The 224,630-nt window shown below is 73.3% G+C and carries 214 protein-coding genes, 1 tRNA gene, 1 pseudogene and 2 riboswitches (1 of these 218 running past the window's edge); of the genes and pseudogenes, 101 read left to right on the forward strand and 115 right to left on the reverse strand.

Going from position 1 to position 224,630, the window contains the following annotated elements:
• Positions 1-125 precede the first annotated feature (125 nt).
• From HNR61_RS50430 to HNR61_RS08000, 8 genes are all read right to left on the reverse strand, one after another.
• Complete coding sequence (locus tag HNR61_RS50430; protein WP_376770252.1) at positions 126-182, reverse strand: hypothetical protein; 57 nt, start codon at positions 180-182, stop codon at positions 126-128.
• Positions 179-796 carry an alpha/beta fold hydrolase gene (locus HNR61_RS07970; protein ID WP_182842481.1) on the reverse strand — a complete coding sequence of 206 codons (618 nt, stop codon included), beginning with the start codon at positions 794-796 and terminating at the stop codon, positions 179-181. The genes HNR61_RS50430 and HNR61_RS07970 overlap by 4 nt, the downstream gene beginning before the upstream one ends.
• 208 nt (positions 797-1,004) lie before the next feature.
• Complete coding sequence (locus tag HNR61_RS07975; RefSeq protein ID WP_246442359.1) at positions 1,005-2,246, reverse strand: alcohol dehydrogenase catalytic domain-containing protein; 1,242 nt, start codon at positions 2,244-2,246, stop codon at positions 1,005-1,007.
• A 101-nt stretch (positions 2,247-2,347) separates the two neighbouring features.
• A complete protein-coding gene (locus HNR61_RS07980) occupies positions 2,348-3,169 on the reverse strand; it encodes a class I SAM-dependent methyltransferase (protein ID WP_220509130.1) in 822 nt (273 codons plus the stop codon).
• Between the two features lie 55 nt (positions 3,170-3,224).
• Complete coding sequence (locus HNR61_RS07985) at positions 3,225-4,208, reverse strand: hypothetical protein (protein ID WP_182842483.1); 984 nt, start codon at positions 4,206-4,208, stop codon at positions 3,225-3,227.
• Positions 4,205-4,702: a SigE family RNA polymerase sigma factor gene (locus HNR61_RS07990; protein ID WP_182842484.1), complete on the reverse strand. Its 498-nt coding sequence runs from the start codon at positions 4,700-4,702 to the stop codon at positions 4,205-4,207. Before HNR61_RS07990 ends, HNR61_RS07985 begins: the two co-directional genes overlap by 4 nt.
• A 94-nt stretch (positions 4,703-4,796) precedes the next feature.
• The gene (locus HNR61_RS07995; protein ID WP_182842485.1) at positions 4,797-5,315 is read right to left on the reverse strand and encodes an SAM-dependent methyltransferase; all 519 of its coding nucleotides are present in this window, start codon (positions 5,313-5,315) and stop codon (positions 4,797-4,799) included.
• A 45-nt stretch (positions 5,316-5,360) separates the two neighbouring features.
• Entirely contained in the window at positions 5,361-5,717 is a 357-nt protein-coding gene (locus HNR61_RS08000; RefSeq protein ID WP_182842486.1) for an STAS domain-containing protein, read from the reverse strand.
• A gap of 295 nt (positions 5,718-6,012) precedes the next feature.
• Between HNR61_RS08000 and HNR61_RS08005 the strand changes: the two genes are divergently transcribed.
• Positions 6,013-8,463, forward strand: coding sequence for an ATP-binding protein (locus tag HNR61_RS08005; protein ID WP_182842487.1), 2,451 nt, complete (start codon positions 6,013-6,015; stop codon positions 8,461-8,463).
• A gap of 16 nt (positions 8,464-8,479) precedes the next feature.
• On the opposite strand, the gene HNR61_RS08010 is transcribed toward HNR61_RS08005, so the two are convergent.
• Entirely contained in the window at positions 8,480-9,856 is a 1,377-nt protein-coding gene (locus tag HNR61_RS08010; RefSeq protein WP_182842488.1) for an L-lactate MFS transporter, read from the reverse strand.
• Positions 9,857-10,250: 394 nt separating this feature from the next.
• Between HNR61_RS08010 and HNR61_RS08015 the strand changes: the two genes are divergently transcribed.
• Positions 10,251-10,649 (forward strand): ATP-binding protein, encoded by a 399-nt coding sequence (locus HNR61_RS08015; RefSeq protein ID WP_245681897.1) that lies wholly within the window; start codon positions 10,251-10,253, stop codon positions 10,647-10,649.
• A gap of 22 nt (positions 10,650-10,671) precedes the next feature.
• Here the strand turns inward: HNR61_RS08015 and HNR61_RS08020 are convergent, their stop codons facing one another.
• The 7 genes from HNR61_RS08020 to HNR61_RS08050 form a co-directional block, all read right to left on the reverse strand.
• Complete coding sequence (locus HNR61_RS08020) at positions 10,672-12,402, reverse strand: pyruvate dehydrogenase (protein ID WP_182842489.1); 1,731 nt, start codon at positions 12,400-12,402, stop codon at positions 10,672-10,674.
• Positions 12,403-12,469: 67 nt separating this feature from the next.
• The gene (locus tag HNR61_RS08025; protein WP_220509131.1) at positions 12,470-13,690 is read right to left on the reverse strand and encodes a DUF4032 domain-containing protein; all 1,221 of its coding nucleotides are present in this window, start codon (positions 13,688-13,690) and stop codon (positions 12,470-12,472) included.
• A gap of 8 nt (positions 13,691-13,698) precedes the next feature.
• Complete coding sequence (locus HNR61_RS08030) at positions 13,699-14,991, reverse strand: ABC transporter ATP-binding protein (RefSeq protein ID WP_182842491.1); 1,293 nt, start codon at positions 14,989-14,991, stop codon at positions 13,699-13,701.
• A 12-nt stretch (positions 14,992-15,003) separates the two neighbouring features.
• Entirely contained in the window at positions 15,004-15,837 is an 834-nt protein-coding gene (locus tag HNR61_RS08035; protein WP_182842492.1) for a carbohydrate ABC transporter permease, read from the reverse strand.
• Positions 15,837-16,775, reverse strand: coding sequence for a carbohydrate ABC transporter permease (locus HNR61_RS08040; RefSeq protein WP_182842493.1), 939 nt, complete (start codon positions 16,773-16,775; stop codon positions 15,837-15,839). The genes HNR61_RS08035 and HNR61_RS08040 overlap by 1 nt, the downstream gene beginning before the upstream one ends.
• Before the next feature lie 13 nt (positions 16,776-16,788).
• Entirely contained in the window at positions 16,789-18,111 is a 1,323-nt protein-coding gene (locus tag HNR61_RS08045; RefSeq protein WP_182842494.1) for an extracellular solute-binding protein, read from the reverse strand.
• Between the two features lie 256 nt (positions 18,112-18,367).
• Positions 18,368-19,417 carry a hypothetical protein gene (locus tag HNR61_RS08050; protein WP_182842495.1) on the reverse strand — a complete coding sequence of 350 codons (1,050 nt, stop codon included), beginning with the start codon at positions 19,415-19,417 and terminating at the stop codon, positions 18,368-18,370.
• Positions 19,418-19,588: 171 nt separating this feature from the next.
• Here HNR61_RS08050 and HNR61_RS08055 point away from each other — a divergent pair, with 171 nt between their 5' ends.
• Positions 19,589-20,638 carry a hypothetical protein gene (locus HNR61_RS08055; protein ID WP_182842496.1) on the forward strand — a complete coding sequence of 350 codons (1,050 nt, stop codon included), beginning with the start codon at positions 19,589-19,591 and terminating at the stop codon, positions 20,636-20,638.
• Between the two features lie 97 nt (positions 20,639-20,735).
• Here the strand turns inward: HNR61_RS08055 and HNR61_RS08060 are convergent, their stop codons facing one another.
• A complete protein-coding gene (locus HNR61_RS08060) occupies positions 20,736-20,912 on the reverse strand; it encodes a DUF6243 family protein (RefSeq protein ID WP_182842497.1) in 177 nt (58 codons plus the stop codon).
• A 244-nt stretch (positions 20,913-21,156) separates the two neighbouring features.
• Here HNR61_RS08060 and HNR61_RS08065 point away from each other — a divergent pair, with 244 nt between their 5' ends.
• Together HNR61_RS08065 and HNR61_RS08070 are read left to right on the forward strand one after the other, a co-directional pair.
• Positions 21,157-22,227, forward strand: a complete 1,071-nt coding sequence (locus tag HNR61_RS08065; RefSeq protein WP_182842498.1) for a quinone-dependent dihydroorotate dehydrogenase — start codon at positions 21,157-21,159, stop codon at positions 22,225-22,227.
• A 99-nt stretch (positions 22,228-22,326) separates the two neighbouring features.
• Complete coding sequence (locus HNR61_RS08070; protein WP_312897809.1) at positions 22,327-23,520, forward strand: calcium:cation antiporter family protein; 1,194 nt, start codon at positions 22,327-22,329, stop codon at positions 23,518-23,520.
• Here the strand turns inward: HNR61_RS08070 and HNR61_RS08075 are convergent.
• The 4 genes from HNR61_RS08075 to HNR61_RS08090 form a co-directional block, all read right to left on the reverse strand.
• A complete protein-coding gene (locus HNR61_RS08075; protein WP_182842500.1) occupies positions 23,507-25,018 on the reverse strand; it encodes a DUF7059 domain-containing protein in 1,512 nt (503 codons plus the stop codon). The genes HNR61_RS08070 and HNR61_RS08075 overlap by 14 nt on opposite strands.
• 74 nt (positions 25,019-25,092) lie before the next feature.
• Positions 25,093-25,941: an N-acetylmuramoyl-L-alanine amidase gene (locus HNR61_RS08080; RefSeq protein ID WP_312897810.1), complete on the reverse strand. Its 849-nt coding sequence runs from the start codon at positions 25,939-25,941 to the stop codon at positions 25,093-25,095.
• A gap of 184 nt (positions 25,942-26,125) precedes the next feature.
• Complete coding sequence (locus HNR61_RS08085; RefSeq protein ID WP_067827200.1) at positions 26,126-26,362, reverse strand: hypothetical protein; 237 nt, start codon at positions 26,360-26,362, stop codon at positions 26,126-26,128.
• Between the two features lie 229 nt (positions 26,363-26,591).
• The gene (locus HNR61_RS08090; protein WP_182842501.1) at positions 26,592-27,680 is read right to left on the reverse strand and encodes a LacI family DNA-binding transcriptional regulator; all 1,089 of its coding nucleotides are present in this window, start codon (positions 27,678-27,680) and stop codon (positions 26,592-26,594) included.
• 323 nt (positions 27,681-28,003) lie between these two features.
• Between HNR61_RS08090 and HNR61_RS08095 the strand changes: the two genes are divergently transcribed.
• Positions 28,004-28,738, forward strand: coding sequence for a TetR/AcrR family transcriptional regulator (locus tag HNR61_RS08095; protein WP_312897811.1), 735 nt, complete (start codon positions 28,004-28,006; stop codon positions 28,736-28,738).
• A gap of 306 nt (positions 28,739-29,044) precedes the next feature.
• Here the strand turns inward: HNR61_RS08095 and bldC are convergent, their stop codons facing one another.
• Together bldC and HNR61_RS08105 are read right to left on the reverse strand one after the other, a co-directional pair.
• Positions 29,045-29,248 carry a developmental transcriptional regulator BldC gene (bldC, locus tag HNR61_RS08100; RefSeq protein WP_012850682.1) on the reverse strand — a complete coding sequence of 68 codons (204 nt, stop codon included), beginning with the start codon at positions 29,246-29,248 and terminating at the stop codon, positions 29,045-29,047.
• A gap of 275 nt (positions 29,249-29,523) precedes the next feature.
• Positions 29,524-30,456: a DUF8083 family protein gene (locus HNR61_RS08105; RefSeq protein ID WP_182842503.1), complete on the reverse strand. Its 933-nt coding sequence runs from the start codon at positions 30,454-30,456 to the stop codon at positions 29,524-29,526.
• Positions 30,457-30,632: 176 nt separating this feature from the next.
• Here HNR61_RS08105 and HNR61_RS08110 point away from each other — a divergent pair, with 176 nt between their 5' ends.
• Together HNR61_RS08110 and HNR61_RS08115 are read left to right on the forward strand one after the other, a co-directional pair.
• Positions 30,633-31,715: a Leu/Phe/Val dehydrogenase gene (locus tag HNR61_RS08110; RefSeq protein ID WP_182842504.1), complete on the forward strand. Its 1,083-nt coding sequence runs from the start codon at positions 30,633-30,635 to the stop codon at positions 31,713-31,715.
• Between the two features lie 302 nt (positions 31,716-32,017).
• Complete coding sequence (locus tag HNR61_RS08115) at positions 32,018-32,233, forward strand: DUF3073 domain-containing protein (protein WP_182842505.1); 216 nt, start codon at positions 32,018-32,020, stop codon at positions 32,231-32,233.
• 63 nt (positions 32,234-32,296) lie between these two features.
• Here HNR61_RS08115 and HNR61_RS08120 read toward each other — a convergent pair whose 3' ends face one another.
• Entirely contained in the window at positions 32,297-32,959 is a 663-nt protein-coding gene (locus HNR61_RS08120; RefSeq protein ID WP_182842506.1) for a SanA/YdcF family protein, read from the reverse strand.
• Between the two features lie 306 nt (positions 32,960-33,265).
• On the opposite strand from HNR61_RS08120, the gene HNR61_RS08125 reads away from it, so the two are divergent.
• Positions 33,266-33,505: a DUF397 domain-containing protein gene (locus HNR61_RS08125; RefSeq protein ID WP_220509134.1), complete on the forward strand. Its 240-nt coding sequence runs from the start codon at positions 33,266-33,268 to the stop codon at positions 33,503-33,505.
• A gap of 6 nt (positions 33,506-33,511) precedes the next feature.
• Here HNR61_RS08125 and HNR61_RS08130 read toward each other — a convergent pair whose 3' ends face one another.
• Positions 33,512-34,405, reverse strand: a complete 894-nt coding sequence (locus tag HNR61_RS08130; RefSeq protein ID WP_182842507.1) for a helix-turn-helix domain-containing protein — start codon at positions 34,403-34,405, stop codon at positions 33,512-33,514.
• A gap of 479 nt (positions 34,406-34,884) precedes the next feature.
• Here HNR61_RS08130 and HNR61_RS08135 point away from each other — a divergent pair, with 479 nt between their 5' ends.
• On the forward strand, positions 34,885-35,583 hold the full coding sequence (locus HNR61_RS08135) for a hypothetical protein (RefSeq protein WP_182842508.1): 699 nt from the start codon (positions 34,885-34,887) through the stop codon (positions 35,581-35,583).
• Between the two features lie 28 nt (positions 35,584-35,611).
• Here the strand turns inward: HNR61_RS08135 and purM are convergent, their stop codons facing one another.
• Together purM and purF are read right to left on the reverse strand one after the other, a co-directional pair.
• Positions 35,612-36,640: a phosphoribosylformylglycinamidine cyclo-ligase gene (purM, locus tag HNR61_RS08140; protein ID WP_182842509.1), complete on the reverse strand. Its 1,029-nt coding sequence runs from the start codon at positions 36,638-36,640 to the stop codon at positions 35,612-35,614.
• A gap of 40 nt (positions 36,641-36,680) precedes the next feature.
• Positions 36,681-38,135, reverse strand: a complete 1,455-nt coding sequence (gene purF, locus HNR61_RS08145; RefSeq protein ID WP_182842510.1) for an amidophosphoribosyltransferase — start codon at positions 38,133-38,135, stop codon at positions 36,681-36,683.
• Positions 38,136-38,262: 127 nt separating this feature from the next.
• Between purF and HNR61_RS08150 the strand changes: the two genes are divergently transcribed.
• Positions 38,263-38,649 carry a hypothetical protein gene (locus tag HNR61_RS08150; RefSeq protein ID WP_182842511.1) on the forward strand — a complete coding sequence of 129 codons (387 nt, stop codon included), beginning with the start codon at positions 38,263-38,265 and terminating at the stop codon, positions 38,647-38,649.
• 18 nt (positions 38,650-38,667) lie between these two features.
• Here HNR61_RS08150 and HNR61_RS08155 read toward each other — a convergent pair whose 3' ends face one another.
• Both HNR61_RS08155 and HNR61_RS08160 read right to left on the reverse strand, forming a co-directional pair.
• Positions 38,668-39,294: a LamG domain-containing protein gene (locus HNR61_RS08155; RefSeq protein ID WP_182842512.1), complete on the reverse strand. Its 627-nt coding sequence runs from the start codon at positions 39,292-39,294 to the stop codon at positions 38,668-38,670.
• A 109-nt stretch (positions 39,295-39,403) separates the two neighbouring features.
• A complete protein-coding gene (locus HNR61_RS08160; protein WP_182842513.1) occupies positions 39,404-39,844 on the reverse strand; it encodes a sterol carrier family protein in 441 nt (146 codons plus the stop codon).
• 249 nt (positions 39,845-40,093) lie between these two features.
• Between HNR61_RS08160 and HNR61_RS08165 the strand changes: the two genes are divergently transcribed.
• From HNR61_RS08165 to HNR61_RS08195, 7 genes are all read left to right on the forward strand, one after another.
• Positions 40,094-41,941, forward strand: a complete 1,848-nt coding sequence (locus HNR61_RS08165) for a serine/threonine-protein kinase (RefSeq protein WP_182842514.1) — start codon at positions 40,094-40,096, stop codon at positions 41,939-41,941.
• A 202-nt stretch (positions 41,942-42,143) separates the two neighbouring features.
• Positions 42,144-43,340 carry a S8 family peptidase gene (locus tag HNR61_RS08170; protein ID WP_182842515.1) on the forward strand — a complete coding sequence of 399 codons (1,197 nt, stop codon included), beginning with the start codon at positions 42,144-42,146 and terminating at the stop codon, positions 43,338-43,340.
• A gap of 164 nt (positions 43,341-43,504) precedes the next feature.
• A riboswitch (cyclic di-AMP (ydaO/yuaA leader) is annotated at positions 43,505-43,685 on the forward strand.
• A 3-nt stretch (positions 43,686-43,688) separates the two neighbouring features.
• Positions 43,689-44,654: a VldE C-terminal domain-containing protein gene (locus tag HNR61_RS08175; RefSeq protein ID WP_182842516.1), complete on the forward strand. Its 966-nt coding sequence runs from the start codon at positions 43,689-43,691 to the stop codon at positions 44,652-44,654.
• 148 nt (positions 44,655-44,802) lie between these two features.
• Positions 44,803-46,866 carry a PhoX family protein gene (locus HNR61_RS08180; protein WP_182842517.1) on the forward strand — a complete coding sequence of 688 codons (2,064 nt, stop codon included), beginning with the start codon at positions 44,803-44,805 and terminating at the stop codon, positions 46,864-46,866.
• A gap of 51 nt (positions 46,867-46,917) precedes the next feature.
• Positions 46,918-47,073 (forward strand): glycine zipper domain-containing protein, encoded by a 156-nt coding sequence (locus HNR61_RS08185; RefSeq protein WP_182842518.1) that lies wholly within the window; start codon positions 46,918-46,920, stop codon positions 47,071-47,073.
• A gap of 112 nt (positions 47,074-47,185) precedes the next feature.
• Positions 47,186-47,356: a glycine zipper domain-containing protein gene (locus HNR61_RS08190; RefSeq protein ID WP_182842519.1), complete on the forward strand. Its 171-nt coding sequence runs from the start codon at positions 47,186-47,188 to the stop codon at positions 47,354-47,356.
• Positions 47,357-47,415: 59 nt separating this feature from the next.
• Complete coding sequence (locus HNR61_RS08195; protein WP_182842520.1) at positions 47,416-48,960, forward strand: hypothetical protein; 1,545 nt, start codon at positions 47,416-47,418, stop codon at positions 48,958-48,960.
• 225 nt (positions 48,961-49,185) lie between these two features.
• On the opposite strand, the gene purL is transcribed toward HNR61_RS08195, so the two are convergent.
• The 4 genes from purL to purS all read right to left on the reverse strand — a co-directional run bounded on the left by purL (position 49,186) and on the right by purS (position 53,891).
• Complete coding sequence (gene purL, locus HNR61_RS08200) at positions 49,186-51,528, reverse strand: phosphoribosylformylglycinamidine synthase subunit PurL (protein ID WP_512698959.1); 2,343 nt, start codon at positions 51,526-51,528, stop codon at positions 49,186-49,188.
• A 596-nt stretch (positions 51,529-52,124) separates the two neighbouring features.
• The gene (gene purQ / locus HNR61_RS08205; RefSeq protein WP_067814742.1) at positions 52,125-52,805 is read right to left on the reverse strand and encodes a phosphoribosylformylglycinamidine synthase subunit PurQ; all 681 of its coding nucleotides are present in this window, start codon (positions 52,803-52,805) and stop codon (positions 52,125-52,127) included.
• A 134-nt stretch (positions 52,806-52,939) separates the two neighbouring features.
• On the reverse strand, positions 52,940-53,386 hold the full coding sequence (locus HNR61_RS08210) for an ATP-binding protein (RefSeq protein WP_220509135.1): 447 nt from the start codon (positions 53,384-53,386) through the stop codon (positions 52,940-52,942).
• Positions 53,387-53,648: 262 nt separating this feature from the next.
• Entirely contained in the window at positions 53,649-53,891 is a 243-nt protein-coding gene (purS, locus tag HNR61_RS08215; RefSeq protein ID WP_067814738.1) for a phosphoribosylformylglycinamidine synthase subunit PurS, read from the reverse strand.
• 97 nt (positions 53,892-53,988) lie between these two features.
• On the opposite strand from purS, the gene HNR61_RS08220 reads away from it, so the two are divergent.
• From HNR61_RS08220 to HNR61_RS08245, 6 genes are all read left to right on the forward strand, one after another.
• Positions 53,989-55,599 carry a hypothetical protein gene (locus HNR61_RS08220; protein WP_182842522.1) on the forward strand — a complete coding sequence of 537 codons (1,611 nt, stop codon included), beginning with the start codon at positions 53,989-53,991 and terminating at the stop codon, positions 55,597-55,599.
• Positions 55,600-55,669: 70 nt separating this feature from the next.
• A complete protein-coding gene (locus tag HNR61_RS08225) occupies positions 55,670-56,221 on the forward strand; it encodes a thymidine kinase (RefSeq protein WP_182842523.1) in 552 nt (183 codons plus the stop codon).
• Between the two features lie 259 nt (positions 56,222-56,480).
• Positions 56,481-57,602 (forward strand): pyruvate dehydrogenase (acetyl-transferring) E1 component subunit alpha, encoded by a 1,122-nt coding sequence (gene pdhA, locus HNR61_RS08230; protein WP_182842524.1) that lies wholly within the window; start codon positions 56,481-56,483, stop codon positions 57,600-57,602.
• The gene (locus tag HNR61_RS08235; protein WP_182842525.1) at positions 57,602-58,585 is read left to right on the forward strand and encodes an alpha-ketoacid dehydrogenase subunit beta; all 984 of its coding nucleotides are present in this window, start codon (positions 57,602-57,604) and stop codon (positions 58,583-58,585) included. Before pdhA ends, HNR61_RS08235 begins: the two co-directional genes overlap by 1 nt.
• A gap of 5 nt (positions 58,586-58,590) precedes the next feature.
• Positions 58,591-59,934, forward strand: coding sequence for a dihydrolipoamide acetyltransferase family protein (locus HNR61_RS08240; RefSeq protein ID WP_182842526.1), 1,344 nt, complete (start codon positions 58,591-58,593; stop codon positions 59,932-59,934).
• Between the two features lie 100 nt (positions 59,935-60,034).
• Positions 60,035-60,751, forward strand: coding sequence for a TIGR03564 family F420-dependent LLM class oxidoreductase (locus tag HNR61_RS08245; RefSeq protein ID WP_182842527.1), 717 nt, complete (start codon positions 60,035-60,037; stop codon positions 60,749-60,751).
• 4 nt (positions 60,752-60,755) lie between these two features.
• On the opposite strand, the gene HNR61_RS08250 is transcribed toward HNR61_RS08245, so the two are convergent.
• The 3 genes from HNR61_RS08250 to HNR61_RS08260 form a co-directional block, all read right to left on the reverse strand.
• The gene (locus HNR61_RS08250) at positions 60,756-61,010 is read right to left on the reverse strand and encodes a DUF6458 family protein (RefSeq protein ID WP_182842528.1); all 255 of its coding nucleotides are present in this window, start codon (positions 61,008-61,010) and stop codon (positions 60,756-60,758) included.
• Positions 61,011-61,118: 108 nt separating this feature from the next.
• Complete coding sequence (locus tag HNR61_RS08255; RefSeq protein WP_182842529.1) at positions 61,119-62,522, reverse strand: OmpA family protein; 1,404 nt, start codon at positions 62,520-62,522, stop codon at positions 61,119-61,121.
• Positions 62,523-62,650: 128 nt separating this feature from the next.
• On the reverse strand, positions 62,651-64,483 hold the full coding sequence (locus tag HNR61_RS08260) for an acyl-CoA dehydrogenase (RefSeq protein WP_182842530.1): 1,833 nt from the start codon (positions 64,481-64,483) through the stop codon (positions 62,651-62,653).
• Between the two features lie 320 nt (positions 64,484-64,803).
• Between HNR61_RS08260 and HNR61_RS08265 the strand changes: the two genes are divergently transcribed.
• Positions 64,804-65,589: a sporulation protein gene (locus tag HNR61_RS08265; RefSeq protein WP_182842531.1), complete on the forward strand. Its 786-nt coding sequence runs from the start codon at positions 64,804-64,806 to the stop codon at positions 65,587-65,589.
• A 66-nt stretch (positions 65,590-65,655) separates the two neighbouring features.
• On the opposite strand, the gene HNR61_RS08270 is transcribed toward HNR61_RS08265, so the two are convergent.
• The gene (locus tag HNR61_RS08270; protein ID WP_182842532.1) at positions 65,656-65,979 is read right to left on the reverse strand and encodes a DMT family transporter; all 324 of its coding nucleotides are present in this window, start codon (positions 65,977-65,979) and stop codon (positions 65,656-65,658) included.
• 35 nt (positions 65,980-66,014) lie between these two features.
• Positions 66,015-66,081: riboswitch (guanidine-III (ykkC-III) riboswitch) on the reverse strand.
• Positions 66,082-66,217: 136 nt separating this feature from the next.
• On the opposite strand from HNR61_RS08270, the gene HNR61_RS08275 reads away from it, so the two are divergent.
• The 3 genes from HNR61_RS08275 to HNR61_RS08285 are packed head-to-tail and all read left to right on the forward strand — an operon-like array spanning position 66,218 to position 69,310.
• On the forward strand, positions 66,218-67,003 hold the full coding sequence (locus HNR61_RS08275; protein WP_182842533.1) for a sporulation protein: 786 nt from the start codon (positions 66,218-66,220) through the stop codon (positions 67,001-67,003).
• Between the two features lie 44 nt (positions 67,004-67,047).
• Positions 67,048-68,502, forward strand: coding sequence for a hypothetical protein (locus tag HNR61_RS08280; RefSeq protein ID WP_182842534.1), 1,455 nt, complete (start codon positions 67,048-67,050; stop codon positions 68,500-68,502).
• Between the two features lie 49 nt (positions 68,503-68,551).
• Positions 68,552-69,310, forward strand: a complete 759-nt coding sequence (locus HNR61_RS08285) for an SDR family oxidoreductase (protein WP_182842535.1) — start codon at positions 68,552-68,554, stop codon at positions 69,308-69,310.
• 37 nt (positions 69,311-69,347) lie between these two features.
• Here HNR61_RS08285 and HNR61_RS08290 read toward each other — a convergent pair whose 3' ends face one another.
• Together HNR61_RS08290 and HNR61_RS08295 are read right to left on the reverse strand one after the other, a co-directional pair.
• Positions 69,348-69,755, reverse strand: coding sequence for a DoxX family protein (locus tag HNR61_RS08290; protein WP_182842536.1), 408 nt, complete (start codon positions 69,753-69,755; stop codon positions 69,348-69,350).
• A gap of 96 nt (positions 69,756-69,851) precedes the next feature.
• Complete coding sequence (locus tag HNR61_RS08295) at positions 69,852-70,457, reverse strand: rhomboid family intramembrane serine protease (protein WP_182842537.1); 606 nt, start codon at positions 70,455-70,457, stop codon at positions 69,852-69,854.
• Positions 70,458-70,589: 132 nt separating this feature from the next.
• Between HNR61_RS08295 and HNR61_RS08300 the strand changes: the two genes are divergently transcribed.
• Positions 70,590-71,549: an NADPH:quinone oxidoreductase family protein gene (locus HNR61_RS08300; protein WP_182842538.1), complete on the forward strand. Its 960-nt coding sequence runs from the start codon at positions 70,590-70,592 to the stop codon at positions 71,547-71,549.
• On the opposite strand, the gene HNR61_RS08305 is transcribed toward HNR61_RS08300, so the two are convergent.
• Complete coding sequence (locus tag HNR61_RS08305; RefSeq protein ID WP_182842539.1) at positions 71,546-71,866, reverse strand: WhiB family transcriptional regulator; 321 nt, start codon at positions 71,864-71,866, stop codon at positions 71,546-71,548. The genes HNR61_RS08300 and HNR61_RS08305 overlap by 4 nt on opposite strands.
• A 150-nt stretch (positions 71,867-72,016) precedes the next feature.
• On the opposite strand from HNR61_RS08305, the gene HNR61_RS08310 reads away from it, so the two are divergent.
• Positions 72,017-72,478 (forward strand): GNAT family N-acetyltransferase, encoded by a 462-nt coding sequence (locus tag HNR61_RS08310; RefSeq protein WP_182843176.1) that lies wholly within the window; start codon positions 72,017-72,019, stop codon positions 72,476-72,478.
• A gap of 27 nt (positions 72,479-72,505) precedes the next feature.
• Here HNR61_RS08310 and HNR61_RS08315 read toward each other — a convergent pair whose 3' ends face one another.
• Together HNR61_RS08315 and HNR61_RS08320 are read right to left on the reverse strand one after the other, a co-directional pair.
• Positions 72,506-73,615: a serine hydrolase domain-containing protein gene (locus HNR61_RS08315; protein ID WP_182842540.1), complete on the reverse strand. Its 1,110-nt coding sequence runs from the start codon at positions 73,613-73,615 to the stop codon at positions 72,506-72,508.
• Positions 73,616-73,752: 137 nt separating this feature from the next.
• Entirely contained in the window at positions 73,753-75,180 is a 1,428-nt protein-coding gene (locus HNR61_RS08320; protein WP_182842541.1) for an alpha/beta fold hydrolase, read from the reverse strand.
• A gap of 190 nt (positions 75,181-75,370) precedes the next feature.
• Between HNR61_RS08320 and HNR61_RS08325 the strand changes: the two genes are divergently transcribed.
• Complete coding sequence (locus HNR61_RS08325) at positions 75,371-76,903, forward strand: CYTH and CHAD domain-containing protein (RefSeq protein ID WP_182842542.1); 1,533 nt, start codon at positions 75,371-75,373, stop codon at positions 76,901-76,903.
• Here HNR61_RS08325 and HNR61_RS49085 read toward each other — a convergent pair.
• Positions 76,867-79,995 (reverse strand): AfsR/SARP family transcriptional regulator, encoded by a 3,129-nt coding sequence (locus HNR61_RS49085; RefSeq protein WP_182842543.1) that lies wholly within the window; start codon positions 79,993-79,995, stop codon positions 76,867-76,869. The two genes, HNR61_RS08325 and HNR61_RS49085, sit on opposite strands and share 37 nt — an antisense overlap.
• Before the next feature lie 124 nt (positions 79,996-80,119).
• Here HNR61_RS49085 and HNR61_RS08335 point away from each other — a divergent pair, with 124 nt between their 5' ends.
• Positions 80,120-80,689 (forward strand): NADPH-dependent FMN reductase, encoded by a 570-nt coding sequence (locus HNR61_RS08335; RefSeq protein WP_182842544.1) that lies wholly within the window; start codon positions 80,120-80,122, stop codon positions 80,687-80,689.
• A gap of 12 nt (positions 80,690-80,701) precedes the next feature.
• Positions 80,702-82,135, forward strand: a complete 1,434-nt coding sequence (locus HNR61_RS08340; protein WP_182842545.1) for an MFS transporter — start codon at positions 80,702-80,704, stop codon at positions 82,133-82,135.
• 31 nt (positions 82,136-82,166) lie between these two features.
• Here HNR61_RS08340 and HNR61_RS08345 read toward each other — a convergent pair whose 3' ends face one another.
• Positions 82,167-83,054, reverse strand: a complete 888-nt coding sequence (locus HNR61_RS08345; protein ID WP_182842546.1) for an NUDIX hydrolase — start codon at positions 83,052-83,054, stop codon at positions 82,167-82,169.
• Positions 83,047-85,131, reverse strand: coding sequence for an RNA degradosome polyphosphate kinase (locus HNR61_RS08350; protein WP_182842547.1), 2,085 nt, complete (start codon positions 85,129-85,131; stop codon positions 83,047-83,049). The genes HNR61_RS08345 and HNR61_RS08350 overlap by 8 nt, the downstream gene beginning before the upstream one ends.
• Positions 85,132-85,306: 175 nt before the next feature.
• On the opposite strand from HNR61_RS08350, the gene HNR61_RS08355 reads away from it, so the two are divergent.
• The 5 genes from HNR61_RS08355 (at position 85,307) to HNR61_RS46730 (ending at position 88,593) form a co-directional block, all read left to right on the forward strand.
• Entirely contained in the window at positions 85,307-85,717 is a 411-nt protein-coding gene (locus HNR61_RS08355) for a phage holin family protein (RefSeq protein ID WP_182842548.1), read from the forward strand.
• Positions 85,714-86,175, forward strand: a complete 462-nt coding sequence (locus HNR61_RS08360) for a DUF3618 domain-containing protein (protein ID WP_182842549.1) — start codon at positions 85,714-85,716, stop codon at positions 86,173-86,175. The genes HNR61_RS08355 and HNR61_RS08360 overlap by 4 nt, the downstream gene beginning before the upstream one ends.
• Before the next feature lie 134 nt (positions 86,176-86,309).
• On the forward strand, positions 86,310-87,749 hold the full coding sequence (locus tag HNR61_RS08365; protein WP_182842550.1) for a pentapeptide repeat-containing protein: 1,440 nt from the start codon (positions 86,310-86,312) through the stop codon (positions 87,747-87,749).
• Entirely contained in the window at positions 87,746-88,132 is a 387-nt protein-coding gene (locus tag HNR61_RS08370; protein WP_182842551.1) for a gamma-glutamylcyclotransferase family protein, read from the forward strand. The genes HNR61_RS08365 and HNR61_RS08370 overlap by 4 nt, the downstream gene beginning before the upstream one ends.
• A gap of 80 nt (positions 88,133-88,212) precedes the next feature.
• The gene (locus tag HNR61_RS46730; protein ID WP_220509137.1) at positions 88,213-88,593 is read left to right on the forward strand and encodes a hypothetical protein; all 381 of its coding nucleotides are present in this window, start codon (positions 88,213-88,215) and stop codon (positions 88,591-88,593) included.
• Positions 88,594-89,335: 742 nt separating this feature from the next.
• On the opposite strand, the gene HNR61_RS08380 is transcribed toward HNR61_RS46730, so the two are convergent.
• Together HNR61_RS08380 and HNR61_RS08385 are read right to left on the reverse strand one after the other, a co-directional pair.
• Positions 89,336-90,463 carry a CU044_5270 family protein gene (locus HNR61_RS08380; RefSeq protein WP_182842552.1) on the reverse strand — a complete coding sequence of 376 codons (1,128 nt, stop codon included), beginning with the start codon at positions 90,461-90,463 and terminating at the stop codon, positions 89,336-89,338.
• Positions 90,460-91,026, reverse strand: coding sequence for an RNA polymerase sigma factor (locus HNR61_RS08385; RefSeq protein WP_182842553.1), 567 nt, complete (start codon positions 91,024-91,026; stop codon positions 90,460-90,462). The genes HNR61_RS08380 and HNR61_RS08385 overlap by 4 nt, the downstream gene beginning before the upstream one ends.
• Before the next feature lie 202 nt (positions 91,027-91,228).
• Here HNR61_RS08385 and HNR61_RS08390 point away from each other — a divergent pair, with 202 nt between their 5' ends.
• From HNR61_RS08390 to HNR61_RS08400, 3 genes are read left to right on the forward strand one after another with little or no spacing between them, the layout of a single operon-like run.
• On the forward strand, positions 91,229-92,428 hold the full coding sequence (locus HNR61_RS08390; RefSeq protein ID WP_182842554.1) for a PP2C family protein-serine/threonine phosphatase: 1,200 nt from the start codon (positions 91,229-91,231) through the stop codon (positions 92,426-92,428).
• Positions 92,425-94,113, forward strand: coding sequence for a sensor histidine kinase (locus tag HNR61_RS08395; protein WP_182842555.1), 1,689 nt, complete (start codon positions 92,425-92,427; stop codon positions 94,111-94,113). Before HNR61_RS08390 ends, HNR61_RS08395 begins: the two co-directional genes overlap by 4 nt.
• Entirely contained in the window at positions 94,100-94,546 is a 447-nt protein-coding gene (locus tag HNR61_RS08400) for a response regulator (protein ID WP_182842556.1), read from the forward strand. The genes HNR61_RS08395 and HNR61_RS08400 overlap by 14 nt, the downstream gene beginning before the upstream one ends.
• A gap of 105 nt (positions 94,547-94,651) precedes the next feature.
• Here HNR61_RS08400 and HNR61_RS08405 read toward each other — a convergent pair whose 3' ends face one another.
• Entirely contained in the window at positions 94,652-95,812 is a 1,161-nt protein-coding gene (locus HNR61_RS08405) for a PP2C family protein-serine/threonine phosphatase (protein WP_182842557.1), read from the reverse strand.
• Positions 95,813-95,937: 125 nt separating this feature from the next.
• Between HNR61_RS08405 and HNR61_RS08410 the strand changes: the two genes are divergently transcribed.
• From HNR61_RS08410 to HNR61_RS08420, 3 genes are all read left to right on the forward strand, one after another.
• Entirely contained in the window at positions 95,938-96,480 is a 543-nt protein-coding gene (locus tag HNR61_RS08410) for a MarR family transcriptional regulator (protein WP_182842558.1), read from the forward strand.
• Between the two features lie 422 nt (positions 96,481-96,902).
• Positions 96,903-97,709: a protein-sorting L,D-transpeptidase LdtCP gene (locus HNR61_RS08415; protein ID WP_182842559.1), complete on the forward strand. Its 807-nt coding sequence runs from the start codon at positions 96,903-96,905 to the stop codon at positions 97,707-97,709.
• Positions 97,710-97,747: 38 nt separating this feature from the next.
• Positions 97,748-98,425 carry a choice-of-anchor P domain-containing protein gene (locus HNR61_RS08420; RefSeq protein WP_182842560.1) on the forward strand — a complete coding sequence of 226 codons (678 nt, stop codon included), beginning with the start codon at positions 97,748-97,750 and terminating at the stop codon, positions 98,423-98,425.
• 52 nt (positions 98,426-98,477) lie between these two features.
• On the opposite strand, the gene HNR61_RS08425 is transcribed toward HNR61_RS08420, so the two are convergent.
• The 8 genes from HNR61_RS08425 to HNR61_RS08460 all read right to left on the reverse strand — a co-directional run bounded on the left by HNR61_RS08425 (position 98,478) and on the right by HNR61_RS08460 (position 103,595).
• Positions 98,478-98,834, reverse strand: a complete 357-nt coding sequence (locus tag HNR61_RS08425) for an STAS domain-containing protein (RefSeq protein WP_182842561.1) — start codon at positions 98,832-98,834, stop codon at positions 98,478-98,480.
• 41 nt (positions 98,835-98,875) lie between these two features.
• Entirely contained in the window at positions 98,876-99,097 is a 222-nt protein-coding gene (locus tag HNR61_RS08430; RefSeq protein WP_246442363.1) for a hypothetical protein, read from the reverse strand.
• A 185-nt stretch (positions 99,098-99,282) separates the two neighbouring features.
• Positions 99,283-100,572, reverse strand: coding sequence for an acyltransferase family protein (locus tag HNR61_RS08435; protein ID WP_182842563.1), 1,290 nt, complete (start codon positions 100,570-100,572; stop codon positions 99,283-99,285).
• Between the two features lie 85 nt (positions 100,573-100,657).
• A complete protein-coding gene (locus HNR61_RS08440) occupies positions 100,658-101,425 on the reverse strand; it encodes a putative protein N(5)-glutamine methyltransferase (RefSeq protein ID WP_182842564.1) in 768 nt (255 codons plus the stop codon).
• 108 nt (positions 101,426-101,533) lie between these two features.
• Positions 101,534-101,845, reverse strand: coding sequence for a hypothetical protein (locus tag HNR61_RS08445; RefSeq protein WP_182842565.1), 312 nt, complete (start codon positions 101,843-101,845; stop codon positions 101,534-101,536).
• Positions 101,846-101,918: 73 nt separating this feature from the next.
• A complete protein-coding gene (locus HNR61_RS08450; protein ID WP_182842566.1) occupies positions 101,919-102,413 on the reverse strand; it encodes a hypothetical protein in 495 nt (164 codons plus the stop codon).
• On the reverse strand, positions 102,403-102,927 hold the full coding sequence (locus tag HNR61_RS08455) for a SigE family RNA polymerase sigma factor (RefSeq protein WP_182842567.1): 525 nt from the start codon (positions 102,925-102,927) through the stop codon (positions 102,403-102,405). The genes HNR61_RS08450 and HNR61_RS08455 overlap by 11 nt, the downstream gene beginning before the upstream one ends.
• A gap of 11 nt (positions 102,928-102,938) precedes the next feature.
• Positions 102,939-103,595, reverse strand: a complete 657-nt coding sequence (locus HNR61_RS08460) for a hypothetical protein (protein ID WP_182842568.1) — start codon at positions 103,593-103,595, stop codon at positions 102,939-102,941.
• A gap of 141 nt (positions 103,596-103,736) precedes the next feature.
• On the opposite strand from HNR61_RS08460, the gene HNR61_RS08465 reads away from it, so the two are divergent.
• Positions 103,737-104,390, forward strand: a complete 654-nt coding sequence (locus HNR61_RS08465) for an O-methyltransferase (protein ID WP_182842569.1) — start codon at positions 103,737-103,739, stop codon at positions 104,388-104,390.
• A 10-nt stretch (positions 104,391-104,400) separates the two neighbouring features.
• On the opposite strand, the gene HNR61_RS08470 is transcribed toward HNR61_RS08465, so the two are convergent.
• On the reverse strand, positions 104,401-104,631 hold the full coding sequence (locus HNR61_RS08470) for a hypothetical protein (RefSeq protein ID WP_182842570.1): 231 nt from the start codon (positions 104,629-104,631) through the stop codon (positions 104,401-104,403).
• Positions 104,632-104,706: 75 nt separating this feature from the next.
• Positions 104,707-104,777: transfer RNA gene (locus HNR61_RS08475), tRNA-Gly, on the reverse strand.
• A gap of 112 nt (positions 104,778-104,889) precedes the next feature.
• Between HNR61_RS08475 and dcd the strand changes: the two genes are divergently transcribed.
• From dcd to HNR61_RS08490, 3 genes are all read left to right on the forward strand, one after another.
• Complete coding sequence (gene dcd, locus HNR61_RS08480; protein WP_182842571.1) at positions 104,890-105,465, forward strand: dCTP deaminase; 576 nt, start codon at positions 104,890-104,892, stop codon at positions 105,463-105,465.
• 260 nt (positions 105,466-105,725) lie between these two features.
• The gene (locus tag HNR61_RS08485) at positions 105,726-106,982 is read left to right on the forward strand and encodes a quaternary amine ABC transporter ATP-binding protein (protein ID WP_182842572.1); all 1,257 of its coding nucleotides are present in this window, start codon (positions 105,726-105,728) and stop codon (positions 106,980-106,982) included.
• Positions 106,975-108,741, forward strand: coding sequence for an ABC transporter permease/substrate binding protein (locus tag HNR61_RS08490; protein WP_182842573.1), 1,767 nt, complete (start codon positions 106,975-106,977; stop codon positions 108,739-108,741). The genes HNR61_RS08485 and HNR61_RS08490 overlap by 8 nt, the downstream gene beginning before the upstream one ends.
• 48 nt (positions 108,742-108,789) lie before the next feature.
• Here the strand turns inward: HNR61_RS08490 and HNR61_RS08495 are convergent, their stop codons facing one another.
• From HNR61_RS08495 to HNR61_RS08510, 4 genes are all read right to left on the reverse strand, one after another.
• Positions 108,790-109,533, reverse strand: coding sequence for a ZIP family metal transporter (locus tag HNR61_RS08495; protein ID WP_182842574.1), 744 nt, complete (start codon positions 109,531-109,533; stop codon positions 108,790-108,792).
• Between the two features lie 162 nt (positions 109,534-109,695).
• Entirely contained in the window at positions 109,696-110,076 is a 381-nt protein-coding gene (locus HNR61_RS08500; RefSeq protein ID WP_182842575.1) for a PASTA domain-containing protein, read from the reverse strand.
• Between the two features lie 331 nt (positions 110,077-110,407).
• Entirely contained in the window at positions 110,408-112,552 is a 2,145-nt protein-coding gene (locus HNR61_RS08505) for a (Fe-S)-binding protein (RefSeq protein ID WP_312897812.1), read from the reverse strand.
• 301 nt (positions 112,553-112,853) lie between these two features.
• Entirely contained in the window at positions 112,854-113,843 is a 990-nt protein-coding gene (locus HNR61_RS08510) for a hypothetical protein (protein WP_182842576.1), read from the reverse strand.
• A gap of 524 nt (positions 113,844-114,367) precedes the next feature.
• Between HNR61_RS08510 and HNR61_RS08515 the strand changes: the two genes are divergently transcribed.
• Positions 114,368-115,546, forward strand: coding sequence for a hypothetical protein (locus HNR61_RS08515; protein WP_182842577.1), 1,179 nt, complete (start codon positions 114,368-114,370; stop codon positions 115,544-115,546).
• Between the two features lie 538 nt (positions 115,547-116,084).
• Positions 116,085-116,477 (forward strand): hypothetical protein, encoded by a 393-nt coding sequence (locus tag HNR61_RS08525; RefSeq protein ID WP_182842579.1) that lies wholly within the window; start codon positions 116,085-116,087, stop codon positions 116,475-116,477.
• Positions 116,478-116,527: 50 nt separating this feature from the next.
• Here the strand turns inward: HNR61_RS08525 and HNR61_RS08530 are convergent, their stop codons facing one another.
• Entirely contained in the window at positions 116,528-116,713 is a 186-nt protein-coding gene (locus tag HNR61_RS08530; protein WP_182842580.1) for a DUF397 domain-containing protein, read from the reverse strand.
• Positions 116,701-117,446: pseudogene (locus tag HNR61_RS50435) on the reverse strand (helix-turn-helix domain-containing protein). The gene HNR61_RS08530 and the pseudogene HNR61_RS50435 overlap by 13 nt, the downstream one beginning before the upstream one ends.
• Positions 117,447-117,665: 219 nt before the next feature.
• On the opposite strand from HNR61_RS50435, the gene HNR61_RS08540 reads away from it, so the two are divergent.
• Genes HNR61_RS08540 through HNR61_RS08550 form a run of 3 tightly spaced genes read left to right on the forward strand, consistent with a single transcriptional unit; the run spans position 117,666 to position 118,929 of the window.
• Complete coding sequence (locus HNR61_RS08540; protein ID WP_182842582.1) at positions 117,666-118,085, forward strand: ATP-binding protein; 420 nt, start codon at positions 117,666-117,668, stop codon at positions 118,083-118,085.
• A complete protein-coding gene (locus HNR61_RS08545; protein ID WP_182842583.1) occupies positions 118,082-118,285 on the forward strand; it encodes a hypothetical protein in 204 nt (67 codons plus the stop codon). Before HNR61_RS08540 ends, HNR61_RS08545 begins: the two co-directional genes overlap by 4 nt.
• A gap of 50 nt (positions 118,286-118,335) precedes the next feature.
• Positions 118,336-118,929, forward strand: a complete 594-nt coding sequence (locus HNR61_RS08550; RefSeq protein ID WP_182842584.1) for a TIGR03086 family metal-binding protein — start codon at positions 118,336-118,338, stop codon at positions 118,927-118,929.
• Here HNR61_RS08550 and HNR61_RS08555 read toward each other — a convergent pair.
• Positions 118,926-120,143 carry an acetyl-CoA C-acetyltransferase gene (locus HNR61_RS08555; RefSeq protein ID WP_182842585.1) on the reverse strand — a complete coding sequence of 406 codons (1,218 nt, stop codon included), beginning with the start codon at positions 120,141-120,143 and terminating at the stop codon, positions 118,926-118,928. The genes HNR61_RS08550 and HNR61_RS08555 overlap by 4 nt on opposite strands.
• A gap of 131 nt (positions 120,144-120,274) precedes the next feature.
• Between HNR61_RS08555 and HNR61_RS08560 the strand changes: the two genes are divergently transcribed.
• Positions 120,275-121,807, forward strand: coding sequence for a 3-hydroxyacyl-CoA dehydrogenase (locus HNR61_RS08560; RefSeq protein WP_182842586.1), 1,533 nt, complete (start codon positions 120,275-120,277; stop codon positions 121,805-121,807).
• Here HNR61_RS08560 and HNR61_RS47450 read toward each other — a convergent pair.
• The gene (locus HNR61_RS47450) at positions 121,770-122,189 is read right to left on the reverse strand and encodes a carboxymuconolactone decarboxylase family protein (RefSeq protein ID WP_182842587.1); all 420 of its coding nucleotides are present in this window, start codon (positions 122,187-122,189) and stop codon (positions 121,770-121,772) included. The genes HNR61_RS08560 and HNR61_RS47450 overlap by 38 nt on opposite strands.
• A complete protein-coding gene (locus HNR61_RS08570) occupies positions 122,186-122,926 on the reverse strand; it encodes a dienelactone hydrolase family protein (protein ID WP_182842588.1) in 741 nt (246 codons plus the stop codon). Before HNR61_RS08570 ends, HNR61_RS47450 begins: the two co-directional genes overlap by 4 nt.
• Positions 122,927-123,054: 128 nt before the next feature.
• Here HNR61_RS08570 and HNR61_RS08575 point away from each other — a divergent pair, with 128 nt between their 5' ends.
• Positions 123,055-123,915 (forward strand): helix-turn-helix domain-containing protein, encoded by an 861-nt coding sequence (locus tag HNR61_RS08575; protein WP_182842589.1) that lies wholly within the window; start codon positions 123,055-123,057, stop codon positions 123,913-123,915.
• Between the two features lie 6 nt (positions 123,916-123,921).
• On the opposite strand, the gene HNR61_RS08580 is transcribed toward HNR61_RS08575, so the two are convergent.
• From HNR61_RS08580 to HNR61_RS08590, 3 genes are all read right to left on the reverse strand, one after another.
• Complete coding sequence (locus tag HNR61_RS08580; RefSeq protein ID WP_182842590.1) at positions 123,922-125,019, reverse strand: CU044_5270 family protein; 1,098 nt, start codon at positions 125,017-125,019, stop codon at positions 123,922-123,924.
• Positions 125,020-125,021: 2 nt separating this feature from the next.
• Positions 125,022-125,642, reverse strand: a complete 621-nt coding sequence (locus HNR61_RS08585) for an RNA polymerase sigma factor (protein WP_182842591.1) — start codon at positions 125,640-125,642, stop codon at positions 125,022-125,024.
• An 85-nt stretch (positions 125,643-125,727) separates the two neighbouring features.
• A complete protein-coding gene (locus HNR61_RS08590) occupies positions 125,728-127,185 on the reverse strand; it encodes an MFS transporter (protein ID WP_312897813.1) in 1,458 nt (485 codons plus the stop codon).
• Between the two features lie 100 nt (positions 127,186-127,285).
• Between HNR61_RS08590 and HNR61_RS08595 the strand changes: the two genes are divergently transcribed.
• Both HNR61_RS08595 and HNR61_RS08600 read left to right on the forward strand, forming a co-directional pair.
• A complete protein-coding gene (locus HNR61_RS08595) occupies positions 127,286-127,996 on the forward strand; it encodes a TetR/AcrR family transcriptional regulator C-terminal domain-containing protein (protein ID WP_182842592.1) in 711 nt (236 codons plus the stop codon).
• Between the two features lie 29 nt (positions 127,997-128,025).
• A complete protein-coding gene (locus HNR61_RS08600; protein WP_182842593.1) occupies positions 128,026-128,589 on the forward strand; it encodes an SMI1/KNR4 family protein in 564 nt (187 codons plus the stop codon).
• A gap of 47 nt (positions 128,590-128,636) precedes the next feature.
• Here the strand turns inward: HNR61_RS08600 and HNR61_RS08605 are convergent, their stop codons facing one another.
• Complete coding sequence (locus HNR61_RS08605) at positions 128,637-129,533, reverse strand: RNA polymerase sigma-70 factor (RefSeq protein WP_182842594.1); 897 nt, start codon at positions 129,531-129,533, stop codon at positions 128,637-128,639.
• 50 nt (positions 129,534-129,583) lie between these two features.
• Entirely contained in the window at positions 129,584-130,786 is a 1,203-nt protein-coding gene (locus HNR61_RS08610; RefSeq protein WP_182842595.1) for an NAD(P)/FAD-dependent oxidoreductase, read from the reverse strand.
• Positions 130,787-131,057: 271 nt separating this feature from the next.
• Between HNR61_RS08610 and HNR61_RS08615 the strand changes: the two genes are divergently transcribed.
• Both HNR61_RS08615 and HNR61_RS08620 read left to right on the forward strand, forming a co-directional pair.
• On the forward strand, positions 131,058-131,261 hold the full coding sequence (locus HNR61_RS08615; RefSeq protein ID WP_246442366.1) for a DNA primase: 204 nt from the start codon (positions 131,058-131,060) through the stop codon (positions 131,259-131,261).
• 88 nt (positions 131,262-131,349) lie between these two features.
• Entirely contained in the window at positions 131,350-131,847 is a 498-nt protein-coding gene (locus HNR61_RS08620; RefSeq protein WP_182842596.1) for a DUF6199 family natural product biosynthesis protein, read from the forward strand.
• A 40-nt stretch (positions 131,848-131,887) separates the two neighbouring features.
• Here the strand turns inward: HNR61_RS08620 and HNR61_RS08625 are convergent, their stop codons facing one another.
• From HNR61_RS08625 to HNR61_RS08655, 7 genes are all read right to left on the reverse strand, one after another.
• Positions 131,888-133,093 (reverse strand): CU044_5270 family protein, encoded by a 1,206-nt coding sequence (locus HNR61_RS08625; RefSeq protein WP_182842597.1) that lies wholly within the window; start codon positions 133,091-133,093, stop codon positions 131,888-131,890.
• Positions 133,090-133,686, reverse strand: a complete 597-nt coding sequence (locus HNR61_RS08630) for an RNA polymerase sigma factor (RefSeq protein ID WP_246442368.1) — start codon at positions 133,684-133,686, stop codon at positions 133,090-133,092. Before HNR61_RS08630 ends, HNR61_RS08625 begins: the two co-directional genes overlap by 4 nt.
• A gap of 149 nt (positions 133,687-133,835) precedes the next feature.
• On the reverse strand, positions 133,836-134,849 hold the full coding sequence (locus HNR61_RS08635; RefSeq protein WP_182842599.1) for a hypothetical protein: 1,014 nt from the start codon (positions 134,847-134,849) through the stop codon (positions 133,836-133,838).
• On the reverse strand, positions 134,842-135,438 hold the full coding sequence (locus HNR61_RS08640; RefSeq protein ID WP_182842600.1) for an RNA polymerase sigma factor: 597 nt from the start codon (positions 135,436-135,438) through the stop codon (positions 134,842-134,844). Before HNR61_RS08640 ends, HNR61_RS08635 begins: the two co-directional genes overlap by 8 nt.
• A gap of 114 nt (positions 135,439-135,552) precedes the next feature.
• Positions 135,553-138,894, reverse strand: coding sequence for a S8 family peptidase (locus HNR61_RS08645; protein WP_182842601.1), 3,342 nt, complete (start codon positions 138,892-138,894; stop codon positions 135,553-135,555).
• A 90-nt stretch (positions 138,895-138,984) separates the two neighbouring features.
• Positions 138,985-140,178 carry a CU044_5270 family protein gene (locus HNR61_RS08650; RefSeq protein WP_182842602.1) on the reverse strand — a complete coding sequence of 398 codons (1,194 nt, stop codon included), beginning with the start codon at positions 140,176-140,178 and terminating at the stop codon, positions 138,985-138,987.
• On the reverse strand, positions 140,175-140,765 hold the full coding sequence (locus HNR61_RS08655) for an RNA polymerase sigma factor (protein ID WP_182842603.1): 591 nt from the start codon (positions 140,763-140,765) through the stop codon (positions 140,175-140,177). The genes HNR61_RS08650 and HNR61_RS08655 overlap by 4 nt, the downstream gene beginning before the upstream one ends.
• A 362-nt stretch (positions 140,766-141,127) precedes the next feature.
• Between HNR61_RS08655 and dnaK the strand changes: the two genes are divergently transcribed.
• From dnaK to clpB, 5 genes are all read left to right on the forward strand, one after another.
• Positions 141,128-142,993 (forward strand): molecular chaperone DnaK, encoded by a 1,866-nt coding sequence (gene dnaK / locus HNR61_RS08660; protein ID WP_182842604.1) that lies wholly within the window; start codon positions 141,128-141,130, stop codon positions 142,991-142,993.
• A gap of 67 nt (positions 142,994-143,060) precedes the next feature.
• Positions 143,061-143,690: a nucleotide exchange factor GrpE gene (gene grpE / locus HNR61_RS08665; RefSeq protein WP_182842605.1), complete on the forward strand. Its 630-nt coding sequence runs from the start codon at positions 143,061-143,063 to the stop codon at positions 143,688-143,690.
• Positions 143,691-143,793: 103 nt separating this feature from the next.
• On the forward strand, positions 143,794-144,954 hold the full coding sequence (dnaJ, locus tag HNR61_RS08670; protein ID WP_182842606.1) for a molecular chaperone DnaJ: 1,161 nt from the start codon (positions 143,794-143,796) through the stop codon (positions 144,952-144,954).
• Positions 144,955-145,073: 119 nt separating this feature from the next.
• The gene (locus tag HNR61_RS08675) at positions 145,074-145,529 is read left to right on the forward strand and encodes a heat shock protein transcriptional repressor HspR (protein ID WP_182842607.1); all 456 of its coding nucleotides are present in this window, start codon (positions 145,074-145,076) and stop codon (positions 145,527-145,529) included.
• Between the two features lie 30 nt (positions 145,530-145,559).
• Entirely contained in the window at positions 145,560-148,157 is a 2,598-nt protein-coding gene (gene clpB, locus HNR61_RS08680; RefSeq protein ID WP_182842608.1) for an ATP-dependent chaperone ClpB, read from the forward strand.
• 56 nt (positions 148,158-148,213) lie between these two features.
• Here clpB and HNR61_RS08685 read toward each other — a convergent pair whose 3' ends face one another.
• Complete coding sequence (locus HNR61_RS08685) at positions 148,214-149,392, reverse strand: MFS transporter (RefSeq protein WP_182842609.1); 1,179 nt, start codon at positions 149,390-149,392, stop codon at positions 148,214-148,216.
• Between the two features lie 97 nt (positions 149,393-149,489).
• Positions 149,490-150,317 carry an MBL fold metallo-hydrolase gene (locus HNR61_RS08690; protein WP_182842610.1) on the reverse strand — a complete coding sequence of 276 codons (828 nt, stop codon included), beginning with the start codon at positions 150,315-150,317 and terminating at the stop codon, positions 149,490-149,492.
• Between the two features lie 66 nt (positions 150,318-150,383).
• On the opposite strand from HNR61_RS08690, the gene HNR61_RS08695 reads away from it, so the two are divergent.
• Both HNR61_RS08695 and HNR61_RS08700 read left to right on the forward strand, forming a co-directional pair.
• Positions 150,384-150,809 carry a MarR family winged helix-turn-helix transcriptional regulator gene (locus tag HNR61_RS08695; RefSeq protein WP_182842611.1) on the forward strand — a complete coding sequence of 142 codons (426 nt, stop codon included), beginning with the start codon at positions 150,384-150,386 and terminating at the stop codon, positions 150,807-150,809.
• Between the two features lie 70 nt (positions 150,810-150,879).
• On the forward strand, positions 150,880-151,839 hold the full coding sequence (locus HNR61_RS08700) for a hypothetical protein (protein ID WP_182842612.1): 960 nt from the start codon (positions 150,880-150,882) through the stop codon (positions 151,837-151,839).
• On the opposite strand, the gene HNR61_RS08705 is transcribed toward HNR61_RS08700, so the two are convergent.
• The 3 genes from HNR61_RS08705 to HNR61_RS08715 form a co-directional block, all read right to left on the reverse strand.
• Positions 151,836-152,003 (reverse strand): hypothetical protein, encoded by a 168-nt coding sequence (locus HNR61_RS08705; RefSeq protein WP_182842613.1) that lies wholly within the window; start codon positions 152,001-152,003, stop codon positions 151,836-151,838. The two genes, HNR61_RS08700 and HNR61_RS08705, sit on opposite strands and share 4 nt — an antisense overlap.
• A gap of 115 nt (positions 152,004-152,118) precedes the next feature.
• On the reverse strand, positions 152,119-153,021 hold the full coding sequence (locus tag HNR61_RS08710) for a CU044_5270 family protein (protein ID WP_182842614.1): 903 nt from the start codon (positions 153,019-153,021) through the stop codon (positions 152,119-152,121).
• Positions 153,014-153,583: an RNA polymerase sigma factor gene (locus HNR61_RS08715; RefSeq protein ID WP_182842615.1), complete on the reverse strand. Its 570-nt coding sequence runs from the start codon at positions 153,581-153,583 to the stop codon at positions 153,014-153,016. The genes HNR61_RS08710 and HNR61_RS08715 overlap by 8 nt, the downstream gene beginning before the upstream one ends.
• Before the next feature lie 132 nt (positions 153,584-153,715).
• Between HNR61_RS08715 and HNR61_RS08720 the strand changes: the two genes are divergently transcribed.
• Positions 153,716-153,904 (forward strand): hypothetical protein, encoded by a 189-nt coding sequence (locus HNR61_RS08720; protein WP_182842616.1) that lies wholly within the window; start codon positions 153,716-153,718, stop codon positions 153,902-153,904.
• Positions 153,901-155,658: a glycoside hydrolase gene (locus HNR61_RS49855; RefSeq protein WP_182842617.1), complete on the forward strand. Its 1,758-nt coding sequence runs from the start codon at positions 153,901-153,903 to the stop codon at positions 155,656-155,658. The genes HNR61_RS08720 and HNR61_RS49855 overlap by 4 nt, the downstream gene beginning before the upstream one ends.
• A gap of 12 nt (positions 155,659-155,670) precedes the next feature.
• Here HNR61_RS49855 and HNR61_RS08730 read toward each other — a convergent pair whose 3' ends face one another.
• Positions 155,671-156,060, reverse strand: a complete 390-nt coding sequence (locus tag HNR61_RS08730) for a hypothetical protein (protein ID WP_182842618.1) — start codon at positions 156,058-156,060, stop codon at positions 155,671-155,673.
• A 47-nt stretch (positions 156,061-156,107) separates the two neighbouring features.
• Positions 156,108-159,137, reverse strand: coding sequence for an AfsR/SARP family transcriptional regulator (locus HNR61_RS08735; protein WP_182842619.1), 3,030 nt, complete (start codon positions 159,135-159,137; stop codon positions 156,108-156,110).
• A gap of 79 nt (positions 159,138-159,216) precedes the next feature.
• On the opposite strand from HNR61_RS08735, the gene HNR61_RS08740 reads away from it, so the two are divergent.
• The 3 genes from HNR61_RS08740 to HNR61_RS08750 all read left to right on the forward strand — a co-directional run bounded on the left by HNR61_RS08740 (position 159,217) and on the right by HNR61_RS08750 (position 162,449).
• On the forward strand, positions 159,217-160,218 hold the full coding sequence (locus HNR61_RS08740) for an NADP-dependent oxidoreductase (RefSeq protein WP_182842620.1): 1,002 nt from the start codon (positions 159,217-159,219) through the stop codon (positions 160,216-160,218).
• Complete coding sequence (locus HNR61_RS08745; protein WP_182842621.1) at positions 160,218-160,772, forward strand: NAD(P)H oxidoreductase; 555 nt, start codon at positions 160,218-160,220, stop codon at positions 160,770-160,772. The genes HNR61_RS08740 and HNR61_RS08745 overlap by 1 nt, the downstream gene beginning before the upstream one ends.
• 63 nt (positions 160,773-160,835) lie before the next feature.
• Entirely contained in the window at positions 160,836-162,449 is a 1,614-nt protein-coding gene (locus tag HNR61_RS08750) for an alkaline phosphatase D family protein (protein ID WP_182842622.1), read from the forward strand.
• A 115-nt stretch (positions 162,450-162,564) separates the two neighbouring features.
• On the opposite strand, the gene HNR61_RS08755 is transcribed toward HNR61_RS08750, so the two are convergent.
• The gene (locus HNR61_RS08755; RefSeq protein ID WP_182842623.1) at positions 162,565-163,353 is read right to left on the reverse strand and encodes a hypothetical protein; all 789 of its coding nucleotides are present in this window, start codon (positions 163,351-163,353) and stop codon (positions 162,565-162,567) included.
• A gap of 173 nt (positions 163,354-163,526) precedes the next feature.
• Here HNR61_RS08755 and HNR61_RS08760 point away from each other — a divergent pair, with 173 nt between their 5' ends.
• The 3 genes from HNR61_RS08760 to HNR61_RS08770 all read left to right on the forward strand — a co-directional run bounded on the left by HNR61_RS08760 (position 163,527) and on the right by HNR61_RS08770 (position 168,527).
• Positions 163,527-166,157, forward strand: coding sequence for a sigma-70 family RNA polymerase sigma factor (locus HNR61_RS08760; protein WP_312897815.1), 2,631 nt, complete (start codon positions 163,527-163,529; stop codon positions 166,155-166,157).
• A gap of 362 nt (positions 166,158-166,519) precedes the next feature.
• Positions 166,520-167,803 carry an NYN domain-containing protein gene (locus HNR61_RS08765; RefSeq protein ID WP_182842625.1) on the forward strand — a complete coding sequence of 428 codons (1,284 nt, stop codon included), beginning with the start codon at positions 166,520-166,522 and terminating at the stop codon, positions 167,801-167,803.
• Between the two features lie 79 nt (positions 167,804-167,882).
• A complete protein-coding gene (locus HNR61_RS08770) occupies positions 167,883-168,527 on the forward strand; it encodes a tetratricopeptide repeat protein (RefSeq protein ID WP_312897816.1) in 645 nt (214 codons plus the stop codon).
• Between the two features lie 27 nt (positions 168,528-168,554).
• Here the strand turns inward: HNR61_RS08770 and HNR61_RS08775 are convergent, their stop codons facing one another.
• Positions 168,555-169,097, reverse strand: coding sequence for a hypothetical protein (locus HNR61_RS08775; RefSeq protein WP_182842626.1), 543 nt, complete (start codon positions 169,095-169,097; stop codon positions 168,555-168,557).
• A gap of 116 nt (positions 169,098-169,213) precedes the next feature.
• On the opposite strand from HNR61_RS08775, the gene pyrE reads away from it, so the two are divergent.
• The gene (gene pyrE / locus HNR61_RS08780) at positions 169,214-169,750 is read left to right on the forward strand and encodes an orotate phosphoribosyltransferase (protein WP_182842627.1); all 537 of its coding nucleotides are present in this window, start codon (positions 169,214-169,216) and stop codon (positions 169,748-169,750) included.
• A 137-nt stretch (positions 169,751-169,887) separates the two neighbouring features.
• Here the strand turns inward: pyrE and HNR61_RS08785 are convergent, their stop codons facing one another.
• Positions 169,888-170,241: a hypothetical protein gene (locus tag HNR61_RS08785; RefSeq protein WP_220509140.1), complete on the reverse strand. Its 354-nt coding sequence runs from the start codon at positions 170,239-170,241 to the stop codon at positions 169,888-169,890.
• Positions 170,242-170,346: 105 nt separating this feature from the next.
• Positions 170,347-171,075 (reverse strand): DedA family protein, encoded by a 729-nt coding sequence (locus tag HNR61_RS08790; RefSeq protein WP_312897817.1) that lies wholly within the window; start codon positions 171,073-171,075, stop codon positions 170,347-170,349.
• Positions 171,076-171,337: 262 nt separating this feature from the next.
• Between HNR61_RS08790 and fbaA the strand changes: the two genes are divergently transcribed.
• The 6 genes from fbaA (at position 171,338) to HNR61_RS08820 (ending at position 176,576) form a co-directional block, all read left to right on the forward strand.
• Complete coding sequence (gene fbaA / locus HNR61_RS08795; RefSeq protein WP_182842628.1) at positions 171,338-172,360, forward strand: class II fructose-bisphosphate aldolase; 1,023 nt, start codon at positions 171,338-171,340, stop codon at positions 172,358-172,360.
• Positions 172,361-172,457: 97 nt separating this feature from the next.
• Positions 172,458-172,913, forward strand: a complete 456-nt coding sequence (locus tag HNR61_RS08800; RefSeq protein ID WP_182842629.1) for a winged helix-turn-helix transcriptional regulator — start codon at positions 172,458-172,460, stop codon at positions 172,911-172,913.
• A gap of 50 nt (positions 172,914-172,963) precedes the next feature.
• Positions 172,964-173,542 (forward strand): GNAT family N-acetyltransferase, encoded by a 579-nt coding sequence (locus HNR61_RS08805; RefSeq protein ID WP_182842630.1) that lies wholly within the window; start codon positions 172,964-172,966, stop codon positions 173,540-173,542.
• A gap of 25 nt (positions 173,543-173,567) precedes the next feature.
• On the forward strand, positions 173,568-173,987 hold the full coding sequence (locus HNR61_RS08810) for a DUF3151 domain-containing protein (RefSeq protein WP_067822090.1): 420 nt from the start codon (positions 173,568-173,570) through the stop codon (positions 173,985-173,987).
• A gap of 272 nt (positions 173,988-174,259) precedes the next feature.
• Positions 174,260-175,543 carry an adenylosuccinate synthase gene (locus HNR61_RS08815; protein WP_182842631.1) on the forward strand — a complete coding sequence of 428 codons (1,284 nt, stop codon included), beginning with the start codon at positions 174,260-174,262 and terminating at the stop codon, positions 175,541-175,543.
• 106 nt (positions 175,544-175,649) lie between these two features.
• Positions 175,650-176,576 (forward strand): glycerophosphodiester phosphodiesterase family protein, encoded by a 927-nt coding sequence (locus tag HNR61_RS08820; protein ID WP_182842632.1) that lies wholly within the window; start codon positions 175,650-175,652, stop codon positions 176,574-176,576.
• A gap of 8 nt (positions 176,577-176,584) precedes the next feature.
• On the opposite strand, the gene corA is transcribed toward HNR61_RS08820, so the two are convergent.
• Complete coding sequence (gene corA / locus HNR61_RS08825) at positions 176,585-177,679, reverse strand: magnesium/cobalt transporter CorA (protein ID WP_246442370.1); 1,095 nt, start codon at positions 177,677-177,679, stop codon at positions 176,585-176,587.
• A 393-nt stretch (positions 177,680-178,072) separates the two neighbouring features.
• Here corA and purD point away from each other — a divergent pair, with 393 nt between their 5' ends.
• The 5 genes from purD to HNR61_RS08850 all read left to right on the forward strand — a co-directional run bounded on the left by purD (position 178,073) and on the right by HNR61_RS08850 (position 185,379).
• A complete protein-coding gene (purD, locus tag HNR61_RS08830) occupies positions 178,073-179,323 on the forward strand; it encodes a phosphoribosylamine--glycine ligase (protein WP_182842634.1) in 1,251 nt (416 codons plus the stop codon).
• 82 nt (positions 179,324-179,405) lie between these two features.
• A complete protein-coding gene (gene purB / locus HNR61_RS08835; RefSeq protein WP_182842635.1) occupies positions 179,406-180,716 on the forward strand; it encodes an adenylosuccinate lyase in 1,311 nt (436 codons plus the stop codon).
• A 29-nt stretch (positions 180,717-180,745) separates the two neighbouring features.
• Positions 180,746-181,537, forward strand: a complete 792-nt coding sequence (locus tag HNR61_RS08840) for an MOSC domain-containing protein (protein ID WP_182842636.1) — start codon at positions 180,746-180,748, stop codon at positions 181,535-181,537.
• 708 nt (positions 181,538-182,245) lie between these two features.
• Positions 182,246-183,532 carry a UDP-N-acetylglucosamine 1-carboxyvinyltransferase gene (gene murA / locus HNR61_RS08845; RefSeq protein ID WP_182843183.1) on the forward strand — a complete coding sequence of 429 codons (1,287 nt, stop codon included), beginning with the start codon at positions 182,246-182,248 and terminating at the stop codon, positions 183,530-183,532.
• Between the two features lie 518 nt (positions 183,533-184,050).
• The gene (locus HNR61_RS08850) at positions 184,051-185,379 is read left to right on the forward strand and encodes a transcriptional regulator (RefSeq protein WP_067822115.1); all 1,329 of its coding nucleotides are present in this window, start codon (positions 184,051-184,053) and stop codon (positions 185,377-185,379) included.
• Between the two features lie 151 nt (positions 185,380-185,530).
• On the opposite strand, the gene HNR61_RS08855 is transcribed toward HNR61_RS08850, so the two are convergent.
• From HNR61_RS08855 to HNR61_RS08890, 8 genes are all read right to left on the reverse strand, one after another.
• Complete coding sequence (locus tag HNR61_RS08855) at positions 185,531-185,692, reverse strand: hypothetical protein (protein WP_182842637.1); 162 nt, start codon at positions 185,690-185,692, stop codon at positions 185,531-185,533.
• A gap of 177 nt (positions 185,693-185,869) precedes the next feature.
• Positions 185,870-186,097, reverse strand: a complete 228-nt coding sequence (locus tag HNR61_RS08860) for a hypothetical protein (RefSeq protein WP_182842638.1) — start codon at positions 186,095-186,097, stop codon at positions 185,870-185,872.
• A 14-nt stretch (positions 186,098-186,111) separates the two neighbouring features.
• Entirely contained in the window at positions 186,112-187,191 is a 1,080-nt protein-coding gene (gene hisC / locus HNR61_RS08865; RefSeq protein ID WP_182842639.1) for a histidinol-phosphate transaminase, read from the reverse strand.
• A gap of 46 nt (positions 187,192-187,237) precedes the next feature.
• Positions 187,238-187,522, reverse strand: coding sequence for a DUF6401 family natural product biosynthesis protein (locus HNR61_RS08870; protein WP_157420078.1), 285 nt, complete (start codon positions 187,520-187,522; stop codon positions 187,238-187,240).
• Between the two features lie 60 nt (positions 187,523-187,582).
• Positions 187,583-188,263 (reverse strand): NUDIX hydrolase, encoded by a 681-nt coding sequence (locus HNR61_RS08875; protein WP_067822123.1) that lies wholly within the window; start codon positions 188,261-188,263, stop codon positions 187,583-187,585.
• Between the two features lie 142 nt (positions 188,264-188,405).
• Entirely contained in the window at positions 188,406-189,749 is a 1,344-nt protein-coding gene (locus HNR61_RS08880) for an SPFH domain-containing protein (RefSeq protein ID WP_182842640.1), read from the reverse strand.
• A gap of 112 nt (positions 189,750-189,861) precedes the next feature.
• Positions 189,862-190,041, reverse strand: a complete 180-nt coding sequence (locus HNR61_RS08885) for an NfeD C-terminal domain-containing protein (protein ID WP_246442619.1) — start codon at positions 190,039-190,041, stop codon at positions 189,862-189,864.
• A gap of 226 nt (positions 190,042-190,267) precedes the next feature.
• Positions 190,268-190,969, reverse strand: a complete 702-nt coding sequence (locus HNR61_RS08890; protein ID WP_182842642.1) for a hypothetical protein — start codon at positions 190,967-190,969, stop codon at positions 190,268-190,270.
• Between the two features lie 151 nt (positions 190,970-191,120).
• Between HNR61_RS08890 and HNR61_RS08895 the strand changes: the two genes are divergently transcribed.
• Entirely contained in the window at positions 191,121-191,690 is a 570-nt protein-coding gene (locus tag HNR61_RS08895) for a hypothetical protein (protein WP_182842643.1), read from the forward strand.
• Positions 191,691-191,842: 152 nt separating this feature from the next.
• On the opposite strand, the gene HNR61_RS08900 is transcribed toward HNR61_RS08895, so the two are convergent.
• Complete coding sequence (locus tag HNR61_RS08900; protein ID WP_182842644.1) at positions 191,843-192,514, reverse strand: lysophospholipid acyltransferase family protein; 672 nt, start codon at positions 192,512-192,514, stop codon at positions 191,843-191,845.
• A gap of 385 nt (positions 192,515-192,899) precedes the next feature.
• Here HNR61_RS08900 and HNR61_RS08905 point away from each other — a divergent pair, with 385 nt between their 5' ends.
• The gene (locus HNR61_RS08905; protein WP_182842645.1) at positions 192,900-193,253 is read left to right on the forward strand and encodes an STAS domain-containing protein; all 354 of its coding nucleotides are present in this window, start codon (positions 192,900-192,902) and stop codon (positions 193,251-193,253) included.
• 27 nt (positions 193,254-193,280) lie between these two features.
• On the opposite strand, the gene HNR61_RS08910 is transcribed toward HNR61_RS08905, so the two are convergent.
• The 7 genes from HNR61_RS08910 to HNR61_RS08940 all read right to left on the reverse strand — a co-directional run bounded on the left by HNR61_RS08910 (position 193,281) and on the right by HNR61_RS08940 (position 202,585).
• The gene (locus HNR61_RS08910) at positions 193,281-194,132 is read right to left on the reverse strand and encodes a glutamate ABC transporter substrate-binding protein (protein ID WP_182842646.1); all 852 of its coding nucleotides are present in this window, start codon (positions 194,130-194,132) and stop codon (positions 193,281-193,283) included.
• A gap of 16 nt (positions 194,133-194,148) precedes the next feature.
• Positions 194,149-195,666 carry a GlnX family signal transduction membrane protein gene (locus HNR61_RS08915; protein ID WP_246442372.1) on the reverse strand — a complete coding sequence of 506 codons (1,518 nt, stop codon included), beginning with the start codon at positions 195,664-195,666 and terminating at the stop codon, positions 194,149-194,151.
• A gap of 106 nt (positions 195,667-195,772) precedes the next feature.
• On the reverse strand, positions 195,773-196,501 hold the full coding sequence (locus HNR61_RS08920) for an FHA domain-containing protein (RefSeq protein ID WP_182842647.1): 729 nt from the start codon (positions 196,499-196,501) through the stop codon (positions 195,773-195,775).
• Between the two features lie 3 nt (positions 196,502-196,504).
• Positions 196,505-197,827 (reverse strand): VWA domain-containing protein, encoded by a 1,323-nt coding sequence (locus HNR61_RS08925; RefSeq protein WP_182842648.1) that lies wholly within the window; start codon positions 197,825-197,827, stop codon positions 196,505-196,507.
• The gene (locus HNR61_RS08930) at positions 197,824-198,915 is read right to left on the reverse strand and encodes a PP2C family protein-serine/threonine phosphatase (RefSeq protein ID WP_182842649.1); all 1,092 of its coding nucleotides are present in this window, start codon (positions 198,913-198,915) and stop codon (positions 197,824-197,826) included. The genes HNR61_RS08925 and HNR61_RS08930 overlap by 4 nt, the downstream gene beginning before the upstream one ends.
• A gap of 2 nt (positions 198,916-198,917) precedes the next feature.
• A complete protein-coding gene (locus HNR61_RS08935; RefSeq protein ID WP_182842650.1) occupies positions 198,918-201,344 on the reverse strand; it encodes a serine/threonine-protein kinase in 2,427 nt (808 codons plus the stop codon).
• Positions 201,341-202,585: a hypothetical protein gene (locus HNR61_RS08940; RefSeq protein ID WP_312897818.1), complete on the reverse strand. Its 1,245-nt coding sequence runs from the start codon at positions 202,583-202,585 to the stop codon at positions 201,341-201,343. The genes HNR61_RS08935 and HNR61_RS08940 overlap by 4 nt, the downstream gene beginning before the upstream one ends.
• 393 nt (positions 202,586-202,978) lie before the next feature.
• Here HNR61_RS08940 and HNR61_RS08945 point away from each other — a divergent pair, with 393 nt between their 5' ends.
• From HNR61_RS08945 to HNR61_RS08955, 3 genes are all read left to right on the forward strand, one after another.
• Complete coding sequence (locus HNR61_RS08945) at positions 202,979-204,343, forward strand: hemolysin family protein (RefSeq protein WP_182842651.1); 1,365 nt, start codon at positions 202,979-202,981, stop codon at positions 204,341-204,343.
• Positions 204,331-205,347 (forward strand): hemolysin family protein, encoded by a 1,017-nt coding sequence (locus HNR61_RS08950; RefSeq protein WP_182842652.1) that lies wholly within the window; start codon positions 204,331-204,333, stop codon positions 205,345-205,347. The genes HNR61_RS08945 and HNR61_RS08950 overlap by 13 nt, the downstream gene beginning before the upstream one ends.
• 118 nt (positions 205,348-205,465) lie before the next feature.
• Positions 205,466-209,056 (forward strand): coiled-coil domain-containing protein, encoded by a 3,591-nt coding sequence (locus tag HNR61_RS08955; RefSeq protein WP_182842653.1) that lies wholly within the window; start codon positions 205,466-205,468, stop codon positions 209,054-209,056.
• 451 nt (positions 209,057-209,507) lie between these two features.
• On the opposite strand, the gene HNR61_RS08960 is transcribed toward HNR61_RS08955, so the two are convergent.
• Both HNR61_RS08960 and HNR61_RS08965 read right to left on the reverse strand, forming a co-directional pair.
• Positions 209,508-209,879, reverse strand: a complete 372-nt coding sequence (locus tag HNR61_RS08960; RefSeq protein WP_182842654.1) for a phage holin family protein — start codon at positions 209,877-209,879, stop codon at positions 209,508-209,510.
• Positions 209,880-209,982: 103 nt separating this feature from the next.
• Positions 209,983-210,462: a hypothetical protein gene (locus HNR61_RS08965; protein ID WP_182842655.1), complete on the reverse strand. Its 480-nt coding sequence runs from the start codon at positions 210,460-210,462 to the stop codon at positions 209,983-209,985.
• A gap of 196 nt (positions 210,463-210,658) precedes the next feature.
• Here HNR61_RS08965 and HNR61_RS08970 point away from each other — a divergent pair, with 196 nt between their 5' ends.
• Both HNR61_RS08970 and recQ read left to right on the forward strand, forming a co-directional pair.
• Entirely contained in the window at positions 210,659-211,342 is a 684-nt protein-coding gene (locus HNR61_RS08970; RefSeq protein ID WP_182842656.1) for an HAD family hydrolase, read from the forward strand.
• A gap of 38 nt (positions 211,343-211,380) precedes the next feature.
• A complete protein-coding gene (gene recQ, locus HNR61_RS08975) occupies positions 211,381-213,423 on the forward strand; it encodes a DNA helicase RecQ (RefSeq protein ID WP_312897819.1) in 2,043 nt (680 codons plus the stop codon).
• Between the two features lie 417 nt (positions 213,424-213,840).
• Here the strand turns inward: recQ and HNR61_RS08980 are convergent, their stop codons facing one another.
• A complete protein-coding gene (locus HNR61_RS08980; protein ID WP_182842657.1) occupies positions 213,841-214,413 on the reverse strand; it encodes a helix-turn-helix domain-containing protein in 573 nt (190 codons plus the stop codon).
• A gap of 47 nt (positions 214,414-214,460) precedes the next feature.
• Here HNR61_RS08980 and HNR61_RS08985 point away from each other — a divergent pair, with 47 nt between their 5' ends.
• The 6 genes from HNR61_RS08985 to HNR61_RS09005 all read left to right on the forward strand — a co-directional run bounded on the left by HNR61_RS08985 (position 214,461) and on the right by HNR61_RS09005 (position 218,758).
• Entirely contained in the window at positions 214,461-215,372 is a 912-nt protein-coding gene (locus tag HNR61_RS08985) for a class I SAM-dependent methyltransferase (RefSeq protein WP_182842658.1), read from the forward strand.
• A 243-nt stretch (positions 215,373-215,615) separates the two neighbouring features.
• On the forward strand, positions 215,616-215,888 hold the full coding sequence (locus HNR61_RS47460; protein WP_246442373.1) for an SDR family oxidoreductase: 273 nt from the start codon (positions 215,616-215,618) through the stop codon (positions 215,886-215,888).
• Positions 215,885-216,481: a Rossmann-fold NAD(P)-binding domain-containing protein gene (locus HNR61_RS08990; protein ID WP_246442375.1), complete on the forward strand. Its 597-nt coding sequence runs from the start codon at positions 215,885-215,887 to the stop codon at positions 216,479-216,481. Before HNR61_RS47460 ends, HNR61_RS08990 begins: the two co-directional genes overlap by 4 nt.
• 87 nt (positions 216,482-216,568) lie before the next feature.
• Positions 216,569-217,486, forward strand: coding sequence for an ABC transporter ATP-binding protein (locus HNR61_RS08995; protein WP_182842659.1), 918 nt, complete (start codon positions 216,569-216,571; stop codon positions 217,484-217,486).
• A 2-nt stretch (positions 217,487-217,488) separates the two neighbouring features.
• Positions 217,489-218,253 carry an ABC transporter permease gene (locus HNR61_RS09000; RefSeq protein ID WP_182842660.1) on the forward strand — a complete coding sequence of 255 codons (765 nt, stop codon included), beginning with the start codon at positions 217,489-217,491 and terminating at the stop codon, positions 218,251-218,253.
• Between the two features lie 58 nt (positions 218,254-218,311).
• Positions 218,312-218,758 (forward strand): hypothetical protein, encoded by a 447-nt coding sequence (locus HNR61_RS09005; RefSeq protein ID WP_182842661.1) that lies wholly within the window; start codon positions 218,312-218,314, stop codon positions 218,756-218,758.
• A 3-nt stretch (positions 218,759-218,761) separates the two neighbouring features.
• Here the strand turns inward: HNR61_RS09005 and HNR61_RS09010 are convergent, their stop codons facing one another.
• Genes HNR61_RS09010 through HNR61_RS09025 form a run of 4 tightly spaced genes read right to left on the reverse strand, consistent with a single transcriptional unit; the run spans position 218,762 to position 220,606 of the window.
• Positions 218,762-219,238, reverse strand: coding sequence for a macro domain-containing protein (locus HNR61_RS09010; protein WP_182842662.1), 477 nt, complete (start codon positions 219,236-219,238; stop codon positions 218,762-218,764).
• 41 nt (positions 219,239-219,279) lie between these two features.
• On the reverse strand, positions 219,280-219,669 hold the full coding sequence (locus tag HNR61_RS09015; RefSeq protein ID WP_182842663.1) for a VOC family protein: 390 nt from the start codon (positions 219,667-219,669) through the stop codon (positions 219,280-219,282).
• Entirely contained in the window at positions 219,666-219,953 is a 288-nt protein-coding gene (locus tag HNR61_RS09020) for an ArsR/SmtB family transcription factor (protein ID WP_182842664.1), read from the reverse strand. Before HNR61_RS09020 ends, HNR61_RS09015 begins: the two co-directional genes overlap by 4 nt.
• A gap of 32 nt (positions 219,954-219,985) precedes the next feature.
• On the reverse strand, positions 219,986-220,606 hold the full coding sequence (locus HNR61_RS09025) for a hypothetical protein (protein ID WP_182842665.1): 621 nt from the start codon (positions 220,604-220,606) through the stop codon (positions 219,986-219,988).
• Positions 220,607-220,872: 266 nt separating this feature from the next.
• Here HNR61_RS09025 and HNR61_RS09030 point away from each other — a divergent pair, with 266 nt between their 5' ends.
• On the forward strand, positions 220,873-222,375 hold the full coding sequence (locus HNR61_RS09030; RefSeq protein WP_182842666.1) for a hypothetical protein: 1,503 nt from the start codon (positions 220,873-220,875) through the stop codon (positions 222,373-222,375).
• Positions 222,376-222,388: 13 nt separating this feature from the next.
• Positions 222,389-222,964: a hypothetical protein gene (locus HNR61_RS09035; RefSeq protein WP_182842667.1), complete on the forward strand. Its 576-nt coding sequence runs from the start codon at positions 222,389-222,391 to the stop codon at positions 222,962-222,964.
• Positions 222,965-223,605: 641 nt separating this feature from the next.
• Here HNR61_RS09035 and HNR61_RS09040 read toward each other — a convergent pair.
• Positions 223,606-224,630, reverse strand: partial view of a type II toxin-antitoxin system HipA family toxin gene (locus HNR61_RS09040; protein WP_182842668.1) — the 3' portion only. It continues 202 nt past the right edge of the window; the window shows 1,025 of its 1,227 coding nt (coding positions 203-1,227); its start codon lies beyond the right edge, outside the window; its stop codon occupies positions 223,606-223,608.

Raw genomic sequence — 224,630 nt, forward strand, 5'->3', positions numbered from 1 at the left:
GCGCGGGGGGGGGGGGCCGGCGCCCCCCTGGGCGCGCCGGGGGCGCCCCCACGGGGGGGGGCGCCCCCCGGGGGGGGGGGGGGGGGGGCCCGGGGGCCCCCCCCCCCCCCCCGGCCCGGCGTGGATCAGGCGCAGGTCGTGCCGTTGGGCGGGACGGTGCCGTTCAGCAGGTAGCCGTTCACGTGCGTGCGGACGCACAGGTTCCTCTGAGGAGCTCACCGGCGCGCTGGTTGACCGTGGCGACGGTGCCCTCGCCTCCCGACTGCCGGGCCATCTCGGCGGCGAAGTTGTCGAACGCCTTCTGGAAGCCCTTGACCTGCTGGAGGGTGCCCTCCCTGGGCGTGACGGACGGGTCCGTGGCGGCGTCCAGGACGAGACGGCCGACCTTGCCGGGGTACTGGTGGGCGTAGTTCGCGCCCAGCCAGGTGCCGTAGGAGATTCCGAAGTAGTGCAGTTTCGCGTCGCCCAGCGCGCGACGCATGACGTCCATGTCGCGGGCGGTGTTCGCGGTGCTGACGTGCGGCGGGTAACGGCCGGAACGCGTCCGGCACTTCTGGACGTCGTTCCGCGCCTCCCTGACGAGCGCGTCCTCCTCCTGCGGCGTGTCCGGGCTGGCGTCGACGGTCGCGCCGGCGTCCTTCTCCTGGTCGGTCAGGCACCGCACGGGGATGCTGCGGCCGACGCCGCGCGGGTCGAAGCCGACCAGGTCGTAGCGGGTCCGAGGGGTGGCGTAGCCGCCGGCGAGCGCGCCCAGCGCGTCGATGCCGCCCCCGCCGGGGCCGCCGAAGTTGAACACCAGCGAACCGACGCGGGTGCTCTCCGGGCCGCTGGCTTTCAGTCGGATGAGGGCGATCTCGGCCTGTTCGCCGTCCGGTCTCGCGTAGTCGAGCGGGACCCTGAGCTTGGCGCACCGCGCCGTCCGCCCGGTCTGCGGCAGGTCGGCGCAGGGTGCTCAGGCGAGGGCGGGTGGTACGTAGCGGGCCGCGTTGTCGCGGACCTTCCTGTCACGCGCGGCGGGTTCCGCGGATCGGTCGGTGTCGACGAGGCCGCATCCGGCGAGCGGAGCGATCGCGGCCAGGGCCAGGGCCCGAGGGTGCGGTTCTTCGGCATGGTGTCGTCCCCCTTATGGGAGGGAGCAGACGAACGCGGGGGCGGAGCCGCCGAAGATCGCCGCCGATCGTGCGCGGACGGGGCCGATGAGTCCTCTGGGACCCCGGCGCCCGTTCCCCGTCAGCCGACGGTGAGGACCATGCGGAAGCGGCCGCGCCGCTGAGCATGCGCTGGTAGGCGTCGTTGACCTGGTCGAGCGGCAGGGTCTCGACCATGGGCCGGACGCCGGTCAGGGCGCTGAACGCCATGGTCTCCGCCACGTCCTGCGCGGTGCCGGACGGGTGGCCGTGGACGCTGCGGCTGCCCATGATCAGCGAGTGCGGGCTGATCCGGAGGGGCTCCGGGGTCGCGCCGAGCACGACCAGGCGGCCGCGGGGGCGGAGCCCGCCGACGGCGGCGCTCATGGCGTCGGAGCTGGCGGCCGTGCCGAGGACGATCCTCGCTCCGCCGAGCCGCTGGAGCGCCTCGGCCACGTCGTCCGCCGTGCTGTCGATGTAGTGGTGCGCGCCGAGCTGGCGGGCGAGGGGCTCCTTGTCGCGGCCCCGGGCGATGGCGACGGTCTCGTAGCCGAACCTGTTGGCGTACTGGACGCCCAGGTGGCCGAGGCCGCCGACGCCGAGGACCGCCACCAGGTCGCCGGGGTGGGCGCCCCCGTGCCGCAGGGCGTTGTAGGTGGTGGCCCCGGCGCAGCCGAGCGGGGCGGCCTCGGTCGCCGACAGGGCGTCGGGGACGCGGGCCAGCGCGGTGACCGGCGCGACCATCGCCTCGGCGAACCCGCCCTGGTAGGCCCAGCCGGGGACGCGCAGGTCCGCGCAGTCGATGAAGTCGCCCTGGCGGCAGGGCACGCAGTGCCCGCAGTGCCCGCCGAACCAGCCCACCTCGACCCGGTCGCCCACCCGCCAGCCGGTGACGCCCTCCCCCAGGGCGTCGACGCGTCCGGCGACCTCGTGCCCGGTGACCAGCGGGAACGGTGTCCCGGGGAACGCCCCGGCCACGAACCCCGCGTCGCTGCGGCAGATGCCCGCCGCCTCGACGGCGACGCGCACGTGGCCGGGGCCGGGCTCGGGCAGCTCCCGCTCGACGATCTCGAACTTCTCGCCCGGCGCGCTGACCTGGGCGACCCGCATGACGTTCATGGCTTCTTCCCTCCGTCGGGACGCTGGACGCGCGGAAGGCCGCGCTATATCAACGATACATGAAGTTATAGAGCGTTGATATATAGCGTTGTCCGGCGCGGTCAGAAGCGGTAGCGCAGGATGCGCCCGACGTCCCGGAAGCCGGGCAGGTGCTTCAGGATCCGCATCTGGACGCGGCCCGCCCGGGGCAGCTCCTCCACGCCCGGCATGTCGACGCTGCGCAGGTCGTCCAGCAGCGTCAGGCCGTCGTACCAGGACTCGATCACGTGGGGGTCGTCGACGCCCCAGTGCAGGGTCGCGCCCGCGTTGCGGACGGCCGGGACCAGCTTCTGGAGGCGGATGCCGAGCGTCCCGTAGACGTCGAAGCAGAGCCGGCCGCCGGGGAGGTGGAAGGTCAGGCGCTGGACCAGGCTCCTGACGTCCCGCTCGTGGAGGTACATCGTCAGCCCCTCGAACACGGCCACGGCGGGACGGTCGCCGGGGATCTCGTCGAGCCAGGCGGGGTCGGTCACCGACGCGGCGATCGTGCGGTGGTCGCCGGGCGGGCGGGGCAGGAGGCGTTCGCGCAGCTCGATGACGTCGGGCAGGTCGAGGTCGAACCACCGGGCCGTGGGCGGCGGGGCCACGCGGTGGGCGCGGGCGTCCAGCCCGCAGGCCAGGTGCAGCACGGTGGCGTCGGGGTGCGCCCGCAGGAACTCGGCGGTCCAGGTGTCGAGCAGGCGGGCCCGCAGCGCGACGCCCGCGGCGGTGACGGCGTTGATCCGCGTCCCGCGGAAGTCGTAGTTCAGGCGGCGGACGACGTCGGCGGCGATGGCGTCGCGCAGGATCGGGCGCCGGGCGCGGCTGTCCAGCGCCCGGCCGTACAGCGTGGCGAGCGCGGTCTCCTGCGCGCCGGTGAGGGAGGTGTGCTCGCGGTTCGTCACGAAGATCGGCATACCCCGCCCGCCGCGGCCGGACCGCGGCCGGGCGGGGGTGGCGTCATCCGGCCGGACGGACCCGCTCGATCCGGAGTTCCTTGTGGAGCCGGTCGGCCCAGCGCCGGTGCTTCTCCTCGGCGAGGAAGCGGACGGCGACGCCATCCCGGCAGACCTGCCAGCCGGTCAGTTCCATGTCGACCCGCGTGTCGGGGGCGCATCGGTCGACCCTGGCGACCTCCACACGGCGGTGACGGTGGTCGCGCTGGGAGGCCAGCGTCGGGCCGGAGCCCCAGACGTCGCCGCCGGTGAACTGGACGGCGACGAGACGGACGGGCGCGACGGCCTTGATCATCAGGTGGCCGCGAGCCGTCTCGCTCAGCTCCAGGGCACGGAAGAGGGTCCCCAGACGGGCCCAGGCCGAGGCGTCCGGAACCCCCTCGCCGACCGGGACGTACCAGTGGCCGACGCGGACGTACAGGCGCTCGGGCTTCCCCTCGTCCTCGAACTCGTCCTCGGCCTCCTCGGGATGCAGGACGGGCGGACTCAGCCAGATCTCCAGGGGGCGGCCGTTCCGGTCCGGAAGGGTGCCATGGAGGCGGGCTCCGGGCTTCAGGGAGGTGAAACCCGCGCAGCAGGTCGCGTCCTCCGGCACCTCGACTTCGCGGGACGGCATGAAGCCGAGGTGTGCCAGGGCCAGGTCCTTCGGGTAGCTGACATCCACCGCGGTGCCGTCGGGGAGTTCCAGGTACATGGTCTCCCTGCCGCCCGCCGAACGGGTCGGCGGGAAGAAGAAACTCTTGCCCGGAGGCGCCCCGCTCGGGGCGGGGGTCGGCCGGAGCACGGGAGGCTCGTCCCGGTCACCGGGCAGCAGGGCGAACGCCGCCAGGACCAGCGCGGCGACGGCGGTCAGGGCCGTGGCGGCGCGGTGCCGGCGGCGGCGGACGCGGGAGGTGCGCAGGGCGCGTTCGCGCAGGTCGGTGGGTCCCGCGCGGTCGGCGAGGGCGTGCAGGTCGGCGCGGAGCCGGTCGAGGTCCAGGTCGTTCATGTCCGGTTCGTCTCCTGGTTCGTCGGTTCGGCCAGCAGCGCGCGCAGCCGGACCAGCCCCCGGGCGGTCTGGCTCTTGATCGTTCCGACCGAGCAGCCCAGCAGCGCCGCCGTCTCGGCCTCGCTGCGGTCCTCGAAGAACCGCAGCACGATCACCGCGCGCTGCCGGGGCGCCAGCCGCAGCAGGGCGCGGCGCAGGTCGACGCGGTCGTCGGGGGACGCGCCGGCGGGCGAGGCGCGGCCGGCGGCGCGGTCCAGGGTCGTCTCGGTGAAGCGGCGGCGCTGCCACCGGCGCACCTGGAGGTGGTACATGACCTTGCGGGTGTAGGCGTCGGCGTTGCCCGCGCGTTCCAGCCGCCGCCACGCGCCGTGGGTGCGGGCCAGCGCCGTCTGCACGAGGTCCTCGGCCAGGTGCTGGTCACCGGTCAGCAGGTACGCCGACCGCAGCAGCGCGGGCGTTCGCGCCCGCACGAACTCCTCGAATTCATCGTCCATCCACGGCCCTCCGTCGTTCCGGCGATCGTGTAGATACGCCCGGAACGCCGGAAGGTTGCCTCGCCCCGTCCGGAAAGTGCGGAGGGCTGGACGGTCAGCGGCCGATGACGCACAGCAGCGGCCGGGAGGACGTCTCGGTGAGGGTCGTCGTCTCCAGGCCGTGGTCCGCCAGTGCCGCGCCGACTCGGGTTGCCAGCTCGGTGGTGCGGGAGGCGTCGGGGGGCTCGTAGAAGAGGTAGAGGGCCCCGCCGGGCTTCAGCCATGCCTTGATCAGGTCGAGTTCGGGCTGCGGGGAGCGGGTCCAGAACAGGTTCACGTTCACCGCGAAGACCTTGTCGAAGCGGGTCTCCGGGGGCAGGTCGAGCCGGTCCGGGGTGGCGGCCCGCAACGTCGCCCTGCCGGCGGCGACATGGGCGGCGTTGCGCCGCTCGGCGCGGGTGATCGCGGTCTCGGACCGGTCGACGGCCAGGATGTGCCCCCGGTCGAGCCGCCGGCAGACGAGATCGACCGCGACGCCGTGGCCGCAGCCGATCTCCAGGAGCCGGTCGTCGGGAGCGACGTCCAGGGTCTCGACCGCCCAGCGGAGACGTTCGGGGACCGGTGTGACCGCCATGAGGGGAAATTACCCGGAAACCGGGCTCCGGTCAGCGTTTCGGGATCAGGACAGCGCCGCGCGGGCCGCCGCCAGGTCCTCGAAGCAGGGCATGGCGGAGGTCAGGCCGAGCAGCCCGCACACGGTGCGGGCCGGTCCGCCCGCGGGCAGCACCAGATGGACGGCGATCCCCGCCCGCGCCGCGCGGGCGTGGACGCGGGCCAGCGCCTCGGCCCCGGTGGAGTCGCAGAACCGGGTGCCGCTCAGGTCCAGGACCAGCGCCGGGGGCCCGTCGGCCAGCCGGGCGCAGAGCTCGGACCGGAGCGCGGCGGCGTTGACGAGGTCGATCTCCGCGGGGAGGACGGCCACCAGCGTGCCGTCGTCGTCGCGGTAGCGCGGAGGGTCGATCGTGGTCAGGTGCATGCGGAGCCTCTTCGCCCACGAGGAAGGGGGGGAAGCGGCCGCGCTGTTGGACCACGTCCGGAACGCGTCGGCGTCCAGGGTTCCACCAGGATGAGCGGATGGCCTCCGTTCCGTCAACCCACCGCGCACATCCGGTGACGCCATGCTTTGACCACCCCTTTCGATAGCCGTCTCCAGAAAGCGCTTGACCTGCGAAGACAGCCCTGGCCAGGCTGAGGGGACCGCCCTCGGCCGCCATGCGCACCGGATGCGGACCGAGCGGACGGCAGGCGTCAGGCGTGCGGAAGCGGTGGGGATGAGCGGTGCGACGGCGGAGGGGCTGTTCGGCGGGTCGGATCCGACCAGCGCGCTGGCCAGGGGGGTCGACTGGGCGGCGACGCCGCTCGGCCCGGTGGCGGGCTGGCCCGGCGAGCTGCGCGCGGCGATCCGGACCGTGCTGCCCTCGCGGGTCCCGATGGCGCTGTGGTGGGGCCCCGAGCTGGTGCAGCTCTACAACGACGCCTTCGCGCCGTTCCTCGGCGACAAGCACCCGGACGCGATGGGCCGGCCCGCCGCCGAAAGCTGGTCGGACGTGTGGGAGCAGGTCGGGCCGAGGGCGGCGGGCGTGCTGGCCGGGCGCGGCGCGACGTTCGACGACGACCTGCTGCTGTTCATGAACCGGCACGGCTACCGGGAGGAGACCTACTGGCGGTTCTCCCACAGCCCGGTCGCGGCGGCCGGCGGCCGGGTCCTGGGGGTCTTCGTGGCGACCACCGACACGACCCGGCGGGTGCTGACCGAACGGCGGCTGCGCACGGTGCGCGGCCTCGGCTCGATCCGGGCGGTCCGCGCCGCCGGGGACGCCGGCGCGGTCGTCGGGACCTGCCGGGCGGCGGTCGCCGAACTCGGCCGGGAACCGCGCGACATCCCGTTCGCGCTGGCCTACCTGGCCGACGCCGACCGGCCGGGCCGCCCGCCGCGGGTCCGGCACGCCGCCTCGCACGGGGTGCCGCGCCCGCCCGAGGGGGCGCTGCACGAGGCCGTGCTGCGGGCCGCCGCGACCGGCGCGGCCGAGACGGTGACCGGGCTGCGCGCGGAGCTGGCCCCGGTGTTCCGGCCCGGCGCCGCCGGGGACGGCACGGACGACGGGACGGTGCCGGACGCCGCGGTGGCGCTGCCGCTGGCCGCCGGGGGCCGCACCTTCGGGGTGCTGGTGCTGGGCGTCAGCCCCTGCCGCGCGCTGGACGCCGAGTACCGGCTGTTCTTCGAGGTGGCCGCCGAACGGGTCGCGGTGACCGTCGCCGACGCGCTCGCCTACCAGTCCGAACGCCGCCGCGCCGAGTCCCTGGCCGAGCTGGACGAGGCCAGGACGCGGTTCTTCCAGAACATCAGCCATGAGTTCCGCACGCCGCTCACGCTGCTGCTGGGGCCGCTGCGGGCGGCGCTGGACGACCCCGGACCGCCGGAGCGGCGGGAGGCGCTGAGTGCCGCGTACCGGGCGGCGCTGCGGCTGCGGCGGCTGGTGGACACGTTCCTGGAGGTGGCGCGGGCGGACGCGGCGCGGCTGCGCGCCGAGCCCGAGCCCACCGACCTGGCGGCGCTGACCGCCGACTGCGCGGGCATGTTCCGGTCCGCCGCGCAGCGCGCGGGGCTGCGGCTGGTGGTGGACGCGCCGCCGCTGTCCGCCCCGGTGCCGGTGGACCGCGAGATGTGGTCGAAGATCCTGCTGAACCTGCTGTCCAACGCGGTCAAGTACACCCGCGAGGGGACCGTCACCGTGCGGCTGCGGGAACGCGGGGACCGCGTCGAGCTGACCGTCGCCGACACCGGGGCGGGCATCCCCGCCGACGAGCTGCCCCACGTCTTCGACCGGTTCCACCGGATCGCGGGCACCGCCGGGCGCAGCCGGGAGGGGTCGGGCATCGGGCTGTCGCTGGTGGCGGACCTGGCCCGGGCGCTCGGCGGCGAGGTGACGGCGGCCAGCGCGGTGGGCGAGGGAAGCGCGTTCACCGTCCGGATCCCGCGCGGCGCCGCCACCGGCGCGGCGCGTCCGCTGGAGTCGGTCGCCGGGACGGCCGAGCCGTTCGCGGCCGAGGCGCTGCGCTGGACCGCCGCCGACCCGGTCCCGGCGCGGCCCGCCGACCCGGACGCGCCGTGCGTCCTGCTCGTCGAGGACGACCCCGACATGCGCGCCTACCTGCTGCGGCTGCTGACCGGGGAGGGGTGGGGGGTCATGACCGCCTGCGACGCGGACGGCGCGCTGGCGATCGTCCGCGCCGAACGCCCCGCCCTGGTGCTGTCGGACGTGATGCTGCCCGGCCGCGACGGCCTGGCGCTCGTGGCGGAGCTGCGCGCCGACCCGGAGCTGAACCGGATCCCGATCGTGCTGCTCACCGCGCGGGCGGGCGGCGAGGCGGCGGTGGAGGGGCTGCGGCGCGGCGCCGACGACTACGTGACCAAGCCGTTCTTCCCCGACGAGCTGCTCGCGCGGGTGCGGGTGCACCTGGAGGCGGCGCGGCTGCGCGAGGCGCTGGCCGCGGCCCGGGAGCGGCGGATCGGGAACCTGGAGTCGGCGCTGGACACCCGCGCCACGATCGGGCAGGCCGTCGGGATCGTGATGGCGCGGCGGCGGTGCGGGCCGGACGAGGCGTTCGCGGAGCTGACCCGCGTGTCGCAGCACCGCAACGTCAAGCTCCGCGACCTGGCGGGCGAGATCGTGCGGACGGTCAGCGGATCGGCCGGGACGCGCCGCGTCCGCGACTCCTAGCGCGGGCCGGCGCCGGTCAGCGCGCGAACGCGGCGGCGCTCGGCATCCGCCGGGCGCGGCCCCGCAGCGCGCGGCGGCCCGGCGGCCGGGTCAGGCCGGGCAGCGCCGTCGCCGCCAGCACGATCACCGCGAGGCTGGTGAACGCGCCGCCGTAGGAGCCGCCCGCCGCCAGCGACGCCACCAGCAGCGGGCCGACCACTCCCCCGACGCTCCAGGCGATGTTCATCAGCCCGTAGATGGCCCCGGCGTTGGTGAGGCCGAAGAAGTCGCCGACGGTCGCGGGCATCACCGCGTACCCGCCGCCGAAGTTCGCGAACACCACGGCGGCCAGCGGGATGAACAGCAGCGGCGTGGTGGCGTGGGGGGCCAGCAGCAGCGCCGCGCCCATCAGCGCCAGGATCAGAGTGAAGATCCGCATGCGGCCGTGGCGTTCCGACAGCCAGCCCCACAGGATGCGGCCCGCGCCGTTGAACAGCCCCATGAACCCGGTGAGCGCGGCGGCGGCGCCCGGTCCCATGCCGGTGATCGCGACGGCCGCGCCCGCGGTGACCGCGACGAAGCCGATGCCCGCGACGGTGTTGAGCGTCAGCATCGCCGTCAGCAGGTACCACTGCCGGGTCCGCAGCGCCTCCCGGAGCGTGAAGTCGCCGCGCCCGCCCGGCTTCGGGGCGGCCGGGGGCGGGTTCCGGAACAGCAGCGCGCCCGCCGTCGTGGCGACCAGGTAGCAGAGCCCGAGCGGCAGGAACGCCTCGGTCGGCGTCTGCCGGTGGGCGTCCACCAGGCCCTGCGCCAGCGGCGAGGTGAGCACCGCGCCGAACCCGAAGCCGCCGACCGCGACCCCGGTGATCAGGCCGCGCTTGTCGGGGTACCACTTCTGGAGCATCGCGACCGGGACGATGTAGGCGACCCCGAGGCCCAGCCCGCCGACCACCCCGAACGACAGCAGCATCCACCAGAGCTGGTCCCGGCCCGTGGCCAGCGACGCCAGCATCGTGCCGGTCGCGTACAGCACGCCGCCGAGCAGCGCCGCCGCGCGCGGGCCGCGCCGGTCCTGGAGCCGCCCGCCCAGGTAGGTGCCCACGAACACCACGCCGATCGCCACCGAGAACGGCAGCACGGCCTGGGACCGCGACAGCCCGAAGGCGGTGCCGGGCTCCTGGAGCGCCCGGGCGAGGACGCTCCAGGAGTAGATCCCGCCCAGCGACGCCTGGAACAGCACCGCCCCGCACGCGATGGCCAGGCGCGGCGGCCCGGCGGCGTGCGCGGGACGGCGGTGCCGGCCCGGCGCGCGGCGCGGCGGGCGCCGGGCCGCGTGCCCCGGCGCGGCGGCGCGTCCCGGCGGGGCCGCGGACGGCCGGGGGCGTTCCCGCACGAGCGTCGCGCCGTACCCCATCGATCGACCACCTCACCGAACCGTCTCCGCCTGAGGTGGGAGACGGCCACCCAGCGATCACATCGATCACCGAATGTAACCGCCGCCGGGTGGGCTGCCGGGCTGCGGAACGCCAAGCGGGCGCAGTGCTTTCCCCCGGGTGTGCACGCTGCCGGTAGATCACCGGACCGCCGCCCGGGGCCCGTTCCCCCGGGTTTCCCGGGCCTCCGGTGGCCATGCCGCCACCGCATGGTCCACAAAAGGTCAAGATCAATGTTCCCAGTGCGTTGCCCCATCACCGAATGTCAGTGAATGATTGCGTTGCGCATCAGCTCTCTCTGTGTGGTGATCTCGTGACTCTCCGCTTGACCGACCTCGCCCCCGACCGCGGCCTGCCCGGTGGGAGGGCCCCGGCATGACCGCGGCGATGCAGCGGCTCGGGGAACCCCTCACGTTGGCCCGGGACCGGCGGGCGGGACAGGCCGCCCGGCGGACCGTGCGGGAGCGCGCGGCCGAGGTGGTCGCCGATCCCGACCTGCTGGACGACGTGGAGTTGATGGCCGCCGAGGCGATCGCCAACGCGGTGCTGCACGGGACCGGCCTCATCCGGGTCACCGTCGTGGTGGTGGCCGGGGACGGCCGCCGCCTGCGGGTGGAGATCCGCGACGACGGTCCCGCCGGGGTGGACGCCGACCTGCGGCGCCGCGGCGACCACGGGCGGGGGCTCTCCGTCATCGACGCCCTGGCCGCCGAGTGGGGGCTGGAGCAGTCGCCCCGGGCCACGCACCTGTGGTTCGAGGTCGTCCTGCCCTAGCCGGACGGCGCGGCGCCGCGTCCTACGGCCGGGGCACGTTGCGCAGGTTGGCGCGGGCCATGTCGAGCATCTTGCCGACGCCGCCGTTCAGCACCGTCCGGCCCGCCGCCAGCGCGAACCCGCGGACCTGCTCGGCGGTGATGTGCGGCGGGATGGACAGCGCGTCGGGGTCGGTGACGACGTCCAGCAGGAACGGGCCGCGCGAGTCCAGCGCGGTGGTCAGCGCGTCGCGGACCTCGGCGGGCTTCTCGACGCGCGCCGCGGGGATGCCGCACGCCTGCGCGATGGCGGCGTAGTCCACGTGCTCGTGGTCGGTCTCGTGGGACGGCAGCCCGTCGACCATCATCTCCAGCTTGACCATGCCGAGCGAGGAGTTGTTGAACACGACCGTCTTGACGGGCAGGTCGTGCAGCTTCACCGTCAGCAGCTCGCCCATCAGCATGCCGAGGCCGCCGTCGCCGGACAGGGACACCACCTGCCGGTCGCGGTCGGCGAGCTGCGCGCCGATGGCGTGCGGCAGGGCGTTGGCCATGGAGCCGTGCCGGAACGAGCCGAGCACGCGGCGGCGGCCGTTGGGGGTGAGGTAGCGGGCGGCCCACACGTTGCACATGCCGGTGTCCACGGTGAACACCGCGTCGTCGGCGGCGAGGTCGTCCAGGACGGCGGCGACGTACTCGGGGTGGATCGGGACGTGCCGGGCGATGTCGTGCGTGTAGGCGCCCACGACCTTCTCCAGGAGCCGGGCGTGCTCCCTCAGCATGGCGTCCAGGAACGCGCGGTCCCCCTTCTGCCGGATCCTCGGCAGGACCATCCGCAGCGTCTCGCGGACGTCGCCGTGCACCGCCAGGTCCAGCGGGGTGCGGCGGCCCAGGCGGGTGGCGTCGTGGTCGATCTGCACGGTGTTCCGGCCGGGGAGGAAGTCCTCGTAGGGGAAGTCCGTGCCCAGCAGGACCACCAGGTCGGCCTCGTGCATGGCCTTGTGGCAGGCGCCGTAGCCGAGCAGGCCGCTCATGCCGACGTCGTAGGGGTTGTCGTACTGGATCCACTCCTTGCCGCGCAGGGAGTGGCCGATCGGCGACAGCGCCCTGCCGGCCAGCTCCATGACCTCGGCGTGGGCGCCGCGCACGCCCGCCCCGGCGAACAGCATGACCTTCTCGGCCGCGTCGAGGCGTTCGGCGAGCGCCGCGACCTGGTGCTCGGGCGGCCGGACGACGCCCGGCCCGCCCGGCAGGACGGTGCGGCGGGTGGGCCCGGCGTCGAGCTGGGCGACGTCGCCGGGCAGGACCAGCACCGACACGCCGCCCCCGCCGAGCGAGGTCTGGATCGCGTGCTCCAGCAGCCGGGGCATCTGTCCGGCGTTGCTGATCATCTCGCAGTAGGAGCTGCACTCCTCGAAGATCTTCTGGGGGTGGGTCTCCTGGAAGTAACCGGTGCCGATCTCCGCGCTGGGGATGTGCGAGGCCAGCGCCAGCACGGGCGCGCCGGAGCGGTGCGCGTCGTACAGACCGTTGATCAGGTGGGTGTTGCCGGGCCCGCAGCTGCCCGCGCAGACCGCCAGGCGTCCGGTCGTCTGCGCCTCGGCGGCGGCGGCGAACGCGCCCGCCTCCTCGTGCCGGACGTGGACCCACTCGATGCCGTCGGTGCGGCGCACGGCGTCCACGACCGGGTTGAGGCTGTCGCCCACCACCCCGTAGACGCGCTCGACCCCCGCGTGGCGCAACACCCGGATGAACTGCTCAGCGATGGTCCCCATGATCCGGAAAGTGCCCGGAAGGTCCCCGCTCAACCTCGTGGCCTGCTGTGATCCCCCCAACGCCGGGTCAGGGTTCGATCAGGTCCTCGGGGACCGTGGGCAGGACGGAGCGGCAGTAGTCGCGCGCCGCCTCGGTGGTGCCGACGTCGCGGCCGGTCTTCTCCGACAGGAACCAGCGGTGCTCCAGCACCTCGTGGAACAGCTCCACCTCGTCCAGCCGGCCGCGCAGCTCCTCGGGGATCGACCGGACGACCGGCTCGTAGACCTCGGCGAGCCACCTGTTGGCGGCGACGACCTCGGGGACGGGGTGCCCGGCCTCCCGCTCCAGCCAGCCCCGGTAGGAGGCGATGTCGTTGAGGAGGCGGCGGGCCTGGTTCTCCTCCGTCTGGAGGCCGGTGCGGGCGAACAGGATGCGGCGGTGGTGGCCGGGCTCGGCGACGCGGGTCCGGACGCGCAGGCGGCTGCCGCCGTCGCCCTCGTCGGTGGCGACGAGCTCGACCTCGTCCACGTCGAAGCCGAGGGCGTTGATGCGGCGGAGCCGTTCGGCGATGCGGTAGCGCTGCTCCTCGGGGCGGATGGTCTCCTCGCGGGTCAGCTCGTCCCACAGCGCGGCGTAGCGGCGGACGGTGTCGTCGGCGACCGCGACCGGGTCCACCTCCGGCGGCAGCGTTCCGGCGGCCATCAGGTCGAACAGCTCGCCCGCGATGCGCTCGCGGGCCAGGTCCACGTCGTAGTGGCGCTGCCCCTCGCTCAGGGAGGGGTGCAGCTCGGCGGTCTCGGCGTCCACCAGGTAGGCGGAGAACGCGCCCGCGTCCATGCGGAACAGCACGTTCGACAGCGAGCAGTCGCCCCACATGAAGCCCGCCAGGTGCAGCCGGACCAGCAGCTCGACCAGCGCGTCCAGCAGCCGGTCGGTCGGCTGGCCGCCGCGCGGGCGCGCGAACAGCGCCCGGTAGGAGGTGGAGGAGTCCAGGAACCGGGTGACCAGGATCGCGTCCAGGTCGCCGGGCCGGTCCACGACCGCGCCGGTCACCTCGACGGCCGGGACGCCGAGCTCGCGCAGGCGGCGCAGCAGCCGGTACTCGCGGCGGGCGAGGCGGTCGGCGAGCTCCTTGAGCGCGTAGACCTCGCCGCCCTCGGACACGAACCGCACCACGTGCCGGGACAGGCCGCGCTGCCGGATCTCCACCAGGCGGTCCCCGGTCGTGGCGGGGGTCCACTCCGCCAGGGGTTCCCGCCAGGGGAGGTCCAGCAGCCCGGCCGCCGACTCCCCCGGCGGGGTGAACACGAAGTGCATCATCCGGAGGGGGACTCGCCGGCCTTCGCCTCGGGCCGGCCGTTGCCGTTGCCGTTGCCGTCCTGCTGGGCGCGGCGCTGCGCCTCGCGCGCCCGGTCGGCGTGGCGGCCGAGGGCGGCGACGCGCTCCTCGTCGCGGGTGAGGTTCTCGCCGGTCGCCGGGTCGAAGATGTGGAGCTTGCCGGTGTCGATCCACAGCTCGGCCTCGTCCCCGGCCGTGATGAGGCTGGCCGCGTCGAGCGCGACCACGGCCTGGGTGCGCAGCTGGTCGCTGTCCAGCTCGCGGGACAGGTCGCGCAGCTGGCCGGCCAGGTCCGCGGGGGCCTCGTAGGGGACGTAGGCGTACTGCTCGTTGCCGAGCCACTCGGTGACGTCCACCCGCACCCGGACGGTCGCGCCGCGCTGCCGCTTCTCGGCCGAGACCAGCTCGGCGTCCTCGAAGTCCTCCGGCCGGATGCCCACCAGCACGACCTGCCGGTCCCCGGCGGCCTCGGCCTTGCGCGGGTCGTCCAGCGGGACGCGGCCGAGCGGGGTGTCCAGGTGGGTGCCGTCGAACGACGCCGGCAGGAAGTTCATCGACGGCGACCCGATGAACCCGGCCACGAACAGGTTGACGGGCTGCTCGTACAGCTCGCGCGGGCTGCCGACCTGCTGGAGCACGCCCTTGCGCAGCACCGCCACGCGGTCGCCGAGGGTCATCGCCTCGGTCTGGTCGTGGGTGACGTAGACGGTGGTGACGCCGAGCCGGCGCTGCAACCGGGAGATCTCGGTGCGCATCTGGCCGCGCAGCTTGGCGTCCAGGTTCGACAGCGGCTCGTCGAACAGGAACGCGTCGGCCTGCCGCACGATCGCCCGGCCCATCGCGACGCGCTGCCGCTGGCCGCCCGACAGGTTGGCGGGCTTGCGGTCCAGGTGCTCGGTCAGCTCCAGCACCTCGGCGGTCTCGCGCACGCGGCGGTCGATCTCCTCGTTGGGCTTCTTGGCCAGGCGCAGCGGGAACGCGATGTTCTCGTACACCGTCAGGTGCGGGTACAGCGCGTAGTTCTGGAACACCATCGACAGGTTGCGCTCGCGCGGCGCGACCTGGTTGACGACGCGGTCGCCGATGCGCATCTCGCCGGAGGTGATGTCCTCCAGCCCGACGATCATGCGGAGCAGGGTCGACTTGCCGCACCCGGACGGCCCGACCAGGATCATGAACTCGCCGTCCTGGACGTCCAGGGACACGTCCCGCACGGCCTTGAAGCCGTCGCCGTACTCCTTGACGATGTTCTTCATGGTGATGGCGGCCATGCCGGCTCCCCTTTATCCCTTGACGGCGCCGGACGTCAGCCCGGCCACGATGCGGCGCTGGAACAGCAGCACGATGACCACGACGGGGATCGTCACCACCACGGCGGCGGCGCAGATCGCGGTGGTGGGCTGCTCGAACTGCGACTCCCCGGTGAAGAACGCCAGCGCGGCCGGGACCGGCCGGGCGTTGCCGGTGGAGGTCAGCGAGATCCCGAACACGAAGTCGTTCCAGCAGAAGAAGAACGTCAGGATCGCGGCGGTGAACACGCCGGGCGCCGCCAGCGGAACGATCACCTTGCGGAACGCCTGCCAGGTCGTCGCCCCGTCCACCTGCGCGGCCTGCTCCATCTCCCAGGGGATCTCCCGGAAGAAGGCCGACAGGGTCCAGATCGCCAGCGGCAGCGCGAACGAGATGTAGGGGATGATCAGGCCCGGCCAGGTGTCGTACAGGCCGATGTCGCGCCACAGGTTGAACAGCGGCCCGACCAGCGACACCACCGGGAACATCGCGATGGCCAGCGCGAACGACAGGATGATCTTCTTGCCGGGGAAGTCGAGGCGGGCGATGGCGTAGGCGACCAGGGTCGCGAACACCACCCCGACGAACGTGGCGATCAGCGAGATGCCGATCGAGTTGATCAGTGCCGAGGTGAACAGGTCCGTGGAGAAGACCGTGCGGTAGTTCTCCCACGTCCAGTCCCGGGGGAAGAACTTGGGGGCGTTGCCGATCTCGCCCGGCTGCTTGAAGGACAGCATCACGATCCACAGGATCGGGAAGACCGTCCAGATCAGGATCAGGGCCGTGGCGATGATCCACAGCACCCGGGAACGGCCCGACTCGCGCATCAGCGGTCACCCCTCACCTGGGACAGGTCCACCCGGAACCCCTTGATGAAGATCGCGGCGATGATCACCACGGACAGGAACAGCAGCACCCCGACGGCGTTGCCCAGACCGATCGCGGTCCGGGTGATGGTCTGCTGGTAGGTCAGGAACGACAGCGTGGCCGTGTCCTCCTGGCCACGCGTCATGACGAAGACGTTGTCGAACAGCCGCCAGGCGTCCAGGGTGCGGAACAGCACCGCCACCATGATCGCGGCCTTCATGTTGGGCAGGATGACCCGCCACAGCCGCTGCCAGGCGGTGGCGCCGTCCACGGTGGCGGCCTCGGTGAGGTCGCGCGGCACCTGCGCCAGCCCGGCCAGCAGCAGCAGCGCGATGAACGGCGTGGTCTTCCAGATCTCCGACAGGATGATCACGAACAGCGCGGCCCAGCGGTCGGAGAACCAGGCGAAGTCGCCGAGGCCGAACCAGGGGTTGACGAACCCCGACTGCAGGTCGAACGCGTACCGCCAGGCGAACGCCGAGATGACGGTGACGATGCCGTAGGGCAGCAGGATCGAGGTGCGCAGGGTGCGGCGGGCGAAGATCGCCCGGTGCATCACCATCGCCAGCGCGAACCCGATCACCAGCTCGACCGCGACGGTGATCAGGGTGATGAGGAAGGTGGTGAAGACGTTCTGCCAGAACAGGCCGTCCGACAGCGCGGTGGCGTAGTTGCCGAGACCGACGAAGCGGCGGTCGTCGGGGGCGGTGAGCCGGTAGCTGAACAGCGACAGGTACACCGCGTTGAACAGCGGGTAGCCCGTCACCAGCAGCATGACGATCACGGCGGGGGCCGACAGCAGCAGGCCGAGGCGGCGTTCGGCCCGGCTCCGGTCGGTGATCTTGGCGCGTCCGGTGCGGGCGCGGGGCGCGGGGGCGGTTTCGAGTCCGACGCTCATGGTGCACCTGCCCTCACAGCAGCGCCTGGTCGCGCAGGACCTGGCGGACGAAGTCGGCGGAACGGCGCGGCGTGCTCTCGGGGTTCACCGAGGCGGGCGGGTGCCAGCGACTCTGGATCGCGCCCGACACGTCGCCGTAGTACGGGGTGATGGGCCGGGGGGCGGCCGCGTCGATGGACTCGCGGATCAGCTTGGCCATCGGGAACTCTTTGTTGATCTCGGGGTCGTCGTAGACGGCGCGGCGGGCCGCCGGGTTCCCCGAGTCGATCATGTAGAACTTCATGTTCTCGGTGGAGGTGATGCACTTGACCGCGTCCACCGCGAGGGCCGGGTGCTTGCTGAACGCGCCGATCCCCAGCTCGATCCCGCCGAACGGGGGCTGGCTGGGCTGGTCGGCGCGGACCTTCGGGTAGCGGGCCCAGCCGATGTCGGCGGGGATGCTCTTGTCGATCACGCCGTCCTTGGCGTCGCCGTTCTCGGCCCGCCAGATGTAGCCCCAGTTGACCATGAAGCCGCCGTTGGGGGCGTTGAACAGCGAGCGCGCCTGCTCCTCGATGTCGGTGGACAGCGACGGGCTGGCCGCCCGGGACCGGGCGAGCTTGCCGATGACGCGCGCCGCCTCCCGGCCCGCCGGGGAGTCGATCTCGATGGTGGCGTCGTCGCCCTTCTCGGCGCTGCTGATGATGCGTCCGCCCGCCGAGGCGACCAGGGCGTTGACCCACACCATGTAGCCCTCGTACTTGTTGCCCTGCGCGCCGACGGTGACGCCCGAGCGGACGGCGGCGTCGATCATCTTGTCCCAGGTGAAGTCGGGCGCGTTCGGGTCGACGCCCGCCTTCCGCGCGGCGGACTTGCGGTACCAGAGGAGCTGCGTGTTGGCCCAGAACGGGGCGGCGTAGAGCCGGCCCTCCCAGGTGGAGTTCTCGACGGCGGGCTGGAAGACGTCCTGGACGAACTGGCCCTTCTCCTGCTCGCCGAACGGGCGCAGGAAGCCGGCGTTGGCGGCCTCGGCGACGAACACCGGGTCCAGGCTCATGATGTCGAGGCCGGAGTCCTTGGCGGCCAGCCGCCGGACGAGCTGCTCGCGCTGCTGGGTGGCGTCGTTGGGCAGCACCGAGGTCTGGATGCGGTACCTGCCGCCCGCCGCCTGGGTGCACTTGGCCGCGAGCTTGGCCTGCCCGCCGGAGTCGGGGTTGGTGTACCAGGTCAGCGTGGGGACGCCGCCGCCTCCGCCGCACGCCGCCAGTCCGCTGGCCAGCAGGGCCAGTGCCGCCGTGGCACGGGCCGCCCGCCAGGCGGGTCCGCGCCGCCCGCCCTTCCTCGCTCCCTCGACCATGGGCCCTCCCGAAACCTCCCACCACCTGCGGGTACGGTCTGCTCCGGGCCGCATGCGTGGCGGGACCGATCTCCATCAGAACATCGGTCCTTTGGGCTGTCGAGACACGTTTTGTGCACGGTGCGAAAGAAGAAACCCATCGGTCACAACAGTCACGCCCGAAACATGATCAAGGGGTGACCGAAAATAAGGGAGCGGCGTGCCGTCCCGTCGCGGGACGGGGAGGGGCGGCACGCCGCTCGGGGAGGAGGGCCGGTCAGTAACCCCCGTAGCCGTCGCCCCCGCCCTGGCCGCCGGGGGCCGTGGTGATCTTCTTGCCCTGCGGGGAGACGACCCACCAGACGTTCTGGACGGCCTGGCCCTTGGTGTCGCCCGCCTCGGCGTCCTTGGCGAAGTAGTACATGGGCCAGCCGTTGATGAGCAGCTGGCACTCGCCGGGCTTGCCGTCCTTGCGCTCGATGAAGCTCACCAGGCTGCGGTCCACGCCCTCGACCTTGAGCTTCTTGAAGCCGTTGAAGCGGACGATCGGCCACTTGGCGCGGCAGTCGCCGAAGCAGTTGCTCACGCGCGGCCGGTCCTTGTCGAAGCGGTACATCGTGCGGCCCTTGCCGTCCGTCACGATCATGCCGAGCCGGGGGTCCCGGCGGACCTTGATGGTGGTCCAGCCGGCCCAGCCGCCGTTGCCGCCCTGCTCGCCGTCCTGCTCGCCGCCCTGCTGCCGCTCGCCACCCTGGCGCTGCTCGCCCCCGCCCTCGTTCTGCTGCTCCGCCTTCTTGGCGGCGGCCTTCTTGCCGTTGGGGGCGGCGGCGAACCAGGTGCCGTTCACGCCCTGCCCCTTGACGTCGCCGGGGCTGGCGTCCTTGGCGTAGCGGTACAGCGGCCAGCCGCCGAGCGTCACCTGCCACTGCCCGTCGGGACGCCTGACCTTGCCGACCAGGTTCTGGTCGACGCCGTCGACCTTCGGCTCCGCCTTGCCGACCATCACCGGCGGCCACGCCTTGGCGCACGCGTCCTCGCAGGAGGAGGCGGACGGGCGGGCGGTGTCCTTGTCGAAGCGGTAGAGGGTGCGGCCCTCGCCGTCGGTGACGACCTTCCCGAGCTTGCCGACGCTCGCCACCTCCAGCGCGGTCGTCGCCGCGACGGGCTCGGAGCCCGCGTCCTGCCGCGGGGCGGCCGGGTCCTGCTTGAGCCCGGCCGAGGTATTGGTCTGCCGTCCGGTGTCCTGTTGCTGCCCGCAGGCGGTGACCAGCACCCCGGTCGCGGTCAGGGCGGCCGCCGCGGGGATCGCCCAACGTGGGATGTGCATGTCGTCTCCTCCGTGTCGGTTCGTCGATCGAGGGGGAGCGGCCGCACCGCTCTCTCGGATCGACGGGCAGTACGGGGCCCGCGGGGCGGCGGGTTCAACCCGCCCCCCGGCGGAACCTCCGCGACCGGCCGGACGTCTCACAGGGACGGACGCGGCGGCGGGAGGCGGGACGTGACGGTGCGGGAGCGGGCTCCGGTGACCCTGGAGAAGCCCTCGGGACCGCACGCGGAACCCGCCCGGCCGAGCGGCTCCCCCTGGGTGATGGTCCCGGCGCGCGTCGTGGCGCTGCTGGTGGTCGTGCCGGTCCGGCTGGCCTGGGAGGCGCTGCGGGCGGTCGTGCGGTCGCCGCTGTGGCTGGGCCGGACGGCGGGACGGCTGCTGGCACGGGCCGGACGCTGGCTCCACGCCCGCGCGCTGCGCCCGGTCGGGGGGTTCCTCGCGTGGCTCGGCCGGGGCGTGGGGGCGGGCCTGTCCTGGTGCGGGCGCGGGATCGCCTGGGTGTGGGACCGGACGGTGGTCGTTCCGCTGCGGTGGCTGCTGGTCACCGTGCTGTGGGGCGCGCTGAGGCTGTTCGGGCGGGGCTCGGGCAGGCTGGGCCGCTGGATCTGGCGGAACCTCCTCGTCCCGCTCGGCCGCGTGCTGAACGCCGTGCTGGTCCGGCCGCTGGCCGCGCTCCTGACGGGGATCGGATGGCTGCTCGGCGGGGCCGGGCGGATCATCGCCGCCGCCGCCGACTGGCTGCTGAACGTCCTGGTCGTCGTGCCCGCGACGGCGCTGTGGCGGTACGCGCTCGCCCCGCTGTTCCGGGGGCTGGGCCGGATGGGCCGGACCACCGGCCGGTTCCTGGCGGTCTGCTGGCACGCGTTCGCCGCCGCCCTCGCCTGGTCGTGGCGGACCACAGGCACGGTGCTGTACTGGCTGGCCAGGGTGCTGCTCGTGCTGCCCGCGACGGCGGTGTGGCGCTATCTGCTGCGCCCGCTGTGGCTGGGTTTCGCGTGGGCGTGGCGGATCGTGGGGCGCGGGCTGCGCTGGGTGTGGCGGACGCTGCTGGTGGCCCCGGGCCGCTGGGTCCGGGACGCGGTGCTGCGCCCGGTGTGGCGCGGGACCGCGGCGACGTGGCGCGTCCTGGTCAGCGAGCCGCTGCGCTGGTGCCGCGGCGTCGCCCGCGACACCGGCCGCGAGGTGCGCGCCCAGGTCCGGCAGATGTTCGGCCGGGCCTGACGGGCCCCGGCGGCGCCGCGGCGGCCGACCTCTCCGGTCCGGAACAGGCCGAAGGCCCGGCCGTGGTCGCGGAGCCGGGCCTTCGGTGTCGGATGGGTCAGGACTTGCGCTCGTCGCGGGCGGTGCGCTCCCGCATCCTCCGCAGGAGTTCGCGCCTGGCCTCCTGCTGGTCGGCGGCGTCGCCCGGCCGGGCCCCGCCGCCGCGCAGCTCCCGGCGCGAGATCTTCTTGCGCTGGCCGCCGACGCCCAGCAGTCCGTTGTGCTTCCTGGCCACGATGGGCTCCCTCATGTCGGGTGGGTCTCGGATCTCGGCGTCTCCGGCCCGGCCCGTGGGAGCGGACGTCAGATGGCGATCACGCTCCGGCCGGGCCCGGACCGGTGCGGTCGCGGTGGATGCGCTGCGGCAGCGGCCACCCGCAGGCGGCCAGAGCGTGGATCAACATGCCGCCCACGGTAGGTGGCCGCCCGACGGGGCTCAACCGGTTTTCCGGTGGGGGCGTCTGGGATACTCGGCGTTGATGTATCGACTTCTGTTCTCCCTGGTCATTTCGCGGGTCTCGGCGGAGACCGCGCACCACTGGACGATGCGCGGGCTGCGGCTGGTGCAGGCCGTCCCGGGGGCCGCGCCCGCGCTGCGGCGCGCGCTGCTGCCCCGCGACCCGGCGCTGCGGGTGCGGGCGTTCGGGCTGGAGTTCCCCGGGCCGCTCGGGCTGGCCGCCGGGTTCGACAAGGACGCGGTGGCGTTCGAGGCGCTGGGCGCGTTCGGGTTCGGGCACGTCGAGATCGGGACGCTGACCGGGCAGCCCCAGCCGGGCAATCCGAAGCCCCGGCTGTTCCGGCTGCGGGCCGACCGGGCCGTCATCAACCGGATGGGCTTCAACAACTCCGGGTCGGCGGACGCCGCGCGGCGGCTGGAGCGGCGCGGGTCCGGCGTGATCGTCGGCGTCAACATCGGCAAGACCAAGGTCGTGCCCGAGCAGGAGGCCGTCGGCGACTACGTGCTGAGCACCGAGCGGCTGGCCCGCCACGCCGACTACCTGGTGGTGAACGTCTCCTCCCCCAACACCCCCGGCCTGCGGAACCTCCAGGCCGTGGAGCACCTGCGGCCGCTGCTGGCGGCGGTGCGGGAGGCCGCCGACCGCGTGTCGCCGCGCCGGGTGCCGCTGCTGGTGAAGATCGCCCCGGACCTGGCCGACGAGGACGTCGACGCCGTCGCCGACCTCGCCCTGGAGCTGGGCCTCGACGGCATCATCGCCACCAACACCACGATCGCCCGCGAGGGGCTGTGCAGCCCCGCCGAACTGGTCAAGGAGACCGGGGGGCTGTCGGGCGCGCCGTTGCGGGACCGGTCGCTGGAGGTCCTGCGGCGGCTGCGGGCGCGCGCCGGGGACCGGCTCGTGCTGGTCTCCGTCGGCGGCGTCGAGACCGCCGACGACGTGTGGGAGCGCGTCCGCGCCGGGGCCACGCTCGTGCAGGGCTACACGGGGATGATCTACGGCGGGCCGCTGTGGGCGCACCGGGTGCAGCGGGACCTGGCGCGGCGGCTGCGCGGCAGCGCGTTCCGGACGCTGGAGGAGGCGCGCGGCTGAGCCCTCCGGGGCGCCGGGGCTGGTGATCTTTGCGTTTCGGCGGGTGTCGGTTGGGGCGCGCGGCGGGATCTGCCCCTTATGGCGCTCTCTCGGAGAACGGTGGCGACCCGGGTGGCCGCGGCGCTGGTCGTGGCCGCGCCCGCCGTCGTGCTGCGGCTGGCCGGGGCGCACCTCGCTCCGGTCGCCGCGATGCTGGTCTTCGGGGCGGGCGTGTGCGCGGCCGCGGTGATCCTCATGTGGGCCGCCGAGACGGCGCGGGCCGACATGTCGGGGGCGCTGGCGCTGGCCCTGCTGGCGCTGATCGCGGTGCTGCCCGAGTACGCGGTCGACCTCTACTACGCCTACCGCGCCGGGTCCCGGCCCGAGTACGCCGCCTACGCCGCCGCCAACATGACCGGCGCGAACCGGCTGCTGGTCGGCGTCGGGTGGGCGCTGGTCGTGCTGGCGTTCACGCTGGGGACGCGGCGGCGCGCGCGGGACGGCGTCCCGGTGGAGCGGCGGGACGTGCGGCTCGGGCGCGACCACCGGATCGAGCTGGGGTTCCTGGCGCTGGCGGCCGTGGTGGCGTTCGTGCCCGCGCTGACCAACGAGATCGGCTGGTACGTCTCGATCCTCCTGATCGGCCTCTACGTGCTGTACATCGTGCGGATCTCCCGGCTGCACGGGGAGGGCGTGGAGGAGCTGGTCGGGGTCGCCGCGGAGCTGGTGCGGCTGCCGACCGCGCGGCGGCGGGCCGTGACCTGGGGCGGGTTCGCGCTGGGGGCGCTGGTGGTGTTCGCGGCGGCCGAGCCGTTCGCCGAGTCGCTGGTGGAGGCCGGGGCGGCGCTCGGGGTCGACGAGTTCCTGCTGGTGCAGTGGCTCGCGCCGCTGGCGTCGGAGGCCCCGGAGCTGATCGTGGCGGTGGTGTTCGCCTGGCGGCTGCGCGACTCCGACGCGATCGGCGCGCTGCTGTCCAGCAAGGTCAACCAGTGGACGCTGCTGATCGGGACGCTGCCCCTGGCCTACCGGATCGGCGGCGGTGAGTGGTCGCTGCCGCTGGACGGCCGGCAGACCGAGGAGGTGCTGCTGACCGCCGCGCAGACCGTGCTGGGGCTGGCGTTCCTGATCGACCTGTACTTCCGGCGCTGGGAGGCCGCGGTGCTGTTCGGGCTGTTCGCGGTGCAGTTCGTCCTGCCCGACCAGCACGCGCGGCTGGCGCTGTCGGCGGTGTACCTGGCCGTCGGGTTCTCGGTGCTGATCGCCCGGCGGGCCGCTCTGGGCCGGGCGATGGCACATGTCGTCAGCCCGCGATGACCTCGAAGAAGCCGTCGGCGACCAGTTCGGGCAGCACCGCGGCGGCGTGCGCGCGGACCTGGTCCTCGTCCAGCTCCATCAGCTGGGCGATCGCCGCCAGCAGCGGGCCGGGCGGCAGGGTGCCGTCCAGCACCCCGGCGAGCGCGGCCTCGACCGTGTGCACGCCCGCGACGCGCCGGAGCCGTCCGGTCTGGCGGAGCAGGATGCGTTCGGGGTCCTCCGCGCCGGGCGCGCCGACCTGTTCCTGGACGATCCCGGCGGCGACGCGCAGCAGCGCCGCGCCGAACGCGTCCCCCTGTGCACAGGCTGTGGAAAACTCCCCGGCGGCGGCCAGCCCGTCGAGCACGTGATCCACATACGCGCCGACCGGCTGGTCGACGCCGTGCCGCAGATCCTCGACGCGGATCGCGGGGTTCGCGGCGCCCGTCCGGCGGAGGGTGATCCAGCCGAATCCGACGCCCGTGACGCCCTGCTCCTCGAACAGCTCCAGCCACTCATCGTAACGGCGCAGGTACTCCGGGGTGCCCGTCTCGACCGAGTCCCGCAGCCACAGCTCGGCGTACTCGGCGGGGTCCTGGACGTCACGCTGGACGATCCACGCCTCGCAGCCGGACTCCTCCGCCCAGGCCCCGACGCGCTCCTCCCACGGCGTGTCGCGGGTGTGCAGCCAGTTGGCGAGAAGCTGGCAATGCCCCTGGTCAGCGAGCATCCGGGGGGCCTCGACGACCATCCGGCGGCAGAACTCGTCGCCCGGCATCCCCGACTCGCGGTACACGTACCGGGAGCCACCGGACGGAGCCACCACGAACGGCGGGTTCGACACGATCAGGTCGAAGCGGCGGCCCCGGACCGGCTCCAGGAGGGAGCCCTCCAGCAGTTCCGCGCCGTCGAGCCCGGACAGGGCGAAGCTCAGCGCCGCGAGCCGCAGCGCGCGCGGGTTCACGTCGGTGGCGGTGATGGCCGCCGGGCGGGGGCGGACGGCCGGGTCGGCGAGGTGCAGCGCCTGCACGCCGCAGCCCGTCCCGACGTCGAGAACGTTGTCCACAGGCCTGTGGACGACCAGCCGGGCCAGGCTCCCCGACGCGCCGCCGACGCCGACGACGTGGTCGGGCCGCAGCGGGGTGGCCGCGCCGGGCCGGGCCTTCAGATCCGAGACGGCGTAACCGACGTGGCCCGTCCCGGTGACCGACTCCAGCGGCTCCACGTGCAGCAGCGCCCGCAGCTCGCCGCCCGACTCCGCGGCGAGGCCCGCCGCCACCAGGTCCGGCGCGGCCTCCTGCAACGCGGCCACCGGCACCGGGACCTGGATCCAGAACAGCCGGGCCAGGGCCTCCAGCGGCGACCCGCCGCCGGTCGCGCGCAGCGCGGGCACGATCTCGTCGCGGGCCAGCGCCCCGCCCGCGACCGGGCCGAGCAGCCCGCGCACCCCCTCGACGGTGTAGCCCGCCCCCTCGAACGCGGCGCGGACCCGGCTCAGAACGTCAACATGATCGGACACCCGCCAATCCTGCCGCCTCCGCCGGTCCGGCCGGGCCGCTCACCGGTCGTGTGTCGTCGGGAGAAGCGGGGCCGTCAGGAGAAGTAGCGCCGCAACCCGTCCAGCAGCGACTCGGCGATCTTCTGGCGGAACCGGGCGCTGGACAGCTTGGCGGCGTCACCGGCGTGCTTCATGTTGCCGCACTCGATGAACACCTTGGGGACGCGCGACAGGTTCAGCCCGCCGAGGTCGTCGCGCGGGTCGAGCGCCTCGGTGCCCCGGTAGTTGGAGTAGGGGACCCCGGTGCCCTCGCGGTAGCCGTCGCGGATGGCCCGCCCGAGCCGCTGCGACGCGGGCACCGCCCTGGCGTTGAAGCCCTTCACCGCGACCGGCTCGATGATGTGGAACCCGTGCGAGGACGCGGACGCGCCGTCGGCGTGGATGGACAGCGCGGCGTCGGCGCCGGCGCGGTTGCCGATCTCGGCGCGCTCGTTGATGCAGGGCCCCACGCCGTTGTCGTCCGGGCGGGTCAGGACGACCTTCGCGCCCCGCTCCTTCAGCAGCCTCTCCAGCCGCTTGGAGACGTCCCAGGTGAAGGCGTGCTCGGGATACCCGGCCCTCGTCTCGGTGCCGGTGGTGTCGCACTCCTTGCGGCCGTTGCCGATGTCGACCTGCCGGTTGATGGCGGCGGGGTTGCGGGCGTTGCCGCCGTTGTGGCCGGGGTCCAGCACGATCGTCCTGCCCCGCAGCGCCCCGTCGTCGCGGCCCGGCGCGTCGCCGGTCCCGGCGGCCGGCGCGGACCGGCCGGTGGCGCGGGGCGGCTGGGCCGACTTGCCCTGCGGATCGTCGCCCTGGTCGAACGGGCCGCCTCCGCAGGCGGTCAACGCGCCCAGGGCGGCGAACGCCAGACCCACGGTCAGTGGGGCGCGGCGGTGGTTGCGCACAGGCCCGTTCCCTTCGTGACAAGTTCGTTATCGACCTTGCCAGTCTGCACACCCACCGGGGTTCGTCAAACGGACTTCGCGAAACGGGCCGCGGGAAGGGCCCGCCCCGGAACCCGGACGGCCGCGACCGCGCGCTCCCCTTGCGGTCGCACGGTCACGGCCGTCCCCTCGTTCCCCTCCCGCCTCAGCGGAGCGGGTCCTCCCGGCCGAGCAGCGCCGCCAGGGCGCGCGCCTCGTCCGCGTCCAGGCCCAGCACCACGCGGGGCCGTCCCCACGGATGGTCGATCGAGTGGGCCACGTAGCTGGCGACGGACTCGGAGACCTGCTCGGCCAGTCCCCGCGCGTGGCGCCACTCGGCCCACGCGCGCTCCAACTCACTCGCCGCGCGCTGCGCGCACGACACCAATTCCGGATCACGCACGGACTGACCCCCCTGGGTGAACATGATCCTTCCCGTGTCCACTCGGCGGAGTCCCCGGCCCGGGCACGGTCTCCCCCGAGGCCGCGCCGGACGGGGTTCCCCCGACCCGCCGAACGGTGAGTCCATTAACCCGCCGCGGCCGCCCGGCCGCGCGATGATTGCGGCGGGCTTGGCCAGCCCCTTACCCGTCCGACACCCGTTCGGGGAGTTGATCGACCTGCCGCCGCCCCTACGCGGGGACGGGGCCGGTGCTGGAGCGCACCACCAGGTGCGGGACCACGAGGTTCTGCCGGGCCGGGCGCGCCGGATCGCCGATCCGCGCGGTCAGCAGCTCGGCCGCCGCCCGCCCCATCTCCCGGCGCGGCTGGTCCACGCTGGTCAGCGAGATGTGGCGGATCGCCGCCAGGTGCGTGTTGTCGTACCCGACGATCGACACGTCCTGCGGCACCCGCAGGCCCAGCTCGTCGGCCGCCGACAGCGCGCCGGTGGCGGCCAGGTCGTTCGGCGCGAAGATCGCGGTGGGGCGGGGGTCGCGGCGCAGCAGCGCGCCCGCCGCCCGGTAGCCGCCCTCCTCGGTGAAGTCGCCCGCCTCGACCAGGACCTCGGCGGCGAGGCCGTGCCGTTCCATGGCCTTCTCGTACCCGGCGCGGCGGTAGCGGGCGGTGGTGGACCGCGCGCCCTCGATGTGCGCGATGCGCCGGTGCCCCAGCGACACCAGGTGGTCGACGGCCAGGCCGCCGCCGAGCTCGTCGTCGTCCACGACGATGTCGACGTCCTGCACGTCGCGTTCGCCGACGACCACCACCGGGACGCTGGCGACCGCCTCCTTCAGGGAGTCGGGCACGACGCTCAGCAGCACGAGGCCGTCCACCCGCATCTCCAGGAACGCCTCGACCGCCTCGGCCTCGAACATCGGGTCCCAGCGGCCGCTGCCGACCAGCATCCGCAGCCCGGCCCCGTGCAGCGACTCCTGGAGGCCGTCCAGGAACTCGGCGAAGTAGGGGTTGTGCAGGTCCGCGACGATCGCCCCGATCAGGCGGGTGCGGCCCTCGACCAGGCTGCGGGCGACGGCGTTGGGCCGGTAGCCGAGTTCGCGCGCGGCCTGGAGCACCGCCTGGCGGCGGCGTTCGCTGACATGCGGGGAGCCTCGCATGACCAGGGAGACCAGCGACTTGGAGACCCCGGCGCGTTCGGCGACGTTGCGGATGGTGGGCTTGGGTTGCGGGATGGCGGGCTGGGCGAGGGCGTGCTGCGGGGTGGCTCCTGCCCGGGGCGCGGGACGGGCCGGGCGCGGGGGGCTTGGTTCTCCAGCTTGCATGGCACTCCGTCCAGGGGGGCTGCGGGACCTGCCGCCTCGGCGCTCCGGCCCGTCGCACGCTTGTGCCCGCACGGCCGGGTGCGCCGTCCTCACTCGGGAGGAGATGCCATGATGCCCCGGCTTCGCCGCAAATCGTCGCAACAGTGAGTAACGGGCAGCCGTCAAATCCAATTCAGGGCGTGATGCGGTGGCCGGAGAGCTCCCGGTCATGGCCTGATCATGGTGGTCCGCGGCCGTTTCCGGGGCTCCGCGACGGTCCCGCCGGCGGCCCCGGGGCGGGCGCGTGCGCGATGGGCCCGCGTTCCCTCGGATACCCTGCCCAGGTGGGAGATCGTGCAGTGGCGGGCGGCAGGACAGGCGACCGGGCCAAGAACCCGGCGCGCGGCGGGCGCTCCGGCGCGCCGTCGGGCGCGGGCCAGCGCGGACGGCGGCGGCTGAGCGTCGACGAGCGCCGCGAGGAGCTGATCGCCGCGGCGTTGCAGCTGTTCAGCACGCGGGCGCCGGAGGACATCTCCATCGACGACGTCGCCGCCGCGGCGGGCGCGTCGCGGGCGCTGGTCTACCACTACTTCGGCGGCAAGTACGAGCTGTACCTGGCCGCGCTGGGCAGCGCCGCCAAGCAGCTGTCCGACCTGCTGGAACCGCCCACCGAGGGCAGCCCCCTCGAACGCCTGCGGATCTCGCTGGAGCGGTACTTCGACTTCGTGGAGAGCCACGCGGCGGGCTACACCGCCCTGCTGCGCGGCGGCCCGGCCGACCGCTCCGGCGAGGTCGGCGAGATCGTCGACGGCATCCGGCAGCTCCTGCTGAGCCGCATCCTCACCGCCCTGGAGATCGAGGCCCCGCCCCCGGTCCTGCGGATCACGCTGCGTTCGTGGATGGCGTCGGTGGAGACGGCGGGCCTGGACTGGCTGGAGAACCGCGACCTGGAGCGCGACCTGCTGGAACGCCTGCTGGTGGACCATCTGGTGGTCCTGCTGCACGCGGCGGGCAACCACGACCCGAGCATCGGCGAGCTGTTCGACCGGCTGGCGCAGGAGGAGATGGGGCGGCCGTAGGCCCCTCTGCGGCGCGGCGGCCGGAAAGCGCGAAAACCCCGTCCGTGGCCACCTGCCCGGTGGGCGTGTGGCCACGGACGGGGCGTCCGCTCTTGATGGTGAGTGGTCCGGGACCGCGATTCTCGGATGATCGTGGTCTCGTCCGTCGGTCGGGAGACCTCTGCCCGTCCCGGCCGGGACGACCGCACGCACATGGACGGTTCGTGCGGGCTGTCCAGGGGCCTCCAGACCTCCCCCCTTACTGACGCGGTGCGCGTCCGGCGAGCCCGTGGTGCCGCTCGCCGACCGGTGCGACGCCCCCAGGCGTCACTCCGAACGCTGCTGCGGGATACCCGCCAGCAGCGCCCGCACCTCAGCCTCGCGGTAGCGCCGGTGTCCCCCCAGCGTCCGGATGGACGTGAGCTTTCCCGCCTTCGCCCACCGCGTGACGGTCTTGGGGTCGACGCGGAACATCGTCGCCACCTCTGCCGGCGTCAGCAGGGGCTCGGCCTCTGGCGTACGTGCTGACATGTGTGCGGCCTCTCCTCCGTGGACCGATGACAGCGATCCTGCGATTCATCTCGCGCGGTCACTGATGTCCCCTATGGCCCGAAAGAGCCACTATGACATCACAACGTGTAACCTTGCCACCACTCATCGCAACAAGCAAGTACCTTTGCTCTGTTGTCACCCATCCACGGGGGCGGGTGACGGTGCTCCCGCCCTGCGAAGAGTGGTCACCGGGTCACGCTGAGTGATTCTAGCGACACGTATCGTCGTATCGCGCAGGGATTCAGGAAATTTGTTCAGTTCGCGGATTCCAGCGCCCGCACGGGGCGCCAGCGGGCCAGCAGCCGCTTGTACATCGCGACGGTCAGCTCGACCTCGCCGCGGGCCGTCGCGGCCAGCGCGACGCCGATCTCGGCCACCGACTCGTCGGACCGCAGCGCGTCGTCGTCCAGCAGGTGGACCAGCCCGCCGTAGTCGAGTTCGACCAGCGCGTGCGGATGGAAACCCGCGAGCCAGCGGCCGAGCGCCTCCAGATGTCCGGCGGCCAGCGGTGGCGCGACCTGGTCGGCCCCCTCCCCGAGGCCGTCGCGCACGACCGGCAGCGCGGCGGCGACCCGACGGCGCGCCTCGGGCATGGAGGTGACGTAGATGAGAGTACGCGCCGGAACGGCCGTTGCCGGGCCACGACTTGCGTGTTCCGGCAAGACCTCGGCGGATTCGGCCCCGGATCCGGGTGCCGCGCCCGGCGCGCCGCCCAGCACCAGGCACCGTTCCGCCGCCGCGAACGGGACGAACCACGCGATCGGAACGTGCCAGGTGCTGCACTGGATGTGCGGGTCCAGGTTCCGGCCCGACCGCCTCCAGCGCTCGAACTCCTCCTCGACACGGGCGGTCACCAGCGGTGGCACGAACCGGGCCGCCAGCGACTCCGGCGTCCGCTCCCGGAACCGGGCGAAGGACCGCCACGACCGCAGCCGCGTCTCCCACGGGCACACGTAGATCATGTCGTCGGAGCGCCGCACGTAGGCGTGCTCGCTCTCGCGTTCAGGGGCGGGGCGCGGCGGGCGCGCGGCCAGGCGCCCGAGCGCCTCGCGCTGCTCGGCCCGCAGCGCGTGCACGCGGCGGGGACGCCGCCGGGAGTCGGCGTAGGCCGTCCACAACGTCCGCGCCGGTTCCGGGAAGGCGGTCACCGGCTCATATACCCGTAGGTACGCCGCGTACGGAAGCACTCCCGCATCGTGGCATGAGGCCGTCCGAAACGCGGCACGCTTCGCCGCCTCCGAGATCCCGGTGTTACCTCCGGGACAGTCCGGCACACGATCCGGAAACGAAAGCACCCCAGACCGGGCGAGGTGACCTGTGCCACCCCTAGGCTGATCTTAGGGACAGAGAGGAGGGCACTACCGTGCCTAATGTCTTCGGGTCGCTCCACAAGGGCACAGAACCCCGACACGAGCAGGTCGTCTTCTGCCAGGACGAGGCCAGCGGCCTGCGCGCCATCATCGCCGTCTACTCCACCGCGCTCGGCCCCGCGCTGGGCGGCACCCGCTTCTACCCCTACGGGTCGGAGGAGGAGGCGCTCGCCGACGTGCTGAACCTGTCGCGCGGGATGGCCTACAAGAACGCCCTGGCCGGGCTGGACCTGGGCGGCGGCAAAGCCGTGATCATCGGTGATCCGGCGACCGACAAGTCCGAGGCGCTGCTGCGGGCCTACGGGCGGTTCGTGCAGTCGCTGAACGGCCGCTACTACACCGCCTGCGACGTGGGCACCTTCAGCGAGGACATGGACGTCGTGGCGCGCGAGTCGCGCTTCGTGACCGGCCGCACCGTCGCGCACGGCGGGGCGGGCGACTCCTCGATCCTGACGGCGTTCGGCACCTACCAGGGCATGCGCGCCGCCGCCGAGCACGTGTGGGGCTCCCCCAGCCTGCGCGGCAGGCGCGTGGGAGTGGAGGGCGTCGGCAAGGTCGGGCACCGGCTGGTCGAGCACCTGCGCGAGGACGGCGCCGAGGTCGTGGTGTGCGACGTCAACGAGTCGGCCGTCGAGCGCCTGCGGGCCCGCCACCCCGAGATCGACGTGGTCGCCGACCAGGACGCCATGGTCCACGCGGACCTGGACGTCTACGCCCCCTGCGCGCTGGGCGGGTCGCTGAACGACGACACCGTCCCGGCCCTCACCGCCAAGATCGTCTGCGGTGCGGCCAACAACCAGCTCGCCCACACCGGGATCGAGAAGCAGCTCGCCGACCGCGGTGTGCTGTACGCCCCCGACTACGTCGTCAACGCCGGCGGTGTGATCCAGGTCGCCGACGAGATCGACGGCTTCGACTTCGACCGGGCCAAGGCGCGCGCCACCGGGATCTTCGACACCACCAAGAAGATCTTCGAACTGGCCGCCGACGAGGGCGTCCCCCCGGCGGTGGCGGCCGACCGGCTCGCCGAGCGCAGGATGTCCGACATCGGCCGCCTGCGGGGCATCCTGCTCTGACCTGCGGATCCGGCGGGACCACGCGGCGCCGCCCGCGGAATCCCCACGCCCGCGCCCGGGTTCGCCCCGGGCGCGGGCGTCCGTGTCGCCCCGAGTCTGTGAACGCGCAATCAACCTATACACTGGGGTTCTCCGCAACGATCGCCGCCGCCACGTACTGACGATGTACCGAGCCGGGCGCAAAACGGGTACGGTTGTACTCGTGACTGACGCATGGCTCATCAGGCACCGGTTCGTGTGGTACACGCGCGCGTTGAGTTGATGGGCCCACTAAAGCCCTGACCATCGAGGGGGTCGAGCCAATGGGTCGCGGCCGAGCCAAGGCCAAGCAGGTAAAGGTTGCCCGCCAGCTCAAGTACAACAGCGGCGGCACGGACCTCGACCGCCTGAAGAGCGAGCTGGGAGTATCCGACTCCCCCGCCCACAGGGACGACGTCGACTACGACGAGCTCGTCGAGAAGTACGCCGACTACGCGGACGACTACGGCAAGGACGACCGCGACTCCACCGGTCGCTGATATTCGGACGCTCCGCCACTGCCCGTGACCGTAGGTCCGGGCAGTGGCGTTTGTTTGCCGAACTCACCCGGCCAGGGCGTCGCGCACCCCGTTCTCGGTGTCGCCGAGCAGCGCGGGGTCGGGCCTGCCCACCAGGCTGCCGACGGCCTTGATCATGGCGAGCGGCTCCCGCAGGTAGCCGCTGACCGTGGCGTCCCTGCGTCCGGCCATGCTGTCGTCGCCGACGCCGTAGGCGTCGAGCCCGGCGGCGCGGCACAGCGCCACGGCGCGCGGCAGGTGGAACTCCTGCGTGACGATCGTCAGCCGTTCCACCTGGAAGATCCGCCGGGCGCGGGCGCAGGAGTCCCAAGTGTCCAGCCCCGCGAAGTCCCGGACGATCCTCCGTTCGGGCACGCCCGCGCGCACGAGGTGGTCGCGCATCACCGTGGGCTCGTCGTACCCCTTGAAGCGGTTGTCCCCGGAGACGAGGAGCACCCTGACCTTGCCGCGCCGGTACAGGTCGGCGGCCAGGTCCAGGCGCCGCGCGAGCAGGGTCGAGGGGGTGCCGTCGTCCCGGATCCCGGCGCCGAGGACGAGCGCGACGGGCGTCGGCGGGACCCGGTCGGCGGGGAACCGGTACCCGGCGGTCCGCGCGTAGGCCCATCCGGTGGGGGCGAGCACGGCGTACAGCCCGAGCCCTCCGGTCACGGCCACCACCCCGGCGTTCCGCCGGAGCCGTCCGGCCACGCCCCTCCACCGCCCCGCAGTACTGATCACAACCGTTCAGACGATCACGCGCCGCGCGGGGTTCGGCGTCACGGCGATTCGTCCGGATGATGTAGAAGATCTTTTGTTCCCATGTCGTGGCGGCGCCAAACCCCCTAGGGTGCGAGATGTGTCTCCTTCCCCGCGCGCACCGGGCGCCCCAGGGTACGAGCCCCTGCGGGTTCCACTACTCTCCGTAGTGCTAATATCACCGGTCGTAAGCAGCTTGGTTCTCGGACGTAATCTGGGCTCCACAACCGCATGGCGGAGTGGTACGGGGGATGACAGGTGACAACTCAGCCGCCGGCTAGGGCGTTCGGCAGAATCGGGTTCCTGCGTCTGGGCGAGCGGACGCAGGTCGTGCGCTGGCTGAAGTCGTCGGCCAGCGTCGACTCCGAGTGCGTCGAGGTCACGGCCTTCGACGCCACGTGCTTCGTCCGCGACTCCACGGACGTCGAGGGGCCCGTCGTCCCCGTTCCCGCCGCCTCCTGGGCGGCGCTGCGGGACGCGATCCGCGAGCGCGGCTGAGCCGCCCTACGCCGCGGGGCGCTCCATCGAGACGATGATGTCCTCGATGAACGCCGGCGTGTCCTCCGGCGAGACCGTGATCTGGCGGAGGTTCTCGAACGCCGCCCGGTAGTCGGTGATGCGCGTGTCGCGATCCATCACGGTGAGGGCCGAGCGGCCGACGTTCTCCTGGAACAGCACGTCGTTGAGCCGGGGGTCGTGGAACTCCAGGATCGTGAACTCGCCCATCATCCCGAAGTGCGCCCCGGACGAGAACGGGATCACCTCGATCGTCACGAAGGGGTGCTCCAGCATCTGGAGCATGTGCCGCAACTGCCGGGGCATGATCCCGGGATCGACCTGGCCGCCGACCCGGCGGCGCAGCACGGCCTCGTCGATCACCACCTTCAGCTCCGGCGGCTCGGCCCGGCTGAAGATCTCCTCCTGGCGTCGCATCCGCACCTCGACCACCACGTCCCGGTAGGAACGCGACTCCACGAACTCGACGGTCAGGGCGTTGGCGTAATCCTCGGTCTGCAGCAGCCCGGGGACCACCATCGGCTGGAGGCTGCGGATGACCAGCGCGCCGGACTCGTAGCCGATGTACTGCTGGTACGCCGGTGACAGCTCGCTCTTGTAGAGGGACCACCAGCCGCGCTTGCGGGCGTCGCGCGCGAGCTTGGTGAGGACCGCGACCTCCGGCTCCTCCTCGGGGATGCCGTAGTGCCGCAGCAGCGCGTGCAGGTCGGTGGTGGACACTCCGACCGTGCCGCCCTCGATGCGGATGAGCTTGGAGGTCGACCAGTCCAGGGCCGCCGCCACCTGGTCCTGGGTCTCGCCGCGTTCGAGGCGGAGCCGTTGCAGTTCGCTGATGAGGATCGCGCGCTGCACCACCGGTCCGGGTTCGAAAGCACTCGTCATGCCATCCCCTTGTTCGGCGGGTGAGACCGGGCCTGTCTCCCGTCTCGGGGGGGGCGGACTCCGGCGTCGGCCACCCGTCGAGTCAATCTGAGTAAAACAGCGACCTTGCGGTCTGCCAAGTGGCAACTGTCCGATCAGCCATCCGACAACTCACCGATGTCCCGGTGGACATCGGCGGCCTCGCGGAATGCACCCGCGCCGCTTCCGGAGCACCTGGGTCTCCCGCCGCCCCTCCGGTGGCACGGCGTACCGCGGCCGCTGCCACTCTGACAGGTGCCCTCCGGCCAGCAGGCAGGGCGCGTGGTGTCCGTCTGCCGCTTTCCCGGGTGGTATGCGCAGAAAGGGACCGTGCCATTCTGCGGCTGGCAGATTTCTGCCGGGCAATCAGCAGCGGACATGGCCCCTCTCGCACGGGCCTCATAATCAATGACGGGGGGAAATGTCGTAGTTCCTAACGCCAGGAAAGGCGCCATGACGACATGAGCATGCAGCCCGTTGACCAGCAGGCCCCGCCGCGGACGGTCCCGAACGCGGCCTCCCCGGTGGCCTCCCCCGCCTTCCCCCCGGTCCAGGACAGGGTCTACACCTCGGTGCTCGCCGTGGACATCGTCGCGTTCGGCGACCGCGGGCGGGACGACGGCATCCGGCGCCACCTGCGCGAGCGGCTCTACGCGCACCTGCGCGAGGTCTTCGCCATGACCCGGCTGCCATGGGAGCCGTCGCACCGCGAGGACCGGGGCGACGGCGTCCTGGTCGTCCTGCCGCCCCGGGTGCCGTTCCCCCTGCTGCTGGACCCGCTCGCGCACCACCTCCACGCCGTCCTGCGGCACGGCAACCGCATGGCCAGCGACGCCGCGCGCATGCGGCTGCGGCTGGCGGTCCACGCGGGCTTCGTCCAGCGCGACGACCACGGGGTCGTCAGCGAGGCCGTGAACCACCTGTTCCGACTGCTGGACTCGGCGCCGCTGCGCGCCGCCGCCGCCGCGTCGGCCGCCGATCTGTGCATGATCGTTTCAGACCGGCTGTACTCGGAGGTGGGCGGCGAGTACGGCTTCTCGCTGCTGGACCGCTACCGCCCGGTGGAGATCACGAACAAGGAGACCCGGACCCGGGGCTGGATCTGGCTGCCGCCGGGCGAGTGCGCCCACGACGGCACGGCCGCCAGCCCCGCCCTGTGATCCCGGTTCCGTGGGCCCGGGTCCCGGATCAGACGAGGGTCGCGGTGCCGGTGCCCTCGGTGGTCTCGCCGAGGACCCAGGCGGGGACGCCACGTTCGGCCAGCAGGGCCAGGGCCCGGTCGGCGGCCTCCGGGGCCACGATCGCGGCCATGCCCACGCCCAGGTTGAACGTCTTGTCCATCTCGCCCTGCGGGACGTCCGCCGCCTCCTGGAGGACGCGGAACAGCGGCGGGACCTCCCAGGAGCCGCGCCGCAGCACCGCGTCCACGGTCTCCGGCAGCGAACGCGCCAGGTTCGCCGCCAGGCCGCCGCCGGTGATGTGGGCGAACGCCCGGACCCCGCCCGCGCGGGTCAGCTCCAGGCAGTCCCGCGCGTAGATCCGGGTCGGGGTCAGCAGCTCCTCGCCCAGGGTCCTCGCCAGGTCCGCCGGGGTGGACTCCAGGGTCAGGTCCGTGGTCCGCAGGATGTGGCGGACCAAGGAGTAGCCGTTGGAGTGGATGCCCGAGGACGCCATGGCGAGGACCACGTCGCCGGGGCGGACGCGGTCGGGGCCGAGGAGCTCGTCGGCCTCCACCACGCCGGTGCCCGCGCCCGCGACGTCGAACTCGTCCTCGCCCAGCAGGCCCGGGTGCTCGGCGGTCTCGCCGCCCACCAGGGCCGCCCCGGCCAGGGCGCACGCCTCGGCGATGCCGCCCACGATGTCGGCGATCCGCTCCGGGACCACCTTGCCGCAGGCGATGTAGTCGGTCATGAACAGCGGCTCGGCGCCGCACACCGCCAGGTCGTCGATGACCATGCCGACCAGGTCGTGGCCGATGGTGTCGTAGATCCCCAGGCGGCGGGCCAGGTCCACCTTCGTGCCGACGCCGTCGGTCGAGGTCGCCAGCAGGGGGCGCCGGTACTTCAGGAACGCCGAGGCGTCGAACAGGCCCGCGAAGCCCGAGGCGTCGTCCACCACCTCGGGGCGGCGGGACCTCGCCACGCGCGCCTTCATCAGCTCCACGGCGCGCTCGCCGGCCGCGATGTCCACTCCGGCGGCCTCGTAGGAGGTGCTCATGTCTGTCCGGTCCCCCCGGGGTTGATCGACCGTTCCAAGCTCAGGAACGGGTCGGCTCCAGCACGTGCTTGCCGCGGGCGCTCTCCGCGACCTCGATCGGGTAGACGCCGTCGAAGCAGGCCCGGCACAGCCGGTCCTTGTCGATCCGCGAGGCGGCGATCAGCTCGTCCAGGGAGATGAAGCCCAGCGAGTCGGCCCCGATGGAGTCGCGGATGCCCTCGACGTCGCAGTTCCCGGCGATCAGTTCGGCGCGGGAGGCGAAGTCGATGCCGTAGAAGCAGGGCCAGGCGACCGGCGGGCTGGAGATCCGCACATGGACCTCGGCGGCCCCGGCCTCGCGCAGCAGCGCCACGACCTGGCGCTGGGTGTTGCCGCGCACGATCGAGTCGTCCACCACGACCAGCCGCTTGCCCTCGATGGCCTCGCGCAGCGGGTTGAGCTTGAGGCGGATGCCGAGCTGGCGGATGGTCTGGGACGGCTGGATGAACGTCCGGCCGACGTAGGAGTTCTTGACCAGGCCCTGCCCGTAGGGGATCCCGGACGCCTCGGCGTAGCCGATCGCGGCGGGGGTGCCGGACTCGGGCGTCGGGATGACCATGTCGGCCTCGACCGGGTGCTCCATGGCCAGGCGGCGGCCGACCTCGACGCGGGTCGCCTGGACGCTGCGCCCGGCGATGGTGGTGTCGGGGCGGGCCAGGTACACGTACTCGAACAGGCAGCCCTTGGGGCGGGCCTCGGCGAAGCGCTCGGACCGCACGCCGTCGCCGTCGATCGCGATCAGCTCGCCGGGCTCGACCTCGCGGACGAACCGCGCCCCGACGATGTCCAGCGCGGCGGTCTCGGAGGCGACGACCCAGCCGCAGTCCTCCCACTGGCCGAGGACCAGCGGGCGGATGCCCTCGGGGTCGCGGGCGGCGTACAGGGTGTGCTCGTCCATGAACACCAGGGAGAACGCGCCCCGCGTCACCGGCAGGATCTCGTGGGCCGCCTTCATCGCCCCGCCCTCGCGGGTCGCCAGCAGCGCCGTGAGGACCTCGGTGTCGGTGGTGGCGGTCAGCTCGGCGGAGTCCAGGCGGTCCGCCAGCTCCGGCGTGTTGATCAGGTTGCCGTTGTGGGTGAGGGCCAGCCCGCCGTGCCCGGTGGACCGGAACGTCGGCTGGGCGTTCTCCCAGGTCGGGGACCCGGTGGTGGAGTAGCGGCAGTGGCCCACCGCGATGTGGCCGCGCAGGGTGTTCAGCACCGACTCGTCGAAGACCTGGGCCACCAGCCCCATGTCCTTGAAGACGACGATGCGCGACCCGTCGCTGACCGCGATCCCGGCGGACTCCTGTCCCCGGTGCTGCAGCGCGTACAGGCCGTAGTAGGCGAGCTTGCTCACCTCCGCCCGCGCGGATTCGGTCGGGGGGACCCAGACTCCGAAGACCCCGCAGGCGTCCTGCGGGGCGCGGTCGGAGGGGTCCAGGTCGTGGCTCAGACGTCCGTCACCGAGAGGCACGCCAGCCAGTCTAAACGCCCCTCTCACCTGCTCCGATCGGCAGATCTCATTAACCGACCTTTACCTCCGGCGACGACGGGCATGCCCATGGTGACGCGACGCTGGTCGTGGACAGGGAGGAGGGCTCATGACGATGCCGGGATACCGGACGTACGCACCGCCGTCCGCACCCGAGCGGGCCGGGATGGCGAAGTCCTCGCTGGTGCTCGGGATCGTCGGGCTGGCGGGGCTGGCGCTGTGCTTCGCGGGGCTGCTCCCCGCGCTGGTGGGGCTGGTGCTGGGCGCGGTCGCGCTGGCGCGCGGCACGTCGGCGCGGGCGCTCGCGGCCGGCGGCGTGGCGGTGTCGCTGGCGGCGCTGGTGCTGGGCGGCGGCTTCCTGGCCTTCCTGCTGACGAGGGCGGCCGAGTGCGGCGACGAGGCGCGCTACCCCGACCATTCGGCGCGGGAGCGGTGCATCGACCAGAAGTTCCCCTTCGCCCAGACCTCTTCCACCACGGGCTCGACCGTGGAGTGACGCGGAACACGGCCGGAATCAGGGCGCGGCGAGGGCGCGCACGTCCTTCTCGTCGAGCGCCTGCGCGTAGACGCGGAAGTCCTCCAGCAGGCCCGTGAAGCCGGGCTTTCCGGGCTCGCCCCCCAGCGTGAACGGCCCGCCCGGCGTGACGACGGCGTGCTCCAGCGGGATGGCCACGTCCATCCGGCCGTCCACGTACAGGAACATGCCGTCAGTGTCCACGACGAACGCCACGTGCGCCCACTCCTCCAGCGGGAGGGTGCGGCGGCTGTCGATGTACTCGGGTCCCTTGACCGTGAACAGCTGGACCCGCAGCCGCATCGCGTCCGGGTAGAGCCACAGCCCGATGCCGCGCGCGTCGTGGGCGGCGACCTGCTTGAAGCACAGTCCGCGCCACTCGCCGGTGGGCCCGCCGGTCACGTTCGCCCAGAACGCCACCGTGAACCCGAACACCTGGCTGAGCGCCAGCTGCGGTGTGGCGGGGATCACGGCCCGGCCGCCGCCGCCGAAGGCGAGGGCCTGCCCGTCCCGGCCGGGGACGATCTCCACGTCCGCGTCCAGGGCGGCGGGCGGCCCGCCCGCGGCGTCGGCGACCCGGCGGCCGTCGATGGTCTCGATATCGAACGTCCAGTGCCCGACGAGCATGGCCTCACCTCCGGGACCCGATCACCGTCCCCGGTACCCCCTCTGCCCACGGCACCAGGGGACAACCACCAATGAAAGCCCGGAATCAGACGGCTTGCCAGCGGCCGGGTCACCACGCCCGCAGCGGCAGGTGGGCCGTCAGGTCCGCGCGCTGACCGCTCGCCCGCACCCGGCCGGACCCGACCGCCTCGTCCCAGCCCAGACGGCCGGTGGCGAGCGCGATCCAGGTCGCGGCGTCGGTCTCGACCACGTTCGGCGGGGTCCCCCGGGTGTGGTGCGTTCCCTCGACGCACTGCACGGCGGCGTACGGCGGGACCCGCACCTCGACCGAACGCCCCGGCGCGTCCTCGGCGAGCCGGTCCAGCAGGTGCCGCACCGCGCCGCGCAGCAGCGGGCGGGCGGGCTCGGCGCCGGTGTCGTAGGCGGTCAGGACGGTTTCGAGGGCGGCCCGGCGCAGGTCGGCGGGCTCGTCGGAGCCCCCGTGGGGCGGCAGGCCGAGGGCGGCGCGCTGCTCGTCCAGCACGGCACGGGTGAGCGGTGTTCGCGACATCATCCGAAAGCTATCGTTGCCGGGCGGCGAACGCGGCCAGGCAGCGCCCGGTCGCCCTCCGAACACATGGAACGCCAGCAAAACGGGTTTTGAGGCGGTAAAAAGGGACCGGCCCTCGTTCGGCGGAGCCGACCGGGGACCCGGGGGGTCGTCCCCCGGGCGGTACCGACACGGGGAGCGTCGTTCGGGGGGAGGATCCGGGACCGCGTTCGGGGCGCGTCTCCCCGGAGGAGAACACGGAGGTTGTCGATGGCCGAGGGGCTGACCGCCGGGGCGCTGCCGTTGCAGCCCGGCGACCCGCGACGGCTCGGCGAGTACGACATCACCGGACGGCTCGGAGTGGGCGAGCACGGCGCGGTGTTCCTCGGCGGTGGCCCGGACGGACGTCCCGTCGCGGTGAAGCTGCTGCACGTGCGGCTGAGCGGTGAGCCGGTGGCGCGCTCCCGGTTCACCGCGGCGCTGGCCCCGGCCCGCAAGATCTCCGGGTTCTGCTGCGCGGCGGTGCTGGACGCGGGCGTGGAGCGGGACCGGCCCTACGTGGTCGGCGAGCTGGTCGACGGGCCCTCGCTGCACCAGCTCGTGGCCGAGGAGGGCCCGCGCGGCGGGGCCGTCGTGGAGCGGATCGCCGTGGGCACGGCGGTCGCGCTGGCCGCCGTGCACCGGGCGGGCGCGCTGCACCTGGACTTCAAGCCCGGCAACGTGCTGCTGGGCCCGGACGGGCCCCGCGTGTGCGACTTCGGCGTGACGCGGGCGCTGGAGGCGGTGAACGCCTTCCCGGCCGGACGGGTCGTGGAGGACCCCGCCTACCAGGCCCCCGAGCAGCTCAGCGGGATCGGGATCGGCCCGGCGGCCGACGTGTTCGCGTGGGCGGCGACGCTGCTGTTCGCGGCGACGGGCGCGCCGCCGTTCGGCGACGACTCCCCGGCGGAGGTGATGCAGCGCATCGTCTACGACGATCCCGACCTGGCGGAGCTGCCCGACTCGCTCCGCGAGGTCGTCTCCGACGCGCTGGCCAAGGACCCCGCCGACCGGCCCACCTCGGCGGCCCTGCTGGAGCGCCTGCTGGCCGAGGACGAGTCCCTCGCCGGGCGGATGCCCGCCGAGATGGTGGCGGAGGGCCGCGCGCTGGCCACCGGCGCCGTGCCCGCCCGCGAACGGGCGCCCGCCCCCGAACCGGCGCCCGCCCCCGGACCGGCGCCCGTCCGGGAGGCCGCGCCCGTCCGGGAGGCCGCGCCGCCGCGCGAGCCGGAGGCGGCGTCCCCTCCCGGCCCGGCCCCCGCCCGCGAGCCGGTGGAGACCCCCGAGCCCGTCCGGGTGCCGCTCACGAAGGCCACCGAGCCGACCGCCAGCCCCGTTCCGGCGCTCACGGCCCCGTACGCGGCGCTGGGCGGGGCCCCCGCCCGGGAGGACGGGTCGCCGGAGGGCGCCGCCGTCACCCGCCGGGACAACCCGGTCCAGGACGACGGCGCGACGCAGGCCCTGCCCGCCGTCGCCGGAGATCCGGCCGACGCGCAGGCCACGGCGATGTTCGACGCGTCCCCGCCGGACCTGATCCCCGGCCTGGACCCCGTCGAGCCGGGCCGGCGCGAGGGCACGGCGGTGCTGACGCTGCCGAAGCTGCGCCGGGGCACCCACAACCACGTGCTGGGCGTCGCGCTGTCGCTGACCATCGGCGTGCTGGTCGGCGTCGCGATCATCGCGCTGGTGCTGTGGCCGCAGCTGCGCGAGGACGACCCGGAAGGCCCCGGTCCCTCGAACGGTTCCGACGCGCAGGCGGTCCGGACGATCCCGGGGGCGTTCGGCGGCACCTGGAAGGGCACCGCGACCAACACCGCCAGCGGGGTGACGTTCCCGGTGGAGGTGACGTTCGAGGCGGGCGGCACCACGGCCCGCGCGGTGTACCCCAAGGAGGGGTGCAACGGGACGCTGACGCTGGCCAGGGGGACCGGCAGCAGCCTCCAGATGACCCTGGACATCGCCAAGCCGTGCTCGGCGGGCAACATCCGGGTCACCCGCAACGGCGACGGGTCGCTGCGCTACGAGTGGAGCAAGCCCGGCAGCGCCCGGGGGTACGCGGCGACGCTCCGCAAGACCTGACCCCTCCGTCCCCGCCGTCCCACCGGTTCCGTGTGAGTTCGGTCACACCGCGTCCCGCCACCTTGGGTCCGTTTTGCGGTTATTAAGCGAAACCCGCCGGTTAAGCCCGCAATAGATCCATTAAGGTGCCTCCAGCGAGTTCTTCGATCTCTGCTGCGGGACGCCCGCCGGGCGGGCCCGCGCGACTGAAGGAGACCCCCCTTTGCGCGTTGCTCCCCGAAGGGCGCTGCTCGTCGGCGCCGTCGCCACCGCCGTCGGAGCGGTCGCCACGGTGCCCGTGCTGGCCGCGCCCGACAGCGACCCCGTCCCGGTCCAGACGACCGCCGCGGGGAACAGCCCGGAGATCCCCGGCAAGTACATCGTCACGGTGAAGGACGGCGCGTCCCTGGACGGCCCCATCGGGCAGGTCCGGTCGGCGTCGCGCGCCAAGCCCCGGATCGAGAAGCTGAGCGGCGCGCTCAACGGCTTCGCCGCCAAGCTGGACGCCGGGCAGCTCAACGCGCTGCGCAACGACCGCCGCGTCGAGGCGATCGAGCCCGACCGCGTGGTCAAGGCGCTCACCACCCAGAAGGCCCCGCTGCCGTGGGGCCTGGACCGCATCGACCAGCGCGGCGAGAAGCTGTCCAAGACCTACACCTACCGGTCCACCGGCAAGGGGGTCACCGCCTACGTCATCGACGACGGCATCGACGTCCGCCACCCCGACTTCGGCGGGCGCGCCAAGGCCGCCTGGACCGCCCCGGCCCTCAAGGACGAGCCGCCGAGCTGCATGTCCCACGGCACCCACGTGGCGGGCACCATCGGGTCCAAGACCTACGGCGTCGCCAAGGGCGTCCAGCTCCGCGCGGTCAAGGTGCTCGACTGCGAGGGCAACGGCGAGCTGTCCGACGTCATCGCCGGGCTCAACTGGGTCCGCCTGAACGCCGCCAAGCCCGCCGTCGCCAACATGTCGCTCGGCGTGGAGGCGGTCTCCCCCGCCCTGAACAAGGCCGCCGACAACCTGGCCAAGGCCGGCGTGTTCGTCTCGGTCGCGGCGGGCAACGAGGGCAACGACGCCTGCCAGTCCTCGCCCGCCTCGGCGAGCCGCGTGATGGCGGTCGGCGCGTCCACCAAGTACGACAACCGCGCCACCTTCTCCGACCACGGCCGCTGCGTGGACGTCTTCGCGCCCGGCTACGGCGTGTACTCGACGCTCCCGAACGGCCGCCGCGGCGGCGACACCGGCACGTCGATGGCCTCCCCGCACGCCGCCGGGGTCGCCGCGCTGTACCTGGGCACCCGCAAGACCGCCTCGTCCGACACGGTGTTCAAGTGGATCATCGGCAACTCCACCCCGAACGCTCTCGGGCGAATCCCGCGCGGCACTCCCAACAGACTGCTCTACAAGAGCAATCTGTGAGTCCGCTCACGTAAGATGGCCCGGCTCCCACCAGGGAGCCGGGCTCACGGGCATCCGGGCCTCCCCATCGGCCAGCGGGGTTTAATCTTGGCGAGGCGACGGATGTCTCGTTGCCGTTCGTTGACTTTCGGTCGGTCGCGTCTCCCGGAGCGCCGGGGCGGGCCGGCCGGATCGAGCCGAGTCCCGAGGCCCATGCCCGGGAGCCGGGGACCCATTCGCCGGGGACGGACCGCGGACGACGCGGGCCGTCCCCGGCCGGGGTGAACTCACCGCCCGGGCGGTGACAGGGCGGCCTCCGCGCCCGAACCCGTCAGCTAACCCGGTAGGCGACCGAGGAGAGGAGACGACGTGGAGACCCCCACCTCCACCGGCCCGCATACCGGCCGGCGCACGGGTCGGCCCGGTCGGCGCGCCGCCTTGGCCCTCGCGGCCCTCGCCGGAGCCGTGCCGATGCTGGCCGGTGCCACCGCGACCGCCCCGCCGGCGGTGGCCGAGCCGGGTGACAACGCCCGCTTCCGGCAGCTCAACAAGCAGGTCGACCAGCTGGAGAGGTCGCTCGGCGGCGACCTGGCCAAGCTGCGGGACGTGCAGTTCGACGCCAACCGGGCGATCCAGCGGGCCAAGGACCTGCGCGCCGAGCTGGACGCGTCCCGGAACCTGGTCGCCGAGCTGGCCGCCAACCAGTACATGACCGGCGGCGGCGACCCGACCGTCCAGGTCCTCACCGCCGGCGACCCCTCCAACGTGCTGGCCGCGATGAGCCTGTCCACGCACCTGGCGCAGAACAAGTCGGCCAAGGTCCAGCAGATCCAGCAGCTCGTCGTCGACCAGGAGAAGGCCAAGCAGGAGGCCGACAGGAAGATCCAGGAGCTGGAGAAGGAGATCGCGGACCTGCGGTCGCAGAAGAGGCGCATCCAGTCCCTGATGAAGAAGTTCAAGCCGCAGTCGCCGGCCTTCGGCCTGGGCGGCATCACCCCGCGCATGAAGCAGGTCAAGGACGAGCTCGACCGGGAGACCGGTCCGTTCCCGCAGATCGGCTGCGTGCGCACCACCGGCGACCCCCAGGACCACGCCCGCGGCATGGCCTGCGACTTCATGGTGACCACCGGCGGCCAGATGGCGACCGGCGCGGCCCAGTCGCTCGGCGACCGCGCCGCCGCCTACGCCATCGCCCACGGCCGCAGGCTCGGCATCAACTACGTGATCTGGCGGCAGCGCATCTACTCGATGCACAGCCCCGGCTGGCGCTCCATGAGCAACCGCGGCGGCGTGACCGCGAACCACTACGACCACGTCCACATCTCGGTCTACTAGACCGGCCCCGGCGCGCGGCCCCTGGTGGACCTCTCCCGGCTCCACCAGGGGCTTTTGCCGTTTCTGCCCCTTCCGTTCACCTGGCGTTGACCGAACGCATCCCTGGGCTCCCTAGCGTTTCCGCGAATCGGTTCATCTAGGAGGATTCGTGGCAGAACGCCAGGTCAGGCGCGCGCTCCCGCTTCTGTCGGTCCCGCGCCACGGCGGACGCGACGCGCTCACGTGCAAGTACCGTTGCGGCAACGCCTGCGACCACCCGGTGCCCAACACCAGCGGCAACGCCTACTTCGGCGACATCCTGGCCGACCATCTGTCGCGGCGCGGGATGCTGCGGGCGGGCGCGCTCGGCGCGCTGGTGGTCGGCGCGGGAGCCGCCGCCTCCGCCGCCCCCGCGTACGCCGCGCCCGCCGCCCCGGCGGCCCCGGCCCGGCCCGGCGGTGGCGGGCACCGGCTGCGCTTCACCCCGGTCGCGCCCAACCAGGACGACAAGGTCACCGTGCCCGACGGGTACGAGGCGTCGGTCGTGGTGGGCTGGGGCGACCCCGTGCTGCCGGGCGCGCCGAAGTTCGACTTCGACCGGCAGACGCCCGAGGCGCAGGCCAGGCAGTTCGGCTACAACTGCGACTACGTGACGTTCTTCCCGATGGGCCGCGACCGCGCGCTGCTGTGGGTGAACCACGAGTACACCGACGAAGAGCTGATGTTCCGCGGTTACCAGGGCGGGGCGGCCGCGACCGAGCAGCAGATCCGGATCGCGATGGCCGCGCACGGCGGCTCGGTCGTGGAGATCGAGCGCGTCGGCCGCACCGGGCGGTGGAAGCTGGTCACCAGGGGCCGCCGCCGCTTCAACCGGCGCGTCACCGCCCACACCAAGATGGTCCTCACCGGCCCGGCCGCCGGGCACCCGCTGCTGCGCACCGCCGCCGACCCGCGCGGCCGCGAGGTGTACGGCATGCTGAACAACTGCGCCGGCGGCGTCTCCCCGTGGGGCACGGTCCTCACCGCCGAGGAGAACTTCAACCAGTACTTCGTGGCCACCAACGGCGTCCCCGCCGAGGCCAAGCCCGCGTTCGACCGGTACGGCGTCCCCACGAACGTCCCCGACGACAGCCGCCGCTGGGACCGCGTCGAGGAGCGCTTCGACCTTTCCAAGCACCCCAACGAGGCCAACCGCTTCGGCTGGATCGTCGAGATCGACCCGTTCGACCCGCACTCGGCCCCGCGCAAGCGCACCCACCTCGGCCGCTTCAAGCACGAGGCCGCCACCAGCACCCTGTCGCGGGACAAGCGCGCCGTCATCTACATGGGCGACGACGAGCGCTTCGACTACATCTACAAGTTCGTGTCGTCGGGCCGGTACGTGCCGGGCTCGCGCCGCCACAACATGAAGCTGCTGGACCACGGCACCCTCTACGTGGCGAAGTTCACCGGCGACAGCCCCGAGGCGGAGATCGACGGCTCCGGGAAGCTGCCCTCCGACGGCGCGTTCGACGGGTCCGGCGAGTGGATCCCGCTGGTGCGCGGCGACCGGAGCCTCGTGCCGGGCATGACGGCCGCCGAGGTGCTCGTCCACACCCGCCTGGCCGCCGACAAGGTCGGCGCGACCAAGATGGACCGCCCCGAGGACATCGAGCGCAACCCGAGGACCGGCGCGATCTACGTCGCGCTCACCAACAACACCCGCCGCACCCCCGGGCAGGTCGACGAGGCCAACCCGCGCCCCGCCAACAAGCACGGCCACATCCTGGAGATCGTCGAGCGCGGCAACGACGCGGGCGCGACGACGTTCCGGTGGAGCGTCCCGCTGGTGGCCGGAGACCCCAAGGACCCCGCGACCTACTTCGCCGGGTACGACAAGTCGAAGGTCAGCCCGATCTCCTGCCCGGACAACCTGACGTTCGACTCCGACGGCAACCTGTGGATCTCCACCGACGGCAACGCGCTGGGCTCCAACGACGGCCTGTTCGCGATGCCGGTGCAGGGCCGGGAGCGCGGCCACGTCCGGCAGTTCCTCACCGTCCCCTACGGCGCGGAGACCTGCGGACCGCTGATCACCAAGGACCAGAAGACGGTGTTCGTCGCGGTCCAGCACCCCGGCGAGATCACCGGCGCCAGCCCCGACAAGCCCGCCAGCCGCTGGCCCGACGGCGACCAGCCGCGCCCGTCGGTGGTGTCGGTCTGGCACGAGCGGGGGCGCGACATCGGCGCCTGACCCGGTTCCCCCCTCTGCCAGAATCGATCACGTGTGGCGAGGGGGGATCGGATGAACAAGAAGGCGGTGTCGGGCCTCGGTCTGGGCCTGGTCCTCGGAGTCCTCATCGGGGCGGCGCTCGCGGCCGTGATGGAGAACACGGCGTTCGGCATGGCCATCGGGCTCACGCTGGGCGTCGCCCTGGGCTCCTCCTACGCCAGACGATGACCGTCCGGCCGTCCACGGGACGGCCGGACGCGGGTCCGGGCGAGGAAACCACGCCGCGGCGACGTGCGTCCCATCCCCGTTCGCGGTGACCACGACCAGGGGGTTGGTTGGCATGGAGGACGGCAGGGACGAGGGGGCGGGCGCGCGGCGGGCGTCGGGGCTCGGCGTCGGGCTCGCGCTGGGCGCGGCCCTGGGCCTCGCGCTGGGCGACCTCGCCCTCGGGCTGTCCCTCGGGCTGCTGTTCGGCGTCGCCCTCGGTCACGGCCTCGGCGGGAAGCGCTGAACCCGGCGGGGTGGGATCGCAGGCTGCTCTGGCGGGCGGCCTCGCTGCTCTCCCCCGACGTGCGGGACGCGGCCCAGGCGGAGCTGCCCGACCCGTCCCCCCGGCCTCCGGCGCGGCCGGTCGCCGAGGTCGCCGAACGGCTGCGCGCGGTCCCCTCGGTGCTGGACGGCGACGCCCTCCTGGACGCGTCGGGCCCGCCGGACTGGGCGGGGCTGGCGGCCGAGCACCGGCGCGCGCCGTTCGGCCGGGTGCAGCGCCGGGTCCTGGTCGCGCGGACCGACTGCCCCGAGGCGTTCGTCACGGAGCTGCTGACGCCCTGGGACAGCGGGGTCGCCAACCGGCTCGTCGTACGCCGGGCGCCGGCGCCCCGGTGGGCGATCCGGGCCGCGGCGGAGCGGATCGGGGAGATGCGCCCGTCGTTCCTGCGGGCCGAGCTGTCCCAGAGGAACGTGGAGGAGATGATCCTCGGCACACCGCACCTGAACCTGCTGGTGCGGGCGGTCGACGGCTACGACCACAACCACCGCCCGCAGGTGCGCGCGTTCTGGGAGTGCGCGGGCGTGCTGCTGTGGAGCCGGCTCGGGACCGACCGGTCCGCCTGGCTGGCGGCCTCCGCGTCGCTCCCCGGGCATCCCTGGACGTTCGACCACCTCGTGCGCGTGGCCCGGCGGCGCCCGGCCGTGCCCGCCGACCGCGCCGACCTGCGCGTCCTGGCCCAGGCCCCCGACGCGGTGCTGACCGGGGCGGTCGCCGGACTGCCCGACCGGACGCTGGGCGCGATGGCGGACCCCGCCCGGAGCCTGCGGGCGCGGGACGCGCTGACGGCCATGATCGTGGACCGGCTCGCCGAGTCCGGGGTGCCGCCCCGCGAACTGTTCGCGCGCTGGGTCTACGGCTCCCAGTGCGAGCCCGCGACGCGGGTGTGGGCGCACGGGCTGTACTCGTCGCTGGACTCGTCCAACCGGAGCGCGGCCGTCTACAACGTGCCCCTGCGCCGCCTGCTGGCGGCCCGTTTCCCGGCGCGGCGGCCCACGGACCTGATCGCGGCGCTGCGGTCCTGCCCCGACGCGATCAGGGCCGAGGCGCTGCTGACGGCGGCGTGCGGCGAGCAGGGCCCGCCCGACTGGCGCGCGCTGGTCCGGGCCCAGCGGCGGAGATCGCTGCCGGACCACGTCCTGGGCGCCCTGGCCGGCCGCCCGGGCTTCCCGGCGGCGCTCGCCCGGGCACTGCCCTCCCGCGGCTCGACCGGCCTGCACGAGCTGGTGGCGACCCAGAGCCCGGAGGCGGCCCGCGCCGCCGTGACCGCGCTGCACAGGATCTACCACGCCGAGGGCGTACTGAACCGGATCCACACCACCGGGCTCCTGCCGGACGAGGAGATCCTGACGACCGGCCGCCCCGCCCGGGTCGTCCTCGTGTTCGCCTACACCCTGACCCACCGGACCACCCCGGCCGAGAACCGGTTCCTCGGCGGCCTCGTCCGGCTGGTGGAGGAGGCCGCGCGCGAGGCGCCACCGGGCTTCTGGACGGCGCTGCTGGACCTGCTGCCGGACTTCGGGGGAACCCTGCCGGAACTGCTCGCCGCCGCCCGTGAACGGCCCTGAGACTGGTTCCGGGGCACTAGAGCCGGTCCCCGCCGTTGGGTGCCCCGGCTTCTATGAACGCGGGCCCGTTCCGCCCAGGATGGGACGCGTTCCTCCATCGAGGCCGGCGCGAGGGCCGTGAGCGGTCGGTCGCGCCGTCCGACCGCTCCGCGGGGGAGCGATGCGGGAGAACACGAAGGCGCCCGGCCTCCGACGAGGAGGCCGGGCGCCTTCGCGCTCGGGCGGTCAGCTCGCGTAGCTCGGGAGCGTGTGCTCGTGGGCCTCGCGCAGCTCCAGCAGCGGGACCGAGAACAGCTCGTGCTCGCCCTCCGCGCCGTAGCCGTTGACCGTCAGGGCGTCGCCGCCCGCCACGCCGATCTGCGTGACCGGGACCCCGGCCTGCTCGCACAGGGCCGCCAGGCGGGCCTCGCCGCCGGGGCGGACCGCGACCATGGCACGGGCCACCGACTCGCTGAACAGCGCCACGAACGGGTCCCCGGCCAGCGTGATCCGCGCGCCGAGCCCGCCGCGCAGGCAGGACTCGACCAGCGTCTGCGACAGGCCGCCGTCGGACAGGTCGTGCGCCGCGGTCAGCAGGCCCTCCCGCATCGCGGCGATCAGCACGGAGGCCAGCGCGGCCTCGGCGGCCAGGTCCACCTTCGGCGGCAGGCCGCCCAGGTGGCCGTAGACGACGTGCGCCCATTCGGAGCCGCCGAACTCCTCGCGGGTCTCGCCCAGCAGCGCGATCGTCGCGCCCTCGGAGGTCAGCGACATGTTCACGCGGCGGCGGACGTCGTCGTGGACGCCCAGTACGCCGATGACCGGCGTCGGGTTGATCGGCTGGTCGCCGGTCTGGTTGTAGAACGACACGTTGCCGCCGGTCACCGGGACGCCCAGGTACTGGCACGCGTCGGCCAGGCCCTCGACGGCCCTGGCGAACTGCCACATCACGCCCGGGTCCTCCGGCGAGCCGAAGTTCAGGCAGTTGGTGACGGCCAGCGGGCGGGCGCCGGTGGCGGCGACGTTGCGGTACGCCTCCGACAGCGCCAGCTGCGCGCCCGCGTACGGGTCGAGGCGGGTGTACCGGCCGTTGCCGTCCAGCGACAGCGCGATGCCGAGGCCCGTCTCGTCGTCGATGCGGACGACGCCGGCGTCCTCCGGCATCGCGAGGACGGTGTTGCCCAGCACGTACCGGTCGTACTGCGACGTCACCCAGGTCTTGCTGGCCAGGTTCGGCGAGCCGGCCAGCCACAGCACCGTGCGGCGCAGCTCGTCGCCCGAGGTCGGGCGGGTGAGGCGGCCGGGCGTGTCGGCCTGGAGCGCGCCCAGGTCGGCGGGCGGCGCGAACGGCCGCTCGTACACCGGGCCCTCGTCGGCGGCGGTGCCCGGCGGGATGTCCACGATGGTCTCGCCGCGCCAGGTCATCACCAGGCGGCCGGTGTCGGTCACCTCGCCGATGACGGTGGCGGGGATCTCCCACCGGCCGCAGATCTCCATGAACCGCTCGACCTTGGCGGGCTCGACGACCGCCATCATGCGCTCCTGCGACTCGCTCATGAGGATCTCCTCAGGGCGCAGGGTCGAGTCGCGCAGCGGAACGGCGTCCAGGTCCACGTGCATGCCGCCGGTCCCGGCCGCCGCCAGCTCGGTGGTGGCGCAGGACACCCCGGCCGCGCCGAGGTCCTGGATGCCGACGACCAGGTCCTCGCCGAACAGCTCCAGGCAGCACTCGATCAGCAGCTTCTCGGTGAACGGGTCGCCGACCTGCACGCTGGGCCGCTTGGCGTGCGACTCGTCGTCGAAGCTCGCCGAGGCCAGCACCGACGCGCCGCCGATGCCGTCGGGGCCGGTCAGCGCGCCGAACAGGATCACCTTGTTGCCGGGGCCGGGGGCCGTGGCGCGCTTGATGTCCTCGTGCTTCATCACGCCCACGCACAGGGCGTTCACCAGCGGGTTCTGGGCGTAGCAGGCGTCGAAGACGGTCTCGCCGCCGATGTTGGGCAGGCCCAGGGAGTTGCCGTAGCCGCCGATGCCCGCCACGACGCCCGGCAGCACCCGCTGGGTGTCGGGCGCGTCGGCGGGGCCGAACCGCAGCGAGTCCATGACGGCGACCGGGCGCGCGCCCATCGACATGATGTCGCGGACGATGCCGCCGACGCCGGTCGCCGCGCCCTGGTAGGGCTCGACGTAGGACGGGTGGTTGTGCGACTCGACCTTGAACGTGACGGCCCAGCCGTTGCCGATGTCGACGACGCCGGCGTTCTCGCCCATGCCGACCAGCAGCGCGTCGGTCTTGGGGGCCTTGCTGCCGAACTGGCGCAGGTGCACCTTGGACGACTTGTAGGAGCAGTGCTCGCTCCACATCACCGAGTAGATCGCCAGCTCGGCGGAGGTGGGGCGGCGGCCCAGGATGTCCCGGACCCGCCGGTACTCCTCGTCGTTCATGCCGAGCTCGACGTGGGGCTGCCTGCGGTCCGGGGTCCGGGCCGCGACGGCGACGGTGTCGGTCCCGAGGTCCGGCTCGGCGTGCGCGGCGGGAGCCGGGGCCGCGGGGACCGGGGCGGTGGGGGACGCGGCGGGCTCGGGCAGCGGGACCTCGGCCTCGTAGTCGGCCGGGAGCGCGGCCTGCGGGCCGGACGCGTCGGGTCCGGCCGGGACGGGCCGCGGCTCGGCGGGCCGCTCCGGCGGGACCGAGGTGCCCTCGGCGGCCAGCGCCTGCACGAAGTCGCGGACGGCGCCCTCGGGGTGCCCGCCGGGCTCGCCGGGCGCCGGCTCGGCGGCGGGCGGGTCGGACGGCGGCTGGACCGTCCAGGAGGCGCCCGGCACCGGCGCGGGCGACGCCGCGGGGTCCTGGAACATCTCGGGAGCCCGCGCGGCGGGCGGCTGGTCGAACTGCGGCTGCTCGAACCGCTCCTGCTCGAACCGCGGCTGCTCGAACGCCGGCGACTGCGGGAGAGGGGCCGGGGCCTCAGGGGTCTCCGGCGCCTGCGGCGCCTGCTCGGCGCGGTCCGGCCGCGCCTCCTCGTTCTCTTCCAGGATCGCCTCGTACGCCTGGGTGACCGCGGGGTTCACGGCGTGCAGCTCGGGGTCGTCGGCGTCGTCCTTCAGGTCGGCGAACCACTCCAGCGTCGGCTCCTCGCCGCCCTTGTCGGCCGGATCGCCCGGAACGGTGGGACGCTGCTCACTCACGCGTTGACCAATCTCTTGATGATCGAGGTGAAGAAGCCGAGCCCGTCGGTGGACGGGCCGGTGAGGGACTCCACGGCGTGCTCGGGGTGCGGCATCAGGCCGACCACGTTGCCGGCCTCGTTGGTGATGCCCGCGATGTCGTTGAGCGAGCCGTTGGGGTTCAGGTCCAGGTAGCGCGCCACGACCCGGCCCTCGGACTCCAGCGCCTTCAGCGTGTCGTCGTCGGCGGTGTACCGTCCGTCGGCGTTCTTGACCGGGATGACGATCTCCTGGCCGGGGCTGTAGTCGGAGGTCCACGCGGTGTCGGCGTTGTCGACGCGCAGCCGCTGGTCGCGGCAGACGAAGTGCAGCCCGACGTTGCGCAGCAGCGCGCCGGGCAGCAGGTGCGCCTCGCACAGGACCTGGAAACCGTTGCAGATGCCGAGCACCGGCAGGCCCGCGTTCGCGCCGGCCTTCACCTCGGCCATGATCGGCGCGGCGGCCGAGATCGCGCCCGCGCGCAGGTAGTCGCCGTAGGAGAACCCGCCGGGCAGGACGACGGCGTCCACCCCCTGCAGGTCGTGATCGGCATGCCAGAGCGCGACGGGCTGGGCTCCGGCCAGCCTCACCGCACGTGCGGCGTCGCGATCATCGAGTGAACCTGGGAAGGTGATGACCCCGACCCGGGCAGCATCCATCGCTTCTGTTCCTTCGCCTGCGATCCTTGCCCGCCGTGGCGGCAGGCGCTACTGCGTATGAGGGCGGCCGGCGACGGCGGCGGGTACCACCGGTCAACCGTTACGCGTCGAAAACCCCCCGCGCGCGTCCCAATCTACCCGGCGCTGTGCATGAGACGGCGTTCGAGGCGGCGGTTGAGGGCCTCGTCTCGCCAGGTCAAGCGCTTCCGCAGGTGAACGACGGTGCCGCGGTCGGGACCGGAGTCGATGTCGAGGTCGTCCACCAGCGCCTGCATGATCTTGATGCCGCGGCCCGACTCGGCCAGGCTTCCCGGCCCGGTGCCGGGCGGGACCGGGCGCGGCCCGCGCCCCCAGTCCATGATCTTCAGCTGGACGGTGTCCTCGTCCACGTGGCCGAACACCTCGTAGTTGCCGCACGCGTGGGCGTGTTCGACGGCGTTGGTGCAGGCCTCGGAGGCGGCGACGAGGATGTCGGCGACGCACTCCTCCGTGACGCCGAGGGCGCGCAGCGCGTCGCCCACCACCCGCCGGACGACGGGGATGCTCGGCGCCACGCGGGGGAGCGCGAGCGAGAACTTCATGTCCACCGGTCACCTCGTGTCATTCCCAGGCCCCCCTGGTCGGACCCCCGGTTCCGGAGCTCGCCCGACGACTCGACGCAGATAGCACTTCCCCGGTGGAATCTTCCGTAATCGCTATACTGTCCGGTCTTTCATGACCATTGCGCGACATGATCTCCGCGGGCGTCCGACCCGGCGGTCTGGACCGTTCCCACAACGGCCGGAACGGCGCGGCGGGCGATCCCGGCGGATGGCGCGGCGCGCTCCCCGGGGGCCGGGCGTGTCAGAGGACGCGGACCTCGAAGTCCTCGATGACCGTGTTCGCCAGCAGCGTTTCGGCGATCTTGCGGACCTGCTCCAGGGCGGCCTCGTCGGCGGGGCCGTCCAGCTCCACCTCGAAGCGCTTGCCCTGGCGGACGGCCGCGACCCCCTCGAACCCGAGCTGCGGCAGCTTGCGGACGATCGCCTGCCCCTGCGGGTCGAGGATCTCCGGCTTGAGCATGACGTCGACGACGACGCGCGCCACGATCGTCCCCCTGAGGTGCGTTGGTTTACCTGACGAGGTGAAGCGTACGGCACCATGACAGGGCACGATGCACCAGCACCCGTCCCCGGAGTCGCCGATGAAGATCGAGGAGCTGTCGCCGCCCGAGCGCCGCCTCTGGGAGGCCTTTCCACGCGGTGAGGTGGTGGACCTGTCCGGGGGCGACCCGGCGTTCACCGACCCCGGGAGCTGGGGGCCCGAACGGGTGGTCCGCGCGCAGGTGCTGGTGGCGTTGCTGGCGGGAGCGGTGGAGCCCGAGCCGGGGCAGGTCGCGGCGGTCAACCTGACCGGCGCCCGGATCATCGGGCACCTCAACCTCGGGCACGCCTCGGTGGCGGTGCCGCTGACCCTCACCGACTGCGTGTTCGACGAGGCCCCGCTGCTGTACTGGGCGAGCATGAACACCGTCCACCTGATGCGGTGCCGGATGCCGGGCCTGAACGCCTCCGGCGCGCGCATCGACGGCCACCTGTGGCTCCAGGGCAGCCGGATCACCGGCGGCCTGCTGCTGGACGGCGCGCACATCGCGGGCATCCTGAACATGTCGGGTGTGCAGCTGGCCAACCCCGGCGGCGACGCGCTGCTGGGCGACCGCCTCACCGTGGACGCGAACGTGTACTGCGACCACGGGTTCACCGCGCACGGCGAGGTCCGGCTGCCCGGCGCCCGCGTCGGCGGCCAGCTGATCTTCCGGCAGGCGCACCTGCACAACGAGGGCGGCGCGGCCCTGTACGCCAGCCGCCTGGACGTCGCGGCGAACGTGTTCTGCGACGGCGGCTTCACGGCCAACGGCGCGGTGCGGCTGCGCGGCGCGCGGGTCGGCGGCTACCTGTCGCTGGTCGGCGCGAAGCTCTCCCACCCCGGGGACGTGGCGCTGAACGCCAACGACCTGGCCGTGGAGACCGACGTGTACTGCTCCGACGGGTTCACGGCCGACGGGTCGGTGTCGTTCGAGGGCGCCCGGATCACCGGCCAGCTCAGCCTGCGCGGCGCGCGGCTGTCCAACCCCGGCGAGACGGCGCTGAGCCTCCAGCGCCTCCAGGCCGAGGAGGCCCTGCTGCACTTCGCCGAGCCGATCAAGGGCGTCGTCGACCTGTCCTACGCCCGGCTCAACCTGCTGCGCGACGATCCCAAGACCTGGCCGGAACGCCTCCAGCTCGACGGCCTGCAGTACGAGAACCTCGACCCGCCCATGGTGGCCCGCGACCGCCTGGCGTGGATCCGCCGCGACCGCGACGGCTACCAGCCGCAGCCCTACGAGCGGCTGGCGCAGACCTACCGCTCGCTGGGCCTGGACGCCGACGGCCGCACGGTCCTGCTGGCCAAGGCCCGCGACCGGCGCAAGACCCAGTCCCTCCCCCGCAAGATCGTCGGCTGGTTGCAGGACGTGACGGTGGGTTACGGGTACCGCCCGTTCCGCGCGGCGAGCTGGCTGCTGGGGCTGCTGGTGTTCGGGACGGTGGTCTTCTCTCTGCACCGTCCGGCCATCCTGAACGAGGACGACCACCCGCACTTCAACGCGTTCTTCTACACCCTCGACCTGCTGCTGCCGATCGGCGACCTGGGCCAGGAACGCGTCTTCGCGCCGAAGGGGATCTACCAGTGGATCGCCAACCTGATCGTGTGCGCGGGCTTCCTCCTCGGCCTGACCGTGGCGGCCGGGGCGACCAGGTCCCTGTCCCGGGAGTGATCTCGGGGCGTTCGGGCGGGGATCGCCGATATCATCCCGTCGGTCCGCTGGTCCCGAGAAAGGTTCGTCGATGGCTGAGCTGGTCTTCTTCACGGGGACCATGGACGTCGGGAAGTCGACGATCCTGCTCCAGGAGCACCACAGCCGGGGCGGCGGCGGGCTGCTCTACAGCAAGAACGACCGGGCCGGCGCGGGCTACATCACGTCGCGGCTGGGGTTGAAGGCGGACGCCATCGACGTCACCGACGGCCTCGACCTCTACGACGACATCGCCGCGCGGACGCCCGTGCCGTACGTGCTGTGCGACGAGGCGCAGTTCTACAGCCCCAAGCAGATCGGGCAGCTGGCCGGGATCGTGGACGGGCTCGGGGTCGAGGTGCTGTGCTACGGCATCCTCACCGACTTCCGGGGGCGGCTGTTCGAGGGGTCGCGGCGGCTGGTGGAGCTGGCCGACCGGGTCACGACGCTGCCGGTGTCGTCGCGGTGCTGGTGCGGGCGGCGGGCCACGCACAACGCGCGGACCGTGGACGGCGTCATGGTCCACACCGGCGACCTGGTCCAGGTCGGCGAGGACGAGTACGTGACGCTCTGCCGCCACCACTTCATGGCCGGCCTGGCCTGACGCTCCGGCCGGGGCCGCCGCGCGGCCCGCTCCCCGCCGCCGGTGACGGCGGCGACACGCCGGGTCACAGCGGGCTGGAAAGGGCGTTCGGGTGGTTCGGGTGGGGTAGGCAACCGGTAATCGGGGACTTGCCTCCCTGGGTGTGATGTCTGCCACGATGGCATCAGCGGCGTTCGTCCCCTTATCCGGGGGCGGGGCCACTGACGCCGGCCGGTGAACGGCGATCCCGGACGCCGGCCCCGAACGAGGAGTGTCATCAATGACGATCAACTCCGTGCGCGGCGCACCGGGCGTCCAGGAGGGCGCCGACCTCGTCCAGTTGCTCACCCCCGAGGGGGAGCGCGTCGACCACCCCGACTACCCCCTGGAGCTGACCGCCGAGCAGGTGCGCGGGCTGTACCGCGACCTGGTGATCGTGCGGCGGGTCGATCTGGAGGCGGTGGCGCTCACCCGCCAGGGCGAGCTCGGGATCTGGGCGTCGCTGCTGGGGCAGGAGGCCGCGCAGATCGGGTCCGGGCGGGCCCTGGGCGAGCACGACATGGTCTTCCCCACCTACCGGGAGCACGGCGTGGCGTGGTGCCGGAACGTCCCGCCGCTCAACCTGCTGGGCCTGTTCCGGGGCGTCAGCCACGGCGGCTGGGACCCCGAGGAGTACCGCTTCCACCTCTACACCATCGTGATCGGCAGCCAGACGCTGCACGCGACCGGCTACGCGATGGGCATGCAGCGCGACGGGATCCTCGGGACCGACAAGGCGGGCGCGACCATCGCCTACTTCGGCGACGGGGCCACCTCGCAGGGCGACGTGAACGAGTCGTTCGTGTTCGCCTCGGTGTTCAACGCCCCCGTCGTGTTCTTCTGCCAGAACAACCAGTGGGCGATCTCCGAGCCGCTGGAGAAGCAGTCGCGGATCCCCCTCTACAAGCGGGCGCAGGGCTACGGGTTCCCCGGCGTCCGGGTGGACGGCAACGACGTGTTCGCGTGCCTGGCGGTGACGCGGAAGGCGCTGGAGAACGCGCGCAGCGGGCAGGGCCCGATGCTGGTCGAGGCCTACACGTACCGGATGGGCGCGCACACCACCACCGACGACCCGACCCGGTACCGGCTGAAGGCCGAGGAGGAGGCCTGGAAGCTCAAGGACCCGATCGAACGGGTCAAGGCGTACCTGGTGCGCGGCGACCTGGCGGACGCGGAGTTCTTCGACGAGATCGACGCCGAGGCCAAGGCCTACGCCCGCGACCTGCGCAAGGCCTGCCTGGAACTGCCCGATCCGGGGCCGATGGCGATGTTCGAGCACGTGTACGCCGAGGGGCATCCGCTGATCACCGAGGAGCAGGAGCAGTTCGCCGCCTATCTGGCCTCGTTCGAGGGGAGTGAGTGATGACCGCCGAACCTCTGGCGCTGGCCAAGGCCCTGAACGCGGGGCTGCGCAAGGCCATGGAGAACGATCCCAAGGTCCTGGTCATGGGCGAGGACGTCGGCAAGCTCGGCGGCGTGTTCCGGGTGACCGACGGGCTGCAGAAGGACTTCGGCGAGGAGCGCGTCATCGACACGCCGCTGGCCGAGTCGGGCATCGTCGGGACCGCGATCGGGCTGGCGCTGCGCGGGTACCGGCCGGTGGTCGAGATCCAGTTCGACGGCTTCGTGTTCCCGGCCGCCGACCAGATCATCACCCAGCTGGCGAAGATGGGGATGCGCTCCCTGGGCCGCCTGAACCTGCCGGTCGTGGTGCGGATCCCGTGCGGCGGCGGGATCGGGGCCGTCGAGCACCACTCCGAGTCGCCCGAGGCGTACTTCACCCACACCGCCGGCCTGCGCGTGGTGGCCTGCTCCAACTCCGCCGACGCCTACTCGATGATCCAGCAGTCGATCTCCTCCCCCGACCCGGTGATCTTCTTCGAGCCCAAGCGGCGCTACTGGGACAAGGCGCCGGTCGAGCAGGATCCGGGCGCCTGGACGCCGCTGCACGCCGCGCGGGTCGTGCAGCCCGGCGAGCACGTGACCGTGCTGGCCTACGGCCCGTCGGTGAAGACGTGCCTGGAGGCGGCGTCGGCGGCGGCCGAGGAGGGCCGCAGCCTGGAGGTCGTGGACCTGCGTTCCCTCAACCCCCTGGACATCGACACGGTCGTGCGGTCGGTGGAGCGGACCGGGCGGTGCGTCGTGGTGCACGAGGCGCCGGTGTACTCGGGGTTCGGCGCGGAGCTGGCGGCGCGGATCACCGAGCGGTGCTTCTACCGGCTGGAGGCGCCGGTGCTGCGGGTCGGCGGGTTCTCCACGCCGTACCCGCCGTCCCGGCTGGAGGACCACTACCTGCCCGATCTCGACCGCATCCTGGACGCGGTCGACCGGACGTTCGGCTGGTGACACCGATGAGCGACATCAAGCAGTTCAGGCTGCCCGACGTGGGCGAGGGGCTGACCGAGGCCGACATCGTCAAGTGGCACGTGCAGCCCGGCGACACCGTCGAGGTCAACCAGACCATCGTGGAGATCGAGACCGCCAAGGCGATCGTGGAGCTGCCCTGCCCGTTCGACGGGGTGGTGACCGAGCTGATGGTCACCGAGGGCGACACCGTGGACGTCGGCACGCCGATCATCGCGGTGGACGTGGCCGCCGACTCCTCCGCCGTGGCGACGCCGGTGTCGGAGCCCCCGGCCCAGCCCGCCGCGCTGAAGCAGGACCTGGTGCCGAGCCCCGACGAACCGGGCATGGTCTCCCCGGAGGAGCCCAAGCGCCAGCCGGTGCTGGTCGGCTACGGCGTCAAGCCGGGCGCGACCAAGCGGCGTCCCCGCAAGGGGCGGCAGGCCCCGGTCCCCGAGCAGCCGCCCGCGCCGCCCGCCGAACGGCCCGGCAACGGCATGCCGCTCGCCAAGCCCCCGGTCCGCAAGCTGGCCAAGGACCTGGGCGTGGACCTCGCCGCGCTCACCGGGACGGGCCCGAACGGCTCCATCACCCGCGACGACGTCCGCGCCGCCGCGCAGCCGGCCGCCGAGCGGCCGGCCCCGGCCGCCCCGGCCGGGCGGGAGGAGCGCGTCCCGGTCAAGGGCGTCCGCAAGGCGACGGCGAACGCGATGGTGAACTCGGCGTTCACCGCCCCGCACGTCACCGAGTTCCTCCAGGTGGACGTGACGGAGACGATGGAGGCGGTGCGCCGCCTGCGCGAGATGCCCGACTTCGCGGGCGTGCGGGTGTCCCCCCTCCTGCTCGTCGCCAAGGCCGTGCTGGTCGCCGCCGCCCGGTACCCGATGGTGAACTCCGCGTGGGCCGGCGACGAGATCGTCGTCAAGCACTACGTGAACCTCGGCATCGCCGCCGCCACCGAACGCGGCCTGATCGTCCCGAACGTCAAGGACGCCCACGCCATGTCCCTGCCGGACCTGGCCAAGGCGCTCAACGACCTGACCGAGACCGCCCGCGCCGGGAGGACGACCCCGGCGGACATGTCCCACGGCACCATCACGATCACCAACGTGGGCGTGTTCGGCGTGGACACCGGAACGCCGATCATCACCCCCGGCGAGGCCGCGATCCTGGCGTTCGGCCAGATCAGGGACATGCCCTGGGTCCACCGGGGCGAGCTGGCGATCCGCAGGGTGACCACGCTGGCCCTGTCGTTCGACCACCGGATCATCGACGGCGAGCTGGGCTCGAAGTTCCTCCGCGACGTGGGGGCGATGCTGGAGGACCCCCTCCACATGCTGGCCTGGTCCTGACCCGGACGGGGGGCCGCCGCGCGGCGGCCCCCCGTCCGGCGATCCGAAAGCACACCAAGCCCGCCGGAGTAGCCGGGAATTCGGCGCGGTTGGGTCGATCATGGAACTGGGAGTCGCCCTCACCCCCGCCGCCACCGGCAACGCGGTCGACGACGTGGTCGCCGCGGCGCGCCGGGCCGCGGACGCCGGCCTGCGCTCGGCCTGGATCGGCCAGCGGTTCGACCACGACGCGATCGCCCTGGCCGGGATCGTCGGCCGGGAGGTGCCCGGCCTGCGGGTCGGCACCTCCGCCGTGCCGATCTTCGCGCGCCATCCGCTGCTGGTGTCCGGCCAGGCGCAGACCAGCCAGGCCGCCGCGCACGGCCGGTTCCGGCTCGGCCTGGGGCTGGGCGCCAAGGAGCTGGTCGAGCCCGCGTTCGGCGTGCCCTACGAGCGCCCGATCACGCGGCTGCGGGAGTTCCTCACCGCGCTCCGCTCGCTGCTGGATACCGGCACCGCCGACTTCCGGGGCGAGACGCTGACCGCGGCCCCGCCGATGCCCGCCGCCGTCGCGGGCGCCGAACCGCCGGTCCCGGTGCTGGTCGCCGCGATGGCCCCGCAGGCGCTGGGCGTCGCGGGCGAGCTGGCCGACGGCACGCTGCCGTTCCTGGCCGGGCCGCGCGCGCTCGGCGAGCACATCGTCCCGCGGATCACCGCCGCCGCCGAACGGGCCGGGCGCCCGGCTCCCCGCGTCGTCGCGCTGGTGGCGGGCGTGGTGACCGGCGAGGCCGACCGCCTGCGCACCTGGCGCCTGCTGGGCGACCTCACCCGCTCCTGACCGCTCATGCCGGAGGCGGGTTCTCGCCGTCGTAGAGGCGGTCCCGGTGGTGGTCGGGGAAGCCGTTGCGGGGCTGCTGGTGGTTCTGCTGCATCTTGATCATCATCAGGAGCTGCAGGGCGAACGAGACCCCGCCGACGATGATCAGGATGACGCCGACCACATGGATGTCGATCGGGTCCCGCATCGCGTCCGGGCGGATCGCGAACTTGAGGATCAGCCCCAGGGTGATCGTGAAAATGCTGACGCCGATGCCCATCCGCTGACCTCCGCACGACGTTCCGCAGCCGTGCTGTTTACGTTTCCGTTCCGATCGCCCGCCACACCCCCGGCGGGCACCGTCACCAAGCTGAGACCCGCGGTGATCTCAGGAGACCGGGACGTTGTTCACCTTTCCGAAAGGTCCGGCGTCGAAGACGACCGTTCTCGGGTCACCGGGCGGGGCCGGGAGGTAGACGTAGGCCCGGCTGGGCTCGCCCGGGGCCGTGCGGAACGCCGCGCTGAGCGCGCTCAGGTACGTCGTCTCGGTGCCGACGCGGACGGCGCGGTGGACGTCCTTGCCGTTGACGACGCCGAACGACGTGAACAGGCCGCCCGGATAGTCCCTGTGGGAGTAGGAGGCGTCCGGGGGCGTGGTGCCCGGACCCTCGTTCACCAGGTCGAAGACCGCGACGATGTACGCGCCGTCCCGGTAGAAGGGCTTCACGTCGATGCGCCGCTTCTGCTGGCCGAAGCGGGCGTGGCGGCTGGCCACCTTGGCGCCGTCCTGGGCCCGGAACGCGGCCGGAGCCGCCGTTCCGCCCCGGGGCGCGGGGGACGTTGAGGCCGTGGCCGTGGCCTCCGTTCGCCGGACGGTGTAGGAGATCTCCACACGGCGGTTGCGGGAACGGGCCGCCGCGTCGTCCTTCCCGCCCTCCCCGGCGACCGGGTTCTGCTCGCCCCTGCCGGAGGTCGTGTAGGTGAATCCGCCGCCCAGACGCGTCCTGAGCTCCTTCTCGACGGCCTCGGCGCGCTCGCGGGACAGCTTCAGGTTGCGGTCGCCGTCGCCCTTGCCGTCGGTGTGGCCGTTCAGGGTCAGGGGGCGGGAGGGGTCGGCCTCGGCCTTGATCTCCTTGGCGGCCTGGTCGAGGACCTGCCCGGCGCGTCCGCCCAGCGTGGCCTTGCCGGACGCGAACAGCGCGTCCGCGCGCAGGTTCAGCTTCACGTCCGAGGAGCCGGCCGTCACGTCCCGGGTCTCGCCCTCGGTGATGTCGTACAGGTCGACGGCAGCGGGCGCGGCCGGCGGGGCGTCGGTCCCGGTGACGGGGACGCCGGTGATCTCGCCCGCCGAGCCCGGCGTGAGGACCGTCAGCTTCTCGGGGCGGCCCGCCAGGGCCGGGAAGTCCACGGTCACCTCCTGCGGCGCGTTCGGCGCGAACGGCCGGGCCTCGGGGGCGGCGGCCGGCCGGTACAGCCTCCGGTTCACCGGGTCCAGGAGGGTGACGGGGAACGCCGCCTGCCTGGCCGAGGCGTCGAGGGAGGTCACCACCAGGCGCGCGGTGGTCTTGCCGGCGGCGCGTTCGACGCCCCTCACCTCGACGCGCGCGTGCAGCGGGTCCCCGGAGCCGAACCACCCTTCCCGGGACAGCGATCCCCCGGCCGGCGCGTGGGTCGGGGCTGCTGCGGACGCCCCCGTGACGGGCGGGTCGACCTTCTTCGGGCCCGTGTCGTCGCAGGACGCGGCGAGCAGGACCGCGAGGGGCAGGGCCAGGGCGCGCGGCGCGATCGGCATGGGCGTTCCGTTCCGTGCGGGAGGGGACCGTCCACAGTAGTGATCATCTCCTTGGTGCGCAGCGGCCCCGCCCCCACGGTGGGGGGCGGGGCCGCTGACCGACCTTCCGCGGGAGACGGAGGGGTCTGCTAGAACGCCTCCTCCGGCAGCTCCATCACGTCGAGGTTGGTGGCCTCGGCGACGGCGCGCTCGGCGGCGATCTTCGGCAGGACGTTCTGGGCGAAGAACTGGGCCGCCGCGACCTTGCCGGTGTAGAAGTTCTTGTCGGCCGCGGAGACGTCGCCGCCCAGCCTGGCCAGGGCGACCTCGGCCTGGCGCAGCAGCAGCCAGCCCACGACCACGTCGCCGAGGGCCATCAGCAGGCGGCTGCCGTTCAGGCCGACCTTGTAGATCTCCTTCGGGTTCTCCATGGAGGCCAGGGCCCAGCCGACCATCGGGTCGAGGATCCCCTGGACGTCGTCGAGGGCCTTGAGCAGCAGGGCGCGCTCGGCCTTCAGCCGGCCGTTGCCGGCCTCGGACTCGGCGAACGCCTTGATCTCGCCCGCCAGGACCTTCAGGGCCTCGCCGTTGTCCCGCAGGATCTTGCGGAAGAACAGGTCCTGGCCCTGGATGGCGGTGGTGCCCTCGTACAGGGTGTCGATCTTGGAGTCCCGGATGTACTGCTCGATCGGGTACTCCTGGAGGAAGCCCGAGCCGCCCAGGGTCTGGAGCGACTCGGCGCCCAGCAGGGCGTAGGCGCGCTCGGAGCCGAAGCCCTTGACGATCGGCAGCAGCAGGTCGTTGACCTTCTCGGCGACCTCGTCCCGGCGGCCCTCGTGCTCGGCGAGCTGCACCGCGTCCTGGTAGGAGGCGGTCAGCAGGACCAGCGCCCGCATGCCCTCGGCGTACGCCTTCTGGGTCATCAGCGAGCGGCGCACGTCCGGGTGGTGGGTGATGGTGACGCGCGGCGCGGTCTTGTCCGTCATCTTCGTCATGTCGGCGCCCTGGACGCGCTCCTTGGCGTACTCCAGCGCGTTGAGGTAGCCGGTGGACAGCGTCGCGATGGCCTTGGTGCCGACCATCATGCGGGCGTACTCGATGACGAGGAACATCTGCTTGATGCCCTCGTGCACGTCGCCGACCAGGTAGCCGACGGCGGGGTGCTTCTCGCCGAGGGTGAGCTCGCAGGTCGTGGAGACCTTCAGGCCCATCTTCTTCTCGACGTTGGTGACGTAGGCGCCGTTGCGCTCGCCCAGCTCGCCGGTCTCCAGGTCCACCAGGTACTTGGGCACCAGGAACATCGACAGGCCCTTGGTGCCGGGGCCGGCGCCCTCGGGGCGGGCCAGCACCAGGTGGAAGATGTTCTCGGCCATGTCGTGCTCGGCCGAGGTGATGAAGCGCTTGACGCCCTCGATGTGCCAGGTGCCGTCGGGCTGCTGGACCGCCTTGCTGCGGCCGGCGCCCACGTCGGACCCGGCGTCCGGCTCGGTCAGCACCATGGTGGCGCCCCACTGGCGCTCCAGGGCGATCTCGGCGAAGCGCTTCTGGTCCTCGTTGCCGATGTGCCACAGGATCTGGGCGAAGCCGGGGCCGGAGGAGAACATGTAGATCGCCGGGTTGGCGCCCAGGACCTGCTCGGCGATGGCCCAGGTGAGGCTGCGGGGAGCGCCGGTGCCGCCGAAGTCGGGGGCCAGGTCCACGCGGTACCACTCGGCGTCCATCCACGCCTTGAACGACTTCTTGAACGACTCCGGCATCGTCACGGTGCCGGTGGCCGGGTCGAACTTCGGCGGGTTGCGGTCGGCGTCCTCGAACGAGTCGGCGAGCACCCCTTCGGCGAGGCGGTTCACCTCGTCGAGGATGCTGCGCACCGTCTCCTCGTCCAGGTCCGCGTACGGGCCGCTGCCGAGCAGTTCCTGACGGTTGAACACCTCGAAGAGGTTGAACTCGATGTCGCGGAGGTTGCTCTTGTAGTGCCCCATCGAACACTCCGTTAAGTCCGGCGGCGGCCGGCGGCCCCGCGTAACGTACTGGTCAGTAACTCGCCATCATGCTACCCGCTGGTAACCCCTGGCAACCCACTCCGGCGGGACGACCGCGCCGACACGTGCCACATCAACCTCCGCACGGGGTCAAGAAAGTGACACGTGTCACAGGGCCGCGTCGAGCGCGCCGCGGCGACCACCGGCGCCTTTGGCCGGATCCGGCAATCCCGAACAACGGTGAAACCGGCCGTGGAACGGAGTCGTCTGACCGACGACAAACGAAACAACCACCCCGCACTTCACGGGAGGAACACGCGTTGGTCTTCAAGAAGCTGTTGCAGGCGGCCGGTGTGGGTGGGCCGGAGGTCGGGACCGTGCTCCACAACGCCGACGTCCAGCCGGGCGGGGTGGTCCGGGGCGAGGTCGTCATCGTCGGCGGCAAGGCGGACGCCGAGATCAACAAGGTGACCCTCGCGCTGCGGTCGCGGGTCGAGGCGGAGTCGGGCGACCACGAGCACCGCGAGAACCTGGAGTACGCCCGGTTCCCGCTGGCGGGCGCGTTCCGGCTGGACGACGGGGCGCGCTACAGCCTGCCGTTCGAGTTCCCGATCCCGTGGGAGGCGCCGCTGACCCACCTGTACGGGCGGCCGCTGATCGGCACCACCGTCGGGATCGCCACCGAGCTGGAGGTCGCGCGGGCGGTGGACGCCACCGACCTCGACCCGATCGCCGTCCACCCGCTGCCCGCGCAGGAACGCGTGCTGGCCGCGTTCGGCGCGCTGGGCTTCCGCTTCCACAGCGCCGACCTGGAGAAGGGCCGCATCTGGGGGATCGAGCAGAGGCTGCCGTTCTACCAGGAGATCGAGTTCTACCCGCCCGCGAAGTACTCCTCGGCGATCAGGGAGCTGGAGGTCACCTTCGTCGCCGCCCCGAAGTCGATGTCGGTGGTGCTGGAGCTGGACAAGCGCGGCGCGGGGTACACCGGCGGCCATGACGAGCTCTGCCACTTCACCGTGGACTACGCGTCCGCCGAGAGCACGAACTGGGAGCAGCGGATAGAGGGGCTGCTGACCAAGCTCTGCCGCCGCAAGGGCCGTTTCTGACGGGCGGGCCCGACGCGGTGGGCCGGGCCGGGGACGCGGACGCCCGCGGGCCCGGCCCGGCCGCGTTCAGTGGGCGCCGCCCGCCAGGTTCAGCATGACCACCCCGGTGATGATCAGCACCAGGGCGATGATCTTGAGGGCGGAGACCTGGTCGCCCAGCAGCAGCATGCCGAGCGCGGCGGTGCCGACCGCCCCGATGCCGACCCACACCGCGTAGGCGGTGCCGACCTCCAGCGTGCGCAGCGCGAGGTTCAGCAACCCGAAGCTGGCGACGGCGAAGAGCAGGAAGCCGGCCGACGGCCAGGGCTGCGTGAAGCCCTTGCTCATCTTCAGCGAAAGGGCCATCGCGACTTCGAGCAGTCCGGCGGCGACGACGAGGATCCAGGCCATTTCCCACGACTCCCGGTGACGAGACGACAGATGCGCACGCGTCGTCTTCGCCTGCCGGGTACGGCGCGCTCCTCGTCCGGGAGGCCGCGGGACGGCCTCACCCCCCATAACGCCGATCCCGCCTGGCCTGTTCCGGTCCGCACCGAATCGGGTGACAGGGGAACCTCATTCTTCCGGAAGGCGTCTACTGGGACGAGGGCGGCGCCTCCGCCCGGCACTCATGGAGGGAAACGGGAACGTGGTCTTCAAGAAGCTGCTCCAGGCCGTCGGCGTCGGCGGTCCCGAGGTCGAGACGATCCTGCACAACCCCAACACCCGGCCGGGCGACACCGTCACCGGCGAGGTCACCATCATCGGGGGCTCGCACGACTCCGAGATCCTCGGCGTGAACCTGGCGCTGAAGACCCGTGTCGAGATCGAGTCCGGCGACAACGAGTACAAGCAGGACCTGGAGTACGCCAAGCTGCCGATCGGCGGGCGGTTCAAGCTGGACGACGGGGCGCGCTACAGCATCCCGTTCCAGTTCCCGATCCCGTGGGAGGCGCCGCTGACCCACCTGTACGGGCAGGCGCTGCACGGCACCACCGTCGGCATCGCCACCGAGCTGGAGGTCGCCAAGGCCGTCGACGCCACCGACCTCGACCCGATCGCCGTGCACCCGCTGCCCGCGCAGGAGCGGATCCTGACCGCCTTCCAGAACCTGGGCTTCCGGTTCCGCAACGCCGACTGTGAGAAGGGCCGCATCTGGGGCGTCCACCAGGAGCTGCCGTTCTACCAGGAGATCGAGTTCGCCCCGCCCGCGCAGCTCGCGCGCACCATCAACCAGTTGGAGGTCACGTTCGTGTCCTACCCGCGGTCGATGGAGGTCGTGCTGGAGCTGGACAAGCGCGGCGGGGTGTTCACCGAGGGGCGCGACGCGTTCAGCCGGTTCACCGTGGACTACGCGTCCTTCCAGAACACCAACTGGGAGCAGCAGCTCGACGGCTTCCTCCAGCAGGCCGGGCGCCGCCGGGGCCTGTTCTAGACCGCCCTTGATCAACGGCCGGGGGGCGCGTAGAAAGAGGTTCCGTGACGCAACCCCTCGGCCTCAACGACGCCGAACGACGCCTGTGGGCGGCGTTCCCGACGGGCGGCGAGGTCGTGCTGGGCGACGACCTGCCCGCCGGGCCGCTGCCCGAGCGCATCGTCCGCGCGGAGGTCATCGCGAAGCTGCTGCTGGGGGCCGGGGAGAGCGTGCCCGGCCGCGTCCCGGCCGTCCGGCTGAGGGGCGCCTACGTCACGGGGCGGCTGAGCCTGGTCGGCGGGAACGTCGAGCACGAGCTGAAGCTGTCCCACTGCCGCCTGGTCGAGCAGCCCGACTTCTCCAACTGCCAGACCCGGCAGCTACGGCTGTCGCACTGCCGGATGCCGGGGTTCGACGGCGGCGGGCTGCGCGTGGACGGCTACCTGAGCCTGTCGGGCTCGCGGATCGAGGGGCAGGTGCGGCTGACCCGCGCTCAGATCTCGGGCGGTCTGCGGATGAACGCCGTCACGCTCACCGTGGACGACCCCGACAAGTGGGCGTTCTACAGCGGCAGCATGGTCGTCGAGGTCGGCTGCTTCGTCGAGCACTCCGAGATCGTCGGGGGGATGCGGCTGACCGGTGCGCGGCTGAACGGCGGGCTGTTCATGTACGGCACCACCCTGCGCAACCCGGGCCGCATCGCGCTCCAGGCCCAGAACATGATCGTGGAGGACGCGGCCGAGTTCAGCCGCGGCTTCACCGCGATCGGCACGGTCCGGCTGCGCAGCGCCCGGATCAACGGCATCCTCTCGTTCGACGGGGCGTTCCTGGACTCCTCCGACCCTCGGCGGATGGCCCTGCACGCCAGCCACCTCCAGGCCGACGAGCTGCTGCTCTACCCCCGCGAGAAGATCAGGGGGCGGACGTCGCTGTCGTACTCGCGGATCTCCCTGATCCGCGACAGGCCGGAGATCTGGCCCGACCAGCTCTTCCTGAACGGCCTCGTCTACGAGACGCTGGACGAGGCCCCGTTCAGGGACCGGCTGAGCTGGGTGAGCCGCGATCCGAAGTTCCATCTCCAGCCGTACGAGCAGCTCGCCGCCAACTACCACGCCACCGGGCACGACGACCTGGCGCGGAAGGTGCAGCTCGCCAAGCTGCGGGCGCGGCGCCGGCGGCTGCACCCGGTCGGGCGGACATGGAGCCTGCTGCTGGACTGGACGGTCGGCTACGGGTACCGGCCGTGGCTGGCCTTCGCGTGGTTCGGGGCGCTGGTGGCGTTCGGGACGACGGTGTTCTCCCTCCGGGAGCCGCGGGCGATCAAGCGGGACGAGCATCCGGTGTTCCACGCGTTCGCGTACACGCTGGACCTGCTGATCCCGATCGACACCTTCGGGCAGCAGCAGGCGTTCGACCCGGTGGGGTGGTCGCGGTGGGTGGCGTACGCGCTGATCGCGACGGGTTGGATCCTGGCGACCGCGTTGATCGCCGGGGTGACGCGGGTACTGCGTCCGAACTGACGTTCCCGAGCGAGCGTCGATCCTGGTAACGGGACCAGAATGGAGCGCCATGGGCACGTATCTGATCACGGGGGCGACCGGCGGCATCGGCGCGGCGGTCGCGAGGCTGCTGCGCGGCCGGGGACACGACCTGATCCTGGCCGGGCGGGACGCCGGGCGCCTGGAGGAGATGAGCCGGTCGCTGACCGGCGCGCACGCGCAGACGCAGTCGTTCTCGATCTCGCCGGACGGCGCGCCGGGGCCGGTGGCGACCGCGGCGCAGGCGACGATCCGGACGCTGACGCTGGACCTGGCGCAGCCGCGCCGCCTGGAGACGGCGCTGGCGGAGGCCGACCTGCCGGACCGGCTCGACGGCGTCGTCCACAGCGCGGGCGTCGTCACCCTCGGACCGGTCGCCGAGCTCGACACCGACGACTGGAACGACCACCTGAACGTGAACCTGGTGTCGGCCGCCGAGCTGACCCGGCTGCTGCTCCCGGCGCTGCGGACCGCGCGGGGGCACGTGGTGTTCGTGAACTCCACGGCCGGGCTGCGCGCGAACCCGGACTGGTCGGCGTACGCGGCCAGCAAGTTCGGCCTGCGGGCGCTGGCGGACGCGCTGCGGGCCGAGGAGCCGGAGATCCGCGTCACCACGGTCTATCCGGGGCGGACCGCGACCGAGATGCAGCGCAAGGTGCGTTCGCAGGAGGGGCGGCCGTACGAGCCCGGCGACTTCGTCGATCCGGCGACGGTGGCGAAGGTGCTGGTGGGGGCGTTGGAGACGCCGCGCGACGCGGTGGTCGCCGACGTCACCGTGCGCCCGCACTGAGCGGGCCGGGGAGGCCCCGCCCGCTCAGGGCGGGCGGTCAGCCCGAACGGCGCAGCCGGTCGCGCAGCGCCGGGAAGTCGTCGCGCCGCAGCACCGCGACCGCGACGGCCATCGCCAGGGCGACGGCCGGGATCACCGGGGACTCCTCGATCACGGCGAGGTCGGTGATGATCGCGCCGACCATCAGCGCGGCCAGGCACGCCGCCGCGAGCGCGGCCAGCGGCGGCAGCACCACCCCGACGGCCCCGGCGACCTCCAGCACCCCGACCAGGTAGCGCAGCCACTGGCCCGCGCCGATCTCGGCGAACATGTCGACGTTCGCCTGGGAGCCGAGCAGCTTGCCCAGGCCCGCGGCCAGGAACTCCAGGGCCAGCAGGACCTGGAGGACCCAGGCGACGACGGTGGCGGCACGGCCCCGGCGCCGCGTGGGGGACGGATGGGACATGGCTCGCTCCTCGGGGCGACGGCGTTCACCCCAGGAGACCACCCGAAGCGCCGGAAGTCACCGGTGTGACACGGACCGGCCGGTGGGACCGGCCGGTCAGCGGGCGCGGCGGCGCAGCACCCAGGAGGCCAGCAGACCGCCGAGCAGCCCGAACAGGTGGCCCTGCCAGGAGATCGACGGGTCGCTGGGCAGCAGCCCGAACAGCATCGTGGTGCCGTAGAGGACGACGACCGCGACGGCGATGAGGATGTCGAGCAGGTGGCGTTCGAAAACGCCGCGTCCCACCAGGTAGCCGAAGAACCCGAAGACGAGGATGGACGCGCCGAGGGTGTTGACCGGGCCGGTGAACCAGACGCCCAGGCCGCCGACCACGATGACGAACAGGCTCGCCGCCAGGAACTTGCCGACGCCGCGCGCCGCCGCCAGGAAGCCCAGGATCAGGAACGGCACCGTGTTGCTCATCAGGTGCCCGAACCCGACGTGCAGGAACGGCGCGGTGAGGATGTCGGGCAGGTCGTCCACGTCGTGGGGCTGGATGCCGAACCGGTCGAGGGAGCCCCCCGTGGCGGCGTCGACGAACTCCAGCACCCACATCACGGCCGTCACCGCCGTCACCAGCAGCGCGCCGGTCAGGGCGCGCGCGCCGTGGGTGAGCAGGCCGTCGGAGTGCCGCTGTCGTTCGGGGACCGGGGAGTAGCTCATGGGCGCCGCCGTTCCTCGCGTCGGGTGACCTCGCCCTCGGGGGGCCGTCATGAGGGAAACGCTTCCACGAGCGTATTCGGTTCCCGTTCCGGGCCATAGCGAACGGGATTCGGTTTCCGCCATATTGGGCGGATGCGCGCAGTGGTGTGTGAGGAACTCGGGTCCGTCGTCGTCCGCGAGTCCGCCGAGCCGTCCGCCGGTCCGGGCCAGGTCGTGATCGCCGTCGAGGCGGCGGGGGTGAACTACGTGGACGGCCTGTTCGTCCGGGGGAGGTACCAGATCAAGCCGCCGCTGCCGTTCGTGCCGGGGAGCGAGGTGGCGGGGACGGTCGTGGCGGCCGGACCGGACGTGGCCGCGCCCGCGGTCGGGGCCCGCGTGCTGGCGACGTGCGGCCTGGGCGGCTTCGCGACGCGCGTGGCGGTGCCCGCGGCGGCGGCCGTCCCGCTCCCCTCCGCGCTGGACGCGGCGCGGGCGGCGACGTTCACGCAGAGCCACTGCACGGCGCTGTTCGCGCTGCGGGAGCGGGCGGGGCTGGCGTCCGGGGAGACGGTCCTGGTGCTGGGCGCGGGCGGCGGCGTGGGCCTGGCGGCGGTCCAGGTCGCGAAGTCCCTGGGCGCCCGCGTCCTCGCGGCGGCCTCCACGCCGGACAAGCGCGAGGCCGCCCGCGCGGCCGGCGCGGACGCGACGATCGACACGGCCGGGGACGTGAAGACCGCCGCCCGGGAGCTCTCGGACGGCGGCGTGGACGTGGTGTACGACCCGGTGGGCGGGGCGTCGGCCGAGCCGGCCCTGCGCGCCCTGCGCGAGGGGGGCCGGTACGCGGTGATCGGCTTCGCGTCGGGGGAGATCCCGGCGCTGCCCCTCAACCAGGTGCTGCTGCGCAACCGCGCGGTCGTGGGCGTGGACTGGGGCGCGTGGTCGCTGCGGAACCCCGCCGGCCAGCGGGCCCTTCTTGAGGAACTCCTCACACTGGTGGCGTCCGGGGAGCTGACCCCGGTCGCGCCGCGCACGGAACCGCTGGACGGCGCGGCCGGGGTCCTGGACGACCTGCTGAACCGCCGGATCGTGGGAAAGGTCGCCCTCGTCCCCTAGGCGGCGGTACGCTCCTCGACGTCCCCGCGCACGACGATGGCCGGCAGCCGTCGCCGGGCGGGGGCGTCGGACGTACGGCGCAGGTAGCGCCGCTCCTCCGGAGTGGTGCCGCCCCAGACCCCGTCGGGTTCCCCGACCCGCAGCGCCCAGGACAGGCAGTCGGCGATGACCGGGCAGTTGCGGCAGATCGCCTTGGCGGCCTGGATCTGCGCCTGGAGGACCGGCGCCCCGTACCCGATCGGGAAGAAGATCTCGGGATCCGCGCCGCGGCAGATGGCGCGGTCGCTCCAGTGCTCTTCGTTCGCAGGCTTCGACATCGTGGGCTCCTTGCGGCGCCGTCGCCGCGAGGTCGGGGTGGGTTCCTTTTCCCACCCAACGTAGTACTACAACACGTAGTACTACAAGTCATGGTGAGCAATGCCCCGAAGCGTCCGGATAGCCTGTCTGACGTGCGGCGTGATCACAGCTTGACCTTCCGCGAGGCGACCCGGGACGACATCCCCGCGATCGTCCGGCTCCTGGCCGACGATCCCCTCGGCGCGACCCGCGAGACCCCCGGCGAGGTCATCCCGGAGGCGTACTTCGTCGCGTTCGCGGCCATCGAGAGCGATCCCCGCAACACGGTCGTCGTCGCCGAGCTCGACGGCGAGATCGCCGGCACCTTCCAGCTCACCTACATCCCCGGCCTGACCTACACCGGCGGCGAGCGCGCCCAGATCGAGGGCGTCCGCGTCGCCGCCGAGCACCGCGGCCGGGGCATCGGCCAGCTGATGATCGAGTGGGCCATCGAGCAGGCCCGCGCGCGGGGCTGCCGCGTCGTCCAGCTCACCACCGACCGCCAGCGCCCGGAGTCGATCCGCTTCTACCAGAAGATCGGCTTCCGCCCCAGCCACATGGGGATGAAGTACCACCTCAAGACCGACGACTGACCCGCGCCGGGCCCCGGACGAGGGCCCTCAGGAGAGGCAGCGCAGGACCGCCGCCGTCAGGCACCTGTTCTCGGTGGCCGTGAACCCGAACGGCATGCGGCGGCGCGTGTAGGCGTACACCACGCCCGTGGCGGGATCCGCGAACGCCTCCGAACCCCCCATCCCGCAGTGGCCGAAGGCCCGGTCGCCCAGGAACGGGTACTGGGACCGCTTGTGCTCGAAGCCCAGCGCGAACCGGCCCTCGACGCCCGTCACCAGGTCGGCGCCCGGCGTGTGGAGGCGGGTGAACTCGGCGAGGGTGGCGGAGGTCAGCAGGGGCGGTTCGCCGTCCAGCCCGAAGACCGCCGCCGAGTACAGGGACGCCAGGCCCCGGGCGCTGGCGACCGCGCCGCCGGAGGACGGGCCGTTGGCGCGGGTCTCGCGGGAGTTCGCGTAGGCCACGTAGTCCATGGGCGGGGTCGCGTTCAGGTTGTAGGAGACGCCGGGAACGCCGTCCGCGTCCGGCCGGTTCGCGGCCAGGGCCGCCTCCTGGGCGGGGGTGGACAGCCACGGCAGGGTGGCGACGACGCGCTTGCCCTCGCGTTCGGGGAGCCCCAGGTACACGTCCAGCGCCCGGGGCGCGCGGACGCGGCGCTCGTAGACCCGCTGGAGCGTCTCACCCGTCGCCGCGCGGACCACCTCGTTGAGGATCGCGCCGAAGGTGAAGGAGTGGTAGCCGTAGGCCGTTCCCGGCTCCCAGTAGGGACGCTGGGCCGCCACGCGCCCGGCGGCCAGGGTGTCGTCGGCCAGTTCGGCGGGGGTCAGGCCGCCGTCCACGCCGGGCACCCCCGCCTGGTGGGAGAGGACCTGGCGGATCGTGACGTCCCGTTTCCCCTCGGCGGCGAACGCGGGCCAATGGTCGGCCACCCGGCGGTCCAGGTCGAGCACGCCCTCCTGCACCAGGAGCGCCACCGTCAGCGCGGTCGCCCCCTTCGTCGACGAGTAGACGCCCATCAGCGAGTCCCCCGTCACCGTGTCCCCCACCACGGGACCGTCCGTCCACAGGTCCACCACCCGGCGTCCCTCCAGGTGGACCGCGAGCTGCGCGCCGGGGTCGGCGGGCTCGTCGGCCAGGCAGGCCGCGAACGCGTGCCTCATCCCCTCGAAGCCCGGTGCCACCTCGCCGCGAATCCGGATGCCGTTCACTGTGCCGCCCTTCGTCGGAGAACCTCTGCACTCCCCTGACGGTCCGCACGGGAAGGATGTGACGGCCCTCTCGCCGTCGGCTGGGGCCGTCAGCGCGGGACCCGCACGCGCCCCGGCAGGCGGACGGCGCGCGGGCCCGGAACGGTGGCGCGTCCGGTGCGGACCGCGGCGACGATCCGTTCGGCGATCCGCTCGGTCCGGTCCGGGGTCGCGGCGTCCACGGCGCCGGGGCGGACCAGCGTGACGCCGACGCCGGAGCCGGACAGCCCGGCGCGCAGCGGCGCGGCCACGGCCGCCGGGGCGACGGCGACGACGTGGCCGGAGCCGCGTTCGGCCATCTGCGCGCCGAACAGCCGGGCCCCGAGGACGCCCGCGCCGTCGACGACGAGGTCGGGCGTCCCGTGGTCGGCCCGCACGGCGGCGGCGAACCCCTCCATCCGCCCGGCGTCGGCCACGTCCACCGGGTAGGCGTGGGCGCGCGGGCCGAGCAGCGTGGCGAGCTCGGCGGTGCGGGCGGCGGCGTCCAGGTCCGGGTCGGCGGCGATGACGCGGGCGCCGCGCTCGGCGAACGCCAGGGCCGCCGCGCGGCCGAGGCCCGCGCCCGCGCCCGTCACGACTGCGAGCCTCCCGTCGAACTCGCCCGCCGCCCTGGGGCGCGGCCCGCCCGCGACGTGCTCGGCGATCAGGCGGGCGATCGGCTCCGGGTGCGTGACCGGGGCCCAGTGCCCGGCGGGGACGCGGCGCGTCCACAGGTGGGGGGCGAACGCCCCCGCCGACCCGGCCATGGGCGGGGTGACGAACCGGTCGCGGTCCGGCACCACCAGTTGCACGGGGACGTCGGTGCGGCGGTCGCGCGGCCGCAGCAGCCGGTCGGGCATGTTGGCGCGGTAGAGGGCGACCCCGGCGGCGGCGTCCGCGCGGAGCGTCGGGCCGAAGTGGCCGCCGCCCGGCAGCCCCTCGGCGCGGGCGAGCAGCCGGGCCGCCGCGCCGGTGCGCCAGCTCAGCTCGGGCAGCAGCGGGGTCTGGAAGAACCCGGCGTACCAGGAGCGCAGACCCTGCCGCAGGAGCGCGCCGGGGTGCCGCGCGCCGCGCCGCGTCCAGTGGGCGACGTGGTCCAGGCACGGCCCGGAGATCGAGGTGAACGTGGCGAAGCGGCCGGGCGTCGTGCACACCGCCTCCCACGACTGGATCGCGCCCCAGTCGTGGCCGACCAGGTGGACGGGCGCGGACGGGCTGACGGCGTCCGCCACGGCCCGCAGGTCGGCCGCCAGGCGCTCCAGCCGGTAGGCGGCGGTGCCGGCGGGCCGGGTGGAGGCCCCGGCCCCGCGCACGTCGTAGACGACCACGCGGTGGCGGTCGGCGAGCAGGTCGGCGACGCCGTCCCAGACGACGTGGGTGTCGGGGTAGCCGTGGACCAGCAGCACGGTGGGATGGCCGGGCTCGCCCTTCTCGTGGACCGCGAGGTCCACCCCGTCGCCCCGGACGACCATCCCCACCGGCCACGCTCTATTGGACATGTCGTCATTAAGGGCACGGCGGGTCCGGCGGTCAACCCTCGGCGAACGGAGAGTGACGAAGGTTACAGGCGGATGTCCGTTCGATCCGCCCTTTTTCGGGTGATCCCATTCCCCCTGCCCAACGGGTTCTTCGACGTGGAATGCTGACCGGAACGGGGGCCCGCCGCCGTCCGAGACCAAGGAGCGCACCGTGGCCGACAGGCATCTGGAGATCGAGCAGAAGTACGACGCGGCCGCCGGGTTCGCGGTCCCCGATCTGAGCGGTCTGCCGGGGGTCGCCGCCGTGGACGAGCCCCGGACCCACCAGTTGCACGCCAGCTACTTCGACACCCCCGACCTGCGGCTGGCCGCGCACGGGATCACGTTGCGGCGGCGGCGCGGCGGCGAGGACGACGGCTGGCACCTGAAGATGCCCGTCGGGCCCGACAGCAAGAGCGAGCTGCGCGCCCCGCTGGGGCGGTCCCGGACGGTCCCGGCGCGGCTGGCGTCGCTGGTCGCCGCCTACACGCGCGGCGCCCCGCTGGAGCTGGTGGCCACCCTGGAGACCGAACGGCGGGTGCTGCGGCTGCTGGACGGGGAGGGCCGCCTGCTGGCCGAGGTCGCCGACGACGCGGTGACCGGCACGAACCTGCTGGACGGCGCGGGCACCGCCGTCGCGTTCGGGGAGGGGACGGCCGAGACGACCGGCGGCGCCGGCGCCGAGCCCGACCGCTGGCGGGAGATCGAGGTCGAGCTCGGCGCCGGGCCGCCCGAGCTGCTGAAGGCCGCCGGGAAGAAGCTGCGCAAGGCCGGGGCGAAGCGCGCCGAGAGCTCCTCCAAGCTGGGCCGGCTGCTGAACGACGCCATCGCGCGCCCCACGCCGAAGGAGGTCCGCGCGAGCGCGCGGGCCGGGCTGGAGGGCGAGCCCACGGCGGGCGAGGCCGTGGTCGCCTACCTGGCCGCGCAGGTGGACGCGGTGCTGGAGTACGACCCGAAGGTGCGGCTGTCCGAGTTCGACGCCGTGCACAAGATGCGGGTCGCGACGCGGCGGGCGCGCAGCGCGCTCCAGACCGCCAAGTCGCTGTTCGACGCCGACCGCGTCGGCCCGCTGAAGGCCGAGCTGAAGTGGCTGGCCGACCAGTTGGGCGAGGTCCGCGACCTTGAGGTGCTGCGGATGCGGTTCACCGAGCGCCTGGAGGACGACACCGTCCCCGCCTGGCTGGAGGACATCGCGAAACGGGAACGCGCCGCGTACCGCCGGCTGCACGCCGCCCTCAAGGAGCCCCGCTACTTCGCCCTGCTGGACGCGCTGGACGCGCTGGTCGCCGACCCGCCGTTCGCCGGGAAGGCCGCCGGGCGCCAGGCGGTCAAGGAGTTCCCGAAGCTGGTCGAGAAGGCGTGGCGGCGGATGGAGGGGGCGCACGCGGCCGTCGCGACGGCCGAGGACCCGGAGACCGCCTGGCACGAGGTCCGCAAGGCCGCCAAGCGCGTCCGCTACGTCGCCGAGCTCGCCCGGCCGGTGCTCGGCGACCACGCCAGGGACTACGCCAAACGCGCCAAGCGCGTCCAGACCGTGCTCGGCGAGCACCAGGACGCCGTCATCGCGATGGAGCACCTGGCGGCCGCCCGGCCGCGCACGCTGGACGAGGCGTTCACGCTCGGCGTCCTGTACGGGGTCGAGCAGTGCCAGGCGCGGCACGCGCGCGGTCAGTTCGAGGCGGTCTGGGCCTCGATCGCGGACTGAATCGCGGCCCGGATCCGGTCGACGTCGCCGCGTTCGGCGGGCGGCAGCGGCGCGCCGACCGAGGCGCGGGCCGCCTCGGCGGCGGCCAGCAGGCGGGCGGCCTCCGCCGGGTCGCCCGCCAGCACCGCCACCCCGGCCAGCCCCTCCTGCGCGAACGCCGCCGCGCGCGCGTCCCCGGTGCGGCGCGCGATCTCCAGGCTCTCGGTGAACCGGGCGCGGGCGGTGGCGGCGTCGCCGCGCTGTTCGGCGACGAAGCCGAGTTCGGCCAGCGAGTGCGCGGTGCCGGGGGCGTAGCCGACCTCGCGGTTCCAGTCGAGGACGAGGGTCAGGTGGCGTTCGGCGTCGTCGAGGCGGCCCTCGCGGCGCGCGCCGAGGGCGAGGCCGACCTCGGCGAACATCTCGCCGGACCGGTTGCCCTGGGCGCGCGCCAGGTCGCGGGCGCGCTCGTGCAGGCGGCGCGCCCCGGCCAGGTCGCCGGCCAGCAGGGCGAGGCGGCCCAGCCCGGAGGCCAGGTCGCAGACCTGCGTCCACATCCCCAGCTCCTCGGCCATGCGCAGGCCGTCGCGGCGCTGGCGGGCGGCCGCGGCGTAGTCGCCGTTGATCTCGGCGAGGCGGCCGAGGAGGTTGGCGACGCGGAGCCGTCCCCAGTGGTCGCCGAGGTCGGCGAACAGCGCCGCGCCCTCCCGGCCGTGGCGGTCGAGCGCGGCGAGGTCGCCGCGCACCAGCGCGTAGTGGGCGAGGGTGCCGAGGGCGGCGGCGGTCCCCCAGCGGTCGCCGGTGTCGCGGAACGCCGCCAGGGCCCGCCGGGTCAGGTCCTCGCCCACCTCGTTGTCGCCGCCGCCGAGCAGGATCTCGCCGAACAGCCACTCCGCGCGGGCCCTGCCGGCGGGGTCGGCGACGTGGTCGAACGGCTCCAGCCCCGCCTTCAGGAAGGCCGTCCGGTCGGCGTCGTGGGGTCCGCGCAGCGCGATCGCCGTCTCCCAGGCGTGCGCGCGGGCGCGCGGCACGGGGTCGGCGCCGTCCGCGGCCAGGGCGAGCCGGAACAGCCGGCCCGCCTCGCCCAGGCGCCCGCGCAGGAACCAGTACCACCCCAGCGCGTTCACCAGCCGCAGCGCCACGTCCGCGCGGCCCCGGCGGGCCGCGTCCTCGACGGCGGCGCGCAGGTTGGCGTGTTCGAGGTCCAGGACGGCCAGCCAGTGGCGCTGGTCGGGGCCGTGCAGGCGGGCGCTCTCGGCGAGGCGGGCGTAGTACTCGTTGCGGGCGTCGCGGGTCCGGTCGGCCTCGCCCGCCTCGGCCAGGCGGTCCAGGCCGTACAGGCTCACCGACTCCAGCAGCCGGTAGCGGGGGCCGACCGTCTCCTCGGTCATCACGACCATCGAGCGGTCGACCAGGTGGGCCAGCAGGTCCAGGACGTCGCCGGGCCGCACCTCGCCGCCCGCGCAGATCTCCTCGGCCGCCGCCAGCCCGCAGCCGTCGGCGTGCACGGCCAGGCGGCGCAGCACGGCGCGCTCGGCCCCGGTGAGCGGCTCCCAGCTCCAGTCGATCATCGCGCGGAGGGTGCGCTGCCGGGTCGGGGCGCCCCGGTGCCCGGTGGCCAGCACGCGGAACCGGTCGTCCAGGCGGGCGGCCAGCTCGTGGACGCCGAGGACGCGCACGCGCGTGGCGGCCAGCTCCAGCGCCAGCGGGATGCCGTCCAGGCGGCGGCAGATCGACGCGACGGCCCCGGCGTTGTCGCCGGTCAGCGCGAACCCCGGCGCGACGGCGGCGGCCCGCTCGGCGAACAGCCGGACGGCGCTGTAGCGGCGCAGCGTGTCCGGCCCGCTGTCGGCGCGCGAGCGGGGCGCGTCCAGCGGCGGCACCGCGTGCACCGTCTCCCCGGGCACGCCGAGCGGCTCCTGGCTGGTGGCGAGGACGCGCAGGCCGGGGACGGCGCGGAGGAGACGTTCGACCAGCTCGGCGACGGCCTCGACCACGTGCTCGCAGTTGTCGAGCAGGAGCAGCAGGCGGCGGTCGCGCAGGGCGGCGGCCAGCCGGTCGGCGGGTGAGGTCCCCGAACGCCCGTCGTCGCGGATGTCCAGGGCGGCCTGCACGGCGTCGGCGACCGTCGCGACGGCGGCGCCCCGTTGCACGGCGGCGAGCTCGACCATCCACACGCCGTCGGGGTGCGCGCCGGGGTGCGCGGCCCGGCGGGCGGCCTCCACGGCCAGGCGGGTCTTGCCGACGCCGCCCGGACCGGTCAGGGTGACCAGGCGGTGGGCGCCCAGGAGCCCGCGCAGCTCGGTCAGCGCCTCGTCGCGGCCGACCAGCCCGGTGATCGCCTCGGGCAGGTTGGTGCGGGACGCCGCCGGCGCGGCGGCCAGCGCCGGGTCGTGGCGCAGGATCGAGCGGTGCAGCTCGGCGATCTCGGGGCCGGGGTCCACGCCGAGCTCCTCGCGCAGCCGGGTGCCCAGGTCGGTGAAGACGGCCAGGGCCTCGCTCTGGCGGCCGGAGCGGTACAGGGCGCGCATCCGCGCGGCGCGGAGGCGTTCCCGGAGGGGGTGGGCGGCGATCGCGTCGGCCAGTTCCCCGGCCAGCTCGGCGTGCTCGCCCAGCTCCAGGCGGGTCTCGGCGAGCTCCTCCAGCGCGGTGAGGCGCTGCTCCTCCAGCCGCCGGGCGGCGGGGCGGGCGAACCCCTCGTCGGCGAGGTCGGCCAGCGCCGGGCCCCGCCACAGTTCCAGCGCCTCCCGGAGCAGCGCCGCCCGGTCGGCCGCCGCCGCCCGCCGGGCCTCGGCGACCAGCGCCTCGAAGCGGGCGGCGTCCACGTCGGCGGCGTCCAGGCGGTAGCCGGCGGGCCCGGAGGCGATCAGGTCGCGGCCGCCGGGCTCGGCGTCCAGGACGCGGCGGAGCTGGGAGACCTTCACCTGGAGCGCGGCCAGGGGGTCGCGGGGCGGCGCCGGGCCCCACAGGTCGTCCACCAGCCGGTCGGCGGACACCGGCCGCCCGGCGTGGACGAGCAGGTCGGCCAGCAGCGCCCGGATCTTCCCGCCGGGGACCGGCACCGGCTCCCCGGCGTCCGTCCGCACCTCCAGCGGCCCCAGCACCCCGAATCTCATACCGCCGACCATAACGGGCGGCTCCGCGCCGTAAGCGCTGGTGAAAGTCGCGCGTAAGGGGCGCGTAGGCGGCCCCCGGCAGAGTCGTGGACGACAGAGGGAGGACGACTGGAGGGGAGGTCCGGTGGACACGGACATCCGAGTGGCGATCATCATCGGCAGCACCCGGCAGGGGCGGTTCGGGCCGACGGTGGCCGACTGGTTCACGCGCGTGGCGCGGCGGCACGGGGGGCTGGAGATCGACGTCGTCGACCTGGCCGAGGCCGGGCTGCCGGAGGTGCTGGACGACACCGGCGACGCGGCCGTGCGGGCGCTCGCGTCCCGGCTGGCGGCCGCCGACGCGTTCGTCGTGGTCACGCCCGAGTACAACCGCGGCTACCCGGCTCCGCTGAAGACCGCGATCGACTGGTTCGTGGACGAGTGGAAGGCCAAGCCGGTCGCGTTCGTGTCCTACGGCGGCGTCTCCGGCGGCCTGCGCGCCGTCGAGCAGCTACGGCAGGTCTTCACCGAGCTGCACGCCACCACGGTCCGCGACACCGTCAGCTTCCACACCTGCTGGAACCGGTTCGACGACGCCGGTGAGCCCGTCGACCGGGCCGGTACCGAGGCCGCCGCCAAGAGCCTGCTCGACCAGCTCGTCTGGTGGGGGCGCGCGCTGCGCGACGCCCGCGCCGCCCGCCCCTACACCGTCTGAGGAGAGACACCGATGACCACTTCACGAACCGGGCCGCGGCTCGCCCTGCTGGCCTTCTCCAGCCTCATCACCTCGCTGGACTTCACGATCGTCTACGTCGCGCTGCCGGACATCGCCCGCAGCGTGGGCCTGTCCGGGCACGGCACCCAGTGGGTGATCAGCGCCTACGCGATCTTCTTCGGCGGGTTCCTGCTGCTCGGCGGCCGGTCGGCGGACCTGCTGGGGCGGCGGCGCATGTTCGTGCTCGGGATGCTGCTGTTCGGCGGCGCGTCCCTGCTGGGCGGGCTGGCCACCTCCCCCGAGACGCTGGTCGCCGCGCGGGCGTTGCAGGGGGTCGGCGGCGCGGTGCTGTTCCCGGCCACCCTGTCGCTGGTCAACACCTCGTTCCCGGAGGGGAGGGAACGGGTGCGGGCCGTGGCGGTGTGGGCCATGGCCGGGGCGAGCGGGCTCAGCCTGGGCGCGCTGCTCGGCGGGGTGCTGGCCTCGGCGTTCGGCTGGCCGGCGGTGTTCCTGGTGAACGTCCCCCTGGTCCTGGTGGGCGCGGCGGCCGCGTTCGGGCTGCTGGCCGCCGACGGGCCGCGGGAGCGCGGGCGGTTCGACCTGCCGGGCGCGCTGACCGGGACGCTGGGCGTGACGCTGCTGGTGTTCGCGGTCGCGCAGGGCCCGGAGTCGGGCTGGACGTCGCCGTCGGTGCTGGCCGCCGGGGTGCTCGCGGTCGCGCTGCTGGGGGTGTTCCTGGCGGTCGAGGCGCGCAGCGCGAGCCCGCTGATGCCGCTGCGGCTGCTGCGGCACCGCACCCTCGGCCCCGCCCTCGCCGTGATCTTCGTGTTCGGCGCGAGCATGCAGAACATCGTCTACTTCCTCACCCTCTACTTCCAGAACGTGCTGGGCTACAGCGCCCTGGTGAGCGGGCTGGGGTTCCTCGGCCTGTCCCTGGTGATCGGCGTCGCGAACGCGGTCGCCGAGCGGCTGATCGTGCGGTTCGGGCCGCGCGCCACGCTGGTCGTGGGGCTGCTGCTGGGCGCGGTGGGCGGCGCGCTGCTGGCGTTCGGGATGGTCGCCGACGGCTCCTACCTGACCGTCCTCGCCGGGATCGCGGTCTACGGCGCCGGGATGGGCACGGTGTACCCGACGATGTTCGGCGCGGCGGGCACCGGCGTCGACGGGCGCGAGCAGGGCACGGCGGGCGGCATGGCCAACACCGCCCTCCAGGTCGGCACCGGCGCGGGCCTGGCGGTCCTGGTCGGGATCTCCACCTCGGGGCCGGACGGGCTGACCGGCGAGGCGCTGCGGGTCGCGACCGCCGACGGGCTGCGCACCACCGTCCACGTCGCCGCCGCGATCACCCTGCTGGGGCTGCTGGCCGCGTGGGCGCTGCCGGGGAAGAAGGCGGACCCCGCCGAGGGGCCGGACGTGCCGGCCGGCGAGCCCGTCCCCGCCGTCTGAACCCGCCGTCCGACCTCTCCGGCCGGGCGGGTCAGTCGTGGCGCTCCAGCGAGACGACCGCTGGAGCGCCCTCGCCCGTGAGCTGGGCCGTCCAGAACCCGCCCTTGGGCAGGTCGGGGTCCTCGGGGACCTTCTCGCCGAGTTCGCGGCACAGGCCCGTCACCAGCTCGGTGACGATCTCGCCGTGCGTGCAGACGATCGTCGGCACGCGGTCGGCGGCCAGCGCGAGCAGGCGTTCCACGGCGTCCCCGGTCCCGCCGACGGTGAACGCCTCGTCGGTGACGACGGTGACGCGGGCGCGCCGCGCGTAGGGCAGCGCGGTGTCCACGCAGCGCGCCGTCGCCGAGCTCACCACGCGGGCCGGGCCGTAGCACGGCAGCAGGTCCGCCAGCGCGGTCGCCTGGGCGCGGCCCCGCTCGTCGAGGGGGCGCAGCTCGTCGGGCTCGCTCCAGGACCGCTTCTCCCCCGCCGACGCGTGCCGCAGGATGATCAGCGGCCGGGTGGTCCGCGGCCCGGCCAGCAGCTCGCGCAGCAGATCGACGTCGTGGGAGTAGCTGAGGCGTTCCGCGGCCCGCGCGGGCGTCAGCCAGGCGACCTCGTCGACCTCCTCGTTCGGGGTGAACGAGGCCGACGCCGCCGGCTCGGCCGCCCACCAGTCCACGCGCTTGGTGCGGCCGTCCCGCAGCGGGTAGGTCACGGTCGGCAGGCGGCGGCCCAGCCGGGGCACGATCCCGGTCTCCTCCACGGTCTCGCGGACGGCGGCGCGCAGCACGTGCTCGCCCGGATCGACCTTCCCCTTGGCGAACGTCCAGTCGTCGTACCGGGGGCGGTGGATCACGGCGATCTCCGGGCCGTCCGCCGCGCCGGTCCCCGGGCCCCGCCACAGCAGCGTGCCCGCCGCGCCCACGACCTCACCCATCGACCGTCCTCCACCTCCGGGTCCGCACCAGCCGGGTCTGGACGTCCAGCAGCGTCTCGCCGGGCGCGGGGACGCGGCGGGTCCAGGTGCCCTCCCCGTCCAGCCACCACGAGCAGGTGCCGTCGTCCATCGCCAGGTCCATCAGTTCGAGCAGCCCCGCGCGCTGGGTCCGGTCGGTGACGGTGACCAGCGCCTCGACGCGGCGGTCCAGGTTGCGGTGCATCAGGTCGGCGCTGCCGATCCACACCTCGGGGTCGCCGTCGTTGGCGAACGCGAAGACCCGCGAGTGCTCCAGGAAGCGTCCGAGGACGCTGCGCACCCGGATCGTCTCCGACAGGCCGGGCACGCCGGGCCGCAGCGCGCAGATCCCCCGCACCCAGACGTCCACCGGGACGCCCTCCCGCGACGCCCGGTACAGCGCGTCGATGACGACCTCGTCGACCAGCGAGTTGCACTTGATGCGGATGTGGGCCTTACGGCCCTCCCGGTGGTGGGCGGTCTCGCGTTCGATCCGCTCGACCAGGCCGGGGCGCAGGCTCTGCGGGGCGACCAGCAGCCGGTGGTAGTCGAGCTGCCGGGAGTAGCCGGTGAGGTGGTTGAACAGGGCGCTGACGTCCTCGCCGACCTTCGGGTCGCAGGTCAGCAGGCCGAGGTCCTCGTAGAGGCGGGCGGTCTTGGGGTGGTAGTTGCCGGTGCCGATGTGGCAGTAGCGGCGCAGCACCCCGTCGGAGTCCTGCCGCACGACCATCGAGAGCTTGCAGTGCGTCTTCAGGCCGACGAAGCCGTAGACGACGTGGCAGCCCGCCTTCTCCAGCTTGCGGGCCCACACGATGTTGGCGCGCTCGTCGAAGCGGGCCTTCAGCTCCACGACCACCACGACCTGCTTGCCCGCCTCGGCGGCGGTGATCAGCGCGTCCACGATCGGGGAGTCGCCGCTGGTCCGGTAGAGCGTCTGCTTGATCGCCAGGACGCGGGGGTCGGTGGCGGCGTCCTCGATGAGCCGCTGCACGGTCGTGGTGAACGAGTCGTAGGGGTGGTGGACGAGCACGTCGCGTTCCCGGATCGCCGCGAAGATGCCGGCGTCCTCGGGGATCACCGCCTTGGACGGCACGAACGGCGGGTACTTCAGCCGCGGCAGGTCCAGGTCGGCGATGGCCGCCAGGCCCGCCAGGTCCAGCGGGCCGCCGACCCGGTAGATCTGCCGCTCGTCGATCTCCAGCTCGGCGGTGAGCAGGTCCAGCACGGCCGGGGAGATCGACTCCTCGACCTCCAGCCGGACGACCGGGCCGAAGCGGCGGCGCAGCAGCTCGCGTTCCAGCGCCTGGAGCAGGCCCTCGCTGATGTCGTCGTCGATCTCCAGGTCCTGGTTGCGGGTCACGCGGAACGCGTGGTGCTCCAGCACCTCCATGCCGACGAACAGCTGCCCGAGATGGGCGGCGATCACGTCCTCCAGCGGGGTGAACCGGTTCGGGGACGCCTCGATGAAGCGCGGCAGGACCGGCGGGACCTTCACGCGGGCGAACATCGTCGCGTCGGTCTCGGGGTCGCGGACGATGACGGCGAGGTTGAGCGACAGGCCCGAGATGTAGGGGAACGGGTGCGCCGAGTCCACCACCAGCGGCGTCAGCACCGGGTAGATCCGGTCGCGGAACAGGCGGCGCAGGCTCTCCTGCTCGGTCTCGGCCAGGTCGACCCAGCGCAGGAGGTGGATGCCCTCCTTGGCCAGGGCGGGGCAGACGTCCTCGTGGAAGGCCGCGGCGTGCCGGAGCATGAGCTCGTGGGCGACGGTGGCGGTGCGTTCCAGTATCTCGTGCGGCTGCCGCCCGCTGGCGGACTGGACGGCCAGGCCGGTGGCCATCCGGCGGGTCAGCCCGGCGACCCGCACCATGAAGAACTCGTCCAGGTTGGACGCGAAGATCGACAGGAAGCGGACCCGTTCCAGCAGCGGCAGCGAGGGGTCCTCGGCCAGCTCCAGGACGCGCTGGTTGAACCGCAGCCAGCTCTCTTCGCGGTCCAGGAACCGGTCGTCGGGCAGAGCCTCCGCGCTGTGGTCGAAATGTCCTGGATTGACGGTCATGGCGCAATGATCCCCAGCAAAGGTGAACGGAAGTCGAACGACGGTGTTTCCGCTGTATGTCAGACATCACGATCGTTCCCGAGGTTCCCATAGATCACTCGACGGTTGGTCGGGGTCACGTCGTTAGTCCGCCCGCTGGCCGGGTACCTCCGGCGGCACGACAGGGAGGCGTGAGATGACCGAACGAAACCCGGCCGATCTGGCCGGACTTCCCACGTCGGAGCTGGTCAAGCAGCTCAGCGAGCAGAGCGCGCGCCTGGTGCGCGAGGAACTGCGGCTGGCTCAGACGGAGGTGACGGCCAAGGGCCGCCACTACGCGCAGGGCGCGAAGATGTTCGGCGGGGCCGGGGTGGCCGCGCTGTACGGGGGCGGCGCGCTGGTGGCGACCGTCACGTTGCTGCTGGCGCTGGTGCTGCCCGCCTGGGCGGCGGCGCTGATCGTGACGGTGGTGCTGTTCACCGTGGCGGCCGTGCTGGCGCAGCGCGGCAAGAAGCAGATGGGCATGGCCGCGCCGCCGTCACCGGAACAGACGACCGAGAGCGTGCGCGCCGACGTGCGGGAGATCAAGGACAGGGGCCGACGATGACCAGGGACACCGACCCGGAAGTCCAGCAGCAGCAGGAACGCGTCGAACAGGCCCGCGAGGAACTGGGCGCGACGGTGGAGGCCCTGAGCGCCCGCGCCGACGTGAAGGCCCGCGCCCAGGACAAGGTGGGCGAGCTGAAGGAGCGCGCCGGCGAGAAGGCCGGCGAGATCCGCCACAAGGCCGAGGAGCTGACCGGCAAGGCCCGCGAGGCCGCCCCGGACCCGGTGGTGCAGGCCACCGAGAAGGTCCGCCGCCGTCCGGGCCCGGTCGCGGGCGGGGCCGCCGCCCTGGTGGCCCTGCTGCTGGCGCGCCGCTGGATGAGGAACCGTTCCGGCGGCCGCTCCACGACCGGCGCCCGCGCCGCGAAACGGGCGAACACCGCCGGCCGGGCCGCCCGCAAGCAGGCCGGGAGCACCGCCCGGTCCGCGAAGCGGCAGGCCAGGCGGGCCCGGCGCTGATCCGCCGCCCGCGCGGTCGCCCTCCGGCGGCCGCGGGGTGGCGCGCGGGGCGCGGACAGCGGGGCGGGGTGGGAAGGGCGGCCTGACCGTGAGGATCGATTCGGGGCCCCGGTCCACGCGGGTACAACCCCGGTGTGACCCTCCACGAAGTCCCCCGTCTGCCTCCCCTCCCGCCCGCGTTCACCGCGTCATGGCCGCGCTGCCCGGCCCCGGACGGCTGCGCCGGACGCGTGGTCGAGCCGTACCCGGCGTGCGTGGCCCACCTGCGGCCCCGCGAGTTCCGGCGGTTCGTCGCGGAGCTGGGGCCCGGATCCGATCTCGACCTGCGCGGCGTGGTCGTCACGCCCGCGCTGCTGGAAACGCTGCTGACCGCCGTCACCGGAGCCGAACGGCGGCCCCGCCTGGGCCGGTTGCGGTGCGAGGAGGCGCGGCTGCCCGAGGCGGTGACGTGGCGCGGGGCCCGCTTCGAGAGGGACTGCTCGTTCGACGGGGCGTACCTCGCCGCCGGGACGTCCTTTCCCGACGTGGTGTTCGGCGGGCACGTGTCGTTCCAGCGGGCGCGGTTCGGCGGGGACACCTCGTTCCACGGGGCGCTGTTCCGGCGGTACGCGACGTTCGACGAGGCGGTGTTCGGCGGCGACGCGCTGTTCGGGGAGACCCGGTGGGACGCGGACGCGTCGTTCGCGCGGGTCGTGTTCCTGGGGGCGGCGGCGTTCGACCGGGCCCGGTTCGGGCGGGACGTGATCACGACGGGGGCGCGCTTCGAGGACGCGGCGTCGTTCCGGCGGGTGCGGGTGGGACGCAACGCGCGCTGCGACCGGGCCCGGTTCCGGCGCGGGCTGTGGCTGGGGCCGATGGTCGCCGGCGGGCTGATCTCGCTCGCGGACGCGCAGGCCCGCGGCGGCGTGTCCGTCCAGGCGGCGGCGCGGCGGGTCGCGTTCGACGGCGCGACCGTGCGCGGCGGCGCCGACCTGCGGCTGCGGCACGCGGAGCTGACGTTGGAGAACGCGCGGTTCGAGGGGCGGGCGTCGGTCCGGACGGCCGACCAGCCGTTCGCCGGGCTGTCGGAGCCGCCCGACTGGCCCGCGCCCGTGCGGGTGCTGACGCTGCGGGGCGCGGCCGCCGACCGCCTCGAACTCGCCGACCTCGACCTGTCCCGCTGCCGCCTCCTGGGCGGGGACCGGCCCGAGGGGCTCGTGCTGACGGGGCCGTGCGCGTTCGCCACGCTCCCCGCGCAGTGGGGCGCGGCGCTGAGCGAGGGCGGGCTCGCCTCCCTCTACGGCCGGATCGCCCACGCCACCGGCGACGACGCCCTCGCCCGCGAACTGCGGCACCATGCCAGGGAGGCCCGCGGCAGCCGGCCCGGCCGCCTGCGCCGCTGGCTGTTCCACGTGTCCTGGCTCGCCTGCGGCCACGCCCTGCGCACCGGCCGCACCCTGCTGTGGATCACGATCGTCGCGATCGTGGTCTGCGCCCTGACGGCGGTCCGCCACCAGCACCCGGCCGCCTCCCGCACCGCCCCGGCCCCCGAACGCCGCACCGCGCCCCCGGCCTCCTACCCTTCCCATCCATGAGCGAGGTCGCCGGGCTGTTCGTGTACGGGACGCTGCGTTACCCCGAGGTGCTGCGGGCGCTGCTGGGACGCGTCCCCGACCTGTCCCCGGCCTCGGCGAAGGGATGGCGGGTGCGCGCGCTGCCCGGCGTCGTCTACCCCGGCCTGGTCCCCGACCCGGCCCGCACCGCCGAGGGCCTGCTGATGGCGGGGCTGACCGGCGCCGAACGCCACCTGATCGACGTCTACGAGGGCGACCTGTACGACACGGTCACGCTGACGTTGGAGGACGGGCGGCGGGCCCACGCCTACACCTGGCGGGGCGAGACGGAGGCGTTCGATTGGGACCCCCGCCACTTCGCCGCCCACGAGCTGGCCGCCTACCTGGCCGCGCTGCGCTCCTGAACGACTGTGATCCCACTCACATTTCCAGCCCCGGACAGACTCACGGCAGAATGTCAGACCCTCCGGTCATGATGTGTGCTATGAGCAGAGAGACACCTCCGACGTTGCAGTGTCCGAACTGCAACGCCCATCTCGCGCTCGTCCAGGTGCCGGCCGTTCCGACCGCGCCCGGCGGGTCGGCGAGCGCCCCGTCCACCACCCACGCCCACCACGACGTCCATCCCCCGGTCGCGCCCCCGACCCCGCCCTCCCCACCCCCCGTGGCGGAGGTCCTGGCCGAGTACGCGGGCCGCAAGGTCAACCCGACGACGGCGATGCGCGGCGCGGCCCGCGTCCGCGCCAGCCTCAACCGAGCCCAGTCCACCCCGCAGCGCCGGGCCGCCCAGCAGGCCGCCCGCCGCGCCGCCGCGAACGCCAAGAGCAACAAGGCCCCCGCCCCCAAAGGAGCCAAGAGCGCCTGACGACGAAGCCCCCGCCTGACCCACCGACCGCACCACCGCCGCCCCGAGAAGGCCCCCGGCGGAGCCCCACCGTTGTCTCCGACGACACGACACACCACCCGGCCACCACAACGCGACCACCGCGCCGCCGAGCGCGCTGACTCCTACCGCCGGGAAGCGAACACCCCACCACCGGCCCCACGAACCCCGGCGGCACAACGCGCTGCACCCAGCAAGCGACAAGTGACCACCCCGCCGCCAAGCCGAAGCCACGACCACCGCCGGACCGGCAACCCGCCCCGGCGGCGCAACGCGTCGGCCCCAGCCCGCCGGAAGCGGCACGCACCGCTCACTCCATCACCCGGCGACACAACGCGCCGCCCCCGACCCGCGAGACCCGAACACCTCTCCAGCCCCCCTCTGAACCAACCGCCACTACAACCACCGCTGACCCGACCCAGGCCCTGACCGACGCCGGACGCGCTCAGCACGACACGCCCACCCCGTCCCTGGAAGGCGGGCGTCACACCAACCGCGACCGGCCCGCCCCGCCGCCTCGCCGGGTCCGCACGGGCCCTGGCCGGTGCCGGATGCGCTCAGCGCGACGCGCCCACTCCGTCCCCGAAAGGCGGGCGCCGCACCGATCGCGGCCCACGGAACGTGATCGGCCCGCTTCGTTGCCTCGTCGGGGTCGTGTTCCGGGAAGGGGTCGGCCCGCGACGCGCGTGGCGGGTCGCGGGCCGGGTCGTCCTGGGTCGCGGGGTCAGGACAGGGGCTTGTCGGTCCAGGTCGTGGTGAAGGTCTGGGAGCCCAGCAGGCTGTTCGGCGGGAGCTCCGCGTTGATCCCGGCGGGCTCCAGGACGATCGTCTCGGAGGCCAGGGCCGCGCCCCGGGCCGGGTCGATGACCAGGCGCCGCTGGAGGACGCCGTTGGGGGTGCGTTCGACCGCCGCGACCGCCACTCCGGGGCGCCCCTCCGCGTCGCGCACCTTGCCGATCGAGCGCACGCCCGGCAGGTCCGCCAGCATCCGGAACGCCGCCGCGCGCGTCTTCGCGGTCACCGGCAGGTCCGTGACCAGCAGGCCGCCCACCTCGAACAGCCAGCGGTCCCTCGGCATCGGCGCGTTCGACTCGGTGCCGTGCCCCTCGTACCAGCGCAGCAGCTCCTTCCTCAGGGTCGCGGGCGTGGTGGGCAGGCTCCGCACCTGCCGCATGGTGACGTTGCGGCCGATCCAGTAGACCTTGTCGCCGTCCACCAGCGGCGACGACTGGACCTGCGCCTTGCCCGGGGCGGCCTCGTAGACCGCGGGCTTGAGCCGCTTGAGCTTGGGCGAGATCGGGACGGACACCTTGACGCGGGTGGGCGAGCCCGCCTTCTGCCACGCCGCCCGGTCAGCGGCGCTCGCCGGGCGGAAGCCCAGGTTCTGGGTCCGCGACCACTGCTTCCCCTTCGGGCGCGCGGGCGTCCACGAGTCCGTGGCCTGCGTCACCTCGATCGTGTAGCGCCGGCCCCCCTCGGTCACCGGGAAGTGGCTCCGGTGGAGGGTCCTGCTGTGCCAGTACGCGCCGGTGCCCTCGGGCGTCGCGGCGGTGCGGTCGGCCGCCGCGAGCAGCACGGTCCGGGCGTCCAGCGCGACCGGGGCCGGGCCCCGCGGCGCGGCGGGGTCGTCCGGGACGACCGCGGTCGCCACCAGCGCGGCCGCCGCCGTCGCCCCGGCCAGGCCGAGGACCCACACCGGGCGGACGCGGCGGGCGCGTTCCCGGTGCGCGTCGCGCGTCCCCGCCATCGCCCGCGCCAGCTCCGCCGTCCGCGTCGCCTCGTCCACCCGGGCCTCCGGGTCCAGCTCCACCGGGCGCGCCTCGGTCAGAACGCGCAGCACATCGCGGCTCATGTCATCTCCCTACCGACGATCTCCACCTGTGAACGGACGACCCCGGCGGGGCCGGGACGGGGCTCGGCGGACCGCGCGGCCGAACCCTCCACCGCCTTGGTGAGGCGGCGGCGGGCGCGGTGCAGGCGGACCCGCAGGGCCGCCGGGCGGCAGCCGAGGACGCGGGCCGCCTCGCGGGGGCTCAGGCCCTGCCAGGCGGTCAGGATCAGGACCTCGCGGTCGCCGTCCGGCAGCTCCGCCATCGCCCGCAGGACCGCCATCCGCTCGGTGACGTCCTCGGCGACGTCCCCGCCGGGCGGCGGGGTCCAGTGGGCCAGTTCGGCCGTGAACGCCGCGCGCCGCGCCTCCGCGCGGTGGCCGTCGCGCAGGACGTTGCGGGCCACGCCCAGCAGCCAGGGCAGCGGCGGTTCGGGGATGTCGCCGAACCGCCGCCAGGCGATGGCGAAGGTCTCGCTCACCACCTCGTCGGCGATCTGCCCGCCGGCACGGGCGCAGGCGTAGGCCCACACCCGTTGCCGGCAGGAGTCGTAGATCGCGGTGAAGCGCCGTTCGGCGTCGTTCATCGGGGAACCACCGCCGCTCCTCACGTCGTCCGGTGTCGTCTGTCACCGGGTAGTGGTGCGGGCGGGGTCATTGTTACCGAGGTTCCGAAAAGCGTTCGCCGTCCCGGGCCGACCCGTTGACGGCCGGTCACCACCGGTAAGGCTTGCAGTGCCCTAGCATTTGTTCTATGACAACAGTCCTCCAACGGTGCGCGGACAGTCGATGACCCTGACCCACGAACCCGTAGGGCTGCCGGAAAGCACCGATTACCTGCGGCTGCTGCTGGTGGAGGACGATCCCGGGGACGCGTTCCTGTTCCAGGAACTGCTGCGGGAGACCGAACCCGACGTCAAGGTCTCCGTCGCCCGCACCCTCGCCGACGCGCGCGCCGCGCTGACCCCCGATGTACAGTGCGTGATCGTCGACCTGTCGCTGCCGGACGCCGACGGGCTGGACGCGCTGCGCGAGGTGCTGGCCGCCGCGCCGCACACCGCCGCGCTGGTGCTGACCGGGCTCGACGACGCCCACGCCGGTGTCGCCGCCGTCGCCGCCGGGGCCCAGGACTACCTGGTCAAGCAGAACGTGGACGGCGCGCTGCTGTCCCGCGCGATCCGGTACGCGATCGAACGCCACCGCGCCGACCGTTCGGAGAAGCAGCTCGTCGAGGCCCGCGCGGTGGAGCGGGAGAACGCCCGGCTGGAACGCGGCCTGCTCCCGGTCCCGATCCTCACCGACGCCGGTGAGCTCGGCCATCTGACCCGCTACCGGCCCGGTCGCGACGGGACGCTGCTGGGCGGCGACTTCTACGACACGGTGCAGACCGAGGACGGTGTCGTCCACGCGGTGGTCGGCGACGTCAGCGGGCACGGCGCGGACGAGGCGTCGCTGGGCGTGCGGCTGCGCATGGCGTGGCGCACGCTCGTGCTCGCCGGGCACACCGGCGAGGACCTGCTGCGCACCCTGGACACGGTGCTGACGTACGAGCGGTGGAGCGAGGAGATCTTCACCACGCTGTGCATGGTCGCGCTCGACCCGGACCTGCGCCGGGCCCGGATATGGCGGGCCGGGCACCCGCGTCCGCTGCTGTTCACCCCGGACGGCGTGGAGCCGCTGCCCGGCGAGCCGTGCGGTCCGGCGCTGGGCGTGCTGCCCGGCATGGAGTGGCCCGCCGCGGAGGTCGAACTCGGCGACGACTGGGCGTTGATGGTCTACACCGACGGGCTGGTCGAGGGTCTGGTGGGTGACGGCTCCGCGCGTTTGGACCTGTCCGGTCTGGTGAGGCTGGCACGAGCGGCGCACGCGCGCGGGCAGCGCGCCGCGCCGCTGGTCGACGGGTTGATCGAGGAGGCGGAGCGGTTGAACGGCGCGCCACTGTCGGACGATCTGGCCGTGCTGCTGCTGAGCCGGGGTGAGGGACGATGACCTTGCAGGACGAGAGGACCGACGCCGACATGGAGCGCCTCCGGGAGGACCCCACCGGGCCGCCCGTGTTCCTGCCGCCGAGCGCGCTGCCGCCCCCGACCGGTATGGCGCGGCTGCGGCTCACCCAGCTCTACCGGGTCGGCTCGGTGATCCTCGGCCTGCTGCTGCTGGTCTCGATCGGCCAGGCGGTGCTGGCGCTGAACCAGAACGGTAAGGCCCGCGGCATGCTGGTGGACCGGGTGGACCCGGCGATGGTCGCGCAGTTCGAGCTGTCCGACGCGCTCGGCCGCCAGGACGACGCGATCCGCGCCTACGCCGCCGACGGCGAACGGGCCCGGCTCGTCGAGTACCGGCAGGCCGTCGCCGAGGAGGCGAACACCACCCGCCGCATCCGCGAGCTGCTGTCCGACGTCCCCGGGAAGGGCCCGGTCCTGGCGGGGCTGGACCGTCTCGCCTCCGACACCGCCGCCTGGCGGGGCGCGTTCGCCGAGCCGATCGCCCGGGGTCCCGGCGGCGGTGGGCTGTCCCCGGACTCCGAACGGTCCGGCACCACCGCGTTCACCCGGGTCCGCTCCGGCAACGCCGTCCAGCAGCAGGCCCTGTCCACGCTGCACAAGAGGGTCGCCGACGACCTCGACCGGCGCGCCACGATCACCTACTGGTCGGTCGCCGCCGCGCTGATCATGGTGGTCCTCGCGGCGCTCGCGCTGGCGCTGCTGATCCGCCGCACCGTGCTGACCCCGGTCTCGTCGCTGTCGGAACGGGTCCGCGCCGTCGCGCACGGCGACTTCGCCCACCCGATGGACGTGCCCGGCCCCGCCGAGATCGCCGAGCTCGCCGCGATCATCGACGCGATGCGGCACCGCATCCTGGACGAGTGGCGGGTCAGCTCCGAGGCCCGGCAGATGCTCAACGAGCAGGCCGCCGAGCTGCGCCGCTCCAACAAGGAGCTGGAGCAGTTCGCCTACGTCGCCAGCCACGACCTCCAGGAGCCGCTGCGCAAGGTCGCCTCGTTCTGCCAGATGCTGGAGCGCCGCTACGGCGACCAGCTGGACGACCGGGGCCGCCAGTACGTCGGGTTCGCGGTGGACGGCGCCAAGCGCATGCAGGCGCTGATCAACGACCTGCTGAGCTTCTCCCGTGTCGGCCGGCTGTCGCGCACCGAGGACGCCGTGGACCTGAACGCGGTGGTCGGGCAGACCCTGGACGACCTGTCCACGCTGCGCGAGGAGACCGGCGCGCGGGTCACGGTCGCCGACCTGCCGACGGTGGCGGGCGACCGCACCCAGCTCGGCCAGCTCTTCCTGAACCTGGTCGGCAACGCGATCAAGTTCCGGCGCCCCGGCGTCCCGCCCGAGGTGGAGATCAGCGCGCGGCGGGACGGCGACCACTGGGAGTTCGCCTGCGCCGACAACGGCATCGGCATCGAACCGCGCTACGCCGACCGGATCTTCCTGATCTTCCAGCGGCTGCACCCGCGCGACGAGTACACCGGGACCGGCATCGGGCTGGCGCTGTGCAAGAAGATCGTGGAGTTCCACGGCGGCCGGATCTGGCTGGAGACCGAGGACCGGGACGGCGACGCGCCCGGCACTACGATCCGTTGGACCCTTCCCGCCCGGCCCGAACCCGAGCCGGAGCCGGAGGACGAGACGGAGGAGAAGAGCGAGGATGACGCAGGTTGACGCGCGCCCCATCGAGGTGCTGCTGGTCGAGGACGACCCGGGAGACGTGCTGCTGACGACCGAGGCGTTCGAGCACAACAAGGTGCGCAACAGCCTGCACGTGGTCAACGACGGCGAGCAGGCGATGGCGTTCCTGCGCCGCGAGGACCCCTACGGCGACGCCCCGCGCCCCGACCTGATCCTGCTGGACCTCAACCTGCCCCGCAAGGACGGCCGGGAGGTCCTGGAGGAGATCAAGGACGATCCGAACCTGCGGCGCATCCCGGTGGTGGTCCTGACGACGTCGGAGGCCGACGAGGACATACTGCGCAGCTACCACCTGCACGCCAACGCCTATGTGACCAAGCCGGTGGACTTCGACCAGTTCATCCAGGTGGTCCGGCAGATCGACGACTTCTTCGTCACGGTGGTGAGGCTGCCCCGCAACCGCTAGGCCGTGTTCCGAGGACCTGACCCGCGGGCCCTCGCCTCCGGCTTCGGACCCGCGGGTCAGGTGACGCGCTCGCGTGCGCGGCCGGGGCCCGCCCCGCGGCAGTCCCTAGGCCTCGGGGTTCTTTCCGGTCCAGTCCAGGAAGACCACCACCGCGTCGTCCTGCGGCTCCGCGGCGCCGTGGTAGGACAGGTAGTGGCGGATGAACGTGCGCACCGCCTCCGGCGGGTCCTGGAGGCGGGTGTCGCGCAGCGCCTGGGCCAGCGCGGCCTCCCCGTAGTTCTCCCCGGCGGACGACCGGGCGGTGTGCACGCCGTCGCTGACGATCACAAGGCGGTCGCCGGGCTCCAGGGCGAAGTACTCCGCCGTGTAGTCGGCGTCGCCGAACATGCCGAGCGGGAGCTGGGACTCGAACCGGACGGCCTCGGTGGTGTTGCCGCGCATCCGGTAGACGCGGGGCGAGCCCGCGTCGATCACCCGGACGCGGCCGGTGTCGAGCTCGACCTCCATCAGCAGCGTGGCCACGTGCCGGTCGCCGCGGTGGCGGGCGTAGAGGGTCTGGTCGGCGAGCGCGGCCTGCTCGGAGATGTCGGCGCCGGAGCGGCGGGCGTTGCGCAGCGCGCTGACGGCCAGGTGGGTGAGGGCGGCGGCCTCCACGCCGGTGCCCATGCCGTCGCTGACCGTCAGCGTCAGGTACCGCTCGGAGATCGCCCAGTCGAAGTTGTCGCCCCACACCGCGTAGGCGGGCTCCAGCTGCCCGGCCAGGTGGAACTCGTCGGTGGCGCAGGCGGTGCCCGGCAGCAGGTCCCACTGGATCTCGGCGGCCAGCGTGAGGCGGCTGCGGCGGCGGATGCTCCGGTACCGGTCGGTGTGCAGGTCGGCGATCCGCAGCGCGCGGGCCAGCACGGTCGCGACGGCGGTGAGGCGTTCGGTCGTCGTCCGGTCGGCGGGCTCGGGCAGCCGCACGCTCAGCACGCCCAGCCGGTCGCCGTGCACGACCAGCGGGAGGTGCAGGGTGTGGCCGGTGGCGTCCTGGACGACCTGCCGGGCGGCGAACGCGTGCCCCGGCGCGGTGTTGTCCAGCCGCACCGGAACGCGGCCGCGCCCCACGGCGGGGACCAGGTACGCCTGCCGGTAGTCCACGAGCAGGATCTCGACGTCCGCGGCCGCGGTGTCGGCCTGGATCAGCCGCGCGGCGGTCTCCAGCAGTTCGTGCGGCTGGGCGTCCCACAGGGCATGCTCAATGTCCTTCAGTGGATCGGCGTGCATGGCTCCCTCGTCTGCGCGTGGACCGTCCGGACGTACGGGGATCGCCCCGGGGGGCGATCCCGTCTCGTCGGCCGGGTTGGTGAGGTGAGATGCCGCGGCGGGCGCGGTGTGTAACAGTGGAGGGCATGGTCGCCAAGCACGCTCTGGACACGGCAGAGGCCGCGGCCGTGCTCGACGAGGTCGCCGGTGGTCTGACGAGTGTGTGGGCCCGTGCCCACAACGCCCCGGACGTGCCGGTGCCGGCCACCCAGTTGCGGGCGCTGCTGGTACTGGAGCACGGGCCGGTCAACATCTCCACACTGGCCGCCGAGCTGGGCGCGCTGGCCTCCTCGGCGAGCCGGTTGTGCGACCGGCTGGAGGCCTCGGGCCTGCTGCTGCGCGACCCCGGTCAGGACGACCGGCGCGAGGTCACCGTCCGGCTGACCGCCGAGGGCCGGGCGCTGATGGACCGGCTGCGGGGCCGCCGCCGCGAGGAGCTGGAGCGCGTCCTGGCCGCGATGGCGCCCGCGGCGCGGCAGGCGCTGCTGTGGGGGCTGTCGGAGTTCCACCAGGCTCTGGGGCCGGGTCCGGCGAGCCGCGCCCTGGAGCACGACGCGCTGGAGCACGCCGCGAGGGAGCACGACCAGGACAGGGAACGGCCGGACGACCCGTTCCCGCTGCCCGCCTGAGACCACCGCCCCGCCCTTCGAAGCACGCCTTCGGCCGCCGGGCGGCCCGCTTCACCTGCCCGTTGGCCGTCCCATGCCAGATGTTTGTCGGATGACAAATTTAGCGCCCCGGCGGGCCGGTCGCACGCCGATCGACTCGCGGAAACCGCAGCGCACGGCGGCGGTCGGCGGGCGCCGGGGTCCGGCGGGAGCCTCCCCGCGCCACCGAATGCCCCGATAAAAGCCTCATTTCTGACATAAAACTAAACTTCCTTCTTTTCTGGCACGCAAAATCGGGAGTTCCCGGATCCTCTCCCCGCGCTTTCCCGGTTTTCTCTAACGCGACTCCGGTCACACCGCTAGCATCCGGCGTGATGGCGAACGTAAATGTCGTTCCAGATCTCTCTCCGGGAACGGACATGACGCCTTCTGGAGGCCCTTCCATGAACGACCGCCGCACCCCGTCACGAGCCGTCCGTTCCGCGATCCTCCCGGCGGCCGCCGCGCTGCTGCTGGGCGGGACGCTGGGCGGCTGCTCCGGCACGGACGCGCCCACCGGGCGCGCCGCCGCGCGGGACGCCGGGACCGGCGGCCGGGCCCCCGAGGCCACCACGTTCACGACGGTGGCCGCCGCCCCCGGGGACGCGGCCCCGGCGAGCGGCACCGACGGCACGGTCGTGCATCCGACCGCGCCGCAGCCGGTCCTGGACCGCCCGGGAGGCCGCGCCGTCGCGACGCTGCCCGTGCGGCAGCTCGGCGGCCCCACCTGGGTGCCCGTCGTGGAGACCTCGGGAGAGTGGCGCCGGATCCTGCTGCCGAGCAGGCCCAACGGGTCGAGCGGCTGGATCTCCGAGCGGAGCGGGGGGCTCCGCACCGCGCGCTCGCCCTACGAGGTCAGGATCGACCTGTCGGAGCGCCGGCTGAGCCTGCTCAGGTCCGGCCGCCCGGCCGGGAACTGGAAGGTCGCGGTCGGCGCACCCGCCACGCCCACCCCGACCGGCCGCACGTTCCTGCTGGCCGTCCTGGAGCCCGCGAAGAAGACCCCCAGCCCGCTGGTGCTGCCGCTCGGCGCGCACTCGGCGACGCTGGACTCCTTCGGTGGGGGGCCGGGCACCGTGGCGTTCCACGGCTGGCCGGACACGTCGGTCTTCGGCCGGGCGGTCTCGCACGGATGCGTCCGGGTCCCGAAGGAGGCGCTGCGGGAGCTGTCACGGATCCCGCTCGGAACCCTCGTGCTCATCTCCGGCTGACCCCGGTCGGCCCCTCGAACCCTCAAGGGAGTACCCCTATGTCCCATCGGAAGCTGACGCGCCGCCTGGCGCGGGCGGGCCTGGTCGCCGCGGCCCTCGGGCTGGCGGTCCCCGCGCCCGCGAACGCCGCCGAGCCCGGCGGGTCGTCGGCGTTCGGCCTGAACGTCACCGGCCCCGCGCACGTCCCGCCGACGCCCGCCGTCTCCTCCGCCACGGGCGAGGTCCGCAAGGCGCTGCTGCGCGAGGAGCGCACCAGGGCCGTCCGGGCGACGGTGCTGGACGTGGCGGCGCGCCGCGACCGCGCCCACTCCAAGGTCGCCGGGGTCGACGTACCGGCCGCGCACCTGAACGCCGAGGCCGTCACCGCCCGCTGCCTGGGAGGAAAGGGGAACGCGGCGCTGGCCGGCGCGGTCGTGGCGGGCAAGCCGCTGGCGGTGTCCCCGCCGCCCAACACCACCGTCCCGGTGAAGGTGCCGGGACTGGGCGACGGCTCGGTCGTCCTCAACAAGCAGGAGCGGCTGCCCGACGGGCGGCTGCGGGTGACCGGGCTGGAGGCCACCCTGCCGACCGGCCACGGCAGGGTCGAGGCGATCCGCGTCGCCTCCGCCACCTGCGGCCACGTCCGCAAGGGGCGGCAGGTCCACGGGAAGCCGGAGGGCCCCGAGGTCGCGCCCCGGCCCGTCCCGGTGAAGGGCGACCTGCCGGTCACCGGCTGACCCCGTGGCCGGGGCCGGACCGCCGCGGCCCGGCCCCGGCCACGCGGGCCCGTCAGTCCCCGGTGGCGGTGGGCTCGGCGCGCAGCGCCTCCTCCACGCTCGGGAACATCGGGAAGATCTTGGTGAGCTGGGTGACGTGGAAGACGTCGCGCACCCGGGAGGTGCCGCCCGCGAACACCAGGGTCCCGCCCAGGGCGCGCAGCCGGTGGAACACCCCGACCAGCACGCCCAGGCCGGTGGAGTCCAGGAACGTGACGCCGTCCATCTCGACCACCAGATGCCGGGCGCCGTCCTCGACCAGCCCGAGCAGGGTCTCGCGCAGCCGTCCGCTGGTGCTGACGTCGATGTCGCCGCCGAGCGCGACGATGGTCCGGTCGCCGTAACGGCGATGCTCCGCGCTGAAGTCCACGGGTCCTCCTCGGCTCCGGGTCGGCCGGGTAGTCGGGCGGGTCAGTCGGCGATGGCCGCCAGTACCGCGACGCCCTCGGCGGCGACCTCCTCCGCCGGATGGCCGGCCAGGCTGTGGCGCAGCACGGTGTCGGCGGCGTCCATCGCGGTGCGGGCGGTGATCAGACTGGTCTGGGCGCGTTCGATCTCGCCGATCCCGATGCAGTCGAAGGCGACCCGCGCCTCGTGGATCGCCAGGCGCAACTGCCGAACGACTTCTTCCATTCCCATGAACGCCCCCAGACGACAATGGCCAGTGCCGCATTTTATCGGGCTCGAACGCGCCCGTGCGGTACTTTCCCCCGACGGATTTCCGGTCGTTATCTTTGCCGGGAATTCCGATATCTGGGGGTTGGGAGGGGAATGGTGGCGCATTTCTCCCCGGGGCGCGCGGCGCGGCGGCCCGCCGGTCAGGCGGGCTGGGCCTCGGGCGCCGGCGCCACGGGGCGCGCGGGCCGCATGCGGCGGACGACGTCGCGGCCGATGTCCTGCATCGGCCGTTCGACGAAGCGGTAGCCGAGCGCGGCGACGGCCAGGACGCACGCGACCAGCCCGGCCGCCCAGCCGAGCCGCTGGAGCACCGGCAGGTCGCCGACGCCGTCCCCGGCGGCCTTCCAGAGCGACTGAAGGATCAGCGGGTGCAGCAGGTAGAGCGAGTAGCTGATCTGGCCGAGCCAGGGCAGCGGGCGGGGGACGCGGCGGTTCCGCAGGGCCATGCCCAGCAGGAACGTGAGCCACGCGGCGACGACGGCGGTCGTCCAGCCCCACTCGTCGGAGTTGCGCTCCCCGCCGTCCAGCGCGGCCCGGATCCCGCCCGCCGCGGTCAGCAGCGGCACGGCGACGGCCACCGCGACGCCCCACCCGCGGTGGATCTTCCGCTTCTCCAGCTCGTAGAGCACCGTCCCGGCGAACATGGTCGCGAGGATCGCCAGTCCCTCCATGCCGCCGACCTTGCTGTTCACCGCCACCAGGCCCAGCGCCAGGACCGCCAGCACCGCGCCGCCCAGCCACCGCGCCGCCTGCCCGCCGCGGGCCGCCGCCAGCAGCCCGAACGCCATCAGCAGGGTCGCGCCGAGCACCGTCCCGCCGGACGACCACGACGACAGCAGCCCCGTCGGCAGCAGGGTCCCGACCGCCGCGCAGGCCACGCCGAACGCCACCGCGACGGGCGCGGCGGCGCGCCTGGCCCCGGCGACGAACAGGGCGGTGACCAGCAGGTAGAAGACCATCTCGTAGGAGAGGGTCCACAGGACGTAGACGGCGTTGCCGGTGCCGAGGAGCTCCTGGAGCATCGTCAGGTGCGCCGCCACCGACGCCAGCGGCTGGTCGTCCAGGGACCCCGGCGGGCGGGCGCGCATGATCCCGGTGTAGCCGAGCACGACCCCGGCGGTGGCGGCGACGGCCGCCAGCGGGTACAGCCGGAACAGCCGCCCGGTCCAGAACTCGGCGACGTTACGCCGCCGCTCCAGCGACGCCGGGATGATGTAGCCGCTGACCAGGAAGAACACGAACACGCCATAGCGCCCGAAGTCGAACCACGGGCTGACCGAGTGCCGGATCTCGCCGAACAGCATGTTCAGCGAGTGCTCGAAGACCACGACGAGCGCCGCGACACCGCGGAGCCCGTCGAGCCAGTCGAGCCGCCGTGCCCGTGCCGCCGCGGGAGCCTCGGTGGTGGGTGCGAACGGAGTGGCAGTCATTCCGAGCCACCTTAGAGGCCCCGATGGACACTTTTAACGCCTTTTGCCGGGTTTTGTATCGAGAGAAAGGTGATCCAGCGCACTCTCAGCGCCGGGTCCCGACGACGACGGTCGCGTGCCACTCCTCCGAGGCGGCGACGCGGGCCGCCAGGCCGCCGCGTTCGAACGCCGTCACGGCCGCCTCCGCCTGGCGCTCGCCGGTCTCGACCAGCAGCCGCCCGCCCGGGGCGAGCCAGCCGCCCGCCTCGGCGGCGACGCGGCGCAGCACCGCGAGCCCGTCCTCGCCCCCGTCCAGCGCGACCCGCGCCTCGTGGTCGCGGGCCTCGGCGGGAAGCAGCCCGACCTCGCCGGTGGGCACGTAGGGAACGTTAGCGGCGAGGATGTCGACGCGTCCGCGCAACCCACCGGGCAGGGGCGCGAACAGGTCGCCCTCGAAGACGCGCTCGGCGGGAAGGTTCCTCCGGGCGCACCGCACCGCCGCCGGATCGACGTCGGCGGCGTACACCTCGGCCCCCTCCAGGACGGTCCCCAGCACGGCCCCGAGCGCCCCCGTACCGCAGCACAGGTCGACGACGACGGGCTTCGGGGGCGCGTTCCGCACGGCCTCCCCGACCATGAACCCGGTCCGCCGCCGGGGCACGAACACCCCCGGCTCGACCGCGACGCGCAGCCCGCAGAACTCGGCCCACCCGACCACGTACTCCAGGGGCTCGCCGGCGACCCGGCGCTCCACCATGGCGTCGAGCGCGTCCGCCGACGCCGCCGCCGAGGCGAGCACCCCGGCCTCGTCCTCGGCGAACACGCACCCGGCCGCCCGCAGCCGCGCGACGACCCCGTCAAGAGAAGACGACACAGAACCCCCAGGAAAGACGAATTCCTCATCATCCGCCCTTCCCGCCGCGCGGGTCCAATCGCGGTCAGGCCGACGCGCGGGCGGCTTCCCCGACGTCGCGGCCGCCCGTCACTCGCGGTCGAGCCGCCCGTGGGTCGCCTGGTAGATCTTCCGCGAGACCGGGTACCGCGCGCCCCGCACCAGCCACAGCGCCGCCTCGGCCTTCTTCCGGTTGCCCCGGAACCAGAAGATGTAATCGCGGGGGTCCTTCATCTGGAAGCAGAGCCCGTAGGTGAAGAAGGACTTCTTGCACACGTAGACCTTGGCCACGTCCTCCCGCGGGATCGGGTACTCCTCCTCCCACAGGGAGACGCGCGCCCCGTCCTCGTCCAGGATCAGCTTGGCCGAACGTCGCCGGACCTGCTCGGGAATCTCCGCCACTCGTTCCGCACCAGCAGGCCCCTTCCCGGAGACGGACGGCCGTTGGACGTGCCCCGCCGATCACCGGTTCCGGTCAGGGCCGGGTGGCGGGGCCCCCCGAGGGGCTCGGGCGGGTGGGCATTCCGGGGGAGGAGGGTCCCAACGTCGGAGGGCCCGTCGGGGTGCTGGACGTCCGGGGCGGGGCGGCCGGCGAGCGCGACGGGCCCGCCGACCTCGGGGTCGGCGGAGGCGTCGGCGAGACGGTTGCCGGGGGGCTCGGGACGTTGTCGGTGGGGCTGGGCGGCGGGACGGACGGCGAGGTGGGCGTCGGGCTTCCCGTCTCCACCGGGGGCGCGAGGGGCCCCACGGGTTCGGGCGTGCCGGGCCGCGACCACAGCAGGACGGCGATCGCCACGATCACCCCGGCCGTGACGGCGGCCGCCAGGGCGGGCGCCGCCCAGCGGCGCCACCAGGGGACGGCCGCGCGGTCCGCGTCGTGCAGCCGACGCATGAGGTCGGGGTCGGGCCGGATCCCGTCGGCGGCGCGGCGGTAGTGCTCGCGCAGCCGGGATTCGAGCTCAGGGTCCATGGGCCCCGCCCTCCTTCATCCGCTTCCGCAGCGCGGTCATCGCCCGCGCCGTGTGGCTCTTCACCGTCCCCCGGGAGATCCCCAGCGTCTCGGCGATCTCCTCTTCGTTCAGGTCGCACCAGTACCGCAGCACGAGGACGGCCCGCTGCTTGGCCGACAGCGCGCGCAGGGCCTCCTCCAGCTCCCCGTCGCCGGGCCCGGCGACCTGCGGCATCCGGGCGACGCGTTCGAGGTCGGCGACCGACCCGACCGGTGTGTCCCGCCACCGGGACCGGCGCTTCCGCTCGTCGATGGCGAGGTTGACCAGCACCTTACGGGCGTAGGCCTCGGGGTTGCCGCCCGCCGCGACGCGCTTCCAGCGGCGGGCGACGCGCTCGTAGGCGATCTGGAGCAGGTCCTCGGCCAGGTGCCGGTCGTACACCAGGAACACGGCGGTGCGCAGCAGGCTGCCCGCGGAGGCGTTGACGAACTCGTCGAAGGTCGCCTCCGCCCCGCGGGCCTCCCGAACGCTCAACACGGACAGCCCTACTCCCGGACCGCCGCCGGGGTCCGCACCGGCGGCTCGGCCGGGGTCGGCGGCACGCTCGGCGGCGCGGTCGGCCGGGGCTCGCCGGGCGGCGTCACGCAGTCGGCGGGCGGGGGCACGGGCCGCGGGGTCGGCTTCACCTTGCCCGGCCGGGCCGGCGGCGCGGTCGGGCGAACGGTCGGCGGCTTGGTCGGGGACGCGGTGGGCCGCGGCGGCACCGGGGTCGCCGTGGGCGGGGGCAGCGGGATCGGCGTCGGGGTCACCGTGGGCGGCTGCGACGGGCGCGGCTTCCCGGGCTTCGTCGGGCTGACCGTCGGGCGCGGCTTGCCGGGCCGTGTCGGGCTGACCGTCGGGTTCGGCTTGCCGGGCCGTGTCGGGCTGACCGTCGGGTTCGGCTTGCCGGGCCGGGGCGGGTTCGCCGTCGGGGACGGGCAGGGGACGCCGGGCCGGGCGGGCGGCGTGCCCGGCCGGGTGGTGGGCGGCGCGCTCGGCTGCGGCCGGGAGGTGGGCAGCGAGCCCTTCGCCGCGACGTTCGACGCCCGCGGGGCCTCGTCCGCGCCCGCCGACAGCCACAGGCCGCCGGCCAGCACGCCGGCACCGCCGAGAGCGGCCACCGACAGGGTCAGGGAACGTCGGGGACGACCCTTGTGCTTCATCGGACTCCTCGAGGATCAAGAACCATCTACACCCCCGACAACCCCCGCGCGGCCCCCGCCGGTTGTCACCCCCGCCGAATTTTTCTCCGCCGACCCCCTCCACCGGTTGAAGCCGGGGCGGCGGTGGGGAACGGTGTGATCATGACCAAGCGCAGCATCCAGCTCTCCGCCGACCTCCACGACTACCTCATCGCGCACAGCAGCGGACCCGACGCGCTGCTGGAGGAACTGGCCGAGGAGACCGCCGAGCGGTTCGCGCCGAGCGCGAGCATGCAGATCGGCCCCGAGCAGGGCACGTTCATGACCCTGCTGACCCGGATCACCGGGGCGCGGCGGGCCGTGGAGGTGGGGACGTTCACCGGTTACTCCTCGATCTGCATCGCGCGCGGCCTCGCCTCGGGCGGGCGGCTGCTGTGCTGCGACGTGAGCGAGGAGTGGACGTCGGTCGCGCGGCGCTACTGGGAGAAGGCCGGGGTCGCCGACCGGATCGAGCTGCGGATCGCCCCGGCCCTGGAGACGCTGCGGACGCTGGACGAGCCGGTCGACCTCGCGTTCATCGACGCCGACAAGGTCTCCTACCTCGACTACTGGGAGGAGCTGGTCCCCCGCGTCCGGCCCGGCGGCGTCCTGCTGGTCGACAACACCCTGCGCGGAGGCCGCGTTCTCGACGAGGCCGAGCAGAACGAGGACGTGCGCGCGATCCGGGCGTTCAACGAGCACGCCGCACGGGACGACCGGGTCGAGCTGGTCCTGCTGCCCATCGGCGACGGCCTGACCCTGGCGACGAAGCGCTGACCGAGCCCGCTCAGCCGAGCCTGGCGCGAATCCCACCGGCCTCGACCCGCGCGGCCGCCGCCTCGGCGGCGGCCCGCGCCCGGTCGTCCCCGAGCAGCAGCGTCCGAGACAGCTCATCGAGGGCATCCGCCATCTCATCCCGCCAGCCGGCGAACGCCGGTGACTCCTCCCCAACCGGCCGCCGTGCCCGCACCTCGCGCAACCGCCTCAACGAACGCTTGAGGTCACCGGGGATGGTCACAGGCACCTTCAAGTGCTGAACACGACTGAGGCCCAGGCTCGGGGATCATCCCCGGACCTGGGCCTCGTCTGGCTGAGCGGATGACGGGAATCGAACCCGCGTTATCAGCTTGGGAAGCTGAAGTTCTACCATTGAACTACATCCGCGTGCTCCGGTCCCTGAGGACCGCTGCTCGGACATCGTACCGGAAAATCATCGGTTGGCGAGCCGGTCGCGTTGGTGCGCGGGGGACGGGCCGGAGCCGGTAGCTTTTCTGACGTGCTGCTCTCCGATCGCGACATCAGGGCCGAAATCCAGGCGGGACGGGTGAAGATCGACCCGTTCGAGCCCGAGATGATCCAGCCGTCCAGTGTGGACGTGCGGCTGGACCGCTACTTCCGGGTGTTCGAGAACCACAGGTACCCGCACATCGACCCCGCCGTCGAGCAGCCGGACCTGACCAGGCTGGTCGAGCCGGAGGGGGACGAGGCGTTCGTGCTCCACCCCGGGGAGTTCGTGCTCGCCTCCACCTACGAGGTGTTCCAGCTTCCCGACGATCTCGCGGCGCGGCTGGAGGGGAAGAGCTCGCTGGGGCGGCTCGGGCTGCTCACGCACTCGACGGCCGGGTGGATCGACCCCGGGTTCAGCGGGCACGTGACGCTGGAGCTGTCGAACGTCGCCACGCTGCCGATCAAGCTGTGGCCGGGGATGAAGATCGGGCAGATGTGCCTGTTCCGGACCAGCTCCCCGGCGGAACGGCCCTATGGGTCGCCCGAGTACGGGTCGCGGTACCAGGACCAGCGGGGGCCGACGCCGTCGCGGTCGTACCAGAGCTTCCACCGCACCAAAGTGTGATCGTTCCCCAAAAATCACCCAAGGATCGTGATCTCGATCACTGAAAGGTGAAAAGTTCTACCAAGTGGGTATCAACCATCGATAGCTGGGCAGAGCGGCCGGCTGGCTCCCCTATCCGTCGCCGCCGCCCGTCCGGTGGCCCCCATTGGTGAGTGGCTCCGCACGCCTGTGATCAGGGGGTGGCATCCAGCCGGGTGCCACCCCCTGGTCGTGGGCGACGGGTGTTCCCCCCGACGCCCGCGGAGCCCGGAGAGGAGATCGTGTCCGCACTCCGCGTAGAGAACGTGACGAAGGTGTTCGGCCGGAAGGCCGGTGAGGCCGCCCGCAGGCTGGCGGGCGGCGCCGATCTGGAGGAGGTCCGGCGCGGCCTGGGCGTGACGCCCGCCGTGGTGGACGTGTCCTTCGAGGTCCGCCAGGGTGAGATCTTCGTGGTGATGGGCCTGTCGGGGTCCGGGAAGTCCACGCTGATCCGGATGCTCAACGGGCTCCTGGAGCCCACCGCCGGCCGGATCCTGATCGACGGGACCGACCTCACCCGGCTCTCGCCCAAGGCGCTGCGGGAACTGCGGCAGAAGAAGATCAGCATGGTGTTCCAGCACTTCGCGCTGTTCCCGCACCGGACGGTGCTGGAGAACGCCGCCTACGGGCTGGAGGTGCAGGGCGTCGGGAAGGCCGAGCGGCACGAGAAGGCCCGGGCGTTCCTGGACAAGGTCGGGCTGTCGGGGTGGGAGGACAGGCTTCCCGGCGAGCTGTCGGGGGGCATGCAGCAGCGCGTCGGCATCGCGCGGGCGCTGACCGCCGAGACCGAGATCCTGCTGATGGACGAGGCGTTCAGCGCGCTGGACCCGCTCATCCGGCGGGAGATGCAGGAACTGCTGCTGGAGCTCCAGACCGACCTGGGCAAGACGATCGTCTTCATCACGCACGACCTGAACGAGGCCATGCGGCTCGGCGACCGGATCGCCATGCTGCGGGGCGGGCGGGTCATGCAGGTCGGCACCGCCGAGGAGATCCTGACCGACCCGGCCAACGACTACGTCGCGCAGTTCGTCGCCGACGTGGACCGCACGCGGGTGCTGACCGCGGCGTCGGTCATGGAGAAGCCGCTGGCGATCGTGGACCCTGGGAACGGTCCACGCGCGGCCGTGCGGGCGATGCGCGAGACGCAGACGGCGGGCGCGTTCGTCGTGGGACGCGACCGCAAGCTGATCGGCGCGGTGTACGCCGAGCCCGCCGCCCAGGCGGTCCGGGACGGGGCCGACTCGCTGGACGGCCTGGTGGAACCCGAGCTGGAGACCGTCACCCCCGACACCCCCGTCGCCGAGCTGTTCGCGCGGTGCGCCGAGAGCGCGCTGCCGGTACCGGTGGTCGACGGGGCCGGACGGCTGCTCGGTGTGATCCCGCGGGTCACGCTGCTGGCCGCGCTCGGGAACCTGACCGCCAACACGGGGGACCTGCCGGTGATCGGCGACGAGGAGCTGGCCGACGTCCGCAAGGGGGTGACCGCCGATGTCTAAGCTCCCCCTGGGCGACTGGGTGGAAGGCGCCGTCGGCTTCCTCACCGACAACGGCGGTCCCGTCTTCGACGCGGTCAAGAGCGTGGTCGGCGGGCTGGTCGGCGGGCTGGAGACCGCGCTGACCACGCCGCCCGCGCTGGCCATGGCGCTGATCGTCGCGCTGCTGGGCTGGTGGCTGCGCGGACCGGTGTTCGCGCTGGTCGGCCTGGTCGGGATGCTGCTCATCGACAACCTCGGTGAGTGGGAGTCGGCCATGAAGACCCTCGCGCTGGTGCTGGTCGCGAGCGTCGCGGCGCTGGCGATCGGCGTCCCGCTGGGCATCGCGGCGGCGCGGCGGCCCCGGGTGGCGGCGGTCGTGCAGCCGGTGCTGGACTTCATGCAGACGATGCCGGCGTTCGTCTACCTGATCCCGGCGATCTTCTTCTTCGGGGTCGGGCAGGTGCCGGGCGTCATCGCCACGATGATCTTCGCGTTGCCGCCGGGCGTGCGGCTGACCCGGCTCGGCATCAGCCAGGTCGACCGGGAGATGGTCGAGGCGGCCGAGGCGTTCGGCACGCCGCCCCGGCAGACCCTGCTGCGCGTGCAGCTTCCGCTGGCGCTCGGCACCATCATGACCGGCGTCAACCAGGTGATCATGCTGTCGCTGTCCATGGTCGTGATCGCGGGCATGGTCGGCGCGGGCGGCCTGGGCGCCGAGGTGTTCGGCGCGATCACGCAGCTGGACGTCGGCCGCGGCTTCGAGGCGGGCCTGTCGGTCGTCATCCTGGCGATCACCCTGGACCGGCTGACCGGCGCGCTCGGCACCCGGCTCAGCCCGATCGGGCGCAAGCGGGCCACCGCCGCCGCGGCGTCCGGCGGCTGGCGCGGGGCGCTCGCCTACCGGCCGCGCCCGGCGTTCGCGCTGGCCGGGGTGCTGGCGCTGGTGGTCGTGTCGGCCGGGATGGGCCTCACCGGCGCCGGCGGCGACTCCCCCGCCGCCCGGAAGCTCACCATCGGGTACATCCCGTGGGACGAGGACGTGGCGGTCACCCACCTGTGGAAGACCGAGCTGGAGAAGAAGGGCTACCAGGTCGACCTCCAGCAGGTCGACGCCGGCCCGCTGTACTCCGGGCTGGCCTCCAAGGACGTGGACCTGTTCCTGGGGTCCTGGCTGCCCGCCACGCACGCCGACTACTACGGCAGGTACAAGGGCCAGATCGAGGATCTCGGCTCCTGGTACGACAACGCCAGCATGCAGCTCGCGGTGCTGAGGAACGACCCCGCCAACAGCGTCGCCGACCTCACGAAGGACCCGGCCCGCTACGGCGGGAAGATCATCGGCATCGAGCCCAGCGCCGGCGAGATGAAGATCATCAAGAACAAGGTGATGCCCGGCTACGGCCTGAACGGCCGGTTCGAGCTGGTCCAGGGCTCCACCCCGGCGATGCTGGCCGAGCTGAGCCGCTCGGTGAAGAACGGCAAGCCGATCGTGGTGGCGCTGTGGAAGCCGCACTGGGCCTACGCCAAGTTCCCGATCAAGCCGCTGGCCGACCCGAAGGGCACCTTCGGATCGGCCGAGAGGGTGCACATGCTGGCCCGCAAGGGCTTCGGCAAGGACTTCCCCGAGCTGACCGGCTGGCTGAAGAGGTTCCGGATGAAGGACGACCAGCTCTTCCCGCTGGAGGACCTGGTCATCAACAAGTACAAGGGCCAGGAGGCCAGGGGCGTCGAGGAGTGGACCAGGGCCAACCCCGACTTCATGCCCTCGATCATGAAGTGACCTCCCGCCGAACGGGCCGTCCGGTGCGCGACCGGGCGGCCCGTCCGCCTATCCGGCCAGCCCCACCACGAAGAACACCGCCAGCATCCCCGCGCCCGTGCAGCACAGCGTCAGCACGCGCGGATGCCGGGCGTGCGCCTCCGGCAGGATCTCCGCCGCCGCCAGGTACAGCAGGATCCCCGCGAAGAACCCCAGGTACGGCCCCAGAACGGCCTTGGGCACCGTCACCAGGAGCGTGACCAGCGCCCCGGCGACCGGCGCGAGCGCGTCGGCGAGCAGCAGCGCCAGCGGCACCCGGCGTCCCGACCTGCCCAGCGACGCGGCGGTGACCGTGTTGAACCCGTCGGCGAAGTCGTGCACCACCACGGCGAGCGCGACCAGCACGCCCACGCCCGTCCCGGCCTGGAAGCCGAGGCCGATGCTGAGCCCGTCCACGAAGCTGTGCCCGACCAGCGCCCCGGCGGCCAGCACCCCGGCCCGCCCGGACGCGCCGCCGTGGGCGTGCTCGTGCGGCGCGTACTCGTCCTCGTGGGCACGGTGGACGGCGGCGGCCTGCTCGACCACGTGCAGCAGCAGGAACCCCGCCGCGAACCCGATCATCGGCGCGGGCACGCCCAGCGGCGCCGCGTCCGACAGCTCCAGCGACCCCGGGACCAGATCGAACGCCACCACCCCGAGGATCAGCCCGCCGGCCAGCCCCAGCACCAGATGGCGGCGGTCCCGCACGCGCAGCGCGACCACCCCGCCGAGCAGGGTCATCAGGAACGCCACCACCGACAGGACCACAGCCATGGTCCGGTTCTACAAGCCGTCCGGCCGTTCCTCGCCCAGACGCGCCGCGCCCCGTACCGGCTTGAGGCGCGGACAAGCCGGTACGGGACGCAATGCACCTTTCGTGCCCACCGAAAGCCCTCCGCACACCTGGGCGGCTCCCGTCACCCGGCGCGACACCCGTCACGCACAGGCGGCGGAGGGGGCGGCCAGCAGCAGCTCGGCCGCCGTCCCGGCGGTGATCTGACTTCCGGCGGCGGGGTCCTGGCCGCACACCTTCCACCCGTCCGGGTCGGTGGGCAGCTTGGCTTTCTTGTCGAAGCTCGCCGCGCGCACGCTGGCGATCCCGGCCTCGTTGAGCACGGCGATCGCGTCCTTGAAGGTCTTGCCCTTCACCTCGGGTACCGCCGACCGCGCGACGGCCGGATCGTCGGCCGACGTGGTGGCCGGCGGAGAGGAGGACGCGGACTTCCCGCCACCCGACCCGCAGGCGGCCAGGACCAGGGCGACGGGCAGGCAGAGCAGGGCGGTCCGCACACGACCGCCGATCACGAACGACAGCACAGGAAACTCCGGAGATGAGGGGGTCGGCCCGGGGAGGACGCGAGATCCTCTCCCGGTTCGGACCATCGTCCCGGACGGCCCGCGCGTTCCGCGAACGCGGGCCGTCAGCGGGCGGGCCGCGAGCCCCGGCGGTGCCGGCCTTGCCGTGATCTGCCTGGTCCATGCTGGGCGGGCACGGCACAGGCGCGCCCCACGCGTGCGTGAGGAGCGGCGCGCGTAGGGAACGCGGTGGCGCCCGCGACTCCCTCGCCAGCGGGAACGACGGAAGCGGCCCCGTGATCACGTCGGTGATCACGGGGCCGCTGGTGTCCGATCCGGCTCGCCGGCGGCGTCACTCGGCGGAGACGGTCTCCTTGGGCGCGTCCTCGCCCTTGATGGAGCGGATCAGCAGCTGCGAGACGTCGACGACCTCCAGGCTCTCCTTGGCCTGGCCCTCGTTCTTCTTCTCGTTGATGGCGTCGCCCAGCATCACGAGGCAGAACGGGCAGGCGGTGGAGATGGTGTCGGGGTTGGTCTCCATCGCCTCGTCCACGCGCTCGGTGTTGATGCGCTTGCCGATGCGCTCCTCCATCCACATCCGCGCGCCGCCCGCGCCGCAGCAGAAGCCCCGCTCCTTGTGGCGGTGCATCTCCTGCGTCTTGACGCCCGGGACGTGCGACATGATGTCGCGCGGCTGCTTGTAGACCTTGTTGTGGCGGCCCAGGAAGCAGGGGTCGTGGTAGGTGATGTTCTCCTCGATCGGGGTGACCGGGGTGAGCTTGCCCGCCTCGACCAGGTGCGCCAGCAGCTGGGTGTGGTGGACGACCTCGTAGTTCCCGCCGATCTGCGGGTACTCGTTGGCCAGGGTGTTGAAGCAGTGCGGGCAGGTCGCGACGATCTTCTTGACGCCCGCCTCGTTCAGCGTCTCGACGTTCTGCTGGCCGAGCATCTGGAAGACGAACTCCATGCCCAGGCGGCGCGCCGGGTCACCGGTGCAGGCCTCCATCGGGCCGAGGACGCCGAACTTGACGCCCGCGATGTGCAGCAGCTCCGCGACGGCCTTGGTGGTCTTCTTGGCGCGGTCCTCCAGTGCGCCGGCGCAGCCGACCCAGAACAGGTACTCCATGTCCTCGGGCGCCTTGTCGTCGACGACCTCGACCTCGAAGTCGAGCTCCTCGATCCACTCCAGGCGCTTCATCTCGGACATGCCCCACGGGTTGCCCTTGTTCTCCAGGTTCTTCAGCATGACGCCGGCCTCGGAGGGGAACGAGGACTCGATCATCACCTGGAAGCGGCGCATGTCGAGGATGTGGTCGATGTGCTCGATGTCGACCGGGCACTGCTCGACGCAGGCGCCGCAGTTGGTGCAGGACCACAGGACGTCGGGGTGGATGACGCCGTCCTCGGCGACGAGCTCCTTGTCCACCTGCATGGCGGTCTTCTGCTCGTCGGTGAACTTCTCGCGCTCCTCCTCGGAGGCGAGCATGTAGGGGGCCTTGGCGAACGCGTGGTCGCGCAGCTCCAGGACGACCATCTTCGGCGACAGCGGCTTGCCGGTGTTCCAGGCCGGGCACTGCGACTGGCAGCGACCGCACTCGGTGCAGGTCGCCATGTCGAGGTAGCCCTTCCAGGTGAAGTCCTCGATCTTGCCGCGGCCGAAGGTGTCCTCGTCCGGGTCGGCCTCCTCGAAGTCGAGGACCTTGCCCTTGCTCATCATCGGCTGGGCCGCGCCCAGGCCGTCGGGCTGGCGCTTGAACATGACGTTCAGCGGGGCCAGGAAGATGTGCAGGTGCTTGGAGTTGACGACGATGACCAGGAAGACCAGCGCGACGCCGATGTGCAGCAGCAGGCCGGCGGCCTCCAGGACCTCCAGCACGTTGTCGTCGACGCCCTTGAGCGGCTGGCCGACCAGCCAGGAGAAGTAGGCGGCCTTGCCGTAGGACAGGCCCTCGCGCGCCGCCTCGATGCCCCGGAAGAAGAACATCGTCCAGATCACGTTGAAGATCATGAACAGGATGACCCAGGCGCCGCCCAGGTGCGACCCGCTGAAGCGGGACTTGCGGCCCAGCTTCTTGGGGGCGTTCTTGATCCGGATGATCGTGAACGTGATCAGACCGGCGAGACAGGCCAGGGCGATCGTGTCCTGGACGAACCCGATCGGACCCCAGGTCTGGACGAACGGGATGTGCGCGTCCAGGCCGAACACCAGCTGGACGCCCGCCTCCAGGTAGACGGTGGCCAGCAGGAAGAACGCCCACATCACCGCGAAGTGCGCCGCCCCGGCGACGGTCCACTTCAGCAGCTTCTTCTGGCCCAGGACCTCGACGGCCTGCCCCTCGACCGCCTTCTTGGGCTCACGCTTGACCTGAAGGGTGCGTTCGGGGTCCGGTTGACCGCTCTTGAACAGCTTCCAGAGGAAGAGCACCCGCTTGCCCGCGAGCGCCAACGCGGCAGCCAACCCGGCTATGCCGATCAGCAACGTGATCCAGTAGAGCACTGTTCCGTCCTCCTGAGGTACGGGCGTCGGCTGTCAGCGTAGGGCGCGCGACAGTCTGTACTTCATCCGGGTCCCGAATACTACTCGGCAGTAGCTTAGGCGTCATACCGCATACCGCCCGGACACGGAACGCGATCACACGTAGCGCTGTATATATACGTGCCCCCCGACGGGGTAAACCCGTTGTTCCCGCTGATGAGGACCGTTATCACATTGATGCATCACCTCTCTGGCCCAAGACGGGCGGGGGTGGGGGAACGCCCGTCCGGGAGCGGTTCCGAAGAGCGCCGAGGTCCGGCGGTCATCCCGCCGGAAGCACCTGGTAGGGCTCGATCTGATCTCCCTTGCGCAGATCCGGGAAGTCGAGCCAGACCTCGGTCCACGGGCGGGTCTGCTGAGTCCACTCGAAGGCCGTGGCGGTGAGCGTCCCCGTCCGGCGAAGGTGAGCGATGGTCAACCCGTCGGCGATGACGGTGCCGTCGCGCAGCAGGCGCGCGCGATGCCCGGCCGCCAGGATCCGCCCGCCCGCCGGCGACTTCCTGGATGGAAACACCTCGCCCATGGCCAGGTCGTCGGCCGAGTGCGCCTCCTGCACCTTCAGCCGGTGTGTACGCGCTTCCGTCCACGTCGGCGGTGGCACGTCAAAGGCCACGACCATGTCTCCGGGGAGCAACCCGGGATGCCCCAGACCCACCAGGACGCGATCGCCCACGGACGCCTCACCGATCGGGCGTCGATCCTCGTCGGTCATGAACAGCAGTCGCAGCGTCTCGGCCACCGGCTGCCCACCGCGCAGGACCCGCACCCGGTCGCCCAGCCTCAGCCTTCCCGTGGCCAGGGCGACCCGCGCGACCGTTCCGGCCAGCGGGTCACTGGACAGCTCATCCACCTCGGCGCGCCCCAGTTCCTCACGCCGGTCCGGCTGGACCTGGTAACCAAGCACCAGATCCGGGTCGAGTCCGGCGGTGTTCGCAGGGGTGTAGACCTCGACATGGTCGCCCTCCCGGACGTCGCCATGCCCGATCGCCACCATGCACCGCCGCCCCGCACTGATGGCCTCCCGTGCCTCCAGCCGCTTCCCCACGACCTTTTCCCTGATCAGAGCCCCTACACGAAGGTCCTCGGCGATCACCACTCCACCGCGCAGCAGGCGAGCCCGCGCACCACGGACGAGGTCACCACCGAACACCCGGCCCCGTGGCAGCCGTCCCAGGCCCATGGCCGTCCCGAAACCGGTCACGGAGATTCCGCACACGCGGTTCTCCCCAAGCCAGATGCCGTCGTCGCGCACGGAAACTCCTCCCCGGCCAACCATGTCGGCGCTCAGTGCGCACACTTGCAGCATCACGAACAAGTTCTCAACGCATGCGGTGCGCAAGAGACGGGACGGCCCTCAGGCCGTGCACGCTACCGGGCAACGTCAACTCCCCGTTCGAAGCGGTGATGACCTGCGGATTCATACCGTGTTTCTGGTGCCACCCGAGGAGAACGGCCGGGCTTCCCCGACACGGTCGAGACCGCACGGCACCGCTGACGGAGCCCAGGCCGCGCCGGTCCGGGTTCCGTCATGATCAATTAATGGCTAGGGCCTGTTTCAAAGTGGGCCTCAGCCGCGCACGCGAGCGCGTTACCTGACCTGCGGGCCCGACGCCGAAGGCGAGGGCCCGCAGGTCAGATCGCGAAGCGATGTCGCGCTCGCCAAGCCCTGGTGAGGTGCGAGCCGCCAGGCGAGCGCCGTGGGCCAGGGCTTTGAAACACGGCCTAGGCTGCCCGACCCGCGACTTCACCTCGAGATCCGCGACCGACGGGAAGCACGTGAAAAAGCCGACGCGAAAGCAGGCCGCCACGGCCGGGGCCGTCCCTCTCGCACTCGTCCTCTCCGCCTGTTCCGCCCCCGCCACTCCCCGGAGCGCGCCCACCACGCCCTCCGCGCCCACCGCCACTGCCGTCGCCTCCCACTGCTGGCACGTCACCCATGAGTTCGAGGAGAACAAGGAGTGGTACCGGGACATCGCCGCGATCAGCGACGAGAACGTCTGGGTCGTCGGCACCCGGCGCTTCGGCAAGAACGCCCGGGACTCGGCTCCGCTCGTGCGGCGCTGGGACGGACGAAGGTGGAGCCGGGTCGAGCTGCCCGAACCGGCCGGTTCGGGCCCCATCAAACTGAACCGGGTCAGCGCGTCGTCGCCCACCAACGTGTGGATCGTCGGCGACGACGACGACGAAGCGAGGGACTTCAAGGACATCCGGCAGTACTGGTGGCACTGGGACGGCAGGCGTTGGGAGATCTATCGCGCCCGCACCTACCGGAGCACCGAGCCGTTCCCCAGCAACTCGGCGATACCGCTCGCGGTCGGAGCCAAGAGCGCGTGGTGGTTCAACGTTCCCGACGAAGGACCCAATCCGTACGGCGGGGACGTGCGGTTCTTCGACGGCCGCCGGTGGCGCGAAGTCTCGACGCCCGGTTTTCTCCATTCGATCAGCGCCCTGTCCGACCGCGACGCCTGGGCCGTGGGCGCGGGCTGGAGCTCGAACCAGCCCGTCCCCGCCTACCTGGTGCGCTGGAACGGAAAGACCTGGAACGACCATCCACTGCCGAAGAGCCTCACGGGTCTGGGAAATCCGCAGAGCGGACGCTCTTATCCCGCCTCCGGCTGGGAGATCCTGGCGCGCACCGACCGGGACGTCTGGCTTCTGGGCAACGGCCTCCACCACTGGGACGGCAGGCGGTGGAACCCGGTCCCGACACCCGGGAAGGGCGACCTGAAGTCCCTCACCGACGACGGCGCGGGCGGTCTGTGGTTCAAGTCGGGGAAAGGCCTCGTCCACTACAGGGCGGGCAAGTGGATCAAGCCCCAGCGTCTGGACCCCCTCGGGAAGACCTCGGAGATCTCGGCGATGACCCGCGTCCCGGGCACCTCTTCAATGTGGGCGCTCGGCGTACGCTTCGCGTGGGGCGCGTCCAAGCACATGATCCTGAGATGCAACGACTGACGCGCGAACGACGACGCGAACCACCACCGAAACCCGGACTGCCGCCGGGGCCGAAGACCCGTCCGTTCACCGGCGTTCCCGCAGCAAGCTCCCGCACGCCCTGACGGCCGCACGGCCATCACCCTCATGGCCGCCGCATGGGCCAGAAGCGATGTACCGGAACGCTGGAGGCCAGGGCATCCTCGCCCGCTGGCACGCGGCCTCCATCGCCACGGCACCGGATCGCGTCCGCCTGTTCCAACGCGTTCACAGGCCAGGAAGCCCGGTCCGAACGGCCGCGCGTTCAGGCGGCCGCTCTCCCAGCGGACCTGAACCCAGATGCCGCCCGCTCTTGAGAACCGCCACCAACGCACGCAGGCCCGCGCGATCCACATCAAGGCGACCGGCGTCCGGAGCCTTCGAGTCCCGCACGACCACTCCTTCATACAAGCCTTGATCAAGCCGCGCGACGCGACGCGGGGGGATTCCGGCGGCCGAGTGCAGCCAGTGTTGTGCTGTCCGCGCCCCCGTCGAAGGCCGCCGGTTCTTCCTCAAGGCCGTGCTGTACGTCCGCGAGCAGGCTGCCAACTCCACTCTCACCGCATCGGCGATCGCGCCGCTGATGCCGTGGTCCTCGATCGGGAACGGCTGGGTGGTGATGCTGTTCGACCACCTGAACGGCCGGGACGCCGATCTGTCTCCGGGGTCGCCCGACCTTCCCCAGGTCGTGACGCTGCTGGAACGACTCGGCTCCCTGCCCACGTGGGAGGACGCCCCGCCTGCCGCCCGCAACGTGGAGGCGCCGACCGAGAAGGCCAACGCGTTGCTCAACAGGCAGACCGACGGCGAGCACCGGGAGATGCGCGCCCAGGCCCTCGACCGTTACGACCTGGACGCCCGTGCCCGAGCCGCCGAGGCGGGGCGAGCCTGGATCAGGTACCGGACCCACTGATCCCGACCGCCAGCCCCACCCCATGCGGCGGGGCTCAGGGCCGTCGGGACCTACTCACTCTTCAGGGCAGCCACGAGGACGCACAGGTCCGTGCGGTCCACGTCGAGATGACCAGTGGCCGGGGCCTTCGAGTCCCGCACGCCCACGGCGTCGCCGAGGTCCGCAAGCTCGATGCAGTTGTCACCTTGCGAACTGCTGTAGCTGGACTTTCGCCACTTCAAGATCATGTTTTCCATCTCTCTTCCGCCACCTCTCGGATCAAGGCCGCCGATTGGTCCTTGGGCAGTGCGTACGAGGCGATGTCGGCGAACCTCTCGTGGAGGTCCTCGACGTCGGCGCGCCCATCCAAGATCCTCCCGCGTGGCTCGGACGCCGTGTAAGCCACATGCGCATGATCGGGCAGTGTCGCGATGACGAATGCTCCCGAGTTTCCGGGTGAGGCGCGCCGTCAGGGATGACCTGAACGCTGATTTTGGATGAGACGGCATCCGCCAGTCGCATCAATTGTTCGTGCATGACCTCGGCAGTCCCGACGCGAGAACGCAGGACCCGCTCGGGCAGTACGTAGAACACTCTGGGCGGATCGTCGCGCGCCAAGACGGTCTGCCGCTCGATCCGCGCCTTGACGGCTTTCTCGTCGCCGTACAGCAACACGTTCGCGTAGGCGGGCGTCTGGAACAAGCCCCAGATCACCAGCGGCTCGTAGGCCCGCAGGGTGGTGGCAGCGGCCTCTTGGTCGGGCCACGCCCGGAAGTAGCCAGGGAAGGCGGCGTCGCGTCCGTCGAACAGTCCGTCATGAAGGTGCGCAAGCGCTTCATGGGTGCCCATCACTCGGTCGCACTCCTCAGCGAAGTGCCGCTCACACCCGGACTCCCCACGTTCGACGTCACCGATGAACGATGGACTGTAAGGGATCTTCACGGCGAGTTCGGCGATGGACCATCCGAGCCGCTGACGATGGCGACGCACCTCGGAGCCAAACAGGTCGAACGGGCCACGTGAAGGGGTCAGGCGCTTGGGGGGGTTGGGGCATGACGACTCCCGATGACCGGCGACGGCCGACGATGACCGAGCATCGCCGCAACTCCGCAGCGATGCCCTGTGACAAGGCGCTTTGTGCCGTCAAGCATCTCTCTTCGCGCGACGCTGCGCTACAGAACAGCTCCAGAACGCGCTTCGAGGTGACCAATGCAAGAGCTACCACCGCCTGCGATTACTGAGCCGTCGACGTTGCTGATTCGGTCTGCGCCGGAGGCGATCAAAGCTGCGCGGGACTTCGCGCGGCGGTGGTTGGAGGTGAAGGGGGTCGATCATGCTGCGGTGCAGGTCGGGCTGCTGGTGGTCAACGAGCTGGTCACCAACGCCTACCGGCACGGCAGTGCGCCTGGGGACGTGATCTCCGTTCGTCTGTATCTGTCCGAGGTCGGGCCGGTGGCGGAGGTGCGGGACGGTAGTGACGCCGAGCCTCGGGTCAAGCCGCTGGTGTTGGACTCGTTCACCGGGCGGGGGCTGGCCATCGTCTCCGAGCTCACGAAGGCGTGGGGCTTCCGGCGTCTCGCGTCGGGTGGGAAGAGCGTCTACGCCGTGCTGAACGGGGGTGCGACGTGACGCCCCGGGATGTTCTGGTGGTGATGCTGCGGGAGTTGTTTCCCGGGTGGGAGATCTGGCATGAACGCGGGGTGTGGCGGGCCGCCGAGTTCATGATCATCAGTGCTTCGACCGTTGAGGGGCTGCTCGATCATCTCGCCGGGGCCGATCCGGACGCGTTCGGGAAGGTCGCGCGCAGGTTCGCGGGGTCGGACCGATGACTTTGCGGTGTCGCGTCGGTCTCATCCCTTGAAGAAGAGGAGTGCGACCTATGGCTGACATGCCTGATCTCGGTCCCGCCGCGCGGCGGATGGCCGATCTTGTGTCCGGGGTGGCCGACGAGCGGCTGGCGGACCCGACGCCCTGTCCCGAGTACACCGTCGGTGACCTGATCGACCATGTGAACGGGCTCTCCCTGGCGTTCACGTGGGCGGCGGAGAAGAGCTTCGCCGACTCCCCGGGGGGCGGGCCGTCCGGCGACGCGTCCCGGTTGGAGCCGGGCTGGCGGTCGCTGATCCCCGAACGCCTCGCCGCCCTGGCCGAGGCGTGGCGCGACCCGTCCGCGTGGCAGGGCATGACGCAGGCGGGCGGCGTCGACCTGCCCGGCGAGATCGCGGGCTTCGTCGCGCTGAACGAGCTGGTGATCCACGGCTGGGACCTGGCGCGGGGGACCGGCCGCCCCTACGAGGCGACGCCGGAGGAGATCGAGGTCTGCCTCCGGGTGAGCACGCCGCAGCCGGGCGAGGAGCGCACCCCCGACAACGGGCTGTTCGGCCCGCCGGTGCCGGTCGCCGGGGACGCGCCGCCGCTGGACCGGCTGATCGGTTTCACGGGGCGCGACCCGGGCTGGACGCCGTCCCGTTAGACGCGTTCGAAGACGGCGGCGAGGCCCTGGCCGCCGCCGATGCACATCGTCTCCAGGCCGTAGCGGGCCTCGCGGCGGTGCATCTCGCGGGACAGGGTCGCGAGGATGCGGGCGCCGGTCGCGCCCACGGGGTGGCCCAGGGAGATGCCCGAGCCGTTCACGTTGATCCGGTCCCAGCGGGGGTCGTCCAGGTCCTTCAGGCCCCACTCGCGGGTGACGGCCAGGACCTGGGCGGCGAACGCCTCGTTCAGCTCGATGAGGTCGATGTCGTCGAGGGCCAGGCCCGCGCGCTCCAGGGCCTTCGCGGTCGCGGGGACCGGGCCGATGCCCATCGTGCGGGGCGGGACCCCGGCCTGTGCCCAGGAGACGAGCCGGACCAGCGGGCGCAGGCCCAGCTCGGCGGCGCGTTCGGGGGTCGTGACGACGCAGGCGGCGGCGGCGTCGTTCTGGCCGCTGGCGTTCCCGGCGGTGACGGTCGCCTCCGGGTCCTGCCTGCCGAGGACCGGGCGGAGCTTGGCCAGGGTCTCGACGGTGGTGTCGGCGCGGGGGTGCTCGTCGGTGTCCACGACGGTGTCACCCTTGCGGGAGCGGATCGTGACGGGGACCAACTCGTCGGCGAAGCGGCCCTCCCGCTGGGCGGCCACCGCGCGCTGGTGCGAACGGACCGCCAACTCGTCCTGCTCGTCGCGCGGGATGCCGTACTCGCGGCGCAGGTTCTCGGCGGTCTCCAACATGCCGCCGGGAACGGGGTGGTGGACGCCGCCCGCCGTGACGCGGCCCCGGGCGAGGGCGTCGTGCAGCTCCAGGTTCGGGCCGCGCACGCCCCAGCGGGCCTCGGTCGTGTAGAACGGCGCGTTGCTCATGCTCTCCGCGCCGCCCGCGATGACCAGGTCGCTGACGCCGGTCTGGATCTGCATCGCGGCGTCCAGCACCGCCTGGAGACCCGAGCCGCAGCGGCGGTCCACCTGGCGGCCGCCGGCGGTGACGGGCAGGCCCGCGTCCAGGGCGGCGACGCGGCCGATGGCCGGAGCGTCGGAGTTGGGGTTGCACTGGCCGAGGATCACCTCGTCCACCGCGTCACCGGGCAGGCCGGTGCGCTCCAGCAGCGCGCCGATGACCGTCGCGGCCAGTTCGACGGGCCGGACGGGCTTCAGCACGCCGCCGAACCGGCCGATCGGGGTCCGCAGCGGCTCGCAGATCACCACTTCGCGCATCGTGACAGCTCCTCGGGACGGGCGGGGCGGGGCCAATGGCAGGGTACGTCCTCGTGCCGCCGGGGCGGTGTGCGGGTTTCCGTCCAGCGGACGGTTGAATGCGGGTGACTGCGAGCGCGCGAGGAGGCGTCATGGAGCGTTGGGCGGAGCGGGCGGCGACGGTGCGGGTGATCGGCACCGGGGTGATGGGGCGCGGGATCGCCCAGCTCGCGGCGGCGGGCGGGCTGACCGTCGAGCTGGCCGACGCGCGGATGGACGCGGTCGCGGCGGCCGTCGAGTACGTGCACGGGATGTTCGACAAGCTGGCCGCGAAGGGCCGGATGGACGCGGCGGAGGCGGCGGCGGCCAAGGAGCGGCTGAAGCCCGTCGGGGACCCGATGACGCCGTTCCAGGACTGCGACCTGGTGATCGAGGCCGTGCGGGAGGACCTGGCGGTCAAGCGGGAGCTGTTCGCGCGGCTGGAGAAGGTCGTTCCCGAGCACACGCTGCTGGTCACCAACACCAGCTCGCTGTCGGTGACGGCCATCGCGGCGGAGCTGGACGACCCGTCGCGGGTGGCGGGCCTGCACTTCTTCAACCCGGTGCCGCTGATGCGCCTGGTCGAGGTCGTGCCGGGGGCGCGGACCGCAGACTGGGTGCCGGGGGCGCTGACGGACCTGGTACGGCGGCTGGGGCACGAGCCGGTGCTCGCGCCGGACACGCCGGGCTTCCTGGTCAACCACGCCGGGCGCGGGCTGGTCACCGAGGCGTTGCAGATCCTCGCCGAGGGCGTCGCCGAGCCGTGGGACGTGGACCGGATCGCGCGGGACGTGCTCGGGCTGAAGATGGGGCCGTTCGAGCTGATGGACCTCACCGGCCTGGACGTGTCGCACCCGGTGCTGGAGTCGATCTGGGAGGGCTTCTACGGGGAGCCCAGGCTGCGGCCGTCGGAGATCACGCGGGCGCGGATGACGGCCGGGCTGCTGGGCCGCAAGGCCGGGCGCGGCTTCTACGAGTACGTGGACGGGGTCAAGCAGGAGCCCGCGGAGCCGTCCGCGCCGTCCGCCGAGCCGCGCCCGGTGTGGGTCGCCGATATCGGGGAGGGCGTGCGGGACCGGCTGTACGCCCTGCTGGACTCCGCCGGGGTGCGGGTCGAGCGCTCCGACGAGCCGTCGGACGACGCGGTGATCCTGGTGGCGGCGTACGGCAGCGGGGCGGAGGCATACGGCCTGCACACCGAACGCGTCGTGGGCATCGACCCGCTCGGGGACTTCTTCACCCGGTTGACGATGACGGTCCACCCCGGCCTGGACCCCGCGTTCGGCCGGTCGGCGTGGGCGGCGCTGGCCGCGACGGAACGTCCCGTCACCGTCGTCCGCGACGCCCCCGCCCCGGTCGCCCAGCGCCTCCTCGCCTCGATCGTCAACGTCGGCTGCGGTATCGCCGAACGGCGGCTGGCCTCCCCCGCCGACATCGACACCGCCGTCCGGCTCGGCCTCGGCTACCCGCGCGGGCCGCTGGAGTGGGGCGACCAGGTCGGCGCGGAGCTCGTGCGGGACATCCTGGAGGGACTGCGCGAGGGGACGGGCGACCCCCGCTACCGGCCGAGCCGGTGGCTGACCGAGCGGGTCATGTTCGGCCTGCCGCTCACGGAGGAGGGCACGGCCCCGTCCGACCTGCTGTGACGGGGAGCAGGCCACGGTCCGCGAAGACCTCGCGGACCGCGGTCATCGCCGTGAACACCCGCGGGAAGCCCGCGTACGGCACCGCCTGCATGACCGCCTCGACGATCTCCCCGGGGCGCAGCCCGGCGGCCAGGGCGGCGGACGTGTGCGCCCTGAGCTGCGGGCGGGTGTCGCCGAGCGCGACCAGCGCGCCGAGGATCACCAGTTCGCGGCGGGCGGCGTCCAGGCCGTCGCGGGCGTGGACGTTGCCGTAGGCGAACTCGACGGCCAGCCTCGACAGGTCGGGGGCGGTGTCGGCGAGCAGGTCGTAGACCTCGCGGCGCTCGTCGGCGCCGCGCAGCTCCGCCTGGCGGGCCAGTCCGCGCGCGTAACGGTCGTTCACGCGTGGCGCTCCAGGAACGCGAGGACGCGCCGCCACGCGTCGGCGCACTCGTCCTTCCACTCCTCGGACGCCACGTCGAAGAACGAGTGCGGCGCGCCGTCGTAGACGTGCTTGTCGTAGTCCCTGCCCGCCGCGTCGAACCGCCCGGTGAGCTCGTCGAACTCCTCGGGCGTGGTGGCGGAGTCGTTCCCGGCGAGCAGGAGCAGAAGGGGCGCGTCCAGGTTCTCGGCGTTGTCGCCGAAGAAGCGGGGCGGGCCGTAGAAGCCGACCGCCCCGGCCAGGCCGGGGCCGGTGGCGGCCTGCCGCCAGGAGTGGCCGCCGCCCAGGCAGAACCCGACGGTGAACAGCGGGCCGGGGTTCTCGGCGCGCAGCCGCGCGGCGGCGGCCGCGACGTCGGCGTCCACGTGGGCGGGCTCCAGCAGCGGCAGGTGGGACGGGCCGTCGAAGGAGCCGTCGCGCGGCAGCAGCCCCGCGGTGCGGCCGTAGGGGTCGATCGCGAGGGCGTGGTACCCCAGCTCGGCGAACCGGCGGGCCAGGGCCTCGTAGAACGGGTGCAGGCCGCGGAAGTCCGTCAGGATGACCACGTTGCGGCCGAGGGGTGCGGACGGGACCGCGCGGTAGGCGGTGAAGCGGTTGCCGTCGGCGGCGGTCAGCTCCAGGTGGCCGTGCTCGGCGGCCTCGCCGGTGACGGCGTCGGCGGGCGGCGCGGGTGGACGGGCGTCGGTCGGGTGGCACATGGTCTCTCCCCTTGGTGATCGGTGACGGTCACGACCCTCGCGGGGGGACGGCGGTGGCTCCAGGGCCGGTTCTTACGGGTACCGGCAGGGCCAGGATCGGCGGGCGGGCGGCGGCCATACTGGCGTTCATGACCGATCTGGGCGGGTTTCTGCGGGCGCGCCGGGGGCGGGTCGCGCCGCGGAGCGTGGGGCTGCCGGACGGGCCGCGCCGCCGCGTTCCGGGGCTGCGCCGCGAGGAGGTCGCGCAGCTCGCGGGGATCAGCGTGGAGTACTACCAGCGGCTGGAGCAGGGCCGGGCGTCCCGGCCGTCGCCGGAGGTGCTGGACGCGCTGGCGCGGGCGCTCGACCTGTCGGAGGTGGAGCGGGCGCACCTGCACGCCCTGGCGCGGCCGCCGCGCACCCGGACCGGCGGGGAGGAGCGGGCCCGGCCGGAGCTGCGCCGGATGCTGGCGATGATGGACCGCCTGCCCGCGCTGGTCACCACCGACCGGTACGACGTGCTGGCCGCGAACGCGATGGCCGTGCGCCTGTTCGGGCCGGTGCTGACGCTGCCGGACGTCAACCTGGCGCGGTTCCTGTTCCTCGACCCGGCGGCGCGGGCGTTCTACGCCGAGTGGGACGAGGTCGCCGCCGCCACGGCCGGGGAGTTCCGGGAGACGCTCGGGAGGTTCCCCGGCGACGGGGCGCTGGCGGAGCTGGTGGCGGAGCTGGCCGAGGGAAGCGCCGCGTTCCGCGCGCTGTGGGGGGCGGGGGACGTGGTGCGGCGCTCGTCGGGGGCCAAGGGCTTCCGGCATCCGGCGGTGGGGGTGCTGCGGCTGCGGTACGAGCACTTCGTGCCGGTGGACGCCCCGCGCCAGCGGCTGATCACGCTCGTCCCGGCGGAGGGGGACGCCTCGGAGGCGGCGTTGCAACTGCTGGCGTCCTGGTCCGGCGCGGCACCGGCGGAACGGGTCGCGCCGGACCAGGACGATCACGCGGTCAGGCGGTGACGCGGGTCAGGGCAGGGTGGGGATCCGCGGCTTGGCGTCCGTCCAGCCCACCTCAAGGCTGATCTTCGTTCCCACCTGCCCCATCCGCTTCGTGAGCTCGAGCTTGGGTTCGCCGGGCGAAGCGGGGCCGATCTGGAGGATGGACGAGGTCTTCGTGTCGATCACGAAGCGGGTGTCCTGGTCCGTCCTCCCCTCGTCGATGACCAGGGCGATGCCGGGACGCTTCCTCTGGTCGACGGTCCGGCCGAGCACCTTGACACCGGGCATGGTCGCCAGCAGCCGGTAGGCGGCGGCACGTGTGCGCGGCCGGACGGGCTGCTGGAACAGCAGGTGGGCCGTGCAACTGGTGAGGAACGACTGCTGGGACTCGGGAGGGACGGGGCCGTCGTCGCCGTTCAGCATCGCCTTGTGGAGCGCGGCTCGCAGCGCCGTCGGCTCGTCCGGCAGCGCCGCCACCTGGGCGAAGGTCATCTCCTTGTCGCAGACGCCGAACCTGGGCGTTTCCTTGCGCCGCACCAGCAAACCGGGCTGGGGCTCGATGGTCAGGTGCTTGGGACCACCCCATCCGGTTTCGATGCTCTCCACGGGCCACCGCTGGGGCGAGCCGTCGCGCTTCCAGGCCGCGGTGTCGGCGGGGGTGGCCGGGCGGACCCCGGCCGAGCGGAACCCGAGGCTCTGCTGACCGTTCCGCTCCGTCCAGGTCTCGGAGACCTGGGTCTCCTCGATCCAGTAAGGGTCGTTCTTCGGCCCCACCCTCTGGAACGCCTTGTCCACGGACTTGGTGTGCCAGTAGCGGCCCGTCGCCGGGGCGGTCTCGGCCTTCTCGGCCGCGGCGAGCAGGACGGTGCGGGCCGTCATCGGCGCGGCGGCCGGGCCGGGGTCGGGGGCGCGGGGCGTGGTGCCGGAGCTCAGCACGAGCGTGCCGGTGACGGCGGCGGCCGTCGCGGCGAGTCCGAACCCGGCGAAGACCGGCCACCGGAGACGGCGGCGTTCCGGCCGGGCGGGGGCGGCGATCTCCTGGCCGAGGCGGGCGCGGCCCTCGGCGGCGGTCCGGCCGGAGGGGGTCTCCTCCAGCAGGTCGGCGAGCATGCGCAGTTCGTCCACGGTCATTCTCCCTTGCGGTTGAGGGCGGCGCGCAGTTTGCGGCGGGCGGTGCTGAGGCGGGAGCCGACCGTTCCGTAGGGGATGCCGAGCGCGTCGGCGACCCCCTGGTGGGACAGGTCGGCGAGGGCGACGAGCAGGACGACGTCGCGTTCCTTGCGCGACAGCTTCGTCAGGGCGCGGGCCAGGTCGAGCCGCAGGCCCTCGGCGGCGGCGTGGTCCGCGCCGTCACCGGGTCCGCGCTCGACGGCCAGCTGGGCGAGGGCCCGGTAGCGGCGGCTCTCGGCGCGCCGGTGCTGGGCCACCAGGGTGGTGGCGATCCCGAACAGCCAGGGCCGCACCTCCCCCTTGGCCGGGTCGAACGTCGCGCGGCGGCGGAACGCGACCAGGAACGTCTCGGCGGCCACGTCGTCGGCGACCTGCGGTCCGAGCCGTCCGGCGACGTAGCGGTAGACCGCCGGGAAGTGCCGGTCGTAGACGGCGGTGAACCGGTCGGGGTCGGTCAGGGACGCGGCGACCAGCGCCGCGTCGGCGGTCTCGGACGGGGCGTCCTCGGGCGTTCCGGCCGCCGTGTGCGCCGCCCCGACGGGCGGGACCGTCCGGAATCGATGGGAGAGGGCGGTCATGCGGCCGTCCTTCCGGTGGGGTCCGGCATTCAGTACCTCCGGATGATCAATGTCACCGGTACTCCGCCGCTGCGCCGGATCTCTTTCAGACTTTCTCGCGGATTCTCGCCGGGCGCAGGATGACGGCGGCGGTCAGCGCGGCGAGCAGCGTCGCGGCGGCGGCGGTCAGGGCGCCGACGACCAGGGCGGAGGTGAACGCGTCGCGGGCGGCGTGGGCGAGGGCGGGGTCGCCGAGGCCCAGGGCCTCGCCGAGGGAGCGGCGGGCCGCGCCGGTGACGTCGTCCGGGAGGGCGCGGGCGTAGGCGGCGGAGATGACGCTGCCGAGGACCGCGACGCCGAGGGCGTTGCCGAGTTCGGTGCCCGCGTCGTTGACGGCCGAGCCGATCCCGGCCTCCTCGGCGGGGACCGCCGACATCAGGATGCCGTAGGCGGGCGGCGCGCCGAGGCCCGCGCCGAACCCGATGAGCAGCAGGCCGGGCAGGACCGGCAGGTAGCCGTGCGCGCCGGTCAGGGCGAGGGCGGCGAAGCCCCCGGCGGTGACGGTGAAGCCGGTGACCAGGGCGCGGCGGTCGCCCAGCCGGGCCTCCAGGGCCGCGCCCAGGCCGTTGCCGGTGCCCGCCGCGACGGCGACGGGCAGCAGCGCAAGGCCCGCCTTCAGCGGGGAGTACCCCAGAACGAGCTGGAGCAGCTGGGTGAGGGCGAACAACGTTCCGGCCAGCGCGAACCCGGACACCGCGATCATCATGGCGGCCCCGGAGAAGCGGCGGGAGCGCAGCAGGGCCAGGTCGAGCATCGGCTCGGGGTTGCGGTGCTGCCAGAGCGCGAACGCGGCCAGCGCGGTGACGCCGACGGCCGCGCCGCCCAGCGCGCGCGGGCCGGTCCAGCCGTGCTCGGGGCCGGAGATGACCGCCCAGACCAGACCGGACACGCCGAGCGTGGACAGCAGCGCGCCGGGGACGTCGGGGCGGCGGCGCGGGCCGCGCGACTCGGGCACCACCAGCAGCAGGCCGAGGACGGCGACGACGGTGACGGGGACGTTGACCAGGAAGGCCGCGCCCCACCAGAAGCGCTCCAGCAGCAGGCCGCCGAGCGTGGGGCCGGCGGCGATGCCGGCCATCGAGGTCGCGCCCCAGATCCCGAACGCCTTGGCGCGCTCCTCCGCCGGGAACACCTGCGCCATGATCGACAGGGTGCCCGGCATGAGCAGCGCGCCGCCGGCGCCCATCAGGCCGCGCAGCGCGACGAGCTGGCCGGGGGTGGTGGCGAGGGCGGCGCAGGCGGAGGCGGCGCCGAACACCGCGAAGCCGATGAGCATGGCGCGGCGGCGGCCGTGGCGGTCGCCGAGGCTTCCGGCGGTGAGCAGCAGGCCCGCGAAGACCAGCGAGTAGGCGTCGATCACCCACTGGACCTCGCCGGTGGTGGCGTCCAGGTCGGTGAGCAGGGACGGGATCGCGACGTTCAGGACCGTGTTGTCCATGACGACCAGGAACAGGCTCAGGCACAGCACGGCGAGGATCCGCCAGCGGTGGGGGTGGGGGGTCACGGGACACTCCTCGTACAGTGTTCGAGTTGACTCGCACACTGTACGAGAGCGATCGAGCGGTGTTCAACTCCCGTACCCTGTTCGAGAGCGAGGAGGTGCCATGACCGCAGCCGGACCGGCGATGGAGACCGTCTGGACCCGCCCGGCGAGGACCCGCCGCGAGCAGCCGTCCCTCAGCCGGGACCAGATCGTCGGCGCGGCGCTGGAGCTGCTGGACGCCGAGGGCCTGACCGGGCTGAGCATGCGCCGTCTCGGCACCCGGCTGAACGCGGGCGCGACCTCGGTCTACTGGCATGTCGCCAACAAGGACGAGCTGCTGGAACTCGTGCTCGACCACGTGATGGGCGAGGTCGAGGTCCCCGACCCGGCCGCCGGGGGGTGGCGCGCCGCCGCCGCGGCCTACGCCCGCTCCCTCCGCGCGATGATCCACCGGCATCCGTGGACGGTGACGCTGTTCGGCGCCCGCCCCATGCTCGGCCCGAACGCCACCCGCGTCATGGACGACGTCCTCGGGGCGCTCGGCCACGCGGGCTTCACCGGCTTCGACCTGGAGTACGCGGTGTCGGCGATCGTCGACTACGTGATCGGCGCGGCGGGCGGCGAGTCGAGCTGGGCGGCGGGCCAGCCGGAGGTCTCCACGGCGGAGACGATGGACGCGCTGCGGCCCTACCTGGCGCGCATCGCCGGCGCCCATCCGCGCGTCGCGGCCCACGCGCGGGAGGTCTGGGCGGCGGAGACGCGCGAGGTGCTGGAGGGCCGCTTCGCGTTCGGCCTGGACTGCCTGCTGGACGGGATCGCCGCGCGGCTGTGACCGTCGGTGCCCGGTGGTATCCCTTCCCCATGGACGTCACCCGCGCCGACCCGGCCGACCTCGAGGTGCTGCGCGCCGCCTTCGGCGCCGGCTCGCGCCGGCCGCCGCCGGGCTGGGACGCGGTGCGCGCGTTCGAGGCCGAGCACGGGATCGTGCTGCCCGAGCCGTACCGGACGTGCGTCGCGGAGATCTGCGACGGCTCCGCGGACGGGCCTCCCTCCTACGGGCTCCTCCCGCTGGCCGGGATGCCCCGGGACCGGGGCGGCCGGCGTCCCGAACGCGTGCTCGCCGCGCCGTTCCCACTGACCGGACCGTGGCTGTGGGAGGGCGACGAGGACGACCCCCGCTCCGACGAGGAGATCGCGGCGGCCCTCCACCCGGTCTTCTCGCACGGCTCGGTCGTGCTGGGCACCGACGGGTGCGGCATGTACTGGCACCTGGTCGTCGCGGGACCGCACCGGGGGCACGTCTGGAGCATCTGCGGGGAGGGCGCCACGCCGTTCGGCTCCGAGTTCGGCCACACCACCGCGAGCAGCGGCTTCGCCGGTTGGGTCGGGCACTGGGCCAAGGGCCTGACCTGGTTCGACAGGTGACGGCCCCCGCCCCTTCCCCGGGGGCGGGGGCCGCGGCCGCTCCGGTGTCAGCTCAGGGTGAGCGGCACGGCGGCGGCGATGTGGGTGAACTTGGCGGGGTTGCGGACGAAGTAGATGCCGGTGACGAGGCCCCCTTCGACACGGATCGCCATGACGCTGTCGATCTCGCCGTCGAGGCGCAGGACGAGCGCCGGATCGCCGTTGACGGTGGTGGGCTCGCCGGTGAGCGCGCCTTCCTTGTCGCCGAGGCCGACGAGGAGCAGACGGATCACCTTCGCGGCGCCCGTGACGGGGCGCAGCGCGGCGCTCCTGACGCCGCCGCCGTCGCTGATCAGCACGACGTCGGGGGCGAGCACGTCCAGCACGCCCTGCAGGTCGCCGGTCTCCACGGCGTGCTGGAACGACTCCAGGGCGGCCCTGGCCTGGCGCGAGGAGACCAGTTCGCGAGGGCGGCGGGCCTCGACGTGCTTGCGCGAGCGGTGGGCGATCTGGCGGACCGCGGCGGGGGTCTTGCCGACCGCCTCCGCGATCTCGTCGTAGCCGACGTCGAAGACCTCGCGCAGGACGAACACGGCCCGCTCGGTGGGCGAGAGGGTCTCCAGGACGAGCATCATGGCCATGGACAGGCTCTCGGCGAGCTCGGCGTGCTCGGCGACGTCCGGCGAGGTCAGCAGCGGCTCGGGCAGCCAGGGGCCGACGTAGGACTCCTTGCGGCGCCGCAGGACCCGCAGCCGGTCGAGCGCCCGCCGGGTCGTGACGCGCACGAGGAACGCGCGCCGGTCGCGGACCTGTGCCAGATCGACCTCGACCCACTGCAGCCAGGTCTCCTGCAGGACGTCCTCGGCGTCGGCCGCCGAGCCGAGGATCTCGTAGGCGACGGTGAACAACAGGTTGCGGTGGGTGACGAAGGCCTCGGTCGCCGGGTCCGCGGCGTGGTCTCGCATTCTCGGATCCTTCCATGGCGCGGCGCCTGGGCCGCCCGTGCTCCAGGGGACTACGACACGCGCGCGGGCCGGCTCGCGCGCGCGTCCTCGACGCGCTGCCGCCGGGAGTCGTCCCTGCCCTTCAGGACGCGCGCGCCGGGCTTGCGCGCCTCGTCCGCGAGCTGCTTGATGGTGTGGGAGACGACGAACTCCTTGATGCGCGCGCCCGTGCGGCCGCCGACGTGGAACCGGATGGCGGTGTCGTCCTTGCGCGCGAACTGGAAGATGCCGGCGCCCCGGCCGAGGCTGACGCACAGCCCGGCGAAGGCGACGCTGACGGCTTCGGGCCGTCCGCCCTCGATCCGGCGGAGCACGGCGTCGGCGGCGTGCGGGCCGAGCTGGACAGCGGACTGGCAGCCCATCCGGTACGGGAGGCCCGAGGGCGAGGCCGCGTCCCCGGCGGCGACGATGCGGTCGTCGTCGACGCTGGTCAGGGTCTCGTCGGTGAGGAGGCGGCCCGCCTCGTCGGTGCTGAGGCCGCTGCGGGCGGCCAGGTCGGGAACGCCGAAGCCGGCGGCCCAGATGGTCAGGTGGCCGCGCACCTCGCGGCCGTCGGCGAGGCGCACGGCGCCGGCCGTCACGGACGCCACCTTGGCGCCGGGGCCTTCGAGGACGGTCACGCCGAGGGCCGCCAGCCGCTTGGCGACGAAGCGGCGGCCGTTCGGGTGGAGGTAGGGGCCGAGCTGTCCTCCGCAGACCAGGGTGACGGGGCGGCCCGCCTCGGCGAGCTCGGCCGCGGTCTCGATGCCGGTGGCGCCGCCGCCGACGACCGTCAGCGCCGCGGTGGCGGGCGCGTCGGCCACGGCCCGGCGCAGCCGCTCGGCCTCCTCCAGGGTCGCGATCGGGTAGGCGAACCTGTCCGCGCCGGGCACCTCCGGCGCGCCGCCGCGGCTGCCCACCGCGTAGATCAGGTAGTCGTACCCGACCGTGCCGCCGCCGGCCAGCGAGACGGTGCGCGCCTCCCGGTCGATCCCGGTCGCGGTGTCGACCACCAGCTCGACGCGTTCGCTCAGGACGTCCGCGTAGTCGACGACCGCGTCGTCGGACCCCGCCACCAGCTGGTGCAGGCGGATCCGCTCGACGAAGGCCGAGCGCGGGTTGACCAGGGTCACGGCCACGTCGTCCCGGCCGGTCAGGCGGTTGGCCGCGAGGACTCCGGCGTATCCGCCGCCGATCACGACGACTTCCGTCCGGCCGCCGGTGTGCTTCGTCATGGTCTCTGCTCCGTTCGCTCGGGGTTCGCACACAAGGCGTCGGACGGAGGGAACCTGTGACTCGTTGTGACCTAGATCACATCAAATGGCGGGTCGGGGCGGCCGCGTCCGCCGCGGTGCGCGACGTCCTGGCCTGACGGTTACGGGCCGCTTGGCGGTTGTTTGCCGAGGCGTTCCGTTGGGGGCATTGCGCCGGGCGCCGGTGCGGGCCACAGTGGCCGGGAGGGCCGAGGCGGGCCTCGGCGAACCCGCTACGCGAGGAGTTCCGAGGATGACCAGGCTGCTGTTCCAGCTCATGAAGACCCTGATGGCCGTCGTCACGGCCCTGGTCCCCGCGTCGGTGTCGACCGTGGCGGCCGTGACCGCCGTGAGCGCGGCGACGGTCGCGGTCACCGCGAGCTGCGGCAACCCCGACGACGGTGATGACGGCAACGACGACGGCGGCAACGACAACGACGGCGGCAACGACGACTGAGCCCTCGCGCCCCTCGCCAAACCGGCGTTGGGGACGGCCTTTATCGGGGTGACCGGTTCGGCGGGGCCCGGTGTGGAACACGCGCCGCATGACGCCTGTCGAGACGCCGCTTCTGGCCGCCGCCGGAGAACCCGCGCCGGCCTTCTACGCCATGCTCGCCGTCGCGTTCGCTTTCGCGCTGGTCAACGCCGTGTACCCGCGGTTTCTGAGCTGGATCGTGCCGAACGCGGCGGCGCGGCGGCTGCGTTCGACGCCCGACGGCGGGCTTCCCGAGCCGTCGCGCCGCGCGCTGCTGCTGCAACGGCTCGCCGGGGTGGCCGGGATGGCGCTCGTCGCGGCCCTCGTGTTCGGGTCGGGCGGCGGCGGGACGCCGCCCGAATGGCTGTGGGGCGTGGTCGCCGTACCGGTCGGTCTCGGGTTCGCCCTCTTCAACCGCCGGATCGCGCACCACAACGCGCAGCGGATGCGTTCGCTGCTCGGCCGTGAGACGGGCCGCGCGGAGACGCTCTACGCACGGACGCTCTACGTCGTGATCGGGTCCTTCCTGGCCGTCGCCGGGGTGCTGGAACTGACCGGCGCGTGGTGACGCCCGCGGGCCGCGCCGGAGCGGGCCCGCGGGCGGTCGTTCAGCAGCGGGCGCACGCCGGTTTCCGCGGGTCGCCGTCCCTGTCCACCATGTGGCGCTTCTCCGGCAGGTCGGGCGCGGCGTCCGTCCAGCGGGCCTCCAGGATCACCGAGTACAGGACGAGCTGGCCCGGCCGCTCCCGGTACCGGGGGTCCGGCTGGGTGACCACGTCCTGGACGGCCAGCAGGCGGCCCGTGGCGGGATCCACGACGATCCGTCTCTCCCCGCCGGGCTCGGCGAAGTAGCGGGGCACCCGCATCGCCAGGGCCTGTCCCCGGCGCCCGCGCGGATCGGTGACCTGGCCCCGGGAGACCACCCCCGGCAGGGTCGCCAGCACCCGGAACGCGGCGGCGCGCACGGCGGGCCTGGCCGGCAGGTCGGTGAGCAGCCGGAGGGTGAAGTCGTACATCAGCCAGCCGTGCTCGGGGCCGCCGACCGGGAAGCGCCGGTGGCCCCCCTGCTCCATCCGGCGGATCACCTGCTCCATGTACGCCCTGAGCCCGGCGGGGTCGTCCGGCAGCCTCCGCAGGGAGCCGGGGGTCACCTGGACGGGCCCGAGGCGCCCGAACCAGCCGGGGCGCAGGCTCTTGGGAACGGCGTAGCGCTCCCCCGGCTCCGCCGGGACCGGGACCCCCTCGCCCGCGCCGGGCGGGGCGTTCCCCGTCTCGGTGGGACCGCTGTTGAGGGCGTCGCCGATGCGGGCGATCAGCCGCCACGAACGGGGCGAGCCGTCGCGTCGCCAGGCGGCCTCGTCGAGGGGCCGCCCGCCCAGCGGGCGTTCGATGGTCCAGGCGTGCTCGCGCCCGGACGTGGGGATCCAGATCTCCCGTTCGACCCGGCGGTCCACCAGGTAGTCCCGGTCCTTGACCGCCGAGTGGCCGCCGAGGATCCGCCGGGAGAACCAGTAGCGGCCCGAGGCGGGTTCGCGTTCGGCGGTGGTGGCGGCGGCCAGCAGGACCGCCTCGGGCGCCATGGCCCGCGGAGACGGCGCGGGCCGGGCGGAATCCCCGCCGGGCAGCAGCGCGACCGTCGCGGCGGTCGCGGTCGCGGCGGAGGTCAGGCCGAGCGCGAAAGGCAGCGCGCGGCGGCGCGGACCGGGGGCGCGGCGCGGCCCCTCGGTCATGCGCAGCCGGGCCGCGGCGACGGCGTGCGCGGACGGGGCGGGCGGGTCGTCGTAGAGCGCCCGGACACTCTGCAGGTCGTTCATGGCCTCTCCTGGTCGTCCAGCAGCGGGTTGGTCCCGCCCAGCGCCGTGCGCAGCTTCTTCCGGGCCCGGTTGATCCGGGAGGAGACGGTGCCGAACGGCACGTCCAGCGCCGTCGCGACCTCCTCGTAGGACAGCCCGCCCAGCACGACGAGCAGCAGCGCGTCGCGCTGGCCGGAGGGCAGCGCGGCGACCGCCCTGGCCAGGGGTCCCCGCGCGCCCTCCGCCGACAGCCGGGCGGTGAGCGCGTCCTCCTCGTCGAGCGCGGTGTCGCGGCGGTCCACCCGGTCGAGGGCGCGCAGCCTGCGGCGCTCGTCGCGGCGGTGGCGGCCGATCAGGTTGGTGGCGATGCCGTACAGCCAGGGCCGGGCGTTGGCGCGGCTCCCGTCGTAGGCGCCGCGGCGGCGGAACGCGATCGCGAACGTCTCGGCGGCCAGGTCGTCGGCCGTCTGGGCGCCGAGCCGGCGCGCCACGTACCGGTGGATCTCCGCGAAGTAGGCGTCGAAGATCTCCCCGAACCGTTCGGGCTCATGCCGGGACCGCTCGATGACCGCGGCGTCGTCCCTGGCGGGGACGGTGTCGGGGGGAGCGGTCAAGGGTGGCTCCTTCATGTGTCGCCTTGTCGTCGGCGTGGACAACGGACGCCTGTTGTTGTCCGGAGCGCGGCCCGCCTTCCCGGTCTCCTTCCGGGCACGCCGGAACGGCCGCCCCGCGCCGGGCGCGGGGCGGCCGTTCCGCCGGGCGGTCAGGGCCTCCGGGGAGGCGTCGGCTTCTCGTTCGTCCAGCCGACCTCCAGGTAGGTCGTGGAGCTGGTCCTCGGCAGGCCCTCGCGCGTTCCCTGGTGCAGGAGCAGCGAGGTGCGGGGGTCGAGGATGTACTGGACGCCCCCGGCCGTGAACCGCACGCCGGTCCGGCCGCGCGGGTCGCGCGCGGTGCCGCCGACCTCGACGGCCGAACGCCCGACCAGGGACCGGAACGCCGCCGCGCGCGCCCGGGGCGACAGCGGCGCCTGGGCGAGGCCCGCCACCAGCAGCGAGTCGGCCAGCTCGTCGGCGTACTCCCGGCTGCTCGCGGTCTTCGACGCGGCGCGGAGCGCCCACCGGCGGATCCCCTCCGGCGTCTCGGGCGCGCTCCGGATCTCGGCGAGGCTGAAGGGCCGGTCCTCGAGTTCGAAGGGGCGACCGCCGTTCGGCTGGTCCCCCTTGCGGACCACCGCGCGTCCCCGGTGGGGTCCGCTCAGGACCCGCACCCCTCCCCAGTAGGAGCCGTCCTTGCCGTACCAGGACTCCTGGACCTGCTCGTCGTTGATGTCCTTCTCCCGCATGGTCAGTTTCTGGATCGTCCGGACCCGCCAGTAGCGCCCGTCGGACGCCGGGCGGGACTCGGCGGCGGTCGCGGCGGCCAGCAGGGCCTGGTCGCCGCTCAGGTCCAGGACGGAAGCCGGGGAGCTCGGGGGGACGGTCGGCCGGGGCGGGGCGGCGTCCGGCCGCACGGCCACGACGACCGCCGCCGCTGCCGCCGCCAGGCCGAGGCCCAGCGCCGCCCAGCGCACCGCCCGCCCGGTCCGCCGCCGGGCGGGCGGTGCCGGACGGGACGGCTCGGTGCCGTCCGGGGAGCCGACCAGGACCAGCGGAGGCGCGGCGGCCTCGGGTTCCGCGGCGGCCATCGCGGTCAGGTTCGCGCGAACGGTGGCGGTGAAGGCCGGGGACGGGCCGCCCTCGTCCAGCAGCTCGTCGATCAGGGCGTCGGTGTCATGCATGGCGCTTCTCCTCGATACCGGTGGGGTCGATGCCGCCCAGCGCCTGCCGCACCTTGCGGCGGGCGCGGTGGAGCCGGGAGCCGACCGTTCCGCTGGGGATCTCCAGCGCCTGGGCGACCTCCTCGTACGCCAGGCCCGCGACCGCGACCAGCAGCAGCGCGTCCCGGTCCTCGCCCGACAGCCCGGCCAGCGCCGCCGCCAGTTGCGGGCGGACGCCCTGCGCGGTGACGCGGGCGGCGGCGCGGTCCTCGTGCTCCACCGCGCGGTCGCCGGGGCTGAGCCGGGACAGCAGCTCGTAGCGGCGGCTCTCGTCGCGGCGGTGCTGCCCGACGAGCCGCGTCGCGATCCCGTACAGCCAGGGCCGCACCGCGCCGCGCCGCGCGTCGAACCGGTCGCGTTTGCGGAACGCCGTGTAGAACGTCTCGGCCGCGACGTCGTCGGCGGCGTCCCGGCCGAGCCGGGCGGCGACGTACCGGTAGATGTCCGGGAAGTGCCGGTCGTAGATCACGGTGAACCGTTCCGGCTCACGGCGGGACCGGACGAGCACCGTGTTGTCGTCCACGGTGTCGGATCCGGGCGGAGCTGTCATGGGGGGCTCCTCGGGTCGGCGATTCTTCTCCCTTAGTCCGCACAACCGGTCGATCTTGTTCACGCGAACGGGCCTCCTCCGGAGATCGGAGGAGGCCCGCGGTGGACGCCCGGACTACCGGACCCGGTGGGCCCGGATGATCGTCTGGTCGACGCCGCTGCCGCCGTCATCGGTGGCGGCGACCCGCAGCGACAGCGCCTGGCCTGCGGAAACGACCGGAAGCTGGGCGGTGAAGCGGTTCCCCTTCCCGGTCGCGGGGACGGCCTTCCAGGTCGTGCCGTCGTCCAGCGACGCCCACACCTTCAGATCCCTCACCCTGGTGTTCTCCCCCTCGACCCGCGAGACGTCGAAGGTCGCGGGCTTCCCGGACGGTCTCCCGTTCAGGTCCAGCCCGAGGTCGTAGTCCACCTGGAGCAGCGGGACCTTCCGCTGCGACGGCGACGAGCGGAACGTCCACGCCGTGGAGGTCCGCACCGACACCGGAATGAACCCCGCGACGTCGTTGTCGTAGGTCAGCCGGTAGGTGCCCGCCCGCTTCGGCAGCGTGAAGTCGCCGAAGCTCGCGGCGCGCTCGCCGATCTTCCTGTCGCCCTCGTACAGCGTCAGGTTCCGCTTGAACGGGTGGTCCGAATCCTGCGGCCCGGGCCCGAAGTACCCGCAGTCGAACCCGTCCGGCCGCGCCTGGAGGTCGACCAGGGCGACGCGCAGGTTGCCCGGCGCGCGGGTGACCGGCGGCGGGGCGCAGGCGCTCGCGGTCAGTCCGTTCCCCGACACCGGGCCGGGGCGCAGCGGCTGGCGGCCCCAGGTGTAGGTGACGCTGGTGCCGGGCCTGCGCTCGGTGACCGGGAGCTGGTCCACCCAGTCACCGTTGTTGACCGCCTCCGGGAACGCCTCGTCGAGCCAGAGACCCGGCGTCAGGTGGTCGGTGCGGGTCGAACCCGCCGGGACCCGGCTTTCGGCCTCGAACCCGCCCAGCAGGCTGCCGTTCGGCGACAGCCCGTAGCGCTTCTCCGTCAGCCCCTTGGAGGTGTCGCCGTCGAACGCCGCGAACCGCTGGTGGACCCGCGCCATCCGCTCCCGCTCGGCGGGCGTGATCACGTGGCGCGGCGCGCCGGTGAACGGGTGGATCCCGTCGTAGACCGCGCCGTCGGCGACCTGCCGGGAGGAGAGGGTGGCGCTGAGGCTCCCGGTGCTCGCCTTACCCGTCAGCCGGGCGTACACGGGCTCCTTCGCGAGGTCGGTGCTGTAGACGCCCACCCCGGTCATGGCCTGGCCCGTCACGCGCTCGGCGGACAGGCCCAGCATCGTGGTCTCCGTCCGCGTCCCCTGCACGCCGACCGTGGCGCGCTCGGCGGACGCCCCGTCCAGCACGACGGTGCGGTCACGGTCGACGACCACCTCCGGCGTCCCGGCCACGGCATGGCCCTGGACGTCCCCCGTCCAGTCGTCCAGGGTGCCGAGCACGCTGTACCGGCCGCGCGGCACCCGGATCTTCGTGCTGCCGTCGGTGGTGGGCTCGATCGACTCGGCGAACAGCGCGAAGTCGTCCAGGTTGACCACGTTCGCGAAGGTGGACAGCTCCTCGACGGGCGTGCCCGGCGGCGGCGTGGCGACGACCGTGAGGGTGTGGCTCGGCGGTTCCACGTGGAACGTCACCGGGGTCCGCGTCCTGGCACCGCCGCCGTCGGCGACGACCTCGGCGGTGTAGAGCCCGGGGCGGAGCCTGCCGGGGGTCACCGTCAGCGTCGCGGTGGCGGTGCCGCCCGCGGGGACGGCCAGCCGGTCCGTCGACAGCTTCGCGGCGCCCGTGACGGTCTTGCCGTCACGGCCGAGGACGCGGACCGACAGCGCCGCCCGCACCGCGCCCGCCCGCGACGTCCAGCTCACGTTCGCGGTGAGCGCCGGGTACTTGGGGTGGGCGGAGGTTCCGGCGTGCGGCGCGGTCTGGAGCGCCACCAGCGGGGAGGTCACGGCGGTCCCGGCGTCCAGGCGGCCGGAGCCGCGCTCGAACGCGTCGCCCCTGATCGGGTCGGCCGAGCCGACCAGCGCGGCCTTGAGCCGGTCGAACGTCCAGTCCGGGTGCTTCTGGGCGAGCAGCGCCGCCGCGCCCGCCACGTGCGGGGCGGCCATGGAGGTGCCGGACGCCCTCGTGTGGCGCGCGTCCACGGGCTCGCCCATGGCCGTGCCCTTCGCGCGGGCGGCGACGATGTCCACGCCGGGCGCGACGATCTCGGGCTTGGCCGCGAACCGGCCGACGCGCGGGCCCCGGCTGGAGAACCCGGCCAGCGCGTCGGCCGCGTCCACCGCGCCGACCGTCAGCGCGGAGTCGGCCGTGCCGGGCGCGCCGACGGAGCCGATCCCGCCGTCGTTGCCCGCCGCGACGACGAACAGCGTGCCGTGCCTGGCGGCCAGCCCGTCCAGCGCCTTCGACAGGGGGTCGGTGCCGTCGGTGGGGCCGCCGCCGAGGCTCATGTTGACGATCCGGGCGCGGGGGGCGGCCCACTCCATGCCCGCGATGACGTTGGAGTCGCTGCCGTATCCCTGGTCGTCCAGCACCTTTCCGACCAGCAGGCCCGCCTCGGGCGCGACACCCCTGCGCGCCCCGCCGGAGGCCCGGCCGGTGCCCGCGACCGTGGCGGCGACGTGGGTGCCGTGGCCGTGCCGGTCCACCGCGTCCTTGGCCTCGCTGAAGTTCCGGGCCTCGGCGACGCGGTCCTTGAGGTCCGGGTGGGAGGTGTCCGCCCCGGTGTCGAGGACGGCGACCTTCACGCCGTTTCCGGTCGCTCCGGCCTTCCAGGCGGCGGGCGCGCCGATCTGGGTGAGGTTGCGGTCGAGCCGGGGGGCCGCGACGGTCGGCAGGGCCGTCGCCCGTACCCTGCGGTCGAGCCAGACGTGCCGGACGCCGACCGCCCGGCGGGCCGACAGCGCCGCGCCCACCCGGAACGCCTGGCCCTTGGGCTGGCGGGCGGCGACCGCGCCGATGCTGCGCAGCTCGCGGCCCTCGGTCAGGGCGCCGCCGAGCGCGGCGCGGGCCCGCACGCCCCCGTCGCGCCGCACGATCAGCGGCAGGTCCCGGCTGCGGGCGTCGTCGTACCCCTGCTCGATCAGGGAGGTGACGTCGAACAGCCCGGGGTCCAGCACCTTGCCGACCAGCCGGGCGACGTCGCCGGGGATCACGACGACGTGCCCGTCCGGGCGGATCGTGGTGTGGAAGGCCCGGGCGCCGCGCCCACGGGCGCGTTCGGTGGTCACCAGCGGCGCGCGGCGGCCCTTGACCGTCCGCAGGGTGACCACGTCACCGGTCAGCAGCGTGACCTTCCAGCTCCGGCCGGTCGGGAGCGGCGAGGCGGCGCCCGGCGCGGCCACCGCCCCTCCGGTGGGGACCGCGACCAGCGCCCCGGCGGCCAGCGCGGCGCCGAGGAGGGAGGCCGCGGTCCCGCGACGTCTGCGTTTCAAGGGGGGATTCCTTCCAGGAGGGGATCTCGGGGCGCGGCGCGCCCCGTGGGTATTGCTGAGATCCGCCGTTTTCTTTCCATCCGGTCCGGATCAGGGGTGGTGCGGGGTCTCGTTCGTCCAGCCGAGCGACAGGACCACCCGCTGGCCGTGGAGCGTGCCGGGGCGCATGCCCCGGTCCGCCTCGCCGGGGCGGACGACCACGTCCACGCCGGCCAGGATGCGGTGGGTCCCCGGCTCCAGGATCAGCTGGTGGTCGTCGACCGAGCCGTCCTCCGCGGGCGCGCCGCGCGCGACCAGGGCGACGCCCTCGCGTCCGCGCGGGTCCCTGACCCGGCCGATCGAGCGCACCCCGGGTTCGTCGGCCAGCAGCCGGAACACCCCCGCCCGCACCTTCGGGGAGAGCGCCTCGGAGGTGAGCAGCCGGGCGGCCCGCCGCAGCCGGAGGGCGGAGGTGTCGCGCTCCCTGGGGACCCCGTCCGGCTCCAGCCAGGGCGACAGGGCCCGGCGCAGCTTCCCGGGGTCGCCCGCGACCTTCCGGAGTTCGGCGTCGCTCGGGACCTCCCGGCACCCGCCCTTGAACACGAGCAGGCGCTTCGCCCGCTCGTCGGGACCGGCGCAGATCCTCGCCCAGCGGGCGTTCCGCGTGCGCTTCTGGGCCGGGGTGACGACGATCTCGGGCGTCCAGGAGGCCGGCGCGGCCCCGGTGGTGCGGCCGGGGACCGTGCTGAGGACGCTCGGCTCCCCGCCGGAGACCACCTTGAACGTCTTCGGGCCGCCCGCCTTCCGCCAGGCGGCCTCGTCCCGCGGGCCGAGGGGGCGGGCGCCCAGGTCGCGGACGTAGGTCACGTCCCGGTCGGCGTCCGAACGCGCCTGCCACCGGTCGGTGTGGGAGCTGTAGCCGAGCACGGTGTAGCCGCCGTCGGCCGGACCGACGTGGTAGGCCGATCCGTCCACCGTCTGGACGCGCCAGTAGCGGCCCGTCGGTTCCTTCTCGGCCTGCCGGGCGGCGGCGAGCAGCACGGTCCGCGCGTCCATCTCGACGGCCTGGGGACGGGGCGGCGCGGCCGGGGCGCCGTCGCCGAGCGCGGCCACGCCCACGGCGGCGGCCGCTCCGGCGGCGACCAGCCCGGCGAGCCCGAGCCGGAACCGGGGCCCGAAGGCGAGGCGGCGGGGGCGCCCGCCGGACATGTCCTCCTCCAGCCGGGCCAGGGCGCGGGAGCGGACGGCCCCGGACGGGGGCGGCGGCGGGTCCAGCAGGTCGCGGACCAGGTCGATCTCGTTCATGCGGGCGACTCCTCGGTGGTCAGCATCGGGTTGGTCCCGCCCAGCGCCTCGCGGAGTTCGCGGCGGGCCCGGTTCAGCCGGGAGGCGACCGTTCCCTTCTTCAGGTCCAGGGCGGCGGCGACCTCCTCGTAGGACAGGTCGGCGAGCGCGACGAGCAGCAGCACGTCCCGGTCGCCCGCCGGGAGCCGGGCGAGCGCGCGGGCCAGGTCGCGGCCGACCTCCCCGGCGCGCACCCGTCCGGTGACGTGCTCCTCGTGGCCGGGCGCGGGCCCCTCGGCCGGGGACCTGGCCAGCGCCCGGTAGTGGCGGCGCTCGGCGCGGCGGTGCAGGCCGACCACGTTGGTGGCGATGCCGTACAGCCACGGCCGCACCGGGCCCCGGCGGGGGTCGAAGCGGTCGCGGCGGCGGAACGCGGCCAGGAACGTCTCGGCGGCCAGGTCGTCGGCGGCGTCGGCGCCGAGGCGCCGCGCGATGTAGCCGTGGATCTCGTCGAAGTGGCGGTGGAAGACCTCGGCGAACGCCTCGGGCTCGCGCCTCGACCGCACGATCGCCGCGACGTCGCCGTCGGGCGGGCGGCTCTGGTCCATGGAGGGGGGTCCTTCCGGTGAGGAGGCTGGTCACCCCCTTCTCATCCGTAACGCCGATGCGTGTTCACGGTCGCGCCGTGTTTCCCCGGGAGCGGGTCGGGGACGCCTCGTCCCCTGGGTCGAGGCCGGGTCCTCCGGTGTGACGAAACCCCGGCCGGACGGGCCCGCGCGGGAACCGGAATACACCGCTCATACGTCCTGTTGTAGAGGTCAGCAGCAAAGTTGAGTCCGGTCGGCTCAAGTCATTTGACAAGAGATCGACCAGGGGGCAACCTGAGAAGCAGCAGAGGACTCGACCGGCCGCGAACCCACGGGGGCGGCGACCGGATCCCGATAGCGATCAGTTCGACGGAGGACGAGACATGGCACGTGCGGTCGGCATCGACCTCGGGACGACCAACTCGGTCGTCGCGGTACTGGAGGGCGGCGAGCCCACGGTCATCGCCAACGCGGAGGGGTCGCGGACCACGCCGTCCGTCGTCGCCTTCGCCAAGAACGGCGAGGTCCTGGTGGGCGAGGTCGCCAAGCGCCAGGCGGTGACCAACGTGGACCGGACGATCCGTTCGGTCAAGCGCGAGATGGGCACCGACTGGAAGACGACCATCGACGGCAAGGAGTTCACGCCGCAGCAGATCAGCGCGTTCGTGCTCCAGAAGCTCAAGCGGGACGCCGAGTCCTACCTGGGCGAGCCGGTCACCGACGCGGTGATCACCGTTCCGGCGTACTTCTCCGACCACCAGCGGCAGGCCACCAAGGAGGCCGGCCAGATCGCGGGCCTGAACGTCCTGCGCATCATCAACGAGCCGACCTCGGCGGCGCTGGCCTACCACCTGGAGAAGGAGAACGAGGCCACCATCCTGGTCTTCGACCTCGGCGGCGGCACCTTCGACGTCTCCCTGCTGGAGGTCGGCGACGGCGTGGTCGAGGTGAAGGCCACCTCCGGCGACAACCACCTCGGCGGTGACGACTGGGACAACGCCGTCGTCGACTGGCTGGTGGAGAAGTTCAAGAACTCCAACGGCGTCGACCTGTCCAAGGACAAGATGGCGCTGCAGCGGCTGCGCGAGGCCGCGGAGAAGGCGAAGATCGAGCTGTCCGGCGCGACCGAGACGCAGATCAACCTGCCCTACATCACCGCGTCCGCCGAGGGCCCGCTGCACCTGGACGAGAAGCTCACCCGCGCCGAGTTCCAGCGCATGACCGCCGACCTGCTGGAGCGGACCAAGGCCCCGTTCAACCAGGTCCTCAAGGACGCCGGGATCACCGTCAAGGACATCGACCAGGTCGTCATGGTGGGCGGCTCCACCCGCATGCCCGCGGTGTCCGAGCTGGTCAAGGAGCTGACCGGCGGCAAGGAGCCCAACAAGGGCGTCAACCCCGACGAGGTCGTCGCCATCGGCGCCTCCCTCCAGGCCGGCGTCCTGAAGGGCGAGGTCAAGGACGTCCTGCTGCTGGACGTGACCCCGCTGTCGCTGGGCATCGAGACCAAGGGCGGCATCTTCACCAAGATCATCGAGCGGAACACCACGATCCCGACCAAGCGGTCGGAGACGTTCACCACCGCCGACGACAACCAGCCGTCCGTGGAGATCCAGGTCTACCAGGGCGAGCGCGAGATCGCCGCGTACAACAAGAAGCTCGGCACCTTCCAGCTCACCGGCCTGCCGCCGGCGCCGCGCGGCGTCCCGCAGATCGAGGTCACCTTCGACATCGACGCCAACGGCATCGTCAACGTGTCGGCCAAGGACCTCGGCACCGGCAAGGAGCAGTCGATGGTCATCACCGGCGGCTCGGCGCTGCCGAAGGACGACATCGAGAAGATGATGCGCGAGGCCGAGCAGTACGCGGAGGAGGACCGCCGTCGCCGCGAGGAGGCCGAGGTCCGCAACCAGGCCGACTCGGCCGCCTACGGCACCGAGAAGTTCCTCAAGGAGAACGAGGACAAGGTCCCGGCCGAGCTGAAGTCCGAGGTGGAGGCCGCGGTCGCCGACGTCAAGAAGGCCCTGGAGGGCACCGACGTCGAGGCGATCAAGACCGCCAACGAGAAGCTCGCGCAGGTCAGCCAGAAGATGGGCGCGGCGATGTACGCCCAGGCCCAGCAGAGCGGCGAGGCCGCCGGGGCGAGCGCCGACGGCGGTCCGACCGCCGACGCGCAGGACGCCAAGGACGACGAGGTCGTCGACGCCGAGATCGTGGACGAGGACAAGCCGAAGGGTGGTGCCTCGTGAGCGAAGCGAACCAGAGAACACAGCACCTTAGGACACGCGGTGACGAGCCGCTAGGCGAGGAGGCGTCGTGACCTCTGACTCTTCCTCTGAAAAGGGCGAGGAGCGTGAGGGCCCGGTGATCCGCGACAAGCGACGCATCGACCCCGAGACCGGCCAAGTCCGGGAGCAGGCGGAGACGCCCGCTCCCGCGGCCCCGGCCGGCGGGGAGCGGCCCGTCGCGGACGGCGAGGCCGCCGCGCTCAAGGAACAGCTGGCCGAGCGCACCGCCGACCTCCAGCGGCTCCAGGCGGAGTACTCCAACTACCGCAAGCGGGTCGAGCGCGACAAGGGCACGATCCGGGAGCTGGCGATCGGCAACGTCCTCCAGGAACTGCTGCCGATCCTCGACGACATCGGCCGCGCCCGGGACCACAACGAGCTGGTCGGCGGGTTCAAGTCGATCGGCGAGGCCCTGGAGTCCACGGTCGGCAAGCTCGGCCTGGAGAGGTTCGGGGCGGAGGGCGAGCCCTTCGACCCCACCGTGCACGAGGCGCTGATGCACTCGTACTCGGCCGACGTGACCGAGACGTGCGTGGCGACCGTGCTGCAGCCCGGTTACCGCATCGGGGAACGGGTCCTGCGTCCGGCCCGCGTCGCGGTCGCCGAGCCGGACCCGAACGCCGAGTCCGCCGACTCCACCGGGTCGACGGGCGAGTGATCCGGACCCGGGCGGTCCCTCCCCGTGTGGGCGGGGGGCCGCCCGGGGCACGTACGACACGTACGGGCATGACGCTGACCGAGACAGCAGAGAGCGGGGCACAGTGAGCACCAAGGACTACCTGGAGAAGGACTACTACAAGGTCCTGGGTGTCTCGAAGACGGCCTCGCAGGACGAGATCAAGAAGTCCTACCGCAAGCTGGCGCGCCAGTACCACCCGGACGCCAACAAGGGCGACCGCGAGGCCGAGGAGAAGTTCAAGGAGGTCTCCGAGGCGTACGACGTCCTGTCCGACGAGAAGCGCCGCAAGGAGTACGACGCGGTGCGGTCGATGCCGGGTGGTTTCCGCGGCGGCCAGGGCGGCGGCTTCGGTTTCGACCTGGGGGACCTGTTCGGGCAGACCGGGGGCACCGCGAGCGGCGCCGGGGACAGGCTGGGAGACCTGTTCGGCGGGCTGTTCGGCGGGCGCGCCGGCAGGACCACCACCGGGACCCGGCGCCCGCGCCGGGGCTCGGACGTGGAGACCGAGGTGACGCTGTCGTTCGGCCGGGCGCTGAGCGGCGTCACCGTTCCGATCAAGCTGACCAGCGAGGCGGGGTGTCCCACCTGCCACGGCACCGGCGCCAAGGCCGGGACCGTGCCGCGGGTGTGCCCGGGCTGCGAGGGCACCGGGCAGGAGACGCGCAACCTCGGCAACTTCGGGTTCCAGGAGCCGTGCCACATCTGCCACGGCCGGGGGCTGGTCGTCGACGACCCGTGTCCGACCTGCCACGGCAGCGGCCGGGCCACCGGGACCCGCACCATCCAGGCCCGCATCCCGGCGGGCGTGGCCAACGGGCAGAAGATCCGCCTGCGGGGCAAGGGCGCGCCGGGCGAGAACGGCGGCCCGGCGGGCGACCTGTACGTGAACATCAAGGTGCTGCCGCACCGCGTGTTCGGCCGCTCCGGCGACAACCTGACGCTGACCCTGCCGGTCACGTTCGCCGAGGCCGCGCTGGGCGCGGAGGTGAAGGTGCCGACGTTCCAGGGCCAGCCGGTGACGCTGCGGCTTCCGGAGGGGACCCCGAACGGCCGCACCCTCCGGGTGAAGGGACGCGGCGCGACCCGGCGCGACGGCACCAAGGGCGACCTGCTCGTCACGGTGGACGTGCAGGTGCCGAGCAAGCTGGACGACACGACGCGCAAGGCGCTGGAGGCGCTGCGGAAGGCCGAGGACGGCGCGGACCTGCGCGCCGACCTGCTGCAACAGGCGCGAGAGGAGTAGCGGTCGGATGCTCGGCGGCGCCATGTCGTCCGGACTGGCGGGCGCCGGGCGCGCGGTGACCAGGACGACGAGGGAAGACGGCGCGGACCGGCGCCGACGAGCAGCGAGCGGAGCGAGCCATGGACACTGACCCGTTCGGCGACGACACTCCCGTCTACGTGATCTCGGTGGCGGCGCAGCTCTCCGGACTGCACCCGCAGACGCTGCGCACCTACGACCGGATGGGCCTGGTCTCGCCCGGCCGCACCGCCGGGCGGGGGCGCCGCTACTCCATGCGCGACATCGTGATGCTCCGCGAGATCCAGCGGCTCTCCCAGGAGGAGGGCATCAACCTGGCGGGCATCAAGCACATCCTCGAACTCCAGCGCGAGAACATCCGCCTCGCCGAGGAACTGGTCAAGACGCGGGCCGCGCTGGAGGACCTCGCCAACGAACTCGAATCGACCCGGGCCGTCGCGGCGCGGCTGGCGCAGCAGCGGCGGCGGGGGGACTCCGGCGACTCCGCGGGCACCGACCTGGTGCCGATCCGCCGCACCAGCGTCGTGGTGTGGCACGAACGCGGCCGCCGGGACTAGAAGGCTTTCGCACGGGGAGCGCTGACGGACATGGACACCAAGCTGACGTTGAAGAGCCGGGAGGCGGTGACCGTCGCCATCCGGCGGGCCTCCTCCGAGGGGCATCCGCAGATCGAGCCCGCGCACCTGCTGGCGGCGCTGCTGGCGCAGCCGGAGGGCACGACCGTTCCGCTGCTGGAGGCGGTCGGCGCGGACCCGAACGCGGTGCGCCGCGAGGTGGAGGAGCAGATCGCGCGGTTCCCGAAGGCGAGCGGGTCGACCGTTCCCGAGCCCCGGCTCTCCGGGCAGCTCAACCGGGTGCTGGCGACCGCGGGGCACCGCGCCGAGGAGTTGCAGGACGAGTACGTCTCCACCGAGCACCTGCTGGTGGGGCTGGCCGCCGACGGCGGTCCGGTCGCGGACCTGCTGAAGCGGTACGGCGCGTCGCCGCAGGCGCTGCTGGACGCGTTCGAGAAGGTCCGCGGCCACCAGAAGGTCACCAGCGAGAACCCCGAGGAGACCTACCAGGCGCTGGAGAAGTACGGCGTCGACCTGACCGCCGCCGCCCGCGAGGGCAAGCTCGACCCGGTCATCGGGCGCGACACCGAGATCCGGCGCGTGGTGCAGGTGCTGTCGCGGCGCACCAAGAACAACCCGGTGCTGATCGGCGAGCCCGGCGTCGGCAAGACCGCCGTCGTGGAGGGCCTCGCCCAGCGGATCGTGGCCGGGGACGTTCCCGAGTCGCTGCGCAACAAGCGGCTGGTCTCCCTGGATCTCGGCGCGATGGTCGCGGGGGCGAAGTACCGGGGCGAGTTCGAGGAGCGGCTGAAGGCCGTCCTGACCGAGATCAAGCAGAGCAACGGGCAGATCGTCACGTTCATCGACGAGCTGCACACCGTCGTCGGGGCCGGTGGCGCCGAGGGCGCGATGGACGCCGGGAACATGCTCAAGCCGATGCTGGCGCGCGGCGAGCTGCGCATGATCGGCGCGACGACGCTGGACGAGTACCGGGAGCGGATCGAGAAGGACCCCGCCCTGGAGCGCCGGTTCCAGCAGGTCTTCGTCGGGGAGCCGTCGGTCGAGGACACCATCGCGATCCTGCGCGGCCTGAAGGGCCGCTACGAGGCGCACCACAAGGTGCAGATCAACGACTCGGCGCTGGTCGCCGCCGCCACCCTGTCGGACCGGTACATCACCGCGCGGTTCCTGCCGGACAAGGCGATCGACCTGGTGGACGAGGCCGCGTCCCGGCTCCGCATGGAGATCGACTCGCGGCCGGTCGAGATCGACGAGCTCCAGCGCGCCGTCGACCGGCTGAAGATGGAGGAGCTGGCGCTCGCCAAGGAGACCGACGAGGCCTCCAAGCAGCGGCTGGAACGGCTCCGCCGCGACCTGGCCGACCGGCAGGAGCAGCTGAACGCGCTGGTCGCCCGCTGGGAGCGGGAGAAGGCCGGGCTGAACCGGGTCGGTGAGCTCAAGGAGCGCATCGACCAGCTGCGCGGCGAGGCCGAGCGCGCCCAGCGCGACGGCGACCTGGAGACCTCCGCCCGCCTGACCTACGGCGAGATCCCCACGCTGGAGAAGCAGCTGGAGGAGGCGTCGGCGCAGGCCGAGAACCGCGACGCGATGGTCAAGGAGGAGGTCGGCCCCGACGACGTCGCCGACGTGGTGGCGTCCTGGACCGGCATCCCGGCGGGCCGCCTGATGGAGGGCGAGACCGCCAAGCTGCTGCGGATGGAGGACGAGCTCGGCAGGCGCCTGATCGGCCAGCGGACGGCCGTGCAGGCGGTGTCGGACGCGGTGCGCCGCGCCCGCGCCGGGATCTCCGACCCGGACCGGCCGACCGGCTCGTTCCTGTTCCTCGGCCCGACCGGCGTCGGCAAGACCGAGCTGGCCAAGGCCCTGGCGGAGTTCCTGTTCGACGACGAGCGGGCCACCACCCGCATCGACATGAGCGAGTACTCCGAGAAGCACTCGGTGGCCCGGCTGGTCGGGGCGCCGCCCGGCTACGTCGGCTACGAGGAGGGCGGCCAGCTCACCGAGTCCGTCCGGCGCCGCCCGTACTCGGTGGTGCTGCTGGACGAGGTGGAGAAGGCCCACCCGGAGGTCTTCGACATCCTCCTCCAGGTGCTCGACGACGGCCGTCTCACCGACGGTCAGGGCCGCACCGTCGACTTCCGCAACACGATCCTCATCCTGACCTCCAACATCGGGTCGCAGTTCCTGGTCGATCCGACGCTGGAGAACGGGACCAAGCGCGAGGCGGTGATGAACGCGGTGCGGGCGTCGTTCAAGCCGGAGTTCCTCAACCGCCTGGACGACGTGATCCTGTTCGACGCGCTGTCGACCGACGAGCTGACGCGGATCGTGGACCTCCAGGTGGACCGGCTGGCGGCGCGGCTGGCGGACCGGCAGCTCACGCTGACGGTCACCCCGGCGGCGCGCGAGTGGCTGGCGCTGACCGGCTACGACCCGCTGTACGGCGCGCGTCCGCTGCGCCGCCTGGTGCAGACCGCGATCGGCGACCAGCTCGCCCGCGAGCTGCTGTCGGGCAAGGTCCGCGACGGCGAGGAGGTGGTGGTGGACCTCGACGAGGCCGCCGACCGGCTGACCGTCGGCCCGGCGGGGACGGTGACCCTCACCAAGTGACCCTCACCGAGTGACCGGAAGGGGCCCCGGACGGCGCGTCCGGGGCCCTTCCGCGGTCACCGGCCGGTGCGCGCGCCGAGGACGGTGAGGACGGCGGCGGCCAGTCCGGCGCCCGCCGCCGCCAGCGCCGCGCCGTCGGCGCCGAACGCGTCCGACAGCGCGCCGAACGCGAACGGCGCGACGGCCGCGCCGGAGAACACGCCGACCTGGACGGTGTGCCCGGCGTTCTCGGCCCGGCCGGGCAGCAGCCGGATCACGGTGGCGAGCAGCAGCCCCGTCCACCCCCATCCGGCGGAGAACGCCAGCACCGCGCCCACCAGGAACGCCGCCGGGTGCCCGAGGGCGACGAGCGCGAGCCCGGCCGCCCCGGCGGCCATCATCGCGGCGATGACGGCGGGGTTGTGCCGGGGCGCGCGGTCGGTGAGCCCGCCCGCGGCGAGCCGCACGGCGATGGCGAGCAGCGCGCTGAGCGACAGCAGGTTCCCCGCGACCGCGCCCGCGATCCCGGCGTGGCCGGCGAGCGTCACGAAGTAGGTGGCGACGGCGTTGTTCCCGGCCGCCGACAGCGCCGCCGCGACCGCCCAGAGCCGCAGCGTCCGGCCCGCTCCGGCGTTCGCGGGGTCCGGGGCGCCCGGTCGCGGCGCGGCCGGGGCGGCGGCCGGGACGCGGGTCAGCGGGGCGAGGGCCGCCGGGAGCAGGGCGATCACGGCGGCGGCCGCCATCGCGGCGCGCCAGCCGTGGGCGGGCAGGACGAACGCGACCAGCATCCCGGGGATCAGGGTGGCGGCCCCCAGGGCCGCGCCGACCAGGCCCGACGCCAGGGAGCGGCGGTGCTCGGGGGCGCGGGCGGCGATCACGCGTCCGGCGGCGGGCTGCACCAGGGCGTTGGTCAGGCCGCCCGCCGCCAGCGCCGCGAACAGCACCGCCGCGTGGGTCGCCAGGGAGACGGCCAGCAGGGTCGCCGACGCCGCGAGGGCGGCGACGGTGAGCGCGGTGGGCACCGGGAGGCGGGCCGCCAGCCGTTTGGCGAACGGCGAGCCGAGCGCGGTGGCGGCGTAGAAGACGCTCATCGCCAGCCCCAGCGTCAGCCGGGAGACGCGCAGGTCGGCGGCGATGGGAGCGGTGAACGCGCCCACCGTGAAACCGGGCGTGACGGTGACCGTCGCGGTGAGGGCGGCGGCCGTCACCGCGGGCCAGAGGCCCGCGGCGCGAGCGGGGAGGGCGAAGGCCGTCATGCCGCGCTCTCCCGGTCCCCGCCACGGACACGGGCGGAAACGGCGGCCCCGCGTCGCGGCCCGGCGGCCCGCGACACGGAAGCCCGGGACGAAGCGGTCACGCCACCGGCTCCCAGTGGCCGTCGCGGACGCGGCCGAAGGGCACGTCCGCGAAGTGGACGCCGAAGCCGAGCGTGCCGGGCTCGGAGAGCTCGGCGACCAGGAGGGCGCGTTCCTTGGCGGCCAGCTCCGGGTCGTGGTCGACGGCGGCGGACCAGTCGGGGCGGGTGGCCTGCGCCGGGGAGTGCAGGGCGTCGCCGAACGCGAGCAGGCGCCGCCCGCCGGAGGTGATCTCGTAGACGGTGTGCCCGGGGGTGTGCCCCGCGGTGATCCGGGTCCGGACGCCGGGGAAGATCTCCTCGCCGTCGGTGAAGGTGCGCACGCGGGGGGCGAGGGCGTCGAGGGTCTCGGCGGGGGTGCCGTGCTCGATGGCGTGCTCGCGGTCGGCCCACTCGGGCGCGGCGACCAGGACCGTGGCGAAGCGGTCCTGCCAGCCGAGGTGGTCGGGATGCAGGTGGGTGATCGCGACGGCCTCGACGTCGGCGGGGGCGCGGCCCAGGGCGGCGAGCGAGTCGGGGAGCGCTCCGCTGCGCACCGCGCCGGTCAGCGCGTTGGCGGGGTCGTCGGGGATGGTGACGGGGCCGAAGCCGGTGTCGATGAGCAGCGCGCGGTCGCCGTGCTCGACGAGCAGGCCGCCGAGGCTGGCGACCAGGTTGCCGTCGTCGGCGAGGTACTCGGGGCGGGCGGCCCAGTCGGCGTCGGTGCTGGCGGGGAACCAGCCGCGCGGCTTGAGCCGCACGTCGCCGTCCGGGACGTAGGTGAGCCTCAGGTCGCCGAGGGTCAGGGTGCGCGGGCCGGACGGGGTGATGAGGCGGTTCGTCGTCATGGCCGAGAAACTTACAACTCGAATCATTCTAATTGCAACTGTTTCAGCTTGATGTACTCTTGGTGCATGACGCCTGATCGCGAGGAGCTGGCCGTCGCCGAGCGCGAGCTGTGCGGCCTGGTGAACGGGCTCTCCCAGCGGATCGAGGGCCATGTCCGCGTCCGGGCCGCCACGCTCGGCCTGACCGCGCCGCAGGCGACCGCGCTGCGCGAGCTGACCGGCCCGATGAGCCTGCGGGAGCTGGCCGAACGGATGAGCTGCGAGCCCTCCAACGCCACCTTCGTCGCCGACAAGCTGGAGAAGCAGGGCCTGGTCACGCGGCAGCCGCACCCCACCGACCGGCGCGCCAAGCGGCTCGTGCTCACCGAGAAGGGCACCGAGCTGCGCGAACGCCTGCTGACCATGCTGATGGAGGACTCCCCGCTCGCCGGGCTCTCCCCCGACGAGCAGCAGACGCTGCACAGGCTGCTGCTCCGCACGGCCGGAAGCTGACCGGGGTACTCAGCCTGGACTGAGTACTTCGCCCGAATCGCCCCGGCACGGCCTCTGCCAGGGTGGGCCCATGGCGCGATGGAAGCTCGTTCTGGTGCAGCTCGCCGGGGTGTGGGCGTTCGGCTCGGTGCTCACCGGGATGCTGGTCATGGCGTTCGTCATGGCCCTGTTCGGCGCCCCGCTGATCGGGCTGGCGGTGGCCGTGCTCGGGGTGGCCGGGCTGGTGTTCGCGGGCACGGTCACGGCGGACGCCTCACCGCTGACCCGCGCGCGGGGCACGCGCCTGCTCTGGGCGGTCCTGGTCTTCGCCGGCGGCGCGGCCGGGCTGGGGTCCGGCGCGTACGCCGACTCCGCGCTGAAGCTCCCGTTCGGCGAGAACGAGCTGGTCGTCGCCGTGCTGGGCGGGCTGCCGTTCGCGCTGGCGGCGGCGCTGCTGGCGGTGTGGTGGACGGCGGTGCCGACGCTGCTGGTGGTCGTCGCCGTGGTGGGGGGCGCGGTCACGGTGATCGACGACCGGAAGGACGCCACCGCCTACGCCGGCCACCTGGAACGGCTCGGCGTGCCGCGCGAGCTGCTGTTCACCACCCGGGTGGCGGGTTACCGGCCCGAGAGCGTCTCGGTGATCACGGCCCCGAAGCTGACGCTCAGGTCCGTCGCGGCGGGCGCGCCCGCCCCGGCGTACTACGGGGCCGACCACATCACGGTGCGGGTGGAGCGCGGAACGTTCCCGGCCGCCGACTGCCGCGCCCGCCTGGTCACCGACCGGGGAGAGGCGGGGCGCCCGTCCTGCGCCGAGGAACGGCCGGGACTGTGGCGCCGCACGGGCACGATGGCCGGGAGGCCGGAGTGGGGCTGCCCCTGCGGACTGCGGGAGTACGTGCTGCGGCGGGGGCCGCTGCTGGTGCGCGCCTCCGCCACCGACGGCGTCGCCGCCGCCCTGGTCCGCGACGCGGCGCTGAACGCCCGCCCCGCCACCGAGACCGAGGTCCGCGCGGCGCTGAACGCCATGTACGGGCCGCCCGGCCGCTAGCGCGTCGCCTCGATGGCCGAGTGGGTGATCCGGGTGACGGGGTTCTCGGGCGGCTGCGGGATCACCGCGGAGACCGCCACCCCCGTGGCGACGACCAGCGCCATGGCCGCCCGACGCCGCAACCTCGACGGCCGCCGCCCGTCCACGTCGTTCTGGACCGCCATGCCCGCTCCCTTCCCCGGTTCCCTGTGTGATCGAATCTAGGGAGCGGCGGTCCGCGGCGACATGGGCGCACCTACCCAACCCGGGGTGGGGCTGTCCCCACCCCGGGTGTCGGGACTACTCGGGCAGCGCGTCGGTCCAGCGGGCGGTGACGGTGACGGTGCCGCCGTCGTTCATCCACACCAGGCCGCCGTCGGGCATCACGGAGAAGTTGGAGTCGCGGAGCAGCCCGGTCGCCGGGTCGACGACGACGCGGGCCTCGCCGCCGGCCAGCGGGATCCGGAGTCCCTGACCACCGGGCACCCGGCCGAGGTCGGTCACGCCCGGCCAGGCGGCGAGGGCGCGGAACGCGGCGGCGCGGGCCCGCGGCGTGACCGGGGCCGACGAGACCATGGAGATCAGCGAGGTGAGGGTGAACTCCCCGCGGTCGGCGGCGGTGAGCCCGCCCCGGCTGGTGCGGATGTCGCTGCGCGCGACGGCGGCGGAGATCCAGTCACGCAGCGCGTCCGGCTCGCCCGGCAGGCGGCGGACCTGCTCGTAGGTGACCTCCAGCGAGCCCAGGCTGAGCCGCGGCCTCCCCAGGACCTTGTACATCTTCCCCTCGGTCTTCAGGTCGCGCCGCCACGCCCGGCCCCGGCGGTCCGTCCAGCGCTCAGCGAGGACGGGCGCGGATCTCGGGCCGCCCTTCTCGACCTTCCGGACATACCAGTAGGCGCCCCTGCCCTCCGGGGTCCTCTCGGCGGTGTCGGCGGCGGCGAGCAGGACCTGCCGCGCCGACATGGCGGCGGGCGGGCTGTTGGGCGCGGGGGCCGACGGGGTGCCGGTGCCGACCGCGACGACGGTCACCGCGGCGGCGGCCGTCAGGGACAGGCCGATGGCGGGCCAGGCGAAACGGCGGCGGGAACGGGCCGTCCCTCCGCCGCGCACGGCGTTCTGGAGGCGGTGGCGGCCCTCCGCGACCGCCTCGCGGTCCGGTTCGGGCTTGGCGAGCGCCGCGGCGATCACCTGCAGGTCATCCATGGAGGTCCTCCCTGTTCAGGGTCTTGTTGAGCTTCTTGCGGGCCCGGCTGAGCCGGGAGCCGACCGTGCCGTAGGAGACGCCGAGGGCCTGGGCGACCTCCTCGTGGGTGAGCTGGCCGAGCGCGACCAGCAGCAGCACGTCGCGCTCGCCCTGGTTCAGCCCGAGCAGGGCCCGGGCGACGCGGGGCCGCATGCCCTGCGCCGCGACGGTGGCGACGACCCGGCTCTCGGGCCCGTCGGCGGTCTCGGCCCGGCCGCGCGCCAGGGCCTTGTAGTGGCGGGCCTCCCTGCGGCGGTGCCGGGCCACGATGTTGGTGGCGATCCCGAACAGCCAGGGCCGCAGCCCGCCGCGTTCGGGGTCGAACCGGTCCCGCAGCCCGAACGCGACCAGGAACGTCTCGGCGGCGGCGTCCTCCCCCGCCTGCACGTCCAGCCGCCCGGACACATACCGGTACACGTCGCGGTGGTAGCGGTCGTAGACGGCGGTGAACGACTCCGGATCACGCCGGAACAGCGCGGCGAGCTCGGCGTCGTCGGCCCGCTCCTCCACACCGGCACTCATGGTCGTGCCTTCGTCATGCGCGCCTCCTGAGGGGCGTGGGCGACAGCTTTCACCGACCCTTCGCACGGACCGCCGATCGCTTTCCCTGATCCTCTTAGGAAGCTCTTATCTCCGGGACGCACAGTTTCGGGCATGGTTCGCAGAGCGTTGTCGAAGGGGTGCGCCGCCGTCGGCGCACTGGGGGTGCTGGCCGCCGGGTGCGGCGGCACCGGAATGGCGGAGCAGGTCGCGGCCGCGTCGCCGGTGCGGCTGGAGGGGCCGACGCCGTCCTCCGGCTGGGGAGCGGCGAGTACCGCGTCGATGTCAGGACGCTCGGGGTGACGGCGCGGACCCGGGACGGCCGTTCGCTGACCCTGGCCGAGCCCGTGCCGGATCTCGGCGAGCCCGGCCGGGTCGCGCCGAAGGGCGGCGCCGTGGCGTGGTCGTTCCCGGAGCGGGGCCTGTCGGTCACCGCCGGGGGGCGGGGCGGGCGGCTCGTGGTGGAGGTGCGCTCCGCCCGGGACGGAACGCTGAAGTGGCCCGTCACCGGGACCGACAGGGGGACCTCGCGGCTGGCCGTGCCCGTGGGCGCGGGCATGGGCCTGCCGGTGGACGACCCGTTCTGGAACGCGGCCGGGTCGCGGTTCGCCGGGGAGGAGATGCGGCTGGCGGGCGACCTGACCATGCCGTTCTGGGGCTACCAGGTCGGGTCGCGCGGCGTGAGCTACATCGTGCCGACCGACATCGGGACGACGCTGAGGTTCGTGTCACGGAAGGGACGGCTGCACGGCGAGACCGCGCACACGTTCGGCAAGGGCGACGGCACCCGTGACTACACGGTGGCGTTCTCGCTGACCGACGCGTCGCCCGTGGCCTCGGCGCAGGACTACCGCGCCTGGATGCGGTCCCGCGGCGAACTCGGCTCCCTCAAGCGGAAGATCGACCGGAATCCCGAGGCCGGGAAGCTCGTCGGGGCGTTCCACGCCTACCTGTGGGGCGGGGCGAAGTCGGCGGACTCCGTGCGCCGCATGAAGCAGGCCGGGCTGGGCCGGATGTGGCTCGGCTACGACTCCACCGGCGACCCGATGACGCCGGACGCTGGCGCCGCCGCGAAGCGGGCCGGGTACCTGGTCGGGCCGTACGACTCGTGGGCCAACGCCCAGCCGCCCGCCACCGCCGACAACCCGTCGTCGCGGTGGCCCGGGAAGATCTATCCGGACGGCTGCGTCCGCGACGCCGCCGGGAAGCCCGAGACGGGGTTCGGGGGGCGCGGCTGCTACCTCAGCTCCGAGGCGATGCGGAAGCTGCCGTCCGTCCTGGCCGACCGCGCCCGGCGGATGACCGCCAACGGCGCCACCGGCTACTTCCTCGACGTGGACGCGGCCGGTGAGCTGTTCCGCGGTCACGACCCCGCGCACCCGATGACGCAGGGGCGTGACCGCGACAACCGCGTCGCCCGCATGGGGAGGCTGTCGGAGAGGTATGTGCTGGGCTCGGAGTCGGCCGCGGGGTGGGCGAACAAGGTGATCGCGTTCGACCACGGGGCGGGCACCGCGTTCACCAACCCGCTGTGGCCGCTCCAGAAGGACCGCGGGACCTGGGGCGGGTACTACCCGGACACGGGCCCGCGGTTCTTCTCCAAGCCGGTGGACATGCCCGCCGACGCCGCCAGGGCGATGTTCGACCCGGCCTACCGGCTGCCGCTGTACGAGACGGTCCTGCACGACTCGGTGGTGAACCTGGACCGCTGGGAGCTGTCGCTGTTCAAGCTGCCGAAGCTGAAGCGGACCCGCGTCCTGCTGGCGATGCTCTACAACACGCCGCTCGACTTCGTGATGGACGGGAAGACCCCCGCCCGGCACGGCCCGGAGATGGCGAGGCTCCAGAGGTTCTTCGAGCCCCTGCACGAGGCCGCCGCGACGCGGGCGATGACGGACTTCCGCTGGCTCACGCCGGACCACCGGGTGCAGCGGACGAGGTTCGGCGACGCGCTGACGGTCACGGCGAACTTCGGCGCCACCGCGCATGACGGCCTGAACGGCGGCTGCGTCCGGGCCGAGGTCCGCGGCGGCGCGCCGCGGACGCTGTGCCCGTGAGGCCGGGCGCGGTCACCCCGCGGTCCCGCGGGCCCGGACACCGCGGGAGACGGCGCTGATCACGGCGGTGGCCGCCCCGGTGGCGCACAGGGTCCCGAGGGCGACCGCCGCCGCGCCGACCAGCCAGAGCCCGCTGCCGTCGTCGGACCAGTCGTAGGAGGCCGCCGCCGTCAGGCCCACGGTGATGCCGAACGTCGCGGCGAGCGCGTACCGGAGGTGGGCGGCCACCCCGCCGACGATCACCAGCACGGCCACCAGGCCGACGACCTGCCACGCCTCGTAGGGTCCGCTGACGTGGCCGTCGGAGTGCTCGACGTACTTCTGGTCCCAGCCGAGCCAGACGGCCCAGTCGGCGGCGGCGACGGCGGTCAGCAGGACGGCGGCGACAAGGTGGCGGATCATGCGACCAGTCTCGTCGGTCCGCCGGGGACGGGGCAGGGCGCCGGTACTCATCTCCCGTCTGAGTACCGGCGCGCGTCCCGGTCGGTGAGCGCCCGGACGGCGGCCCGGACGCGGTCCACGTCGCCGCGCTCGGCCTCGGGCAGCGGGGCGTCCACCGAGGCCCGCAGGGCGGTGGCCTCGTCGAGGAGGCGGACGGCGGTCGCGGCGTCGCCCGCCAGGACCGTCGCGCCCGCCATCCCCTCCAGCGCGTGGGCGATCGCCCGGGGGTCGCCGATCCGGCGGGCGGCGGCCAGGGCGTCCTCGTGGAGGGCGCGGGCCCTGCCCACGTCGCCCCGCCCCTGGGCGACGAACCCCAGCTCGGTCAGGACCAGCGGCAGGCCCGGTTCGCCGTCCACCTTGCGGATCCACGGCAGCCACCTGGCCAGGATGCCCTCGGCGCGGTCCAGGGCGCCCCGGCGGCGCGCGGCCAGGGCCAGGCCCACGTCGGCGTAGTGCTCGGCGACCAGGTTGGACTGGGCGACCGCCAGGCGGCGGGCGCGCTCGTGGAGGGCGTCGGCGGTGTCGGCGTCGCCGGTCAGCAGGTGGATGCGGCCCAGCCCGGAGAGGCTGAACGACACCTGCGCCCACAGCCCCAGTTCCTCGGCCATGCGCAGGCTCTCGCGGTGCAGGCGGGCCGCCTCGGGGTAGTCGCCCGCGATCTCGGCCACGTCGGCGAGGGTCCCGGCGGCGTGCAGGCCGCCCCAGCGGTCTCCCACCTCGCGGAACAGGCCGCGGGCCTCGGACGCGTCGCGGCGCGCGGCCGCCAGGTCGGAGCGGGCGCGGGCGATCGTGGCGCGGACGCTCAGCGCGGCGGCCACGCCCCACCGGTCGTTCCGGGCGCGGAACGTCTCCAGCGCGCGCCCGACCAGGTCGGCGGTGACGTCCAGGTCGCCGAAGCCCCGGTGCGCGAAGCCCAGGAACCACCGCGTCCACGCGCGCGTCCCGGGGTCGTCGATCTCGGTCTCCGCGGCGCGGACGGCCGCGCCGCGCGCCCGCTCGTCGGTGCCGTCGCTGGTCAGCAGGGAGAACCCGGCGAGCCAGACCCGCGCCTCGACGGCGCCCGGCAGGTCGCCGCCGCGCGCCAGGGCGCGTTCCAGGGCGCGGCGGGCCTCCAGCACGCGCCCGCGCAGGAACCAGTACCAGGACAGGGCGTTGACGAGGCGGAGCGCCTCGGCGGGCGGCGCGGAGTCGAGGACGGCGCGCAGGTTGGCGTCCTCGGCGTCCAGGCGTTCCAGCCACTCCCGCTGGTCACGGCCGTACAGGCGGGGCGCGGCGCGTTCGGCGAGCGCGACGTTCCAGGCCAGGTGGCGGCGGCGGATCTCGTCGGCCTCGCCCGCCTCGTGGAGGCGCTCCAGGGCGTAGGCGCGGACCGACTCCAGCAGGCGGTACCGCGGGCCCGCGACGACCAGCGAACGGTCCACCAGCCGCGCCAGCGTGTCCAGGACGTCCACGCCGGGCGCGGCGCAGACCTCCTCGGCGGCGGGCAGCCCGCAGCCGTCGGCGGGCACGGCCAGGCGGCGCAGGACGACGCGTTCGGCCCCGGTGAGCGGCTCCCAGCTCCAGTCGATCATCGCGCGGAGGGTGCGCTGCCGGGCGGGGGCGTCGCGGCGGCCCGCCACCAGCACGCCGAACCGGTCGTCCAGGCGGGCGGCCAGCTCGTGGACGCCGACGGCCCGGACGCGCGTGGCGGCCAGCTCCAGCGCCAGCGGGATGCCGTCCAGGCGGCGGCAGATCGACGCGACGGCCCCGGCGTTGTCGCCGGTCAGCGCGAAGCCCGGCGCGACGGCGGCGGCCCGCTCGGCGAACAGCCGCTCCGCGTCCGGCGGGTCCAGCGGCGCGACCGGCCACAGCGCCTCCCCGGAGATCCCCAGGGGTTCCTGGCTGGTGGCGAGGATCCGCAGGTCCGGCGCGGCGCGCAGCAGGTCGGCGGCGAGGGCGGCGACCTGCTCGACGACGTGCTCGCAGTTGTCGAGCAGCAGGAGCAGGCGCTTGCCGCGCAGCCGTTCGGGCAGCGGGACCCGGTCGTCGCGGGCCCCGAGCGCGTTCGCGACGACGTCGGCCGCGCCCGTCCGCGAGCCCCGGTCCAGCCCGGCCAGCTCCACCAGCCACGCCCCGTCGGGCGGGTCCAGGGCGCGGGCGGTCTCCAGGGCGAGGCTGGTCTTGCCGACGCCGCCCGGCCCGACCAGCGTGACCATCCGGGACGTGCCGAGCAGGGCGCGCACCCCGGCCACCGCGCCGTCGCGGCCGATCAGGTCGGTGACGGGGGCGGGCAGGTTGCCGCGCGGCCGCCCGGGGGCCAGCGACGGGTCCTGCCGGAGGATCGCCTCGTGCAGGGAGGCCAGCTCGGGGCCGGGGTCGAGGCCGAGCTCGTCGGCGAGGCGCTCGCGCAGCTCGGCGTAGGCGGCGAGGGCCTCGGTCTGGCGGCCGGAACGGTACAGGGCCCGCAGGTGGACGGCCCGGAGGCGCTCCCGCAGGGGATGGCGCTCGACCAGGTCGGCGAGGTCGGCGGTGAGCGCGTCGTGCTCGCCGAGGGCGAGGCGGGCCTCGGCGCGGTCCTCCAGGACGGCCAGCCGCTCCTCCGCCAGCCGCGTGACCTCCGCCCGCGCGAACTCCGCGTCGGCGAAGTCGGCGTAGGGCTCGCCGCGCCACAGCTCCAGGGCCTCGCCGAGCAGCGCGGACCGTTCGGCCGGGTCGGCGGCGGCGCGGCCCCGGGCGGCCAGCTCACGGAACCGGACGGCGTCCACGGCGCCGCCGCGCAGCAGGTAGCCGGGCCGCTGCGACACCACCAGCGCACGCGCCCCCGGCTCGGCCTCCTCCAGCGCCCGCCGTAGCTGCGACACCCGCGTCTGCAACGTGGCGAGGGGGTTGCGCGGCAGCCGCTCGCCCCACAGGTCGTCGATCAGCCGGTCCGCCGAGACGGGCCGCCCCTCGTTGGCCAGCAGGTCGGCCAGCAGCGCCCGCACCTTCAGGTCGGGGATCCGCACCGGACGCCCGTCGTCGGTCCACGCCGCGACCGGCCCCAGCACCCCGAAACGCATGCAGGCAGGTTAACGCCCCAAAGCCGACCCAAAGCCGACCCAAAGGATTCCTGAAGCGCCGCTCGGCAGAGTCGGGGCCATGACGAACACCAACCGTGAGATCCGGCTCGCCGCCCGCCCCGCCGCCAAGGCCGGGCCCGAGCACTTCGCCCTCGTCGAGACCGCCGTCCCCGAACCCGCCGACGGCCAGGTCCTCGTCCGCAACACGTGGATGTCCGCGGACCCCTACATGCGCCTGCTGATGAACGCGGACGCCGAGGCGGTCCTGCCGCCGTACCAGGTCGGGGAGCCGCTGTTCGGCTCGGCGGTCGGCGAGGTCGTCGCCTCGCGCTCCCCGGAGGTCCCGGTCGGCGCGACCGTGACGCACTTCCTCGGCTGGCGCGAGTACGCCGTCCTGGACGCCGCCGAGGCCACCGTGGTCGACACCGGCCTCGCCCCCGCCCAGGCGTACCTGAGCGCGCTCGGCACCACCGGGCTCACCGCGTGGGCCGCGCTCACCGAGGTGGTCCCGGTCCGCGAGGGCGACGTGGTCTTCGTGTCGGCGGCGGCCGGGGCGGTCGGCAGCGTCGCCGGGCAGATCGCCCGCAGGCTGGGCGCCGCCAGGGTCATCGGCTCGGCGGGCGGTCCGGACAAGACCAAGAAGCTCGTCCATGACCTCGGCTACGACGCCGCCCTCGACTACCGGAAGGGCGACCTGGCCGGCCAGCTCGCGGAGGCGGCCCCGGACGGCATCGACCTGTACGTGGACAACGTCGGCGGCGACCACCTGGAGGCCGCGATCGAGGCCATGCGGACCGGCGCCCGCGCCGTCCTGATCGGCGCGATCAGCGGCTACGACGCCGCCGTCCCCGGCCCCCGCAACCTCGACAAGATCGTTCAGCGGCGGCTCACCCTGCGCGGCATGCAGGTGAGCGACCACTTCGACAGGTTCCCCGAGTACATCGCGCAGGCGGCGGGCTGGCTGGCCGACGGCTCCCTGCGCACCGAGGAGACGGTCCTGGAGGGCATCGCGAACGCCCCGGCCGCCCTCCTCGGCCTCCTGACCGGATCGAACACCGGAAAGATGCTGGTGAAGCTCTGATGACCACCCCGAACCCGAACCCCACGGCGTTGCTCGTCGTCGCGCACCCCCGTCCCGACTCCCTCACCGCCGAGGTGGCGCGGCGGACGGCCGAGCGCCTCCGCGCCGACGGCCGCACCGTGGACCTCCTGGACCTGCACGCCGAGGGCTTCGACCCCCGCATGACCCCCGCGGACGAGCCGGACTGGGCCGACCCCGACAAGCGCTACTCCGCCGAGACCCTCCGCCACATGGACCGCGTCACGGCCGCCGACAGGATCGTCGTCGTGTTCCCCGTCTGGTGGTTCGGCCTGCCCGCGATCCTCAAGGGCTGGTTCGACCGCGTCTGGAACCACGGCTTCGCCTACGGCCCCCGCGACCTGTCCGGCAAGAGCATGGAGTGGATCGCCCTGGCGGGGCAGACCGCCCGCGGCTACACCGAATCGGGCCTGGACAAGGTCATGGAGACCCAGCTCCGCGTCGGCATCTCCGAGTACTGCGGCATCAAGGACACCGGGTTCCGGATCCTCTACGACTCGGTCGACGGGGCCGCCGCGCTGCTCGACGAGCTGTGACACCAAGGACGAACCGCTCAAACCATGGACGCGGCCGCCCCCGGTCCGCTAGAGAATCGAGGTATGACAGCTTTGGTGTTGGGCCCGCTGCTCCGCCACGTCGGCGAGCACACCGCGACCATCTGGGTGGAGACCTCCCACCCCTGCAGGGTGCGGGTGCACAACGAGGAGCACGGGCTCGACGCGGCCACGCGGACGTTCACCGTCCACGGCCACCACTACGCGCTGGTCGAGATCGACGGCCTGGAGGCCGGGGCGCGCATCCCCTACGCGGTCGATCTCGACGACACCCGCGTGTGGCCGGAGGGCGTCACCCGGTTCCCGCCGGCGCAGATCCGGACGCTGGACCTGTCGGACGGGCTCCAGATCTCCTTCGGATCGTGCCGGCGGGCGCCCGACACGGCGCGGGCGTTCGGGGAGGACGCCCTGGCGGCGCTGGCGCACCAGCTCGCCGACGGCGGCGAGGGGTGGCCGGACGCGCTGCTGATGGTCGGCGACCAGGTGTACGCCGACGAGCTCAGCGAGGAGATGCGCACGTTCATCCGGGCGCGCCGCACCGAGGAGCCCCTCGACGAGCTCGCCGACTTCGAGGACTACACCCACCTGTACAAGCTGGCGTGGAACGAGGACCCGGCGGTGCGCTGGCTGCTGGCGACCCTGCCCACGTTCGTGATCTTCGATGACCACGACATCCGCGACGACTGGAACACCTCCTACGAGTGGCGGGTCCAGATGTGGCGCGAGCCCTGGTGGCGCAACCGCATCGTCGGCGGCATCGCCTCCTACTGGGTGTACCAGCACCTGGGGAACCTGTCGCCGCAGGAGCGCGCCGCCGACCCGATGTACCGGGCCGTCCGCGAGGCGTCCGCCGACGGCGGCGACGGCGGGAAGATCCTCGACGAGTTCGCCGAGCGCGCCGACAAGCAGCCGGACACCGCGCGCTGGAGCTACGCCCACGAGTGGGGCGACGTCCGCCTGGTCGTCGTGGACAGCCGCTGCTCCCGGCTGCTGACGCCGGACCGGCGCGGGATGCTCGACGACGCCGAGTTCGACTGGCTGGACCGGCAGTTGCGCGGCGACGTGGACCACCTGCTGATCGCCAGCTCGCTGCCGTACCTGCTGGCCCCGGCGATCCACCACGGCGAGAACTGGAACGAGGCCGTCGCGGGCGGCGCGTGGGGCCCCCGGATGGCGCGGTTCGGGGAGAAACTGCGGCAGGGCGCGGACCTGGAGCACTGGGGCGCGTTCGACCGGTCGTTCCGCGAGGTCGCCCGGGACGTGATCGAGGTCGGGCGGGGCGAGCGCGGCCGGGCCCCGGCCAGCATCTCGTTCCTGTCCGGCGACGTCCACTACTCCTACCTGGCGCGCGTCACCGACCCCGGCACCGACTCGGTCATCACGCAGGTCGTGTGCTCGCCGCTGCGCAACCCGCTGCCCGCCCCGTTCCGCTGGGCCAACCGCCTCGCCGTCGCCCGGCCGACGGCGGGCCTCCCCCGGCTGCTGGCGCGGTGGGCGAAGGTGCCCAAGCCGCCGCTGCGGTGGCGGATCACCGAAGGCCCCTGGTTCGACAACGCCATCGCGACCGTGGACCTGCGCGGCCGTTCCTGCCGGATCCGCTGGGAGACCCCCTCGTCCGAGACGACGCTGACCGGCATGGGGGCCGTCGACCTGACCTGAGCCGGGCCGCCGGGTGCGTCCGTTCCGCCCCCTCGCCGGAACGGACGCACCCCGGCCGGGCCACCGGCGCCGGCCCCCGCCCCCTCGCCGGGAGCGCGCGACGCCGGTGGCGTCCCTAGCGGGCCATGCGGCCCAGCAGCTCCTGCGCCTCGGCCGACGAGGCGGGAAGCTCCTCCGCCCAGATCAGGAAACCGTCGCGTTCGTGCCGGTAGGAACGTTCCCGTCCGCCCACGGCGGCCGGGGCCGCGCCGAGCGTGCGCTCCAGCGACCGGTGCAGCGCGTCGAGATGGTCGGCCAGGTCCGGGCCGGACCGCACCAGCGCGGCGGCCCGGCCCATGCCCACCAGCGTCAGCGTCTCGCCGCCCCGGAACACCGCGCGCAGGTCGTGCGCGACGACGATCGCGCGGGCCAGCCGCCGCCACGGCTCGGCCTGGGCGGGCAGCTCCACCACGACCAGGCGGTGGGTGTCGCCGACGGCCGTGCCGGGCGCGCCGCCGAGCGCCCCCGCCGCGCGGTACACCTCGGCCATCCGGGACCGCAGGTAGGGCATCGTCGTCAGCCCGGTCAGCAGGTCCTCGCAGGTCTGCGCGGCCAGCTCCATCAGCCCCGGGTCCACCCGGCCCTCGGCGGCGCACCGCACCAGCGACAGCGGCGGGTCCGGCCAGTGCAGCTCGGCGAACGGCGCGCCGAGGTCGTCCAGGGTCTCGCCGAGCCCGATCCCGGCCCGTCCGCGCGCCCTCCCCAGCCGCACGCACGCCACCGCCATGCCCTTCCCCAGGCACACCGCCGCCGTCACCGACTCCACGGCCGGGGTCCAGCAGTCCCCGGGCACCGCCCAGCCGGCCGCCAGGCTGCGTTCCCGCCACCGTTCCCGCAGTTCGTCCGGCTCGTCCCGCGTAGTCACTCCTGCCCCCTCGATCCTTCTGACCTGGACGGACCCTCTTTCCGGCCCGTGCCGTCACACCTATGACGGCGAAGCGGTTTAGCCATGACGCGGTTTGCGGAATCATTTCCCGCGACACTCGGTGTTCAAGTCATCACCAAGAGCGATCAAGGATCGGGGCGAGGAGGGCGTGCGTGGGCAAGGCCGCGTCGGGGACCGCCCCCACGGGAACGGCACCGGAACCCAGCGACGCCGTGCTCATCGCCCGGATCCGGTCCGGGGACCCCGAGGCGCTGGGGCCGCTGTTCGAACGGCACCGGGCCGCGGCGCGCGGGCTGGCCGGGCACCTGATCGGGGGCGACGCCGCCGACGACGCGGTGCAGAACGCGTTCGAGCGGGTCCTGGACGCGATCCGGCGCGGCGGCGGCCCGCGGTCGGGGTTCCGGCCGTACCTGCTGACGGCGGTCCGCAACAGCGTCTACGACATGTACCGCAACGACCGGCGGCTGCACACCACCGACCGGATGGAGCCGTTCGACCCGGGACTCCCGTTCGACGACCCGGCGCTGGAGGGAATGGAACGCACGATGATCGTGCAGGCGTACCGGTCGCTGCCGGAACGCTGGCAGACCGTGCTGTGGCACACCGTCGTGGAGGGCGCCCGGCCCGCCGACGTCGCGCCGCTGCTCGGCCTCACCCCCAACGGGGCCGCCGCCCTCGCCTACCGCGCCCGGGAGGGCCTGCGGCAGGCGTACCTCCAGATGCACCTGGCGCGGGAGCGGACCGCCGAGCACGCCGCGCCCGGCGTCGCCGCCGGGGCCGCCGTGACCGTCGACGCGCGGTGCCGTCCCGTCCTCGACAAGCTCGGCGCGTACGTGCGCGACGGCCTGGCCAGGCGGGACGCCCGCAGGATCGAGGAGCACCTGGACGACTGCGCCCGCTGCCAGGCGATCCACGCCGAGCTGGTCGACGTCAACACCACCCTGCGCGAGGCCCTGGGCCCGGTCGTGCTCGGCACGGCCGGCGTCGCCTACCTGGCGGCGGCCAAGGCGGGCGTCGCCGGTGGCGGGATCTTCGGCTGGTTCCGGCACCTGCCCAAACGGCAGCAGCAGGCGCTCGGCGCCGGCGCGGCGGGTTTGGCGATCATGGTCGGGACGGCGCTGGCGATGGTCCCGACCGGCGGCAAGAAGCCGATCACGCCCGCCGCCCGGCCCCCGGTGGCCGCCCCGCCCGCCCCCAAGCCGCAGCCCCCCGAACCCCGGCCACCACGGCCACGCCCCCCGGAACCGAAGCCCCCGGAGCAGAAGCCCCCGAAACCCTCACCCCGGCCGAACGCGCCCCGCCCCGCCCCGCCGCCTCCCCCGGAGCGGCCCGCCCGGCTCACCGCGAGCATCGGCGCGGTCGGGACGCTGCTGCGCCAGCAGACCGGGATCGTGGCGATGGCGGTCCGCAACGACGGCACGGGACGCTCCGAGAACGTGGTGGCCGACGTTGACCTGCCGCCGGACGTCGCCTACCGGGGCGCGGCCTCGGGCCGGAACTCGGCGGCGTTCACACCGCTGCGCCCACCCGGAGACGGCTGGAACTGCCGCCCCCGCAAAACCCCGACCACCCCCGCACCCGACGCCCACCCGACGGGCACCCGCGCGCCTGGCGCCAATGCCACCGGCATCCACGTGCCGGGTGCCGATGCGCCGGGTGCCGACGTGGCTGACGTGGCCGACGCCGGGCACCGCTCGGACCCGCGGCGCAGCCGTGTCCGTTGCACGCACGCCCCGATCAAGCCCGGTGACACCACCTCCGCGTATCTGGACGTCCATGTCGGCGACGCCGCGCCCTACGCCACCCCGCCGCGGGTCACGCTGCGCTCCGGCGGGCACCGGGTCACCGCGCGGGCCGACCGGGGCGTCGCGCCCGACGGGATGCCCGCCCGGTTCGCCGTGGACGGCAACGTCCGGACCGTGCAGACCGGCAACGCGCTGCTCACCTGCGACCCGGAGCGGCCCGGCTGCCGCGCGGCGCTGGACCGCCGGGGGCACCGCCGCGACAACGACTTCTGGGAGATGGTCCCGGCCGACCGCGACGACGACCCGAAGACCGCCTCCTCCAGCGCCGCGCGCCTCGACCTGCCGCCCGGCGCGAAGGTGCTGTGGGCGGGCCTGTACTGGTCGGGCGCGGCCCCGTCCGGGCGGGGCGACGACCCGGTGACCGCGAGGCTGCGCGGGCCCGGCGGCGGGTACCGGGCGGTCCGGCCCGCCGAGACGCGGCGCGACCGGCTGCCCGGCTACCCCGCCTACCAGGCGTTCGCCGACGTCACCGCGCAGGTCCGCGAGCACGGCGGCGGAACGTGGTGGGGCGCCGACGTCCCCACCCGTGACGGCTCGGCCACCCACGCCGGCTGGAGCCTGGTCGCGGTGGTCGCCGACCCCGGGGCCCCCTACCAGCAGGCGATGGTGCTCGACGCGGTGCGCGCGCTCGGCCCGCACCGCGACGACCACCGGCGGTTCGACGTCCCGGTGAACGGCCTGCTCGCCGCCGCCCGCCCGGCCCGGATCGGCCTGGTCGCCTGGGAGGGTGACGCCGACCTGTCCGGCGACCGGCTGCTGCTGGACGGGCAGCCCCTCACGCCCGCCGCCGGGGACCGCGACGCGGGCAACGTCCTGGACGGCTCGTCCGACGGCGCCGTCGGGCCCGGACTTACGTTCGGGATAGATGTGGATTACTTCACCGCGGTGCTGGACGGGCACGCCACGCTCACGCTGACCACCCGGCGGGACGCGCTCCTGGCGGGGGTCGTCACCGTCACCGCGCCGATGCGGAGTTGAAAGGGGAGGTCCGGGAAAGACCACCGGGAACCCCGGCCGCACCCCCAGTCGTAAAGATCATGACGAAGCATTAGGGACAGTCCGGAACGCCTGGTAGCGTCCGCGCTGTCGTCGTCCGGCGTGCCGGTGCCGCCCGCCCTTCCGGGGCGGACCGCGGGATCCGGTCGGAAGTCGGCGCTCGGCGACGGTCGCGCACGGGCGGCCCGCATGAAAGAGTGGCGAATCGCCGTATTGGCCTACGGGGCAGACGGGCTTCACTACGCTATAGAGACCCGGGTCCTCCGCCGGTCCGCGTCCCGCTCCCCGGCCCGGCCGTGGAGCGGACACCGGGGAAGATCCGCGTTGAGGAAAGGCGGTGTCGCATGGATCGCTGCGCGCTGTTCGTAGACGCCGGCTATCTGCTGGCGGACGGCGCCATGGCGGTGCACGGCACCCGCCATCGCGAGACGGTCTCCTGGGATTTCGGCGGGCTGCTGCAACTGCTGAGCAACCTCGCCCGCGAGCGCACCGGCATGCCGCTGCTGCGCTGCTACTGGTACGAGGCGACGGTCGAGGGACGCCGGGCGCCCGAGCACGAGGCCCTGGCCGACCTTCCCGGACTGAAGCTGCGCCTGGGGCGCATCCGCCCCGGCCGCCGCGAGGGCGTGGACACCGAGATCCACCGCGACCTGATGACGCTGGCCCGCAACGGCGCGCTCGCCGACGCGGTCCTGGTCAGCGGCGACGAGGACCTCGCCCAGGTGGTCGCCGACGCGCAGGACCTCGGCGTCCGCGTCACCGTCGTGCACGTCGCCGTCGACGGCAACTGGACGATCTCCCGGGTGCTGCGCCAGGAGTGCGACGACCTCATCGAGATCGGCTCGGGCCATCTGCGCCCCTACGTGAACCTGCTGGCCGGGGTCGAGAGCGCCTCCTCCTCGTCCTCGTCGTCCACCAGCCCGCTGTCCAACGGCCACGGCGGTTCCGGCAGCTCGATCGGCACGCTGCGGTCCGCCCCGCACAACGGCCCGCCCCCGGCCACCCCCCTCACCGGCCAGCCCCCGGTGGGCAGCCCGGCCGGCTCGGGCCTGGCGCCCAGCCAGTCCCCGCCGCCCGGCCTGGGGTCGCTGGGCTCGGGCTCGCTGGGGTCCTCGTTCGCCGCCGGCATCGACACCGGCCTCGGCACCACCGTGGGCGGCCCGAACGCCACCTCCTCGTCCTCGTCGCCGGTGTCCAACGCGACGTCCACCCCGCCCTCCGCCGCGACGCAGGCCCCGCCGCCCTCCGGCCCGCAGTACTCCCCGCCCCCGTCGGCGAGCCCGGTGAGCCCGTCCACGTCGTCGAGCCCGGTCCCGGCGACGCCGCACGGCCCCTACACCGGGCCGCAGCAGATCTCCCCGGCCCCGGTGCAGCAGAACACCCCGACCCTGTCGGACGCCGTCAAGGCCGCCCACCAGGAGGGCCAGGACTTCGGCGAGTCCGTCGCCCGCGACGCCCCCGCGCTGTGGCTGGAGGCGGTCCTGGCGCGCAAGCCGCGCATGCCCTCCGACCTGGAGGCCCGGCTGTTGCAGGGCTCCTCGCTGCCCATCGACTTCCTGCTGCACGACGAGGTCCGGCACGCCCTGCGCCGCGGCTTCTGGGACGCCCTCGAACGCTCCCGCAGGTAGCGGGGCATATCCCGGCAAAAGATGAACGATCATCCGCGATTACCCGGTTCGACCGACGGGCGCCGGGTAGCGTGGAACCGTGACGCATGTGACGGAAGACGATCTCGACGACCTGGAGTTCGACACCCTGCGCACGGGCGATCACATCGCGGCGGCCCGGCGGTTCGCGCAACTCGCCGACGAGGTGTCCGGCGGGGTCTCCCGCGCCAACGTCCTGCTGCGCGCGGGCGAGCAGTGGCAGCACGCGGGCGACCACGACCAGGCGGCCCGGTTCTACCGCCGCGCCCTGGAGGACGGCGGCGAGACCTACGGCGACCCGCGCGCCTACCTCGCCGACGCGCTGTTCGAGCTGGGCCGCGCCGATGAGGCGCGGGCCCTCCTGGACCAGATCCGCGCCGACGCCCCCGACGACCCCGAGGTCTACCGCGCCGTCGCGGAGGTCCTGTACGCCCAGGGCGACCCGGTCGGCGCGCACGAGTGGGCCACCAGCGGCGTGGACCGGATCCTGGCGCTCCGCGACCGCGCCGTGGGCACCGGCATCGGCGGCGGGCCCGAGCCGTCCCCGGCGGACGACGTCTCGCTGACCTCGGACTCCGACGACGTGGCGCTGGCGGAGGACAGCCTGGAGGCGCTGCTCCGGCTGCGCTACCGCGCCCGCGTGGACCTGGGCCGCCCCGAGGACTCCTACGACGCGCTGCTGGACGACCTGCTGAAGAACGCCTGACGTCCCCGCGCCGCACCGTACGGACGGTCACAGCGTCGCGATCAGCTCGCTGAGGGACTGGGCCGCCGCGGCGGGGGGCTCGTGCTCGACGACCGTCCAGCCGCGCAGCCGCGCCTCGCGGACCGACCGCTCGCGTTCGGCCGACCCGGCGGTGCGGTCGGCGTGGGTCCACAGATAGCCGCAGGGGGCGTCCGGCCAGTCCGCCGGGACCGGGGCCGGCGGCTCCCCGTGCCCCTCCTCGTGATCGTGCTCGTGGCCGCGGCGCGGCCGGGGCAGATCGGCGTCCACGAACACGTAGCCCCCGACCCCGCGGTGGGCAGCGCGCTGGGCGAGCGCCACCGCGGGCAGCAGCGGGCCCGCCGCGCCGTGCCCGACCAGGACCAGGGGCACCGACGGGTCGGTCGCCGCGATGACCAGCGAGGCGCGGGCCACGTACCGGGGGCCGGCCGCGTCCGGGACGTCCGGCGCGATCACGTCCAGGCCGTAGGAGCGGAGCATCTCCGGGAGGTCCCCCCAGCCGTCGGCGGCGCCGTGCGGGGAGTGCAGCAGCACGACGGTTCCGGGCGTCACGTCCACACCTCCCAGGCCCGCCGGGTCCGCTTGACGGTGCTCACCGTACACGGGGCGGGCGCGGCGACGCGGGCCCCTGCCCGAACGACACGGCGCCACGCATAGGGTTGGCGGGTGTGAGCGAACGTGATGACCTGCTGAAAGAGATCAAGGACAAGGCCGTCGTGCACGGCGACTTCGTGCTGTCGTCGGGGCGGCGGGCCTCCTGGTACGTGGACCTGCGCCGGGTGACGCTGGACGGCGCGGTGGCGCCGCTGGTGGGCCGGGTGATGCTGGACGCGACCGCGGACCTGGACTACGAGGCCGTCGGCGGGCTCACGCTCGGCGCCGACCCGGTGGCGACCGCGATGCTGCACGCCGCCGCCGCGCGCGGGCGCAGGCTGGACGCGTTCGTGGTCCGCAAGTCCGACAAGCAGCACGGCCTGCAGCGCCGCATCGAGGGCCCGGACGTCCGGGGCCGCCGGGTCCTGGCGGTGGAGGACACCTCCACGACCGGCGGCTCGGTGCTGACGGCGGTGGAGGCGCTGCGGGAGGCCGGCGCCGAGGTGGTGGCCGTGGCGACCATCCTGGAGCGCGGGGCGGCCGAGCGGATCGCCGCCGAGGGGCTGGAGTACCGGCACCCGTTCAGCGTCGCCGACCTCGGCCTGGACTGACCCGGCCTGGACCGGCCCGTCCCGGACCGACCCGTCCGGACCGACCCGTCCGGACATCCGACGGCCGCGGGGGTTCCCCGCGGCCGTTCGTCGTCGACCCGGCGGGCCGCCCGCGCCCCGGTGGCCCCGGCGCCCTCTCATTTCTCCGGCACGAACCAGGTGCCCCGCTGGCCCGCCTGGCCGCCCTGCTTCACCTGGCCGTAGACGACGACCCGGACGGCCCCCGCGTCGGCCGCGACCACGTCCAGCGGAGCCTCGTCGTACTGACGACCCTCACCGGGATTGAGCGGGCCGCGGTGTAGCACGTCCTTGGTGTCCGAGACCGTGACGGTCACCACGACCGGCCGGGAACTGACGTTCCGGATCACCAGGGGGGTGGCCGCCGTGGCGGTGGAGGTCGAGGTGGAGGTGGCGGCGTTGGTCCCCCCCGGCTCCGTGGGCGTCGGGCCCGGCTTGGCGTCTTCGGAGGTGAGCGCGTTGAACAACGACATTCCACCTACCACGACAAGCGCTAATGCCAGTGCCACGGCGACAGCCGCGATCAATATGCGCGCGAGACCCCTAGGGTCCGACCGATGACGTCCCACACGGGGAGATTAGCGATAAGTCTCACCGCTGAGCGACGCACGTGACTCTTCAGAGTCATTAATATTCGCTCCGTTACCCTTGTCCTTCCGCCCCTTCATGACCTCCCGGATGATCGGGATGACGGAGAGGATGAGGATCACGGCGACGCCCGGCAGGATGTACTTGTCGATGTCCGGCACGCTCGCGCCGAGGAAGTGGCCCAGCAGGAACAGCACGTCGGTCCAGATCACGCCGCCGATGACGTTCCACATGAAGAACCGGCGCGAGTCCATGCCGAGCATCCCCGCCAGGGGGTTGATGAACGTCCGCACGATCGGGATGAAGCGCGCCAGCACCACGGCCTTGGCCGGGCCGAACTTGTTGAAGTAGTACTCGGCCTTCTCCACCCACTCCTGCTTGAAGATGCGGGAGTCGGGCCGGTCGAACAGCTTGCGGCCGTACTTCGCGCCCAGCCAGTGGCCGAGCTGGGCCCCCGCGACGGCGGCCAGCGGGCCGCCGACCAGCAGCGCGGGCAGTGACAGCGGCTGGAACTCCTGGCCGTTGACCGTGCTGACCGCGGTGAGGATCCCCGCCGTGAACAGCAGCGAGTCCCCCGGCAGGATGCAGCCGAACAGCAGTCCGGTCTCCGCGAAGATGATGGCGATGACGCCGATCGTGGCGAAGGTTCCGAAAAGCTGCAGCCACGCGGTGGGGTGCAGCCACTCGGTGATGTCCATGGGTATGAGCGCGAGATCCACGTTGTGAGCGTACCCGGCGGGCGCGCAGCTTTCCGGGAGAAGTACGACGTCCGGCCCCTCTTCGGCGGGGTCCGGGGGCCGTTCGCGAGCCGTTCGGCGGCGGCGCGCGCGACCCGCCACGGGGGCCCGCTGGCCTGGCGGGCGAAAAGCGGGATACTGGCCGTGGACACGGCATGACCTGCACGGCCGGTACGCCCGGCGCCCGCCCGGGAGCGCGGCGCCGGAACGTGGCGGCACCACTGCGTTCGGAAAGGATGCCCACATGCCCATCGCGACCCCTGAGGTCTACGCGGAGATGCTCGACCGCGCCAAGCGTGACGGCTTCGCGTACCCCGCCATCAACGTGACCTCCAGCCAGACGCTGAACGCGGCGCTGCAGGGCTTCGCTGAGGCCGAGAGCGACGGCATCATCCAGGTGTCCACCGGCGGCGCCGAGTACCTGTCCGGGCAGTCCGTCAAGGACATGGTCGTCGGATCGTCCGCCCTCGCCGAGTACGCCCGCGTGGTCGCGGCGAAGTACCCGGTGAACATCGCGCTGCACACCGACCACTGTCCGAAGGACAAGCTGGACGGCTTCATGCGCCCGCTGATCAAGATCTCCCAGGAGCGGGTGGCGCGCGGCGAGGAGCCGCTGTTCCAGTCGCACATGTGGGACGGCTCGGCCGTCCCGCTGGAGGAGAACCTCCAGATCGCCGCGGAGCTCCTGGAGGAGTGCGCCAAGGCGAACATCATCATGGAGATGGAGATCGGCGTGGTCGGCGGCGAGGAGGACGGCGTCGCCAACGAGATCAACGAGAAGCTCTACACCACCCCCGGTGACGCCCTGGCGACCGCCGAGGCCGTGGGCGTGGGCGAGAAGGGCCGCTACATCCTGGCCGCGACGTTCGGCAACGTGCACGGCGTCTACAAGCCGGGCGCGGTCAAGCTGCGGCCGGAGGTCCTGAAGGAGATCCAGGAGGCGGTCGGCGCCAAGTACGGCAAGGAGAAGCCGTTCGACCTGGTGTTCCACGGCGGCTCCGGCTCCACCCTGGAGGAGATCCGCGAGGCGGTGTCCTACGGCGTCATCAAGATGAACATCGACACCGACACCCAGTACGCGTTCACCCGCCCGATCGCGGCGCACATGTTCGCCAACTACGACGGCGTGCTGAAGGTGGACGGCGAGGTCGGCAACAAGAAGAAGTACGACCCGCGCTCCTACGGCAAGGCCGCCGAGAACGCCATGGCCGCCCGGGTGACGGAGGCCTGCGAGCACCTGCTGTCGGCGGGCAAGAAGATCAAGTAAGGGGATCGGTCAGCCGGTCCGGAGGGCCCCGTCGCGCGCGGCGGGGCCTTTTCCGCGCCCACCGCGTTGTCTGACGAAACCCGGGTACGCTCCGAACGTGGCCCTTCCCCGCACCTACGAGTCCCTGGACTGCTCGGTCGCCCGCGCGCTGGAGGTCATCGGGGACCGCTGGACCCTGCTGGTGATCCGCAGCGCGTTCCAGGGCGTCCGGCGCTTCGACGACTTCCAGGAGACGCTCGGCATCGCCCGCAACGTGCTGGCCGACCGTCTCACCCGGCTGTGCGACGAGGGCCTGCTGCGGCGCGTCCCCTACCAGGAGCGTCCCGAGCGTCACGAGTACCGCCTGACCCGCAAGGGCGTGGAGCTGTGGCCCGCCCTGGTGTCGCTGATGCTGTGGGGCGACCGCTACTACGCGCCGGAGGGGCCGCCCGTCCTGGTCTCCCACAAGGGCTGCGACGGGCATGTGGCCGACGGCCTGGTGTGCTCCTCCTGCGGCAGGGCGCTGGAGCCCCACGAGGTGGAGCCGGTCCCGGGCCCGGGAGTGCGAGACTGATCCGCGCCTGAGGGTTGTTTCACGCAACTCTTTGCGGTCCAATAAGTTTTATGACGCAACTCGCTGAGGGCAACGGCGCCCGCATCGGGGACGGCGGCTGGGCCGCGACGCTCGACGACGTCCGCATCCGCCCCTACAACGTGACCGACGACGCCCGGCTCCGCCGCATGTCGGCCTGGCTGTCCCGGGGCAGCCTCTACACCCGCTTCTTCTCCGGCACCCCCGCCATCCCCGAGCGCTACGTGCGCTCGCTGGACGGGCTCGACCACTGGAACCGGGAGGCCCTCGCCGCGCTGCTGGACGACGACCTGATCGGGATCGCCGAGTACTTCCGCGACCGCGGCCGGCCCTGGCGCGCCGAGATCGCCATGCTGGTCGTCGACCCCTGGCAGCGGCGCGGGCTCGGGGGGCTGCTGCTGGACTGCCTGTCGGCGCTGGCCCTGCGGCGCGGGATCACCGAGTTCGACGCCGAGGTCGTGTTCGACAACCAGGGGGTGATGCGGGCGATCCGCCGGCGGTGGCCGGACGTCCGCTCCCTGAAGACCGAGGGGTCCGCCCATTTCCGGCTTCCGGTCGCGCCCCCGGGACCAGTCCGTTCGGGTCATGCGGAAGGGCGGCACCCGGGTTGATACGCACCACGCGAGCGGACTTACCATGGCCCGCATGACCCAGAACCTGCTCGGCGGACCGCCCCCGACCGAACTGCCGGACAACACCGAGGCCCGCACGGCCCTGGAGAACGGCGTCGACCCGATCGAGGTGGCCGCCCGCCACCCCGACTACCCGGGCGCGTGGGCCGAACTGGCCGACCGCGCGTTCGCCAAGGGCAGCGTCATCGACTCCTACGCCTACGCGCGCACCGGCTACCACCGGGGGCTGGACCAGCTGCGCCGGGCGGGCTGGAAGGGCCACGGCCCGATCCCCTGGGAGCACGCGCCCAACCGCGGCTTCCTGCGCGCCCTGAACGCCCTGGGCCGCGCCGCCGCCGCGATCGGCGAGGAGGACGAGGCCGAGCGCTGCAAGGCGTTCCTGCGCGACAGCAGCGCCGCCGCGGCGGAGGCCCTCGCGCAGTAGTTCTTCGACACGCGGTCGAACCCGTCCCGCCGGGCGCTTCCGGCACCGCCGCCATGACGCGCCCATGGCCGCGCCGCGCGCGGCGTGTCGCGAGCCCTCGGGCGGTGTCCTCCCCCGTCGCCCCGGTCGCTCCGCCCCGGGCGCTCCCCGGTCCGGACACCGCCGCTCGCGACATGCGGTTTCTTCCGCGCCCGGGTCCGGGTACGATTTGATCGCAAGAGGCCCCTTCGCACTTGCGATCAGGGGCCTTCGTCGTGGGAAGGAAATGTGGCATGCCGGCCATCGTTCTTGTCGGTGCCCAATGGGGAGATGAGGGCAAGGGCAAGGCCACCGACCTGCTGGGTGGCGACGTCGACTACGTCGTCCGCTACCAGGGTGGCAACAACGCCGGCCACACCGTGGTCATCGGCGACAAGAGCTACGCGCTGCACCTGCTGCCGTCCGGCATCCTGTCGGACGACGTCATCCCGGTGATCGGCAACGGCGTGGTCATCGACCCGTCGGTGCTGCTGGCCGAGATCGACGGTCTCCAGGAGCGCGGCATCTCCGCCGAACGCCTGCTGATCTCGGCGAACGCGCACCTGATCATGCCGCAGCACCGGACCCTGGACAAGGTGACCGAGCGCTACCTCGGCAAGGCGCGGATCGGCACCACGGGCCGCGGCATCGGCCCGGCCTACGCCGACAAGATCAACCGGATGGGCATCCGGGTGCAGGACCTGTTCGACCCGAACATCCTCACCCAGAAGCTGGACCTGTCGCTGCGCGAGAAGAACCAGGTCCTCACCAAGGTCTACAACCGGCGCCGCATCGAGACCGGCCCGATCGTCCAGGAGTACCTGGAGTACGGCGAGCGGCTGCGGCCCTACGTGGCCGACACCACGCTGATCCTGAACAGGGCCCTGGACGAGGACAAGGTCGTGCTGCTGGAGGGCGCCCAGGGCACCCTGCTGGACATCGACCACGGCACCTACCCGTTCGTGACCTCCTCCAGCCCCACCGCGGGCGGCGCGTGCGCGGGGTCCGGCGTCGGCCCCACGAAGATCACCAAGGTGATCGGCATCCTGAAGGCCTACACCACGCGCGTCGGCTCGGGCCCGTTCCCGACCGAGCTGCTGGACGAGTGGGGCGAGTACCTGCGCACCAAGGGCGGCGAGTACGGCGTCACCACCGGCCGCGACCGCCGCTGCGGCTGGTTCGACGCGGTGATCGCCCGCTACGCCACCCGCGTCAACGGCATCACCGACTTCTTCCTGACCAAGCTGGACGTGCTGTCCGGCCTGGAGCGGATCCCGGTGTGCGTCGCCTACGAGGTCGACGGCGAGCGCGTGGCCGAGATGCCCACCACCCAGACCGGGTTCCACCACGCCAAGCCGGTCCTGGAGTACTTCGACGGCTGGCAGGAGGACATCACGGGCGCCAAGACGTTCGAGGACCTGCCGAAGAACGCGCAGGCCTACGTGCGCGCCCTGGAGGAGATGTCGGGCGCCCGGATCTCCGCCATCGGCGTGGGACCGGGCCGCGAGCAGACCCTCCAGCTGCACCCGCTGGTCTGATCCGGACGGACGCAGGGGGCCTCCCGCGGGGGAGGCCCCCTTCCGTTTCCGGGGTCCTCACCTGTCGGCCGCACGTCGTTCGGCCACGGCCTGTAGCGTGCCGGGCGTGAATCTGATCGGGGGGTCCGTGGAGATCCATGGACATCGGGGCGCCCGCGGGCTCCGGCCGGAGAACACGCTGCCGGGTTTCGCGCACGCGCTGGCGCTGGGCGTGGACGCCGTCGAATTCGACGTGGGCTTCACCGCCGACGGCGTCCCGGTGGTCAACCACGACCAGGTGCTGTCGCCGGTCAACGCCGCCGACACCGGCCCGGCCGAGCCCGGCGACCCGGCGTTCCCCTACGTGGGCCGGGCGATCCGGGAGCTGACGCTGGCGCAGTTCCGGACGCTGGACATGGGGGTGCGGCGCCCGCCGGACGACGAGGACCCGTTCGTGCTGACGCAGCTGCCGCTGCCCGGGACGCGGCCCCCGACGCTGGACGAGGCGTGCGCGCTGATCGGGGCCGCGCCGGGCGTGCGGCTGGCCGTCGAGCTCAAGACCGATCCGGGCTGGTCCGGCGCCGAGGTGGAGCGCTTCACCGTCGCGGTCGCCGAGGTGCTGGCCGAACGGGGCCTGGCGGCGCGGGGGCGGGTGCTGGCGTTCGACTGGCGGGTGCTGGTCGCCGCGCGCCGCCACGCCCCCGATCTGGGACGGGTCGCGCTGGTCGAGCGCAAGACGCTCGTCCCGGGCACGGACTGGCTGGCGGGGCTGTCCCCGGCCGAGCCGGCGAACGCGGCGCTGGAGATCGGCGCGACCGTCCTGTCCCCCGAGCGCCATCTGACCACGCCCGGGTTCGTCGCGGCGGCGCGCGCGGTGGCGCTGCCGGTGGCGGTGTGGACGGTGAACGAGCCCGCCGAGATGGACCGGTGCGTCGACCGCGGCGTGGACGCGATCGTCACCGACTACCCCGACCGGCTGCGGGCGGTGCTGGCGGCACGGGGCCTGCCGGTGCCGGCGCCGTTCCGGACCCCCGTGCCGGCGCCGACGGCCTGAGCCGGAGGTCAGAGCCAGCCGTTGCGGCGGAACCCCCGGTACAGCGACAGGCACGCCAGGGCGATCACGCCGAGGACCATGAAGTAGCCGTACCGCCACTGGGTCTCGGGCATGAAGTCGAAGTTCATCCCGTAGATCCCGGCGATCGCGGTCGGCACCATGAAGATCGCGCCCCAGGCGGAGATCTTCCGCATGTCCTGGTTGTCGGCGACCGTCACCTGGGTCATGTGGGCGTGCAGGATCGGGTTGAGCAGCTCGTCGTAGGACTCGACCTGCTCGCGGACGCGGGTGAGGTGGTCCTCGACGTCGCGCAGGTACTCCTTGATGTCGTCGGGGACGAACCGGCGCCCGGTGAGGTTGCGCAGCGGGCCGGCGAGCGGGCCGACGGCGCGCTTGAGCTGGATCACCTCGCGCTTGAGGCGGTAGATGCGGCGGGCCTCGTCGGTGCGGTCGGGGGCGAAGACGGCCTCCTCGACCTCGTCGATGTCCTCCTGGACGGCGTCGGTGACGCACACGTAGCCGTCGACCACGCGGTCGGCGACGGCGTGCACGACGGCGGTGGGGCCGAGGCGGAGGCGCTCGGGGTTGGCCTCCAGCTGGCGGCGCGCCGGGCCGAGCTCGCCGTGCGCGCCGTGCCGCACGGTCACCACGAAGTCCTCGCCACAGAAGATCATGATCTCGCCGGTCTCGACGACCTCGGCCTGCGCCGGGTCGCGCTGCACGTAGCCGACCGTCTTCATCACGAGGAAGTGGACGTCGTCGTAGCGTTCCAACTTGGGCCGCTGGTGGGCGTGGATGGCGTCCTCGACGGCCAGCGGGTGCAGGCCGAACACCTCGGCCAGCTCGGTCAGCTCGGTGGACGAGGGCTCGTGCAGGCCCACCCACACGAATCCGGCGCTGCCCTCCTCGGGCGCGGTGAGGCGGCCGTCGCGCACCAGACGGACGGCGTCGGCGACCGAGTCGGTGTTGACGCGGTGCCCGTCGATGTAGGCGGCCCAGTCGATCACCGCGGTGTCGCGGCGCTGCTGCTGGGCGGGGACGGCGTGGGGCCGGCTCCGGGTCTTGAACAGGGACATCGTGCGGGCCGGGCGAACGCGGGTCATGGCCATGAGGGGCTCCTAACCCCCGGCCACGAGCATGCGAGGACGCGCTCGACCCGGCTGAGCGGTGGTCAGCCCAGGGAGCGCGTGAGGGATGTGGCCGGGCGCCTGATAGAGGCGAACGGGTGGGCAGTCCAGTCCGGACTGTGAGGGTTTTCCGGCGAAGCGCACGTATCGCCAGGACTCATCCCGACCACCTCCTTCCGTACTGGGCGACAAGGCCACAAGCACAAAGCAGCCTACCAGTCACCATTTACGACGCCTCGGGCAACGCGGGAGTTCACACGATCTTCGCGTCCCCGTCCCGGAACGCGCGGCCCCCACCGGAGACAACGCCGTCCCTCCCCGAGGATATGCCGACCCCCGACGCGGCGTGGCCCACTAAGCTCACCTCACGTGCGAGTACTCGTCCTTGGATCGGGTGGCCGCGAGCATGCGCTCGCCCGCGCCCTGCGCCGCGACCACGTCGTCTCCGCGCTGCACTGTGCCCCCGGCAACCCCGGCACCGCCGCGATCGCCGACAACCACCAGCTCGACCCGACCGACCCGAACGCCGTGGTCGAGCTGGCCGAACGCCTGGCGGTCGACCTGGTCGTGGTCGGCCCCGAGGTGGTGCTGATGGCGGGGGTCGGCGACGCCCTGCGGCGCGCCGGGATCGCCTGCTTCGGCCCGGACCGCCAGGCCGCCCGGATCGAGGGCTCCAAGGCGTTCGCCAAGGAGATCATGAAGGCGGCGGGGGTGCCGACCGCCGACGCGCGGGTCTGCGAGACCGCCGAGGAGGTCGGCGCCGCGCTGGACGCGTTCGGCCCGCCCTACGTGGTCAAGGACGACGGGCTGGCCGCCGGGAAGGGCGTGGTGGTCACCGAGGACCGGGACGTCGCCGCCGCGCACGCCGCCGCCTGCGGGCGCGTGGTCATCGAGGAGTACCTCGACGGCCCCGAGGTGTCGCTGTTCGCCCTGTCGGACGGCCAGCACGCGGTGTCGCTGCTGCCCGCGCAGGACTTCAAGCGCGCCTACGACGGCGACGAGGGGCCCAACACCGGCGGCATGGGCGCCTACACGCCGCTGCCGTGGACCCCGCCGGGCCTGGTCGACGAGGTCATGCGGACCGTCGTGCAGCCCGCCGTGGACGAGCTGCGGCGGCGCGGGCTGCCGTACGTGGGCGTGCTGTACGCGGGGCTGGCGCTGACGTCCAAGGGCGTCCGGGTGGTGGAGTTCAACGCCCGGTTCGGCGACCCGGAGACGCAGGTCGTGCTGGACCGCCTGGCCACGCCGCTGGCCGGGCTGCTGCACGCGTGCGCGATCGGCGGGCTGGACCCGGCGTTCCGCCCGATCTGGCGCACCGGCGCGGCCGTCACCGTGGTCGTCGCGGCCGAGAACTACCCGGCCGCGCCGGTGAAGGGCGACGTCATCACCGGGATCGAGGAGGCCGAGGCCGTTCCGAACGCGTACGTGCTGCACGCCGGGACGCGGCGGGACGAGGAGGGCCGGCTGCTCGCCAACGGCGGCCGCGTCCTCAACGTGGTCGGCACCGGCGCGGACCTCGCCGCGGCCCGCCGCGCCGCCTACGCCGCCGTCGAGAAGATCGGGCTGCGCGGCTCCCACCACCGCGCCGACATCGCGCTGAAGGCGTCCCAGCACGCCTGAGGATCCCCGGACGGCCCCGGCCCGCGCGGCCGGGGTCTCCCCGGTGCGCGGAGCATCGCGGGCCACCTGGGAGAATCGAGGCGTGATTGAGCGCTACACCCTTCCGGAGATGGGCCGCGTCTGGAGTGACGCGCACAAGTACGAGCTGTGGTGCAAGGTCGAGACCCTGGTGGTCGAGGCCCACGCCGACGCGGGCACGATTCCGGCGGAGGTGGTGGAGCCGATCCGCGACGCGCCGCCGCCGACCCCCGAGGCCGTGCACGAGATCGAGGCGGTCACCCAGCACGACGTGATCGCGTTCCTGTCGGCGTGGGCCGACAACACCGAGCCGCGCGAGGCGGCCCGGTACGTGCACTTCGGCATGACCTCCTCGGACCTGCTGGACACCGCGCTGGCGCTCCAGCTCGTCGAGGCCACCGACATCCTGCTGGACAAGGCCGACCGGCTCGTCGCGACGCTGCGCGACCACGCCCTGGCGCACCGGGACACCCTGCGGGTGGGCCGCACGCACGGCATCCACGGCGAGCCCGACGTGTGGGGGCACCGGGTCGCGGACTTCGCGTTCGGCGTGGCGCGGTCGCGGGACCGGCTGCGGCGGGCCCGCGAGGCCGTCGGCGTGATGGCGATCTCGGGCGCCGTGGGCACCTACTCCAACATCGACCCGGCCATCGAGCAGCGGGTGGCGGCCGAGCTGGGCCTGCGGCCCGCCGACGTGTCCACGCAGGTGGTGCTGCGCGACGGCATCAGCGAGTGGGTCTCGGCGCTGGCCATCATGGCGACGGTGCTGGAGGCCATCGCGCTGGAGGTGCGGCACGGGCAGCGCACCGAGGTGCGCGAGCTGTGGGAGCCGTTCGGCAAGGGCCAGAAGGGCTCCTCGGCCATGCCGCACAAGAAGAACCCGATCATCTCCGAGCGGCTGGCCGGGATGGCGCGGATCGTGCGGGCGCAGACGGTGCCGGTGCTGGAGGGCATCCCGCTGTGGCACGAGCGCGACATCTCGCACTCCTCCACCGAGCGGATCGCGCTGCCGGACGCCTCGATCGCGCTGGACTACATGCTCAGCCTCACCGACCGGCTCATGTCCGGCCTGGTCGTGGACGCCGCGCGGATGCGCGAGAACCTGGAGTCCACCGGCGGCCTCATCTACACCTCCACGGTGCTGCTGGAGCTGGTCGAGGCCGGGATGTCGCGGGACGATGAGGCGTACCCCCTCGTCCAGAAGGCGGCCATGGAGACCTGGGAGACCGGCGTGCCGTTCCGGGAGACCCTGCGCGAGCACGCCGCCGAGGCGAAGCTGACGCTGGACGAGGAGCGCCTGGACGAGGTGTGCCGCCCCGAGCGGTTCGTCGAGCGCCTCGCCCCCATGTTCGAACGGCTCGCCCGGCTGAGCTGACCGCCCCTTCCCCCCGGAGGACCCCCGCGATGGCGACCCTGACCGAGCTGAACGTCTACCCGCTCAAGAGCGGCGGCGGCACGGCCCTGCGCACGGCCGAGCTGACGGCGACCGGCGTGCGCTGGGACCGCGAGTTCATGCTGGTCACGCCGGAGGGGCGGTTCCTGTCGCAGCGGGAGCACGCGCGGATGGCGCTGCTGCGCCCGGCGTTCGACGGGCGGGAGCTGACCGTCGGGGTGGCCGACCCGGCGCTGGACACCGGCCCGCTCGTCCACAAGCCCGTGGACGACGGGCCGGTGCTCGACGTGACCGTGCACCGCGCGGAGTGCCGGGGGATCGACCAGGGAGACGAGGCGGCGGCGTGGTTCGGCGCGCTGCTGGACGCCGACTGCCGCCTGGTCCGCTTCACCGGGCGGCGGGAGACCTCGCGCGGCGGCGCGGTCGTCGGGTTCGCCGACGGCTACCCGCTGCTGGTGATCTCGCGGGAGTCGCTGGACGACCTCAACGGACGGCTGGACGACCCGCTGCCGATGAACCGCTTCCGCCCCAACCTGGTGGTCGAGGGGCTGGGCGCGTTCGGCGAGGACCGGGTGCGGCGGCTGCGGATCGGCGAGACCGTGATCGAGATGGTGAAGGCGTGCGCCCGCTGCGTCATCACCACCACCGACCAGGACAGCGGCGAGCGCGGCCGGGAGCCGCTGCGCACGCTGGCCCGGTACCGCACGATCGACCGCGGCCTCCGCTTCGGCCAGAACGCCGTCCCGCGCACGCTCGGCACCCTGACCGTGGGCGACGAGGTCGAGGTCCTGGAGCCCGCCTGACCGGGGTCCTCGTGTCCGGGGCCCTCGTGCCCGGGGCCCGCCTGGCCGACGACCTCGCGGACGCCCGCCCGCCGGACCAGCGCCGCCAGCGGCGCCGGGTCGTCGTGCCGCTCGACGGTCAGCTCCGCGTCGGCCCGCACGACCAGGTCGCGGCCGTACGGCGGCCGCCCCCGCTCCGACATCCCGTACGGGACCAGGTGCCAGTGGGGAACGGGCTCGTCGCGCGGGGAGGCGCTGATCCCGTCGAGGGGGTCAGGTCCGCGAGAGACCACCTCAGGACCGTTCCGTAATGCGGGGGTGGGGTGTCACCATGGATTCGTCGGCAGGAGGCGTCGGTGGCGTCCCCGCCGGGGGCGTCTTCCATGGGCGGTCACCTTGGACTCCCCCGAACGACCACATACGGCTTATCAAGAGCACAGTGCACTTGATCGGAACTTTCCGGACGACACGGAATCCGACGAATTCGGGGACGGCGCGAACTCCGGGGCCCCCGGCGGACATCTAAATGATCAGAACGCGGCAAGGCGTGCGCGCACCGGACGCCCCACCCCCGGCTCGGTGGTTTACTGGGGTCGCGTTGATGTTGAGGGGACGCCGAAGGCGCGCTCGGCCCCCGTGACCCGCCGTCGCCGTGCGCGGACGGGCAGGCGGTCCCCCACGAACGACCGACAACGTATCCGCAGCTTTAAGGAGTCAGACGGCATGAGCATGGGCCAGGACGTTCGCTATCGCGTGCGCGGCGGGCACCGACTGCAGGGCACCGTCTTCATCCAGGGCGCCAAGAACGCCGTCCTGCCGATGATCGGCGCTTCGTTGATGGCGAGCAAGGGCCGCACGGTCCTGCGCAACGTGCCGATCATCGAGGACGTGCGACGGGCGGTGGAGCTGGCCCGCGCGGTCGGCGCGAAGGCCGAGCTGCACGAGGCCGAGCGCACGCTCGTGATCGACGCCTCGACGCTGTCCAGCCCGGTGCTGCCGGCCGAGATCGCCGCGCAGTTCCGCGGCTCGTTCCTGTTCGTCCCGGCGCTGCTGCACCGGCTCGGCGAGGCCGTGATCGAGGGCGTCGGCGGCTGCAACCTGGGCAGCCGCAACCTGGACTTCCACTACAACGGCTTCAAGCGGATGGGCGCCACGGTCACCGAGCAGGTGAGCGACAACGGCGACGGCATCATCCACATCAAGGCCGGCGACCTGCGCGGCGCCACCCTGTACTGCGACACCCCGTCGCACACCGGCACCGAGAACCTGATCATGGCGGCGGCGCTCGCCAAGGGCCAGACGCTGATCAAGAACGCGGCACTGGAGCCCGAGGTGCTCGACAACATCGCCATCCTCCAGGCGATGGGCGCGCGGATCAGCGGCGGCGGCACCGGCTTCATCACCGTCGAGGGCGTGGACGAGCTGACGGCCGTCGAGCACACCGTCATGCCGGACCGGATCGACGCGGGCGTGTTCGTGATGGCCGCCGCGATCACCGGCGGCGAGCTGAGCCTGGTCGGCGCGAACCTGGAGCACCTGGGCGTCGCGGGCGACAAGCTGGAGCAGATGGGCCTGGAGTTCCACCAGCAGGGCGCGGTCCTGCAGGTCCGCCGGGAGCGCCCGCTGCGCCCGATCAACGTGATCACCGACGAGTACCCGGGCTTCGCCACCGACCTCCAGTCGCCGATCATGGCGCTGTCCTGCCTGGCCGACGGCCCGTCCTACATCTACGAGCGGATCTTCGACGGCCGGTTCAAGCTGGCCGGGGAGCTGGCCCGGATGGGCGCCGACATCGAGGTCAACGGCAACCGCGCCAAGGTCAACGGCCCGGCGACGCTGCGCGGCGCCGAGGTGGAGGCGCACGACCTGCGCTGCGGCTCGGCGCTGGTGCTGGCGGGTCTGGCCGCCGCGGGCGAGACCACGATCACCTCCGCCTACTACCTGGACCGCGGGCACTCCCACACGGCCGAGCGACTTTCTCAGCTGGGCGCCGACATCGTCCGCGAGATCTCCTGATCAACTACGTTCGGTACGGGGAGTAACCACCCCGGTAAAAGAAATTCACCAACATGCCGGGGGCGTCGCCCCCGACGGCCGGATCACTCGACTTTCGGGCGACCCGGCGACGGGTCGGTCGGATTTCGGCCAACCTGTGAACCAAACGGACGCCGCAGGGGTCTCCTCAGTGCGCATCAGCGCCTTGGGGCGGCCCCTGCGGTGTTTTCGGGTCTTGTTTTTCTACTTCGGACGTCCCAAGATGCAGGATCAAGGCTGGCCGAATGGTGACAAATTACTGACCAGGGGGTCGCGTAGGTTACTTTTTCGCCGCACTCTTGATTCGATTTCGCGTCTGGGCGTCACACAGGGTCGCCCTGACCCGATCTGCCCACTGAGGAACGAATCGCACGGGAACTGCGGTGCTGGGTCAGAAGGCAGGGGCGACAAGCCATGAGTCAACCGTTGGGCGGAGCGTGCGCGAACGCATGGCCGGGGCAGGACCCTCGCCACCCTTGCGGGTGGGAAGCGAGCGGCCGATGACGGCCGCCAGGACGGGGTCGGTGACACCCGACCTCACGATCGGTGTCGTGGGACCGCATGACCTGGTGGAGCGGGTCATGTTGATGGGCCACGGCCCGACACCGGTGCCGAGCAGGCTGGTCGCGGCGGCCTACCGGGACGAACAGGAGGCGGCCGACAAGGTCGTGCGGCTCGGGACCGGGGTGGACGTGTGCCTGTTCGCCAGTCCGGTCCCCTACGACTTCGCGCGGAAGGCCGGGGTGCTCACCATGCCCGCGACCTTCGTGCCGTTGAACGGCGCCGCCCTGCAGGGCGCGCTGTTGCGGGCCGCCCTGGACGACCGGTTCGACCCCGCCCGGGTGAGCATCGACGTGCTCGGCCGGGCCGAGGTCGAGGAGGCCTACGCGGAGATCAGCCTGGGCACCGACCAGGTACACCTACGAGAGGAGGCCGCCGGGCCGGGAACACTGGCGGCGTTCCATGAGCGGCTGTGGCGACGCGGCGCGACCACGGTCGCGATGACCTGCGTCCACGCCACCGCGGAACGCCTTGAGATGGCCGGGGTGCCCACCATCCGGGTCCGGCCGACCGGGGCCGCCATCCGCGGTTCGCTGCAGACGGCGGCACTGCTCGGCGCGCACCACCGGCTGGAGGAGTCGCAGCTCGTCGTCGTGCTGGTGGACGTGCCGACGCTGCGCGAGACGCCGCGCCGGGTCACGCCCCGGTACTGGCGTGACGAGCTGAAGCTGGCGCTGCACCGGGTGCTGCTCCAGGAGGCCCACCGGATGAACGCGTCGGTGTGGCCGCTGGACGACCACAGCTACCTGGTCATCGCCACGCGCGGATCGGTGACGGCGACGACCGAGGGATTCCGGACGCCGCCGTTCGTGGAGCGGGTGCGCGAGGAGCTGGGGCTGGCGATCGAGGTCGGCATCGGCATGGGCCGCACCGCGCACGAGGCCGAGTCGCACGCGCGCGCGGCGCTGGCGCGGTCGCAGAGCTCGCAGCGGGCGCAGGGGTTCGCGCTGGACCGCGACGGCCGGGCCCTGGTGCCCGCGCCGCGCACGCCGCCGCGCACCCAGCCGCAGGCCAAGCCGAAGGGGCTGGAGATCCTGGCCCGGCTGGCCGACAAGCTCGGCGACCAGGAGCAACCGCTGATCGTGGACGCGGAGAACGCCGGCAAGATGCTCGGCGTCACCCCGCGCACCGCCCGGCGGCTGCTGCGCACGCTGGTCGAGGAGGGTCTCGCCTGGCCGCTGCCGCCGAACCGGACGCCGCAGCCCGGCCGTCCGCGGCAGCTGTACCGGCTGATCGTGGAGAAGCTGGGGCCCAAGGCGACCACCTAGGACGCTCGTTCGGCCGAGGTTGTTCCCGCGCTTGCGTGGCCGGGAGCGGCCTCGGCCGATCGGAAGGCATCCGGGTGGGGCGGCGTACGCTCGAATCCACGAGCGCGTGAACCATCACGGGCCGGACCTCACGGGATCCCGGCATGGACGATCACCCGCCGCCCTCTCGGCCGCTCTCCACCGCCCTGCCGGCCCGCCCGCGCCGCGGCGACCGCGCGCGGGTCGCGCTGGCCGCCGTCTCCTCCGTCGTGGTGCTGGGCGCCGGGGTGGCGGTGTCGGCGATGGTCGGGTACACCCCGCCCGGCATCGACATGCCCGCGTTCCTCCAGGCGTCCCCGGCCCCGGAGCCGCAGCCGTCGGCGAAGCCGAAACCTGCCCGCAAGAGCGCGGAGAAGCCACGGCGGACGGGCTCGCCGGTACGTTCGGAGCCGCCGAGGCAACGCGCGCCGATGGCCGCTTCGCCGGAGCGCCCGCCCGCGAGGACGCAGCGTCAGCGGTCCAGGCCCGCGCCTCCGAAGCCCAGGCCGCCCAAGCCCAGGCCCCCGAAACCGAAGCCGCCGAAGCCGACCACGCCTCCGGCGACGACGCCCCCGACCACGACGCCCCCGACCACGACGCCCCCGACCACGACGCCCCCGACGACGACACCGCCGACCACGACACCGCCGAACCCGGTGCTGCCGTCGTCGCCGCTGCCGGGGACGAGCGGGAGCGCCACCCCCTGAGCCGGGCTCAGTTGCGGTGCGGGTAGGCCCGCGCGGCCTCCAGGAACGCGTCGTTGTCCTCCGGCGACCCGATGGACACCCGCGCGCCCTCGCCGGGGAACGGCCGGACGCTCACGCCCCGCGCGTCGCACGCCGCCGAGAACTCCATGGTCTGCTCGCCCAGCCGCAGCCACACGAAGTTCGCCTCGGTCGGCGGGACGGTCCAGCCGTCGGCGAGCAGGGCGTTGCGGACGCGCTCGCGTTCCTTGACGGTGCCCTCGACGCGTTCCATCAGCTCGTCGACGGCCTCCAGGGAGGCGACGCCGGCGGCCTGCGCGACCGAGTTCACGCTGAACGGCAGGTAGGTCTTGCGGATCGATCCGGCCACGGCCGGGTGCGCGATCAGGTAGCCGACGCGCAGGCCCGCCAGCCCGTACGCCTTGGAGAACGTGCGCAGCACCGCCACGTTCGGGCGGTCGCGGCGCAGGTCCAGGCCGTCGGGCACGTCCTCGTCGCGGATGTACTCGCGGTAGGCCTCGTCCAGCACGACCAGCACGTCGCGCGGCACGCGGTCGAGGAACGCCTCCAGCTCGGCGCGGCGCACGACGGTGCCGGTGGGGTTGTTGGGGTTGCAGACGAAGACCAGGCGGGTGTTCTCGTTGATCGCCTCGGCCATGGCGTCCAGGTCGTGGGTCTCCTCGGCCAGCGGCACCTGCACGGCCGTGGCGCCCGACAGCGCGACCAGCAGCGGGTACGCCTCGAACGACCGCCACGCGTAGACGATCTCCACGCCCGGCTCGGCGACCGCCTCGATGAGCATCTGCGCCACGCCGACCGACCCGCAGCCCACCGCGACGTGGTCGGCGGGCACCCCGTGCTTGGCGGCGATGGCGTCGATCAACGCGGTCGCGCTGTTGTCGGGGTACCGGTTGACGTTGCGCGCGGCCTGCTCGATGGCCTCCTGCACCGACGGCAGCGGACCGTGCGGGGACTCGTTCGACGACAGCTTGAACGAGCGCCCCTCGGGCGACACCACGACCTTGCCCGGCTTGTAGGCCGCGAACCGGTCGAGGACGGAGCGGAAGCGCGGGGTGATGGCCTCGGACACCGTTGTCCTCCAACGAGATGGGACGGGGCGGGGATGGTGGTCCAGCTTACTCAGCGGCCGTCTGCCGCATCAGCCAGCAGACCGCCACAATGCGGATGAACTCCCAGTCCCGGGCGCTGTCGGGCCACCAGCCACGCTGGAAGGCCTCGTCGGCGAAGCCCTCCAGATAGCCCATCAGCGACTCGGGTCCGGTGTCGGGCAACAGGTCCCGAAGAGCCGCGACATGCTGGTCCACGGCCGCCGCCAGCCCCGGCGAACAGGCCATCTCCGCGACACCGGCGTCCCCGATGTCACGGACGAGCAGCCCCAACTCCTCGGACAAATCACTCATAAGGGGAAAAGTTAGCAATGCGCAGGTCATGCCCGGTCCCCCCGCCAGGACACGATCCGGTCACGCCGGTCCGCGGGGGCGCAGCATGGGGGGATGGAGCTGTTCGGCGTCGCCCCGCCGGTAGAGGCGGGCCGGACGGCCGCCGTCGCGGGTGGTCGTCCCGCCGGTGGGGATGAGGAAGCGGTCGGTGCCGGTGACCTTGCGGTGGAAGTTCCGCGGGTCGAGCGGGGTGCCCCAGACGATCTCGTAGACGCGGCGCAGCTCCGCGACCGTGAACTCCGGCGGGCAGAACGCCGCCGCCAGCGACGTGTACTCCAGCTTCGCGCGGGCCCGCTCCACCCCGTCGCACAGGATGCGGCGGTGGTCGAACGCGGCCCTGTCGCGGTGGATCAGGGTGTCCACGTCGGCCCACAGCACCTGCGCACGCGACGAGGCGGGCAGGTCGGGGGCCAGCCCCAGATAGGCGACCGACACCACGCGCTGGCGCGGGTCGCGGTCGGGATAGCCGTAGGTCGCGAGCTGCTCCAGATGGATGCGGACGTCGGCGAGGCCCGCGCGTTCGGCCATCAGGCGGGCGGCGGCGACGGGCAGGTCCTCGTCCAACTGGATGAACCCGCCGGGCAACGACCACGCGCCGTCGTAGGGATCCCGGTCACGCCGCCACATCAACGCGCAGAGCCGCTGTTCCCGCACGGTGAGCACGACGAGGTCGACGGTGACGGCGAGACGGGACACGGACATGCCCTAAACCTAAGGCCTTCCGGGGTGTCCAGGTCCTGTTCCACACGGCGCCCCCCACCGAAACCCGAACGACGAAGCCGCCAGGGGCGCCGGGGACGGCAGAACGGGCCGTCCCCCAAGGGAACGGCCCGTCCACCCCGCATCAGGCCTCGATCTGCTTCTCCAACGGCTTCCCGGCCGGCTTCTCGGCCGGCTTCTCCCCCGCGCCGTTCTGCGGCTGGCCGTTGCCGCCCGCCAGCAGGCTGCGGGCCAGGCCCAGGCCGGTGCCGCCGAGGGTGAGCGCCTTGGCGAGCATCTCCTCGACGCCCTGCGCGCCGTTGAGGACGACCATGTTGTCGACGTTGCCGAACACCTTCGCGCCCGCCTCGACGATCTCGGGCCAGTTCTCGGCGAGCTGCTGGGCGATGACGGCCTCCTGGTTCTGGGCCAGCGCCCGGGCGCGGGCCTCGATCGCCTCGGCCTCCGCCAGGCCCTTGCGGCGGGTCGCGTCGGCCTCGGCCTCACCCAGGATGCGGGTGGCCTCGGCCTCCCGCTCGGCCTTCAGCTGGACCTCCTTGGCGGCGGCCTGCGCGAGGGCGATGCGCTGCTCGCGTTCGGCCTCGGCCAGCTTCACCTGCTCGTAGGCGCGGGCGTCGGCGGGCTTGCGGATCTCGGACTCCAGGCGCTTCTCGGTGCGCTCGGCCTCCAGCTCGGCGTTGCGGGTCTCCTTGAGGATGACCTCCTGCCGGGCCTGCTGGGCGGCCTGCTGGACCTGGCCCTCGTACTCGGCCTTCTTGATCTCGGTGTCGCGGATGACGGCGGCCTTGGCGCGTTCGGCCTCCTGCTCGCGGGTGGTGGCCTGCTGGTCGCGCTCGGCCTCGGCCACGCGCGCCTCGGCGGCGACGCGCGCGGCGTGCGGGCGGCCCAGGTTGTTGATGTAGCCGGTCTCGTCGTCGATCTCCTGGATCTGCAGCGAGTCCACGACCAGGCCGAGCTTGCTCATCTCGTCGGCGGCCGAGGAGCGGGTCTCGCTGGTCAGGCGCTCCCGGTTGAGGATCAGGTCCTCGACGGTCAGGTTGCCGATGATCGACCGCAGATGGCCGGTGAACAGCTCGTGGATCGCGCCGTCCATCGAGCCCTGCTGGTCGAGGAAGCGCCGCGCCGCGTTGGCGATGGACACGAAGTCGTCGCCGACCTTGTAGATGACCACGCCGCGCACCTTGACCGGGATGCCCTGCTGGGTGACGCAGTTGACCTCCAGGTTCGCGGCGCGGCTGTCGAGCCGCAGCCGCCGCGCCACCTGGAAGCCCGGCAGCACCGAGGTGCCCTTGCCCGTCACGATCTTGAAGCCGAGGCTGTCCACCCCGTCGATCGGCTTGGAGCGCGCGCCGAGCCCGGAGATGATCAACGCCTCGTTGGGTTCGGCGACCCGCCAGACCATCTTGAACAACACGATCAGGACGACGATCGCGGCGACGACCGCGCCCGCCATCATGAGTAGGGACATCGACTCTCCTCCGGGCTGGGGTGTGCGCGGGGTGCGGGCCCGGGACTCTCACCCGGTATGTCGACCACCGTGTCATTAGGACGTCGCGCGGACCAGCCCGGTTCAGCCCGTCTCAGACGAGCGCGGGGGCGACGTACACGGTGCGCGGGGGGTGGTACTCCACGACCCGCACGATCGCCCCGACCGGGATCTCGTCCTGTGGCACCACGGGGTGGGCGTAGAACGCCTCCACCCCGCCCCGGACCGGGATCATGACCTCCCCGACCAGCCCGGGACCGATCTTCCCGGTCACCCGGCCTTCCTTCCCGATCAAGGGCCCTCCCCGTCTCGCACGCGCCGTGGAAGCGAACGTAGAGCGAACGCTATCCGCTGCACCCGTCCCCTTTGAAGCCCGGCCGCCGGAGCGGCGGTCCGCGCCGCACCGCCGGGTCGTGCCGCGGCCGCGGAACGCCGACGGCGTGCCGAACGGCGCGCACGGCCATGACCGCGTCGTTCACCGTCGTCCGGTGGCGGGGCCGTCAGGGCAGGATGCGGCGGGCCTGCTCGTCGGCGAGCCTGGCGATCTGCTCGGCCTCGGTGCGGGTGGCGGCGGGGCCGTAGAGGCTGATCGTGGCCAGGTAGCGGCGGCCACGCAGCACCACGTACCAGGTCTTGGCGTTGGAGGCGCCCGTCGTGGTCGAGACGCCCACGGTTCGCGAGCCCTCGCCGAGGGTGCCGGGCGGCCGTTCCACGACGGTGTGCTCCGACCACTGGGAGCCGACCTGCGCGCGGAACGTCTGGCAGCCCGCCGGGACCCGCGCCTTGACGTGCTTCTCGGTGGTCTCGTCGTCCATCGCCAGCAGCGTCTCGGTGACGGTCTGCCCGTTGCCCCGGGTGAACGTCGCGATCGCGACGGGCGTGGCGCGGTCGATCTCGGGGCCGGCGGCGGCCCGGCGGCAGCGCGGGTTGTCGACGCGGACCTGGCGTTGCAGCTGCTCGAAGTTCTGGATGGCCTTGCGGGTGCCGTACTCGCCCGCGTCGGTCTCGCCCGCCCGCTGGTAGCCCGGCAGCTCGGCGAGCAGGGCCTGGCGGAGCTGGTCGGAGGTGTAGCCGGTGCCCGCCAGGGCGGCGCGGCCGGTGGCCCGCGCGGGCTCGGACCGGGTACCGCCGTCGTCCCCGCAGGCGGTGAGCAGGGGGAACGCCAGCACCAGCGCGGTGATCGGGAAGAGCCTGTGCGCCATGCGGCCGACCCTACGGGGCGGTCCGGGGGTTCCGGGGCGGGCGACACACCTTGGGGACGAGCCGGTCGTGCGAGGACTCCGAAGTGGGTAGGGGGCCGGTTGCGCTCCGTGGTCGGGCGCCGGGACTTCCGGAGAGCATCGGGGGAGAGGGATGGTCCGAAGGATCTTTGCGCTGGTCGCGCTGGTCGCGCTGGTGGCGGCCGGGTGCGGGGGGAACGAGAGGAGCGCCGTGACCAGCGGGGCCGGCGGCTCGCCGCCCGCGACGGCGTCGGGCGGGACGACGTCGGCCTCGCCGGCGGCGTGCCCGTCGGAGCAGAACAAGAAGTTCGCCAAGACGCGGTTCGCGGCCGACGCGGGACTGGCGTTCGGCGCGTTCCACCGGTGGATCTGGAAGCCGTACCAGGCGGGAACGTTCCAGTCGGGGGCCGAGGGCCGCACCGCCGCGATGGTGAAGGCCGCGGCGGCGGGCGCGTTCGCGCTGAACCGGCTGAACGCCGCCCGCAAACTCGTCGATGACGACCCCACGCTGTGCAAGGCGCTCAAGCAGCCGCTGGACGCGCTGTGGAACAGCGTCAACGGGCTCACCGAGAAACTGCGCTCGGGCAACCTGAACCCGGCCGAGATCGGCACGGTGGGCGGGGCGATCGACGCGTTCCGCGACCGGTCCGAGCAGGCGGGAACCGAGATCAAGGACCGCGAGCCGCCGTCCCTCGGCAACTAGGCCGTGTTTCAAAGCCCTGGCCCACGGCGCTCGCCTGGCGGCTCGCACCTCACCAGGGCTTGGCGAGCGCGACATCGCTTCGCGATCTGACCTGCGGGATCGATGGCGTCGCGCGTCCGCCGTCGGTCCCGCGCCCGTCCGGGCGGGGCCGGTCAGGACTGGTTGGCGCGCTCGTTGTAGGTGCCGGTGTAGTCCTGGCCGGACAGCTTCTGGATCTCGGTGATGATCTCGTCGGTGATGACGCGGCGGGCCTTGGCGGGCGGCAGGTCGCGGTAGTGCGAGAAGTCGACCGGCGCGCCGATGCGGACGGTGGGGCGGGGGCCGAGGAACCGCGGCCACTTGGCCCCGATCGGCTGGATCCGCTCGGTGCCGGTCAGGCCGATCGGCAGCACGCGGGCGCCGGAGGCCAGCACCAGCCAGCCCGCGCCGGTGCGACCCCGGTACAGGCGGCCGTCGGGCGAGCGGGTGCCCTCGGGGTAGATCGCGAACGCGCCGCCGTTGTCCAGGATCTCCACGGCCTGCTCCAGCGCGCCCATGGCGGCGCGCTGCGCGCCGCGCTGCACCGGGACGTGCCCGAGCGTGGTCATGAACCACCGCGCGAACCGGCCCTTGAGCCCGGAGCCCTCGAAGTAGTCGGCCTTCGCGATGTAGGTCACCGGCCGGGGGATGGACAGCGGGATGATGAAGCTGTCGATGAACGACAGGTGGTTGCTGGCCACGATCAGCGGCCCGTAGTGCGGGACGTTCTCGACGCCCTCGACCCGCGGCCGGAAAAGCAGTCGCAGGATCGGCGCGACGACGCGCGACATGAACGTGTAGAACACCCAGCCTCCTGAATTCCGCACCGACACTGTAACCGCTGCGCCGAACGGCCTCGGTTGCGACGGCTGTCTTTCCGCCGTCCGGGTGTGTCACGAATTACGTTCACGCAGGTCGCGCGGCGGGCTCGTGAGATATACCACGCCATCTCGCGATCTTAGCGACTTCTCGACGGGTCGAATCCGCCCACCATTTCTTACCCAATAGTAAGTTTCTCGACGGTAGCTTTCCGGCGCATTACCGAAGGCGCAGGTCACCCGCCGACGCCCGGAGACGGCCGCCGGGGGATCACCGCGGCCGGGTTGGCAGACCCGACGCGGTGGGGGATCCTGGGAGGTCACCGGAAGCGGGTAGCGGGGTCCTGATACAACCCGGGGCGGGAGTTGGCCAATGGACTTCGACGTACATTTCATGCACCACGAGCGCTGCACCCTGGTCCGCGTCCAGGGCGAGCTCGACGTGGTGTCGCGCGAGCGGTTCGAGGAGGCGCTGTCCAGTGTGATCGATACCGGCGCTCCGACGGTGGTGGACCTCAGGCAGGTCACGTTCTGCGACTCCACCGGGCTGAACGCCATCGTGGCGGCCAACAAGCGGGCCGCCGAACGCGGCATCCCGATCGCGTTGCTCTCTCCGCCGCAGCGGGTGGCCCGGGTCTTCCGCATCACCGGCGTGGACCGGTACATCCCCGTGTACGAGACGCTGCGCGAGGCGATCGGCGCCCTCCCGGTGCCGACCGCCGACTGAGGCCCGTCCGCGGTCCCCGGGCCGGGATCAGGAGCAGCCCTCGAACTGCGGCACGTTGTAGTTCGACTTGAGCTTCGCCTTGGCGAACCACTTGTCCAGCAGCTTCACGGCGGTCCCGGTCCGGTACATCTCGGTGAGCGCCCGGTTGACGGCCTCGCACCCGGCCAGGTCGCCCTTGCGCAGCCCGACGCCGTACTTCTCGTCGGTGAACGGCGCGTTGACCATCTTCACCGGCGCCCCGGTCCCCGCCATCCCGGCGAGGATCAGGTCGTCGGTGGAGATGGCGTCCAGCTCCCCGGCGGTGAGCTTGCGCAGGCACTCGCCGTAGTTGGCGGCGTTGACGCGCGTGGCCTGCACCTTGCGCTCCTCGACCACGCGCCGCCAGGAGTTGGAGCCCTCCACCGCGCACATCTTGCGGCCGCCGAGGTCGCGCACGTTGTCGATGCCGTTCTCGCCGGCGCGGACCAGGGTGTCCTGGTGCGCGACGTAGTAGGGGCCGCCGAAGGTGACGACGTTCTTGCGCCGCTGGGTGATCGAGTAGGTCGCGAAGACCAGGTCCACCTCGCCGTCGCGCAGTGCCTGCTCGCGCCGCGACGACGGCGTGGTGCGGAACGTGATCCGCTCCGGCGGGACGCCCAGCTGGCCGGCGACGTAGGTGGCGACGTCCACGTCGAAGCCCTGGTAGCGGCCGTTCTTCTTCTCGCCCAGACCGGGCTGGTCCTCCTTGACGCCGATCACCAGCGAACCGTGCTTCTCGATCTTGTCGAGGATCGATCCGGGTCCGGGGTCGGTCAGCGCGCAGCCGGCGACCGCGCCGGTCGCGGCGAGCAGCGCCGCCGACAGCACGGCCGGCGGGAGGACGGGACGGGGAACGCGCATCGTGGGCTCCTTGCGGTCAGCGGAACTCGGCCAGCCGGGGCCGCACCCCGGCCAGCACCAGCACGGCGATGCCGACGGCCGAGCCGAGCGGCACCGCCTGCCAGCCGTCCAGGCCGCCCTCGGCTCCGGTGATGGCCCGGTCGAACGCGCGCCGGTGCTCGCCGGCCAGCTCGACCAGCGCGGCGTCGAAGGCGTCGAAGTCGCGGATGGCGCCCGAGTCGCGCCCCATCCGCAGCCTGATCGCCCCGGCGCGGTCCCCCTTCTGGACCATCTGGCGGATGCGCTGGTCGTTGCGCAGCACGGCCCGGTAGTCCCGCAGCGCCCGGCCGAGCGCCCCGGTCTGGGCGGTGGTGCGGGTACGGCGGGCCTGTTCGCCGAGGAAGCCCAGGAACTGCGCGGTCCGGGGGGTGCCCCGGTAGGCGTTCAGGTCGCGCTCCACGGCCGGGTAGTAGCTCTCCAGGTTGACCGGCCTGCCCGGGTCGGGGTCGACGTACAGGACCGACAGCGCCTTGTCGAGGTAGATCTGCTCGTAGGTGTCGGCGCGCTTCGGGTCCAGCAGGAACCGGCTCTCGTCCGCGAACGCGCTGTGGCTGAGCGCCCGCGCCCGCGACAGCGCCAGCAGCGAGTCGAACCCGTCCACCTTGGCCCGTTTGAGATGCCCCGCCTGCGCCGACAGCATCATCGCGCCCGCCGCGACCAGCACGACGGTGGCGATCGTCGCCAGCGCGAGCGCCGGGTTGACCAGGCGGCGGAAGCCCCGCGCCAGCCACAGCTGGAGGCCGAGCAGCACCAGCAGCGCCGCCACGCCGGTCACCAGCACCCAGTTGCGGCCGTTGAGGACCGCGCCGCGCTCGTCCTCGTAGGACTGCCGGACGATCGCGCCGCTGTCGAGGGTGACGTTGTACGCCTTGGGCAGCACTTCCAGCTTCATCAGGTCGGTGGCCTGCCGGTACACCTCGATGACGGCGTCCCGGGGCGGGCCGGCGGGCCGGCCGTCCTGCGCGGCCAGGGTGAGGGCCTCGCCGACCAGGCGTTCGTAGCGGCCGAGGCCGTCCAGGATCTCCCGGACGTTCTGCTGCCGCCGGTAGTCGCTGCCGGCGAGCTGCGCCGCCTTGATCGCGGCCTGGCCCGCCTCGGCGCGGCGCTGCTCGTAGCGTTGCAGCGACCCCTGGCGGCCGATGCCGAGCGAGTGCTCGCGGCCGATCAGCAGGATGTCGGCGACCTGCGCGTCCATGTCGCTGAGCGCGAAGTACAGGTCGCCGGTCGCCACGACGCTGGGACCGGCGTCGCGGCCGATGGTCCGCACGCCGTCGCGGGCGTTCTCGACGGCGCCGCCGACCACCGCGGCGACGACCGCGACGGCGGCGATCGCCAGCGCGGTCAGCAGCCGGATCCGCCCCGGAACGGTCCGCAGCCAGCGGCCCCGCGCGAACGTGACCAGGCGGCTCACCCGCGCCTCGGGCCGCTTGGCCGGCGGCTCGGGACGCTTGGTGGGGACCGCCGGATGCCGGGTCTCGGTTGCCGGTGTCGTCATGGCGCCGCCTGGTCTGGACTGGGGAGCGTGAAGATCGGGAGCTCGCGAGCGGTCCCGGAACCGGCGGGGCGGGACCGGTCGTGCCGGAGGCGTGGCGATGGGCGGGTCATCGGTGTCCCTCCTCGGACGGGAGGACGGCCGTCAGGGTGATCGTGGTCCAGGCTCCCACGTGGATGCGGTCGCCGTCGCCGACGCGGACGGGTGTCCCGACCTCGATCGGCTGGGTCGCGTCGTTGACGGTGGTGCCGTTGGTGGAGCCGGGGTCGACCAGGTCCCAGGTGCCGTCGGCGCGGGCGCCGAGCACCGCGTGGGTGTGCGAGACGCCGGGGTCGGCGGGCGGTTCGCCGAGGTCGATGTCGGGGTCGATGCCGCGCGAGAGGCTGCGCCGCCCGATGAGGACCTTGCCGCCGTGCAGCGGGATCTCGCGCCGCACCCGCGCCTCGGGGAAGCGCAGCGCGGGCGCGTCCGGGCCCTCCTGCGCGAGCACCCGTTCGAACTGGGCGCGGTCGACGGTCACCACGGCGATCCACCGGATCGGCTCGGGCGGGGCGGGCGGCGGGATCGTCCGCAGCTCGAAGTCGTAGCCGTCCACCTCGCAGAACCGGCCCGAACGCGGCGTCTCGCACATCGGGCACGACTCGGCGGGCGGCCGGGGCGGCAGCACCCTGGGCGGCCGTTCGCGCCGGCCCGCCGGTTCGCCGGGCGCGTCCCCGACCGTCTCCCCCGCGCCGGAGGGCGCCGACAGGTCGGCGCGCCGGGCTCCCTCCACGAGCTCACCGCACACCTCGCAGAACTGGTCGTCGGCGGAGGCGTGTCCGTTGGGGCAACGCGGCATGGCTCAGCTCCCGGTGCTCGGGGGGCGGCGACCACCGGTCCGCACGGTGCGGACCGAGCGGGTGTCGAGGGACATCTCGGCGGCCTTGTCCACATCCCGCTTGAGCCGGACGGTACCGGACTCCTCGTCCACGATGTCCACCACCTGTTCGAGGAGTTCGGAGATCTGCCGGTTGCCGACCTGGCGGGCGAGCACCACGGCGCGGCCGAGGCGGGCGGTGGCGGTCTCCTCGTCGCCCCGGCGGCGGGCCTCCAGCCCGCTCTGCACGGCCTCGGCCAGCTCGGACTGGCCGGTGTGATGGGCGACGCGGCGGCTGATGCGGGTGGACTTGGCCTCGTCGTCGGTCCACTCGGCCAGGACGTTGGCGGGGCCGACCAGGCGTTCGCCGCCGTCGGGGTCGGGGACCACGAGCCGCACCCAGGCGGCGCGCATCTGGCGGCCGACGTCGCCGGGCTGCACCTCCACGCACAGGTGGTAGTCGCGGTCCTCGTCGCCCCACGCGCCGATCGGGTAGTCGCCGGTCTGGGGGCCGGAGACGGCGCGGCGGTCGGTGAGGTCCTCCACGACCGGCTCCATCTGCTTGAGGAAGCGGATGGTGGCGTTCTGCGGCGTCCACACCCGCAGCGCGACGTCGCCGACGGTCTTGTCCATCGCCCGCCCGGCCATCTCCCGGAAGTGCGCCTGGAGGTCGTCGGGGTGGCTGACGTCGAGGAACGTGCCCAGCAGCGCCGAGGAGATCTTGCGGAGCTCGGCGACCTCCCAGTCGGTCCCCACACCGAACGCGTCGCAGGTGAAGCCGCCCTCGCACTCCTTCAGCGCCTGGTCGAGCTGCGCGGCGGACTCGTGCTGGTTCTTGCCGTCGGTGAGCAGGATCGCGTGCCGGATCGCCCCCTGCTCGGCGAGCAGCCGACCGGCCAGCCGCAGCCAGGAGCCGATGGCGGTGCCGCCGGCCGCCTCCAGCTTCTTGACGGCGGCGAGCGCGGCCTTGCGGGAACCGGCGTCCATCCTGGTCAGCCGCTCGTCCGGCGGGTAGATCATGCGGGGTTCGTTGGCGCCGGCGACCACCGCGAACCGGACGCCGTCGCGCAGCTCCCCCAGCGCCGCCGCGGCGGCCTTCCGCGCCGCGGCGATCTTCCCGGAGTAGGACATGGAGCCGGAGGTGTCGACGATGACGACCTCGGCGGCGTCGGCGGGCGCGCGCACCCGCGGCCCGGTCGCGCGCACCGTGACGATGGCGTGCATCTCCCGGCCGCCCGCCGGGAGGTAGGGGTTCTGGTCGATCTCGATGTCGAAGTCGGGGGCGGTGGGCTCGGGGAGGTCGCTCATCGGGGGGTCTCCCTGGTCGGTTCGTCCGGTTCCGGGTGTCGGGGATAGGGGACGAGGGCGACGGTCACGTTGTCGTGGCCTCCGGCGTCCAGCGCGGCGCGGACCAGCGCGCGGGCGGCGGCCAGCGGCGCGCCCGCCGGGTCGGGCACGGTGTCCAGCACCGCGGCCAGGTCGGCGGGCTCGGGCAGGTGGCCCCACAGCCCGTCGCTGCACACCAGCAGCACGCCCGGCGCGGTCGGGGTGAACGTCGCCACGTGCGGCTCGACGACGTCGGCGTCCGCGCCGAGCCAGGCGGTCAGCAGGTGCGCGCGGGGGTCGGCCCACGCCTCCTGCGGCGTCAGCGCGCCGCGCGCGACCATCCGCACCGCCCAGGTGTCGTCGCGGGTGAGGAGGCGGTCGTCGGTGGAGCGCAGCCAGTAGGCGCGGCTGTCGCCGACCCAGGCGACGGTGACGCTGTCGGCGGTCGCGACGGCCGCGACGAACGTGCAGGCGGGCGAGGCGTCCCCGGCCGCGCCGCGGGACGCGTCGGCGGCCAGCCCGCGGACCGCGTCGGCGGCGCAGCGGACGGCGGCGCGCAGCGCGGTGGGCGGGTCGGAGCCGACGGCGACGCGGCGGGTCAGCACGCGCGCGCCGGTCTCGGCGGCCGTGATCGCGGCGCGTTCGGAGCCGGGCGCGGACGCCACGCCGTCGCAGACGACCGCGCACACCGTGCCGGGCAGCGACGCCATGGCCACGGCGTCCTCGTTGCGGTCCCGGCGCAGGCCGACGTCGCTGACCCCGGCGGCGCGCGCCGGGCCCCGGACCGGGCCGGTCAGGGGGGCGGCCAGCTCGATCTCGACGCGTTCGCGGCCGCCGGGCTGGCGCAGCCCGCACGTCTCGCAGAACCCGTCGTCGATGCCGGTCGCGCCGCAGTCCACGCAGCGCCGCGGCGGGTCGCGCGGCTCGTGGACGACCAGCGACGCGGGCACCGGCCGCTTGGGCGAACGCGGCTCCCCGCAGCCCTCGCAGAAGCGGTCGCGGGCGTCCAGGGGCTCGCCGCACGCGCCGCACACGACGACGTCGAACCGGTCCTCGGCGTGCGCGCCCATGGTCAGAAGAACGTTCTCGGGCGGACCGCGTTGGCGCGCAGCACCAGCGTGTGGCGTTCGCCGGGATCGCCCGCCAGCCGGGCGAGCAGCCGGTAGGTCTCCTCCAGTCTGCGGCGCATCGCGGGCTCTCTGAGAGGGACGCCCAGCAGGTCGCCGGGCGTCTTGCCGGTCCACCGGCCGCCGGCGCGCTGCCAGGCCAGCGCCGCCTCCAGCACCTCGGCGGCGAACCGGGCGTAGCGTTCGGTGTCCAGCCGCAGCGTGTGCAGGCGGCGCGCGGCGGCGCCGAGGATCTCGGCGCTCAGCTCGTCCGGACGGCGGCCCCGCACCGCCGCCGCGACCGCGCCGAGCTGCGCCGACACGTAGTGCGTGGAGATCCGCGCCACCCCGTCCAGCTCGCGGATCGCGCCCTGCCGGTCGTCGGCCGCCAGCCGCGCCCGGGCCAGCCCGAACGCCGCGCTCACGAACGTCGGGTCGGTCCGCCACACCAGCTCGTAGAAGCGCTCGGCCTGCTTCAGGTCGCCCCGGCCCTCGTAGCAGAACCCCAGGCCCAGCTTCGGCGCGGTCTCCCCCGGCATCAGCTCGTACAGCTCGTCGAAGATCCGCACGGCGGCGTCGGCGTCGCCGCCCGCCAGCTCCCACACCGCGCGCCACCAGTCGATGCGCCAGTCCTCGGGGTGGTCGGCCTCGTACTCGTTCAGCAGGCGGTCGGCCTCGGCCAGCTCGCCGAGCCCGATGTGGGAGCGGATCAGCGCCAGCCGCACCTCCGGCGAGTCGACCGGCGCGGCGGCCAGCGCGGCGGCCAGGTCGTCGGGGTCGCGGGCGGTCAGGCCCGCCAGGAACGCCGCCGCCGGGTCGGTCCCGTACACCAGCGGGACCGGCAGCGCGGCGGCGGCCTCGGCGGGCTCCAGCGGGGCCAGCACGGGCGTGCCGCCGTCGCCGCCGAGCGCGTCCATGATCTCGGTTCCGGCGGAGGCCTGCTCCGGCCCGAACAGCGCCGACGGGCCGGGGCGCGGCTTGCCGTCGTCGGTGGACAGCACCTCGCGCAGCACCCCGGTGAGCTGCGCGCCCATCTCGGCGGCGCTCTGGAACCGCCGCGCCGGGTCGGGGTGGCAGGCGCGGCGCAGCAGCCGGTAGTACGACTCGTGCCGCATCAGCAGCGGGACGTCCTTGCGCGGCGGCAGGCTCCGCAGGTGGCGGGTGGTGTAGCCCTTGAACGGGAAGCTCAGCACCGCCAGGGTCCGGCCGACCGTGTACAGGTCCGAGCTCACCGACGGGCCGTGGTCGGCGATCTCGGGGGCCTGGTAGCCGGGCGTGCCGAAGATCGGGCTGTCGGTGTCGAACGCGCGCCGCACCCCGCCGAGGTCGATCAGCTTGAGCTGCTCCTCGGACTGGATGGCGTTGTCGGGCTTGAAGTCGCAGTACAGCAGGCCCATGTTGTGCAGGTAGCCGAGGGCGCGCAGCACCTCCAGCCCGTAGGCGATCACCTGGCCGAGCGGCAGCGCGGCGTCCTCGCCGTTCCCCTTGCGGTGCCGCAGCAGGATGTCCTTCAGCGACTCGCCGCCGACGTACTCCATGACGATGTAGCCGGAGCCCTCGTGCCGCACGAAGTTGTAGATCTTGACGATGTTGGGGTGCTCGACCTCGGCGAGGAAGGCGCGTTCGGCCGCCGCCGCGGCCATCGAGTCGGTCGCGCCGGTGTCCAGCAGGCCCTTCAGCACCACCCAGCGGTCGGAGACGTTGCGGTCCCTGGCCAGGTAGATCCAGCCGAGGCCGCCGTGCGCCAGGCAGCCCAGCACCTCGTACTGGCCGCCGATCAGGTCGCTCTTGTGCAGCTTCGGGGAGAACGAGAACGGGTGGCGGCACGACCGGCAGAACCCCTCGGTGCGGCCCGGCCGCCCGTCGCGGCCCCGCCCGACCTCGTCGTCGCAGTTGGAGCAGAACCGGCGGTGCTCGGGGACCTCGGGGTTCTCCAGCACCGCCGACTCGGGGTCGCGGGCCGGGACCGGCGGGACCTCGACCAGGCCCGCGCCGAGCATCCCGCGCCGGTGCGCGCCGGTGGAGTCGGTGCCGCGGGTGCCCCCGGTACGGCCGGAGCCCGCCGTCCCGGGGACGGTGGGGCGCGACGGCTCGGGGCCGCGCGAGCGCGACACCCGCGACGGGGCCGGGGAGGTCGGCGCGATCTGCCAGGCCGACCCGGTGTTCATCGAGGCGATGCTGACCGCCCCGCCGACGACGCCGGTGACGAACGCCCCGGTCACGGGGCTGGGCGGGTGGACCCCCTCGTTCCGCTCCCCGCCGCCCCTGGCCCCGGCGGGCGGCACGTACCCCGTGGCGGGTTCCGGCGGCCGGGCCGGCGCCATGCCGCAGGTGTCGCAGAACCCGTCGTCCCGGACGGCCCCGGAGCACCCGGTCTGTGCGCATCGGGTCATCGCCGACTCCCCGCCTCCCTCGCCCGCGCCCTGATCGCGCGCTGGTAGTCCGTCACCGCGTCGGCGGCGCGTCGCAGGTCGCACGGCGCCGTCCACAGCGCGTCCCGGGCGGTCTCGTACGCGCGGGCGAGCCCGTCGTCCTCGGCCAGCCCGAGACGGGCCGCCTTGGCACGGTACGCCTCCAGCCGGCCGCGCAGCTCGTCGCGCCGCCCGAGCGGCTCCTCACTGAGACGCCTCGTCCGGTGGGCGAGTTCCAGGGCCTGGTCCACGGCGCGTTCGAGGTCGGCGACGCGGCCGGCCAGCGCGGTCCAGTCGGCCCGGCCGCGCGCCGCCGTCAGCTCGCCGAGGCGTTCGCGGAGGCCGGCGGCGTGGTCCGGCGGCTCGGGCGGGTCCGCGCCCTCGATCCTCAGCAGGGCCCGGTCGCGGACGGCGGCGGCCCCCTCCTCGGCCTCGGCGACCGCCGCCACGCGTTCGGCCAGGCGGGCGGCGCGCTCGTCGAACGCGTCGCGCAGCGCCACCGCCTCGGCCAGCTCGGCGTGCCGGCGTTCCAGCGCCCCGCGCAGCCGGTCGAGCCGGGAGGTGTCGGCCCGGCCGTCCCGGACCAGCGACAGCGGATCGGTCCGGGTGAGGCGGCCGATGGCGGTCAGCTCCCGGCCGAGCCGGTCCAGCTCCGCATCGCGCAGGTCCTGCAACTCCCGCACCAGCCGGGCCGCCGCGCGCCACGCCTCCTCGGTCTCCTCCAGCGGCACCAGCAGCGCCGACCACGCCGCGTCCGCCGCCGCGACGACCTCGGCGGACCTCTCGTAGGCCGTCTCCATCATCCGCACGGCCTCGTCGAGCGTGACGCGTTCGCGGGGAGGGCCGAGCAGGGTGCGGCGCTCCAGCGGGACCTCCCCGCCGGGGACCTCCACGGACGGTCCGGTCAGCAGGGCGCTCAGCTCGTCGAGCACGGCCGTGCCGGGGCGGGGGTGGGCGGCGCGCAGCGCGGCGGCGGCCTCCAGCACCCGGCCGTAGGCGTCGAACAGCTTCCACAGCAGCGCGATGCGGGCCCTGGCCTCGTCCCAGCGCCGCCACGTCTCGCCGGTCAGGTCGGCGCCGTCCAGCAGCCGCCGCCCGTCGTGCCGCTCCAGCTCCAGAAGGGAGGCGGAGATGCGATCCCGCTCGTCGCGCAGCCCCGCGAGGGCGTGGTCGACGCCCTCCCGGCTCATGGGCGCGGCGGCTCCGGCCCCGCTCTCGTCCACATCAACCCCGCGTTCGATGCTGTCGTCCGCCCGTCGTCCGCTCGTCGGCGCCGTGCCCCCCGTCGTCGTGGTCTCCGCCTTCAGAGTCGGTGGCGCGCCCTCTACTCAGTGTGATCGGTGACACTTTTCGAGACAAGACGATTCCTGTACACGGCGGTACGCCATCCGCGCGCTGAACCGCCGGGAGCCACGTCGGACCCGCCTTCTCCCCCGCGCGGAACGCTGGCCGTCATCGGCCACCGGTGACCATGGGGAATGAGGCGCGCATCACGTCATGTGCGCTTGTGCGAGGGGAACGTCCTGGTGTGAAGTGACGTTCCACAGACGACGACCGTCTCTTGAGAGGAGTTGAGAGTCCGCAGTGTCGGACCCCAGTCATAGACCCGGTGCGACATGGTGACCGCGGTCCTCGGCGTCCTCGCCGTGCTGCTGCTCACCGCCGCGACCGGGTACTTCGTCGCGCAGGAGTTCGCTTTCGTGGCCGCCGACCGGGCGCGCCTCACCCAGGCTGCCGACAGGGGGGACGTCGCCGCGCGACGCGCCCTCAAGGTGATCGGTCGGCTGTCGTTCATGCTGTCGGGCGCGCAGCTCGGCATCACGATGACCACGCTGGTGGTCGGTTTCATCGCCAAGCCCGCGCTGGCCGAGCTGATCGAGCCGCTGCTGCGGGTGACCGGCGTCCCCGCCGGCGCGACCGGCGCGATCGCCCTGGCCACCGGCTTCGTGCTCGCCACGCTGATCCAGATGCTGCTGGGCGAGCTGTTCCCCAAGAACCTGGCCCTCGCCAAGGCCGAGACGCTGGCCCGCGCGCTGGCCGCGTCCACGCTCGTCTACCTCACGGTGTTCGGGCCGCTGATCCGCTTCTTCGACCGCGCCTCGAACCGGCTGCTGCGCGCCGTCGGCATCGAACCGGTCGAGGAGCTGCACAGCGGCGCGACGCTGGAGGAGCTCGGCGAGATCATCGACCGGTCCCGCGACGGCGGGCACCTGCCCGCCGACCTGTCGGGGCTGCTGGACCGGGCGCTGTCGTTCGGCGACCTGACCGCGGACGAGGTCATGGTGCCGCGTCCCCAGGTCAGGGCCCTGTCCGGGGGCGCCACGGCGGCGGACCTGGTCGCGTTGATCAAGGAGAGCGGCCACACCTCCTACCCGGTGTACGACACCGAGGTCGACGACGTGATCGGTGTCGTGGGCGTCCGGGAGGTCGCCGACGACGGGCTCGCGCCGGGCACGCCGCTGCGGGCGATCATCCGGCCCGCGCTGCTGGTGCCGGGCAGCCAGCCGCTGTACGGCGTGATGGAGCAGATGCGCGAGACCGGCGAGGAGTTCGCCTGCGTGGTGGACGAGTACGGCGGGCTCGCGGGCATCCTGACGTTCGAGGACATCGCCGAGGAGCTGGTCGGGGAGATCGCCGACGAGACCGACGTCCGGGAGGCCGCCCCGACCGCCGCGCCCGACGGGTCGTGGCTGGTCGACGCGGGCATGCGGATCGACGAGATCGGCCGCATGACCGGGCTGGAGCTCCCGGAGGGCGAGGCCTACGACACCCTCGGCGGCCTGGTCATGGCGGAGCTGCGGCGGCTGCCGAGCCCGGCGGACCGCGTCGCGGTCGAGACCGACGACGGCCGGGTGGAGATCGAGGTGCTGACGGTGGTGCGCCGCGTCCCCGGGCAGGTGCTGCTGCGCGCGGTCGCGGACGCCCCCGCCGAGGACGCCCCGGTGACCGGCCCGGTGAGGGAGGCCGCGTGGACCCGCTGACCTCGTTGCTGATCACCGTGCTCCTGCTGGTCGGCAACGGGTTCTTCGTGGCCGCCGAGTTCGCGCTGGTCGCCGCCGGCCGGAGCCAGCTGGAACGCGCCGCCGCGCGGGGCAGCCGCCCCGCCGTCGCGGCCGTCGCCGGGAAGCGCGAGCTGTCGCTGATGCTGGCGGGCGCGCAGTTCGGGATCACGATGTGCTCGCTGGGGCTGGCGATCGTGACCGAGCCCGCGTTCGAGCACTTCCTGGAGCCGCCCCTGCACGCCCTCGGCGTCCCCGAGACCGGCGCCAAGGCGATCGCGCTGGTCACGGCGCTGGCCGTGATCACGTTCCTGCACATGGTGGTCGGCGAGATGGCGCCCAAGTCCTGGGCGATCGCGCACCCCGAGCGGTCGGCGCTGATCCTGGCGCTGCCGTTCCGGGCGTTCGCGAAGATCTCCCGTCCGGTCCTGTCCGCCCTCAACGCGGTCACCAACGGCCTGCTGCGCCTGATCCGCGTCACGCCCCGCGACGAGCTGGACGAGGCCACCGACCCGGCCCGGCTCAGCCACCTGCTGGGCGAGTCGCGCCGCCTCGGCCTGATCGGCCGGCACGACCACGAGCTGCTGCGGCGTTCGATCGCGGCGCGCGAGGCCACCGTCGGGCCCCTGGTGGTGCCGACCGCCGAGGTCACGACGGTCCCGGCCGCCGCGACGGCCGCGGAGATCCGCCGCGTGGCGACCTCCAGCGGACACAACCGCCTGGTGGTGCTGGACGGGTCCGGCGTGCCGGCGGGCATCGTGCACGTCCGCGCCGCGATCACCTCGGACTCCGGCGCCCGGCCCGCCGCCGAGCTGGCCCACCCGGCGCCGCGCCTGACGCCGTCCACGACGGTGCTGGACGCGGTCACGCGACTGCGGCGGAGCCGTTCGCAGCTGGCGGTGGTGACGGGTGAGGGCGGCGGTTTCGCGGGAATCGTCACGCTGGACGACCTGCTCGCGGAACTGCTGGCCACGAACCCGCACTAGCCATGATCAACCGGAGGGTGCCCCGTCGCGGGGCACCCTCCGCACCTGTGAGACGTTAGATCGGGGCGGAACCGGAGAAACCACCCCCCGAACCACTCGTCGGGAATGGAATCGCGCGGTGTCGAACCTCGAACAGGACCCACTGAACGATCTCTACACGCGTCTGGAGGCCCAGCTGCGCGACCGGGACCTGGCCCCCGTCGGCTGGTCCCCCCACCTGGCGGCCCTGGCGGCGGCCCGCAGCGACCCGCGGCTGTCGGCGCTGCTGACCGGGTCGCGGGACGACGTTCCCCTGGAGCTGGTCGAGTCCGCGGACCCGGCCGCCCAGGCGCGCGCCCTCGTCGAGACCCTCCTGTCCGAGGGCAGGCGCGTCCTGCTGCTGGCCCCCACCCCGTCCCAGGCGGCGCAACTGGTGGAGTCGGCCGCGGAGACGTCCTTCGCCCTGGCCGTGCTCCCGGAGGCGCTGCCCGAACGCCCCCCGGCCCCCACGCCGAAGGGCCGAGGGGCGCACGGGTCCAACGGGACGGTGGAGTTCCGCGCCCTGGCGTTCCCCGAGAACGCCACACCGCTGGACCCGGAGACCGCCCTCCCCGAGGACAGCGCCACGAGCACCGCCCCCGAGAACACCCTGGACACGGACGAACAGCCCGGCCCGGCCCCGACGCCCGAGCCCGCCGTTCCCTCCGCCGACGCGATCCCGGTGGACTTCGCGGCCGCCGCCGAGCGGACCCCCACGAGCGGGCAGGCCGCCACCGTCGGGACGGAGCCCTCCGCCCCCGCGGACGTCACCATGCCGCTGGACGTGGAGCCCGCCGCCGTTCCCGCCGCCGGCGAGGCGACACCGCCCGAGTCCGTCAGCCCCGCGACCAGCACGCTGCCGGTGGACTCAGCGGTCGCCGCAGCCGAAGCGGAGCCCTCCGCCGCCTCAGGCATCCCGCTGCCACCGGAAGCCGCGGGCACCACCATGCCGCTGGACACGGAAGCCACCGCCGTCCCCGAGGCCGAACCCGTCGGCCCCGCGACCGGCACGCTGCCGGTGGACCCGGCGGGCACCGCCACCGAGCAGACCGAGATCCCCGGCGTCCCCGCGACCGGCGAAGCGGAGCCCTCCGCCGCCTCGGGCACCACCCTGCCGCTGGAAACACCGGTCGCCACCGAGAGCACCCTGCCCGCGGGCGCCCACCCCATACCGGCGGAGACAGACCTCCCACCGCACGCCGCCCCGCCCCTGGACGACCAGGCTCCCGCCGAGCAGGCCCCCGTGGACGACGGAACCTCCGTCCACGCCGTGCCCGGCGACGTCCCGCACATCACCGAACCGCAAGGCACCGTCCTGCCTCCGGACGTGGAAGCCACCCCCGTCCCTGAGGCGTCGGCGGTCGAGCCCGCCGTTCCTCCGGCCGACCTCCTGCCAGACGAGGCCCCGAACGTCCCCACCGACACCGCGGCCGCGCCTGTCAGCCCCGCGGCCGGCACACTGCCGGTGGACCCGGCGGTCGCCGCAGCCGAGCAGACCAAGGCCTTCGACGTCCACACCGACGAAGCGGAGCCCGCCGCGTCGGCGGCCGAGTCCGTGAGCCCCGCGACAAGCACACTGCCGGTGGACCCGGCGGTCGCCGCCACCGAACAGACCGCGGCCCCGCACATCACCGAACCACAAGGCACCGCCCTGCCTCCGGACGTGGAAGCCACCCCCGTCCCCGAGGCGTCGGCGATCGAGCCCGCCGTTCCTCCGGCCGACCCCCTGCCAGACGAGGCCCCGAACGTCCCCACCGACACCGCGGCGGTCGAGCCCGCCAGCCCCGCAGCCGACACGCTGCCGGTGGACCCCACGACCGGCGGGGCCCCGGACGTCCACGCCGGTGCGGTGACCGATCCCGTTCCGGCAGTCGACGAAGTGGAGCCCTCCGCCGCCTCGGGCACCACCCTTCCGCTGGAGACGCCCGCCGACGAGACCGCTCCGTCCGCCGTCGGGGAGACGGCTCCCGAGGGGACACCGCCCCTGGACGGCCGGGCCGTCGAGCCGGAAGGCCCCGCGAACGCGGTGGTCCTCGCCCCCGCCCCGGAAACGCGCACGCGCGGGGCCGTCGTGCGGGCCGTCGGGGACACCTGGCGGCAGGTGTGGCAGAACGAGAGCAAGCTCCTCCAGCGCGGGCTCGTCCAGCTTGAGCAGTGGCCCCGGGACGTCGCCGCGCTGGAGGCGCTGCGCGGGCGGCAGGAACAGGCGCGCGCCGTCGCCGAGTCCGAGATCGTCTCCCTCGCCGAACGCGTCGAGGACGCCCGCGCCGCGCTGGCGGACGCCGAGCGGACCGTCACCGAGGCCGGGCACGAGGCGGACCGTCTCGCCGCCGGGGTCGAGGCCGCCGTCGCGGAGATCGCCGAGCCCCGGGCGGAGGCCGCGCGCCTGCAGAAGGCCTCCGACGCCGCGGCCGCCGAGGCCGGGGAGTTCACCCGCACCGCCGACGCCGCCCACGCCCGGTGCACCGCGCTCGTCGAACGCACCGGCCGGGCCCAGGCCGAGCTGGAGGCCGCGCGCCAGCAGGAGGGGATGCTGACCGGCCAGCTGGAGAAGGCCCGCGCGGAGCTGCCCCAGGCCGTCGAGGAGGCCGAACGCCTCATCGCCGCGGACGCCGACGCCGTCGCCGAGGGCCACGCCAGCTACTACCGCCTCGTGTCGGCGGAGTCGGCGCTGGGCGCGGTGCGGCAGAGGATGTCCGTGGCGCAGCGGCTGCACGTCGCCGCGCCGCCACCGGATCTCAAGCGGCTGCGGGCCGAGGTGCGGGCGCGGACGCGGGAGGCCGACGAGGCGGCGCAGCGGGCGCGGCAGGTCAAGGACGCCGCCGAGCAGGCGCGGACCCGGCGCGCCGGGCTGGAGCGGTTCATCACCGAGGGCGGGGCCGGGCTGGAGGCGGCCCGGGAGGCGCAGCGGCGGCTCGCCGCCGAGCTGGAACGCCTGTCCCTCGAACGCGAGGAGGCCACCGCCCACTACCGCGAGCAGGCCCGGCTCGCGGCCGAGGCCGTGGACCGCGCGACGCAGGCGAGCGCGGCGGCCCGGTTCGCCGCGCAGAACGTGCGCGCGCTGGAGGACCGTCTCGGCGCCCTCCGCGCCGAGCACGACGCCGCCCGCGCGACCGCCGAGCAGGCCCGCGCCAACGCGCAGGCCGCCGCCGACTACCTCGCCGAGCTCCAGAAGACCCTGGAGGAGCGCCGCGCCGCCGCCGAGCGGCAGCACGGCACCGACGAGACCGAGCTGGTGGCCCTCGTCGAGGCCGAAGCGGGTTCCCGCGCCCAGGTCACCGAGATCTTCGGCGACGACGTCACGTCCGACCCGGAGGTCCTCGCCGGGCACCGGGAACGCGCCATGGCCCGCGTCGACCGCCTCACCGCGCTGCTGGGCACCGCCGACCACCCCGCGCCCGGCCCCGCCGCCGACACCCTGCTCGCGACGGCCGACCTGGTCGGCGGCACCCCGCTCGGCGTCGGCGCGGCGCTGCCGGAGCCGGAGGCGATGTTCGACGTGCTGATCGCGGTGGGGCCGCTGACGGAGGCGGAGTTCCTGATCGGCGCGGTCCGGGCCCATCGCTGGACCCTGGTCGGCGACCCCGGCGAGCGCCCGCCCGTCTACGCCGAGTACGCCGGGGCCCTGTCGGAGGAGGAGCGCGAACGCCTGACCCGCGGCGCGTTCGCCGCCCTGCTCAGCGGGGACTGACGCCCGCCGAGAGGTCTCCGCCACGTGGAAGGCGATCTGCCGGAACCTCCACCCGTCGCCGGGCGAGCCGGCTGCGCGCCTCGTCCAGGTCCCCGGGGGTGAACGACGGGGCGAGGTCGGCCGCCCCGCGATCCGGTCCCCGATCTCCGCCAGCCGGTCGATCAGGTGGTCCGCGACGCGCCGGACCGCCTTGTGCGGCGTGGGGAGGCACCCGTCGGCGAGGAGCGGCCGCCCGTCCTGGGCGGTCCAGATCGCGGCCGGTTCCGGCACGTGGTCCACCATCCCGGTCACGACCAAGGCGGTGGGACGGTCGTCGACGCGCGGCGTCCCGTCACTCATGTCCGGGCTCCCTCCGGACAGGCGAACGCCCCGCCGAGGTCGGGTTCGGCGGGGCGTTCACGCTGGGCGCGGATCGTTGCGCCGGAGGTCGAGACGTCCTGGTGAGAGCGGTCTAGTCGTCCTTGATGAGGAGGTCGAGCAGCCAGCCGACGATGGCGACGACGATCGCGCCCCAGAACGCCGACCAGAACCCGGCGACCTCGAACGCCAGGTTCAGCCGGTCCGCCAGGTAGCCGGTCAGCATGAGCAGCAGCGCGTTGACGACCAGGCCGATCAGGCCCAGGGTCAGCACGTAGAACGCGCAGCCGAGCGACTTGACGATCGGTTTGATCAGGCCGTTGACCAGTCCGAAGATGACCGCGACGGCGACCAGGGTGAGCACCCGTTCACCCGTGGTGTCGCCGCCCACGGACAGTCCGGAGACGAGGATGGTCGCCACCCACAGCGCGGCGGCGGTGGCGGCTACCTTGAGAAGAATCCACACACCACGATCATGCGCCGGTCCGGCGGTCGTGGCCATCCCTCTGCGATGCGATATCGCCGGGCCCGTCATCCTCCCGAAGGACTGCTCGGATCGCGCCGGGGGCTCAGTCGGCGCGGTCGAAGAACGGGGACGCGGCCTTCACCTGGGAACGCGGCGTGGCGGCGCGGGCCGGGGCGTTCGGGGCGGGCCGGGAGGCGACCGGACGGCCAGGAGCGGGAGCGGGAGCGGCGCGGCCGGGCGCGGGGGCGGCCGCCTGGCTGCGCCGGACGCGGGCCAGTTCCTGCTGGAGCTGGCGCTTCTCCATCTCCAGCGTGGTGAGCGACTTCTCGTGCTTGGCCCGCATCTCCTTCAGGTCGCGGCGGGCGCGGATGGTGCGGCCCGCGCCGATGAAGGTGACCATCATGCCGACGATGAAGACGGTCGCGACGGCGCCCCCGGCCAGGAAGACCTGCCACTGGTGGGCGACGCCGGGCACGGCCTCGCCGAAGACCGTGAGGGTGGTGGGCGCGGAGTTGGCCATCACCACGCCGACCGCCGCGGCGACGGCCGCGACGGCCAGGACCAGACCGACGAACAACAGCATGTGCGGTTCTCCTCTCCGTGGCTTCCGGAGACGGTGGCGGGGGCCACCACCATGCCAGAACTTCTGTGGATCATGCTGGTTCATCCCGGTATTCGCAGTTGGCGGCGGGTTTGCCGGGGAGGGCGAGCAGGCATGATGATCGTTGCCGGAGAGGCCGGCGGGCCGCCGCGGCGGCCTGGACCCACCGGGAGTGAGCATGACCGTGCGGGCCGTGGTGTTCGACATGGACGGCGTGCTGATCGACACCGAGCCGGTCTGGGAGGAGGTCCGGCGCGCCTACGTCGCCGAGCGGGGCGGCGAGTGGCGTCCGGACACCCAGGAGCGGCTGATGGGCATGAGCACCGCCGAGTGGTCCGCCTACCTGGGCGAGGACCTGATCGGCGGGCTGGCCCCGGAGCGGGTCGCCGCCGACGTGGTCGAGCGCATGAAGGCCCGGTACGCCGACCACCTGCCGCTCATGCCGGGCGCGGTCGCGGCGGTCGAGCGCCTCTCCGGCGACGCCGTCCTCGGCCTGGCCAGCTCCTCCCCGCGCGCGCTGATCGACACGGTGCTCGCGGCGATGGGCGTGGCGGACCGGTTCGCCGCGACGGTCTCCACCGAGGAGGTGGAGCGCGGCAAGCCCGCCCCCGACGGCTACCTCGCCGCCGCCGAACGCCTGGGCGTCCCCGCCACCGGATGCGTGGCGGTCGAGGACTCCAGCAACGGCCTCCGCTCCGCCCACGACGCGGGCATGACCGTGATCGCCGTTCCGCACCCCCGCTACCCGCCCGCCGAGGACGCCCTGGAACTGGCCGCGCACGTCGCCGGGGACCTCGACGAGATCACGTCGGAGCTGCTCCGCGGGATCGCGGCGAGGAGTCGTCCACAGCCTGCCGGCTAATCGCGCGGAACGTCACCGCCGGTTCGTACTATGGCCCGGTGACTTCCCCAACGCGTGCTCCCGAGGTGTCCGAGGCTCTTGAGGCGCTCCAGCGCGTCTTCGGCTACGACGCGTTCCGGGGCGAACAGGCCGCGATCGTCGACCACGTCGTCGGCGGCGGCGACGCCCTGGTGCTGATGCCGACCGGCGGCGGGAAGTCCCTGTGCTACCAGATCCCCGCGCTGGTCCGGAAGGGCACCGGCGTGGTGATCTCCCCGCTGATCGCGCTGATGCAGGACCAGGTGGACGCCCTCCAGGCGCTCGGCGTGCGCGCCGGCTTCCTGAACTCCACCCAGGACTTCGACGAGCGCCGCGTCGTCGAGGCCCAGTTCGTCGCGGGCGAGCTCGACCTCCTCTACCTCGCCCCCGAGCGCCTCAACCTCGCCGCCACCGTCGAGCTCCTGCGCCGCGGGACGATCTCCCTGTTCGCGATCGACGAGGCGCACTGCGTCTCCCAGTGGGGCCACGACTTCCGCCCCGACTACCTGCTGCTGTCCCACCTCAAGGACCACTGGCCGGACGTGCCGCGCGTCGCGCTGACGGCGACCGCGACCCCGACCACCCGCGAGGAGATCGCCACCCGGCTCGGGCTGACCGACGCGCGGCACTTCGTGGCGTCGTTCGACCGCCCGAACATCCAGTACCGCATCGAGCCGAAGACCGACGCCAAGCGGCAGCTCCTCCAGTTCCTGCGCACCGAGCACGACGGCGACGCGGGCATCGTGTACTGCCTGTCCCGCAACTCCGTGGAGAGGATCGCCGAGTTCCTGTCCTCGAACGGCATCGAGGCGCTGCCCTACCACGCGGGCCTGGACGCCCCGGTCCGCGCCGCCAACCAGTCCCGCTTCCTGCGCGAGGACGGCCTGGTGATGGTCGCGACGATCGCGTTCGGGATGGGCATCGACAAGCCCGACGTCCGCTTCGTCGCCCATCTCGACCTGCCCAAGTCGGTCGAGGGCTACTACCAGGAGACGGGCCGCGCGGGCCGCGACGGCCTGCCCTCGACCGCCTGGCTCGCCTACGGCCTCAACGACGTCGTCAGCCAGCGCAAGATGATCGACGCGTCGGAGGGCGACGCCGACCATCGCCGCCGCCTGTCGATGCACCTGGACGCGATGCTCGCCCTCTGCGAGACGGTCGACTGCCGCCGCGTCCGCCTGCTGGACTACTTCGGCGAGGAGTCCAGTCCCTGCGGCAACTGCGACACCTGCCTGACGCCCCCGGAGACCTGGGAGGCCACGATCCCCGCGCAGAAGGTGCTGTCCACGGTCGTCCGCCTGGACCGCGAACGCCGCCAGAAGTTCGGCGCGGGCCACATCATCGACATCCTGCGCGGCAAGAAGACCGCCAAGGTCATCCAGTTCGACCACGACGAGCTGAAGCCGTTCGGCCTCGGCGCGGACCTCAGCGAGGCCGAGTGGCGCGGCGTCGTCCGCCAGATGCTGGCCCAGGGCCTGGTCGCCGTGGAGAGCAACTACGGCGCCCTGGTCCTCACCGAGGCCAGCGCGACGGTCCTGCGCGGCGAGCGCCAGGTCCTCATGCGCCGCGAGCCCGAGCGCGCGAAGGTCGCCAGGGAGGCCAAGGCCGCCAAGGAGCGCAAGGCCCCCGTCGACATGCCCGCCGAGGCCGCGCCCCTCTTCGAGCGGCTGCGCGCCTGGCGCGCCGCGACGGCGAAGGAGCAGGGCGTCCCCGCCTACGTCATCTTCCACGACGCCACCCTCCGCGAGATCGCCACGGCCCGCCCGACGACGCTGCCGGAGCTGGGGGGCATCAGCGGGATCGGCGAGAGCAAGCTGACGAAGTACGGCGAGCAGGTCCTTGAGACGCTGGCGGAGTTCACCGGAGCCGCGCCCACCGGCGCCGCGCCGCCGGACGCGCCCGTCCAGCAGCCTCTGGCCACCCCCGCGCCCCCGCAGCCCTCCGATTCCCCGACCACGGAGGAGCTCGCGCACGCGCCGTCCGTTCCCGCCGCCCGTCCGGGCGCGGACGACGACTTCCCGCTTCCCCCGGAGCCCGACTTCTACGACGACCCCTACGCCTAGGGCCTGTTATCACAGTGGGCCTCAGCCGCGCACGCGAGCGCGTTACCTGACCTGCGGGCCCGACGCCGCAGGCGAGGGCCCGCAGGTCAGATCGCGAAGCGATGTCGCGCTCGCCAAGCCCTGGTGAGGTGCGAGCCCCCAGGGCGAGCGCCGTAGGCCAGGGCTTTGAAACACGGCCTAACCCGCCGCATCAGCCGGGCGTGTCCCGCCGTCCGTGGGTGCGGGGAACGAGAGCGGAGACGCCCGCGTCAGCCGGTGTCCCTGCGGACGGCCGGGTATACGGTCGCGGCGGCCTGACGAAGCGCACCCGAGGCGTGTCCCGCATCGACAGGAGCGCTGACGTTCCGGCCCCGATTCGGGGTGCGCATCGACCCATAGTCGGGGCTTCCTGGCTCCCCGGCGAGGCCGGGGCGGCGTTCACTTCCTCTTGCGAAGGTGGGTGCGCTTGCCGTCGGGGTCGAGGATCGTCAGGATCTCCGCCGGGCCGTCGTGGGCTCCGAACGCGTGCGGGACCATCGTGGAGAACTCCGCCGCCTGACCGGCCTCGACCAGGATGGTCCGGTCGCCCAGCAGCAGCGTCACGGTCCCCGACAGGACCGTGAACCAGTCCCGCCCCGGATGGACCTTCAGCTCGTCGACCCCGCGCCGCACCGGTTTGGTCATGCGGATCTTCGCCACGGTGAGGCCGTGCGGGCCGGTGTCCCGGTTCAGCGTCCAGGCCGTGAACCCCCGCGCCTCGTCGTGCTTCGGCCGGATCACCACGTCCTCGTCGCCGGCGGGCTCCACCAGCTGGTCGAGGGTGGTCTCCAGCGCCTGGGCGATCGCGACCAGCTGGTCCAGCCCGATCCGCCGCCCGCCCGTCTCGATCCGGCTCAGCGTGGAGGGGCTCAGCCCGCAGCGCGCCGCCAGGTCGTCCAGCGACCACCCCTTGGCCAGCCGCAGCCCTCGGATGCGTCCCCGGACGAGTACATCGACCTCTTCTTGCGCCATACGCAAGATGATATGACCTACGCGCAAGAAGCTCATACAGTCGTGACATGACTTCCCAACCGCACGGACACCAGAACCCTCACCACGGGCACGGCCACCACGGGCACGGCCACCACGGGCACGGCCACCACGGGCACGGCGCGGCCGACGACCCCGGCCTCGCGGAGATGCTGGATCTCGACGCCGAGGTCCTGCACTCCCTGCTGTCGGAGACGACCGGACGGCTGGCGGGGTCGGCGGGCGACCGGCCGCCGCGCCGGATCCTCGACCTGGGCAGCGGCACCGGCACCGGCACCGTCGCGCTGCTGCGGCGCTTCCCCGACGCCGAGGTGATCGCCGTGGACGCCGCCGAGCCCATGCTGGAACGCCTCCGGCACAAGGTCCAGGACCTCGGGATGGCCGACCGGGTCACCACCGTCCAGGCCGACCTCGACGACGCGTGGCCGCCCGTCGGCACCGTCGACCTGGTGTGGGCGTCCGCGTCCGTGCACCATCTGGCCGACCCCGGCCGCGTGCTGCGCGAGGTCTTCGCCGCGCTCCGCCCCGGCGGGCTGCTGGCCGTGCTGGAGCTGGACGGCTTCCCGCGTTTCCTGCCCGACGACCTCGGCCTCGGCCGTTCCGGGCTGGAGGCGCGCTGCCACGCCGTCCTCGCCGAACGGCGCGAGCGGCATGGCCCGCGCCTGGACATCGACTGGGGCCCGTACCTGACCGAAGCCGGTTTCGCCCTGGAGGACAGGCGCGTCCTGAGCTTCGAGCAGGCGTCCCCGCCGCCCGCCGCCCACCGCTACGCCCGGGAACTGCTGCGCAAGTTCCGTTCCCACCTCGGCGACCGGCTGGCCCCCGACGACCTGGCCGCCCTCGACGCCCTCCTCGACGAGGAGGGCCCGCACAGCGTCCTCCGCCGGACCGACCTCACCGTCCGCGCCACCCGGACGGTCTGGACCGCCGCACGCCCATAAGCCCGCACCGGCACGGGAAAATAATTCGGAGAAACGTTTCCCCGACGCGCTGAGCAGCGACGACACTCCGAAAAGCAAACCCGTCCGCTTTCCTTCGACGGCATCGTTTTCGCAGGTAGGAGCCGTATGTGAACACCGTGTTCGCGTTTGCTCGCCCGGTGTCGCCGACCCCAGGATGAAGTACCGGCAATTCACGCCCCCGGCGGGCTTCTTCGGCATGCCCGCCAACGAGGAGGAACGGCCATGACCATTCTGGTGACCGGAGCGACGGGACAGATCGGCAGGCGCGTCGTGGACCGGCTCGTCCGCGCCCGCGTCCCCGTCCGGGCGATCAGCCGCGCCCCCGAGAACGCCGCCCTCCCCCGCGACGTGCGGGTCGTGCGCGGCGACCTGACCGACCCCGACTCCCTGGACGGAGCCCTGGACGGCGTCGAGCGCGTCTACCTCTTCCCCGTCGCGGCCACCGCCAAGGAGGTGGGCCGGAAGTTCGCGGCGGCGGGGTGCGGCGCGTCGTGACGCTGTCGTCCGGGGCCGTCGAGGGCGGCTACGACACCGACTTCCACCTCCCCGTCGAGCAGGCCGTCGAGGCGTCCGGGCTGGAGTGGACCCATGTGCGGCCCGGCGAGTTCATGCTGAACAAACTGTGGATCTGGGGGCCGTCGATCCGCGCCGAGGGCGTCGTGCGCGACCCGTTCCCCGACGCGACCTGGTGCCCGGTCCACGAGGACGACATCGCCGACGTCGCGGCGGCCGCGCTGCTGGAGGACGGGCACGCGGGCCGGGCGTACACGCTGAACGGGCCCGAGTTCCTGAGCGTCCGCGACCAGGTCCGGATCATCGGGGAGGCGCTCGGCCGGGAGGTCCGCCTCGAACGGGTCACGCCCGGGCGGGCCCGGGAGATCTACCGGCGGCAGGGCGGGTTCGCCGCCGACAACGCCGATTTCCTGCTCGGCTTCAAGGACTACTCGGGCGCCCCGGCCGACCCGGAGGACCGGGGCGCGCTCGACCTGTCGGCGTTCGGGCCGCTGCCGACCGCCGAGGCCGTGACGGGGCGGGCGCGGACGTTCGCGGAGTGGGCGCGCGACCACGCCGGCGACCTGCGGCCCTGACGAAAGTCGGGGGCGGTGGCCGACGTTCGCGCACTGCGGCGGGCGAGGACCGGTCCCTAGCGTTCGTGGTCGAACGGAGGGGATCCGATGATCACACTGCGGGGACTGACCAAGCGGTACGGGGACACCACCGCCGTCGACGGCCTGACGCTGGAGATCGGGGCCGGGCGGGTGACCGGCTTCCTCGGTCCGAACGGCGCGGGCAAGTCGACCACCATGCGCATGATCGTGGGGCTGGACCGGCCGACCGCGGGCGAGGCGCTGGTCGGCGGGCGGCCGTACGCGACGCTGCGGTGGCCGCTGCGGGAGGTCGGGGCGCTGCTGGACGCCAAGGCGCTGCACCCCGGCCGGTCCGCCCGCGCCCACCTGCTGGCGATGGCGCGCGGCAACGGCATCCCGGCGCGGCGCGTCGACGAGGTGCTGGAGACCGTCGGCCTGACGGCGGTCGCGGACCGGCGCGCGGGGACGTTCTCGCTCGGCATGGGGCAGCGGCTCGGCATCGCGGGCGCGCTGCTGGGCGACCCGCGGGTGCTGCTGTTCGACGAGCCGGTCAACGGGCTGGACCCCGACGGCGTGCTGTGGGTGCGGCGGCTGATGCGGTCGCTGGCCGCCGAGGGCCGCACGGTGTTCGTGTCGAGCCACCTGATGAGCGAGATGGAGCTGACCGCCGACCGTCTCGTGGTGATCGGCCGGGGGCGGCTGCTGGCGGACGCGCCGACCGCCGAGATCATCGCGGGCAGCTCCCGCAACGTCGTGTGCGTGCGCAGCCCCGAGGCCGCCACGCTGGCCAGGGCGCTGACCGAACGGCTCGGCGCCGAGGCGCGCCGCGCCGGCGACACGCTCACGGTGTCGGGCGTCGCGATCGAACGCGTCGGGCTCCTCGCCCACGAGCTGAACGTCCCGCTCCTGGAGCTCAGGACGCAGGCCGCCTCGCTGGAGGAGGCGTACATGGAACTGACCGGCGCGAGCGTCGAGTACGGCGTCTCCGACAGGGCGGGGGTGTGACGGTGGAGATACTACGCAGGGCCTTCGCGGCCGAGTGGACCAAGCTGTGGTCGCTGCGTTCCACCTGGTGGACGCTGGCGGGCGCGTTCGCGCTGATGGCGGCGATGGCGTTCACCCTGGCCACCAGCACCGTGCACAACAACACCAACGACGTCCCCGGCGACGACCTGGGCGTCGTCGTGGCCAGCGAGACGGCGGTCGGGGCGGTGGACCTCGTGCAGTTCGTCGTGCTGACCCTCGCCATCCTGACGATCACCGCCGAGTACGCGACCGGGAGCATCGGCACCACGCTGCGGTGGGCGCCGCGGCGCGGGGTGGTGCTGCTGGCCAAGTCGGCCGTGCTGGCCGCCGTGGCGTTCCCCACCGGGATGCTGCTCGGACTGCTGGGCACGGCGGTCGCGGCCCCGCTCCTGGGCGGCTGGGGCCGCTTCTCGGTGGGCGGGACGCTGGCCGACTCGGCGGCGATCGGCGTCTACCTGGCGCTGACCAGCGTGCTGGTGCTGGGGATCGGAACGCTGCTGCGCAGCACGGCGGGGGCGGTGACCACGGTGTTCCTGTTCCTGATGGCGTTGCCGATGCTGATCGACGGCTCCAGCACGGCGCTCGGGCGGTGGGTCTCCGACGCGCTTCCGTCCTCGGCGGGCCGCCACTTCATGAACGGCGGCGGCGACTCCTACGGCCCCGCCGCCGGGCTGGCGCTGCTGGCCGTCTGGACGGCGGTGTTCCTGGTCGGGGCGCGGACGGCGCTGCGCCGCCGCGACGCCTGAGCGAACTTTCAGGAAACCCCCAGTCCTCCTTCAGCCGCCTCCGGTTGGCTGGGGACGCATGAACGTCAACAAGAAGATCGCCCTGGGGGCGGCGGCGACGGGCCTGCTCGGCATGGGCCTGTACCTGACCGTTCCGGCCGCCGCGAGCGGACCGGCGTCCGAGGTCACCCCCGCCGCCGCCCCGCGTGGCGACGGGCAGCGGTGGCACCATCGCGGCGGGCTCGGCCTGCACGGGGAGGCCACGGTCAAGAACCGCGACGGCGCGTTCAAGCTGCGGACCTGGCAGCGCGGCCAGATCACCGCCAGGTCCGGCGCGACCGTGTCGGTGAAGAGCGAGGACGGCGTGACCTGGCAGTGGACCACCAACGACCGGACCCGCTTCGGCAAGCGCGGTGAACGCTCCTCGCTGTCGGCGTTCGCCGTCGGCGACCGCGTCGTCGTGATGGGCGAGCGCTCCGGCGACACCCGCACCGCCGCGTTCCTGCGTTCACCGCGCCGCCGCTGAGGCTCAGTCGAAGTCGTAGACGGTGACGGGGACGTCGCGTTCGGCCAGGCGCCGCTCGACGAGGGGCTCGACCGCGGACCACTTGCCACCGCCCAGCCCGACGCCGATGCGCGGCATGTGCACGGACGCGCCGAGTTCCAGCGCCCGTTCGCCGAGCTTCTCCAGGCACCGGTCGAGCGCGTCGTACTGGACCCGCACGCCCTTGCCGCCGCGTTTGTAGCCGCGCTGGGCGACCATGTTCGCGACCCACACATAGGGCTCGACCCGCACGAACTGCACCGCGCCGAGCCCGAAGTCGTTGCGCGCCCGCTCCCGGTGCCACGCCCGGTAGGCCGCCTCGGGCTCCTTCCAGCGCCGCGACACCGCCAGCACGAACCCCTTGCCCCAGCCGCCGAGGTCGTTGCAGACGTGCGCGACGACCTTCACGCCCTTGGCCTGCGGCGACGTGGCGTCACCCCGCACGTACCGAACCGCCTCCATAGGACGGAACATAACGCCACGCACCGGCAGAACGCACCCGGTTAACCCTTGAGCTGGGCCATCTGGATGAGGTTGCCGCAGGTGTCGTCGAAGGTGGCGATCACCGCCGCCCCCACGTCCAGGGGCTCCTGGGTGAAGCGCACGCCGAGCCCGCTGAGCCGCTCGTACTCGGCCTGCACGTCGTCGACGGCGAACGACGTGAACGGGATCCCGTCCTCGACCAGCGCCTCCTTGAACGGCCCGGCCGCCGGGTGCCCCGACGGCTCCAGCAGCAGTTCCACGCCGTCGGGCGCGTCCGGCGACACCACGGTCAGCCAGCGGGCCCCGCCCGCGGGCACGTCGGTCTTCTTCACGAACCCCAGCACCTCGGTGTAGAAGCGCAGGGCCTCCTCCTGGTCGTCGACGAGGACGCTGGTGACGTAGATCCTCATGGTCGTTCCCTTTCGGTCCGGCGCAGCCATCGGTCGGCGATGCGCTCCAGGGGCGCCGTGTTCAGGTGATGGAACTTGTACCGCCCCTCGCGCCGCACCTCGACCAGCCCGGCGTCCTCCAGCACGGCGAGGTGCTGCGAGATCGCCTGGCGCGAGGACGTCAGACCATGCTTCATGGTCAGCCGCGCGCACAGCTCGAACAGCGTCTGCCCGTCCCGCTCGGCCAGCTCGTCGAGGAGCTTGCGGCGCGTCGGCTCGGACAGGGCCTTGAATACGTCGCCCACACGCCCACTATAGGCAAGCCTTCACTTGCCTGTCAGCCCCCGACCTCGTAGATCCTGGTCTTCAACTGCTCCTCGGCCCAGTCCAGACCGGCGTCCAGGTCGAACCAGACCCGGTCCCGCCGCGCCCCCGGCCGGTCGAGCCCGGCCGCCGCCCACGTGAAGACGCCGTTCAGCACGGCCTGCCGGCCGTGCGGCGGCCGCACCGCCAGCACGAACGCCACCACGAACCCGGTCCGCGTCACCAGCACCGGGTCCCCGTCGCCCTCCTCCCTCCGCGCCCCGGTCAGGCACCGGGCCCGCTCCCGCAGCAGCAGCCATTCGAGCACCGACCCGGACACCTGACGGTTCAGGATGTCGGCGATCTGCTCCCGCACGTACGCGCCCGGGTTCTCCCCGAGCCACCCCATCCACTGGTCGGGCTCGTCCAACGCCGAGTAGTCGTCCCGCACCACCGCGTACCGCGGGTTCTCGTGGAACTCCCCGGTCAGCCGCCCGTCGTCGCCGACCTTCCAGCCACCCCGGATCGCCTCCGGCGGCACGTGCCCGTCCGGATCGTCGACCCACGCCGAGTCGATCTCGTACACCCACCCGCCCGGCTGCGCCGCCGCCGCGGCCACCAGCTCCTCGGGCGGCCCCTCCGCGAAAGTCCCCATCGTCACCCCTCAAAAAAGCCGACGATAGCGACAAAACCCATATGACCGCGCCCGCCCCGACCACACCCCCATGAACAACCAGCCATTCCCAACACAACACGACCACTTCCGGCAACCCTTCTCCTCACTCACCGCAAGTCTGTTGACGGGTGACTTGACAGTGCGTTACCTGTGGCCTGGTCCCCGTGATCCGCCGCCCCCACGGCCGGAGGTCCCCACCTCGTGTTGCGAACGAATCGCCCCGAAGGCGATGGCGAGGCGGCCCGTTGAGCCGCGCCGAGCACGCCGCGGCCGAGCTCCCGCGCGTCAGGAGGCTCGCCGACCAGTACGGCCCGGCCCTGAACAGGGCGTACACGACGCTGCTGGACGGGGCCCTGAGCGGCCCGGCCGCCGACCGGCTGTTCACCGGCATGGCCGCACGGCATCGCACAGCCCGGACGGCGTTCTACGAGGCGTTCGACCAGGTACGCCGGCTGGCCGCCCAGGCCCCTCATCCACCCCGCGTCCGCGAGCCCCACGTACCCGGCCCTCCAAGCGGCCCACGCGGCGGCGACATCCGTTCCGGATCTCCGAACCTGCTGAACACACTGGCCACCGAACTGTCCCAGGCCGGCGCCGCCTGGCAGAACGCCGGTAGCTCCTTGGCACGCGTCCTGACCGGACTCGGACTCGACCCCGCCCCCGGCACCCGGATCAGACAGGCCGGACAATGGCTCTCCGGCCAACACCAAGACCTCGAACACCGCCGCGCCGAACTCCTCAAAGAGGAGCAACTGCACACGGCGCTCGCCACCGTCCGGACCGCCCTGTCCCGACACGACGCTCCTCCCTGGCAGGGCTACTGGCGCAGCTACCTCCCCGGCGTCTGGGACTCGCTCAAGGACATCGGACTGGCGGGCCTGGCCGGCAACCCCTGGACCGCCCCGTACTACCTGATGATCGACCCCGGCGGATGGCGAGAACGCGGACCGATCGGCCAGTTGAAAGGACTGTACGAAGGCGTCCAGGACCCGGTGGCACTCGCCAAGGCGGTGATCGACTGGGAGGAGTGGAAACGCGACCCCCTCCGCGCCTACGGCCGCCTGGGCCCCAACATCGTGCTGACGGTCCTCACAGGCGGCGCGGGCGCGACGTCCAAACTCGGAACAGGCGTCCGCACCCTCAGCGGCAAAACCCACCCCGCAGGCAAACCCCCCGGAACCGATCTGGCCAAAGCAGGCAAGGACCTGCCCCCCACCCCCCTGAAGACCGCCAAACCCACCCCACCCCCCACCCCAGGCGACGTCCGAGTGGCAGGCCCGGGCAAAAGCCCGCCCGACCGCAAGGTCGCCGGTAGCGGTGGTTCAGCCGAACAACGGCCAAAGGTGGGATTCGGCCGGCACTCCGATGAAGAACTGCGGGAGCTCGCCACGGCCTCGGGCGGCCTGCGCGGTGTCTACGAGCAGCACGGCGCCGGGCTGCTCGGCACAGTGATCGGCGCCGAGGCCAAGCAGCTCACCTCAGGCCGACGCGCCCATATCGTCGAACGGGTCAACGGACTCGGGCTGCCCCGGCGAGAGGCGGCCGAGGCCGCGATGCACGCGGCACAACGCGCCTGGGGCCAAGCGGGGCAGATCGCGTTGCCCAACGGCGACATCGCCGTGGTGCCGGGTCACCCGACCGTCCCCGACACCTTCGTGGTCTCCAAAGACGGAACGGTGACCATGCGCAAATCCACCCGCTGGTACGACGAGGAAGCCAAGGAGGTCAGGATTGAGTTCCTGGACTGAGGAGACCGACACGATGCCGGGTGACACGCCACTGACCGCGCTCGACTACGAGCTGTTCATGCTGCACGCGATGGTGGATGCCCCACCCGACCTCGTCGAAGAAGCCTTGGCCGTGGTCGGCGCGAACCGGAACACCCTGGAGGCTTCCTACCAGCGCGTCCTGGCGGAGAACTTCATGCTGCGCCCCTCCTTCGCCCCGATCAGCGAGATCCTCGGTCCACCCCTGCACGAGGAGCAACGCCACGAGGCAGGCCGGCGATTCACCGTCCGCACCTTCGCACTCCGCCTGTGGCCCGACTTCGCCCTAGAGGTCTACGGCCGCTCCGACGGCATGGTCTGGGACGAACGCTTCGTGCGAACCGCGACGAACATCCCGCTCCCCGCCGACCCCTCTCAGCTCAAACCATGGACGGCGACCAAACCCGAAATCGAGAGCCGTTTCGGTCCCCTGGAAGAGATCGAACTGTGGGCCCCCTACGCCTCCTACTCCCTCACCCACCAGCCACCAGCCACAGCCCCCACCAGGTACAACCTGGTGTTCTCCCGCTCTCTCCTCCAACGCGCCGAACCACACACCTCGTCCGGGTGAACGCGACGAACAGCCCGACAACCAATCCCTGAGGATGACGTAAGACGCTCTAGGCCCGGGTAGCAAACCCAACCCGGGCCGCACCTCGATGATGGCGACCAACCAAGAACACTGCCGGAACGAACTGCTCATCCACGCAGCCACAGCAGCCGAAGCATTCAGCCCTCGTGGAAAGCACAAAGGCCACTTCCGAATATTGGAAGTGGCCTTTGCGCTACTGCGCACCCGTAGGGATTCGAACCCCAAACCTTCTGATCCGTAGCAAGACTAGGAGCGTCCAGTGCCGTCTACACACGTCCCCTGACTTGGCCGCGTCCCTCCGCACGCCCACCGCCGTGCAAGGTCATTCAGCATGGTTGTTAGCGCTCGCGTTAGAACGCTAGCCGTCCCGGAGGGTGCGTCCGCGTGAACGGCGAGACGATGTGACAGAAAATTTCGCGCGGGCGTGCCCTCCCGCCCGTGGAGGCTGGGGCTGCGAAGCCCCCGCTTCGCTTTCGTCCAGCTAGCGGAAGATCCAACTGCTGAGCCGCCATGACCACCCAGTGCGTTTTCTAGCCATAGACTGACCAATGGGCTTCGGAATGACATCTATACAACTTGCCATTCTCAGCGGCTATAACGCGGAACAGATGTATTCAATGCTAGCGAAGTAGGGTTTTTGTTCTCATTCTGATACTGCTGTCTATTGCGCTCTGTAGCGCCTGACTCCTGTCCAAGGAACTTGCGATCTCTGGCCAGGAACTTGTCACCCTCGCGACAATGTCTCTTGCACATCCAGGCAAATCTATGCTTTTCACTCCTAGTCGCTGTTGTAGGCGAGCGAAGGTGGCAAGTGAGACATCATGAAAGGCTCTCGATCCGCCGAACTTCAAGCCTAGGTCTTCAGGAGACTCTTTGAATTGATAGGCTGATGTGCACAACAGATCGTAGGCTGGGGAAAGAGTTGGTTTTTGCGGATCGCGATATATAAGTGACCAATTCTTGAGATGTGCGTCTCCATTAGAGATGAGAATGCAGAATGTCAATCTTCTGGTAAACTCCAGGAGTGCAGCTTCATCGTGACCACGATATATTAGGCTAGCCACTGTCTCGAAGTTTCCGTCATACTTGCGCGAGGGGTACAGGTTCCTAACCTGAGCCAGATCTTCGATATGAATGCGCTTCCGTTGATCGTCTCGATCAAATCTGCGGATTGCGAATGCGTGTTCCTCCTCTCCAGGCCAAGCGCTTTCCGGAATACCATCGAACTTGTCGCGCGTTATCAGCTTGATCTCGGGAACCGCGATGCCAACGGCTCCAGCGAGGGTCATCATGGCGAACTCGTTAAGAGGAACATCGCGATAAGTCCTATCCGGCAGTTTGACGATCCAATCACCCCCTTCGCCATACGCAGGCATAGTAAGGCGGTCTCCCTTGCGGATCATGGAAAACTTCATCGCAACGCCGGCTAGGGAGAACCGGATTCCGTGGTCTGCTGTTTCGGGGCCAGTCGAACTGGCAACGTCTTCCCATGGGACATCATCTGGGGACTCATCTCCCGGCAGAACACGCACGGCTCCAGGGAGATCGTGCCCTACCTGCGCCAACAGTTCCATCTCTCTCTGAGAGGAAACACCCCGATCTTCTGCAATCCACTGCCTGAGGCGCCCCTCTGGAAGGAGATTCG

The organism is Actinomadura kijaniata, assembly GCF_014138665.1.
In the GTDB taxonomy this organism is placed as follows: domain Bacteria; phylum Actinomycetota; class Actinomycetes; order Streptosporangiales; family Streptosporangiaceae; genus Spirillospora; species Spirillospora kijaniata.

Bases quoted from the DNA above. Each gene is read 5' to 3' on its own strand.
- HNR61_RS07975 (WP_246442359.1), bottom strand. From the start codon at position 2,246: ATGAACGTCATGCGGGTCGCCCAGGTCAGCGCGCCGGGCGAGAAGTTC.
- HNR61_RS07985 (WP_182842483.1), bottom strand. From the start codon at position 4,208: ATGAACGACCTGGACCTCGACCGGCTCCGCGCCGACCTGCACGCCCTC.
- HNR61_RS07990 (WP_182842484.1), bottom strand. From the start codon at position 4,702: ATGGACGATGAATTCGAGGAGTTCGTGCGGGCGCGAACGCCCGCGCTG.
- HNR61_RS07995 (WP_182842485.1), bottom strand. From the start codon at position 5,315: ATGGCGGTCACACCGGTCCCCGAACGTCTCCGCTGGGCGGTCGAGACC.
- HNR61_RS08000 (WP_182842486.1), bottom strand. From the start codon at position 5,717: ATGCACCTGACCACGATCGACCCTCCGCGCTACCGCGACGACGACGGC.
- HNR61_RS08005 (WP_182842487.1), top strand. From the start codon at position 6,013: ATGAGCGGTGCGACGGCGGAGGGGCTGTTCGGCGGGTCGGATCCGACC.
- HNR61_RS08010 (WP_182842488.1), bottom strand. From the start codon at position 9,856: ATGGGGTACGGCGCGACGCTCGTGCGGGAACGCCCCCGGCCGTCCGCG.
- HNR61_RS08015 (WP_245681897.1), top strand. From the start codon at position 10,251: ATGACCGCGGCGATGCAGCGGCTCGGGGAACCCCTCACGTTGGCCCGG.
- HNR61_RS08020 (WP_182842489.1), bottom strand. From the start codon at position 12,402: ATGGGGACCATCGCTGAGCAGTTCATCCGGGTGTTGCGCCACGCGGGG.
- HNR61_RS08030 (WP_182842491.1), bottom strand. From the start codon at position 14,991: ATGGCCGCCATCACCATGAAGAACATCGTCAAGGAGTACGGCGACGGC.
- HNR61_RS08035 (WP_182842492.1), bottom strand. From the start codon at position 15,837: ATGCGCGAGTCGGGCCGTTCCCGGGTGCTGTGGATCATCGCCACGGCC.
- HNR61_RS08040 (WP_182842493.1), bottom strand. From the start codon at position 16,775: ATGAGCGTCGGACTCGAAACCGCCCCCGCGCCCCGCGCCCGCACCGGA.
- HNR61_RS08045 (WP_182842494.1), bottom strand. From the start codon at position 18,111: ATGGTCGAGGGAGCGAGGAAGGGCGGGCGGCGCGGACCCGCCTGGCGG.
- HNR61_RS08050 (WP_182842495.1), bottom strand. From the start codon at position 19,417: ATGCACATCCCACGTTGGGCGATCCCCGCGGCGGCCGCCCTGACCGCG.
- HNR61_RS08065 (WP_182842498.1), top strand. From the start codon at position 21,157: ATGTATCGACTTCTGTTCTCCCTGGTCATTTCGCGGGTCTCGGCGGAG.
- HNR61_RS08090 (WP_182842501.1), bottom strand. From the start codon at position 27,680: ATGCAAGCTGGAGAACCAAGCCCCCCGCGCCCGGCCCGTCCCGCGCCC.
- bldC (WP_012850682.1), bottom strand. From the start codon at position 29,248: ATGTCAGCACGTACGCCAGAGGCCGAGCCCCTGCTGACGCCGGCAGAG.
- HNR61_RS08115 (WP_182842505.1), top strand. From the start codon at position 32,018: ATGGGTCGCGGCCGAGCCAAGGCCAAGCAGGTAAAGGTTGCCCGCCAG.
- HNR61_RS08130 (WP_182842507.1), bottom strand. From the start codon at position 34,405: ATGACGAGTGCTTTCGAACCCGGACCGGTGGTGCAGCGCGCGATCCTC.
- HNR61_RS08135 (WP_182842508.1), top strand. From the start codon at position 34,885: ATGAGCATGCAGCCCGTTGACCAGCAGGCCCCGCCGCGGACGGTCCCG.
- purM (WP_182842509.1), bottom strand. From the start codon at position 36,640: ATGAGCACCTCCTACGAGGCCGCCGGAGTGGACATCGCGGCCGGCGAG.
- HNR61_RS08150 (WP_182842511.1), top strand. From the start codon at position 38,263: ATGACGATGCCGGGATACCGGACGTACGCACCGCCGTCCGCACCCGAG.
- HNR61_RS08155 (WP_182842512.1), bottom strand. From the start codon at position 39,294: ATGCTCGTCGGGCACTGGACGTTCGATATCGAGACCATCGACGGCCGC.
- HNR61_RS08160 (WP_182842513.1), bottom strand. From the start codon at position 39,844: ATGTCGCGAACACCGCTCACCCGTGCCGTGCTGGACGAGCAGCGCGCC.
- HNR61_RS08165 (WP_182842514.1), top strand. From the start codon at position 40,094: ATGGCCGAGGGGCTGACCGCCGGGGCGCTGCCGTTGCAGCCCGGCGAC.
- HNR61_RS08185 (WP_182842518.1), top strand. From the start codon at position 46,918: ATGAACAAGAAGGCGGTGTCGGGCCTCGGTCTGGGCCTGGTCCTCGGA.
- HNR61_RS08190 (WP_182842519.1), top strand. From the start codon at position 47,186: ATGGAGGACGGCAGGGACGAGGGGGCGGGCGCGCGGCGGGCGTCGGGG.
- purQ (WP_067814742.1), bottom strand. From the start codon at position 52,805: ATGGATGCTGCCCGGGTCGGGGTCATCACCTTCCCAGGTTCACTCGAT.
- HNR61_RS08210 (WP_220509135.1), bottom strand. From the start codon at position 53,386: ATGAAGTTCTCGCTCGCGCTCCCCCGCGTGGCGCCGAGCATCCCCGTC.
- HNR61_RS08220 (WP_182842522.1), top strand. From the start codon at position 53,989: ATGAAGATCGAGGAGCTGTCGCCGCCCGAGCGCCGCCTCTGGGAGGCC.
- HNR61_RS08225 (WP_182842523.1), top strand. From the start codon at position 55,670: ATGGCTGAGCTGGTCTTCTTCACGGGGACCATGGACGTCGGGAAGTCG.
- pdhA (WP_182842524.1), top strand. From the start codon at position 56,481: ATGACGATCAACTCCGTGCGCGGCGCACCGGGCGTCCAGGAGGGCGCC.
- HNR61_RS08235 (WP_182842525.1), top strand. From the start codon at position 57,602: ATGACCGCCGAACCTCTGGCGCTGGCCAAGGCCCTGAACGCGGGGCTG.
- HNR61_RS08240 (WP_182842526.1), top strand. From the start codon at position 58,591: ATGAGCGACATCAAGCAGTTCAGGCTGCCCGACGTGGGCGAGGGGCTG.
- HNR61_RS08245 (WP_182842527.1), top strand. From the start codon at position 60,035: ATGGAACTGGGAGTCGCCCTCACCCCCGCCGCCACCGGCAACGCGGTC.
- HNR61_RS08250 (WP_182842528.1), bottom strand. From the start codon at position 61,010: ATGGGCATCGGCGTCAGCATTTTCACGATCACCCTGGGGCTGATCCTC.
- HNR61_RS08255 (WP_182842529.1), bottom strand. From the start codon at position 62,522: ATGCCGATCGCGCCGCGCGCCCTGGCCCTGCCCCTCGCGGTCCTGCTC.
- HNR61_RS08260 (WP_182842530.1), bottom strand. From the start codon at position 64,483: ATGGGGCACTACAAGAGCAACCTCCGCGACATCGAGTTCAACCTCTTC.
- HNR61_RS08270 (WP_182842532.1), bottom strand. From the start codon at position 65,979: ATGGCCTGGATCCTCGTCGTCGCCGCCGGACTGCTCGAAGTCGCGATG.
- HNR61_RS08285 (WP_182842535.1), top strand. From the start codon at position 68,552: ATGGGCACGTATCTGATCACGGGGGCGACCGGCGGCATCGGCGCGGCG.
- HNR61_RS08290 (WP_182842536.1), bottom strand. From the start codon at position 69,755: ATGTCCCATCCGTCCCCCACGCGGCGCCGGGGCCGTGCCGCCACCGTC.
- HNR61_RS08295 (WP_182842537.1), bottom strand. From the start codon at position 70,457: ATGAGCTACTCCCCGGTCCCCGAACGACAGCGGCACTCCGACGGCCTG.
- HNR61_RS08300 (WP_182842538.1), top strand. From the start codon at position 70,590: ATGCGCGCAGTGGTGTGTGAGGAACTCGGGTCCGTCGTCGTCCGCGAG.
- HNR61_RS08305 (WP_182842539.1), bottom strand. From the start codon at position 71,866: ATGTCGAAGCCTGCGAACGAAGAGCACTGGAGCGACCGCGCCATCTGC.
- HNR61_RS08315 (WP_182842540.1), bottom strand. From the start codon at position 73,615: ATGAGGCACGCGTTCGCGGCCTGCCTGGCCGACGAGCCCGCCGACCCC.
- HNR61_RS08320 (WP_182842541.1), bottom strand. From the start codon at position 75,180: ATGTCCAATAGAGCGTGGCCGGTGGGGATGGTCGTCCGGGGCGACGGG.
- HNR61_RS49085 (WP_182842543.1), bottom strand. From the start codon at position 79,995: ATGAGATTCGGGGTGCTGGGGCCGCTGGAGGTGCGGACGGACGCCGGG.
- HNR61_RS08340 (WP_182842545.1), top strand. From the start codon at position 80,702: ATGACCACTTCACGAACCGGGCCGCGGCTCGCCCTGCTGGCCTTCTCC.
- HNR61_RS08345 (WP_182842546.1), bottom strand. From the start codon at position 83,054: ATGGGTGAGGTCGTGGGCGCGGCGGGCACGCTGCTGTGGCGGGGCCCG.
- HNR61_RS08350 (WP_182842547.1), bottom strand. From the start codon at position 85,131: ATGACCGTCAATCCAGGACATTTCGACCACAGCGCGGAGGCTCTGCCC.
- HNR61_RS08355 (WP_182842548.1), top strand. From the start codon at position 85,307: ATGACCGAACGAAACCCGGCCGATCTGGCCGGACTTCCCACGTCGGAG.
- HNR61_RS08360 (WP_182842549.1), top strand. From the start codon at position 85,714: ATGACCAGGGACACCGACCCGGAAGTCCAGCAGCAGCAGGAACGCGTC.
- HNR61_RS08370 (WP_182842551.1), top strand. From the start codon at position 87,746: ATGAGCGAGGTCGCCGGGCTGTTCGTGTACGGGACGCTGCGTTACCCC.
- HNR61_RS46730 (WP_220509137.1), top strand. From the start codon at position 88,213: ATGAGCAGAGAGACACCTCCGACGTTGCAGTGTCCGAACTGCAACGCC.
- HNR61_RS08380 (WP_182842552.1), bottom strand. From the start codon at position 90,463: ATGAGCCGCGATGTGCTGCGCGTTCTGACCGAGGCGCGCCCGGTGGAG.
- HNR61_RS08385 (WP_182842553.1), bottom strand. From the start codon at position 91,026: ATGAACGACGCCGAACGGCGCTTCACCGCGATCTACGACTCCTGCCGG.
- HNR61_RS08390 (WP_182842554.1), top strand. From the start codon at position 91,229: ATGACCCTGACCCACGAACCCGTAGGGCTGCCGGAAAGCACCGATTAC.
- HNR61_RS08395 (WP_182842555.1), top strand. From the start codon at position 92,425: ATGACCTTGCAGGACGAGAGGACCGACGCCGACATGGAGCGCCTCCGG.
- HNR61_RS08400 (WP_182842556.1), top strand. From the start codon at position 94,100: ATGACGCAGGTTGACGCGCGCCCCATCGAGGTGCTGCTGGTCGAGGAC.
- HNR61_RS08405 (WP_182842557.1), bottom strand. From the start codon at position 95,812: ATGCACGCCGATCCACTGAAGGACATTGAGCATGCCCTGTGGGACGCC.
- HNR61_RS08410 (WP_182842558.1), top strand. From the start codon at position 95,938: ATGGTCGCCAAGCACGCTCTGGACACGGCAGAGGCCGCGGCCGTGCTC.
- HNR61_RS08415 (WP_182842559.1), top strand. From the start codon at position 96,903: ATGAACGACCGCCGCACCCCGTCACGAGCCGTCCGTTCCGCGATCCTC.
- HNR61_RS08420 (WP_182842560.1), top strand. From the start codon at position 97,748: ATGTCCCATCGGAAGCTGACGCGCCGCCTGGCGCGGGCGGGCCTGGTC.
- HNR61_RS08430 (WP_246442363.1), bottom strand. From the start codon at position 99,097: ATGGAAGAAGTCGTTCGGCAGTTGCGCCTGGCGATCCACGAGGCGCGG.
- HNR61_RS08435 (WP_182842563.1), bottom strand. From the start codon at position 100,572: ATGACTGCCACTCCGTTCGCACCCACCACCGAGGCTCCCGCGGCGGCA.
- HNR61_RS08450 (WP_182842566.1), bottom strand. From the start codon at position 102,413: ATGGACCCTGAGCTCGAATCCCGGCTGCGCGAGCACTACCGCCGCGCC.
- HNR61_RS08460 (WP_182842568.1), bottom strand. From the start codon at position 103,595: ATGAAGCACAAGGGTCGTCCCCGACGTTCCCTGACCCTGTCGGTGGCC.
- HNR61_RS08465 (WP_182842569.1), top strand. From the start codon at position 103,737: ATGACCAAGCGCAGCATCCAGCTCTCCGCCGACCTCCACGACTACCTC.
- HNR61_RS08490 (WP_182842573.1), top strand. From the start codon at position 106,975: ATGTCTAAGCTCCCCCTGGGCGACTGGGTGGAAGGCGCCGTCGGCTTC.
- HNR61_RS08495 (WP_182842574.1), bottom strand. From the start codon at position 109,533: ATGGCTGTGGTCCTGTCGGTGGTGGCGTTCCTGATGACCCTGCTCGGC.
- HNR61_RS08530 (WP_182842580.1), bottom strand. From the start codon at position 116,713: ATGGAAAACATGATCTTGAAGTGGCGAAAGTCCAGCTACAGCAGTTCG.
- HNR61_RS08540 (WP_182842582.1), top strand. From the start codon at position 117,666: ATGCAAGAGCTACCACCGCCTGCGATTACTGAGCCGTCGACGTTGCTG.
- HNR61_RS08550 (WP_182842584.1), top strand. From the start codon at position 118,336: ATGGCTGACATGCCTGATCTCGGTCCCGCCGCGCGGCGGATGGCCGAT.
- HNR61_RS08555 (WP_182842585.1), bottom strand. From the start codon at position 120,143: ATGCGCGAAGTGGTGATCTGCGAGCCGCTGCGGACCCCGATCGGCCGG.
- HNR61_RS08560 (WP_182842586.1), top strand. From the start codon at position 120,275: ATGGAGCGTTGGGCGGAGCGGGCGGCGACGGTGCGGGTGATCGGCACC.
- HNR61_RS08570 (WP_182842588.1), bottom strand. From the start codon at position 122,926: ATGTGCCACCCGACCGACGCCCGTCCACCCGCGCCGCCCGCCGACGCC.
- HNR61_RS08575 (WP_182842589.1), top strand. From the start codon at position 123,055: ATGACCGATCTGGGCGGGTTTCTGCGGGCGCGCCGGGGGCGGGTCGCG.
- HNR61_RS08585 (WP_182842591.1), bottom strand. From the start codon at position 125,642: ATGACCGCCCTCTCCCATCGATTCCGGACGGTCCCGCCCGTCGGGGCG.
- HNR61_RS08595 (WP_182842592.1), top strand. From the start codon at position 127,286: ATGACCGCAGCCGGACCGGCGATGGAGACCGTCTGGACCCGCCCGGCG.
- HNR61_RS08600 (WP_182842593.1), top strand. From the start codon at position 128,026: ATGGACGTCACCCGCGCCGACCCGGCCGACCTCGAGGTGCTGCGCGCC.
- HNR61_RS08605 (WP_182842594.1), bottom strand. From the start codon at position 129,533: ATGCGAGACCACGCCGCGGACCCGGCGACCGAGGCCTTCGTCACCCAC.
- HNR61_RS08610 (WP_182842595.1), bottom strand. From the start codon at position 130,786: ATGACGAAGCACACCGGCGGCCGGACGGAAGTCGTCGTGATCGGCGGC.
- HNR61_RS08615 (WP_246442366.1), top strand. From the start codon at position 131,058: ATGACCAGGCTGCTGTTCCAGCTCATGAAGACCCTGATGGCCGTCGTC.
- HNR61_RS08620 (WP_182842596.1), top strand. From the start codon at position 131,350: ATGACGCCTGTCGAGACGCCGCTTCTGGCCGCCGCCGGAGAACCCGCG.
- HNR61_RS08625 (WP_182842597.1), bottom strand. From the start codon at position 133,093: ATGAACGACCTGCAGAGTGTCCGGGCGCTCTACGACGACCCGCCCGCC.
- HNR61_RS08635 (WP_182842599.1), bottom strand. From the start codon at position 134,849: ATGCATGACACCGACGCCCTGATCGACGAGCTGCTGGACGAGGGCGGC.
- HNR61_RS08640 (WP_182842600.1), bottom strand. From the start codon at position 135,438: ATGACAGCTCCGCCCGGATCCGACACCGTGGACGACAACACGGTGCTC.
- HNR61_RS08650 (WP_182842602.1), bottom strand. From the start codon at position 140,178: ATGAACGAGATCGACCTGGTCCGCGACCTGCTGGACCCGCCGCCGCCC.
- HNR61_RS08655 (WP_182842603.1), bottom strand. From the start codon at position 140,765: ATGGACCAGAGCCGCCCGCCCGACGGCGACGTCGCGGCGATCGTGCGG.
- dnaK (WP_182842604.1), top strand. From the start codon at position 141,128: ATGGCACGTGCGGTCGGCATCGACCTCGGGACGACCAACTCGGTCGTC.
- HNR61_RS08675 (WP_182842607.1), top strand. From the start codon at position 145,074: ATGGACACTGACCCGTTCGGCGACGACACTCCCGTCTACGTGATCTCG.
- clpB (WP_182842608.1), top strand. From the start codon at position 145,560: ATGGACACCAAGCTGACGTTGAAGAGCCGGGAGGCGGTGACCGTCGCC.
- HNR61_RS08685 (WP_182842609.1), bottom strand. From the start codon at position 149,392: ATGACGGCCTTCGCCCTCCCCGCTCGCGCCGCGGGCCTCTGGCCCGCG.
- HNR61_RS08690 (WP_182842610.1), bottom strand. From the start codon at position 150,317: ATGACGACGAACCGCCTCATCACCCCGTCCGGCCCGCGCACCCTGACC.
- HNR61_RS08695 (WP_182842611.1), top strand. From the start codon at position 150,384: ATGACGCCTGATCGCGAGGAGCTGGCCGTCGCCGAGCGCGAGCTGTGC.
- HNR61_RS08700 (WP_182842612.1), top strand. From the start codon at position 150,880: ATGGCGCGATGGAAGCTCGTTCTGGTGCAGCTCGCCGGGGTGTGGGCG.
- HNR61_RS08705 (WP_182842613.1), bottom strand. From the start codon at position 152,003: ATGGCGGTCCAGAACGACGTGGACGGGCGGCGGCCGTCGAGGTTGCGG.
- HNR61_RS08710 (WP_182842614.1), bottom strand. From the start codon at position 153,021: ATGGATGACCTGCAGGTGATCGCCGCGGCGCTCGCCAAGCCCGAACCG.
- HNR61_RS08715 (WP_182842615.1), bottom strand. From the start codon at position 153,583: ATGAGTGCCGGTGTGGAGGAGCGGGCCGACGACGCCGAGCTCGCCGCG.
- HNR61_RS08720 (WP_182842616.1), top strand. From the start codon at position 153,716: ATGGTTCGCAGAGCGTTGTCGAAGGGGTGCGCCGCCGTCGGCGCACTG.
- HNR61_RS08730 (WP_182842618.1), bottom strand. From the start codon at position 156,060: ATGATCCGCCACCTTGTCGCCGCCGTCCTGCTGACCGCCGTCGCCGCC.
- HNR61_RS08735 (WP_182842619.1), bottom strand. From the start codon at position 159,137: ATGCGTTTCGGGGTGCTGGGGCCGGTCGCGGCGTGGACCGACGACGGG.
- HNR61_RS08740 (WP_182842620.1), top strand. From the start codon at position 159,217: ATGACGAACACCAACCGTGAGATCCGGCTCGCCGCCCGCCCCGCCGCC.
- HNR61_RS08745 (WP_182842621.1), top strand. From the start codon at position 160,218: ATGACCACCCCGAACCCGAACCCCACGGCGTTGCTCGTCGTCGCGCAC.
- HNR61_RS08750 (WP_182842622.1), top strand. From the start codon at position 160,836: ATGACAGCTTTGGTGTTGGGCCCGCTGCTCCGCCACGTCGGCGAGCAC.
- HNR61_RS08765 (WP_182842625.1), top strand. From the start codon at position 166,520: ATGGATCGCTGCGCGCTGTTCGTAGACGCCGGCTATCTGCTGGCGGAC.
- HNR61_RS08785 (WP_220509140.1), bottom strand. From the start codon at position 170,241: ATGTCGTTGTTCAACGCGCTCACCTCCGAAGACGCCAAGCCGGGCCCG.
- fbaA (WP_182842628.1), top strand. From the start codon at position 171,338: ATGCCCATCGCGACCCCTGAGGTCTACGCGGAGATGCTCGACCGCGCC.
- HNR61_RS08805 (WP_182842630.1), top strand. From the start codon at position 172,964: ATGACGCAACTCGCTGAGGGCAACGGCGCCCGCATCGGGGACGGCGGC.
- HNR61_RS08810 (WP_067822090.1), top strand. From the start codon at position 173,568: ATGGCCCGCATGACCCAGAACCTGCTCGGCGGACCGCCCCCGACCGAA.
- HNR61_RS08815 (WP_182842631.1), top strand. From the start codon at position 174,260: ATGCCGGCCATCGTTCTTGTCGGTGCCCAATGGGGAGATGAGGGCAAG.
- corA (WP_246442370.1), bottom strand. From the start codon at position 177,679: ATGACCCGCGTTCGCCCGGCCCGCACGATGTCCCTGTTCAAGACCCGG.
- HNR61_RS08840 (WP_182842636.1), top strand. From the start codon at position 180,746: ATGGCGACCCTGACCGAGCTGAACGTCTACCCGCTCAAGAGCGGCGGC.
- murA (WP_182843183.1), top strand. From the start codon at position 182,246: ATGGGCCAGGACGTTCGCTATCGCGTGCGCGGCGGGCACCGACTGCAG.
- HNR61_RS08850 (WP_067822115.1), top strand. From the start codon at position 184,051: ATGACGGCCGCCAGGACGGGGTCGGTGACACCCGACCTCACGATCGGT.
- HNR61_RS08855 (WP_182842637.1), bottom strand. From the start codon at position 185,692: ATGTCGATGCCGGGCGGGGTGTACCCGACCATCGCCGACACCGCCACC.
- HNR61_RS08870 (WP_157420078.1), bottom strand. From the start codon at position 187,522: ATGAGTGATTTGTCCGAGGAGTTGGGGCTGCTCGTCCGTGACATCGGG.
- HNR61_RS08875 (WP_067822123.1), bottom strand. From the start codon at position 188,263: ATGTCCGTGTCCCGTCTCGCCGTCACCGTCGACCTCGTCGTGCTCACC.
- HNR61_RS08880 (WP_182842640.1), bottom strand. From the start codon at position 189,749: ATGTCCCTACTCATGATGGCGGGCGCGGTCGTCGCCGCGATCGTCGTC.
- HNR61_RS08890 (WP_182842642.1), bottom strand. From the start codon at position 190,969: ATGGCGCACAGGCTCTTCCCGATCACCGCGCTGGTGCTGGCGTTCCCC.
- HNR61_RS08895 (WP_182842643.1), top strand. From the start codon at position 191,121: ATGGTCCGAAGGATCTTTGCGCTGGTCGCGCTGGTCGCGCTGGTGGCG.
- HNR61_RS08905 (WP_182842645.1), top strand. From the start codon at position 192,900: ATGGACTTCGACGTACATTTCATGCACCACGAGCGCTGCACCCTGGTC.
- HNR61_RS08910 (WP_182842646.1), bottom strand. From the start codon at position 194,132: ATGCGCGTTCCCCGTCCCGTCCTCCCGCCGGCCGTGCTGTCGGCGGCG.
- HNR61_RS08915 (WP_246442372.1), bottom strand. From the start codon at position 195,666: ATGACGACACCGGCAACCGAGACCCGGCATCCGGCGGTCCCCACCAAG.
- HNR61_RS08920 (WP_182842647.1), bottom strand. From the start codon at position 196,501: ATGCCGCGTTGCCCCAACGGACACGCCTCCGCCGACGACCAGTTCTGC.
- HNR61_RS08925 (WP_182842648.1), bottom strand. From the start codon at position 197,827: ATGAGCGACCTCCCCGAGCCCACCGCCCCCGACTTCGACATCGAGATC.
- HNR61_RS08930 (WP_182842649.1), bottom strand. From the start codon at position 198,915: ATGGGCGCGCACGCCGAGGACCGGTTCGACGTCGTCGTGTGCGGCGCG.
- HNR61_RS08935 (WP_182842650.1), bottom strand. From the start codon at position 201,344: ATGACCCGATGCGCACAGACCGGGTGCTCCGGGGCCGTCCGGGACGAC.
- HNR61_RS08945 (WP_182842651.1), top strand. From the start codon at position 202,979: ATGGTGACCGCGGTCCTCGGCGTCCTCGCCGTGCTGCTGCTCACCGCC.
- HNR61_RS08965 (WP_182842655.1), bottom strand. From the start codon at position 210,462: ATGCTGTTGTTCGTCGGTCTGGTCCTGGCCGTCGCGGCCGTCGCCGCG.
- HNR61_RS08970 (WP_182842656.1), top strand. From the start codon at position 210,659: ATGACCGTGCGGGCCGTGGTGTTCGACATGGACGGCGTGCTGATCGAC.
- HNR61_RS08980 (WP_182842657.1), bottom strand. From the start codon at position 214,413: ATGGCGCAAGAAGAGGTCGATGTACTCGTCCGGGGACGCATCCGAGGG.
- HNR61_RS08985 (WP_182842658.1), top strand. From the start codon at position 214,461: ATGACTTCCCAACCGCACGGACACCAGAACCCTCACCACGGGCACGGC.
- HNR61_RS47460 (WP_246442373.1), top strand. From the start codon at position 215,616: ATGACCATTCTGGTGACCGGAGCGACGGGACAGATCGGCAGGCGCGTC.
- HNR61_RS08995 (WP_182842659.1), top strand. From the start codon at position 216,569: ATGATCACACTGCGGGGACTGACCAAGCGGTACGGGGACACCACCGCC.
- HNR61_RS09005 (WP_182842661.1), top strand. From the start codon at position 218,312: ATGAACGTCAACAAGAAGATCGCCCTGGGGGCGGCGGCGACGGGCCTG.
- HNR61_RS09010 (WP_182842662.1), bottom strand. From the start codon at position 219,238: ATGGAGGCGGTTCGGTACGTGCGGGGTGACGCCACGTCGCCGCAGGCC.
- HNR61_RS09015 (WP_182842663.1), bottom strand. From the start codon at position 219,669: ATGAGGATCTACGTCACCAGCGTCCTCGTCGACGACCAGGAGGAGGCC.
- HNR61_RS09025 (WP_182842665.1), bottom strand. From the start codon at position 220,606: ATGGGGACTTTCGCGGAGGGGCCGCCCGAGGAGCTGGTGGCCGCGGCG.
- HNR61_RS09035 (WP_182842667.1), top strand. From the start codon at position 222,389: ATGCCGGGTGACACGCCACTGACCGCGCTCGACTACGAGCTGTTCATG.